This window comes from Sphingobium trunci (assembly GCF_022664535.1).
Taxonomy (GTDB): Bacteria; Pseudomonadota; Alphaproteobacteria; order Sphingomonadales; family Sphingomonadaceae; genus Sphingobium.
In genome coordinates this window covers 115,343-344,710 of the sequence record NZ_JAKUJY010000001.1, presented here as the reverse complement: position 1 = coordinate 344,710, position 229,368 = coordinate 115,343, and the positions used below count along the sequence as shown (strand labels likewise).

The following is a 229,368-nucleotide window of genomic DNA, read 5'->3' as shown; positions in this document are numbered from 1 at the left end:
CGCCGGACAGCAGGTTAAAGCCGAGCCGCATGACAGTGTGTTCGAACGGCTCTGGAAAAGCATCATGCGGCCGTCGGGACGCAAGGGCGCGCGGGGATGATCTGGGCGCTGCTGCTGGCGGCAGCCACTCCCCCGGCCGAAGCGCCGCCACCCACGCCGCCTTCGCCATCGCTGGATTATTCCCGGCTGGTCGATGAAGCGATAGACGGCGGCCGCATCATCCAGGCGCAAGCGATGCTGAACCAGTGGCGCACCCAGCCACAGGCAGGCGATGTTCAGCCAATCGAGATCGCGACGGCGCGCATAGCGTTGGAGAAGCGGGGCGATGAAGAGGCGTTGGCCAGGTTCACGGCGCTTCGTCGGAGCGGCATGAGCGACTGCCGGGTGGATGAAGGGCAAGGGGTCGCGCTGCTGCGGCTCGGCCGGTCGCCAGAGGCGCTGGAGCCGCTGCGTAATGCCGTCCGCGCCTGTGCCGATCGCTGGCGCGCATGGAATGCGCTGGCGATAGTCTATGACGAGGCGCAGTCCTGGGCACTGAGTTCCGCAGCCTATGAGCGCGCATTCCAACTGACGGACAAGCCCGCCCAGATCCTCAACAATTACGGTCTGTCGCTGCTCAAGCAGGGAAAAGCAGACGAAGCGGCGGTCATTTTCGACCGGGCGCATGAACTGATGCCTGACGATGCGCGGATCATCGCCAATGAAGATACGGCCTATGTCATGGCCGGTCGGGAAATCCGCCGTCGGCCGATCGACACCGCGGACGAATGGGCGCAACGGCTCAGCAATGCGGGACAGGTTGCCATGCGTATCGGCAACCTGCCGCTGGCGCAGGCTTATCTCAGCCGCGCGGTAACGGATGCGGACAGTTTCGTGCCTGAGGCCGCCGCCGCTCTCGCGTCCATGCAAGCCGCCCGGCCCTGAAGCAGGATTTGTCATGATCAAGGATATGATTCTACTGGCCGTCTCCTTCGTGCTGATCGCTGCGGCGGTCGAGGACATGGCCCGGCTGCGCATATCCAATCTTTTTCCGATGCTGGTGATCGGCCTGTATGTTCCATGGGTTGCCGTCGTCGGCTGGGAAAACGACATATGGCATAACGGCGTCGTCTTCCTGGGCGCCTTCGCACTGGGATGCAGCCTGTTCGCCCTGCGCTGGATGGGCGGCGGCGACATCAAGCTGTTCTCCGCCTGTGCATTGTGGTTCGACTGGCCAGCGGCGGTCCCCTGGGTCATCTATATCACTGTCGGCGGCGGAGTGCTGGCGCTGGTCATCATGGCGGCGCGGCGGATGGTGCCGGAAAGCGTTCGCAGCAACAGCAACATCGCCATTTTCGCGGCCAATGGGCCGATCCCCTATGGCGTCGCCATCGCCTTTGGCACGATCATGGCATTGTATCTGGTCGGTCCGAATCCCAGCGGAATGGCGCGTCTGCCTGATTTCGTGCGGTCGCTATGATCCGCTCCGGACGCCTCAATGTTCCATGCCGACGGCAGGCATGTCGCTGTCCATCGACATCATCATGATGATGAGTTCGGAGCGTGACTTGATGCCCAGCTTCTGGAAAATGCTATGCAGATGAACCTTCACCGTCCCCTCGGTCAGCCCGCAGCGTGAGGCAATTTCCCGGTTACGCAGTCCCGCGCGGATCAGGCCCGCAATCTCCAGCTCGCGTTCCGTCAGCGCGTCCAGCACATTGGTCTCACTGGCGGGCGCCGATATGCTGTGGACCAACGCCTGTTCCATGACGAAGGGCGCAATGCTCTTGCTGCCACTCATCACCTGCTGAATGCAGGTCAGCAATTCGTTGGGATCGCTGTCCTTCAGCACCACCCCGTCGACACCCAGCTTGATGGCCTCCAGCGTCTGTTCTGGGCGGATATGCACGGTCATGAAGATGACCGGCACCGTGCTGCCGCTGTTGCGGATAGAGGACAAGATCGCAAGGCCGCCGCCGCTTTTCATGCTGACGTCCAGGATCAGAAGGTCTGGTTCGCCGGACTTCATCCGGTCCAGCGCTTCCTCCACCGATTTGGCGCAGAATAATATGTCATGACCATGGGAGTTCAGGAACTGCGCCATGCCGTCCAGGAAGATCGGATGATCGTCGACTATCGCAATCTGGGCCATCATATCGGAGACCTTGGTAAAGAGGAGGGTAGTCTGATCGAAATGAGTGAATTCATGCTTAAATTGTGAAAATAGGCCGTTCCGCCGATCTTGCCCAGCCGTTTCATGATCGATTGGGACTGAAGTTCGAAGTCGCCCGTATAGCTTTCCTGTGCTTTGGCTTCCGTGCCGGGATTGTCCTTCAACGCGATCAATATTTCGTCGTCCACCTGTGCGATCGAAACGGTGATATGGCGGGCGTTGGCGTGTTTGACGGCGTTGGCGGTGGCTTCGCGGATCAGGAATTCCACCTCCGCTGCCGTCTCCGCGGACACGGTCATGGCGCGGTCGACCGGATTGAGGCGGCAATCCACTGCCCATTGCAATGCGATGAAGCGGCAGCAGCGCTCCACTTCGCGGATCAGGTCCACTGCGCTGTGGGGCGAACTGCTGTGCCGATGGCTGAGGAGGCGGCGCAGATGTGCCTGCTCAGACGTCACCAGTTCTTCCATGGATTTGAGTTCCGCCAGTTGATCGGTAACGCCTGCTGCCGAAAGACCGTGGATCGCCGTGGCGAGCCTGACGCGCAATGCGGCCAGCGTCTGCAACACGCTGTCATGCAGGTCACGGCTCAATGCCTGCCGCGCTTCGACGAAGGTGCGCTGACGCCAGGCGAGAAAGAAGAAATGGCGCTCGAGGAAGAGGTCGACCCCTTCCTGAACACGCAGGCAGCGCAGCAACAGCGCCGGAGACCAGCCATGGCTGGTGCCGACGAACATCCGCCCGCGCAATTCGCCCGCCTGTACGAAAAAGCTCGCGCCCTGACCGGCGCCGAACAGGTCCATGATCGTGTCGCCCAATTCCGGCGCGCGTTCATGACGCAATATACCGATGCGGCTGCGTAGCAGCAGGCGGGGCGATTGGGTCGAATAGAGAAAGGGCGCTTCGCGGGGCTGGATTCCGAGCAGATTGTCGATCTGCTTCTGCGGCAGCATCAGATGGCGCACTCCGGCACCATCGATCAGATCACAATGAATGACATCCTCATCCATCGTTTCCCAGACAAAGGCGCAATAGCGCGAATTCATCAATGGCGATATCTGTTCGACCAGAAACTGGGCAAGGGATTTCTGGAAGGAGAGGCCGACGCCCTGCAGCCTCTCCGTCCAGTTGATCAGCCGTTGTTCGAGGATGGACATGCTGAGCATCGATGCTGCGATGATGCAGCCGATCACGACCGTCAGGCTATCGATCGCGCGGCTGACGTCAGGCGTGGGCCGCACGGTGGTCCACGCCTCATAATAGCCACGGGTCATGAAGGCGAAGATCAGGCAGAAGCCGATGACGATGATCGCACTGCGGCCGAAGCGGTCGGATGCGGACCATGCCACGAAGAACAGGCATCCCAGCGCCGCAATTTGCAACGGTTCGCACAGCACGATCACGGTCAGGAAGGCGATCAGGTCGAATATTAGCGAAACCGGCCGCAAAAGCAGGCCGAGTGGCGGCGTCAGGGAATTTTGCGCGATGCCGATCCCCGTCCAGATCCAGATGGCCGCATGCAGCAGCAGCAGCGTGTGTGCGAAATAGGCCTCGCCGCCGAACATGGCATTGGCCTGCCATGTCGCGGCAACCGAAAACGCGACGCGGGATATGGCAAAACCCAGCGTCGGCGATCGTCCCAACCAGAGCACCAGGCGATCCATGATAGAGGATGACGCCAAGGGCGTATGATACATGGCGAATTTTGTCCCCCGACAAGTCTCCCCCTCCTGCAATTGTGCACATGGACCGCTGCTAAAAGCAACCGATATTGGAGGCTTTTGCCGCTATCCGATGGGATTGTGAGTGATTTCGGGACATATAGCAGAACCGGAGAAGATAAGCGGGGCAGGATGGCGCCCAAGGCCATCCATCGATAGGAAGGCGCCATGGCGACGCTCATCACTCCGGCCCTCGTTTGCGCGCTGCGGCCGCATGGGGAGCAAGGTGCCATCGCCCGTCTTCTGACACCCGGCCATGGCCTGCTGGCGGGCTATGTGCGGGGTGGGCGTTCCCGCGTCTTGCGCCCGGTGCTGCTGCCCGGCAATGCGGTGAAGGCGGAGTTCCGCGCCCGGACGGAGGAGCAACTGGCCGGACTGACGGTCGAACTGGAGCATAGCCGGGCGCCCCTGTTGGCGGAGGCGCTGGCGGCGGCCGCCATTGACTGGGTCTGTGCGGTGACCGCCGTTGCCCTGCCGGAAGGAACGCCCTTTCCCGCATTGTATCAGGCGCTCCAAGGCGTTTTGGGCGCCGTGGAAGCCGCTCCGGCAGCGCGGGGCTGGGCGGTCGCGCTGGTGCGCTATGAACTGTTGCTGCTGGCCGAGCTTGGCTTCGGGTTGGATTTGACCCGCTGCGCGGCCATGGGCGGCAATGACGATCTCGCCTTTGTCAGCCCCCGCAGCGCGGCCGCGGTCAGCCGGGCGGCGGCCGTCGGCTATGAGGATCGGCTGCTTCCGCTTCCGGCCTTTCTGCTGGAGGGCGGGGCGGGGGACTGGCCCTCCATCCTGGACGGTCTGCGCCTCACCGGCTTTTTTCTGGAAAGGTCGGTCCTGACCGACTGGCGGGCCGATGTGCTGGCTTCGCGGGAAAGGCTGGTCGACCGCCTGAAAAGAGCGGTCGCCTAAAAGCTTGCGCTGGAAGCGGCGGCTTCATAAGGGGCGGCCACGATAGTGAAGGAGTTGCCCCATGTTGATCGCCCTGTTTGCCGGAGATGGTATCGGTCCGGAGATCGTTGCCCAGGCGAAGCGTGTGCTCGACGCGATGGCAATTCCCGGCCTTACCTATGAAGCGGGGCTGGTCGGCGGCGCGGCCTACAAGGCCGTGGGTCATCCCTTGCCGCCCGAGACGCTGGACCTTGCCCGGCGCGCCGACGCGATCCTGTTCGGCGCCGTGGGCGATCCGGATTGCGACTCGCTGGAGCGGCATCTGCGCCCGGAACAGGCCATTCTCGGCCTGCGCAAGGAGCTGGGTCTCTTTTCGAACCTTCGCCCGGCCAAGGTCTTCCCGGAACTGGCCGACGCCTCCGCGCTCAAGAAGGAGGTGGCGAGCGCCATCGACCTGCTGATCGTGCGGGAGACGAATGGCGACGTCTATTTCGGGGAAAAGGGCATGCGCAAGACGCCCGAAGGCCTGCGCGAGGGCTATGACATCATGTCCTATAATGAGGAGCAGGTGCGCAAGATCGCGCATCAGGGCTTCCAGGCGGCGCGCGCGCGCCGGGGCAAGCTCTGCTCGGTGGACAAGGCGAATGTGCTGGAAACCAGCCAGCTCTGGCGCGACGTGGTGATAGAGGTGTCGGCCGACTATCCCGACGTGGCCCTCAGCCACATGTATGTCGACAATGCCGCCATGCAGTTGGTGCGCAATCCCGGCCAGTTCGACGTGATCGTCACCGGCAACATGTTCGGCGACATCCTGTCCGATCAGGCGAGCATGTGCGTGGGTTCCATCGGCATGCTGGCGTCGGCCACGCTCAACGACAGCAACCAGGGCCTTTACGAGCCGATCCACGGTTCCGCGCCCGATATCGCCGGGCAGGGCAAGGCCAATCCGCTGGCAACGGTCCTGTCGGCGGGGATGATGCTGCGCTACTCCCTAGGCATGCCGCAACAGGCCGACCGTATCGAGGCCGCCGTCGCCAGCGCCCTTGCCAATGGCGCGCGCAGCTTCGACCTGGGCGGCACGATGAGCACGATCGAAATGGGCGATGCCGTGCTGGCGGCGCTCAACTGAGGAATAGACGATGAAGCGCAAGAGCGGGCAGAATCCCGAAATCACCAGGAACTGGCGTCCGGCGACCCTGGCGGTGCGCGGCGGCAGCGCGCGCAGCGAATGGGGCGAAACCTCCGAAGCGCTGTTCCTGACCAGCGGCTACAGCTACGACCGGGCGGAAGACGCCGCGATGCGCTTCGCGGGCGAGCAGCAGGGCATGACCTATAGCCGCCTGCAGAACCCGACCGTGGAAATGCTGGAAAAGCGCATCGCCCTGCTGGAAGGGGCAGAGGCATGCCGTTCCACTGCGACCGGCATGGCGGCGATGACGGCAGCCTTGCTGTGCCAGCTTTCGGCAGGCGACCATGTGGTGGCGGGCAAGGCGCTGTTCGGCTCCTGCCGCTGGCTGACCGACACGCTGCTGCCCAGGTTCGGGATCGAGACGACCACCGTCGATGCGACCGACAATGCGGCCTGGGAAGCGGCGATCAGGCCCAATACCAAGGTCTTCTTCTTCGAAACGCCCGCCAATCCCACCATGGACGTGGCGGATCTGGCCGCGATCTGCGGCATCGCGAAGGCGCATGGCATCACCAGCGTCGTCGACAATGCCTTCGCGACCCCCGCGCTTCAGCGCCCGATGGAATTCGGCGCTGACGTGGTGGCCTATAGCGCGACCAAGATGATGGACGGTCAGGGGCGCGTGCTGGCAGGCGCGATCTGCGGCACGGAGGATTTCATCATCAACACGCTGCTGCCCTTCCATCGCAACACCGGGCCGACGCTCAGCGCCTTCAATGCCTGGGTGGTGCTCAAGGGGCTGGAGACGCTCGACCTGCGCATCCGCCGTCAGAGCGAGAATGCGCTCAAGGTCGCGAAATTCCTGGAAGGCCGGGTAGCGAAAGTGCTCTATCCGGGCCTTGAAAGCCATCCGCAGCATGCGCTCGCCATGAAGCAGATGGCGATGGCCGGTCCCATCTTCTCGCTCTATGTCGGCGGCGGCCGGAAGGAGGCGCATGGCCTGCTCAACGGCCTCGAACTGGTCGACATCAGCAACAATATCGGCGACTCGCGCTCGCTCATGACGCACCCTGCCTCCACCACCCATTATGGCATGGCGGAAGAGGCGCGGCTGGAGGTCGGCATCACCGAGGACATGCTGCGCCTCAATGTCGGCCTGGAGGATGCGGACGATGTGATCGACGATCTCGATCGCGCTCTGAAGTCGATAGGCCGTTGACGAAACAGGGGGGAAAGGCGCATTTCTTTGTCTGTGAACGCGCTTTTCCCCTTCCACGCGACCACGCGCGACATCAATGTGCATGTGGCCGTCACCTTCCTGCCCGAACAGTCGGAACCTGACCGGGGCCGATGGTTCTGGGCCTATCATATCCGCATTGAAAATGACGGGCCTCAGCCGGTGCAACTGCTGACGCGGCACTGGATCATCACGGACGGGCGGGGCGCCCAGCACAGGGTCGATGGAGACGGTGTGGTCGGGGAACAGCCAGTGGTACAGCCGGGGCGAAGCTATGATTATGTATCGGGCTGTCCGCTCAATACGCCGACAGGATCGATGAAGGGCCATTATCACATGATCGGCGCCAGCGGCGAGACCTTCGACATCGCCATTCCCCATTTCGCGCTGATCGCACCGGCGGTGGCTGAATGAAGCGTACCCATTTGCCGCTGAACGGCCTGCGCGTTCTGGATGCTGCCGCGCGTCACCTGTCCTTCACCCGCGCCGCCGACGAACTCGCGGTGACGCCCGCAGCCGTGGGGCAGCAGATCCGAGCGCTTGAAGATCTGCTCGGCGTCGTACTGTTCCGCCGCACGCCCAAGGGGCTGGAACTGACGCCGGAGACGGAGGCAGGCCTTGCCGCTCTGCGCGCCGGTTTTCTGGAGTTTGAGGAAGCCGTGCGCGCGATGCAGGCGGGCCAGTCCAGTTCCTCCCTGACCATCGCGGCGCCGCGCGACATCACTGCCAAATGGCTCCAGCCGCGTTTGGCAGGCTATGCCGCCAGCCAGCCCGACCTCAAATTCGCTCTGGTCGCGGCGGACGAGAGTCTGGACTTTACGGAGGCCAATCTCGATCTCGCCTTGCGTCTGGCCGAGGGGCCGGGCGAGAATGAAGGACTGAAGCTCGGCGAAGCGGCCTTCGTGACGATCGAGACAGCCAAAGGCGGTCCCGATCACCGCATCGAATGGCCCGGCTGCCCCAAGGGCGATATGCCAGCGACCATTCGCGTCGCCGATGCCGGGCTGGCGATCGATGCGGCGGCCAATGGTTTCGGGCGGGCCTGCGTGCCGTTGCTGCTGGTGGAGGCGGATATCGCCGCGGGCCGGGTGCGGCAGGTGGGCGATGTCGTGCCGTCTCCGCTGGCCTATTGGCTGATCGCGCCGCTGCCGCAATGGCGGCAGAAGAAGGTGAAGGCTCTGGTCGAAGCGCTGACCCGCTGACAATTCAGCGCTTTCTCGCTTTTTCTTAACCCGGACGCGCGATACTATCGGCCGGATCAAGCTGCGCGGGGGAGGGAGCCATGGCCGTTGGCGGCAGGAAGAGCGGCAAGCTGTGGATGGCGCTGTTGCTCTCCATCGCGGCGCCTTTGCAGGCGCAGGCGCCCTATGTGGCCGATGTGACCGAAGCGCGGGAAAAGGAGTGGCGCAAGCTCGCCGCGGCGTCGCAAGCGGCCTATTCGGCCGGGCAAGCGGCCGATGGCATCGATACGGCGCGAAAAGCATTGGGTCTGGCCGACGAACTGTTCGGCAAGGACGATCCGCGATCGCTGATTTCGGCGAATGATCTGGCACTGCAACTGGAATCCGCCGGTCATTTCCGGGAAGCGGAAAGCCTGTTCCGCCGGGTTTTCGACAGCTATCTGCAGACGCGGGGGGAGGATGATCCCAACACCCAGCTCGCCCTGGAAAATCTGATCGATTTCTACATGGCGCGGAAACGTTATGATGCGGCCGCGCCCCTGGCGGATTATGCGCTTGTCAGTTTCCGCCGGGTGACCGGAGCAGCCAGCGCGCGCAGCCAGAGGATGGCGCAGATCGTCGCCACCATGCCGAAAATGGCTGATCCGCTGGCGGAAAAGCCAACCGCGACCGGCAGCGAAGCTTCCGGAGCCGCACCCACCCAGGCGGAGCATCCGGCACCGGCGGTCGAACATACGGCGCAGAATATTGCAGCACCGCCGCCCGAATCTGTGGAAAAAATGTCGATGACTCCCAAGGCGGATCAGGCGGAAATGCACCCCTGAAGCGCAATTGCCTTATGTTTCCACAACCCTCTGCTGGTTGATTAACCGAAGATATAAGTCGTCGGGCCAATTGTTAAAATGATCCGGCCCGTTATTGCTGATTCCCGTCGGAGGGGGATTGATTTTCCATAGCTTATCGCCAGTCACAGGCCGACTGGACGAAGCCGGGGAAAGCCAGCACGGCTCCGAACGATAAGCCTATGGGTCGCATTTCGACGGGCGGCCGGCTGTAAAAGCCGGTCGCCCGTTTTCCTTCTCGTCCATCCTCCATGCGCGTTCGGCACTGACCGGCGATCATTCTGCACGGTTCGCCGTTGGGTGCTTTTCAACGTCCGAGTCGATCGAGTCGCGAAGGGTGTAAGCCTTGAGTGTTAACCATGACCCGGCTCAAGCATAGAGGGACGGATATAGGAAAAAAGATAAATCTATATCTTTAGTAATAAAACCAAAGTCAATTTTCTGCCGTTAGCGCTTTAAAATGGTTAACAAAACCTGAATCTTCGTGACTCACTTTGTTGGCGGCGAATAAGATGCAGCCATCGGGTCAGTAGAACATAAAAGCAGATGGTTAATCCGGGGCGGCAGTCGATCTGAGCAAAAGATCCTGCCGGCGGGAGATCGTTGACTCAGGGGCAATAGCTGATCCGCTGATTGCCGCATTGTCTTGGAAGGTCCAGTCCGTTTGCAAAGGCGCATTCGGGACAAGGTCTTCTGCGCGCTCCTTCCATGCCCCCATGCGATGAGTGGGATGGATTATGGATTTCGAGCGCGATTGGGATAGCAAAGACTCCGCCGACCATCAGCAGGCCCTTCATTCGCAGGCATCTGCGCTGGGTGCGAAGGGCAAGCCTATCCATCCCGGCAAGATGCATCATCATGCGACCTTCACACAGACGGTCGCACCCAATGCGCAGGGCGTGGTGGTCCTGCCCGCCGGAACCGACATCAACCAGATCGAGGTGTCCGGCCGCAATCTGATCGTCCATCTGCCCGACGGCACCGACATGGTGATCCTGGACGGCGCGGTGGTGATGCCGCAACTGGTGGTGGGCGACGTGCAAATCCCGTCCGTCAACCTGGCTGCCCTGCTGATCGGCGAGGAGCCGCAGCCCGCCGCAGGCCCGCCACGCAGTTCCGGCGGCAATTTCCTGGGGCCGGACGGCGATGTCGGCGATCCCCACCGGCTGGGCGACCTGCTGCCGCCGACCGAGTTGCAGTTCACCCAGCACGAACAGCGCGAAATCCTGCCGCTCGCGCCCAATGAAGCGCCTGAAGTCACCATCATCACGCCCAACCAGCCCGCTGGCGCGATCGACGCAACGGCCGGGGTGAGCGAGGCGGGGCTTCCCGCGCGCGGTAATGAACCGGCCGGTTCGGCGGCGGCCAGCGACAGCGAGCGTACGACTGGCACCATCCAGATCACCGCCAATGATGGTCTGGCGGGTGTCACCATCAACGGCACGGCGGTCGCTGCGGTTGGCCAGACGATCACGACGTCGCTCGGCGTGCTGACGATCACCTCCATCGCAGACGGTGCCATCGGCTACAGCTATGTCTTGAGCGACAATGTGGTCGGCACCCCTCCCGCTGAAGTCTTCACCGTTGTCGTTACCGATACGGACGGCGATCAGGCCAGCGCTACACTGACCATTTCCATTGCGGACGACGCTCCCCTCGCGGTCAACGATGTCGACAGCGTGACCGAGGACGGACCGCTGATCGCGGATGGCAACGTCCTGACGGGCAGCGGCGGCAGCGATGCGAACACCACCGATGGCGTGGCCGACGTGCAGGGCGCGGATGGAGCGGTGGTTTCCACGACCGGGACGTTCCAGGGAACCTACGGCGTCCTGACGCTGAACGCGGCGGGCGCCTACACCTATACCCTCGCCAACGGCAATGCCGCGGTCCAGTTCCTGGTGCCCGGCCAGACGCTGACCGACAGCTTCAGCTATACTATCACCGATGCAGACGGCGATACCTCGACCGCGACGCTGACGATTACCATCAACGGCGCCGACGACGGCGTCACCATCACTGGCCTCAACGGCACGCCGGGCATTGAGGGCGCAGAGATCACGGTCTTCGAAAATCACCTGCCTGCGGGCAGTTCGCCCGATGGGGCCGCGCTGACGCAGACGGGTTCCTTCAGCGTCAGCGGCGCCGACGGCCTGTCGACCGTGACGATCGGCGGCGTGGCGGTTCTGACCAATGGCGCTTTCGTAACCGGCCAGGTGGTGACGACCCCAGTGGGAACGCTGACCATCACCGGCTTCACCCCGACGTCGCAGCAAAGCGGGTCGCCGACGGCGGGGACCTTTACCTACAGCTTCGTTCTGACCGACAACAGCCTTGCTCATGATGCGGCAGGTACCGACAGCATCCTGCAGAGCTTCGCCGTGGTGGCGACGGATCGCAACGGATCGACCGCCAACGCGACCATCGATGTGCAGATCGTCGACGACGTGCCGGTCGCGCATAATGACGTCGATATCGTGGCGGCCGGAACCTATGGCCCGGAAACCGGCAACGTCATCACTGGCGAGGGCACGGCGTCGGGCGCGGCGGGCGCCGATGTGAAGGGGGCCGACGGCGCCGTGGTCGCGACCACCGGCACGTTCGAGGGCACTTACGGCACGCTCACGCTGAATGCGGACGGCAGTTACAGCTATGTCCGCGCGGCGGGTACGCCGGGCGGCGTGAGCGACAGCTTCACCTACACGCTGCGCGACGGGGATGGCGATACCTCCACCGCGACGCTGCGGATCGACATTGCCGATTCCAATGTCACGATCATCTCGATCCCCACGGTGGGCGAAGGGACGATCGTCGACGAATCCGGCCTGACGAATCCAATGGGGTCCAATGCGGGCAGCGGCGTCGATACGACCGACGGCAGGATCACCTATAGCGCGCCGGACGCCCCAGCGACCGTCACCATCAACGGCACCACCATCACCGGTACGGGTCAGGAGATCGTTACCGACAAGGGCGTGCTGACCATCACCGGCGTCAGCCAGGGCAGCATCGATTACAGCTACACGCTGACCACCAACACGGCGGGCGACCATGTCACCGACAGTTTCGTCGTGACGGTCACGGACGTGGATGGCGACAGCGCCACCGATACGCTCACCATCAACATCATCGATGACAAGCCCACGGCCGTCGCCGATGTGGATAGCGTCCGGGAAGACGGACCGCTCCTGGCCGACGGCAATGTCATCACCGGTTCGGGCGGAACGGACGCGAACAAGACCGATGGCGTCGCCGACGTGCAGGGCGCCGACGGCGCGCATGTCACCGCCATTGCCTTTGGCGAAACCACCGGCACGGTCGGATCGGCGCTGGCGGGCGCCTATGGGTCTCTGGTGATCCAGGCGGACGGCAGCTACGCCTATACGCTGAACAATGAAAATGGCGTGGTCCAGGGGCTGGACAAGAACCAGACGCTGACCGAAACCTTCACCTATACACTGACCGACGGCGACGGCGACACGTCCAGCGCGACCATCACCATCACCATTCAGGGCAGCGACGATGGTGTGACCATCAACGGGCTGAATGGCGAGGGTGCCGAGGTCCTGGTCTTCGAAAACGATCTGTTGGACGGCAGTTCGCCCAATGCGGCGGCGCTGACCCAGACGGGCAGCTTCAGCCTGACCGCGCCCGACGGCGTGGCCACCGTCACGGTCGGCGGGCAGACGATCTTCGCGTCCGGCGCCTTCGTGAGCGGCGTCACCCTGTCCAACGCCTATGGCACGCTGACCGTCACCGGTTTCACGCCGGTGATCGGCGCGGACGGCGATGTGGTGAGCGGAACCGTCAGCTACAGCTATACGCTGAACGACAACACGCTGCTGCATAGCGGCGCCAATGACGGCAGCCTGACCGAGAGCTTCGCGGTCGTCGTAACCGACACGGACGGATCGAATGCCGCCGCGAGCCTCGACGTCACCGTGGTCGATGACGTGCCGACCGCGGTGAACGACGTCGCGACGCAGGCGACCGAAAATGCGCCGGTCAGCATCAATGTCTTTGCCAATGACATTGCGGGCGCCGATGGCGTCAACCTGACCAGCGGCGTCACGCTGGAAACCGGTGCGGCCAAGGGCACCGTCGTCTATCAGGGCAATGGCGTGTTCCTCTACACCCCCAATGCGGGTGCGGAGGGCAGCGACAGTTTCACCTACACCATCACCGATGGGGACGGGGACAAATCGACCGCGACCGTGACGGTGAACCTGCTTACGGATTCGACGCCGACGGTCACGGTTACCGACATGACCGTGTCCGAAGCCGGGTTGCCCGGCGGCACGGCGGCGGCTGGCGACAGCGAAACCGCCAACGGCTCCATGACCATCACGACCGGCGGCGACACGCTGACCAAGGTCGAGGTACAGGACAAGAATGGTGCCTGGGTAGATGTGACCGGCGCGACCAGCGGTGCGCCGGTGGTTGTTGCGGGCGCGGCGGGCAACCTGACGGTGACCTCCGACGGCGCCGGGCATTACAGCTACAGCTATACGCTGGCGGTCAACGACCCTACCCATCCGGACAATATCACCAGCGATGGCGACGGCATCAGCGGCGCGGCCGACCCCAAGGCGGGTGACAGTTTCGCGGTACAGGTGACGGACAGCGACGGCGATGTCTCGCCTGCTGCCACGATCCACGTCACCGTGCTGGACGATGCGCCGATCGCGGTGGCGGACAGCGGATCGGTCAGCGAAGGTCAGACGCTGGTGGTCGCGGCCGATGCCGGTGTGCTCGCCAACGATCAGTCGGGTGCGGACGGCTTCGCGCCTGGCGTCGTCGGCGTGGCCAAGGGCAGCGATACGAGCATCAACGTGAGCGGCCATGTCGGTGTCGAGGTGGCGGGCGATTATGGCAAGCTGACCCTCTTCGCCGACGGCAGCTACCAGTATGAAGCGACGCCCAACGCGATCTCTTCCGACAAGCAGGATGTGTTCGTCTACACCATTCGCGACGCGGACGGGGATCTCGCCACCGCCACGCTGACCATCAATGTTGCCAATGTCGCGCTGGCAGCGGACAACCAGACGAAGACCGTCTACGAGGCCGCGCTGGACACGACCGTCACCGGCGATGACATTGCTGCGGGCAGCGTCACCGGCAGCACGCCCGCCGCCACGACCGAGACGACCACGGGTCAACTCAATGTCGTGGGCGCCGTCAGCTACACGCTGCTCAGTCCCGATACGACCAGCCATGGCCAGATTCTTCTCAACAGCGACGGCAGCTATACCTACACGCTGACCGCGCCCTTCGACGCTACGCCGCACGCCGATAACGGCCCGCAGACCGAGGCAGGCGTTGAGGTGTTCACTTATCAGGCCGTGGACGGATCGGGCAATATCGCCACCGGTACGATCACCATCGATGTCGTGGACGATGTCCCGACCGCCGTGAACGACGCGGCGCTCACGGTCGCGGAGGACGGCGCCGACATCGGCGGCAATGTCATGATCAATGACACGCCCGGCGCCGATGGCGCGACACTGACGTCCGTGACGATCGGCGGCGTAACGACAGCGATCGCCGCCCTGGGCACGACCAATGTGAGCACGGCTTACGGCGCGTACACCTTCACAGCGGCGGGCGCTTGGACCTTCAACCCCTCGACCAATCTCAACAATGCGAACGGGGTGGACGCGGGCTTCTCCTATGTCATCACCGATGGCGATGGAGACAAGGCGACGGCGAACCAGCCGATCACCGTGACCGATGGCGCCGGACCCACGGCGGGTGCGCCGATCAGCCTCGCCCTGGACGACCAGAATCTGGCAGGCGGCACCACCGCAGCCAACCCGGATTTCGACAGCAAGAGCATCACCTTCACGCCGGGTTCCGACGCGATCACCTCGATCACCTTCGGGGACACGAGCAGCCTCGCGGGCAACCTCAACTGGCTGCGCGTGTCCGATACACAGATTACCGGTTCGGACGAACGCGGCGTCGTGGTGACGCTGGATCTGTCAGTCGTCGGCACTGTCGCCACGGTGAAGGCCACGCTCAACGACAATTACGACACCCATCCGGTCGTCAATGTCGATGATGTGGTCGCCCTGGGTTCGGTGCAGGTGATTGCGCAGGACACCGACGGCGATACCGCGACCGGCACCGTCTCGATCAGCGTGTCCGATGATCTTCCGGTCGTCAGCGCCAATCCCACGGTCCAGTTGGACGACGATGCGCTGCCGGGCGGCAATCCGAACGGCATCGGTGATGACCCGAACAGCCTGAACGCCACCGGTACGCTGGGCCATGACTACCGCGCCGATGGCCCGGGCGGCATCACCCTGCTGGGCACGGGCGCACCGACGGGCTTCAGCTATGAAAGCAACGGCACGACCCTGCTGGTGAAGCAGGGCACCACCACTGTCCTAACCGTGACGCTCACCGATCCGGTGGCGGGCACTTACTCGGTCGTGCAGAATGCAGCGATCATCCATCCCGCCGGCAATGACGAGAATAATGTCAGTTTCGACATCAGCTATCAGGTCTCGGACGCCGACCACGACACCGCCATCGGCACGCTGACCATCAATGTCGATGACGACACGCCGGTCGCCGCCAATGATACCGATGTGGTCAAGGAAGACGTTACCCTGATCGCCAGCGGTAACGTGCTGACAGGTGTAGGCAGCGACGGCAATCCGGCGGGCGCGGACTCGCTGGGCGCCGATGGTCCCGCGGCGGGCGGCGCGGTGACGGCGGTCAGTGGCGGCACGGTCGGCGGCAACGCGATCGGCGCCTACGGCACGCTGGTCCTGAACGCCGACGGCAGCTACAGCTATACGCTGAACAACAGCTTGGCGGCGGTCCAGCATTTGGGCAGCAATAGCACGCCGCTGACCGACAGCTTCACCTACACGATCACGGACGGCGACGGCGACACGGCGACAGCGACGCTCACCATCTCGATCCAGGGCACCAACGACGCCCCGCAGGTCGGCAGCGGCGTTGCCATCGTCTCGGAAGAGGGGCTGCTGGGCGGCAATGCCGACAATGTGGGATCGCCCACCGACACGACCAATTCGGTCACGGCGAGCGGCACGATCACCGCGACCGATGTGGATGGCGACGCGATCACCATGACGCTGGGCAATCCCGGTGCGGTGCTGACCGCGGATACACTGCCGGTCACCTGGACGGGGGTCGGCACGCAGACGCTGACCGGTTCGGCTGGCGGCGTGCCCGTGATCACCATAACGATCACCAATGCAGGCGCCTATACGGTGACTCTGCTCCAGTCGGTCGATCACAGCGGGATCAATGTCGAGGACCTCAAGAATTTCTCGGTCCCGGTGAATGTCAGCGACGGTACTGCAACAGTGGGCACCAGCATCGCTGTGACGATCGAGGATGACAGCCCGATCGCCGCCGACGACAACGTCACGACGACCGAAAACGCGGCTGCTTCCACCGGCAGTGTGCTTGCCAATGATCATATCGGCGCGGACACGCCTGGAGCGGTCATATCGATCAACGGCGCCTCCATCGCGGCGGGCGGCAGCCAGACCATCACGACGGCTTACGGCACGCTGCAGATCTTCTCCGACGGCACTTACAGCTACACACCCAAGACTTCGGTGCCGTCGGGGTCGGTCGACAGCTTCACCTATGTGATCCGCGACGCCGACAACGACACGGCGACGGCTGCGCTCAAATTTACCTTCCAGGGTGACCAGAACAAGCCGGTGGCGGACAGTGTCACCGCGAAACTGGACGATGACGGGTTGTCGGGCGGCAACCCGGCGAGCACGGCGGGTGACGTCAACGCGAATGTGGGCGACGCCGACGGGCCCCTGTCGAGTGAGGCGAGCTTCAGCGGCACGCTCTCCTTCGGCTTCGGGCTGGACGGCCAGGGGACGACGGGTAAGGTCAGCTTCTCCATTCTCGACAATACGACCGCCACGGTCGGCACGGAAACGGTACGCTTCAGCTGGAGCGAGACAGCCGGGGTCGGCACGCTGATCGCGACGGTGGATGCTGGCACCCGGGCCAATACACAGCTCTTCAAGGTGGTCGTGAATACGACCACGGGCGTCTATACTGCAACGCTGCTCGACAATGTGCTGCACAGCCCTGGCGGCAATGAGAATGATGCCTCGGTCAGCCTCAATTTCCAGGTTACCGATGCGGATTACGACGCCGCGAGCAATCCGAATTCCAAGGCCATCGGACAGCTCAACATCTCGTTCAACGACGACATGCCGAGCGTGCTATCGTCAGGCAATGCCACCCTTACGGGCAATGCATTGAGCACCACCGGCGATTTCCATTATGCGATCGGTGCGGACTCTCGAGACTCCTACTCGGCGAGCAATTCGGATATCGGCGTGACGATGTCCGGCCTGGTCGGATCGACGTCGATCACCAACCAGAGCGTAACCTGGGTATCGGAAAATCAGCATTTAGCGACTTTCTCCATCGGTTTCGATTATGATCCCGATCCCACCAGCGCGACCAATCCGCTGGTGCATGAGACCGGAACCCTGACCTTCGACAAGGATCTGGGCCAATATACGCTGACGCTGACCAGTCCGATCCAGTCCTACTCCACGGACTCCGTGCAGGAAGCGGGTCTCGCTGCCTACACCTTCAACGGCGGCAGCGGTGGCGCGTCGCAATTTGACAGCGCCAATGTCAAGATTGCGGACAATTTCTACATCCAGCTAACCGGCGATGTGGGCAACAACACGACGCCCTTCCAGACCCAGGGGGCGACCTTCGACAATGGCGACACCTTCCTCGGCGCCAACAGCTGGGTGTCCATCAGCAGTTCCGACATCGCGGCAGGCGGCAACTCGCTGCAAGCCAAGAATGTCATGGACTTCAACTTCTACGGATCGAATCCGGGAACAGCCACCAATGCCGCCGGGACAACCACTGCAACTGGGGCATTCGTGATCCTGGATCAGCTTACGAACGAGGATTTGGTCGTCGTTCTGAAGCTTGCTCAATCCAACGGCAGCGGCGGCGTTGTGGGAGGGACCTACACCACCCGCGCCATAGCGGTCGATCCCAGCGACTTGTTCACCGCAGCGACCAAGCCTGCCGGCTTCAGCGATGTGAGCCTCACCGGCAACGAGAAGCTGCTGGTGATCGAAAATGCAGATTATTCCAAACTCGTGCCAGCGGGCTATCAGCTTGTCGGCCTGCAGGTAGTCACGTCCGTTCAGGGTATCGGCGGCACCTATTACAGCTTCGACGGCAATCTGGGCACCACTTCGACACCGACGGTTCTGTCGGGCGCTCAATTGTCCGCTCTGACGGATAATGACGTCGTCAAGATCGTGGACGTGGGTGTGATCCGGCAGGTTACCTCGACCCAGTCCCTACATCTCGATTTAAACGTGACGGTGACCGACGCTGACGGCGACAGCGCCAGCAGCACGGTCCATGTCAATCCCGTCACGCCTCCTATCGCGCTCGATCTGAACGGCGATGGGCTGAACTTTGTCGGCCTCTCTGCAGGTGTCAGCCATGATTATGGCGCGGGTGCGGTCAACACGGCCTGGGTCGCGCCGGACGATGGCCTGCTGGCCCATGCGACGGGCGGCAGCTTCGATATCGTCTTCTCCGACGATGCGCCCGGCGCCACGAGCGACCTGGAAGGCCTGCGCCTTGCCTATGACAGCAATGGTGATGGCGTATTCGATGCCAAAGACGCGAAGTTCAGCGAGTTCGGTGTGTGGCAGGATGTCAACGCCAATGGCGTCGTCGATCCGGGCGAATTCAAGTCGTTGACCGACGCCGGGATCAAGGCGATCGTGCTGACCGCTGACGGCAAGAGCTACACCGCCGCCAATGGCGACGTCACCGTGCTGGGTGAAGGGAGCTTCATCAAGACCGACGGCACCAAAGGAACGCTGGGCGACGTTCTGTTCGCTACCGCTGCCAAGGACGACAGCAGCAAGACCGTGGACACGACCGCCAGCGGCTTCAACCAGGCACTGGTCGCGGCTAGCCTGGTGGCGGTGGCCGGTGCCGCTGCCACCACGCCTGAGTCGCAGCCGGCCCCGGCCACCACGGAAAGCGCGCCGGTCAGCACCGAAACCGCTCCGGCCAGCACGGTCACGAGTGAACCGACCCTGGCGCAGGACGGCAACAGCACGTCGCTGGCCTCGACGCAGGATCAGGACACGCACAGCGCGCCGCAACCGACCCAGCAGACCAGCCATGCCGGCAGCGAACCGGCGCCCGATCATGCCAGCCTCTCCGACGGCGGCCCCGCTGCCTCGGCACCGGCGGAGACAGCGCAGGCGGACCAGCCCGCACCAGGCGATCATCAGGCTCTGCTGGCGCAGTCGATCAGCCTGCCTGCCTTTGACGGCAATGCGGCAGCGGTCCTCGCCGCGGCGCATGATGCGGCCAAGAGCCCGGCAGGCGCCGTCGCTGAAGTCGTGAAGGAGGCGCTGGGTGCACATGACGTGCCGAACATCGACGCCTTGCTGGCGGCCCTGCCGGGCGGCGCGCATCCGGTGGTGCCGGTACTGCTGAACCCGGTTGCGGGCGAAGCGGTCGTGGACAGCGGTCATATGGCGGCCGCCACCGCCATCTTCGAGGCGGCAATGGCAGCCCACCAGGCGATGGCGGTTGCCCATGCCTGAGCAGCATCGGCCTGAACGGATTGAATCTATCTCGCGGGGACATTGGGGAGAGTGACTATGCACTATGCGTTGGGAAAGGCGGCGGTCGCCGGACTGGTGACCGCCCTGCTGACAAGTGCGGCCTGGGCGGCGCCGGCTTCGCCCTTGCTGCAACTGGGCAAATCCGAACTGAAGGATGCCTTGAACAGTCGTTACGACACGGCGGTCAAGGCAGTTGGCGACGCCAGCGTCCGCGCCGCGCAGGACAGCCGCTGGACCTATGCCGTGGAGGCGAAGAACCAGTGCGGCATCGCCCTCGGTTTCCTGAAATCCGGCACGAAGGATGCGGAAAGCATCAACAAGTGCGACGACTTTGTGGCACGCCTCTCGGCGCCGCCACCGCCGCCGGTGTCGGCCGCAGTTTCAGCCCCACCCGCGCTGGACTGCACGGCACCGGCGGTGTCCATCTTCTTCGACTGGAACATGGACACGCCGCTGCCCGAAGGGACGAACACCATCACGACGCTGACCCAGACGGCAACGCAATGCGGATGGAAGCGCTTCGGCGTGACCGGCTACACCGATACGTCAGGCGCCACCCAATATAATGACGGCCTCTCGCTGCGCCGTGCGCGCAACGTAGCGGGCCTCATGAGCCGGGGCGGCATCCCCGTGGAGGCGATGACCGTTACCGGTCTGGGCGAGACCCAGTTGAAGATCGAAACAGCCGACGGCGTGCGCGAACCGATGAACCGTCGGGTCGAAATCACCGCCAGCGCGAATTGAGGGGGGAGGCATTCATGACACTCATGCGCAAGACCTGCGGCAGCCTGATTGCCCTCTGCGTTGCCGGAATGGTATCGACGGGCTGGGCACAGACGATGGATCTGAAGAGTGCGATCGCGGCCGCGATCGACAGCCATCCGGAAATCAACCAGGCGATCCAGAACAAGGAAGCGATCGAGTTCGAACGCGAACAGGCGCAGGGCCTCTACCTGCCCCGCGTCAGCGTCGAAGGATCGGCGGGCGTCCGCCGGCTGGACAACGCCACCCGCCGCGCTCTGAACCTCGATAACGAGACGCTCTGGCCGCTCGAGGCCAACGTCACGGCCGAGGAAACCGTCTGGGACTCGGGCTATCGCAGCGCGGAAAAGCGACGGCAGGCGGCCCGGACCGACGGCGCGGCTCTGCGCGTGGGCGAGCGATCGCAGTTCGTGGCGCTGAACGTCACGCGGCAATATCTGGACTATATGCTCCAGCAGCGGGTCGTCGCGGCGGCCGAGGACAATATCGCCTTCCACCGCAAGCTTCTGGGCGACCTGGGCGAGGGCGTGTCGAAAGGGTCGATCAGCATCGCCGATCAGCAGCAGGCCGAGGAACGGCTCCAGGCGGCCCTTGTCCGCAAGAGCGAGGCGGAGCAGGACATGACCAATGCGGCCATTTCCTTCCGCACGCTGACGGGCCTCTCCATCGATCAGGTAACCATGCCCGATCCGGTGACAAGTGCCGTGCCGCCGACGCTGGACGAAGCCATCGCCGCCGCCCGCACCAACAATCCGCTGGTGCGCGAGGCCGAGGCCGATATCCAGGCAGCCCATGCCGTGGTGGACGAAGCCAAGTCGGAGCTTGGGCCGACGGTGTCGCTGGAAGGCACCGGTCGCGTGGGCCAGGACATCGACGGGTTCCGGGGCAACACGAACGACCTGCAGGGGCGTGTAGTGGTGCGCTGGCAGCTCTATAATGGCGGCATCAACCGGGCGAAGGTCCAGGAAATGACCCGCCGGGCGAGCGAGGCGCGCTTCCGCCTCAGCCAACGCCAGCGCGAGGCGGAGGATGATGTCCGCACTGCCTGGAATCGCTGGGATACGGAAAAGAAGCGGCTGACCGACCTGTCGCGGCAAGGCACGGTGTCCGACGGATTGCTGGTGTCCTATCGCGAACAGTTCAATGTCGGGCGCCGGTCGCTCCTCGACGTGCTGGATAGCCAGAACACCCGTTTCAACACGCAGGTGCGCACGGAAACGTCCCGCTTCTCGGAAATCTTCGCGCAATATCAGATATTGGCGGCGACCAATATGCTGCTGGATACGCTGGGCCTCGCGGCACCATCCGATGCCAAGGCCGATGCGCGCAAGAAATATGACGTTCCCGATCTGCCGCCCGCCGAACTGCAACGGCGGCGCTATCCGGGCTGAGTATTTCGAAGTCGGCTGGCAACCGCCGACGGCTCGCGAAATGCGGGAATGAAAATGTTTCCATAGTTGGGGTCATCCCGGTGCAAGCCGGGATGGCGCGGGGTAAACAATGTTGGAACGTAGCACATTAAGTCTGGCCGAATGGCTGGACCATCAGGGCACGCCGAGCGACGAACTGGTCGAATCCATCGCCCATGCGGCACGGCATTTCGACCGGTCGCCCGGCATAGTCGGCCTACGGGCCGGGCTGGCGGTCGACGAATCGGGGCGTCTGCCTTTCCATCAGGCGGAATCCGCGCTCGATCAGATCGGTCTGCTGAGCGATCACGTCCGCGGCCGGCTGGACAAATGGCGGCCGGGCAACCTGCCTGCCATCCTGCCGCTTCGGGGTGGGCGTTTCCTGCTGCTCCTGGACATCAAGGCGGGCGACGCGCTGGTGCAGTTGCCCCATGCGAGCGAGCCGGTCTGGGCACCCCTCGCCGACCTTGAAGGCACTTTCACCGGCGAAGCGCTGGTCGTCATGGCCGACCATGGCCGCGAACGCGCCGAGGAACGCCCGTGGGACGAACGGGCGCGCCAGCACTGGTTCTGGCGCGAGGTGTGGCGCGCGCGCGGTTCCTTCGGCTATGTCATGCTGGCCGCCGCGATCATCAACCTGCTCGCCTTCGCACTGCCGCTGTTCACGATGAACGTCTATGACCGGATCATCCCCAACAAGGCGGCGGCAAGTCTCTGGGTGCTGGGCATCGGCGTGATGCTGGCCTTCGGCCTGGACTTCGCGCTGCGCATCGCCCGGGCAAGGCTGGTGGATGAGGCTGGGCGCGAGATTGACGAGCGCCTGTCGCAGCGCCTGTTCGAAAAGGTGATGAACGTCCCGCTGATGAGCCGCGCGGGCAGCACCGGCGCTCTCGCCCGCCGCGTGTCGGAATTCGAATCCGTGCGGGAATTCTTCACCTCGACCACGGTGGTTCTGGCGATCGACGTCGCCTTCCTTTTCTTCTTCGTCGGCATCATCGCGCTTCTGGGGGGCTGGCTGGCCATCGTACCGGTCGTCATGATGGGGATCATGGCGAGCGCAGGGTTTTTCCTGCAACGGTCGATGGCCCGCCTGTCGCGCGACGCGCAGGCGGATTCCAGCCTGCAAAGTTCTGCACTGGTGGAGGCCATTGGCGGCATCGAAACGCTCAAGGCCTGCCGGGCCGAAGGGCGGATGCTCGACCGCTGGCGCCGCTATGCCAAGATGAGCGCCGCCACGCAGGAAAAGCTGCGGCGACTGTCCTCCAAGAGCGTCACGCTGGCATCGCTCTGCCAGCAGGTGACCAGCATCGCGCTGGTGATCGGCGGCTTCTACATGTTCGCGGCGGGCGAGATTTCGATGGGCGCGATCATCGCCATCGTCATGCTGGCCGGACGCTCGCTGGCACCCGTCGGGCAGCTCGCCTTCGTGATCGTGCGGGCGCGGCAGGCGATGACGACGCTCGACAGCCTGCAAACGCTGATCGATCAGCCCGACGAGCGGCTGGACGGCGCGCGCGGCATCATCCCCAAGATTCGCAGGGGCGCCATCGTCGCGCAGGGGCTTGAATTCGCCTATCCCGGCGCCAGCCAGCCCAGCCTTCGCGGCATCGACCTGCGGATCGAGCCGGGTGAGCGCGTCGGCCTGATCGGGCGGGTGGCGTCGGGCAAATCGACGCTGGGCCGGGTGATCTGCGGCCTCTATCCGCCGACCGGCGGGGCGATGACCATCGATGATGTCGACAGCCGCCAATATCACCCGCACGAGCTGCGCTCCGCCTTCCGCTATGTCGGGCAGGATTCGGAACTGTTCAGCGGGTCGGTCCGGGAGAATCTGCTGCTGGGTGCGCGCGAGGCCAATGATGAAAAGCTGCTCGAAGCGCTGGAGCGTTCCGGGGCCTCGCGCTTCTTCGGGCGCGATGCGGCGGGTTTCGACCTGCATATCGGCGAGCGCGGCAATCGCCTGTCGGGCGGGCAGCGGAGCTTCCTGGTGCTGGCGCGCGCGCTGGTCGAACCCGCGAAGCTGCTGTTCCTGGATGAACCGACCGGCGCGATGGACAATCAGACCGAAAATCTGTTCATCGACCATCTCGCCAGGGCGCTGGAGCCGGGGCAGACGCTGATCGTCTCGACCCATCGCCATGCACTGCTGCGGATCGTGGATCGCCTCATCGTGATCGACCAGGGCGTGGTGCTGGCCGACGGCCCGCGCGACGAGATCATCGGCCAGCTCCAGCGGGGGGCAGGGCAATGAGCAGCGCTCTCGTCCGCAGCGCCGCGATCGTGGCCCCGGTTGCGCTGGCAGCCGCGTCGGCGACGCTCTGGCACGGCGAGCCGCCCCGTCCGGCCATCAGCACGAAGATCGTGGAGGCCGCGCCGGCGATCCCGCGCCAATATCTGGCGCTGGTGCGGATGACCGGGGAGGGGGAAACGACCGCTCCGCAAGGCGAAGCGGCGCGGCAGGAAAATGCCCGTCTGGACTTCAACGGTGGGGCGCTTGCCGCCGCCAAGCCCTTCCGCGCGCTCGCAGGTGCGGGCGAGGATCATGACCGGGCGCTGCAATGCCTGACCCAGGCCGTCTATTATGAAGCCGCGCAGGAACCCGACGCCGGACAGCGCGCGGTCGCGCAGGTGGTGCTGAACCGCGTGCGCCACCCGGCCTTCGCCAAGACGGTCTGCGGCGTCGTCTATCAGCGTTTCGACGCCTCGGTCTGTCAGTTCAGCTTCGTCTGCGACGGATCGCTGGCGCGCCAGCCCATGGCGGTGCTCTGGGCCAGGGCGCGCCGGGTCGCCGCCGACGCGCTGGCGGGCCATGTCGAACGGGAAGTCGGCACCGCGACCCACTATCATGCCGATTATGTCTTTCCCCGCTGGGCACCGCATCTCGCCAAGCTGGCGCAGATCGGCGCGCATATCTTCTATCGCTGGCCGGGCGGCTGGGGCCTGCCGGGCGCCTTCACCGGCCGCTATGCGGGCGGAGAGCATATTCCCGCCTTCGATCCATCCCGCTTCGCCGCGGCACCGGCACCGGCGATCGACTATCCCCCGGTAGCCGCCCTGCCCGAACGGCGGGCGGCCAATGATGTCGGTGGCCGCATGGACCCGACCAAGGGCTGGAAGCTTTCCATCCCCGATCCCGCGGAAACCAGGGGCGCGCTGAGCAATATGCTCGCCGCTCAGCAAAAGGTCGCCCCGATATCGCTGGCGGCGGAAGACCATTCATCCCAAGGGAAACAACCATGATGTCGCGCTGGATCGGCTGGCTGCGCGGGCAACCCGGCAACAAACAGGTCATTCTCTACAGCGGCGGAGGCATGCTGGCCTTCCTGCTATGGGCCAGCCTCGCCCCGGTGGACGAGGTGACGCACGGGCAGGGCAGGGTGATCCCGTCGAGCAAGGCGCAGGTGATCCAGTCCGCCGAGCCGACCACGATCGAGGAAATCCTCGTCCGCTCCGGGCAGAAGGTGCGCAAGGGGCAGTTGCTGGTGCGGCTCGACGACGCCATGCTTGCCTCGGAACTGGGCCAGCTCCAGGCCGAGACCCGTTCGCTGACGGCGCGGGCCGGACGTCTCGAACGGGAAGGCACCGGGGCTGGCGCAGTCTGCGCGACGGGCGCGCCCGAATGCGAGCAGGAACAGGCCCTCGCGGCCGTCCGGCAATCCGCGCTGCGCAGCAAGCAGGATGCCCTGTCCGCCCAGGTCGACCAGCGCCGCCGCGAACAGGGCGAGGCACAGGCGACCATCGACAGCCTTACCGGCAGCGTCCAGCTTGCCCGGCAGCGGGTGGCGATGCTGGAACCGCTGGCCGCCAAGTCGATCGTCCCGCAGACCGAATTGCTGGACGCCCGCCGCGAACTGGTCGACGCGCAGGGACGGCTCAATGCCGCGCAACAGCAGGCCTCGCGCGCTTCTGCCGCGATCCGCGAAGCCCAGGCCCAATTATCCGAAGCCAATTTCCAGTTCCGTCAGGACGCGCTGAACGAGCGCAGCCAGTTGGAGGCGAAGATCGCTGTCAACAGTGAGTCTCTTCGGGGCGCAAAAGGACGGGCGCAGCGGGCGGAGATCCGCTCGCCCGTCGACGGCGTGGTCAATGATGTGCAGGTGACCACCATCGGCGGCTTCGTCAGTCCGGGGCAGAAGATCATGCAGATCGTGCCCATCGGCGAAAAGCTGCTGGTCGAGGCGCGGGTGAAGCCCAACGACATCGCCTTCATCAAGACCGGCGACCGCGCCGTGGTCAAGGTGACGGCCTATGATTTCTCGATCTATGGCGGGCTGACCGGCACGGTGCAGCAGGTGTCGGCCGACAGCGTCTATGACGAAGCCACGCGCGAAGCCTATTTCACCGTTGTCGTGGAGACGGACCGCGCATGGCTCGGTTCGGGCGATCACAAGCTGCCGATCACGCCCGGCATGGTCTGCGACGTGGAAATCCTGACCGGCCGCAAATCGGTGCTGGCCTATCTGCTCAAGCCCATCATGAAGGCGCGGTCGGAGGCGCTGCGGGAACGGTAAGCCGCTGCGGGATCAGCGCGCCGCGAACTGGACCTTCTGCGGCGGCGTCACGCGATAGCCGTGGGTCCAGCGGCCATAGGCGTTGAAGCTCATGATCGGACGATAGTCGCCGACGCTGGACGACGGCAGCACCCGGTCGGTCATGTTGTCGAGGATCATGAGCTCATCGCCGATCCGCACCGCCAGCAGGGCATGGTCCTCCTGCCGCACCAGGTCGCGGGCGATGACCAGGAACATGGCGCGCCGGTCGAAGCCCGCCGCTTCCAGCAGCTTCATCTTGGCGATGGCATAATCCTCGCAGTCGCCCGTGCCGCGCTGCAACGACTGGCTGGCCGAAGCCCAATCGTCACCCTTGTCGTTGACGAAGCGAAGCCGCTGATTGACCCAGCTATTGACCATCTCCACCTGCCGGAGCTGCCCGGCCCCCTGCGCGGCGTGGACCAGTCCGCTCCACAATCCCCGGCTCGACAGCGGCTGCGACACCGACGCCCATTTGCCGTCCAGCGCCGTGCGGGCAATGGGCAGCGCCACAGAACCGAACACATCGGGCTGCCCGCTGCGCGGGGCGGGCGGGGACAGCGCCGGAACCTGCCGGACCGGCATGACGAAGCTGTTGGCCGGGGCGGTCGGCGCGGGCGCAAAGGCCTTCATGAAGCCGGGCATCAGATCGGGCTGGCGATAGCTCATCACCGGCTGGGCCAATGCAAGTTGCACCCCCTGCAACCGCCAGCCGGGCAATTTGCCGCCGAAACCGGAGATCAGCCGGTCGTTGATGACGGCATCCTGGACGGCGGGCTGGGGCATCCAGCCCGACGGAGCCGCCTCGCCCTGTTGCGCGCTGATCGCGGCCAGGCGGCTCATGCCTCCGGCCAGCAATGTGGCGACCACCCGGTCCGAAGCCATGGAGGCCTGCTGGGCGATCGCCTGCGTACCCACCGTCGCCAGCAGCAGTGCTGGGGCAACGCGCGTGGCGGCATGGCGAAGGAACGGGAAGCCTGACATGCCTGCCCGTATCGCGCCAAAAATTGAACATCCGGTGCGCCGCGCTGGTTAACGCGGCGGTAGGCAAAAAATTGCCGGATATTTTTTGCCGCCCCTTTTCGGGCGTGCCTTCGGGTCAGGCGTCGATCGTCTCTTCGTCGACCGTGGCGGCATTTTCCTGAATGAAGGCAAAGCGATGCGCCGGATTGGTGCCCATCAGCCGATCGACCAGTTCGCGCACCTGCTGCCGGTCCTCGACATCGTCCGGCAATGTCACGCGGATCAGGCTGCGGGTTTTCGGGTCCATCGTCGTTTCGCGGAGCTGCCCCGGGTTCATCTCGCCCAGACCCTTGAAGCGGCTGATGTCGACCTTCTTGCCCTTGAACTCCTTGCGCAGGATTTCTTCCCGATGCGCATCGTCCTTCGCGTAGAGGCTCTTGCCCCCCGCGACGAGCCGATAGAGCGGCGGCTGCGCCAGATAGAGATGCCCGCGCCGTACCAGTTCCGGCATTTCCTGGAAGAAGAAGGTCATCAGCAGCGTCGCGATATGCGCACCGTCGACGTCGGCATCGGTCATGATGACGATCCGCTCATAACGCAGATTGTCCGGATTGCAGTCCTTGCGCGTGCCGCAGCCCAGCGCCAGGATCATGTCGGCAATCTCCTGATTGGCCAGGATCTTGGCGGTGTTGGCGCTGGCCACGTTCAATATCTTGCCGCGCAGGGGCAGGATCGCCTGCGTCTTGCGGTCGCGTGCCTGCTTGGCCGATCCGCCGGCCGAATCCCCCTCGACCAGGAAGATTTCCGCGCCTTCCGGATCGTCGTTGGAACAGTCGGTCAGCTTGCCAGGCAGCCGCAGCTTGCGCGCGCTGGTGGCGGTCTTGCGCTTGACCTCCTTCTCCTGCTTGCGCTTCAGCCGCTCGTCCATCCGGTCCAGCACATAGGCGAGCAGCGCCTTGCCGCGCTCCATATGGTCAGACAGATAATGGTCGAAATGGTCGCGCACCGCATTCTCGACCAGCCGCGCGGCTTCGGGGCTGGTGAGCCGGTCCTTGGTCTGGCTCTGGAACTGGGGATCGCGGATGAAGACCGACAGCATGATCTCCGAAGAGGTCACGATGTCGTCGGCGGTGATATCCTTCGCCTTCTTCTGCCCGACCAGTTCGCCAAAGGCGCGGATGCCCTTCACCAGCGCGGCGCGCAGCCCGGTTTCATGGGTGCCGCCGTCGGGCGTCGGGATGGTGTTGCAATACCAGCTGTAGCTGCCGTCCGACCAGAGCGGCCAGGCGACCGCCCATTCCACGCGCCCCGCGGAATCGGGAAAGTCCTGGGAGCCGGAGAAGAAGGCACTGGTCGCGCATTCGCGATCGCCCACCTGTTCCCGCAGATGATCGGCCAGGCCGCCGGGAAACTGGAACACCGCCTCGGACGGCGTGTCGTCGGTGATCAGTTCGGGCGCGCATTTCCAGCGGATTTCGACGCCCGCGAACAGATAGGCCTTGGACCGCGCCAGGCGATAGAGCCGTGCGGGCTTGAATTTCTGCTCCCCGAAAATCTCGTGATCGGGCACGAAGCTGACCGATGTGCCCCGCCGGTTGGGCGCCGCGCCGACCTTTTCGAGGCCGCTGCTCGGCAGTCCCTGGGTGAAGCTCTGGCGGAACAGTTCCTTGTTGCGCGCCACCTCGACCACGGTGACGGCGGACAGCGCATTGACCACGCTGATGCCCACGCCATGCAGGCCGCCGGAGGTCGCATAGGCCTTGTCGGTGAACTTGCCGCCCGAATGGAGGGTGGTCAGGATCACCTCCAGCGCCGACTTGCCGGGGAATTTGGGATGCGGATCGACTGGGATGCCGCGGCCATTGTCCGTGATGGTCAGCTTGTTGCCCGGTTCCAGCAGCACCTCGATCCGCGTGGCATGGCCCGCGACCGCCTCGTCCATGCTGTTGTCCAGCACTTCGCTGGCGAGATGGTGGAGCGCGCGCTCGTCCGTGCCGCCGATATACATGCCGGGGCGGCGGCGCACCGGTTCCAGCCCCTCCAGCACCTCGATGGCGGAAGCGTCATAGCCGGAGGATGAGGTGGGCTGGCTCTCGAACAGATCGGACATGGACATAGCTATAAGCGGGCGGGCGGCGGGCGCAAGCGGGACCCGCAAAGGAAAAGGGCCGGTTCCGAGGAGGAACCGGCCCTTTTCTGTGGGTAAATCCCTTTGCCGGCCAAGCCTTGGCAAACGCCCGTCAGCGGACCCTCGGCCCGCCGAAGGGCAGCGGCGGCGGCGGACGGCGGGTGCCGCGCGGCAATTGCGCCTGATAGGCGCGGCCGCAATGTTCCACGCAATAGGGGAAGCCGGGATTGACCGCTTCGCCGCAGAAGTGGAAATCCGGTTCGCCCGGATGGCCCATCGGCCATTTGCAGATGCGCTCGGTCAGGTCGAGCAGCGACGTCTTGCCCGCGATTTCCGGGCTGGGCTTGGCGGGCACCAGACGGCGCGGCGGGGCCGGCGGGATCGGCGCCTGCTGGTCGCCGGGACCCTGGCGCAGGAAGCCGCCGGGGCCGACCGAGATGATGCGCGGCTGCGGCTTGGGCGGCTCCGCATCCGGAGCGGCAGCCGAAGCGGCCGGGGCCGGCGCAGGCGCCGCCGGAGCCGGAGTGCGCACGGGCGCAGGCGCGGCATGGCTGGCAGGGGCTGCGGGCTTGGGCGCTTCGGCCTCGGGCGCGGCCTTGCGCACCGGCGCGGGCGCGGCCTTCTTGGGTACTTCGTTGGCTTTCACCGGGGAAGGGCGCGATTGCAGGCCCAGGCGATGCGCCTTGCCGATCACCGCGTTGCGGCTGACCCCGCCCAGTTCGTCTGCGATCTGGCTGGCGGTCAGGCCCCGTTCCCACATTGCCTTGAGCTGGTCGATACGCTCGTCGGTCCAGGACAATGAATGACTCCTCAAAATCTCGAATTGGCGCCCTATATGGGGGCGCGCTCGCAAGGGTTCAATTTCCCCTGCATAACGCCCTTGCGGCACAACCCCTCAGCCGATAGTCGATCTGCCCATGAACAACCAGTCCAAAATTGCAGCAAATCCCGTCCAGCGCCCGCTCTTCCACGAGCCGGGCGAACTGGTCATCCGCAATGTGAACTGGGCAGGGACCAGGGCGCTCTACCGCAAGGAAGTGCGCCGCTTCATGAAGGTGCAGCTCCAGACGATCTGGGCGCCCGCCGTCACGACATTGATGTTCCTCGTGATCTTCACCCTCGCGCTGGGCGGCGCCAATCGCCATGTGCTGGGCGTGCCCTTCGCCGACTTCATCGCGCCGGGTCTCATGATCATGGGGATGATGAACAACGCCTTCGCCAACAGCAGCTTCTCGCTGCTGGCGGGCAAGATGCAGGGAACGCTGATCGATTATCTCATGCCGCCGCTGTCGGTCAGCGAATTGCTGCTGGCGCTGGTCGGCGCGGCGGTCACGCGGGCGGTCTGCGTCGGTCTGGCGCTCTGGGCGGCGATGGCGCTGTGGCCGGGCGTGCACGTGACCCCGGCGCATCCCTGGGCGATCCTGTGGTTCGGGCTGATGGGCGCGGGGCTGACCGCCTTCATCGGCGTGCTGACCTCGATCTGGGCGGAAAAGTTCGACCATGCCGCCGCCATCACCAATTTCATCATCGGGCCGATGACGCTGCTGTCGGGCACCTTCTATTCGATCGACCGCCTCGCGCCGGTCTTCCGCGCGATCAGCCACGCCAATCCGTTCTTCTACGCCATCTCCGGCTTCCGCTACGGCTTCGTCGCGGCGGCGGATGGCGATGTCGTGGTGGGCAGCATCGTGCTGCTGGGCCTGAATATCGGTCTTGCCCTGCTCTGCTACGCGCTCCTCAAGCGCGGCTGGAAGCTGAAGGCCTGATCAGGTCAGGCCCGCAATGACGGGCACGGCCAGGGTCAGGAAAAACAGCGCGCAAGCCGCGATCAGCCAGTGATGCAGGCGGGGAAGGGCGCGCTCGTCGCGCCCTTCCGGCATCTTGATCCGCATCAGGCGGCCACGCCCTTGCCGCCCACCCGGGTCAGCGAGAAGCCTGCCGCCTCGGCCTCCCTGCGCGGATAGATGTTGCGCAGGTCGACCAGCACCGGTTCGTTCATCGATGCGGCAAGACGCTTCAGATCCAGCGCGCGGAAAGCATCCCATTCCGTCACCAGCACCAGCGCATCGGCGCCGGTCGCGGCCTCATAGGCATCCTTGACCATGGCGACGCCCGGCATCAGGGGCGCGGCGACCTCCATGCCCTCGGGGTCATAGGCGACGATCCTCGCGCCCGCATCCTCCAGCGCCTGCACGATGGCCAGGCTGGGCGCGTCGCGCATATCGTCGGTATTGGGCTTGAAGGTCAGGCCCAGCAGCGCGACCGTCTTGCCGCGCGCCTCGCCGCCCAGCGCCTTGACGATCTTGCGCCCCATGGCCCGCTTGCGCAGGTCGTTCACCTGCACGACCGTTTCGACGATGCGGATCGGCGTGTCATAATCCTGCCCGGTCTTGACCAGCGCCAGCGTGTCCTTGGGGAAGCAGGAACCGCCATAGCCCGGCCCGGCATGCAGGAATTTCGATCCGATCCGGTTGTCGAGCCCGATGCCGCGCGACACGTCCTGCACTTCGGCGCCCACCGCCTCGCACAGGTCGGCCATCTCGTTGATGAAGGTGATCTTGGTCGCGAGGAAGGCGTTGGCGGCATATTTGATGAGTTCCGCCGTGCGCCGCCCGGTGAACATGACCGGCGCCTGGTTGAGGTTCAGCGGGCGGTAGATCTGCCCCATCACGCCGATCGCGCGCTCGCTGCCGGTGGTGCCGACGACGACGCGATCGGGCCGCTTGAAGTCGCCGATCGCCGCGCCCTCGCGCAGGAATTCGGGATTGGAGACGACCTGGATGTCAAGGTCGGGCCGCGCCTCCCTGACGATCCGCTCGACCTCGTCGCCGGTGCCGACGGGTACGGTCGACTTGGTGACGATCACGGTCGGCCCGTCCAGCGACTCCGCGATTTCCTTCGCGGCGGCATAGACATAGCTCAGGTCCGCATGGCCATCGCCCCGGCGCGAAGGCGTACCCACGGCGATGAAGATCGCGTCCGCGCCCTTCACCCCCGCGGCCAGATCGGTCGTGAAGGTCAGCCGCCCGGCCGAAGCATTGCTCGCCACCAGATGGTCCAGGCCCGGTTCGAAAATCGGCATCCGCCCGGATTCGATCGCGGCGATCTTGCCCGCATCCTTGTCCACGCACACCACATCATGGCCGAAATCGGCGAAGCAGGCGCCTGAAACCAGCCCGACATAGCCCGTGCCGATCATCGTGATCTTCATAAAATGTCTCAGCCCTTCGTTGGGAAGATGGTTGGTCCGGCCTCTAGCATAGCTTTTCGCCGATGCGAAAGCGGGCGTGGGGGGTACTCCCGTTCAGAGGATGGTTACCATTTTCTGTCAGCCACTTACCCGAATGGCGGCTTGCAAAGGGTAAGACATGAAGGTTGCGCTGGTGTTCGGGACACGGCCCGAGGCGATCAAGCTGTTTCCGGTGATCCACGCCCTGCGCGCGCGGGAGGATGTGGACACGCGCGTGATCGTGACCGCGCAGCATCGCGGCCTGCTGGACCAGGTGCTGGAGATCGCCGGGATCGTGCCGGATATCGACCTCGACGTGATGACCCCCAACCAGACGCTGGACGGCCTGACCGCGAAACTGATCGTCGAACTGGGCCAGGCGTTCGATGCGGAAAAGGCCGATCGCGTGCTCGTCCATGGCGACACGCTGACCACCATGGTGGCAAGCCTCGCCGCCTATTATCGCAAGATTCCGGTGGCGCATGTCGAGGCGGGCCTGCGCAGCGGCGACATCCATCATCCCTGGCCGGAGGAAGTGAACCGCCGCGTCGTCGCCTGCATCGCCGACATGAACTTCGCCCCGACACAGGCGGCCGCCGACGCCCTGCTGGCCGAAAATCGCGATCCGGCGACGATCCATGTCACCGGCAACACAGTCATCGACGCCTTGCTCGCCACGCGCCAGCGCGTCCTTGGCGAACCCCGGCTCGCCTCCGGCCTGGACGGCCTTGCCGCCCGTTTCGCCGGCAAGCGGATCATCGCCGTCACCAGCCACCGCCGGGAAAATTTCGGCGGCGGCATGGAGGCGATTGCCCGCGCCATAGCCGACATCGCGGCGCGCCCCGACATCGCCGTCATCTTCCCGGTCCATCCCAACCCCAATGTCCGCCCGGTGATGGAGGCGGTGCTGGGCACGCTTCCCAACGTCGCGATGATCGAGCCGCTGGACTATCCCCACTTCGTCCGCCTGCTCGATCTCAGCCATCTCGTCCTCACCGACAGCGGCGGCGTGCAGGAGGAGGCGCCCTCGCTCGGCAAGCCGGTGCTGGTGATGCGCGAAACCACCGAACGCCCCGAAGGCGTCGCGGCAGGTACGGCCCGTCTGGTAGGCACGGATCGAGCCGCCATCGTCCGCTCGGTCTTCGCGCTGCTGGACGATGAAGCCGCCTATGCCGCCATGTCCCGCGCCCACAACCCCTTCGGCGACGGCCATGCCTCCGAACGCATCGCAAAGATCATCGCCGCCAGCGGTTCGGCGCGTGGAGCCATGGACGAAGCCGCCTAGCCGTTACCGGAATCTTCAGCATTTCTCGTCAGAAACTGGTTGAAATCACCGGCTTCCCCAGGACCATCGCATGCCCCTCGAAAAGCTCCAGCAGAAGGTTTCCGTCATCGGCCTCGGCTATATCGGCCTGCCGACCGCAGCGCTCATCGCCCGCGGCGGCGCGCAGGTGGTCGGCGTCGATGTCAGCGCGCATGTGGTGGAGACGGTCAATTCCGGCCGCGTCCATATCGAGGAAGTCGATCTCGACGGCCTGGTCCAGGGCGTCGTCTCCCGCGGCAACCTGCGCGCCAGCCTGGAAGTCGAGCCGAGCGACGTCTTCATCATCGCCGTCCCCACGCCGGTAGCCGAAGACCGCGCCCCCGACATCAGCTACGTCCTGAAAGCCGCCCGCACCGTCGCGGACGTGCTGAAGGCGGGCGACACGGTCATCCTCGAATCCACGTCTCCTGTCGGCACCACCGAAGCGATGCGCGACCTCTTCGCGCAGCTTCGCCCCGACCTCAAAATGCCCGGCCAGGGCGTCGCGGGCGACATCGCCATCGCCTATTGCCCGGAACGCGTGCTTCCCGGCCGCATCCTGGTCGAACTGATCGACAATGACCGCTGCATCGGCGGCATCACGCCGCGCTGCGCGCGCAAGGCGCTGGGCTTCTACCGCCAGTTCGTGCGCGGCGCCTGCATCACCACCTCAGCCCGTGCCGCCGAAATGGTGAAGCTGGTCGAAAACAGCTTTCGCGACGTCAACATCGCCTTCGCCAACGAACTGTCCGTCATCGCCGATCGCATGGACATCGACGTGTGGGAGGTCATCCGCCTCGCCAACCGCCACCCCCGCGTCAACATCCTGCAACCCGGCCCCGGCGTCGGCGGGCATTGCATCGCGGTCGACCCCTGGTTCATCGTCCATGGCGACCCGGAGAACAGCCGCCTCATCCGCACCGCGCGCGAAGTCAACGACGGCAAGACCGACTATGTGGTGGCCAGGGCCTCCGACCTGATCGACGAGTTCCCCGGCGAACCGATCGCCTGCCTGGGCCTCGCCTTCAAACCCAATATCGACGATTTCCGCGAAAGCCCGGCGGTCAAGGTCGCCGCCCGCCTCGCCCGACGCTACGGCCGCCGCGTGAAGCTGGTCGAACCCTATGCCCATGACCTGCCGATGGAGTTTGCGGGCACCGGCGCGGAGCTGGTCGATCTCGATACGGCTCTGGAACAATGCGGCGTTTTCGTCATTCTTGTCGATCATGACGTTTTCAAATCCGTTCCGGTGGACGAGCGCGCCGGCAAGGCCGTCTACGACACGCGCGGCGTCTGGCCCGATCAGCCGCGGCGAACCGCCCCGGATCAGGCTCGCATCGCCGTCTGACGGGGGCAGGGGGCGCGCTTTCGCGGCCTCGCGCGGTTGCCATGTCCCTGCCGCACCGTTAACCCCGCCCGAAGCGGCAGCATCGCTGTCACGAGGAAACGGGGATTTTTCAACGGCATGAACCGGCCGACCAACAGCAATCACCGGATATGGGCGGGCCTTGCGGCCTGCGCGATGCTGGGAGCCTGCTCGACCGTGGAGGATGCGCCGCAGGGCAAGGATGCCTATGCCGCCATCCCCCCGGCCCCCGCCGTGGGCATGGATTATCACATCTCCCCCGACGATGTGCTGCGCATACAGGTCTATCACGAACCCGGCCTGTCGCTGGAGGATGCGCAGGTCACGGCGGCGGGCATGGTGCGCATGCCGCTGATCGGCGACGTATCGGTGGCGGGCCTTTCCGCCAGTGAAGCCTCCGACGTCATCGCCGGGCGGCTGGGCGATCGCTATCTCGTCTCCCCGCAGGTCACCGTCTTCGTGAAGCGGGCGGTGGGCCGCCGCATCACCGTCGACGGCGAGGTCCGCCAACCGGGCGTCTTCCCGATCGAGGGCCGCCTCGGGCTGCAACAGGCGGTCGCGCTCGCCAGCGGGCCGACCCGCCTTGCCAGCCTCGGCCAGATCGTGGTGGTCCGCATCGCCGACGGCCAGCGCAAGGCCGCCATGTTCGACCTTTCCGCCATTCGCAAGGGCGAGGCGCCCGACCCTGAAATCCTGCCGGGGGACACGATCATCATCGGCCTCTCCCGCGCCAAGGCCATTCTGGGCGGTGCGCTGCTGGCCGTCCCTGCCCTCGGCGTGGGCTTCATCGCGCTGGACGGAGGCCATTGATGGCGCCGGGCCTGCTGATCGAGCCTGACAACAGCCCCGCCACGGTGGAGGGCCGCGCCGCCCGCTTTGCCGCGGCCGCCAGTGCCGCATGGGCGGCGGTGCGGCGCCATCGCATCATCCTGTTCGTCACCATGGCGCTGTGCGTGCTGGCGGGCGTCGTCTTCATCCTGCTGTCCACTCCGGACTATCAGGCGACCGCCTCGGTCGAGGTGGAGGATATCCCGGCCGGAGCCGCAGGCGCCCCGACCGCGCAGCGTCAGGCTTCCCCGTCCGACAATGAAGCGCTGATGCAGACCGAGCTGGAGGTGCTGCGCAGCCGCTCCCTGGCGGAGGATGTGGCGCGCGAGCTGGCACTGGTCGGCAGCCGCACCTTCTTCGACGGCATGGACGTCCGCCGCCCCGATCGCGGCTCGGGCGCCCTGAACCAGCGGCAGGTGGAAACCGAAATGGTGGTCGGGCTGCTGCGCGACAATCTGAAGGTCGAACTGCCCGGCAAGTCGCGGGTCATCCGCATCGGCTTCACCAGCGCCGATCCCGTCCTGTCGGCGCGGGTCGCCAACAGCTATGCCGACAGCCTGATCCGCGCGGACCTCCGGCGCGGGTTCGAATCGGGCGTCCAGGCCCGCCGCTTCCTGCTGGGCGAACTGGACGGGGCGCGCAAGGATCTGGAACGGGCGGAACGCGACATGGCGGTCTATGCCGCCCGCACCGGCGCCGCCGCCGGTCCGGACGCGGCCCAGCCCCCCGGCGATGCCCCGCCCGAAGGCACGACCGCCACGCGCCTCGCGCAGCTCAACGCTTTCCGCGCCCAGGCCACGGCCGACCGCATCGCCGCCCAGAAACGGTGGGAAAGCGCCCGCCTCTCCGGCGTCGAAACCCTGCCCGAAGTGCTGAACAACGGCGCCATGCAGCAGTTGATGACCCAGCGGGCGCAGGCGCGGGCGGACCTGGTCCAGGAACGCCAGTTCCGCAAGGATGCCCATCCCGAGATGCGCGAAGCCCGCGCGAAGCTGGCCGCGCTGGACGATCAGGCGGAATCGATGGCGAACACGATCCGCGCCTCGCTCCGGGAACAATATGACGTCGCCGTCCATGGCGAAAGGCAGATCGAATCGGAGATCAGGAAGGTCGAGCATCAGGCCCAGGCCGAACGCGGCCGGGGCGTTCAGATGAGCATATTGGAACGGCAGGTCGACACCTATCGCCTGCTGCATGACAGCCTGCTCCAGCGCTATCGCGACATGGCGTCGCAGGCCGGGTTCCAGGCGGGGCGGATCCAGCCGCTCGACCGCGCCGCCGTGCCCTCCCGCCCATCCTCGCCCCATATCGGCGTCACCATGCTGTTCGCGTCATTGGGCGGGCTGGTGCTGGGGCTGCTGGCGGTGGCCGGGCGGCATATTTTCGACGATGCCGTGACCTCGGCCGACACGCTGGCCGAACGGGTGAACCTGCCGCTGCTGGGCGCGGTCCCGGCAGGGGAAAAGCCCGCGCCGGGAATATTCACCCCGATGGCGTCCTCCCTGCTGCTGGCGTCGGCGGCGGGCCTGCCCCGCTCGATCCTCGTCACCAGCGCGCAGGAGGGGGAGGGCAAATCCTCGACCCTCCACGCGCTTGCCAGGGCGCTGGGCGCGCTTGGCAAGCGGGTGCTGGTGGTCGATGCCGACATGCGCCGCCCCCGGCAGCACAGCCTGTTCAGCGTTGCGGCGGGCAGGGGCATCAGCGAATTGCTGACCGGTCAGGCGACGATCGAGCAGGTCATCGTAGACACGGGCGTGCCGGGCGTGGCGCTGCTCCCCTGCGGCGCCATCCCCCCCAATCCGGCCGAACTGCTGGTGACCCCGGCCGTGGACGGGATGCTTTCGACGGTCCGCGACCGCTACGACACGATCCTGATCGACGCCCCGCCGATATTGGGCCTGCCCGATGCGGGCCTGCTCGCCAGCAAGGCGCAGGCGGCGCTGCTGGTCGTGGAATGGGGCCGCAACCATCATGGCGGCCTGCGCGTCGCGGTGGACCGCCTTCGCCGCGCCGGCGGCGTGATCATCGGCGCGATCCTGACCAAGCAGCAGGGAAGGGCCTTCGAATATGACTATCATCGTTAGGCCGGTCATGGCTGGGGCGGTGCAAGCGAATTTCGCCATAGGGATGCCGTCACCCCTTTGACCCGGAGTCTCGCTTTCTCTTGCGCCTTGACCCAAAAAGCGGGATCGGGTCAGGTCCGGGATGATGGCCATGAAACAGGCTTTGGAATCAGTGAGGAGGGGGAATATGGAAGGATCGACGCGGCGGGATTTCCTGGCCGGACTGGCGCTGGGCGGCCTGTGCCTTGCCGGACCCGCCTCCGCAAAGGCCGGCGCGGCCGCCACCAACCCGCAGCTTTCCTTCGTTCACCCGGAACTGCGCCCTTTCGTGGGAATGCTGAAGCAGCAGGGACCGGCGCCGAGCCGCGCAACGCTCCCGGCGATGCGGAACGGGATGAAGGGCATGTTTCCGCCGCCGCTTCCTTCGCCCGCCTACCGCAAACAGGCGATCAAGGGGCCTTCCGGCGCGCCCGACCTGATCGTCTATGTCATCAATGCCCGGCCGGGGACCGCCAGGCCCGCCATTCTCCACACCCATGGCGGCGGCTTCATCCTCGGCGACGTGGCGAGCAACCTCCATTTCCTTCAGCAGACCGCCGCCGCGCTCGATTGCGTGATCGTTTCGGTCGAATATCGGCTGGCGCCCGAAACCACCTATGAGGGGTCGATTGAGGATAATTATGCGGCCCTCAAATGGCTGCACGCCAATGCCGCATCGCTCGGCGCCGATCCCCGGCGCATCGCGGTGATGGGCGAAAGCGCCGGGGGCGGCCATGCGGCCCTGCTGGCCATCACCGCGCGCGACCGTGGGGAAGTGCCGCTCGTCTTCCAGGCGCTGGTCTATCCGATGCTGGACGATCGCACGGGCAGCACGAAAAGGGTGGAGCCGCCGACCGGGACGATCCTCTGGACGGAGGAAAGCAACCGCTTCGGCTGGGAATCCTTCCTGGGGCAGGCGCCGGGTACCGGCACCGTTCCGGTCCGCGCGGTTCCCGCGCGTCAAGCCGATCTCAAGGGCCTGCCTCCCGCCTTCATCGGCGTCGGCTCGATCGATCTCTTCGTGGACGAGGATATCGATTATGCCCGCCGCCTGATCGACAGCGGCACGCCCGCGGAACTGCTCGTCATCCCCGGCGCCTATCATGGGTTCGACCTGGTGGGCGCGCAGACTGCGGTGGGCAAGCGCTTCACGGAGGCCAAGCTGGCGGCGCTGCGGCAGGCGTTCGAGCAGTCCTAGGGCGATTTATCGATTGCCGGTCAGGAAATCGCGGAAAACAGGGAAACAGGACGGTTCGAATATCCTGTCCTACAGGATCCCATCCGGGCTATGGCTGGCATGATCCGATCGAGCTGAATCGGATCATGCTGCATTTGTCTTTGGTCTTCCGCTTTTTCCGGGCCAGCAGGTGATGCAACCTGCTTCTAAAATGCTTTACACGGCTCCTTGAACCGTCCGATCTCCTGCTAGGAAAAGCCCGGAAAGGCGGGTTTCCGGGCATCTCCATCGTGTCACCTATGTCACCCAAAAAAGGGGCAACGGGTCAGGCGCGGGCCATCAGCCCTTCGACCAGCCCGTCGAACAGGCGGCGGCCGTCCGTCGATCCATGCGCAGCCTCGATCACCCGTTCCGGGTGCGGCATCATGCCCAGCACATTGCCCGCTTCGTTGAGGATGCCCGCAATGTTGCGTGCCGAACCGTTGACGCTTTCCGCATAGCGCAGCGCCACACGGCCCTCGCCCTCCAGCCGGTCCAGCGTCTGCGCGTCGGCGAAATAATTGCCGTCATGATGCGCCACCGGGAAGCTGATCGCCTCGCCCGCGCCATAGCGGCTGGTAAAGGCGCTCTGTGCATTCTCGACCGTCAGGGCGACGTCGCGGCAGACGAAATGGCCGCCCGCATTGCGCAGCAGGGCGCCGGGCAGCAGGCCGCTTTCCGTCAGCACCTGGAACCCGTTGCAGATGCCCAGAACATAGGCGCCGCGTTCCGCCGCCTTGGCCACCGCCTGCATGACGGGTGAGCGCGCCGCCATCGCGCCGGACCGCAGATAGTCGCCATAGGAAAAGCCGCCGGGCACGCCGATCAGGTCGAGATCGCCGGGCAGTTCGGTTTCCCGGTGCCAGATCATGGCGGGCTTCGCGCCGGTCGCCGCCTCGAACGCCACGGCGAGGTCGCGGTCGCAATTGCTGCCCGGAAAGACGATGACGGCGCTCTTCATGGCTCAGGCGACCTTTTCGATGCGGTAGTTTTCGATCACCGTATTGGCCAGCAGCTTGCGGCACATGGCGTCGATATCCTCGTCGCTGGTGCCCTCGGCCAGCTCCAGTTCGATCAGCTTGCCTGCGCGCACGTCGTTGACGCCGCCAAAGCCAAGGCCTTCCAGCGCGTGGTGGATCGCCTTGCCCTGCGGGTCGAGAACACCGCCCTTGAGCGTGACGAAGATGCGGGCTTTCATGGGGCAGGACACTCCGTAAACTTGGCCTTGGCACGCCCTCCAGCCATTTCCGCCTGCGAAATGCGCGGGCGATGAAAACTGCAGGGCTGAGCGGTCGATTTCAATCGTCCAGCCCTCTAGTCCTGCAGCGCCCGGCAGGCAAGGCATTATCCCTTTGGCAGCCGCCGTGGCGTCAGGTGATCGTTTCGCGCCACCGAACTGGCATCGCGCGAATGACTGAAGCCAAAAAAAGCGATTCCCTTTTGCATTCGCCTTGGACTAGGCGGGCCGGATGAACCCGGAATATTTCTATTATTGCTGCGCGATCCTGGCGGTCATCCTGTCCGGCCTCGCCAAAGGCGGTTTTGCCGGAGTGGGGGCGCTGGCCATGCCGGTCATGGCGCTGGGCGTCGATCCGGTGCGCGGCGCGGCCATCCTGCTGCCGATCCTGATCCTGCAGGATGCGGTCAGCGTATGGGCATTCCGGCATAGCTGGGACCGCCATGTGCTGAAGGTCATGTTGCCCGGCACGGCGGTAGGGATTGCGATCGGTTATCTCTTTGCCGCCCAAGTGTCCGAAGTTGCCGTCCTTGGCGTACTGGGCGCGATTTCGATGCTGTTCGGACTCCAGCGTCTTTGGGTCGAGCGGAGCGGGGCCATCGTCCTGCCGTCCAATTCGCCGGATTGGGTGGGCCTGTTGTTCGGCGTGGCGAGCGGCTTCACCAGCCAGATCGCCCATGCGGGTTCGCCGCCCTTTCAGATGTGGGTGCTGCCCAAGCGCCTGCCGCGCGACACGCTGGTCGGCACCACCGCGGTCACCTTTGCGGCGATGAACTGGATGAAGGTGCCCGCCTATGCCGCCCTGGGCCAGTTCACGCGGGCCAATCTGCTGGCCACGGCGATGCTGGTGCCGGTCGCGATGATCGCCACCTTCGCGGGCGTGGCGCTGGTGCGCCGGGTCGATGCAGCGCGCTTCTACACGCTGATCTACGTGCTGATGGTGCTGCTGGGCATCAAGCTGATGGCGGACGCGCTGCTCGCCTGAGCAACGCGCCCCGCCGGATCAGTCCTTGCTGCGCTTCTTGCGGTGGGTGTCGAGGTCGAGGACCGTCGTGTCCGCGCCTTCGGGCATCAGGCCCAGGCGGCGGGCGACTTCCTGATAGGCTTCGACTTCACCGCCCAGATCGCGGCGGAACCGATCCTTGTCCAGCTTTTCGCCGGTGTTCATGTCCCACAGGCGGCAGCCGTCCGGGCTGATCTCGTCGGCCAAGATGATGCGGCTATAGTCGCCGTCCCAAAGGCGGCCGAACTCCAGCTTGAAGTCGATGAGGCGAATGCCGATGCCCGCGAACAGGCCGCACATGAAGTCGTTGATGCGGATCGCCATGTCGGCAATGTCGTGCATCTCTTCCTGGCTGGCCCAGCCGAAGCAGGCGATATGCTCTTCGGACACCAGCGGGTCGCCCAGTGCGTCGTCCTTGTAGCAATATTCGATCAGCGTGCGGGGCAGTTGCGTGCCTTCCTCGATCCCCAGCTTCTTGCTGAGCGAACCGGCGGCGACATTGCGTACCACGACCTCGATCGGCACGATCTCGACCTGGCGGACGAGCTGTTCGCGCATGTTGAGGCGGCGGATGAAGTGGGTCGGCACGCCGATCTGGCCGAGCAGGGTGAAGATATGCTCGGAAATCCGGTTGTTGAGCACGCCCTTGCCCGAAATCGTGCCCTTCTTCTGGGCATTGAAGGCGGTCGCGTCATCCTTGAAATACTGGATGATCGTGCCCGGCTCGGGGCCTTCGTAAAGGATCTTTGCCTTGCCTTCGTAGATCTGGCGGCGACGGGCCATGCGCGGTTCCTGTCTTCCCTATAGCGTTTTCGGAGCAGGTGAAACAACTGCCGGTTCGGAAAACGCGGTGAAACACCAACTGGAACAGCCCCCGTTTCGATGCGATGAAATCGGAATCTGCTCCAGAAAGAATGTGCCCCGGCAAACGCGAATCGGGAAGGATCAGCGGGTGCCGGGGCTGCTTGGGCTGGCCCTTAGACCAAAAGGGGCGAGGGTGCAATTAGTCGACTGATTCCGCTCCGGCCGCAGCCATTACAGCACGTCTCCGAACATGAACCAGATGAGGGCGAGCCATGCGGCCAGCCCCACCACGCCCACAATCACGCCGGATCTCGCGCGGATCGCAGCCAACAGCCCTCGATCTTCTTCACTTTCTTCCATCATGCCGCGACAGTAGCAGCCGATTGGCGAAACGAAAGCGCGCTACGCGGCGGCTTCGGTTTCGGGCTTCTTCTCTTCATTATCGCGTTCGACCGCCAGCAGTCGTCCGGTGAAGCATTCGCGCCACCAGCGGATATCCTGTCCTTCCACGCAATCCATCATGGCGCGCCAACGGCGCTTGCGCTCATCCAGCGGCATTGCAAGCGCCCTGGTGATGGCATCGGACATCTCCTCAGGGCTGTAGGGATTGATCAGCAGCGCATCCTTGAGCTGCAAGGCGGCCCCGGCAAAGCGCGAGAGGATGAGGACGCCGGGGTTTTCGGGGTCTTGCGCGGCGACATATTCCTTGGCGACCAGGTTCATGCCGTCGCGCAAGGGTGTGACCAGCCCGATGCGCGCAGCGCGATAGATGCCCGCCAGCATGTCTCGCGGATAGCCCTGGTTGACATAGCGGATCGGGGTCCAGTCGACATCGCTATACTCGCCGTTGATGCGGCCCGCTATGGCGTCCAGCGTCGCGCGAATCTGTTGGTAGCTCTCCACCTCTCCGCGGGATGGCGGCGCGATCTGGGTCAGCACGACCTTGCGATGCTGTTCGGGATGGTCCTTCAGGAAGCGGGCATAGCCGTTGAAGCGTTCCTCCAGCCCCTTGCTATAGTCCAGCCGGTCGACCCCCACGATCATCGCGCGATCCTGAAGCGATCGGCGGACCTTTTCGAACATATCCCCCGCCGCCTCGCTGGTGGCGGCATCGGCATATTCCTGGGCGTTGATGCCGATCGGACAGGCGATGGCCTGAATGGTGCGGTTGCCCAGCGTCACATAGTCGCCGTCCACCGTGCCGCCCATCTCGCGTTCCACATAATGGCGGAAGGATTCGAGCCACTCCTCCGTATGGAAACCGACCACGTCATAGGCGAACAAGGTCTGCACCAGCTTGGTATGGTGGGGAAGCGACACCAGCAGTCGCGTCGGTGGCCAGGGGATGTGGAGGAAGAAACCCATCCGGTTCCGATGCCCCCTGTCACGCAGCATCTGGCCAAGCGGGATCATATGATAATCATGGACCCAGATCACGTCTTCCGGCTCGATCAACGGACTCGCGGTGTCGGCGAAGCGCTGGTTCACCCGGTTGTAGCCGCCCTCGAAATCGCGGGCATATTCGGCCAGGTCGATGCGGAAGTGGAACAGTGGCCAGAGCGTCTTGTTGGCGTAGCCATTATAATATTCATCGACATCCTGCTCTTCCAGATCGATGGTCGCCGTCTTGACGCCCTCATCTTCGGAAAAGCCGATCTGGCCGGTGAAACTTTCGGTGACTTCCCCCGACCAGCCGACCCATATGCCCCGGCTTTCACGCAGTGCCTGGGAGAGCGCCACGGCGAGACCGCCTTGATTGCCCGTCTTGCTGGGTCTGCTGACGCGGTTGGAAATCACGATCAGGCGGCTCATCGCATCATGCTCCAAGGTTTGCTCAAGAGCACGGCGCAGTTGATGATGCCGACCAATGAGTAGGTTTGGGGATAGTTTCCCCACAATTCCCCGGTCGCGGGGTCGATATCTTCGGACAGCAACCCGGCAGCGGTACGGCGGGACAGCATTTCCTCGAACAGGGCGCGGGCTTCCTCGGTTCGGCCGGTGCGGTGCAGTGCTTCTATCAGCCAGAAAGTGCAGACGTTGAAGGCTGTCACCGGCTCCCCGAAATCATCTGGGGCGCTGTAGCGAAGCATGTCGTTGCCCCGGCGCAGATCCTTTTCCAGTGCCTTCAGCGTGCCGATGAACATCGGATTGTCGGCGGTCAGGAAGCGCAGGTCGAGCAGCTGGAGCAGCGACGCGTCGCGGGCGTCATCCTCGAAATTGGCGGAGATCGCGTTGCTGCCGGTGCGCCAGGCCGATTGCAGGATGCGAGCCTTCATGATCTCGGCCCGTTCGCGCCAGTGGACTTCGCGTTCCGGCAAGCCGAGAGCAATCGCGGCATGGGCCAGCCGGTCGCAGGCTGCCCAGCACATCACCGCGCTATAGCTGTGGACATGGGCGCGGGTGCGCAATTCCCACAGGCCTGCATCCGGTTGGTCGTAGACTTGCCATGCGCGTTCGCCGACGACTTCGAGAGCCTCGAAATCCGACATGCCCGCCATGCGCAGCAGGCGCTGGTCGATAAAGCCCTGGACCGATGACAGGACGATCTGGCCATATGCATCATGCTGGATCTGCGAATAGGCCGCATTGCCGACCCGCACGGGTCCCATGCCGCGATAGCCCGGCAGGCAGGCCGCCTCGCCTTCCTCCAGTGTCGCGTTGCCGCGCACATCGTAAAGCGGCTGGATATGGCCGCCCCTGGCCCCATCCACGATGTTGCGCAGGTAGGCGAGATAGCTTTCCAGGACATCGAGCGCGCCGAGCCGGTTCAGCGCCTCGACCGTATAATAGGCGTCCCTGATCCAGCAGTAGCGATAGTCCCAGTTCCGGCCGCTGTCGGCATGTTCGGGGATGCTGGTGGTCAGCGCGGCGACGATGGCGCCGGTTTCCTCATGCTGGCAGAGTTTGAGGGTGATGGCGGAGCGGATAACCGCTTCCTGCCATTCGGCGGGAATGGCGAGGCCGCGCACCCAGATTTGCCATTCATGGATGGTGTCGTCCAGCATCCGTTCCACCGCAGGGCGAAGGGCGTCGGAAAAACTTTCATCTGGCCCCAGGAAAAAATGCATGTCCTGTTCCAGACGGAACCAGCTTTCCTGGGAAATGAGACCGATCGGCGCATTGGTGGACACGCGCATCGCCATATAGGACAGCACCAGCCGGATATGGTTGGAGCCATAGCTGATCGGCACCTCTTCCGAATGCCAGCTCGTGGTGGGGCGCAGCCGGACGCGGATGCGGGGACTGCCCGCGATCGGGCGCACGACCCGCGCGAAGGCCACCGGACGGTACATGCGGCCCTGATGCTTGTGCCGGGGGCAGAAGTCATACAGTTCGATCGCATTGCCCTGCGCGTCGTGCTGACGCGTGACCAATATCGGGGTGTTTCGGATATAATGCTGCTCGATCCGGGCGCAGTTTTCCAGTTCGATGGCCCAGAAGCCGCGCGCTTCCGGTGCGTCCCAAGCCTTGTCGTCGAGAAGCGCTGAAAATACCGGGTCACCGTCGACGCGCGGCACGCAGGCCCAGACCATGCGGCCTGCCCGGTCAATCAGTGCGGATGCCTGACAATTGCCGATGGGCCAAAGGTCGAGCGTTCGCTCATTTCCGGCAATGATGGTGTTCTCTTGCTCTTTGATCGGTCTACCCCCTTGTTCGCTGCGAATGGGGGCTTCAGGTCCATCGGATCAGGCCGAACCCGCAGCCCCCTGAGCAAGATAATGCCTGACGGCGGCAACCTGTTCCAAAGAGAATGCGGCGAGCGTAGGCCGGGGCGAGCCGACCAGAATGCCTGACCCGCCCAAGTCGCGGGCGGCCGCGAAGCCTTCCTCGTCGGTGATGTCGTCGCCGATGAACAGCGGCGTGCCACCCTGCATGGGGGCGCTTTCCATGAGGTGGTGGACGGCGCTGCCCTTGTCGGCGCCGCCGGGGCGAAGTTCATAGAGCATCTTGCCGGGTTGCAGCGCCAGGCCGAGGCTTTGGGCGAGCTGTTCCGCCAGGACCTGAGCCTGCGCACCCCATTGCGGGGCGCCACGGAAATGAAGGCCGACGCTGATCGTCTTGCGTTCGACAAGCAGGCCCGGCTTTCCGGCGGCGAAATTCTGGAAGGCGGCTTCCGCCTCGTTGACGGCGGGAAGGCGGGCTGGCGCGTCGGGCGGACATCCCGGTTTGGCGAACTCAAGGCCGTGGGTTCCCGCCAGCAGGAAATCGTCGAGACCAAGACTGCGAAGGGTGGCGACCGAACGGCCGCTGACGATTGCCAGCCGGCCGCTCAACCGGGTTCTGAGCCGGGTCAGCAGGGAGAGCAGTTCCTCGTCGACCACAACGCCGTCGGGCGTGTCCGCTATGGGCGCCAATGTTCCGTCGAAGTCGAGGAACAGGGAGGCGCCCGTCAGCAGCGTGGCCGGGGGAGAGGGAAGATCGGGAAGAGGGGAAAGCTGGGATTCGGACACGCGCGCAAAGTGGCGGATGGCGCGGAATGTGCAACCCCTGTCGGCCTTTCCCGATGCTTTTTCATGATTGTTCCTGCTGCCAGGGTGCCGACCAGCGGATGCGGTGCAGCGCCTGGAAGGCTTGCATGAGGGTCGGGAAAGGGGAGGGTGTTTCATGGCCGGGATTCCACGGCCGGGCGTTGTTGGACATGTGCATGACCTGTTCCTTTTTCCATGAATGTCACGGTGAACTGACGGGGATTTCTATCGATGATTTTCATGGTGCCGGCCAACAAAAGCGTGGACAGGATATATAAGGCTGGCTTATTCATTATGCATGAGCAACCTTCCGCCACTGTCCGCTGTCCGCGTGTTCGAAGCCGCCGCCAGGCTGGAGAATTTCACTGCCGCCGCCCAGGAGCTGGGGATGACGCAGGCGGCGGTCAGTTATCAGGTGAAGTTGTTGGAGGAGCGGCTGGGCCTCAGCCTGTTCCAGCGCGCGGGGCGCAAGGTGGAGCTGACTGACAGGGGGCGGGAGATTTCATCTGTCGTCAGCCGCGCCTTCGACCAGATGCGGCAGGGGTTCGCCGCGCTGACGCAGGACCAGTCGGCGGTCCTGACGATCAGCTGCACCAACAGCTTCGCCCATCTCTGGCTGGCGCCCCGGATCGGCGCCTTCCAGATGCGCCATCCGCATCTGGCGGTGCGCATCCAGGCGGAGGATGCGGTGGTCGACCTGGTCCGCGATGGCGTGGATCTGGCGGTGCGGGGCGGCAAGGGCGACTGGCCGGGGCTGGAGGCGAAGCTGCTGACCCATAACCGGCTGGTGCCGATGTGCAGCCCCCGCTGGCTCGACAGCCACGGCCCGGTCGCCGACGCATGGGCGCTTCACGCCGCGCCGCGCCTGTCGCCGGACGATATGTGGTGGCATGAATGGTTCGCCGCCATGGGGGTGGAGGCGGACCCGGCCGACGGCCCGCCCGGCATCGCGCTCGACAGCCAGGTGATGGAGGGGCGCGCCGCCATTGCCGGGCAGGGGATCGCGATCCTCAACCATTTTCTCTGGAAGGCGGAGGTGGAAGCGGGCCTGCTGGTCGAGGCCGTGCCGTCCTATGTCCGCGAGATCGCCAGCTATTGGGTGGTCTACCCGCCCCATGCCCGCAATGCGCCCAAGGTGAAGGTCTTTCGCGACTGGATAAGCGCCGAGTTCGCGCGGGAAATCGCCGCCGATCCGGACCGGCGCTATTTCCCGCGCTGAACATGTGTCCGGAAATGCGCGGAAGGGCGCATTTCGGATCGGCACCAGCCCGCTCCCCCACCCGGCCACCCATATGATACTGCCGTTGGATGGCCGGGTGGGGGAGTAGGCTGGTGCTGCCACGGGCTGAAAGGCGCATTTCCCGAGCAGCCGCAAACTCCGTTTCCGTTTTGTCGCGGCGCTGCTATTCCCCTCTGCGATGACCGATTTTCGCGACCCGTTCGACGCTATCAAGGATCACCCGTTCGACGATGCGCTGTCCCAGCGCTATCTCGTCTATGCCCTTTCCACCATTACCGCGCGGTCGCTGCCGGACCTGCGCGACGGGCTGAAGCCGGTGCACCGGCGGCTGCTCTGGGCGATGCGGCTGCTGCGGATGGAGCCGGGCGGCGCTTCGCCCGACGTGCTGGTGGCCAATCCCGCCCGCAACACCACCGCCTACAAGAAATGCGCCCGCGTGGTCGGCGACGTCATCGGCAAATATCACCCGCACGGCGACACGTCGGTCTATGACGCCATGGTGCGCCTGGCGCAGGATTTCTCGCTGCGCACGCCGCTGGTCGACGGGCAGGGCAATTTCGGCAATATCGACGGCGATAATGCGGCGGCGATGCGCTATACCGAGGCCCGGCTGACGCAGGCGGCAGCCGACCTGATGGCGGGGCTGGACGAGGGCACCGTCGATTTCCGCCCCACCTATAATGGCGAGGATGAGGAGCCGGAGGTCTTTCCCGGCCTGTTCCCGAACCTGCTGGCCAACGGCGCCAGCGGCATCGCGGTCGGCATGGCGACCAGCATCCCGCCGCACAATGTCGCCGAGCTGATCGATGCGGCCAGCCTGCTGATCGAAAATCCCGATGCGGAACATGCCGACCTCATGCAGATCGTGCGCGGGCCGGACTTTCCGACCGGCGGCGTGCTGGTCGACAGCGCTGCGATCATTTCAGAGGCTTATCGCACCGGGCGCGGCTCCTTTCGGACCCGTGCGCGCTTTTCCAACGGGCGCAATGAAGATGGCAGCTGGGAAGCGGATGGGATCGAGAAGCTTTCCGGCGGCATGTGGCAACTCGTCATCTCCGAAATCCCCTATCAGGTCCAGAAGTCCAAGCTGATCGAGCAGATCGCGGCGCTGATAAACGAGAAGAAGCTGCCGATCCTGGAGGATGTGCGGGATGAGAGCGATGAAACGATCCGTATCGTCATCGTCCCCAAAAGCCGCAACGTTTCTGTCGATATACTCAAGGACAGCCTGTTCCGCCTGACCGATCTGGAAAACCGCTTCCCGCTGAACCTGAACGTGCTGGACGCGACCCGGACGCCGCGGGTGATGGGGCTGAAGCCGGTCCTGGTCGAATGGCTGAAGCACCAGATCGACGTGCTGGTGCGGCGCACCCAGCACCGGCTGGAGAAGATCGCGGCCCGGCTGGAACTGCTGGACGGCTATATCATCGCCTATCTGAACCTGGACCGGGTGATCGAGATCATCCGGACCGAGGATGAGCCGAAAGAGGTGATGATGGCCGAGTTCCAGCTCACCGACCGGCAGGCCGAGGCGATCCTCAACATGCGGCTGCGCTCCCTGCGCAGACTGGAGGAAATGGAGCTGCGGCGCGAGCATTCCGAACTGCTGAAGGAGCGCGAGGAACTGACCAGGCTGGTCGAAAGCCCGGCGCGGCAGCGCACCCGGCTGAAGAAGGATCTGGCGGACCTGCGCAAACGCTATTCGCCCGACACCGAGTTCGGCAGGCGGCGCACCCTGGTCGAGGAAGCGGCCCCGGCCCGCGAAATCCCGCTGGAGGCGATGATCGAGAAGGAACCGATCACCGTCATCCTGTCCGAGCGCGGCTGGATCAGGGCGATGAGCGGGCATCGCGACCTAGCTTCGGCTGATACGCTGAAGTTCAAGGAAGGCGACGGTCCGATGATCGCCTTCCACGCGCAGACGACCGACAAGCTGCTGCTGGCGAGCGAGACGGGCCGCATCTTCACGCTGGGCGCCGACAAGCTGCCGGGCGGGCGCGGCTTCGGCGATCCGGTGCGGTCGCTGGTCGACATGGACGGGACCGGCCAGATCGTGGCGCTGATGCCCGCGAAGACCGGCGGCGAACTGTTGCTGGCCTCTTCGGACGGACGAGGCTTCGTGGCGGCGGTGGCCGATGTGATCGCGGAGACGCGCAAGGGCAAGCAGGTGGTGAACGTCCGCACCGGCGCGAAACTGAGCGTCGTGCATCCGATCGCGCCGGAGGCCGACAGCGTCGCGGTGGTCGGCGAGAATCGCAAGCTGCTGGTCTTTTCCCTGATCGAAATGCCGCGCATGGCGCGCGGGCAGGGCGTGCAGATGCAGCGCTATCGCGACGGCGGCCTGTCGGACGCGATCGCCTTCCGCCTGTCCGACGGCCTGAGCTGGACCATGGGCGGGGGAACGGGCCGCACGCGCACCGAAGCCGACATGACGCCGTGGCGGGTGGCCAGGGGTGCGGCGGGACGCATGCCGCCGACCGGCTTTCCGCGCGATAACCGTTTCTGATCGGATGATTTTTTCCTATAGTGATGGCGAAATCGGGAATGTCGTTTCCCGAATATTTACCCTTTGATCCTATCGCCGACTCCATGGAATCCACGTCGATGCGCGATCGGCCAGATATTACGCCGAAGGTCGAGCTCCTGCCCGGGGTCGATGACGCGCATCCATTCCACATGATATCGATGACCGAATGGCTGGGCGCCCTGCCGCATCCCGCGTCCACATTCTCCTTCCAGGACAATGTCTTGAAGGTAGTGGCCGTCAATGGCTGGTTCCGCAAATATTTCAGCCCGGACGCATCGGAACCGGCGCGGCCCCAGGCCACGGAATGGCGGCGGCGGATCGTCGAGTCCATCTTGTCGGGGCGTGATTCGGACAGTTTCGAACTGCGGCGCGAAGGGACGCTGGGGCCGGAATATTTCTACTGCACGATCGGACGGCTGCCTGAACTGGAAGGGCAGCCCAATTTGTTTCTGTTCACCGCGCTCGACCGGACCAGCGACCGTTCCATCGTCAAGAATCTGCGGCGGGAACTGCTGTCGGACGGCCTGACGGCGCTGCCCAACCGGACGGGGTTCGGCGAGGAAATCGAGGACCGGCTGGCCAACATGTCCTGGCCGGAAAATGCCCAGTTCGGGATCATCGCGATCGACCTCAGCCGGTTCAGCCGGGTCAATGAATCGCTGGGACCGATGGCGGGCGACGAGTTGCTGATCACCGTCGCCAAGCGTTTGAAGTCCAGCCTGCGGCAGGGGGATGTGCTGAGCCGGATCGGCGGCAATGACTTTGCCATCTTTGCCAAATTGAACAATGGCTTGTCCGATGCCCTTCATATCGTCCAGAGGATCAGGGACGCGCTCAACTATCCGATCCGGTTGAGCGACCTGCAGATCCGGGTCGATTGCGCCATCGGTTGCGCGCTGTCGGCCAGCCTGACCGAAGACCCGGAAGATGTGGTGCGCAAGGCGCAGGCGGCGGTGAAGATCGCCAAGCGCAGCGGCAAGGTGGAAATCTATCGCAACGGCGTGCTGAAGGAGGCGCAGCGGCGCTTCTCGGTGGAGAGCCGGCTGCGCGACGCGCTGGCGCAGGGCGGCTTGACGCTGGCCTATCAGCCGCTGATCCATCTCCAGACCGGGGAGATCACCGGGTTCGAAGCGCTGGCGCGCTGGAACGATGAGGAACTGGGTGACGTGTCCCCCGCCGAATTCATCGCGGTGGCGGAGGAAAGCGGGCTGATCACGCCGCTGGGCCGCTGGGCGGCCTATGAAGCGGCGCAGGCGCTGAGCCGATGGGACGCGAAATTCGGCCAGCCCCTGCCGGTCGGGGTCAATGTGAACCTGTCGCCGATCCAGATGACGCGGGACGATGTGGCGTCCATGTTCGAGGAAGCGCTGCGCTATTCCGGCATTACCGGCAACCGGCTGACGGCGGAACTGACGGAAAGCGCCATCGTCGCCGATCCGGAAAAGGCCCGGAAACTGCTGTTCGCGCTCAAGGACCTGCAGATGCCGATCGCCATGGACGATTTCGGCACCGGCTATTCGAACCTGGCCAGCCTGCACAGCCTGCCCATCGACATATTGAAGATCGACCGCAGCTTCGTGACCAATATGCTGGACGATCGCGACAAGGAAGTGATGGTCAAGACGATCCTGTCGCTGGCCGAATCGCTGGGTCTGCATGTCACGGCGGAAGGGATCGAGACGCAGCAACTGGCCCATGCACTGCAAAATCTGGGCTGCTGGCAGGGTCAGGGCTATTATTTCGCGCGGCCGATGGCGGAGCCGGAGGCGTTCGACTATTGGCGGGCGCGCTGGAATTTCGAAACGGTCTGATCCGCGATTTCGGCGAGGCGGGGTTCGCCGGGAAAACCCTCCGCCACCCAGATATCCTGTATCTGCTGCAGCGCCTTGGCCACGTCCGGGCCGGGTGGCAGGCCGCGCGCGATGAGGGCGCCGCCGCCGATCGGGAGACGGGGCGGGGTCCAGTCGTGCAGCGCGGCCAGCCCCTCCAGCGGGGCGTGCGGGTCGAGCAGCAGGCGGTCGATGGCGCCCTCCACGCCGATCCGATAGGCGAGGGCGCGGGGCGGCATGCCGGTGGCAGGGCCTTCCAGCGCGACCGCCAGACGCTTGCGTGCCTTGTTGGAGAGCTTGAGCCGGGCGCCGACCAGGTCGGCGACGCGCGGGTCCGGCGGGAGCAGGGCCGCAAGGCGGCGCAGGGCGGATGGGGGCGTCGAGGAGGCGGCTTCGCGGTCGGCCAGCGCGGCCAGGCGGTCGAGGCTGCTCCGGTCGATTTCCGGGAGGACGGGCGCCAATATGCCGCCGTCGATCATCAGGCGCAGCGCGGGGAGCGGAGCGGCGACCGCCAGCAATTTGAGCAGTTCGTCCGCGATCCGCTCGCGGGACAGGGCCATCAGGCTGTTGGCGGCGGCGCGGCAGGCGGCATAGGCCTGCGCATCCGGTTCGTCATGACCGAAGCGGGCGAGAAAGCGGAAATAGCGCAGGATGCGGAGATGGTCCTCCGCGATCCGGGCCGTCGCGTCGCCGATGAAGCGGACATGACGGGCCTTCAGGTCATCGACGCCGCCGAAGAAATCGGTGATCTCATGGGTGATCGGGTCGGCATAGAGGGCGTTGATGGTGAAATCGCGCCGGGCGGCATCCTCGCGCCAGTCGTCGGTATAGGCGATGGTGGCGCGGCGGCCGTCGGTGCTGACGTCGCGGCGCAGGCTGGTGATCTCGACCGGCCAGCCATGGATGACCGCCGTGACGGTGCCATGGTCGATGCCGGTCGGCACGGCCTTGATACCGGCGGATTTGAGGCGGTCGATGACGCCGCGCGGATCGAGGACGGTGGCGATGTCGAGGTCGTTGACCGGCAGGCCGAGCAGGCCGTCGCGCACCGCGCCGCCGACGAAGCGGGCCTCCCCCCGGCCGGCGCCCAGCGCGCTGAGCAGCGCGTCCAGGCCGGGCCGGTGGCGCCAGTCGGCGTCAGGCAGGAGATGGGTCATGGCCGAGCCTTCGCGAAAGATTGGCGAGAATGCCTGCGGTGACGCCCCAGATGCGGCGGTCCTGCCACATTATTTCGTAATAATAGCGTTTAAAGCCTTCAAATTCTATCGATTTCCGGATTCTGTTGGCGGGATTGAGGGCGTAGGAGAGCGGCAGTTCGAACCATGAATCCACCTCGCTTTCCTGGGGGAGGAGCGGAAGGTCGGGGGGGATGACGCCCAGCACGGGCACGATGTCGAAGCCGGTGAAGGTGTGGTAGCGGTCGGACGTTCCGATGATCTCCACCAGATGCGGGGGGATGCCGATCTCTTCCTGTGCCTCGCGCAGGGCGCCGGCCACTTCGTCGGCATCGCCTTCATCGACGCGGCCGCCCGGAAAGGCGATTTGCCCGGGATGTTTGCGCAATCGGGCGGAGCGTTGGGTCAGGATGAGGCCGGGATCGGGCCGGTCCGTGATCGCCACCAGCACGGCGGCGGGTGCCAGGACCATGCCGTCCTCGATGCGCGGATCGCGGGTTTCGGGGGAGGTCAGGTCGAGCTCGCGTTCATGGCCCTGTCTGAGCGCCGCGCGCAACTGCTCCGCCAGGGTCATGCCGATCCGTCCAGCGCGAAGAAGGCGCCGTCGCTCCAGAGGCCGATGGGGTCGGCATTCTCGTCGAGCGCGAGGTTCATCAGCTCATAATAGACGCTGCGCGCGATTAGGGCCTCCATCCCGCCGCGGACATGGATGTAGGGATGGGGACCGTCCGCCGTCTCGCGCAGGACAAGGGCATTGTCCGGCCCGGCCGCGACCAGATCGCCCGTGTTGAGGCGGAAGGCGAGGCTTCTTTCCCGGTCCTCGCCCTCGGTCTTGAGTTCCACCGCGATGAAGGGGGCGTCCTCCACCTCGATCGAGAGCTTTTCGACCGGGGTGACGAGGACGTAGCTGCCGTCGGCCTCGCGGCGCAGGATGGTCGAGAAGAGGCGGACCATGGCTTCGCGGCCGATGGGGGAGCCCTGGTGGAACCAGGTGCCGTCGCGGGCGATGCGCATGTCGCTGTCGCCGCAATGGGCCGGGTTCCATTTTTCGACCGGGGGAAGGCGCTTTTCCGCCAGCAGGCGCGCAATGTCGGTCAGGGATAGGCTGGCAAGGTCGGGGGGAGGCTCCATCGGCATGCGGTCGAGATAGGAGCGCTTTTCGACGAAGGCAAAAGAGAATTTCAGGCCTGGACGGTGATCCGTGGACTGAGCATCCCCTTGCCGCCGATCGGGCGACCATCGACGGACAGGGCCAGAAGGCGGCGCTGTTCGAACGGGCCGGGGCAATCCCAGCCGCTGGTGCCGTCCGCCGAAAAGCCCCAGAAACGGCCATAATATTCCGGATCGCCGATCATCATCAGCGGGTCGCAGCGCTGGGCGCGGGCGGCGGTGACGACTGCGTCCATCATCGCCCGGCCATGGCCGGTGCCCTGCAGGGCCGGAGCGACCGCCACGGGGCCGACCATGATGAGCGGCGTCTGGCTGCCATCCTGATGGGTGAGCGCGACCGGCCAGCTTTGCAGCGAGCCAACGAGATTGCCCTTCTCATCCTCGATTCCGAAGGAAAGTTCGGGAAGCCAGGGCATGCCGTCGCGAATCAGATAGGCGGTCCGGCCATGCCGGTCAGGGCCGAATGCCGCGTCGAGCAGTTGCTCGATCGCTTCCTGAGCCATGATGTTGAGGGGCACTATTACAGACACGTCTTGCCGATCCGCCTTCAATGGCGCATGGACGCGCCAAGAGCGGCGGGCTTTAGCGCCTGCTTCGCAAAATAAAAGTCTAAACTGGACCCCGCCCGCGGCAGGCCATGCCTGTAGCGGGGAAGGGTCGAATGTGGCGGGATATGAACAGCGGATTTGACGATTTTCTGACGTTGGAGGTGAATAATCTGGATGTGGATGTCCTGACCGGCATCTATTCGGAGGAGACGCACCTGCCGCAGCCGCTGCGCATCTCGATCCGCGCGAAGCTGAAGATCGCGGATCATTATGATCCCAATACGCCTTTGTCGCGGTCCAAAAACTATATGGACCTGAAACATGCCGCGACCAGCGCGCTGCCCGAAGGCCAGCATTTCACGCTGATCGAGGCGGTGGCGGATCACATCATCGAGACCATCTTCCTGCAGGACGACAAGGTCACCCATGTCGAGGTGAAGATCGTGAAACTCGCGCTGAGCGAGAAAAGCGAGGAAATCGGCATCACCATGGGGCGCGGGCGGAAATAGGCGCCCGGAGGCGCTTCTCTATTTGATCAGGCCGATTTCGCGCAGCCTTTCGGTCAGATAGTCGTGCGCGGTGATCGGCGGATCGCGGCGGGGATGGCCGGCATCGACGCATTGCGGCAGCGCGTCGATCAGGAAATCGGGCCGCAGGTGCAGGAAGAAGGGCATGGAATAGCGCGAGAAGCCGCGCCGTTCGGGCGGCGGATTGACCACGCGATGGCTGGTCGAGGGCAGCCGGTAGTTGGTCAGGCGCTGGAGCATGTCGCCGACATTGATGGCCAGCGCGCCCTGCGGTGGGACGACGGGCAGCCAGTTGCCGTCGCGGTCCCTGAGTTCCAGCCCGCCTTCCTCCGCGCCCAGCAGCAGGGTGATGAGGTTGATGTCCTCATGCGCGCCGGCGCGGATGCCGGGGGCCTCCGGGGAGACCGGCGGATAATGGAGCAGGCGCAGGATCGAATTGCCATTTTCGACCGGGCCGTCGAACCAGCGTTCCGGCAGGCCGAGATAGAGGGCGATGGCGGAGAGCAGTTCGGCCCCGACCCGGTCGAATTCGCCGTAGAGCCGGGTGAAGGTGTCATGAAATTCCGGCAATTCGTCGGGCCAGACATTGGGCGGCATGGTTTCCGCCAGCGGATCGCCGGGGGGCAGGTCGCGGCCGACATGCCAGAATTCCTTGAGGTCGTTCTCGCTCGCGCCCTTGGCGATTTCCACGCCGAAGGCGGTATAGCCGCGCTGCCCGCCATTATATCGGGCGTCGTAACGGCGCTTCACATCATCGGGCAGGGCGAAAAACCGCCGGGCCAGCGCCCAGCCCCGATCGATCAGCGACTGGTCCATGCCATGGTCCTTCACCATGGCGAAGCCGAAACGCTGGAAGGAACCGCCGAAGGCCGTGGCGAAATCGGCCTTCGTCATGGTGCCAAGGGACAGGAGGGGCACTTGTTCCAGTACCGATTGCGACACGATTATTCTCCGAAAATCAGACGATTGTCCTGGCCTGGGCTATTCTGCCGGCCGGACCCGATGGCGCATCCTTGATCGCCCTTTGCGCCTGATGCAAGGAGAAGCCATGAACTATTGGCTGATGAAATCGGAACCCGATGTCTTTTCCTATGACGATCTGGTCGCAAAGGGGAAGGCGGAATGGGATGGCGTGCGCAACCATGCCGCCCAGAACAATATGAAGGCGATGAGGAAGGGCGACCTGTCGATCTTCTACCACAGCAATATCGGGGTCGAAGCGGTCGGCATCATGGAGATTGTCGAGGAAGCCGCGCCCGACAGCACCGACGATACCGGCAAGTGGATCGCCGTCCATGTCGGGCCGAAGGAAAAGCTGCGGAAACCGGTGACCCTGAAGACGATGAAGGCCGATCCGGTGCTGAAAGACATGGTGATGATCCGCCAGTCGCGCCTTTCCGTGTCGCCCCTGACCGAAGCGGAGTTCAGGCATATCCTTGCCTTGTCAAAGGCTTGACCCCGGCGCGCCCGCCCGGTTGCGGGAAATGCAATTGGTCCGCCTTTCTTTGCGATTGTCGTTTTTGTGCGGCGCACCATAAATTGGCTGCAACAGAAAAGAATGTTCCAGAGGTGTTTGATCGGCATTCACAAGGAGTTTACCCATGCGAATGCTGTCGAAGTTCATTGTTTCGGGCCTGATCGCCCTGGGCGCTGCCCATGCTCCGCTGTACGCCGAAGAGGCTGGCAAGCAGAAGTTCACGCACGAAGGCTACACCTATGTGTACGACGTGAAGGACACCAAGACGGGAAAGGTGATCTCGGGTCGCCGTTACCCGGATGCGGTCGCCTTCAACCTGTCGGTCCGCAACGGCCGGGTGTCGGGCGTGTCGGGCGGCCAGCCGGTTGCCTTCAAGGTTGAAGATGCCCGCGGCGCGGCTGCCGAATAATCTTCAGCCCATCTGATCGAAAAAGGGCGGCTTCCTGCGAGGGAAGCCGCCCTTTTTCTGGGGATGACCGGGCGGGCGCGCCGCATCGGGACATGCGGCGCCGTTCCACTCAGCGGCAGCGGCGCTTGCTGTCGATTTCCTTGCCGAGCAGCGCGCCACCGGCAGCGCCCAGGATCGTGCCCGTCGCACGGTCGCCACGGGTATCGATCGCGCGGCCGACCAGCGCACCGCCGACGCCGCCGACGATCAGGCCGGTCGTGCCGTCGGACTTGCGGCAATAGGTGCGGCCGTCGCGGCCACGCCATTCGCGATATTCATAGTGGCGGCGCGCGCTGGCGCCCTCCGTCGGAACGGCCATCGAAACGGGAATGGCCAGCGAAACGGCGGCGAGGGCCATCAGGGTCTTACGCATTTTATCTCCTCCAAAAAAGCGTGATTTGCACATTCAACCCGCACATATTGATCGAGGTTGCATGAACCTGCGGCAACAAGGCAGAGTGTTGTTTTCGTTGCGATAAAATTTTGAGGTGAGACGATGGACGGGGGCGATGAGGCGGCGGCGAAGGCCGTGATCGAGGCTTTGGGGCTGTCGCCGCATCCCGAAGGCGGCTGGTATCGGGAAACCTGGCGTGCCGCCGCCGCACCCGGCGAGCGCGCGGGCGGAACGGCGATCCATTTCCTGCTGGAGGCGCATCAGCATTCGCATTGGCACCGGGTGGATGCCGAGGAGCACTGGTTCTGGCATGCCGGGGCGCCGCTGACCCTGTCCGTCGCGGGCGATGGCGAAACGGCGCGGGACTGGGTGCTGGGCGGCGATGTGCTGGCGGGCGAACATCCGCAGTTACGGGTTCCCGCGCATCACTGGCAGGCGGCGCGCCCGCTGGGTGGCTGGACGCTGGTGAGTTGCACGGTGGTGCCTGGATTTGATTTTTCGGGCTTTTCGCTGGCGCCCCGGCACTGGTCGCCGGGGGATGATCTGCCCTGATTCATACCGTGAAAAAATTATCCACAATTATCCACAGCTTTAGGTTCAGGCCTTCTTCGAATCGTCAGATTCCGCTTTGAACGACTCGCTTTTGGTGAGACCATCTCCCTATCGAAAAGAACGGGAGACAGAGAAATCTGGATGCCAAAGTCGGTGAGAAATCAGTGACTTGAAGAGCTTTTCGAGCGTCGGAAAAGAAGCATGGACCGGAAGGAAGATGTGGAAAGCCGATGGTCCTCTCATGGACGATGCCGTGCACGCGCGAAAGTGAACGTCGGGCATCGAATAGGGAGGACGGCTGCGGGAGAACGGCCGGCCGGCCGGGCAAACGGAGCCGACACGATATGGAGGCCTTTCAGGCGGACATATCGCGCGCCGAGTCCGATGATCGCATCTTGAAAGAGAAGCGGATCGAGAGACACGACGGAAGTGGGGACCGGCAGAAATGCCGGCCCCCATTTTGCGTTGGGGGCCGTCCGGGACGTGTTGGCGGAAGCGATGCCAGGCCCGAAATCCGGGCGGCGGGCACGGGCTGGCGCGCGTGCCCGGCTTTTGAGCGTATCGATGAGTTTACGCCCCGGTGCCATTTGCCGGTCTTCAGGCGTTGATGGTGCCGGATGAGGGGATCGAACCCCCGACCTTCGGTTTACAAAACCGCTGCACTACCGCTGTGCTAATCCGGCATGTCAGTCGCTGACGCCGAGCGCCTTACTATCAGATGATGCCGAACGTCCAGCCCTCCGTTGCAGCGATTTTTTCGTCCAGCATCGGCGGCGTCCAGAGGCTGGGGCGGGGGGCGGCGCGGCGGAGCCAGGCGGCGGTGAGGATGGCGTCGGCGCCATGATCGTCCGGCGGCAGCCCCTCATGCGGCAGCGATTCGATTGCCAGCAGGGCATCGTTGAGCGCGGCGAGGTCGCGCATCTTGCTCTGGCCTTTCGGACGGCCGGCGGCGCGGGCGGCGATGCTGGTGTAGATTTCCACGACCAGCGAACCGTCTTCAGGCGGGGGATCGAACGGCCAGACGGGGACATGGGCGTGGACATGGTGGAGCAGGCGCATGCCCGCAAAGCTGGCCTTGGCGACCTGCGCCGCGCCGATGGCGTCATAGACGGTGGAGGGCTTGCCGCCGCCCTGGGCGTTGTAATGCGCTTCGCACAGGCGGTTGTGCATATAGTCGGCCTTGATCCCGTCCGCCTTGCCGAAATAGAAATGACGGCGGTGGGTCCGCTCCAGCAGGCTGACGGCGCCCAGATCCTCGTCATCGCAGACGCTCTCGACATAGGCCCAGAAGGCGGGGCCGGTGACGGGCACGTCATCGCCCGGCAGATAGCCGCCGCGCGTCACGAAGGGCGGGGCGAAGCTGAAGTCGAAGCCGAACAGGGTGGGCGCTTCGCCCGCCTTTCCGATGAGCCAGTCGGCGACGGCGCGGCGCGACCAGAGGCCGCCGCCGGGGGGATGCTGCAGCGTCGGGACGGCGTCTCCGGCTTCGCACAGGGCGACGGCGATCCCCTTGTGGCGCGACCCCCTGGCGCCGGACCAGTCGATGACGGCGTAGCGGGCGAAGCGGGGGGTCATGATGCGTTGCGTTCGGTCCGCAGGCGGTTCCAATAGGCGATGCGTTCGGCGATGCGGGCTTCGAAGCCGCGGTCGGTGGGGGCGTAGAAGGTCTGCGGCTGCATCTCTTCGGGCCAGTAATCGTCGCCGGAAAAGCCGTCCGCCGCGTCATGGTCATAGTGATAGCCCTTGCCGTAGCCGATGGTCTTCATGAGCTTTGTGGGGGCGTTCAGGATATTCTGCGGCGGCATGAGCGATCCGGTGTCGCGGGCGGACTTCCAGGCGGACTTCATCGCGGCATAGGCGGCGTTGGATTTAGGCGCGGTGGCGCAATAGAGGCAGGCCTGAACGATCGCGAGTTCGCCTTCGGGGGAGCCGAGAAACTCATATGTGTCCTTGGCGGCGAGGCACTGGACGAGGGCCTGCGGGTCGGCAAGGCCGATATCCTCCGTCGCGAAGCGGACGAGGCGGCGCAGGACGTAGAGCGGTTCCTCGCCAGCGGTCAGCATGCGGGCGAGATAATAAAGCGCGGCCTGCGGATCGGAGCCGCGCAGGCTTTTGTGGAGGGCGGAGATGAGGTTGTAATGCCCCTCCCGGTCCTTGTCATAGACGGCGACGCGGCGGTGGAGCAGGGCGGAAAGGCCCGCCGGGTCGAGCGGTTCGGGGATGGCGATCGAATAGAGCGTCTCGACCTGGTTCAGCAGGAAGCGGCCGTCGCCGTCGGCGCTGGCGAGCAGGGCTTCGCGGGCGGCGGGATCGAGCGGGAGGGGGCGGCCGGTCAGGGCTTCGGCACGGTCGAGCAACTGTTCCAGCGCGCCGGCGTCGAGGCGACGGAGGATCAGCACCTGAGCGCGGGAGAGAAGCGCTGCGTTGAGTTCGAAGCTGGGATTTTCGGTGGTGGCGCCGACCAGCGTGACGGTGCCGTCCTCGACGAAGGGGAGGAAGCTGTCCTGCTGGGCGCGGTTGAAGCGGTGGATCTCGTCCACGAAGAGCAGCGTCTTCTCGCCGCGCCGGGCATGTTCCCTGGCGGTGGCGAAGACTTTTTTGAGGTCGGCGACGCCGGAGAAGACGGCCGAGATCGGCTCGAAGCGCATTCCCACGGCGTGGGCGAGCAGGCGGGAGATGGTGGTCTTGCCCGTGCCCGGCGGTCCCCAGAGGATGATCGAGGACAGGCGCCCTGCCGCGACCATGCGGCCGATCGCACCGTCCGGGCCGGTCAGATGATCCTGCCCCACGACATCGGCCAGCGTGCGGGGGCGCAGCTTGTCCGCCAGCGGGGCGTCGGCCGGAGGGGTGGCGGGCAGGTCGTCGGGAGCGAAAAGATCAGCCATCGACCCTGATATAGGAAGGCTTTGGCATGGAGGGAAAGGCTTTGGTCAAGGAACCGGGCTGGACCGCACCAGCGCGCCATGTTCGCGCTGGCGTATGACGCGGACATAGGTGTCGACCAGGGCCTGGTTCACCTGGTCCCAGCCATAGCTTTCCGCCTGCCGCATCGCGGCGGCGCCGGCGGCGGCGCGGGCGGCGGGATCGGTGCAATAGGCGGCCAGCGCATCGGCAAAGGCGGTGATCGCGCCGGGGCGGATCAGGCGGCCGGTGACGCCTTCGGTGACGAGGCTTTCGCTGCCGGTGGCGCGGGCGGCGACGGTGGGAAGGCCGCAGGCCATGGCTTCGAGCGTCACATTGCCGAAGGTTTCGGTGACGCTGGGGTTGAACAGCAGGTCCATGCTGGAGACCGCGCGGCCCAGGTCCGGGCCTTTCTGGAAGCCGGTGAAGACCGCGTCGGGCAGGCGGTTTTCGAACCATATGCGGGCCGGGCCTTCGCCGACCACCAGCACCTTGTGGCGGATGTTCCTGGCAGCGAGCTGGTCGATCGCGTCGGAAAAGACGTCCAGCCCCTTTTCCATCACCAGACGGCCGATGAAGCCGATGACCGGTTCATCGTCCGCGATCCCCAGCGACTGGCGCCAGCCCGTGTCGCGGCGGCCGGGGTTGAAGATGTCCCGGTCGATGCCGCGGGTCCAGATGCCGACATCATAGCTCATGCGCTGTTCGCGCAGCAGTTGGGCCATGGATTCGGACGGCGCGACGATGGCGTCGCAGCGGCGGTAGAAGCGGCGCAGGAGCGATTCGATCACCGGCTCGAGGAAGGCGAGGCCGTAATAGCGCGGATAGGTTTCGAACCGCGTGTGGACCGAGGCGACGGCGGGCAGGCCGTGATGGCGCGCCCAGGCAACGGCGCGATGGCCGAGCGGATCGGGGCTGGAGACATGGACCAGATTGGGGCGGAAGGTCGCCAGGTCGCGGCGGACGGCTCCCGACATACGGTAGGGAATCCGATATTCGCGGCGGCCGGGGACCGGAAAGGAGGGCGCGCTCACCAGATCGCCCGCCGGCTCGAAGGCGGGGGTGTCGGTGGTGGGGGAATAGACGCGCACCGCGGCCCCCTGCCGCAGCAGATAGCCGACGAAGCGATTGAGCGCCTGGTTGGCTCCATCGCGCACATAATTGTAATTGCCGCTGAAGAGCGCGACGCGAAGCCCCTTTACATCCATGCGCCGCCCTTAACGCAGGCAATCGAAAAACCCAAGGGAACCCTAAACGCGATCGGGAATTTTGCAGAGGTCGGCACGGCGAACCGGCCGGCGCGGTTGCCCCATCAGGAGAGAATGTCGAGATGACCGAGAGCTTTCGCAAAGGAGCGAGGGTCAAGTGGAACTGGGGGCAGGGCGTCGGCCGTGGAAGGGTTGCCGAACGGTTCGACCGGCATGTCGAACGCCGGATCGAAGGGGCGGTGATCCGCCGCAACGGGTCCAGCCGGAATCCGGCCTATCTGGTGACGACCGACAGCGGCAGCCAGGTGTTGAAACTGGGGTCGGAACTGACGCCCGGCTGAGAGAGTGTCTGGACATGCGCCCTTGACGCATCCGCACCTGTGGGCCGGTGCGGCTTTCCAAAGCGCCCTTCCGCGCATTTCCAGACAATCCCTCAGGCCGCCTTCCCGCGACTGGCGTTGGTCAATCGCCTGCGTTCATGGCAAGACGGTGCCATGACCATGCCGTTCATGACCGTCGAAGCCTTGCTGACCGGTAAGCCGATGCCGTTCCGGGACGGCGAATATAGCGCCATCGCCAAGAAACCGGTCGAGGGGCCGGTGCGGATCGGCTGGCTGGGGCTGGAGGGCGATGCGGTAGCCGACAAGGTGTTTCATGGCGGCTGGGACAAGGCGATCCACCTCTATCCGCAGGATCATTATGGCTGGTGGCGGGACCGCAAGCCGGGGCATCCCCTGCTCGACGCGCCGGGCGCCTTTGGCGAGAATATCGCCTCGCGCGGGATGACCGAGGAAGATTTGTGCCTGGGGGACCGCTTTTCGCTGGGCAGTGCGATCCTGGAGGCAAGCCACGGACGGCAGCCCTGCTGGAAGCTGGACCATCGTTTCGGCGAGCGGGACGTGATGGCGACGATCGTGAAGACGGCGCGTTGCGGCATCTATTTCCGCGTGATCCGCGAAGGCGAGGCGGAAGGAGGGGCAGGGGCGCGGATGGAATTGCTGGAACGGCCCTTGCCGGACTGGCCGATTGCGCGCCTGTTCCGCCTGCTGATCGCTGGCGGGCACAAGAGCGAGCCGGATGCGGTGCGGGCGCTGGCGAACATGCCGGTGCTGGCGGACGCCTGGCGAGAACGGGCGGGCAAGCTCGCCAATCGTTAACCGGCAATGGCCGCCGGTCGCGCCGACGGCCATTTTAGAGGGAAACTTCGATCTTCCCGGTTCAAGCCTTGCAGGCGGTCTTGTTCTGATTGCCGGGCAGGCTGCAATTATAGGTGACCATCTTGCCGTTGCTGAGGCGGGCGCGGACCATGCGGGGCGCTGCGCCGGGCTTTGCGGCCATCATCGGCTTTGCGGCCGTCATGGGCTTCGTGGCTGTGACCGGCTTTGCGGCCACTACAGGCTGTGCGGCCGGGACAGGCTTGGCTGCCACGAGCGGCTTCGCGGCCACGGCCGGCTTGGCCGGAACGGCGACGGCCTTGGCCGTGAGCTTGCCGGTAGTGGTTGGCTTGGCAGCGGCAGCGGCAGGTTTGGCGGCCATGGGCATGGCTGTCTTCGGCTTGGCTTTCGGCGCGGTGCCGTGGGTTGTTGCTGCGGCGGGAGCCGCCTTGACGGGCGGCGCGGCTGATGCGGCTCCGGCCAGAAGCAGGCCGGATGCCAGTGAAAGAGATGCCAGTGCAAGGACGGGCAATTTGCGAGCATATAGCATTTTCTTTACTCCATGAATCCCGCAGGTCCGGGAATGGATATGGTGCATCTGCCGCCAGGGTGTTCGTTCCTCCCCCTCCGGCAGGTTTCACAATGCTCCGGCGCCCGCGTCAGGGGCGTGGCGGGGAGATGAAAAGAAATTCATCCGATTATGGCGCCGCGCCCGCCGGGAGGGCACTGGCGCGGCGGGGCCGGGCTGCCTATAGCCTTATCCATGGCATCGACCGAAAAGCAGAAGACATCCGCCTCATCCCGAAGCAAGACGCGGCCCGCCGGTTTCCCGACGCGCGAACAGGTGATGGATTTCATCACCGGCTCGGACCAGCCCGCGGGCAAGCGGGAGATTGCCAAGGCATTCGGCCTGAAGGGCGCGGAGAAGATCGCGCTCAAGGCGCTGCTCAAGGACATGGCCGATGAGGGGCTGATCGATATCGGCCCGGCGCGGGCCTTCCACAAGATGGGGGGCGTGCCCAAGGTCACGGTGCTGCGGATCGTCGATATCGACGACACCACCCTGATCGCGACGCCGGAGCGTTGGGAGGCGGAGGGGCAGCCCGCGCCGCGCCTGCGCGTGGTGGAGCGCGGCAAGCGGGGTGCTCTGACCATCGGCGACCGGATTTTGGCGCGGACGGAAGAGGCCGGGCGCGGCTGGGTCGCGCATCCCATGAAGAAGCTCGCCAAGGCCAGCGAGGAATTGCTGGGCGTGGTCGAGGAAGGGGAAGGCGGCAAGCTGTGGCTGCGGCCGGTCGACAAGCGGATCAGGCGGGATACGCCGATTTCGGATGCGGGGACCGCGAAGAAGGGCGATCTGGTGCTGGCCGAGCCGGTGGGGCGCCCGCCGCGCATCACGGCGCGGGTGACGGATATCCTGGGCGATCCCTTCGCGCCGCGCAGTTTCAGCCTGATCGCCATTCACAAACATGGCATTCCGCATGTCTTTTCCGAGCGGGTGGAGGAGGAGGCGGTGACGGCTTCCAGGCTGCCGCTGCATGAGGAAAAGCGCGAGGATCTGCGGCATCTGCCGATCGTCGCGATCGATCCTGTCGATGCGCGGGACCATGACGATGCGGTCTGGGCCGCGCCGGATGACGATCCGGCCAATGCGGGCGGCTACAAGGCGATCGTCGCGATCGCGGACGTCAGCTATTATGTGCGGCCGGGAAGCGCGCTGGACCGGGAGGCGAGGAAGCGCGGGAACAGCGTCTATTTCCCCGATCTGGTCGTGCCGATGCTGCCGCACCAGCTATCATCCGACATATGTTCGTTGCGCGAAGGGCAGGACCGGGCGGCGATGGCCTGTCATCTCGTGCTCGACGCGTCGGGCAAGGTGAAAAGCTGGCGCTTTTCCCGCGCTGTGATCCGGGTGGCGGCGGTGCTGGCCTATGAGGATGCGCAGGCGGCCATCGACGGCACGCGTGAGGAGCCGCTGCTGGACGAGGCGCTGAAGCCGCTCTGGGCATGCTGGGCCTTGCTGCGCAAGGCGCGGGAGAAGCGCGAGCCGCTGGCGCTCGACCTGCCGGAGCGGCGGGTGGTGCTGGACGAATATGGCAAGATCGTCAGCGTCGCGGTGCGCGAGCGGCTCGACGCGCATATGCTGATCGAGGATTATATGATCGCCGCGAACGTGGCGGCGGCCAAGGCGCTGGAACAGAAGAAGGCGCCGGTCATGTATCGCGTGCATGAACCGCCGAGCAGGGACAAGCTGGTGGCGCTGAAGGACTATCTGGCGACCTTCGACATCGAGTTTGCGCTGGGGCAGGTGGTGAAGCCCGCGACCTTCAACCGCCTGATCGAGCGGGTCGGGGACGCCGAGGAAAAGCCGCAGATCATGGAGCAGATCCTGCGCAGCCAGACCCAGGCCTATTATACCCCGCAGAATGAGGGGCATTTCGGTCTGGCATTGGGTTCCTACGCCCATTTCACCTCGCCGATCCGGCGTTATTCCGACCTGCTGGTGCATCGGGCGCTGGTGGGCGCCTATGGTCTGGAACTGCCAGCGCCCAAGGGCGGCGCGATCCCGGACCGGTCCTCGCTCTCCGGCGAGGACATGGAGAATATGGGCCGCGTCGGGGAAATGATCAGCGGCCATGAGCGGCGGGCGATGGAGGCGGAGCGCGAGACGATCGACCGCTATGTCGCGGCCTTCCTGGCGGCGCATGTCGGCGATCTGGTTGAGGCGCGGATCACCGGGGTACAGAGTTTCGGCTTCTTCGCGACGGTCGAGGGGCTGGGCGGCGACGGGCTGGTGCCGGTGTCGACGCTGGGCGACGAGCGCTTCTTCTATGACGAAGCCGGGCGCGCTCTGGAGGGCGTGGAGAGCGGCGATCGTTACACGGTGGGGCAGCGGTTGCAGTTGCGGCTGGCGGAGGCGGACCCGATCAATGGGGCGCTACGCTTCGAACTGCCCGATGCGCTGCCGCAGCGGCCAAGCTTCAGGAAGGATCGGGCAAGGCCGGGCGCCAGGCGGGGACGGCCCGCCAATATCCGGCATATCGGGTCGAAACGGGGCAAGCATCGGCGGTGATGCTTTGCGGCGGCGTCAACTCAGCCGGTCGATGGATTCGGTATCCAGCCCGCCGGGGATGATCATGATCGGGCAGGGCAGCTTGCCCGCGTCCGCGCCCGCGAAGTGGGAGACGAGCACGCCCGGAGGGCCGCTGGCGGCGGCGCCCAGCACCAGCGCCGCGACATCGTCCATCTCCTCCAGGGTGCGGCGGACGACCGTGACCGGATCGCCCTGCCGCACGGTGATGCTGGGGCGGATGCCGGATTCGTCGGTCAGCGTGCCGGCCGCGCTGGTCACGAGCGCCTCGGCGCGTTGCAGCGCTTCATCCTCCATGGTCGCCTGAACGCCGCCCCACTGGACGAATTCGGCGGGGGGGATGAGCGCGAGAATGCGGACCGCGCCGGCCGTCTTGGCGGCGCGGCGGGCGGCGAAGCGGAGCGCGGTTTCCGCCTCGGGCGACTCGTCGACGACAACCAGATATGTCCGCATGGCTTGCCCAATCCGTAATCCAAAAGCCCCTTTACCGGGGTGTCAGGCTGGTTTTGCGAACCCATATGGTTAGGCCTGAACCAGTCTGGTGAAATGTGCCGGATTATTGGGGCTGGCGCAAGGGACGGCCTTGACCGCTACGGCCAAAGCGCCGAAACGGCTTCTCATTGCCACACGCTTCATAAAGATGAGAGGCCACCCACCCATGAGCAAAACGATCCAGATGCCAGCCCTGTCCCCTACCATGGAAGAAGGGACTCTGGCGAAGTGGCTCGTGAAGGAAGGCGACACCGTTTCGTCCGGTGATCTGCTGGCCGAGATCGAGACGGACAAGGCGACGATGGAATTCGAAGCCGTGGACGAGGGCGTGGTGGTCAAGATACTGGTGTCGGAAGGGACCGAAGGCGTGAAGGTCGGCACCGTGATCGCCGTCATCGCCGAGGAAGGCGAGGATGTGGCGACCGCGGCCGCTGGCGGGGCTTCCGCGCCCAAGGCCGATCCGGTTCCAGCCAAGGCGCCGGTTCCTGCGAAGGTGGAGGCGGCTGCGCCCGCCGCGCCCGCGCCCAAGGCCGATGCCGTTCCCGCGAAGGCGGATGCGGATGAGCGGGTGAAGGCCAGCCCGCTGGCCCGCCGCCTGGCCGAAGCGAAGGGGATCGATCTCAGCACGGTCGCGGGTTCCGGCCCGAGCGGCCGTGTCGTGAAGGCGGATCTGGAGGGCGCTGCGCCCGCTGCCCAGGCCCCGGCTCCCGCTGCCACGCCCGCTGCCGCTCCGGTTCCTGTCGCGGCCGCCGCGCAGGATTTCGGCATTCCGCACGAGGTCATCAAGCTCAACGGCATGCGCAAGACCATTGCCCGCCGCCTGACCGAGTCCAAGCAGCAGGTGCCGCATATCTACCTGACCGTGGACGTGCAGCTCGACAAGCTGCTGAAGCTGCGGGGCGAGCTGAATGCGGGCCTCGCCTCGCGCAACGTCAAGCTTTCGGTCAACGACCTGCTGATCAAGGCGCTCGGCGTGGCGCTGATCCAGGTGCCGGAATGCAACGTCCAGTTCGCGGGCGACCAGATGCTGCAGTTCAAGCGTGCCGATATTTCGGTGGCGGTGTCGATCCCCGGCGGGCTGATCACCCCGATCGTGACCGGCGCGGACGGCAAGGGCGTGGCCGCCATCTCCACCGAGATGAAGGATCTGGCCGCTCGCGCCAAGGACGGCAAGCTGAAGCCGGAGGAATATCAGGGCGGCACCGCTTCGCTGTCGAACATGGGCATGTTCGGCATCAAGCAGTTCGAAGCCGTCATCAACCCGCCGCAGGGCATGATCCTGGCGATCGGCGCGGGCGAGAAGCGTCCGTTCGTCATCGATGACTCGCTCCAGATCGCGACCGTCATGTCGGCGACCGGCAGCTTCGACCATCGCGCGATCGACGGCGCCGACGGCGCGCGCCTGATGCAGGTCTTCAAGGAACTGGTCGAAAACCCGATCGGCATGCTGGCCTGATGGCTGGCGTGGACGAGCAGCCGCCGGAGGACAGCCCGGCGGTGCGCGTCATCGCCATGCCCGCCGACACCAATCCTTATGGGGATATTTTCGGCGGCTGGCTGATGAGCCTGATGGACTCGGCAGCCGGATCGGTCGCCGCCCGGCACAGCCATGGACGCGCCGTCACCATCGCGGTCGAGGGGATGAGCTTCCTTCGGCCCGTCGTCGTCGGCGACGAGGTGTCGGTCTTCGCAACTCTGAAATCCGTCGGGCGCACGTCGATGAAGATCGATGTAGAAGCCTGGCGCCGTGCCCGGCATGACGACCGATCCTATCGCGTGACCAAGGCGACCTTCACCTTCGTTGCGATCGGGGAGGATCGTCAGCCCCGTTCCGTGCCGCCCTTCACGCCCGCCGCGGCGTGACATTCATCTTCCTGCACAGAAGAAAGACTATCAATGGCTGAGAATTACGATGTCATCGTTCTGGGTTCCGGCCCCGGCGGTTATGTGGCCGCGATCCGCGCCGCGCAGCTGGGGCTGAAGACCGCCATCGTCGAGCGCGAGAATCTGGGCGGCATTTGCCTCAACTGGGGCTGTATTCCGACCAAGGCGCTGCTGCGTTCGGCGGAAATCTATCATTATATGAGCCATGCCAAGGATTATGGCCTGGTCGCGGAAAAGATCAGCGCCGATATCGAGGCGGTGGTGAAGCGTTCGCGCGGGGTTGCCAAGCAGCTCAATCAGGGCGTCACGCACCTGATGAAGAAGAACAAGATCGCGGTCCATATGGGCGAGGGCAAGCTGGTCGCGAAGGGCAGGCTGTCGGTCACGAAGGACGGCAAGACCGAGGAACTGACGGCAAAGAACATCATCGTCGCCACCGGCGCCCGCGCTCGCGACCTGCCCTTCGCTCCGGCGGACGGCAAGCGGGTGTGGACCTATCGCCATGCCATGACGCCGCCGGAAATGCCCGGCAAGCTGCTGGTCATCGGATCGGGCGCGATCGGGATCGAATTCGCCAGCTTCTACAATGACATGGGCGCCAACGTGACCGTGGTGGAGATGATGGACCGCGTGGTGCCGGTCGAGGATGCCGATGTTTCCGCATTCCTCGAAAAGGCGCTCAAGAAGCAGGGCATGACCATCATGACCGGCGCTGGCGTCGAGAAGCTGGAAGTCGGTGCCAATGGCGTCAAGGCCGCGATCAAGGGCAAGGACGGCAAGATCGTGAATGGCGAATACAGCCATGTCATCGTCGCCATCGGCATCGTGCCCAATACCGAGAATATCGGGCTGGAAACGCTGGGCGTGAAGACCGAGCGGGGCCATATCGTCACCGATCCCAGCTGCAAGACCAATGTGGACGGCATCTGGGCGATCGGCGACGTCACCGCGCCGCCATGGCTGGCGCACAAGGCGAGCCATGAGGGCGTGATCGCGGCGGAGGCGATCGCGGGCAAGCATCCGCACGCCATGGACGTGCGCAACATTCCGGGTTGCACCTATTGCCATCCGCAGATCGCCAGCGTCGGCCTGACCGAAGCCAAGGCGAAGGAAGCAGGCTATGAGGTGAAGGTCGGCATGTTCCCCTTCATCGGCAATGGCAAGGCGATCGCGCTGGGCGAGGCGGAGGGCTTCACCAAGACGGTGTTCGACGCCAGGACCGGGGAATTGCTGGGCGCGCATATGGTCGGCGCGGAAGTGACCGAGATGATCCAGGGCTTCACCATCGGCAAGACGCTGGAAACGACCGAGGCGGAATTGATGCATACGGTCTTCCCGCACCCGACCATTTCGGAATCCATGCATGAAAGCGTGCTCGCCGCTTATGGGCGTGCGCTCCATATCTGATCGGCGCAAAAGCCGGATGAAAGGCGCGGGGGCTTTGGCTCTCGCGCTTTTTTGCGTTCTGGCGATCGCGCTCGTTCAGCGCGCCGGCTGGCTGGATCGATGGAATGCCGGCCTGATGGAAATGGCCGGGCGGGCGCGGAATGGCGGTGCGGGCGGCTATGTCACGCCGGTCATGCTTGCCGCCTCCGCCATCGGGGGAACGGCGGGCCGCTTCCTTCTGGCCGGGATGGCCTGCCTGATCCTCTATTTCCGGGCACGACACCGGGCGGTCTGGCTGCTGCTGCTGGTGATCGGCGGGACGGTGCTGAACCTGGCGCTCAAGCAGGTCTTTGCCGCGCCCCGGCCCGATCTGCTGCCGCATCTCGACATCGTCAACAGCTACAGCTTTCCCAGCGGGCATTCGGCGGGCAACATGATGTTCTTCGGCGCGCTGGCGCTGCTTGCGGGGCGGTGGCCGGCCTATGCGGCGGCGGCGGCCCTTGTCGGGCTGATCGGGGTCAGCCGGGTGTGGCTGGGCGTGCACTGGCCGAGCGACGTGCTGGCCGGATGGATCGAGGGGCTGGGCTGGCTGGCCCTGTGCCGCGCCTGGCTACCAGCGGGGCGAGGGGAGGGTGAGCGCCCGGATCAGGGTGTGATGCGGGGGCATGCCGTCGGCGGTGACGAAGCCATGGACCCAGAAGCTGTCGAACGCCGTCGCGGCGGCGATCGGTAGGAGCAGCGTGGCCGTTCCGGTGAAGAGCGCCCGCGCGCCGCGCAGGGGACAGGCGGGCATCACGGCCAGCAGGGCCAGCGGCAGGACCGGCAGGAAATAGCGGCCCTGCGTCCCCTGAATATAGTCGGCGCCCAGCGGCGTGCCGGTCAGATACATGGCGGTTTCGATCAGCAGCACAATGCCCGCCGCGACGGCCAGCCACCAGAGGCGCTGCCCAGCGGAGAAGCGCGTGCCGCTGCCGCTCAGCATGGCGGCGCCCAGCATCAGTGCCGCCATCGGATAGGCAAGCAGCGGCAGCAATATCGCGTTCCAGCCGAAGCGCCCGACGATCTGGAGCGCATAGACCGGCGCCCGTTCCGTCATGCTGGCAGCGAGGATGCGCAGATAGGCGACGGGGTCTTGCGCGATCACGGCGAGTTGCCGTTCCAGCGGGGCGGTCAGGACGGTCTCTCCGGTCTTGCGGGAGACGATCTGGTAGAGCGCCTGGCTGCCATGGTGACTGGCGCCGGACCATTTCATCCAGAGCAGGAATACCAGCGCGCCTGACGTCATCGCGGCCAGGATCAGCCAGGGGCGCGGATCGCGCCACGCCTTCGGCCAACGCAGCCCGGCGGCCATCAGTGGCAGGTAGACGCCCTTGGCGAGCGCCAGCAGGGGAGCGATGAGGAACAGAGCCGTGCCGCGACGCGCCGCTTGATCGCCGAAAGCGACATGGAGGGCAAGGGCGAGGCCGAGAAAGCCGAGACCGTCGATCACCGCGTCGGGGGAGAGCGATCCGCTCTGATAGGCGAAGGTCGGCAGCAGGGCGGTGGCCAGCATGGCGGGGCGGCCGAAGGGGAGCAGGCGGAGCGCCGCGCCGAGCATGGCGATCGCCAGCAGCGCATTGGCGATCCGCCCGATATAGAAGGCGCCGAGGCGCGGCAGGCCGAGACTGTCGCCGATCCGCAGGCCGAGCGCGCCGGGCGCATAGAGGGTCGGGGAATAGTTGGCGACGTTGGGAAAATCGGCGAAGCGGCGTGCCTCCGTCGATGGGGCGTTCCATGCCTTCACGAGCATGCCCTTGTCGAACAGGCGCGGGGCGGCGGACGCGCCGGTGGGGAAATGGACGTCATGCAGGTCGATGGCGGCGGCGGGCAGGTCTGCGCCGGTCTTCGGGCCGCGCTGTTCGGTCAGCATGCGTCCTTCCGAGAGCATCAGCGCCTTCATATAATGCTGGTTTTCGTCCGGCGCCTGGAAGGGCGGCGTCACGCAGGCGAAGAAGAGGGTGGTGAGGCAGATGAGTGCGAACAGCCATTTTTCATGGGGCATCCATGGCGCCGCCGGAGCGGCGAACGCGCGGGCCCTGGCAAAATTCAATCGTTCCTGTCGCATGATCAACCATGTTCGCGCCCGCATCTGGCGGGCCGGGTGCCGACGGACCTTACCCACAAGCCCTTAATATTTCGCCCGCATTTCCAATCTGCATCATTGTTAAAAAGGGGGTGGGCGTAAGCCTTCCTAAAGCTTTGACGGGCAATCAGCGCGTGGAGGCAAGATCATGTATCTCATTGATTTCCGGCATGAGTTGAACCTGCTCGACATCAAATGGACCGGCACGTTCACGGATCGGGCCATTGCCGATTATGCGCGGCTGCTGAAGCGGCGATTTCTGGAGGAAGCTTTCCAGCCCGGCTATCTGCTGCGCATGGACATGAGCGACAGCGCCGTGCAGACGCGCGAAGCGCTGGACTCCTTCGCCCGCAATCTGGGGGATTTCCCCAAGGCCCGCCGGATCGCCATCGTGACCCCCAGCGTCATCGCGCGGATGCAGGTCCGCCGCATCATGACCCAGCCCTATCTGCGGATATTCGACCTGCCCGATCCGGCATTGCGATGGCTGCTGGCGAAGGAAGAAGGGGCGGCGAACTGATCCGCAGGCGGACCGGCTCCCTGCGCGCATCATTCGCTTTCTTCGATCTCCCTCTTCACCGGCGGGTGCAGCCGCAGGCGGCTGACGCGGCGGCCGTCGCTGGCCAGTATCTCCAGCTTCCAGCCGCTTTCCTCATGCTCGATGATCTCGCCCGGTTCCGGCACCCGGCCCGCGATCACGAAGGCCAGCCCGCCCAGCGTGTCGACATCCTCCTCGACATCGGCGAGCTTCTCGTCGATGTCCTTGGCGACATCGTCCAGTTCGGCGCGCGCGTCGGCTTCCCACAGGCCGCCTTCCAGCGGGACCAGCAGCGCTTCGGGTTCCTCGTCATGCTCGTCCTCGACATCGCCGACGATTTCCTCGACCAGATCCTCGAAGGTCAGCAGGCCTTCGGTGCCGGAATATTCGTCCAGCACGATGGCGAGATGGGTGCGTTTGGCGCGCATTTCCGCGAGCAGGTCAAGCGCGCCCATGCTTTCGGGGACATAGAGCGGCTGGCGGATCAGCGGTTCCAGCGTGTCGGGAACCGGCGCCTTGCCCGCCAGGATCGCGAAGGCGTCGCGGATATGGACCATGCCCACGATCGTATCGAGCGTTTCGCGATAGACCGGGATGCGGCTGTGGCCGGCCTCCGCGAACAGGGCCGCGAGATCGGCGAAGCTCGCCTTTTCCTCGATCGCGATGATGTCCGCGCGGGGAACGGCCACGTCGTCGACCGTATGTTCGGAAAAATGGAGGAGGTTGCGGACCATCTGGCGCTCGATCGCCGAAAGGTCGCCCTTGGCAGGGGGGGAAGTGCCCTTGTCCTGCTCATCCTCGTCATATTCGTCGAGCGCATCCTCCAGCTCGCGGCGGAGGCTGTGGCTCTCTTCTTCACCGAAAAGCAGCGACTTGAGGCCGCTCCATAAACCGCCTTCCTGGCCGCTACTGTCCGATTCCTTCGAACCGTTGCCGTCCTTCGGACTGCCTTCCGCCATTTCCGTTCCTGATCCCCTGTTCAATCTTCAGCCGTACCGGTCCCCATAGGGATCGGAAATGCCGAGGCTGAGGAGCGATTGCGTCTCAAGCGCTTCCATCGCTTCGGCTTCGGCATCCTCCATATGATCATATCCCAGCAAATGAAAAGTCCCATGCACGATCAGATGCGTGGCATGATCGGCAATGGAGATGCCCTTTTCCGCGGCTTCGGCGGCGCAGACCCCCTCCGCCAGCACGATATCGCCCAATATGACCTCGCCATCGTCGGTGTTGGCCGTGGTTTCCAGCAGGTCCGACTGCACCATGGGGAAGGACAGGACGTTGGTCGGCCTGTCCTTCTCCCGATAGGCGCGGTTGAGTTGATGCACCTCCGCGTCGGTGGTGAGCTTGACCGCGACCTCGTACAGCGTTTCCTCCGTCGCGAAGGCGGCATAGGGGCTGTGCGTGATGGCGGCGACGACGGCGCGCTGGGCCAGCAATTCCCAGTCGGCGTCCGGCCAGCCCTGATCGTGGAGGACGGCGACTTCGATCATGCGTCCGGCCCCTCATAGGCCTGGACGATACGGCCGACGACCGGGTGGCGGACGACGTCGCCGATGCCGAAGGGCACGACCGAAATGCCCTCCACCCCCTCCAGCCGGGCGACCGCATCGGCCAGGCCCGAAACGCCCGGCTGCGGCAGGTCGACCTGCCGCGGGTCGCCGCAGATCACCATGCGGCTGCCCTCACCGAAGCGGGTGAGGAACATCTTCATCTGGGCGACGGTGGTGTTCTGCGCCTCGTCCAGCACGATGAAGGCGTTGGCGAGGGTGCGGCCGCGCATGAAGGCGAGGGGCGCGATCTCGATCTCCCCGGACGCGATGCGGCGTTCGACCTGCTCGGCCGGGAGCGTGTCGTAGAGCGCATCGTAGATCGGGCGCAGATAGGGATCGACCTTCTCCTTCATGTCGCCGGGCAGGAAGCCCAGCCGCTCGCCCGCCTCGACGGCGGGGCGGGAGAGGATCAGGCGGTCGACGCTGCCGGTGATGAGCTGGCTGACCGCCTGCGCGACGGCGAGATAGGTCTTGCCGGTGCCCGCCGGGCCGAGTGCGAAGATGATGTCGTTGCGGGTCAGCGCCTCCATGTACGTCACCTGCGTGGCGGAGCGCGGGACGATGGTCTTCTTGCGCGTGCGGATCATCACCTTGGGCGGTTCGGCCACGTCGTGGCGGATGATGCCGTCCAGCATCGGTTCGGCGGACATGGCGATGACGGCTTCGACCGCGCCCGCGTCGATTTCCTGTCCCGCGACGATGCGGTTGTAGAGGCCGGTCATCACGTCGCGGGCGCGGGCGGCGGCTTCGGCCTCGCCCTCGATCTGGAGCTTGTTGCCGCGCGCGGCGATATAGACGCCCAGGCGGTTCTCTATGGCGACGAGATTCTGGTCATATTGCCCGAACAGCGCGCCCAGAAGATGCGGGCGGTCGAAGGTGACTTCGAGACGGGCGCGTTCGGCGACGTCGCCGCGATGATGATGATTGGGTTTCTTCGACATTCAGCAGCCTCCCTTCCCATTTGTCATATCCGCCAGAGCGAATATCCATCTCCTGTCCGTTGCACCCGAGGGACCGGTTCGGAGCTGGGTTCCCGTAGCCACGGAAACGACTTTGAGTAGGTTCAAGCGGCCTTCCTCCTGCTGGGTTCGCCGGCCAGACTGTTCGGGCCGGCACTGATGATATCGACTTCAACCATGTCGCCGATGGAAAGTTCAGGCGCGGTGACGACCACCGACTGGAGCCAGGGTGACTTGCCGATGAGCTGGCCGGGGTGGCGGCCCTTGCGCTCCAGCAGGATGTCCGTGCGGCGGCCGATGGTCGCGGCGTTGAATTCGGCCTGATGCCGGTTGATCGCGGCCTGGAGGCGGGCGAGGCGTTCGTCCATCACCTCCATCGGGATCTGGTGATCCATGTCCGCGGCGGGCGTGCCCGGGCGGGGGCTATATTTGAAGCTGTAGCATTGAGCGTAGCGGACCTGCTCGACGATCTTCAGCGTATCCTCGAACTCGGCGTCGGTTTCACCGGGGAAGCCGACGATGAAGTCGCCGGACAGCGCGATGTCGGCACGGGCTTCGCGGACCCTCTCGATGATGCGCAGATAGCTGTCGGCGCTGTGGCTGCGGTTCATGGCCCTCAGCACCCGGTCATTGCCCGACTGCACGGGCAGATGGAGGAACGGCATCAGCTTGGGTTCGTCGCCATGGGCGGCGATCAGGCCGTCGCTCATGTCGTTGGGGTGGCTGGTGGTGTAGCGGATGCGCTTCAGGGCATCGATCTTGGCCAGTTCGCGGACGAGACCGTCCATGCCTTGTGCGCGGCCCCTGTCGTCCTCGCCTGTCCAGGCATTGACGTTCTGGCCGAGCAGGGTGATTTCCCGCACGCCACCGTCGACCAGCGCCCTGGCTTCATCGAGGATGGCGGACCATGTCCGGCTGATTTCCGCGCCGCGCGTATAGGGCACGACGCAATAGGTGCAGAATTTGTCGCAGCCCTCCATGATCGTCAGGAAAGCGGTGGGCCGCGCCTGCTTCGTACGGGCGGGAAGGGCGCCGAATTTGGAGGCCGGCGGCATGTCAGTATCGACCGCCGTTTCCCCGCGACCGGCCTTGTCGATGAGGTCGGGCAGGTGATGATAGGCCTGCGGGCCGACGACGATGTCGACATTGCGGGCGCGGCGCTGGATTTCGCCGCCCTCCGCCTGCGCGACGCAGCCCGCGACCGCGATCATCGGGCGGGTGCCGTCCTCGCGGGTCAGGCGGCCGATGTCGGAATAGACCTTGTCCACCGCCTTTTCGCGGATGTGGCAGGTGTTGAGGATGACCAGATCGGCCTCTGCGCCCTCGGCGGCGGGGATCATGCCGCGCGTGCCCAGCATCTCGGCCATGCGCTCGCCATCATAGACGTTCATCTGGCAGCCGAAGGATTTGACGTGGAAAGTCGCTGGAGTCTTTGGGGCGTCGTTACGATTCATGTGGGCCAGCTATACAGGGGGCCGCGCCGGAGTGAAAGGTGGCGATGCTTGCCGCGATTCTTTCCTGCGTCATCGCAGCCAATATCTTGCGATCCGGGCAAATGGCGGGGTCGAACGGCTCCAGAAAACGCAGCGTGACGTCAAGGCGGCCCTGGCGTTCGAGCAGGCGCCTTACGTTCGCGCCAGCGGGTTCGGCGCCATGCCAGGCGATTTCGGGGGTGGCCGCGCCATAATCGATATGCACGGGTTGAATGCGGACCGAGCGGGGCGGCGGGAGAAGGACGGCGAGCAGCGAAGGCTTGAACGGCAGCAGGCCGCTGCCGTCGCTGGTGGTACCCTCCGGAAAGAGCGCGACGGGCTGATGCCCGGCCAGCGCGGCGCGCAGGGCATCGAGTTGGGACGACAGCGCCCCGCGCCGGTTGCGGGATACGAACAGCGTGTTGTTCTGCGCCGCGAGCCAGCCGATGACCGGCCAGCCCGCTATGCCGTCATGCGCGACGAAGGCGGCGCCGGTCGCGCCGCCGAGCGCCAATATGTCGATCCAGCTCACATGATTGGCGACGATGAAACTGTCGCCGTGGAAGACGTGCCCGTCCACCCGCACGCGTGCGCCGACCGAGCGGGCGGCCATGCCGAGAAAGCGTTGCGGCCATGGCGAGCGAAAGCCCGCCATGCGCCAGAGCAGATGCGGGATCAGGCAGAGCAGCAGGCTGGCGGCCAGCGCGCCGGTACGCGCCCATAAGCGGATGGTGCGGCGCAATCCGGGCAAGCTGCCCTCAGTTCTTGCGGTCGATCGCGACGCCGTACAGTTCCATGCGGTGGTCGACCAGGCGGAAGCCCAGCTTTTCGGCGATCTGCTTTTGCAACTGTTCCAGTTCCGGATCGACGAATTCGATCACATTGCCGGTTTCCACATCGATCAGATGATCGTGGTGGGATTCGGGCGCCGCCTCATAGCGGGCGCGGCCGTCGCCGAAATCGTGGCGCTCCAGGATGCCCGCTTCTTCGAACAGGCGCACCGTGCGATAGACGGTGGCGATCGAAATGCCCGGATCGATGGCGGCCGAGCGACGATGCAGTTCCTCGACATCCGGATGATCGACCGCGTCGCTCAACACCTGGGCGATGACGCGGCGCTGTTCTGTGATGCGCAGGCCCTTTTCATGACATAGGGCTTCAACGTCGATCTTGCGGTTCATGCAGGCTCACTTGGCTGGAATATGGCTAATTCGGTGAAAGCCTAGCGGCTTTTCCCCCAATGTAAAAGGGGCGCGCAGTCCACGCACCCCTTTGTCGATGGCTTTCGGCCTGAAGTCCGGCGGCTTATTTCGCGCGGGTGCGGCGGCGCTTGGTGCCCAGGCCGATCTTCTTGGCCAGGCTGCGGCGCTGTTCGGCATAGTTGGGGGCGACCATCGGATAGTCGGCGGGCAGGCCCCACTTGGCGCGATAATCCTCCGGCGTCATCTGATAATGGGTCATCAGGTGCCGCTTCAGCATCTTCAGCTTCTTGCCGTCTTCCAGGCAGATGATGTAGTCCGGTTTGACCGAAGAACGGACCGACACGGCGGGTTCCGGCTTCACTTCCGGCGCGGCGGCCGGGGTCGCGAGGCCCGAAAGCGCGGCATGCACATTCTGGATCAGGGTAGACACGTCAGAGACGGCGACACTGTTGTTGGAGACATGCGCCGCCACAATGTCCGACGTCAAAGTAATGAGCAGTTCGCTCTGCGCGGATTCGATTTCCATTTCTTTTCCTTGCGAAGGCAATTGTTTGTGCGACCCGCCCAAGGAAAATCATTTCAGGAGCGGTAGGGGTCAGCTATACCTGCCATATGTGTTTTGCAAGCGGCGATTTACGTCATCTCAGCATATCGAGACGAAAACTCAACGCATCATGAAGTTGTCCGTCGTTACCGCGATAGTAACCGGGGCGTCGGTGGACATATTCGAAACCCGTTTTTTCATACAGCCTGATCGCTGTATTGGACGCGCGAACTTCTAGATTCATCGACGTAATGCCCCGTCTGCGCGCTGTCTTGAGGCTGTCGAGCAACAGCGCCTCGCCGACGCCGCGCCCGCGCCATAGCGGGCTGACCGCCAGCAGGAGCAATTCGCATTCGTCCAGCACCGACCGGACCAGCGCGAAACCCAGCGGCGCCGCATCGACGCGGGCGATGGTCAGCCAGGTTCCGGGCATGGTCATGACTCCGGCCAGTTGGGGCAGGGTCCATGCCTCGCCATAGGCAGGATCGAAGGCGCGGGCCATCACGTCCATCGCATCGCTCATCGCGTTGCGTTCGCCATCGTCATAGGTTTCGAGGGAGAGGCCGGGGATCATGATGCCGCCCGCTGCGCCATCGGCTTTGCGTCGGCGCCACGGCAATAGATGGGCGAAGGGGGCAGGGGCGGCTGGGCGGCGATCAGCGGATAATCGGCGGCATCGGGATAGAGGCTGATCGCGGTGCCTGCTCCGCGCGCCGTGACCAGCGCTTGGGCGCCGGTGCCGTAAAGGACGGGATCGGCGATCTGCCCGGCCAGGACAGCGATCGCGGTGGAGGCGGGAGGCGTGGTCGCCAAAAGTCCGTCGCCGGAGAAGCTTTGCCAGAACAGTTCGCCATGGCCGCCGGTGATGGCGACGGTCAGCGACCCTCCCTCATGCCTGCCTTGATGCCCCGTCCCATGTCCCGCGGCCGCCTTGGCCGCGATCAGCGACAGGGCGCTGTAGCCGCGCAGGGGAATGTTCCAGGCGAGGGCAAGGGCGCGGGCGGCGGCTATGCCGATCCGGACGCCGGTGAAGCTGCCGGGGCCGACATCCACGGCGATCGCATCGGCGCGGCCGCCATCCGGCATGGAGGCGATGGCGGGCAGCAGCGCTTCGGCATGGCCGCGCCCGACGATCTGGTGAAAATGGCCGGCAGGCGCGCCGTCATCGAGCAGCGCCACCGACAGCGCCTGTGTCGCGGTATCGATGACCAATATGCGCAAAGAAAACCCCTGTAATCCGCCCGTCCGATACCTGTTCGATTAGCGGTTAGTCGATCGGAAGCGATTTGCCAATCGGCCGGGCGGCATCTGTTGCGCGGCGTCAGACGGCGCGAACCTCGGTCACTTCCGGCACATAATGTTTCAGCAGCTGCTCGATGCCGTTCTTGAGCGTCGCGGTGGAGGATGGACATCCCGAACAGGCGCCCTGCATCCGCAGATAGACGGTGCCCTTGTCGAAGCCGCGATAGATGATGTCGCCGCCGTCATTGGCGACCGCCGGGCGGACGCGCGTGTCGATCAGCTCGCGAATCTGCGCGACGATTTCGGCGTCTTCGGGATCGTCGGACAATTCCTCCTCGGCCGGTACGACGATTTCCCCGGCCGAACCCGGCGTGAACAGCGGCATGTTGGCCGAGAAATGGTCGAGCAGGATCGAGAGGATGTCGGGCTTCACGTCGCTCCACTGCGCGCCGGGCGCGATGGTCACCGAAATGAAGTCGCCGCCGAAGAACACGCCGGTCACATCGCCCAGGTCAAACAGCGCCGTGGCGAGCGGAGAGGCCTCCGCCTCCTCCGGCGTCGCGAAGTCGCGGGTGCCCATGCCCATGACCACGCGGCCGGGAATGAATTTGACGGTGGCCGGATTGGGCGTCGCTTCGGTCTCGATCAACATGCGCGCTATGTGGAGAGATGCGTGCGCAAGATCAAGCTTTCGTGCTAAATTGCGTGACGGAACTTCGCTTGCAGCCGTCGATTGAGTCCCGTGAGATCGAAGGGAGAGAAGAGATGAGCAATGAGTCCGATATCCGCCACCGTTTCTGGACCGAATTGTCGCAAAGTCCTTTTGTGATGGTCGGGCTGCAGGGATCGCATGAGCATAGCATGCCGATGACGGCGCAGCTCGATCCCGGCGCGAACCATTGTTTCTGGTTCTATACGACGCGCGAAAACCGGCTGGCGCCCGGTGGCCCGGCGATGGCCCAGTTCGTGGCCAAGGGGCATTTCCTGTTCGCCTGCATCGACGGCACGCTGGTCGAGGAGACGGACCCGGCGGTGATCGATCGCTATTGGACCCATGACGTTGCGAGCTGGTATCCGGGCGGGCGGCAGGACCCGCATCTGTTGATGCTCCGTTTCGATCTGGGGCATGCGGAAATCTGGCGCGCGGACATGTCGCTGGGCGGCATGTTCCGGCAGATGTTCGGCGGCGACGTGCGCGATGAGATGCGCGGCAAGCATGTCGAAGTGACCCTTTGAAATCACGCGGTTCCCGAGGGTTTGTTGGGAAACGCGCGGAAGAGCGCATTTCGAGGCGGCGCCCGCCATGCGCCGAAAGGTGCCTTTCCCAACAAACCCTCAGGAGCCGCTTGCTTTTTCCTGTCTTTGCCGCCATATGCGCTGCAGCGCAGCAGTTGGGCCTTGTCGGCCCCATCAGCGATTGGCAGCGTGATCGCTCCGGCCGGAACAGGCGCAGGAGCCGGCCAATGAAAGTCTGCGCCAAGCTTTGAGGCTTCCCTTTTCACGCGGGTCGTTTCGTAACCCGCCTTGCGCCCCGGTCGTGCCGGATGGCGCCGGGGCAGACTTTGTGAGTTCATTTCCATGCAATTTACCGACCTTGGCCTTGCCGAGCCGATCCTGAAGGCGCTCGCCGCCAAGAAATATGGGTCGCCGACCCCGATCCAGAGCCAGGCCATTCCCGTTTTGCTCAAGGGCAAGGATCTCTGCGGCATCGCGCAGACCGGCACCGGCAAGACGGCCGCCTTCGCCCTGCCGAGCCTTGACCATTTCGCACGCAATCCCAAGCCTACGCCCTTGCAGGGCTGCCGCATGCTGGTGCTGTCGCCCACGCGCGAGCTGGCGGCGCAGATCGCCCAGAGCTTCCGCGACTATGGCCGTTTCCTGAAATTTTCGGTGGAGGTCGTGTTCGGCGGCGTACCCATCAACAAGCAGATTCGCGCGCTGGGCCGTGGCGCCGACATCGTGGTGGCGACGCCGGGCCGTCTGCTCGACCTGATCGACCAGCGTGCCTTCACCATCAAGGATACTGAAATCTTCGTCCTCGACGAGGCGGACCAGATGATGGACATGGGCTTCATCCATCCGCTGAAGCGCATTGCCAAGCTGTTGCCGAAGGAGAGGCAGAATCTCTTCTTTTCCGCCACCATGCCGGGCGAGATCGAGGCGCTGGCCGCGCAGTTCCTGAATGACCCGGTGAAGGTGAGCGTCGCGCCGCAGTCGACCACGGCGGAGCGGGTGCGCCAGCAGGCGACCTTCGTCAACCAGATGGAGAAGCAGGCGCTGCTCAACCTGACGATCAGGAACGAGGATATCGACCGCGCGCTGATCTTCACCCGGACCAAGCATGGCGCGGATCGCGTCGTGCGGTTCCTGGAGGGTGCGGGCATCCAGGCCGTCGCCATCCATGGCAACAAGAGCCAGGCGCAGCGGACCACGGCCTTGCAGGCCTTCCGCCACGGCCATGTGAAGCTGCTGGTCGCGACCGATATCGCCGCGCGCGGGATCGATGTGTCGGGTGTGTCCCATGTCATCAATTTCGAGCTGCCCAACGTGCCGGAGCAATATGTGCACCGCATCGGCCGCACCGCGCGCGCCGGTGCCGAGGGCATTGCGATCAGCTTCGTGGCGGACGATGAGCGGCCCTATCTGAAAGCCATCGAGCGCACGACCAAGGTGAAGCTGGACATCGTCCCCCTGCCTGAGAATTTCGTGGAAGCGGTGCGCAACCTTCCCAAGGCCGCGCCGCAGCGCAAGGGCCAGCAGCGCGAGCAGACGCCGGAACAGAAGGCGAAGCGGGCCGAAGGACAGCGTCGCTATCAGGACCAGCAGAAGCAGCAGCGCGGCAATGCCGAGCGGGCGCATCGGCCCGATGGCGATGCCAAGCCCGCGAAGAAGAATTTTCGCCGCCGGCGCGGTGGCGGCGGCGTCGGCGCGCACAAGGGCGCCGTGCAGAAGACGGGCGGCCGGTAAGGCTTTCCGCCCTGTCATGATCCGGGATGGCCGGGGGATAGGACAGGTCGTTCATCCTTCGGCGATCTTTGTCAGTGGCCATTCAGGAAAATCTCATTAGGCTGCGCGCCCATGAGCTTTCCCTTCCGGCGTCCTGCCGCTTCGCTGTCCGTCCTTGCCCTGCTGCTCTCGGGAGTTTCCGCGCCTCTGGCCGCGAAGACAGACCCGGTCGCCAATACGGCCGTGCCCGGATCGACCAAGGCGCAGGTGAGGCCCTGGCTTTATGAGAATAGCGACGTGCCGATCGATCCGGCATGGCGCTTCGGCGAACTGTCGAACGGGCTGCGCTATGCGATCCGGCGCAATGGCGTGCCGCCGGGCCAGGTTTCGGTCAGGCTGCGGATCGATGCCGGGTCGCTGATGGAGCATCCCGACGAACTGGGTTACGCCCATTTCATGGAGCATCTGACCTTCCGCGGCTCCCGCCATGTGCCCGATGGCGAATCCAAGCGCATCTGGCAGCGGCTGGGCGTGACCTTCGGCAGCGACAGCAATGCGCAGACGACGCCGACGGGGACGACCTATGCGCTCGATCTGCCGCAGGCGACGCAGGCGAGCTTGGGCGAGAGCCTGAAGATCCTGGCGGGCATGATGGCCGATCCCAACATCGTGGACAGTGCGGTGAATGCCGAACGCGCTGTGGTGCTGGCCGAAAAGCGCGAGGGCGATGGGCCGCAGATGCGGATTTCCGACGCCACGCGGCAGCATTTCTTCGCGGGCCAGCCGCTTGCCGATCACAGCCCGATCGGCACGGTGGCGACGCTGAACGCGGTGACGGCGGCGAAGATGGAGGCGTTCCACCAGCGCTGGTATCGGCCCGAAAACGCGGTGATCTCCATCGCGGGCGACATCGACCCGGCGATGGCGGAGCAGCTCATCAAGGATAATTTCGCGTCCTGGACGGTGCCGGGCAAGGGCGCGCCGCTGCCCGATTTCGGCGAGCCTGATCCCAAGGCGCCTGCGACGCGGGTGACGGTCGAGCCGGGAGCGCCCACCGGCCTTACCATGGCGTGGCTGCGGCCGTGGAAGCCGCATGCCGACACCATCGTCTATAATCAGGACAAGCTGACCGACATGCTGGCCCTTCAGATCGTCAACCGCAGGCTGGAGCAGGCGGCGCGGGCGGGCGGCAGCTTCCTGCAGGCGAGCGCGGACCAGCAGGATGTGAGCCGCTCGGCCGACGGCACCTTCATCACCCTGGTACCTTCGGGCGGCAATTGGGAAAAGGCGCTGGCCGATGTCCGCGCCATCATCGAGGATGCGAAGGACACGCCGCCCAGCCAGATCGAGATCGACCGCGAATATGCGCAGATGGACACGGCGCTCGCGATCCAGGTCGAAAATGCCGATACCGAGGCCGGGGCCAAGCAGGCGAGCGATCTGGTGAGTGCGGTGGACATTCGCGAAACCACGGTCAGCCCGCAGGCGGCGCTCGATATTTTCCGTTCGGGCAAGCCGGCGATGACGCCGCAGAAGATATTGGATTCGACCAGGCGGCTGTTCTCCGCAGGCGTGTTCCGGGCAATGCTGGTCACCGGAAAGGTGCTGCCGGGCGTCGACGCGAAGCTGGCGGCGGCGGTCGCGGCGCCGGTCAAGGCGGCGACCAATGCACGGCTGGGCGACAAGGCCGTGACCATGGCCGACCTGCCGAAACTGGGTGCGCCGGGCAAGGTCGTGTCGCGCACGCCGGTCGGCCTGCCGGGGATGGAGAGCGTCACCTTCTCCAACGGCGTCAAGCTGACGCTCTTCGCCAATGACGCGGAGACGGAGAAGGTGCGCATCAACGTCCGCTTCGGCCATGGGCAGCAGGCCTTTTCACCGACGAAGCCGGTGCCGGGCTGGGCCGCCGACTATGCGCTGGTGGCGAGCGGGATCGGCAAGCTCGGCCAGCGGGAACTGGACGACCTGACCAACGGGCGGCGCATGGGGATGGATTTCTCCATCGACGACGATGCATTCGAATTGCAGGCGGTGACGCGTCCGGCGGATTACAAGGACCAGTTGCAGCTGTTCGCGACCAAGCTGTTCGCGCCGGGATGGGACCCGGCGCCGATCGCGCGGGTCAAGACCGGGGCTGGGGTCGCCTATGATGCGATGGCGCGGGCGGCCGACAGCGTGCTGGCGCGCGATCTCAACTGGTTGCTGCATGACAAGGATGTGCGTTTCCGCACCCCGTCCCGGGCCGAGATTGACGGGCTGACGCCGCAGGCCTTCCGCGCGACATGGGAGCCGCTGCTGGCGTCGGGGCCGATCGAGATCCAGATTTTCGGGCAAGTGAAGGCCGATGACGCCATTGCCGCGGTGGCGGCGACTTTCGGCGCCTTACCGCCGCGTCCCGACCTGCCGGTTCCGGCGGCGAACAGGCTGATGCGCTTCCCGGCCCATGTCGAAACGCCGGTCGTGCTGCGGCACAAGGGAGACAAGGAGCAGGCGGCGGCGGTCATGGCCTGGCCGACGGCAGGCGGCTTTGCCCTGACCAGGGAAGCGCGGCAGCTCGAAATATTGACGCAGATCTTCAACGACCGGCTGTTCGACAAGCTGCGCTCGACCGAAGGCGCGGCCTATTCGCCCAGCGTGCAGAATAACTGGCCCTTTTCCTATGAGGGCGGTGGTTACATCCTGGTGACCAGCCAGGTGCGGCCGGACAAGGTCAAATATTTCTACGGCGTGGTGAAGGATACGGCCGCGGACCTCGCCAAAAATCCGGTAAGCGATGATGAATTGCAGCGCGCCGTCGCACCGATGCGGCAATTGCTGATGCGGGCGGGGACGGGCAATGCCTTCTGGATGAACCAGATGGAAGGGGCGACCCATGATCCCCGCTATGTCCAGGCGATGCAGACCATGGCGCAGGACATGTTGACGGTGACGGCGGCGGACATCCAGAAGCTGGCCGCCAAATATCTGGTGCCGGGCAAGAGTTGGTCGGCGGTCGTCCTGCCTGAAGGCATCGCCGCGCAATAGCGGCCGCCCGGCGGCTTCAGGCCGGGACGGGGACGCTCTGTTCCAGCAACTGCTGGTACAGGCGCACATATTCCATGTGGATCGCCCGGATCTCAGGACTGCGGGAACTTTCCGCGAGCCTGCGGTTGCGGTCCAGCCGCGCCTCGAAATAGCTGCGGTCGAAAGATGTGCCCATCGTCATGATATGCCTCCCGGAAAACTCGGAGGCTTCAATGTCCGACCGGGGTATGAGTTGCCGCGCCGCACGCGCTTTTCTGCTGCAATGCGATGGGGCGAGGGAGCGGCGCGCCCGGCCGATCAACCCATCGAGCGGAGCGCGGCGACGATCATGCCGGCCGCGCTTTTCGCCAGGCGTTCGGGGCTGATTTCGGGTGCCGACAGGCGGCGATGGCCAAGGCCGAACATGCTGGCGAGGACGATTTCCTCCGCCCCCTTCAACGCTTCGCCGGACAGGTCCGGATTGGCTGCGCAGGCGAAGCTGCCCAATGACTTGCGGAGCTGCGCGCACATTTCGACGATGGTCCTGCCGACGCGGGGATTGCGGAATCCTTCGGCCAATATGTCGAAGGACAGCGCCTCATGCGGGTTGTCCATACCCTCCAGCAGCAGCAGTTCGAACGTCCGTTCGATGCCGATCTCGCCCGCATCCAGCCGTTTCTGCAGGCCCAGTATGAGGGCTTCACGCTCGCGGATGTCGCTTTCCACGATCGCCTCGATAATATCTTCCTTGCCCTTGAACAGGCGATAGATCTGGCCGACCGACACCTGCGCCGCGGCAGCGAGTTCGGCCATGGATGTCTGGTGAAAGCCATGGACGGTGAACAGGTCGCGTGCGGCGTTCAGGACGCGGTCCCGTCCGCTCGGTTCATGCTGCATTGCAACCAAATTCCATCCCCAAGGCTTTTTTACTCTTGAACAATCTGTGGCATGTTCTTACCTGCGGCGCAAGTGGAATGAACGTTCATTCCGCCTGTCGGATTTTTCAGATGGAGCATCGACCGATGCAAAAGGGGATTTTTGTCGGGCTGTTGGCCTGCGTGTCGACCGTGGCGCTGGGGGGCTGCGGGCAAAAGTCGCAGCCAGTGCCGCCGCCGCCCGCCGTGGGCGTGGTGACGATGAAGGTCGAGAATGCACCGCTGACCGCCGAACTGCCCGGACGCATCGTGGCCGCTGAGACCGCTGAGGTCCGGCCCCAGATCAGCGGCGTGATTCGCCGCCGCCTTTTCACCGAGGGCGCTTTCGTGCGCGCGGGACAGATTCTCTATGAAATCGAGGACGCGCCCTACCGGGCCGCGCTCAGCCAAGCGCAGGGTTCGCTCGCACGGGCACAGGCATCGATCCGGGCGACCGGCTTGCAGGCGCAGCGTTACAAGGATCTGGTCGGGATCAATGCGGTCAGCCGCCAGGAGGCCGACAATGCCGATGCGTCCGCCCAGCAGGCGCGCGCCGATGTCGCGGCGCAGCGCGCGGCGGTGCAGGCGGCGCAGGTGAACCAGAATTTCACCCGCGTCCGGGCGCCGATTTCCGGTCGTATCGGGCGGTCGCTGTTCACGCCGGGCGCACTGGTGCAGGCGGGACAGGCCGATGCGCTGGCGACGATCCAGCGGACCGACATGGTCTATGTCGACGTGACGCAGTCGGCGGCGCAGATCATCGACCTCAAGCAGGCGATGCGGGCGGGCGGCGTCAGCGCCTATCAGGGCGCGCGGGTGCAGTTGCTGCTGCCCAATGGCAGCGTCTATCCGGTCGAGGGCCGGTTGCAATTTTCCGAAGTGACGGTCGATCCCAGTTCCGGTGCGGTCACGTTGCGTGCGACCTTCCCCAATCCCGACGGCTTGCTGCTGCCGGGCATGTATGTCCGCGCGAAGCTGGTCGAGGGGCAGCGGACCCAGGCGATCCTGGCGCCGCAGCAGGGCATTACCCGCGATCCGCGCGGCCGGGCGACGGCGATGGTCGTCGGCGCGGGCAACAAGGTGGAGGTGCGCCAGGTGGAGACTGACCGTCCCGTCGGCGACCGGTGGATCGTCACCAAGGGGCTGAAGGCGGGCGACAGGCTGATCGTCGAGGGGCTGGTCAACCTGCGCCCCGGCACCGTGGTTCAGCCGGGCCGGCCGCAGCAGGTGGTCGGGGCTGCGGGGCAGGCCAATGCGGGCGATGCCGGTCCGGGCCAGGCGCACGCCGGCGGAGCGCGATAAGTCATGGCCCGCTATTTCATCGACAGGCCCATCTTCGCATGGGTCATCGCCATCGTCATCATGTTGGCGGGGCTGCTGTCGCTCCGGTCGCTGGCCGTCGCGCAATTTCCGGAGATTGCGCCGCCTGCGGTGGTGATTGCGACCACTTACCCCGGCGCCAATGCCCAGACGCTGGAAAGCACGACGACGCAGATCATCGAGCAGCAGCTCAAGGGCATCGACCATCTCCGCTATTTTTCGTCGAGCAGCGATTCCGCGGGCAATCTGACCATCACCCTGACGTTCGAACAGGGCACCAACGCCGATATCGCGCAGGTGCAGGTGCAGAACAAGCTGGCGCAGGCGACGCCCCTGTTGCCGCAGGAAGTGCAGCAGCAGGGACTGCGCGTCACCAAGTCCAGCTCGACCTTCCTGATGGTGATGGCGGTTTATGCCGATGACGGCATCCATGACCAGCAGGATGCGGGCGATTTCATTTCGTCCACCCTTCAGGATCCGTTGAGCCGGGTGAAGGGCGTGGGCGACACCCAGATATTTGGTGCGCAATATGCGATGCGGGTCTGGCTGGACCCATACAAGATGGCCAATCTGGGCATCACGACCGGAGACGTGAAGTCAGCGATCCGGGCGCAGAACGCCCAGGTTTCGGCCGGGCAGATCGGCGGCACGCCCTCACCCAAGGGGCAGGCGCTCAACGCCACGGTCACCGCCCAGTCGCGGCTGCGCACACCCGAGCAGTTTCGCAACATCATGTTGCGCAACAATAGCGACGGATCGGTCGTGCATCTGTCGGATGTCGCCAGGGTGGAACTGGGGGCGGAAAATTACAGCTTCAGCGCCAAGTTCAACGGACATCCGGCCGCCGGTATCGGCATCAGGCTGGCGCCCGGCGCGAACGCGCTGGACACGGTCGCGGGCGTGAAGGGCCGCATCGGCGAACTGTCGAAGAATTTCCCGGCCTGGGTCAAATATGACTTTCCGGTGGACAATTCGACCTTCGTGAAGCTGTCGGTGGAGCAGGTCATCCACACGCTGTTCGAGGCGATCCTGCTGGTCTTCGTGGTGATGTTCCTGTTCCTCCAGAACTGGCGCGCCACGCTGATCCCGACCATTGCCGTGCCGGTGGTGTTGCTGGGGTCGCTGGCGATCCTTTATGCGGCGGGCTTCACCATCAATACCCTGACCCTGTTCGGCATGGTGCTGGCCATCGGCCTGCTGGTGGACGACGCGATCGTCGTGGTGGAGAATGTCGAGCGCATCATCCAGGAAGAGGGGCTCAGTCCCAAGGAGGCGGCGAAGAAGTCGATGGACGAGATCAGCGGCGCGCTGGTCGGCATCGGCCTGGTGCTGTCGGCGGTGTTCCTGCCCATGGCCTTCTTCGGCGGGTCGACGGGCGTGATCTTCCGCCAATTCTCCATCACCATCGTTTCCTCCATGGTGCTGTCGGTGCTGGTGGCGCTGATCCTGACCCCGGCGCTGTGCGCGACGATCCTGCAGCCCAAGGGGCACAGCCACATCTGGACCGGCTTCTTCGGTTCCCGCTTCGGCCGCTTCTTCGACTGGTTCAACCGCACCTTCGACCGCAACGTCGCGCGTTATGGCGCGACGGTGGAGAAGGTGGAGCGGCGCTGGGGGCGGACCATGCTGGTCTACGCGCTGATCGTGCTGGGCATGGGGCTGATCTTCCTGCGCCTGCCCGGCGGTTTCCTGCCCGATGAGGATCAGGGCATCATCATCAATCAGGTGGCGCTGCCGACCGGATCGACCATCGAGGAGACGGAGCGGACGCTCGCCAGGGTGCGCGATCATTACATGATCGACGAGAAGAAGAATGTCGCGGCCGTCTTCACCATTTCGGGCTTCGGCTTCGTGGGGCAGGGGCAGAATGTCGGCATCGTCTTCGCCCGGATGAAGGATTGGTCGGAACGCAAGGGCAAGGATAATGGCGTGGCCGCCATCGCGCTGCGCGCCAACATGGCCTTCCGCAAGATTTCGTCCGGCATGGCGATCGCCTTCGTGCCGCCTGCGGTGCAGGAACTGGGCAATGCGACGGGTTTCGACTTCCAGCTCGTGGACCGGGGCAATCTGGGCCATGAAAAGATGCTGGCGGCGCGCAACCAGTTGCTGGGCATGGCGATGGCCGACAAGCGGCTGGCGCAGGTGCGGCCCAACGGGCTGGAGGATGTGCCGCAGCTCAAGCTGGACGTCGATCAGGCGGCAGCCGGGGCGCTGGGGATCGCCCAGGCCGACATCAACGACACCATCGCGACCGCCATGGGCAGCAGCTATGTCAACGATTTCATCGATCGCGACCGGGTGAAGCGCGTCTATGTGCAGGCGGACGCGCCCTTCCGCACCACGCCGGAATCGATCGGCGCGCTGCATGTGCGCGGCAGCGGCGGCGTGATGGCGCCCATCTCCTCCTTCGCGACGACGCAATGGGCCTATGGTCCGGCCAAGCTGGAGCGGTTTAACGGCGTGCCCTCGATGCAGATCATGGGCGCCCCCGCCCCGGGCGTCTCGACCGGCGAAGCGATGAAGGCGATGGAGGAAATGGCTGCCAAGCTGCCTGCCGGTGTGGGCTATGAATGGAACGGCATTTCCTATGAGGAGCAGACATCGGGCGGGCAGGCGCCGGCGCTCTATGCGCTGTCGATGCTGATCGTGTTCCTGTGCCTGGCCGCGCTCTATGAAAGCTGGTCGGTGCCGATCGCGGTCATGCTGGTCGTGCCGCTGGGCGTGCTCGGCGCGGTGATCGCGGCGACGCTGGTCGGGCTCAACAACGACATCTATTTGCAGGTGGGCCTGATCACGACCATCGGCGTGTCGGCGAAGAATGCGATCCTGATCGTCGAATTCGCCGAGGAGAAGATGCGCGAGGGCCTCTCGCCTGCCAAGGCCGCTCTGGAGGCGGGCAAGCTGCGCCTGCGGCCGATTTTGATGACCAGCTTCGCCTTCGTCTTCGGCGTGCTTCCTCTGGCGGTGGCCAAGGGCGCGGGGGCGGGCGGCCAGAACGCCATCGGCTGGGCCGTGGTCGGCGGCATGTTGTCGGCGACGATACTCGCCATCTTCTTCGTGCCGGTCTTCTTCACCGTGGTGAAGCGGTTGTTCCGCGAACATCGCGCCAAGGACGAAAGCGGGCATGAGGGCAGCGCTCCCCTGGCGCCGCAAGAGGCTTGAAGGCAGAGGCATGAGGACGATGAACAAGATCAAGCTGATCCCGGCCGCTGCCCTGGCCATGACGCTGGCCGCCTGCGACAGGGGGCCCAAATATGTACGGCCCGCGCTGCCGGTGCCGCAGGAAAGCCCGCAGGGGGCTTCCTATGGCGGGGCGGACGGTCAGGCGATCGTTCCGGCGGATACGGCGTGGAAGGCGTTTTTCGTCGATCCACGGCTGGCCCGCGTGATCCAGACGGCGCTGGACAATAATCGCGACCTGCGCGTTGCGCTTGCCAATGTCGAGCAGGCGCGGGCGCAATATAAGGTGCAGCGCGCCGACCTGCTGCCGACGGCGGCGGCGAGCGGCGGGGCGACCTTTCAGGATACCCCCTTTTCCCAGGTGGGAAGCGGGCGCATCGACATCTACCAGGCGCAGGTCGGCGTGTCGGCCTGGGAAATCGATCTGTTCGGCCGGGTGCGCAACCTGACCAAGGCGGCGCAGGAGCAATATTTCGCGTCCATCGAGAACCGCAATGCCGCGCAGACCGCGCTGATCGCCGAAGTGGCCAATGCTTGGCTGGCGATGGCGGCGGATCAGGAGCGGCTGAAGATTGCGCGCGATCTGGAAAAGGCCTTCGGCCAGACGCTGGAGCTGACCCGGGCGCGCTTCGCCAAGGGGATCGCCTCCGAACTGGAGGTGCGTCAGGCGCAGACCAGCCACGATCAGGCGCGGTCCGATATCGCGCAGGCGACGACGCTGGTGGCGCAGGACCAGAATGCGCTGAACCTGCTGGCCGGGACGACCGTGCCGGTGGAGGATTTGCCCGCGGCCATGCCGGAAGGCGATGTGACGCTCGCCAATCTGCCTGCCGACCTGCCGTCGACGGCCCTGCTGCGGCGGCCCGACATCATGGCGGCGGAGCATCAGTTGCTGGCGGCCAATGCCAATATCGGCGCGGCCCGGGCGGCCTTCTTCCCCAGAATCTCGTTGACCGCGGCGTTCGGGACGATGAGCTTCGGCCTTTCCAACCTGTTCAAGTCGGGCAGCGATTATTGGTCGGTGGCGCCTTCGGCCAGCCTGCCGATTTTCGATTTCGGACGCAACCAGGGCAATTTGCGTTATGCGCGGGCCAGCTATGACGCGATGGTCGCGACCTATGAGAAGAGCGTGCAGACGGGTTTCCGGGAGGTGGCCGATGCGCTGGCCCGGCGGGGGACGATGACCGCCCAGCTGGAGGCGCAGGCATCCCTGCGGGACGCCGCGCGGGTCGGCTATCGGCTGTCCGAGGCGCGTTTCCGGGCGGGGGTGGACGGCTTTCTCACCACGCTGGATGCGCAACGGACGCTCTATAACGCGGAACAGAATCTGTTGGCGACGCGGCTGACGCGGGCGACGAACATGGTCGAACTCTATCGCGCCATGGGGGGCGGCCTCAAATGAGCGCGTCCCGCCGCTTTGATCGCAAGCGGCGGGAAGGCGACGGGCCGGTCATGCCCTATGGTGATGCCATCGCATGATGGAAAGGAATGGGCATGAGCTATTCATATCGGACGATGGCATCGCCTGTCGGTACGCTGACGCTGGTGGCGAGCGAGAAGGGGCTGGCCGCGGTCCTGTGGGAAAATGACGATCCGGACAGGGTGCGGTTGGCACCGCGGGTTCAGGCGGGCGATCATCCCGTGCTGGAAGAGGCCGAGCGGCAACTCGGCGAATATTTTGCGGGACGGCGGGAGATGTTCGACCTGCCGCTCGATTTTACCGGGACCGATTTCCAGAAGCGCGTATGGGCCGCGTTGCTGACGATACCCTTCGGGCAGACGCGCAGCTATGCCGATATTGCAAGGCAGATCGGCAAAGCCTCCGCCTGTCGTGCCGTGGGCGCCGCCAATGGACGCAACCCGATCTCGATCATCGCGCCCTGTCATCGTGTGGTCGGCGCGAACGGCGCGCTGACCGGCTTTGCAGGTGGTCTGGAAGCCAAGCGCTATCTGCTTGGACTGGAAGGCGGATCGTTCTGAGAGCCATGGAAAAATGGCGCACCCAAGAGGATTCGAACCTCTGGCCTTTGCCTTCGGAGGGCAACGCTCTATCCAGCTGAGCTATGGGTGCGTGTCGCTGATGCGTGAGGCCGATTAGCAAAGCCTTATCGCTCGCGCCAGCACCAAAATCACCTCAGGCCAATCTTATTTCGCCATTTTCTGCATCGGCTGGAATTTGCCAAGGCCGCAACTGGGCCCACGCTGCAACCCGCCAGCCTGATAGAGAACGGTGATGATGTCGACCGAACAGAGCTGGGACAGGCTGGTCTGGTACATGAAGCGCTTTTCGAAGCCCAGGCTGGGGCAACTGTTGGGCAGGAAGTTCCGATAGACCTTGTTGCCGTTCATGATGAAGTCGATGGTCCGGTCGTCGCGCACATTGGTGGTGCGGATCGACACGATCTGGACGCAGTCGACGGGCTTGCCGGACGGCACCAGATTATCGGGCTGGTCCTTTGCCAGCACAGGGCCAGCCGCGCACATCAGGGCAAGAGCCAGGGCGGCGTGCCGGGCGGGGCGAGAGATGGGGGCGGACATGCTATTCTCTCCTTTATCATGCCGGATGGACGCCGCCATGGCGGCCAGTCCGTCCGTTTTACCCCTTAGCACAGGCTCGCTGAACCTTGTGATAATGACGATCAACTCAGGCCGCCGTTCCCGGCGCGGGTGTCTTGGGCTTGAAGCGGCACAGGTCGGAGACGATGCAGCGCCAGCATTCGGGCTTGCGCGCCTTGCACACATAGCGGCCGTGCAGGATCAGCCAGTGATGCGCGTCGCGGCGGAAGGGGCCGGGAACGCGCTTGTCGAGTTTGAGTTCGACGGCCAGCGGCGTCTTGCCGGGGGCGAGACCGGTGCGGTTGCCGACGCGGAAAATATGGGTATCGACCGCGAAAGCCTCCTGCCCGAAGGCGGTGTTGACGACGACGTTGGCGGTCTTGCGCCCGACGCCGGGCAGGCTGGTGAGGACATCGCGATCCTGCGGTACCTCTCCGCCGAAATCGCGGACCAGCATTTCCGACAGGGCGATGACATTCTTCGCCTTGGCATTGAACAGGCCGATCGTCTTGATGTGCTGCTTGAGGCCCTCTTCGCCCAGGTTGATCATCTGCTGCGGCGTATGGACTTCGCGGAACAGGGCGCGAGTCGCCTTGTTGACGCCGACGTCGGTGGCCTGCGCCGACAGCACGACCGCGACCAGAAGCTGATAGTCATTGCCATATTCCAGCTCCGTGCGCGGCGCCGGATTGGCTTCCGCAAGGCGGCTGAAAAAGTCGAAGATCTGCTCCTTGTTCATCGGATCACAGGTCCAGCACGCCCTTCATGTCATAGCGGCCGGCCGGCTGCTTCATCAGCCATTGCGCGCCCCTGACTGCGCCCCGCGCGAAGATGACGCGGTTTTCGGCGCGATGACCAATCTCGATCCGCTCGCCTTCCGTGGCCAGGATCACCTGATGGTCGCCCGCCACCGAGCCGCCGCGCAGCGCGGCGAAGCCGATGGCGCCCTTCGCCCGCGCGCCGGTGATGCCGTCGCGGCCACGTTCGCTGTTTTCGGAAAGGGCGATGCCGCGCCCGCGCGCTGCCGCTTCGCCCAGAAGCAGGGCGGTGCCGGAAGGCGCATCGACCTTGTGCCGATGATGCATCTCGACAATCTCGATATCCCAATCGTCGCCCAGCCGGGAGGCTGCCTGCTGCACCAGCGCGGCGAGCAGGTTGACGCCCAGCGAGGTATTGCCGGTCTGGAGCACTGGAATATGCTTTGCAGCCTTGTCGATCATCGCATGATGCTCCGGTTCCAGGCCCGTGGTGCCGATCAGCACCGGCTTCTTCGCGGCGATGCAGGCGTCCAGATGCGCGGCAAGAGCGGCAGGAACGGAGAAATCGATCAGCACGTCGCTCCTTTCCGCCAGCGCCCGCGGATCGGTGGAGATGGTAACGCCCTGGATCAGTTCCGCGCCGCCATGCCGATCGGTGCCGCCCGCTATATCCAGCCCGGCTTCCTTCGCGACCTGCGCGATGGCGTGTCCCATGCGACCCGCCGCCCCGAAAATGCCGATGCTGCTCATGTCTCTTTATCCCTGCCTTGCCTAGGGTCGATCGATCCTGGGCTTGGCCGATGCCAGAGCGTGAGGGCTTTGTCATCCCTTGCCGAGCGACTAGAGAAGCCGCATGAATGATATTCGCAACATCGTGATCCTGACCGGCGCGGGCATTTCAGCCGAAAGCGGCCTAGCGACCTTTCGCGGGCCCGATGGGCTGTGGGAAGGGCATCGAGTGGAGGATGTCTGCACGCCCGAGGCGCTGGCGCGCAATCCGGCGCTGGTGCATCGCTTCTATGACGAGCGACGCGCCAAGCTGGCCGAGGTGAAGCCCAATGCTGCACATGAGGCGCTGGCGGCGCTGGATGCCGCCTGGCCCGGCGAGTTGCTGATCGTGACGCAGAATGTCGACGATCTGCATGAGCGGGCGGGGGCGAAAAGGCTGATCCACATGCATGGCGAATTGCGGTCGGCGTTTTGCGCGGCCTGCGGCAGGGCGGTGCCTTGGGTCGAAGCCCTGCCGCCCGCGTCGCCGTGCGGCGGTTGCGGACAGCCGCGGATGCGGCCGGACATCGTCTTTTTCGGCGAAATGCCTTATGAGATGGACCGGATCGAGGAGGCGTTGCGGCGCGCCGATCTGTTCGTGTCGGTGGGCACGTCCGGCGCCGTCTATCCGGCGGCGGGCTTTGTCCAGACGGCTCGCCATGTCGGGGCGCGCACGATCGAACTGAACCTCGATCCCTCGGCGGGCAGTTTCTATTTCGAGGAGAGCCGAATGGGACCGGCGAGCAGGCTGGTGCCGGAACTGGTCCACGACCTGCTGGCCTGAGGGGCTATTCGGCCGGGGCGGCGTTGTCGGCCGGTTCCGGCTCGTCCTGATAGAGCAGCATCACCGATCCGTCCTGCCCGTCCACCACCCGGACCGGCAGGCTAAGGCGCAGGGCGGAGAGAAATTCCCGGCTGTCGGTGATGCGGAAGCGGCCACCGATGCGCAGGGAGGAAACCCGCGTGTCCCCGATCAATATGGGTGCGGTGCGATAGCGGTTGAACTCGCTGGCCGCCTGTTCGATGGTTTCGCCATCCAGTTCCACCATCTGTTCGCGCCAGGCGGTGCGCTGGCCGATCAGCTTCGAACCCAGATGGGTGAGCGATATGCTGCGCGGCTGGATGACGGCGCCGCTGCCGGCGCTGACCTGCTGTGCCACTTTGGCGCCGGAATGAACCGTGACGGTGCCCTGCGTCACGGTCAGTTCGACCATCGAGGGACGCAGGCGGACGTTGAAGGCGGTGCCGACGGCGCGGATGACCGCCGACCGGGCTTCCACGTCGAAGGGGCGGGAAGGGTCATGGGCGACGTCGAAGGACGCTTCCCCCTTCGAGATGCGCACCTTGCGGCCATGATCGGTGAAGCGGACCTCCGCGGCGCTGTCGCTGTTGAGGTGCAGGATGGACCCGTCGTCCAGCGCGATGTCGCTGATCTGGCCGATGCCGGTCTCATAATGGTCGACGCCGCTGAAGGTGCGGACGGTGACGATCGCGGCGACGATGAACAGCATGACAGCGACGGCGGCGGCGATCATGATGTTGCGGGACAGGCGGCGCTGCTGTTCCTCGCTGACGATGGCTTCCATCGGCGGCAGGTTGACTTCGGCGGCGGCGCTCTTCAGCCGTTCGGCTGCATCCCAGGCGGCTTCGGCACGGGCGAAGGCTATGGCGTTGCGGGGGTCCGATTCGACCCAGCGGCAGATTTCCGCTTCGTCTTCCGGGCTGGGATCGCTATTGAGCCTGGCCAGCAGGCGCGCGGCTTCCGCCTCGATCTTGTCCCTGCTTCCGTAGCCCGAATCTGGTCCCGACGCCTGCACGTTCGAAATCCGTTTCCTCACGTTCCGCCCAGGCCCGCATAACTATCGCGATCGCTTTGGCCAGATGTTTTTCAACAGTAGAAACGGATAGCGACATCTCCTCCGCTATTTCGAGCATCGATTTTTCGTGGATGCGGCGGAGAATGAAGACGCGGCGGCACTGTGTCGGCAGCGAATCGACGATGGCTTCGACCTGGCGGAGCGCTTCGCGGGCGTGGAGTTGCGCCTCCACATTGTTCTCGCCCTGGAGCAGTTCGAGATCGGCGATCGTTTCGAAACTCACCACCTTGTTGCGGCGGGCGGTGTCGATCACCAGATTGCGGGCGATGGTGAACAGATAGGCCCGGCCGGTGGTCACATTTTCCCAGTTTTCGGTGGCATAGGCGCGGGCAAGAACCTCCGCCACCATATCCTCCAATTCCTGATTGGCAGGGATGATCCTGCGGAGGCGCCCGCGTAGAGCCGCTTCCTGTGGCAGGATTACCGTCTTGAACCAGTCCAGTTTAGCGCGAACCCTGTGCACGTTGACCCCCTTGATGTCAGCCGCGCCTCTCCCGCAATTCATGTGTTTGTCATAGTTCAATCATGGATGCAGGGGCCTGTCCAGCGTTGCCATGACGATTATTTCCCGTTTCTGTGGAAAACCGGTCGCCTGTTACCGAATTGCACCGAATGAGCGGTGTCAGGCCGGCGGCAGTTCGGGAGGCGCACGATCGGGCTGGTCGAAATCGGGGCCTTGCGGCACGATTTCCGGCGGCTGGCCTGGCGGCGTTTCCGCGGGCGGGGCCGGAATGGGATTTTCGGGCGGGGACTGCGGTTCGATGATATCGGGCGGCGGAATGCCATCGGGGGCCGGATCGGGTTGGGTGGCCATGGTCGGATCTCCTTCATAAAGGGTACGCGTGGGCGGTCATGGCGGTTCCCCACCGACTTATCCCCAGCTTATCCACAGCCTTGACCTGTGGGCCTTGCTTCGGGAGACTCTTTTCTCTATGCCGCGCCGACCGGCGACCGATGCGGGCGTGGCGAAATTGGTAGACGCGCCAGATTTAGGTTCTGGTATCGCAAGATGTGGGGGTTCGAGTCCCTTCGCCCGCACCAGTTGCGCCAGACTCAATGGATGCGCAGGCGCCAACGATATTCAGCTGAAGAAAGCGTTTGAGAGAAGAGATGCAGACTGTCGAGACGTTGAACGAGGGCCTGAAGCGCGCCTACACCGTGACCATCACGTCGAAGGACATCGACGCCCGCGTGGAAAAGGAAGTGGCCGCCATCGCGCCGCAGGTCCGCATGCCCGGCTTCCGCCCCGGCAAGGTGCCCGCCAACCTCGTCAAGAAGATGCACGGCGAATCGCTGCAGCGCGACGCGCTCAACAATTCGATCCAGGATAGCATCCAGAAGCTGATCGCCGACAACAAGCTGCGTCCCGCGATGCAGCCCTCCGTCGAGCTGGATGAAGGCTTCGAATTCGGCAAGGATGCGGAGATCAAGGTCGCCCTGGAAGTGCTGCCCGAAATCGCGGCGCCGAGCATCGAGGGCCTGAAGCTGGAGCGCCTGACCGCCGAAGTCGCCGACGCGCAGGTCGATGAGGCCGCCGGCCGCATCGCGACCCAGCAGGGTGCGCTGGAAGAGCATGCCGCCAGCCACAAGGCGAAGGACGGCGACACGCTGACCATCGATTTCGTCGGCAAGATCGATGGCGAAGCCTTTGAAGGCGGTTCGGCCGAGGATGTGAAGCTGAAGATCGGTTCGGGCCAGTTCATCCCCGGCTTCGAAGAGCAGCTGACCGGCGTCAAGAAGGGCGACGAGAAGACCATCACGGTCACTTTCCCCGAAGATTATGGCGCGGCCCATCTGGCCGGCAAGGAAGCGACCTTCGACGTTACGGTCAAGGCGATCCTGGACGCCGACAAGCCCAAGCTGGACGACGATTTCGCCAAGTCGCTGGGCCTGGAAGGTCTGGACAAGCTCAAGGAGCTGCTGAAGGGCCAGATCGAGCAGGAACATAATGGCCTGACGCGCACCTACATGAAGCGCAAGCTGCTCGACCAGCTGGCCGCCGCGCATGATTTCGACGTGCCGCCGAGCATGGTCGAGGCCGAATTCAACCAGATCTGGGCGCAGCTTCAGCATGAAGCGACCCATGAGGAAGATCCCGAAGCGGCGCTCAAGGAAATGGAAGCCGAGAAGGAGGATTATCGCGCCATCGCGGTGCGTCGCGTCCGTCTGGGCCTGCTGCTGTCGGAAATCGGCCAGGCCAATGGCGTGGTCGTGTCGGATCAGGAGATGAACCGCCTGATCATGCAGGCTGCGCAGCAGTACAGCCCGCAGGATCGCGAGCGTTTCGTTCAATATGTCCGCCAGGACCCGATGGCCGCGGCGCAGCTTCGCGCGCCGCTTTATGAGGACAAGGTCGTCGACTTCCTGTTCGAAAAGGCCGAAATCACCGATCGCACGGTCAGCCGCGAAGAGCTGGAAGCCGCGATCGAAGCCGAGGATAGCGACCTGAAGCCCCACGTCCATGGTTCGGACTGTGGTCATGACCATCATCATGACGAGAAGCCCAAGGCCAAGAAGGCGGCTCCGAAGAAGAAGGCCGAGGCTGAAGAAGCTGCTCCGGCTGCCGAGGAAGCCCCCAAGAAGGCGCCTGCCAAGAAGGCTGCCGCCAAGAAGGACGAGGCCGTAGCCGAGGAAGCTGCTGCCGAAGACAAGCCCAAGGCCAAGAAGGCTCCGGCCAAGAAGGCTGCCGCCAAGGCTGAATAAGGCCGTTCCGGTCTGACTGGACAAGCGCCCGGCTTCGCAAGGAAGCCCGGGCGCTTTTCATTTCCTTCGCTTTTCATTTCTGCCGCGACATGGCAGACGAAATGTCAATCAAGCCCATTAATGTCGACAGGGGGCAGGGCGTTACCAAGGTTTGGGTCGATGAGGGAATATCCGGCAGTGGAAAGCGGGGAGGGCGTCGCCACGCCACGGATTGCGGTCATCCTGCCCTGCTATAACGAGGCTGGCGCCATCGTTCAGACAGTGGAGGATTTCCGCAGGGTGTTGCCGGCTGCGGACATCTATGTCTTCGACAATAACAGCAGCGACGGCAGCCGCGAACTGGCGGCCGGGGCAGGCGCCATCGTCCGCCGGGTGAGCCAGCAGGGCAAGGGCCATGTGGTGCGCCGGATGTTCGCGGACGTCGATGCGGATATCTACATCATGGCCGATGGCGATGCGACCTATGAGGCTGCCGCCGCGCCCAGGATGGTCGCGGCCATGCTGGAGGATAATCTCGACATGGTCGTCGGTTCGCGGCGAAGCGAGATCGAGGAAGCCTATCGGAAGGGACATCGCTTCGGCAATTGGGCGCTGACGAGCCTGCTCAAGCAGCTTTTCGGGCGCAGCTTCACCGATATTCTCTCCGGCTATCGCGTCTTTTCGCGGCGTTTCGTCAAGAGTTTCCCGGTATTGTCGGCCGGTTTCGAGATCGAAACGGAAATCAGCGTCCATGCGCTGGAACTGTCTATGCCGGTTGCCGAGATCGTCACGGCCTATGGCGCGCGGCCGGAAGGATCGGTGAGCAAATTGTCCACCTATCGCGACGGCTGGCGCATATTGCGGACGATCATCACCCTCTATCGTATCGAGCGGCCGATCCTGTTCTTCGGGATCATCGCCGCGATCCTGGCGGCGACGGGGCTGGGTCTGGCGGTGCCGCTGATCCTTACCTATATGAAGACCGGCCTGGTGCCGCGGTTTCCCACCGCCATATTGGTGACGGGCCTGATGATCCTGGCCACCCTGTCGGGCATGTGCGGCCTGATCCTCGACACCGTCGTCCGGGGACGGCGGGAGATGCGGCGGCTGGCCTATCTCGCGTTCCGCGCTCCCTCCGATTTCGCGCGCCGGGACTGAACAAATCGACGCCCGGTTCAAACCCCGGCACGCGACCCCTTGAACAGTCTGCCTTTTGTGCCGATGTAGAGGGCGGGCAAAAGCAACACACCCTGAAAGAGCAAAATGACCGATATCATGTCCGATCCCATGGCCGCTCTGGTCCCCATCGTTATCGAACAGTCCAACCGGGGCGAGCGCAGCTTCGACATTTACTCGCGCCTGCTGCGCGAGCGGATCATCTTCGTGACCGGTCAGGTCGAGGACCATATGGCCTCGCTGATCGTGGCCCAGCTGCTGTTCCTTGAGTCGGAAAATCCGAAGAAGGACATCTGGATGTACATCAACTCGCCCGGCGGCGTGGTGACGTCCGGCATGGCGATCCACGACACGATGAAATATATCCGTCCGCAGGTCGGCACCGTCTGCATCGGCCAGGCCGCCTCCATGGGCAGTTTCCTGCTGGCCGCCGGTGAGCCGGGCAAGCGCATCGCGCTGTCGAACGCCCGGATCATGGTGCACCAGCCGTCGGGCGGCGCGCAGGGCATGGCGTCGGACATCGAGATCCAGGCCAAGGAAATCCTGCGTATCCGCAGCCGCCTGAACAACCTCTATGTTCAATATACCGGCCGGTCGCTGGAGGAAGTGGAGCGGGCGATGGACCGCGACACCTTCCTGGAAGCCGAGGAAGCCAAGGCGTTCGGTCTGGTCGATGAAGTGTTCGACCGTCGTCCGGTCGTGGCGGAAAGCAGCGAAGGCTAAAGCCGATATTTGCCGCGATGCGCCCTTTTCTCCCCTTGTGAAACGGGCGCGTCGCGGTCTAGGATGAACCTGGGACCACCATATCCCTCGGCACGGGCGGCAGTTCGCCTGAAAGAGGGAAGAGAGAATGGCGAATGACTAAGCTTACGGGCTCCGATTCTAAAAGCACGCTTTACTGCTCCTTCTGCGGCAAGTCGCAGCATGAGGTGCGTAAGCTGATCGCGGGGCCGACCGTGTTCATCTGCGATGAGTGCGTGGAACTGTGCAACGACATCATCCGCGAGGAGACCAAGGGCGGTCTTGTCGGCAAGAAGGATGGCGGCGTGCCGACCCCGCAGGAAATCTGCGATGTGCTGGACGATTATGTGATCGGCCAGAACCGGGCGAAGCGTGTACTGTCGGTCGCTGTCCACAATCATTACAAGCGCCTCAACCACGGCTCCAAGCCGGGCGAGGTGGAACTGGCCAAGTCGAACATCCTGCTGGTCGGACCTACCGGCTGCGGCAAGACGCTGCTGGCGCAGACGCTGGCCAAGACGTTCGACGTGCCCTTTACCATGGCGGATGCCACGACGCTCACCGAGGCGGGCTATGTCGGCGAGGATGTGGAGAATATCATCCTCAAGCTGCTGCAGGCGTCCGACTATAATGTCGAGAAGGCGCAGCGCGGCATCGTCTATATCGACGAGATCGACAAGATCAGCCGCAAGGCGGAAAACCCCTCGATCACCCGCGACGTGTCGGGCGAGGGTGTGCAGCAGGCATTGCTGAAGCTGATGGAGGGCACGACGGCTTCGGTTCCCCCGCAGGGCGGCCGCAAGCATCCGCAGCAGGAGTTCCTCCAGGTCGACACGACCAACATCCTGTTCATCTGCGGCGGCGCTTTCGCTGGTCTGGAAAAGATCATCGGCGATCGTCTGGAGGCGAAGTCGATCGGTTTCGGTGCCCATGTCGCCGCACCTGAGGAGCGCAAGACGGGCGAACTGCTGCGGCAGAGCGAGCCGGAAGATCTGTTGAAATTCGGGCTGATCCCTGAGTTTGTCGGCCGCTTGCCGGTGATCGCGACGCTGGAAGATCTGGATGTGACCGCGCTGGTCAAGATCCTGGTCGAACCCAAGAACGCGCTGGTGAAGCAATATGCCAAGCTGTTCGACATGGAGAATGTGGAACTGAGCTTCACCGACGATGCGCTGACCGCGATCGCCAGGAAGGCGATCGAGCGCAAGACCGGCGCGCGCGGACTGCGTTCGATCCTGGAAGCCATATTGCTCGATACCATGTTCGACCTGCCATCGATGGAAGGCGTAGGCGAGGTGGTGGTCGACAAGGATGTCGTCGCCGGCAGCAAGGAACCGATTCGCGTGTTCAGCGAAAAGGACAAGCGGGCGGAAGACGCGGCCTGACTAGCGCGCTGCAGCAGCATAAATGACGGCAAGGCCGGCGAGTTTCGCCGGCCTTTTTCGTATCTTATTCCCGCGGAAGAAAAAAATCTTGCTGCGTTGCAAAATTGCACCAGTGTTAAACAGACTTCACAGTTCCCCATAAAATACAGCAAAAACAATTGGTTGTACGGTTGAGTCATTGTCCAGCGAGCACTTCGTTGGACGCTTGTGATGCGCTGCCTCCGAGGTGTTGTTGTATTGTAGTAAAACTGCAATCAGAGCATCACAGGTCCGTCGCCGTAGGCCGCCAAAGGCGGCGCCAGCTCCACAGAACAGAATAAGAGCGGGCACGACACGCCAACTTCAAAGGGACAATAATCAAATGAAACAGCTTCTTATGTGTAGCGCTGCGCTTATTGCCGTGGCTGCTCCCGCCGCTGCGTTCGCGCAGTCGACTGGTTCGATCGACTTTGAGAATGAGATTGTCGTGACGGGCGCTACCGTCGATAAGGGCGTTGCCGGCGTGCTGATGCCTAATACCAGCAAGGCCAAGGCGGTGCTGGGCGCCGAGTTCATCCAGGCGCAGACGCCGGGCCAGAGCATCAACGAAGTCATCAACCAGCTACCAGGTGTCAGCTTCCAGAATAACGATCCCTTCGGCTCGGCCGGTGGCACGCTAACCATCCGAGGTTTCGACGACAGCCGCATCTCGCAGACGTTCGACGGCTTGCCGCTGAATGATACGGGCGGCTATGCGCTTTATTCCAACCAGCAGCTTGACCCGGAAATCATCGAGCAGGTGAACGTCAACCTCGGTACCACCGATGTGGACAGTCCCACCGCTGCTGCCACCGGATCGACGGTCAACTATCGCTCGATCACGCCCAGCGAGCAATTCGGCGCGAAGATGGTGGCATCGGTCGGCGATTTCAGCTTCTTCCGCCTGTTCGGCCTGGTCCAGACCGGCAATTTTACACCCTGGGGCACGCGTGCCTTCTTCTCCGCCAGCCGGGCGACCAATAACGCCATCTATGGCGGCATCGGCGAGATCGACAAGCAGCAATATAACGCCAAGATCTATCAGCCGATCGGCAGCAACGGCGACTTCATCTCGATCGCCGGTCACTATAATGAGAACCGGAATAATTTCTTCGGCTCGGTCCCGCTGCGTGTCGATGGCGGCCGTATTGTTGGCAGTTCCAGCGCCAATCGCTTTCCGACCAGCAAGGATGAGCGCTTCTACGAAACCGCGCGCTGCATCATCCCTGCGCCCCGTGCAGGTGTGGCGGATACAGCCAGCTCCTGTGGGTCCGACTATGAATATCGCTACAATCCGTCCAATACGGGCAATATCCGCATCAATTCGCGCTTCACGCTGGCGGATGGCCTGATCCTGACGGTCGATCCGAGTTATCAGTACACCAAGGCCAATGGCGGTGGCACCAGCATCGCGTCGGAAGGTCGCACCCCGGCCAGTTCGGGCCTCGCCGGTCAGGTGGGCTTTATCCAGGGCTCGTCGAGCGCCACTCAATATTATTTCGGGCGCGATCTGAATGGCGATGGGGACACGCTGGATACCATCCGCTTGGTAACGCCCAGCCAGACCCAGACGCATCGCTATGGCCTGATCGCATCGCTGCGCTACGACATCAACACTCACAACACCATTCGTGTTGCCTACAGCTATGACCGCGGGCGTCACCGCCAGACCGGCGAAGCAGCCTATCTGCGCACCGATGGGTTCGGGTCGGAATATTTCGCGATTGATGATCCCATCGCGGACGTAAACGGCAATCTGGTCGAGAAGCGCAACCGCCTATCCTATGCGATCCTCCATCAGGTGTCGGGCGAATATCGCGGCGAATTCGATGCGCTGACCGTCAACCTTGGTTTGCGCGCGCCTTTCTTCAAGCGTGACCTTAACAACTACTGTTTCACCGCCACGGCAGGCGGCAATTTGCGGTGCTTTGGTGATAATGCGGCTTCGGCCGCCTACGCGGCAGCCAATCCGGCCGTCCAGGGACCGCAGCGCCGCGTCTTCAAATATGACAAGCTGTTGCCGAACGCCGGTGTGGTCTTCGACCTGAGCAGCGCTACTAGCCTGTTCGCCAACTATTCCAAGGGCTTGCAGGTGCCGGGCACCGACAATCTGTACAACAGCTTCTTCTACGCGCCGGATACCGAAGGGGCGAACCCGAGACCGGAAACCACGGACAATTTCGATCTGGGCGTCCGCTATCGCACAAATAGGCTGCAGGCGCAGTTGTCAGGTTGGTACACCATCTACCATAACCGTTTGGCGCAGGCCTATGATCGTGACCTCAACGTCACCATCTACCGCAATCTGGGCCGGGTCGACAAATATGGCGTGGATGGCAGCGTCACATATCAGCCGATCCCGGAACTGATGTTCTACGCCTTTGGTTCCTATCTCAAGTCGGAGATCAAGGACAATGTTCAGCTCGACGCGACCACCGTCGGCCAGACGGCAGGCAAGCGGGAATCGGGCGCGCCGGTCTATACGCTGGGCGGTCGTGTGCAGGGAGAAATTGAAGGGTTCCGTCTGGGCATTCAAGCCAAGCGTACAGGCCCCCGCTATGTGAACGACCAGAATCTGCCCGTTTATCAAACGATCAATGGCGCCCTGACCCAGGTCTATGGAGCGAAGGCTCCAGCCTATACCGTAGTCGATCTCGATGCACGTTATTCCTTGGAGAAGTTCGGTGCTCCGGGCGTAGCGGTACAGCTTAACGTCACCAATCTGTTCGACAAATTCTACGTCGGCGGTTTTGACGGCACCCTGTCGACCACCAGCATCACTTTTGCACAGATCGGTGCGCCGCGCACCTTCATTGGTTCGGTTGTGGTCGGCTTCTAAATACGTCGGCTGGTGGTAGAGAAGGGCGCGGAGTGACCCGCGCCCTTTCGCTATTTCAGGCAGCTGTCCAGCCCGTCGCGCTGGACGATGCCGATGCGGGCGGCGATGCTGTTGCCGTAGTGGCGGGTGAAGCCGTGCGGGTCGATGGCCTCGCGTTTTTTGGGCAGGGGCAGGACGGCCGCCAGACGAGCAGCCTCGGCGCGCGTGAGGCGTTGGGCGCCATGGTGGAAATAGCGGATCGCGCCAGCCTGGGCACCATAGGTGCCGATGCCGGTTTCCGCGACGTTGAGATAGACTTCCATGATCCGGCGCTTGCCCCAGATCGCCTCGATCAGGAGGGTGAACCAGGCCTCCAGTCCCTTGCGCAAGAATCCGCCATCCTGGAACAGAAAGATATTCTTCGCCGTTTGCTGGCTGATCGTGGAGCCGCCCCGAATGCGGCCGCCGCTGGCGTTGTGCCGCATGGCCTGGGCAATGGCGACCGCATCGAAGCCGTGATGGCTGCAAAAGCGGCTGTCTTCGGCCGCGATGGCGGCACGGGCCATGTTCGGGTCCATTGCATCCAGGCTCCTCCAGTCCTTGGTGATGCCATGGGGGTCGAACAGCATCGTCCATGTCACCGGCGGCGGCACGAAGCGGTAGATCACCGTCATCAGCAGCGAAAGAGCGACGAAACCGCCGAGAATCTTGAATAAAATTCCAATCCAGCGGGACCGGCGGCGAGGGGAAGCGGGCTTGGCGTTCATGACGCTTTGGTAGCGGGATATCCGGGCTGTTCAAGTATGCGGCTGTTGCCGGTTGCAGAGGCGATATCGTTCCGGTGCGACAGTGTGGGGAGGATTTGGAAACGTCGGCATTTCACCCCACAGCCGATGGCTCGCGGTGAACGAAAAAGGCCCCGGAACGAGTCCGGGGCCTTTGATGTCTTTGGAAGCCGGTCAGGCCGTTGCAAGGCGGGCGATCTTGCCAAGCTTGTCGCCAGCAATCCGCATCATCGCCTTTTGCAGCTTTTCGAAGGCGCGAACCTCGATCTGGCGGACGCGTTCCCGCGACACGCCATAGACCTGGGAGAGTTCCTCCAGCGTCTTGGGTTCTTCTGCCAGACGGCGCTCGGCCAGGATATGCTTTTCCCGATCGTTGAGGTCGTCCATCGCCTCCACCAGCATATCGTGGCGCAGTTCGCTTTCCTGCTGGTCGGCGACGCGTTCGTCCTGCAGCGGATCGGTGTCTGCGAGCCAATCCTGCCACTGGCCCTCGCCATCCTCGCGCATCGGCACGTTGAGCGAGGTATCGCCGCCCATCGCCATCCGGCGGTTCATGGAGACGACGTCATCCTCCGTCACGCCCAGATCCTTGGCGATCTTGGCGACGTCGTCGGGATGCAGGTCGCCATCCTCGAACGCCTCGATATTGTTCTTCATCCGGCGCAGGTTGAAGAAGAGCTTCTTCTGCGCGGCGGTGGTGCCCATCTTCACGAGGGACCAGGACCGCAGGATGAATTCCTGGATCGACGCGCGGATCCACCACATGGCGTAGGTCGCCAGGCGGAAGCCGCGATCCGGCTCGAACTTCTTCACGCCCTGCATCAGGCCGATATTGCCTTCGGAAATCAGCTCGCTGACGGGCAGGCCATAGCCGCGATAACCCATGGCGATCTTCGCCACGAGGCGCAGATGCGAGGTCACGAGCTGCGCCGCGGCCTCCGAGTCCGCATGTTCGGCGTAGCGCTTAGCGAGCATATATTCCTGCTCGGGCGTCAGGATCGGAAATTTGCGGATTTCCGACAGATAGCGGTTGAGGCTGGCTTCACCGCCCAGCGCAGGAACCGCGGGGACATTGGTCTTTCCGGCCATGTCGTCACCTTTCCCTTTCATGCGCGGCGGGACCCAGAAGAGGCGTCCGAGGCGCCGTCGCAAACTTATCCAAATCTATACGTGAAGCTCGCTTAACAGTTCCTGCATATCGGCGGGGATTTCACTGTCGAAGCGGAGGGCCTCACCCGTTACGGGATGTATGAACCCCAGCCTTTTCGCGTGCAATGCCTGCCTTTTGAAACTTAGCGTTTCCAGTATCGATTTGAAACCTTTTCTCTCTCTACCGTAAACCGGGTCGCCGATCAAGGGGTGTCCCAGATGCGCCATATGGACGCGCACCTGATGCGTGCGCCCGGTTTCCAGCCTGCATTCGACCAAAGCCGCTCCGCGCAGCTTCTGCTCCGTTCGGTAATGGGTCACGGCATGTTTGCCGCGTCCTTCCCGATGAACGGCCATTTTCTTTCGATCGGCGTCGGACCGGCCGATCCATGTATCCACGGTGCCCATGCCGGGCTGGGGCACGCCATAGACGATCGCGGCATAAAGCCGGTCGATGCTATGGTCCTTGAACTGCTGCGCCAGCCCTTCATGAGCACGGTCTGACTTGGCAACGACCAGAAGGCCGGATGTATCCTTGTCGATGCGATGAACGATGCCGGGCCGCGCCACGCCGCCGATGCCGGAGAGGCGGCCTTGGCAATGATGGAGCAGCGCATTGACCAATGTGCCGTCCAGATTGCCCGCCGCAGGATGGACGACGAGGCCCGCGGGCTTGTCGATCACGATCAGGTCGGCGTCTTCATGGACGATGGCGAGCGGTATGTCCTGCGCCACCGCATCGGCCTGGACCGGGGGCGGTAGGGTGACGGCGAAGGCCTGCCCCGCCGCGACTTTCATGGAAGGGTTGGGCGTGCGGCCCTCTGTCGTCACCTGACCATCGACGATCAGGCTTTTCAGCCGCTCCCGCGACAATTCAGGCAGCAGGTCGGCCAGCGCCCTGTCCAGCCGCATGCCGTCCTGCGCTTCGCCAATCACTGCTTCTAAGATGGAAACCCCCGAACGCATTCGATAGGAAGGTAGGAATGAAGGTCGGGATTTCAAGGGGTATATTGGAACAAATCATGTCCGAAGCGGCGGCGGATCCGAACGAGGTCTGCGGGTTGCTGCTGGGCGATGCCGGCCGCATCGGGAATGTCCGGCCCGCCGCCAATGTGGCGCCCGATCCGGCGCGGCATTTCGAACTGGATCCGGCGGTGCTGATCGCGGCACACCGGTCGGCGCGGGCAGGGGGGGAGCGGATCGTCGGCCATTATCATTCGCATCCCGGCGGGACGCCCGTTCCTTCCGCGACGGATGCAGCGAATGCGGTGGCAGACGGCAGCTTTTGGCTGATTGTCGGAGAAGGGGTGGCGCGGCTTTGGATCGCGACGGCAGAAGTCGCCGGGCAGGTCCGTTTTGTGGAGGCTTCGCTCGATATCATGTGAGGGAAAGGCGGCAAGCCGGGGTTGCATCATGGGGCGGGGCGGCGCATTAGCCTGATATTCCCACCTGTTCATTTCCGGCGGCAGCGAAACTTCATGACCAATCCGACAGATCGCATCGATACCGGCAGCATCGATTTTGCTAGCCTGCTCTGCTCGCGTTTGTGCCACGACCTTTTGAGTCCGGTCGGCGCGCTCAACAACGGGCTGGAACTGATGGCGGACGAAACCGACCCGGAAATGCGGCAGCGCTGTCTGGATTTGCTGGCGGACAGCGCCAAGACTTCCGCCAACAAGCTCAAATTCTTCCGCCTGGCCTTCGGCTCGGCGGGCGGCTTCGGCGACGCGGTGCCCACGCATGAGGCTCGCGTGGCGATCGAGGGCATGTTTGCCGCCGCGGGCCGGGTGAAGATTGGCTGGATGGTCGAGGAGGATATGCTCGACAAGCTGCCGGTGAAGGTGCTGCTGAACCTTGCGCTGATCGCCGGAGACGCGCTTGTGCGCGGCGGCCAGCTCGACATTGGCGCGGAGCGGCGGCCGGGCGTGACGGAGATCGTGGTACGGGCGGAAGGGCCGAAGCTGGTTCTCGACCCCGATCTGCGATCCGCGCTGGCGGGCACCCTGCCACCCGAAGGTCTGGCTTCGCGGACGTCCGCGGCCTGGATGGTGCGGACGCTGGTAACGAGCGCAGGCGGGGAGATCGCGCTGTCTCCGCCAGGAGAGCCGCTGTTGCTCTTTGGCGCATCCATCCCGGACGCTTGCTAGGGCGTAAACTCATCCCTGGCACGTTCGAGGCGCTAAAATGGCGAACAGATCGGGCCGAAATGGGCGCCGCGAAGGTTATACCCCTTGGCAAGCGCATTTCGGTTCGAGATGGAAGCCATTTGGGCGTCCTGCGGATTTGACCAAAAAGGCCCCTCACGGCGTCGAGAGGGCTGGAAATATCGACATATTCCTGCGCCCTTTCTCCTTGTGCCGGGCCTTTTTGCCTCAAACCTCGAGTGCGTCAGGGATGAGTTTACGCCCTAGGATCATCGCCTTCGGACGAACATCAGGGTTCGTTCGATCATATAGGCCGCGAGGCAGGTGAGCGGCGCATAGATCAGCCAGATATAACGCAGTATCGGCTGGAACGGCATATAGGCCAGGATCGGCAGCACGATGAACGGTGCGAGATAGAGCGCCTGCCGTCTGCGGTCGCGCAACAACAGGGCAAGACCGGCCAGCCCCGCCATCGTCGTGATATCCACCAGAATCGCGCGGACGATGGGCAGAATATGGCCGTTGGCCGTGCGAAACTGCCAGGGGGCCGGCAGCATGATTTCGCGCAGGTGACGCATCCATATCCGCGCGGCATCCGCCGGATGCGCGGCCATCCAGCTTCTTGTTTCGGCACCCAGCTTGCGGGCATAGGCGATTTCGCCTCCCGCTGCTTCCATCGCGCGATAGGCGCCCGCGCCATTCAGGGGGTGGACCTGTTTCAGTCGCGCCTGGAAAACAGCGCCGGGGTCAACTGGAGCGACGGCAGCATCATGGTTGGCCACTGCCAGTTCAAGGCCCACATTGTCCCGCAGCCAGATGGGTTCGCCCATCGCCGCCATGTTGCGCGCCGTCCAGCCGCCGAAGAGCAGGGCAAGCAGGAAGAGGAAGGGCGTAACCGTTGCCAGCAGGGCCTTTGCTCGCCGTTGCCGGAGCAACCATTGTGCCCAGGCGACGCAAGCGGCCAGTCCGATGATCGGTTGCAGGAACAGAAGCAGCGCGGGCAAGGCGGACAGCAGGCCTCGCATGATGGGGTGCATCGCTTCACCGGCATCGGCGCGCAGCAGCAGGATCAGGAATGCGCCCGCTGTCGCCATGGTGATGGCACCGTCCCAGACGCGGAAATCGAACGCTTCCGCCGTGGTGAAGACCGGAGCGACGCACAGGAAGCAGAAAGCCGCGACACTAGTGCCGGGCGAAGCGCCCAGTCGCCGCACCACCATCGCGAAGAAGGCATAGGTGGCGAAGGTCAATAACAGAGACCAGGCCAGAAGCACGGCCTCTGCTGGCGCGCTTTGCACGCCGAGCAGGCTGTAGACGCCACCGGCGATGAGCGGTGGAATCGGCAGGAGGTGCGCCGTCGGGCCTTCGGCCGGGCCGAAGGCATCGGCAAATCCCCGACCGCGTGCCAGGGCCATGGCTATGTTGAGGGCTTCACCGGTAGCCGTCCCGTTCTTCCGTATAAGCGCCCAGCCGATCCGCTCGGCAATGCCGATCAGAAGCGCGATGCAGAGTATCGGACGGGCGCCGTGAAATGGGACAAGCGAGAGGTGCGTCCTTCCATCATCGGGGCGAAAGCTTCGTGTCGGTCGGTCCATACAGGAGCGATCCGGGCTGCTTTTCATGATGTCAATGGCGTCCTTTTTTCCAGCTGTCCTGGTTGCTGCTGGGAATGGTTGCTGCGCCTTTCCCTGTCAAAAAAGGGGCCCGGCCGTTTCCACGACCGGACCCCTTTTAACATTGTTCCTGAAAAAATCAGGCGCTGTAATACATGTCGAATTCGACCGGCGAGGGAGCCATTTCCCAGCGGTACACTTCGGGCCACTTCAGTTCGATATAGGCATCGATCTGGTCCTTGGTGAACACATCGCCCTTGAGCAGGAACTCATAATCGGCTTCCAGGCTGTTCAGCGCTTCACGCAGCGAACCGCAGACGGTCGGCACCAGGCTCAGTTCTTCCGGCGGCAGGTCGTAGAGATTCTTGTCCATCGCGGCGCCCGGATGGATCTTGTTCTCGATGCCGTCGAGGCCCGCCATCAGCAGGGCCGAGTAGCACAGATAGGGGTTGGCCATCGCATCGGGGAAGCGGAACTCGACGCGCTTCGCCTTGGCGCCGGCGCCGTAGGGGATACGGCAGGAGGCCGAGCGGTTGCGGGCCGAATAGGCCAGCAGGACCGGGGCTTCGAAGCCCGGCACCAGACGCTTGTAGCTGTTGGTGGTCGGGTTGGTGAAGGCGTTGAGGGCCTTGGCGTGCTTGATGACGCCGCCGATGAAGTAGAGGCAGGTTTCGCTGAGGCCGGCATAGCCTTCGCCCGCGAAGAGCGGCTTGCCGCCTTCCCAGATCGACATGTGGGTGTGCATGCCCGAACCGTTATCCTGCGCGATCGGCTTCGGCATGAAGGTCGCGGTCTTGCCATAGGCCTGGGCGACCATCTGAACCACATATTTGTAGATCTGCATGCGGTCGGCGGTCTGGACCAGCGTGCCGAAGGTCAGGCCGAGCTCGTGCTGGGCGGCGGCGACCTCATGGTGGTGCTTGTCGCAGGGCAGGCCCATTTCGAGCATGGTCGAAACCATTTCGGCGCGGATGTCGGTGCAGGGATCGACCGGCGCGACGGGGAAATAGCCGCCCTTGGCGCGCGGACGGTGGCCCAGGTTGCCGCCTTCATATTCCTTGCCGGTGTTGGTCGGCAGTTCGATGTCGTCGATCTTGAAATAGCTCTGCGCATAATCATTCTCGAAGCGCACGTCGTCGAACATGAAGAATTCGGCTTCCGGGCCGACATAGACGGTGTCACCGAAACCGGCCGACTTGACGAAGGCTTCGGCGCGCTTCGCGGTCGAACGCGGATCGCGGCTGTAGAGTTCGCCGGTGTCGGGTTCGACGATGTCGCAGAAGATGATCAGCATCGGGGTGGCGCTGAACGGATCGACATAGACGGCGTCCAGGTCGGGCTTCAGGATCATGTCCGATTCGTTGATCGCTTTCCAGCCTTCGATCGACGAACCGTCGAACATCAGGCCCTGGGTCAGTTCATCCTCGCCCAGCACCGAAGACACCATGGTCAGGTGCTGCCACTTGCCCTTGGGATCGGTGAAACGGACATCGACCCACTCGATCTCCTTTTCTTCGATCAACTTCAGGATGTCTTTAGGCGTGTTGGCCATGTGAACTTGCCCTTCTTTCATAGATACCCCCCCGAAGGGGTAGGTTGATGTGGTCAGCCGCCAGACCCCTGTAAGCCGGCGAGAAGTCGGTGGAAAAAATCAGATGGCGTCGCTGTCGCGCTCACCGGTGCGGATGCGCACCGCGCCTTCGATGTTGGAAATGAAAATCTTGCCGTCGCCGATGCGGCCGGTCTGCGCGGCGGCGGAGATCGCCTCCACCACCCGTTCGGCCAGCGAGTCGTCGACGACGACCTCCAGCTTCACCTTGGGCAGGAAGTCGACGACATATTCGGCGCCGCGATAGAGTTCGGTATGGCCCTTTTGCCGCCCGAAGCCCTTGGCTTCGGTGACGGTGATGCCGGACACGCCAACTTCGTGCAGCGCCTCCTTCACCTCGTCGAGCTTGAACGGCTTGATGATCGCTTCTATCTTTTTCATCACTTCATTCCCAATTCAAACGCGTGCCGGACGTGGATTGTGGTCCGCCATCCGTCTCCTGTTCGAGTGACGATCATCATGCCCCCCAAAGACACGCGCCGTCCCTCTTAACAATCAATTACCGTGCCAAATAGCGAATCGCCAGCATCTGCTTTCTGCGATGCAGCAACTTTTGTCCATATTGCCCGGATTCCGGGCAATATCATGACATGATGCCTAAAATTTGGGCAGGTTTGGGATGATCAGAGCTTATAAGGCGGCGCGTCGAGTCCGGCCGGACTCTTCGTGAAGATCTCGCAGCCCGTTTCGGTGATGCCGATGCTATGTTCGAACTGGGCGGAGAGGGTCCGGTCGCGCGTCACGGCGGTCCAGCCATCCTCCAGCATCTTCACGCCGGGCTTGCCGATGTTGATCATCGGCTCGATGGTGAAGAACATGCCGGGCTTGAGTTCCGGGCCGGTGCCGGGGCGACCGATATGCACGACTTCCGGGCTGTCATGGAATACACGGCCCAGGCCATGGCCGCAGAAATCGCGGACCACGCCATAGCGATGCTTTTCGGCATGGCGCTGGATCGCGTGGCCGATATCGCCCAGATGATTGCCGGGCTTCGCCTGCTCGATTCCCAGCATCAGGCATTCATAGGTGACTTCGACCAGCCGCCGCGCCTTGATGGGCGCTTCGCCGCAAATATACATGCGGCTGGTGTCGCCGTGCCAGCCATCGACCAGCGGCGTCACGTCGATATTGAGGATGTCGCCTTCCTTGAGCTTCTGCTCGCCCGGAATGCCGTGGCAGATCACATTGTTGAGCGAGATGCAGCAGCTATGGGTGTAGCCGCGATAGCCCAGAGTCGCGGGCACGCCGCCGCCGTCCAGCGTCATGCGGCGGACGATGTCGTCCAGTTCGCCGGTGGTCACGCCCGGCACCACATGAGGCACCAGCGCGTCGAGGATTTCCGCGGCCAGCCGCCCGGCCTTGCGCATGCCTTCGAAACCGGCCGCATCATAGAGCTTGATCGCGGTCGAGCGGGAAATCGGCGCGTCGGCCGTCATCGTCATATATTCGGTCATAGGCCGATTATAGGCGGGGATGCGGCAGAATGCGAGAGGCGGCTAGGCAGGACGCCCGCCATTGGTTATGGCCTGCGCCATGGCCGATCCCAATCGCATCTGGACCGCAGCGCTGATCGTGATCGGCGACGAGATTCTTTCGGGCCGCACGCAGGACAAGAATGTCTCGCAAATCGCGACCTGGCTGAACGTGCAGGGCATTCGTCTGCGCGAAGTACGCGTCGTGGCGGACGAGGCCGATGCGATCATCGAGGCGGTGAACACGCTCCGCCTTCGCAATGACTATCTGTTCACGACCGGCGGCATCGGGCCGACCCATGACGATATCACCGTCGATGCCATCGCGCAGGCGCTGGGGGTCGAGGTGGAGGTTCACGCCGGTGCGCGTGCGATGCTGGCTGGATATTATGAGACGCGCGGCGGCCTGACCGAAGCACGGCTGCGCATGGCGCGGGTGCCGGCGGGGGCCGCTTTGATCGAGAATCGCATGTCCGGTGCGCCGGGCATTCGTCACGGCAATATCTTCATCATGGCCGGCGTGCCGCATATTACCGCGGGGATGCTCGACAGCCTGACGGGCAAGCTGGAAGGCGGCCTGCCGGTCCTGTCGGCGACCATCGGCTGCTGGGTGGCCGAAAGCGAGATCGCCGACCTGCTGGGGGAAACGGAGCGAACCCATGAAGGGTGCCAGATCGGCAGCTATCCTTTCTTCCGGGAGGGGCGCACGGGAGCGAATTTCGTGATCCGGTCCACGGACGCGGCGGCGCTGGACCGGTGCGTGGCTGATCTTGCGGCCGCGCTGGAGCAGGGCGGATGGCCTGCCGTGACGGGCGGCATCTGACGGACTCTGTCCTGCGCTAAATAGCTGATCCACGCCCATATGTGGCGTTCGAGCGGCAGGCGGCGTTGCATCGATGATAGGCCCGGCGTTATGCTGCGCTGCGTCAACGACTGGCTTGTTCCGGTCAGTGGGCGTCGGGCTTGTTTCGCCGGATGTCCGGCCCAAGGTGAGGGTGCAATTCTTCTGGCCCGGAGTTTCCGGGCTGGGACGAGTGCGCCCTTTTGCGATGGGCCGGGCTAAGGTTGGAGAGCCCCTGGTAGAAGGAGAAAAGTGGATGCGGATCGTTATGACCGGATCGGGCTATGTCGGCCTGGTCTCCGGCGCCTGTCTCGCGGATTTCGGCCATGATGTCATCTGCGTGGACAAGGACGCGCGCAAGATCGAGCTGCTTCAGGGCGGCGGCGTGCCGATCTACGAACCAGGCCTTGCGGACCTGATTGCGCGCAACGTGAAGGCCGGGCGGCTGACTTTCACGACCGATCTCGCCGGATCGGTTAGTCAGGCGGATGTCGTCTTCATTGCTGTCGGGACGCCCGCGCGTCGCGGTGATGGCCATGCCGACCTCAGCTATGTCTATGAGGCTTCCCGCGAAATCGCTGCCAATCTGAGCGGCTTTACCGTCATCGTGACCAAGTCGACGGTTCCGGTCGGGACAGGCGACGAGGTGGATCGCATCATTCGCGAAACCAATCCGCAGGCGCAGTTCGCCGTGGCGTCCAACCCCGAATTCCTGCGCGAAGGCGCGGCAATTCAGGACTTCAAGCGCCCCGATCGCATCGTCGTGGGTATCGAGGATGAACGCGCCCGCCCGGTGATGGAAGAGGTTTATCGACCGCTCTATCTCAACCAGGCGCCGATCCAGTTCACCGGCCGCCGCACCAGCGAGTTGATCAAATATGCCGCCAACGCCTTCCTGGCGATGAAGATCACCTACATCAACGAGATGGCCGACCTTTGCGAAAATGTCGGCGCGGACGTTCAGCAGGTGGCGCGGGGCATTGGCCTTGATAACCGGATCGGTTCAAAATTCCTTCATGCTGGGCCGGGCTATGGCGGTTCCTGCTTCCCCAAGGATACCCTTGCACTGGTCAAGACGGCGGAGGATGCGGGTTCGCCGATCCGCCTCATCGAAACGACGGTGGCGATCAATGAAACGCGCAAGCGGGCGATGGCGCGCAAGGTCGTGGCGGTCTGCAACGGCTCCGTGCGGGGCAAGACGATCGCGGTGCTGGGCCTCACCTTCAAGCCCAATACCGACGATATGCGCGATGCGCCCTCCATCTCGATCATCCAGGCCCTGCAGGATGGCGGCGCCCATATCAGGGCCTATGATCCGGAGGGCATGGAGGCCGCCCGGACGATGATCAGCCATGTCGACTTCTGCGATAACCCCTATGTCGCGGCGGAAGGGGCGGCAGCGGTCGTGATCGTCACCGAATGGGATGCCCTGCGGGCGCTGGACCTGCCGCGTCTGAAAGCGGTGATGAATGGCGATGGCCTGGTCGACCTGCGCAATATCTATCGCCCCGAAGTGGCTGAATCGGCAGGCTTTGCCTATGTCAGCGTCGGCCGTGGCGCCACCCCGGAGATTGAAGAGCTGATACAGGCAGCTGAATGATAGATGAACGGCTTGTCGCAAAAGACGTAATTTTGCGACGAGCCGTTCTTGACCGGAAGCTTTTGTTAACCTCCTTATCGGACCCTAAACGACGTTATATAAGTCGGGGGTTGCAAAATGTTTTCCAGATCAACTGGCTCCATATTTGGGGCCGGAATAGCTATATTATGTGTTGTTGCCGCGGGAGCTGCGACAGTTCTTTCCGGAACTTCCACAACGACCGTGACGTCTTCCGGTTCCACTACTTCAACAATTAGCAGTGCGACGACGACGTCTGCTTCGACGTCCTCGACATCCACGGTCACGACCACAGACGCCAGCTTCGCCAATTTCGATTTCGCGAACGGCACGAAATTGCCGGAAAAGGCGACGCTGTCGTTGGGCAATGCGACCTTCCAGCCGGGCACCGGCGTCGCCTATGTGCCGGTATCGCTCGACCATGCAACGCCCAATACGGTGATCGCGCGGATTGCCACCATCAACGGATCGGGGACGCTGCGGGCACTGTCTGGCTATAATTACCAGACGGTCGATACGGTGGTGATCTTCCGGCCCGGCGATCCGCTGGTCCAGACGGTGGAGGTGCCGATCATTTCGGCAATCGACGGGCAGCAGTTCCAGGTCAAGCTGCGTGAGGCGCCCTGGGGAGCCCTGCAGGGGCAGTCGATCGCGACGATCAGCGCCAGCAGCGCCGTCCTGGCCACGGCCAAGGCAACCGGGACTTTCCGCGAGCCCCGTACTTTCGCTCCGACCGGAACGCTCCAGTTCGAATTGCTCAAGGACACGCACAAGCGCTCGCCCGATGGCGGCTGGGATCGCTGGGCGACGTCGCTGGCCAATGGCAGGACACAGCCCGCCAATGGCGAAACCGGGCTTTATCTGGACTATACCCTCTTCCCCGGAATCGAGGGGCCGGTTTACTGGAGCACCAATGGCCTTGTGCTGCACAGCCAGAAGCTGACGACGCCGATCACTTATCAGGGGCAGACCTGGTATTATGGGTCGTCGGTCCTGGATGGCCGCAATTTCCTGGCCACCCAGATCGGCTATGGCCAATATGAATGGGATGCCCGGATGCCCAACCGGCGCGGGTCATGGCCAGCCTTCTGGCTGGTATCGACCAGCGGCTGGCCGCCGGAAATCGACATTTACGAGGGCTTCGGCTATCAGAGCTACTGGGATTTCGACCGCCATATTTCCCACACCATCCATGTCGGCGCCAACAGCACACGCTACGACCAGCGCGGGGTCATCATCCAGGCCGAGCAGGCCTATGGCCTTTCCGGCTTTTCCCAGGATTTCCATCGCTTTGCCGTGGATATACAGCGGGATTACATCACCTGGTTCGTCGATGGGAAGGAAACCTACCAATCGGTCAATCCGTTCAGGGGCTTTCGTTTCTATCCGATCATGGACGTCGCGGTGAAGACGACGGGCGCCTATAATGACGGTTCCGGCGACATGGTCATCAGGAGTTTCAAGATCTACAGCGCGCCATAATGGTGGTTCCGGGCGCCTCCTGCGAGGGCATAGAGGCGTCCCCAGCTCTTGATCCACTGCCCGGCAATGTCGACCCGGCGCGCGCCGGGCAGCAGGAGAGCCGCGAGGCCTGCGGTGCGCAGGCCCAATATGGCCAGCGACCGGGCGAGCAGCCTGGCCGTTCCCGCCTTGCCCGGCAGCTTCTTGCGCCTCGCCATGGTTTCGGTGCAGCCGATGCGCCACATGCGGCGCAGTACCCATGACAGGCGCGCCCGCTCCGCTGGCACCCATTCGCTGACCCGGGCATCCGGCGACCAGCCAAAACGGGCGCCTGCATCGTGGAGGCGCCCGAGGAAATCCAGATCCTCGCCCCCGCTGCGGTTGAAGCGGGGGTCGAACCAGGGCGTATCGATCAGGTCGAAGGCCCGGCGCGTGACCAGCAGATTGTTGCTGGCCCAGAGCATGCCGGTGGCGCCCCAGGGGCGCTCCTCCGGGCGGAAGACCAGGCTTTCCCTGGCCCAGTGCGGCGTCTTTCCGACGAAACAGCTGTCGACCGGCCCTGCTACAACGTCCGCGCCCACCTGGGCCTGACAAATCAGCAGCGCGTCGAGCCAGCCCGGTTGCGGCCATTCATCATCGTCGATCATCGCCAGGAAGCGCATGTCCGGATCGGCCAGCGCTGCATCGCTGATCGCGTTGCGGACGGCGCAAAGCCCGGCTTGCCCGACCGTCAGCAGGGTCAGGGGCAGGGGATATCCGCCTTCCTGCAATCGCCGTACCGTGGCGGCGCCTTCCTGTCCGGCCGGATCATTGTCCGCCACCAGCACCATCACATCATGGCGGTCCACCATGGCGGGCAGCGTCTGCAGCAGGTGCGCAAGCTGGTCGGGCCGCCGGAAGGTGGGAATGGCGATCCAGATGGCGGCCATCAGGCGGTTGCTTCCACCGGCTTGCGGGACTTGCCGCCGCGCTGGAGCCATTTGATGAACAGATGCCCGCGCACCTCGACCAGCGCATAGCTCGCCCAGCAGAGCAGCCACGTCGCGATCAGCATCGCCGCGATGAACAGACCGTCGAATCCCGTCATGCCATGCTTGTGCGCTACGCCCATGCCGCGCGCGAACACATCCCGCACCAGCGGATGCCAGAGATAGATGGAATAGCTGATAAGGCCGAGATGGAAGCTCACTGGATTGGCCATCACCGCCCGCGCCGCCGCACCGTTATAATAGCAGCTCAGGACCAGTGCGGGCATCAGGCAGACCACCAGCACATCGGCTTTCCCCGGCAGCATCAGGGCCAGGGCGATCAGGCCGCAGACCATGGCAAAACCGCCCGGCCGGTCGATCAGCCGCCTGCACCATGGCTGTTCCGCACAGCGATAGGTCAGCACGCCCAGCGAAAAACCGGCAAGACAACGCAGCAGGGTGAGCACCGTGTCGCTGCCATTGACATCCAGAGGTCCGCTGGAACCCAGTCCCGAAGATGCGACCAGCGCCAATATCCCGACGCTCAGCGCACCCTGCACCCAGGCGGCGCGGGAAAAGGCGACGATCGCGATCAGCGGATAGATGAGATAGGCCGCGACCTCCGTGCTGACCGACCAGCTATTGCCTGCAATGGGTTCCGTGCCCCAGCCCCAGCTTTGCACCATCAGCAGGTTGGTGACGATATTGGGCGCATTGAGGTCGATGGCGTGGTTGCCCGACACGTTGAGCATAATTCGCGCCATGAACACCAGCGTCACGATCAGGTGCAGGGGCCAGACCCGCGCCATGCGGTTGATGAGGAAGTCGGTATAACTCGCCCACCCCGGATGATTGACCACCCGGTCGTGATAGCCGAAGGAAATGACGAAGCCGCTCAGGATAAAGAACAGGTCCACCGCCAGATAGGCGCGCGAAAACAGCGGGATACGGAACGCCTCGAACGTCGGGTTATGCGGGATGTGGTACAACAGCACCGACACCGCCGCGACGCCGCGCAGGCCCGTCAGCGAGGAAATTCTCATGCGCGGCTCCTACCCATGGGTGGTGCGGTGTCGAAAGCCGATGCGACGGCGTCCCACAAAGCCTTGCGGCGCATCCCGCCGTCCAGCGGCAGGCCACGCGAAAGCTGGCCATCGGGCCACTTATAATCGGGATAGTTGGACAGCCAGCTATAGCGATCCGACAGACCCCAGCAGAGGACAGAACGCATTGCCGGATTGTCCAGCGCGACGTCCAGAAAGGCCTTGGCAACCGACGCGACTTCACGGTCACGCTTGTCCGGGCTGGGCGGCCCGCCCCGATCGGCAATGTCGAACTCGGTCACTGCCAGCGCCACCCCATAGCCGTTGAGCTGTTCCAGGAAGCGCGCGAACACCGTCTGGTCGAACTTTTCCTTATAGGGCGTCAGATGGCCTTGTATGCCGATCGCGTCGACGGGCACGTTGCGTGCCATCAACCGGTCGAGCAGCTTCAGAAAGGCCGTCCGCCGCCGCTCGCAACGGGGTGAGTCCTGTTCCATCCCGAAATCGGTCAGGAACCGCAGGGGGTGGGGATCAACCTCCTTCGCGCGGTGAAAGGCAATGTCGATATATTCCTCGCCCAGCGCGTCCAGCCACATGCTTTTCGCGCGCAAGCCGTCGGCGCGGCCGTCATTGGGCTCGATGGCTTCGTTGACCACGTCCCATTCGCCGATCTTGCCGGCGTAACGGGGCATGGCGACGTCGATATAGCTGGTCATCAGCTTTTCCCGCCCGGCGCGGTCGGCCTGTTGCAGTGCCGGTTCCAGCCATTGCGGCTGCGCCGCGTACCAGACCAGCGCATGGCCGCGCGCCCGCATGCCATGCTGCTGAGCGAAGGCGATGATCTGGTCTGCGCCGCTGAAGTCATATTTGCCGGGCCAGCGCTCGGTCGTGCCGCGCTTCAGTTCATATTCCTCGACCAGAATATCGCATTCACGGGCAACGGCGGCGGCGAAGCCGGGATCGTCACGCAACTGGTCCGATTTGACTGCCGCGCCGAAATAGCGGCCGGACCGCCGTGCATGGGCCGCAAGCCCCTCGGGCGAGACGCTTTCCTGTGCGAAGCTCGATGGCACCGGGGAACAGGCGCCCAGCGCCAGCGATCCCGCCAGAAATTCACGACGCTTCATGGCTTATCCTTTTCCACCAATCATGTGCGACAGATCAATGAGGCGATCGGACATGCGTCGATAGACCGTATCGGGCACGACGATCTGCAACAGCACCGTCGCCGCCATTCTTGGCCCGAAGGCTCCCCGGCAGACGGCCTCGAGATAGTAGCGCATCGCCCGGCGGCGGCTTGTTGGCCAGATGCTTTTCGCTGCGTGCCAGCCCATATAGCCCGAAAAGGCGCGTGCAGAGATGTGCGGCTTGAGATCCTTCAGCCAGCCCAGGCTGCCGACGCTGCCTCGCACCTGCGACAAACGGTCGCCGGTCTGCCGGTCGGCCCAGATCGTCCCGGGCCGCTCCGTCATCAGGAAGCGCGCCCCGGCCAGCGACAGCCGCATCGCAAAGTCGGTATCGTCGCCGAACTTCACATCCTCGCGATAGCGTACCTTTTCCGCCAGCGTGCGGCTGAGCGCCAGGCTGCTGGTCTGGATGAAGCCCCGGTCGCACATCAGGTAGCGGTCCATCGTCTCGTCGCGGGCGATGGCGCGCGGCGGCTTCAGGAAATTGCGCCCTTCGCCCCGGTCGGCCAGCACCTGCCCATAGGCGACCACATCCTCGCTTTCCTGCAACAAGGGCAGCAGATCGGCGAGGTGATAGGGCAGGAACCGGTCGTCGCAATCGAGGAAGGCGATATAGCGGCCACGCGCATGATCGATGCCCTTGTTGCGGGCGGCCGCGGCGCCGCGATTTTCCTGCACGATGACCTTGAGGCGCGGATCGTTGATGGCGCCCAGGGCGACCTCCGTCCCGTCGGTCGAACCGTCGACAACCACGATCACCTCGATAATGGCGATCGTCTGTTCCAGCGCGGACATGACGGCCGCCACCACGGCATCACGCCGCTGATAGGTCGGGATCACGACCGAAAATAAGGGCACGGCCACGGCGGCCCTCAGGCGGGACGGAGGTTGCCAGGCGGTCATCACGAAGTGGCTCCGCCATGTGCCGCGCCCGCCTTTCCGAAGCGCAGCACGAACCCGTTGACCAGCGAGCGGTAGAGCGGCTTGGGCAGATAGGAACGGAGCACCTGCCGGGCGATCACCTTGGGCGGCACCCCTCCGGCGACCATGCCCACGGCCAGGTCCTTGATCGCGACCACGGGCTTGATCGGCGCCATATGATAGGCGAGCACCGTCGCCCTGTAGCCCCGTCTCGCCCGGTTGGTGAGCATATGGCCGCAGCGGTCCAGCCAGTCGAGCGAGGTTTCGTAACCCTTCACATAGGATGTGCGCCCAGCCTCGGTCGCGTCGAGCCAGACGGTGAGCGGCTGGTCGATCATCCGGAAGCGGGCACCGGCACCCTGCAGGCGGACGCAGAAGTCCAGATCCTGCCCCTTTTTCAATGCCGGATCGAACAATACCTCCTGCGCCATGCGGGTCGGCACGACCATGGTGCTGGTCTGCATGAACTGGTTGGCGCAGAACAGATATTCGCCCACATCCTCGCCCTCGCGAATGCCGCGATCGGGCCTGATCCAGTAGCGGTCGACGCCCCGGTCCACCTTCATGCGCGAATAGAGGACGGCGCTGCCGTCATCGTCCGCCAGCGCCTTTGCCATGATGGAAAGCTTGCCCGGCAGGAACAGGTCGTCGGAATCGAGAAAGGCGATATAGCGGCCCTTCGATGCCATGATCCCTGCATTGCGGGCCGCCCCGCCGCCTGCATTGTCCTGCCGGATATAGCGCACCCGGGCATCGCCGATGGCATCGATCACGGGCCCCGGATTGTCGCGGGAGCCGTCATCGATCACCACGATCTCGAAATCCTGCCAGTCCTGAGCGAGGACGGAGCTTATGGTATCGCCGACGATCTCCGCCCGGTTGTAGAGCGGGATGACGATGGAGAAAAAGGGTTGGAGGGCTGCATCGCTCATGCGCCGTGGACCTTTCGATATTCTTCATAATGAATGCCCGCCAGGCCGGCGATCTTGCCCGCCGCGCGATAGAGCTTGCCGAGGCGCTCTACCCTCTTGCCCCGGTCGAAAGTGGTGATGGCGCCCAGCGAGCCGACCAGGAAACCGGCGGCGATCCGCGGCGCTTCGCCCAGCAAAGTGCGCAGCCGCCCCTTGTGGAACCGTTCGACCATCATGTCCGTCATGCCGACGCGATAACCGCGCATCAGCAGCCATTTCGCGGTGATGCGGCTGGCGGGGATGAGTTCGGTGACGACCGCTTCCTCCGACCAGGCGAAGCGGAACCCGGCCCGTTGCATCCGGGTGAAGAGCTGCTTGTCCTCCCCGCCGGTGAGGGCAAGCCGGTCGTCGAACGGACGCTCGCCCATGCTGCGCAGCGCCGCTGCGGAAATCAGGATATTGGCGGTGCTGTCGACCAGGGGAACCGGGCCGGATCGGTCGCGCCGTTTGGCCTGGAGCAGCGGATGGCGTGCCGCCCATGGTGCGACCTGGCTGTCCATTTCGCGCAGCACGGCGCCACCCACGACATCCGCATCCCATCGGGCGGCGGCATCGGCGAGCGCATCGATCCATCCCGGGCACGCCGCCTCGTCATCGTCCAGCATCGCCACATGGTCGATCCCTGCCCGTGCCAGTACCGCCTGCGTCAGGCTGTTGCGGGCGAAGGGGATGCCGCGCTCCCGGACGAGCAGCGCCTCTATGGGCCAGCGATAGCCGCGGCTGGCGAGGCTTTCGACGACGGCAAGCCCCTCCTGCGCTTCGGCGTCATTGTCCGCCACCAGCACTTCCAGCGCGTGGGCCGTATGCAGCGCCGCCAGCGATTCCAGCGTCCTGCGAAGGCCAAGCGGCCGTTTGCAGGTGGCTATGCATATCATGATCCTAGCCATGGGCGACCTCCGGCGACGATAGTCGACGCGCCCGGGTCCAGAGCGGGCGCGGTTTCGCCTTGAAGGTCGCATGGGCGGTCGCGATCGCGGCCAGGAAGATCACCCAGACCTGCCGGTCGCGGTCGAAGAAGGATGTCTCCAGCAGATTGTGATAGACGACGAAGACCCAGATGGCGAAGGCCGGAACCATCAGATGCTGGTTCTCCTTCGTCGCGCCGGTGAGGAACCACCACGCAGGCATGGCGATGAAGGACAGCAGCAGCAGGAAGAGGCCGAGGGGGCCGGTCGTTGCCCATATTTCCAGATAGCCGTTGTGCGAATGGGCGATGAGAAGCTGGAAATGTTCATTGATATAGTCGAACGCCGGCGATCGCGCGCCCACCTGCCAGAATCCGCCAAATCCGGCGCCCAGATAGGGGTGGTCGTGCATATAGGCGAACACGACGCGCCAGATCGAAACACGCCCGGTAAAAGAGGTCGGATCAGCGAAGATCCGGTCGATCACCGGCTGGTAGGCGATGTAAAGCCCCATGGCGCCCACCAGCCCGGCGCCCAGCAGCAACAGCAATATCGCCCGCCTCTGAGTGGAATCGCTGAGGATGCGATAGAAGTTGCTGATCGCCAGCATCGCCACGCACAGGGCAAGGGACGTCTTGCTCTTGGTCCCGATGACGAACACGAAGGCGAGCAGCGTGAACAGGGCATAATACCATTTGCGCGTATCGATCCAGCTGTTGCCGCAGATGATGAAGGTCATCGACATGACGGCGCCGGCAATATTCTTGTGGAAGAAGAAGCCGCGCCACGCGCCGATCAGCGCGCGGTCGCTTTCCGTCGGCGGATGCACGGCGGCCGGGGTGAGCGGCAGCGAAATCCAGCAGATCAGCAGGGATACGATCAATGCGGCGCGCAACGACTGGAACAGCCGTTCCGGACCCATCAGCGACAGGGCGCAAAAGGTGATGTAGATCACTATCAACTGTTGCATGGCCCGCTTGAACGATACGAACGGATCGACACTCCAGGCGCAGGTGGCGAAGAACCAGACCAGCATGATCGCCAGTGGCCAGTAGGTGAAGCGATAGCGCAGCGGATGGTTGCGGATCACCTGCACGGCCGTCAGCAGGAAGGCGAAACCGATGAACAGGGTCTGTTTGAACAGGTCCGACCCGTCGTTGTTCTGCGCCATCGCCACCAGCTCTTCCTGCGTGCGCATGGCGAAGGGCTGCTGGCCGATGAACACCATCATCAGGAAGACGAAGTAGAAAATCTGCGCGACGAGGACCATGCGCCGGCTTTCGCCATTGGCGGTCTGCGGGATGGACAGGGTGGCGTGGGCACCGCGATGCCAGCTTGTCGCCATGATCAGCACGCCTCCTGCTGGCGCTGCCACTGGCGGTCGAGATGCCAGATACCGAGCGTCATGACGATTTGGGAAAGGACCACGCCGGCGATGGAGAAGACCGGCATCGTCCCCAGCACCAGCAGAGTCACGGCTGCTACGCCGACGCCGCAGCTGCGCATGCTTTGCGCGGCGAGCGGTCGAAACGCACCGCGTGCCTGGGTCATGACGTTCATCGGCGTTTGCAGGCACTGGATCAGCGAGAGCAGGGCGCACAGGCCCACCGCGATCATCACCAGCCTCTGGTCCAGCGTCGGTTTCAGGATCAGGCCCGGAAAGGCATAGAGAGCGGTTGCCGCGACGACGCATGTCCCCAGCCACAGCACGACCAGCGCGGCCATGAATATGCGTTCGGACTTGATCGCCGCCTCATGATCGCCCCGCGCGACCGCCCGCGTCATGCGCGGACGTTCGAGCTGGGTGAGGGCGGTGATGCAGACATTGACCGGGCGGAAGAACAGCATTCCGACCGCGATCGGCGCGAAGGCGGTCGGCCCGGCCAGCAGCGTCACGATATAGCTGTGCGAATTGGATGTTGCCTCGGTCGACAGCACGCCGACCAGCGTCCAGGCCGATTGTTGCTTCCATACCGGCCGATAGGCGCTGAGGGCGCGTCCCGGCGCCACCGCGACATGCCGACGCAGATAGGCCAGGCCGAAGGGCAGCAGGCCCACGAGACTGGCCGCCACCAGCATCCCGCCGATGGCCGGCATGCCGGCGCCCGTTCGCATCGCGATCAGCAATCCGGCGAGGATCGTCCCGGCATAGGCAAGGTCGGACCGCGCGGCGCGGGCTGGCGCGTGATGCGCATAGGCGTTGGACCGCCCGAACCAGCGGATCAGCGACAGCGTTCCCGCAAGGCCGAACAGCAGAGCCGCCAGCGGGGAAGCCGTGACCCAGGCGATCCCGGCGCAGATCAGTCCCTGGCTGGCCGCCAGCATCAGATTCACGGGAAAGAAGAAATCGAAGCTTCGGGCATCCGGCTCGTCGCTCTGGTTCACGGCAATGGTGTAGGGGGTCGACACCAGGGCATTGGACAGGCTGTAGCCGAACTGGATGATCACCAGCAGGAAGGCCAGCGTGCCGATCGCCGCCGTGCCCAGATGGTGGATCGAAAAAAGTTGGATCAGTAAGTGGCTGACCGAGACGATCGCCGAAGACAGGCTGGCAAGGCCGAAACGGCCGAACATGCTGCCAAGGCGCTGGACGCGGCCTCCCACAGCCTGCATCTCAGCCATTGCGGTGCTTCCAGATCAGCCAGAGCGCGTGCGGATTGGTGGTGATATAGCGCCAGGCCAGCTCCCGGGGTCGCGTCGCCATGCGATGCAGCCATTCGAAGCCGGACTTCTGCATCCACAGCGGCGCGCGCGGATAATCGCCGGTGATATAGTTGAACAGGCCGCCGCAGCTTACGATCCATCCCGCCTTGATCCGGTCGCGGTTCCGCACGCAAAAAGCCTGTTCACGCGGCTTTCCGGTGCCGACCCAGAGGACGTCCGGCGCCGCCGCGTTGATCGCGTCGATGACGGCGTCTTCCTCCTCCGGCTTCCAGAAGCCATTACGGCGTCCCGCCACCTGAAGTCCCGGCGCCGTGGACACGATGTCGCGTGCGCATTGCGCGTTCACCTTCTCCTCGCCGCCGAGCAGATAATAGCTGACACCCGCTTCCGCCGCCGGTTTGAGACTGTCGATGAACATGTCCGTGGTGCTTGAGCGGTCGGCAATCGCAGGACCGCCCAACCAGCGCGAAGCCGCGACGATGATCTGCCCATCGGCATGGATCAGGTCGGCCTGCGCCAGATTGGCCTGGAAGGCCGGATCGGTGGCATTCAACGACAGGCCCTGCCCATTGCAGTCGAATATCAGCAAGGGCCGCTGGTCCAGTGACCGTCGCAACGGCGCCTCGATCAGCATCTTCTGGATCAGGGCGTCGAGCGACAATGTGGAGACGGGAACCCCGCCCACATGCGCGATCGCTTCGTCCCGGTTCAGGCCGGGAGAGGGGAGTGGCTGGCGGCGCGGCAATGCTTGTTCGGCGCTCATGCAATCACCGTCCCGGCAATGGGCACGCCATGGCGGTCGAGATCGTCGATGACGCGCCGCATGTCGGCAATGGCGGTGTCGCCCCGCCGCGCCACGATCACCACAGCATCGAAACCCGCCAATATGCTGCCATAGGGGGTCTGCTCGCCCTTGCGCTCGGCGAGGTAGAACAGCATCGAGGTGTCGCGCAGGCCCCAGCCATTGGCCGTATCGGCCAGCGGCCCCCTGGTGACGAGGCTCGCGGCGCTGCCCGATGCCCGTCCCGCCGTCATCAGCCACAGGCCGTCGATCGCGGTCTTTGCGGCGGGCAGCAGGGCAGCGCTGCCCATCAGCTGTTCGGCCAGTCCCGCCTTGTTGGCGACCCGGAACAGCCGGTCGAGCGAGGGGCGGCCCATATCGACGTCGATGAGCATCGTCTGCCCGTCCATCTGGGCCAGCACGACCGCCAGATTGGCTGCCATGATGGCCGCCTCGTCCCCCGCCTCGATCGAGAGCACCGCCATGCGCAGCGATGCCGGATCGGCATCCTTGGCGGCGGCGCGCATCTTGGCGCGGATCGTCCGCATCTTGGCGGCATAAGGAGCGGCGGGATCGAAGGCCGTCACGACCAGCGGATCGACCCGCTCGTCACCCTCCTGCAACAGGGCGAAACCGCCCTGCAGGGCCGCGAGCATGCCCGCGTCGTCGGCGTTTAGCAGCCCCAGATCGACCGCCGCATCATGCAGCGCCAGACCCTGCGACCGGGCATGCGCCTCGACCCGGTGCACTTCGGTTTCGGCCAGAAAGCCATGCTCCACCGCCAGGCGGGCGAAGCTTTGTGTGTCGCGGGCGCGGGGACGCAGCGCAGCGGTGCCGCCCGGCGTCAATTGCGGTGGGGCACCTGCCGAGGAACGCAGTCTCATGCAGCCTCCTGCTGTTTGAAGAACCAGCCTCCACGAGCGGGGACAGGCATTAATTCGGTAATGACTTCGACTTCGGTCGCGCGGGCCACGCCGGCGGCCGAGCGAACGCGGGGATGGATGATCTCCATGAGGATCACGGCGGCTGTACCGCCGATCAGGCCCAGCGCGATGCCGCCGATCAGCCAAAGCATGATGTTCGGCTTGGCGGGCAGCAGCGGCACGGTCGCTTCGTCCAGCGGGCTGGCATTGGGCTGCGAGATCTGGCTCTTGAGCGCCGCCTCGTTGAAGCGCTGGCGCACCGTGTCATAGGTTTGCCGCGCCGCATCGACGTCGCGCTGGAGCACCATCAGCTGGTCCTGCACGCCGGACATGCGGATCATGCGATCCTCCTGGCCTGCCATGTTGGACTTGAGGTCGCCTTCGCGGCGGGTGGCCGCCACGCTGTTGGCACTCACTGCCCGTGCCTGGTTGGCGCGTGCCGCGGCCAGCTTTGCCTGGAGTTCCGCGAGCTGGGCGGTGGCCGCCGCCATGGTCGGATGATTGGGACCGAGCGTCTTTTGCAGTTCGGATACCGTTCCGGCCTGCGTCGCCACCTGCTGTTGCAGATTCTGGACGATCAGCGATCCCTCGATGTCGGACACGCTGCCCGCTCCCGCCTTGGACCGGGCGGCAGCCGCATCGGCCTGGGCCTGCGTGAGCTGAAGGGACATGTTCTTCAGCTTTTCGGCCTCAAGGTCCATGCGGTTGATGCCGATGATGTCATGCGCGCGCTGGAAATCGGACAGGCGTCTTTGCGCGAGTTCGTAACGGCGGCGCACCTCGGCGGTCTGCTGATCGAACCATTTGGCGGTGCCGCGTTCGGGAGAAGCCCGCAACGAGGCCTGTTCGCGCATGTAGGTGGTGGCGATCAGATTGGCCACCTTCGCCGCCATCTGCGGATCGGGGTCCATATACTGGATCTGCAGGACGTTGCTCTGGCGCCCGGTCGTGACGGTCATGTTCTTTGTCACCAGCGTTGCCGCCTGCTGCAATCTGGCATCGGCGGGAAGGTCGCTGGGCTGGGCATCGACGATACCGGCTTCCTTGGCGACCGCATTGACGACCTTGGCGCTGTTGATGATGTCGATCTGGGTTCCCATGATCGCATCGGTGTCGGGCTTTGCGCCCTGGGCATTATCCGTGCTGGTCGGGTCCGTCTGCGACATGTCCAGCAGCAGGGAAGCCGTGCCCTGGTATTTGCGCGGTTGAACGAAAGTGGCGATCGCGACCAGCAGGAACATGATGCCGCCGATCATCGCCGCCGTGCGCCAGCGGGCCTGAAGCGCCGCCAGCAAATCAATTGGGTTCATGATCATAGCCCGTCCACTCCGCGGAGAAGGGCACGCATTTCCTCGGCCGGGGTCGGGGCGGGCGGCGCGCTCGGCGCCGGCTGCTTCGCCATCAGCAAAAGGAATTGCGGTCCCAGCGTATCTTCAAACATCCAGAGTTCGTCATTGGGCGTGGGCACCAGCGCAGGTTGCAGCCGGGCCATGGCATCGCGGGCCTGCCCTTCGATGATCGATCCGCCCCCCAGAACTTCATGGCCGGTGTGAACCAGCCGGTCATGGGAAATGGCCGACATTTGCGAAGCGACCACCGCGGCCAGCGCGATCATCCGCTTGGAGGAACCCGCCTCCCACAATATCCGCTGGAACAGCGCATAAGTGGCGCCGCTCATTTCCTTCCAGTCTTCGAGCGCCGATACCAGCCCTTGCTCGACATCCATCAGGGTCAGGCGATCCCGCCCCGCGGCCTCGGTGATCAGCGCCGCCGACATGCCGAACAGGCGGGCATGATAGGGTGAACCCATCGCTGCCCCCGACAGCGCGTCCAGCGCCTCGGCATCGATGGACAGGCGGGCATTGTCGGCGCAGCACAGCAGCAGCCGTTCGAGCGCGGGCTTGGGGATTGGCGCGACCCTCTGCGGCGCCAGGTGACGGCGCAGGGAGGGGTGGGCCGCGATCAGCCCGTCAATGTCGCTTGCGATGCCGACCAGCACGATCTGCACCGGCGAATGAATGTCGGTCAGCAGCTTGAGCAGCGTCGCCACATCCTGCTTCGCACTTTCCGATTGCACCCTGTCATATTCGTCCAGGATCAGGATGGAGCGTTCCCGCACCTCCTCCACTAGCAGGGCGGAGAGGCGGGAGACGTCCAGCGGTTCGTTCGCCATCCTGGCGACCCGCTCGCGACCTGCCGCGCTCATCGGCAATTCGGTCAGGAACGGCCGGAACAGCGTGTCGAAATTGGCCTCGCCGCTGGCGGAGGCATAGAGCGCGACGCATCCCGCCTCATCGGCCAGATCGCCGAATACGCGGGCAAGGGATGTCTTGCCCGATCCCCGCGTGCCGAAGATCACCGCATGTTTGCGCTGGACGACGATCGCTTCGACCAGCTTTTCCAGTTCGCTGTTGCGGCCCGCCAACCCGTGGCGATCGGTCACCGGCAGGGCGGTGTTGAAGGCCGAATAGATGCTGTCCCGGCGCAGGCTGATCGGCTTGATCGGCGCGGCCAGGGCGCTCATCGAGAGCGGCCGGGGGCCATCCCTCGGCGCCTCCTCGTCTGATCCCTCCAGCCTGAATCCCGGCAGCGCGGGCACGTCGAGATGGAGTGGCACGGTATCGGGAATGACCCGGTCGCTGCGGCGCTCGCCTTTGCTGCGCGTCAGCGATGTCAGCCAGTCCAGCATACCGGACCTTTGTTGCGTGAAGCCTTGATCGATGGTCGTCAAAACAGCTTCTCCCGGATGATGAGGACATCTTCAGGCTTTACCGGATCATCCAGATTGGCCTGTATTTCCTTCCCCTCCCGGCGGACTTTTATGCGTTTCGTTGAACCTGCCAGCGTCGGGCCGCCCGCGAGCGCCAATGCCTGGCGGAAGCTTTGCCCCGGCACATAGGAGAAGGCGCCCGGTTGCTGGACCTGGCCATAGACATAGACCTTCTCGGCCGGGGGCACGAACAGCGTATCGCCCGGCTGCAACTGCCGCATGGCCCCCGCCGCCATGTCGGCCAGCGAGATGCGCACCGGGCCGCTGCCGTCGGCCGGCGTCAGGATGACGGCATTGGCGCCGTCCTTGGTCGACCCGCCCGCCTTGGCGAGCATCGAGGCGACCGTATAGTTGCGATCCAGCGGATAGTTGCCCGCCTGCGGTACGTTGCCGAGCACCGTCACGAAGCGGCTGACATAAGTGTTCACCTCGACACTGACCGACGGCTTGGTCAGGTAGCCGCCGCTGGCGTAACCCGCCGCGATATCGTTGGCGAGCTGCGCGGTGGTCTTGCCCTGCGCGGGAACCGCCCCGACCAGAGCCAGAACGACGGTGCCGTCTGCCTTGATGCGGGTCGTGGTGGACAGGTCCGGTTGGCCGAAGACGGAGATTTTCACCTCGTCCTCGGGGCCGAGTTGATAACCGGCGCTTGCCGCCTGCGGGGCAGGGGACGTGGCGCTGGTCGCTGCCGCGGTTCCGGCCGCCGTCTGAGCAGTCGCGGGCACCGTTCCTGCCACGATCAGCAGGGCGAAGAGAGATTTCAGGAGAGTTTCAGCTTTCACAGCCATTGGCTCCCAATATTTGGAGGTTAAAAGCGCAGAGCGGCTCCCAGCGTCACTTGCGTTCCGCTATAGTTGGAAACACTGGTGTCAGTTCTGCGGGTATAGTGCTGGGCGTCGAGCGTAATGTCGAAACGATCGGAAAGTTTCCTGGTCAATATGCCGCCAAAGCGACGATTGCGATCAGCAGTGATCGAATAGGGACGAAGTGCCGCATCCTGCCGGAATTTACGCCGGTCCCATTCGACATACAGGCCGGCCGATGTCAGTTCCGAAATCGAAAACTCTCCGCCGACGCGGTAGCGGCTTTCAATGGCGAAGCCGCTGGCTATCAGGCTGTCGTTGATGATTGCGCGTTCCGTCTCCCCGGTCAGCTTCAGGCGCGGAATCGCGGTTGTCGACAGCTTCACGTTCCAGCCCAGGCCATCATAGCCGCCGACGGCCGCGCTATCGCTGTTCACGTTCAGCCAGCGCACATCGGCATCGATCTGCGTCAGCGGCGACACTGATCGCTGGAAGCGCAGGCCGTAGCTGTTGATCCGGTTCTCGATCCCCAGCGTGTCGCGCGTGCTGTTCACCCGCTCATAATAAGCGGTCAGCGTGCCCAGGCTGGGCATGGCATAGCCGATGCCGCCCATGAAGGTGTCGCTGGTCTGATCGGCATAGTCGAACTGGCTTGCGTTCCGTGTGGTGTCGTGGCTGTAGCTGGCCACGGGGAAGAGCCCCGGCCGCTCGCATGTGAAATCCGCGCCTGCGGTGGAGAATTTCTGGAGATTTTCCGTCGCTGAATTGAGGTCGCCATAATCGGCGCGCTGCTGGCGATAGGAGGCGTGCGGCGTCACAAGGCAGGTCGCGCCGAAGCGAATATTCGCCTTCGCCTCCGTATCGATCCGCAATTTGCTGCGCTGGGTTTGGGAGACGAACCGGTCGTACCCGACCTTTCCGCGCAGCAATATATCGTGACGGCCGATCGGCTTGCCGAAGGTCGCCTCCAGTGAGGGGGTGACGATGAGGTCGCTCGTCGGTTTCTCTATCCGGTCATCCACGCGATAGACGTTATCGTCATAGAGCAGATCGAGACCCGCAGTCAGGTGCAGGCCATAATCCCTGAGCCTTTTTTCCTCCGCCGGGTCATAGACCTTCTGCTGTTTCCGTTCCGTTTGACTGTCATCATCCTGGGCGTGAACGACGGAAGGCATCGTCGCCAGCATTGCAACACCACTTAACGCAATGGCCCTGGCGGATTGCGACAAAAGAGTTTCTGGTCTGAAGGGCGAGCGAATACCGCTCCCCAAATGGGAATTATTATCTCTATTCAAACTTAGCGACCCTTTATTGCATTGCAGCAATCTGGGCATGCTAGACATGTTTCCAGGTAAAACACACTGGCCGAAATGCAGTTTATCGCAGCAAAGCAACGTCTCGGTTCATCGCAAACAGGGCGCGACGGAACCATCCGGCGCACCCTGAAATCTGTTAATCTGGGAGAAAGCTTGTTAAGTCGCGATTCTGATCAAAAGATCAGATAGGCAATCGCCGCCACCGCCCCGACGAAAGCCAATATTCCGGCCCAGCGCGAGAGCAGCTGCACGCCACTTTCCGCGCGATCCGCGAAAGTCATGGGGTTGGCATGAACCGACACATCCCGGCGGATCTCCGCCGTGTCGACCAATGAAGCCTGTACTACCGCAACGCCTGCAAAATCTTCCGCCACGTCCATATTCCCGCCGCTCGCTTGCTGATGGCGTTAATATCCGATTTCGCGGTTAACAAAAAGTTGGGAGCGGGCGAGAAGTGACATCATTTCGTCGCATATGACGACAGCGGCGCGGGAAATCTTGATCTGTGATAGGATTTTCGTGCGACGAACCGTAGTTGGCAACACTTCATCGCATAAATTCCTGATCCGAAACATTTTTCCGGAACCTTTTTTGCCTCCCCGCGTCGTGGCGACCTCCTCCGAGTCGGCGTCAATAGGCGTTCTTGTGGACCAGCACGTTGAGCGTGCCGAAGAGGATGGCGATATCCCGCGTCAGGCTCCAACCGTGCAGATATTCCAGATCTGCTTCGACGCGGTTCAATATGTCGCGCCGGGTTTCGGTGGCGCCTCGGAAACCCCGGATCTGGGCAAGGCCGGTGATGCCGGGCTTCAGCGCATGGCGATGCCAATATTGCCGGTCGACCTGCCAGAAGAGCTGCTCCTCCGCGGTCGAACCCAGCGCATGGGGGCGGGGGCCCACCAGGCTCATCTCTCCCAGCAATACGTTGATGAGTTGCGGCAGTTCATCAATGCTGGTCTTGCGGATAAAGGCGCCGATCCGCGTGATGCGGTTATCGTCACGCTGGGTGGAGGTGGCGCCAGCAGCGTCACACTGTTCCACCTTCATGCTGCGGAACTTCAGGATATGGAACAGCATGTTGCCACGCCCGATCCGCTCCTGCTTGAAGAAGACAGGTCCCGGCGAGTCCAGCTTTATGAGTATGGCGATCACCGCCATCAGCGGCGACAGGATGATCAGCACCGGCACCGTCAGCGCAATGTCCAGCAGCCGCTTCTTGGCGCGGTCGGCCAGATTGAGCGGGCCGCGCGACACCACCAGCGTCGGCGTTCCGCGATAGGCCTGCACAGCCAGCGGCGCCATCGGGTCAAGCTCCGGCACGATGATCTCGCCCAATATGTTGCCGCCCTTCAGCATCTGCGCCCAGTCCGCCTTGCGCTCCGCTGGACAAGAGATCACGACGCGGTCGAAGTCGCGCAGCATCGTTCCCAGCCGGTGCAGCATATAGGGATCGTCCAGATCGGCCCTGAGACCGACGGCACCCGCCTCGACCATTACCATGTCGCTGACGTCCTCCGGGATTTCGCCATCGTCGATGATCAAGAGTTGCGCGAACAATCCATCGGCGAAATTCCGCTTCACCGTGTGCACGATCAATAGGCGTTGGAGCACGAGCAGCGTCCCGGCGCACAATATTCCCGCCGACACCCCCAACCGTGACAATTCCGCCGTCGCCTTCAGCGAGAAGAAGACCAGCAGGAAGATCAGCAGCGTCCCGGCAAAGGCCATGGTCGCGCTGCGGCAGGACTGGGTCATGTGCGTCAGGCAATTGGGATTGTAGGCCTGGTTGTGAAAGGCGAGCACGGCATAAACGATCATGCCGCCCGCCAGAGCCTGCCATTGCCCGTCCCATATCCACGCCAAGCCGGCCGCGCGAAACCCCAGCCCGAAGCCGGTGGCCAGCGCCGCCATGTCGGCGACCAGCAGAAGCAGGCAAAGCCACAGCCTGGCATTTCGCTGGCCTGCGGCTGCGGCGGGCTGGCGACTGGGGACTCCTGTTATCGCCAGATCAATTTTCGACATCTGCAACCCTTTTTGTGTCATGACGTCAAACCGACCACCGCCGGGAGGCAGTGGGTAAGCATCAGACATCCGCTGCGTTATGATTTTGTTGCGGAGCAGCAGGGCATAAATGATCGGGGCTGACAATCGGTGCTGGGACGCTTGGCCCCGCTTTTCCGACGATCCGTTCGTCTTAATAGACGTTCCGCCCTCTATTTGCGACGAATTGTGTCAGGATATTGCCGCATTGCGGTGAATCATCGTCGTCGGGCGACGCGATTTTTCCGAATCGTAAAGCGGATCAATATATTAACCATAAACCCAGCAGCAGGAGCGTCATCAGCAGAACCGCAGGTCCGGCCCAACGCGAAAACCGCTGCACGGCGAGCTCTGCATGCTCGTGGGAAAAATACCACCAGGACCTTGTTTTTTCCTGGCTTCCCGTCTGTCCCGGCAGCGGATCGTGGTGCGGCGTCGTGGATGGCGCCGGGCCAGATCCCTTGTCACGGGGTTGAGGAGAAAGGTCGATCATTCACGTAGCCCCCCATCGTCGTACGACGACCCAGCGCCAGAATATACCGCTTCACCGTAAAGGGCAAATTCGCGTCGCCCGGCTGGCAATGAATCAAGAATTTCCATTGCGATGAAACGGTACTGGACGAAATGCCGTGGCGAGCTATGCTGCCTATGTGAAACAGGATCGACAAATCGATGCCATAGATCGCAAGATCATTGCGGCCTTGCAGCAGGACGCAACCCTCAGCCATGCCGATCTGGCGGAACGGGTTGGGGCGTCCAGCGCCTCCTGCTGGCGCCGGATCAAGGCACTGGAGAGCGCGGGTATATTTGCCGGGACGGTACGCCTGGTGGATCCTGAAAAGCTGGGTCGCGGCGTCAACGTCCTTTGCAACATCCGCATGCGCAGCCATGCGCAGGAGGCGAGAAAGGCCTTTGAGCAATTTGTCGATGGCCGTCCCGAAATCGTCGAATGCTTCTCCATGTCCGGCGAGTGGGACTATCTGTTGCGGGTCGTGGTTGCCGATGTTGCCGATTATAACCGGTTCCTGATGATGACCCTGCTCGGCCACCCCTCGGTATCGGGCGCCGCTTCGCATTTCGCGCTGTCGATGACGAAGTTCACGACCGCTCTTCCCGTTTGACGGGAGGCTGGGAAAGCCAGTGATCCAGCGAAATTTGGTGAAGCACCGTTTTGGTGGACGCACTAGGGCTCGAACCTAGGACCCGCTGATTAAGAGTCAGCTGCTCTACCAACTGAGCTATGCGTCCACGCCGGCTTCCGGCTGATGCCGATATCCGAAAAATCTGGTGGACGCACTAGGGCTCGAACCTAGGACCCGCTGATTAAGAGTCAGCTGCTCTACCAACTGAGCTATGCGTCCACATTCGCTTCCGGCTGATCCCGATCGGGCCGTTGCCTTGGCGTGGGCGGGCTGTTAGCAGCCGCATCCGACTTTGCAAACAGGAAATCGCGTCCCTGGTCAAATTTTTGTGAACAGGGCCGATTCAACCCCAATTGCCGGGCCGGCTGCCGCGCCTGCCGGACCGTTCGATGGCCATGATGATGCCGACGCACAGCATGACCGTCAGCATCGATGATCCGCCATAGGACATGAAGGGCAGGGGTATGCCGACTACCGGTGCCAGGCCCATGACCATCATCAGGTTGATCGCGACATAGAAGAAGACGGTCGTGGTCAGCCCGGCTGCGACCAGCCGCGCATATTTGTCCTGAGCGCGCAATGATACGCCGATGCCCCAGCGGAACAGGAGCATGAACGCGCCGATCAGCAGGAGCCCGCCCAACAGCCCCCATTCCTCCGCCATGGTAGCGAAGACGAAGTCGGTATGCCCCTCGGGCAGATAATCCAGATGGCTTTGCGTCCCCTGGAGGAAGCCCTTGCCGAAGATGCCGCCCGAACCGATTGCGATCTTCGACTGGCTGATATGATATCCCGCGCCCAGCGGATCGCTTTCCGGATCGAGGAAGATCAAGACCCGGTTCTTCTGATAATCATGCAGGAAACTGAAGGCGATCGGCACGATGCAGGCGAAGGCCAGTCCCGATCCGACGAACAGCCGCAGAGGAAGGCCCGCCAGGAACATCACCGTGACCCCGCCTGCCGCGATCATGGTCGCGGTGCCGAGGTCGGGCTGCACCAGCACAAGCATGAAGGGGACGCCGATCAGCACGAGAGCGGGCCAGATCGCGTTCCAGCGCCTGATCTCGCCCACCGGCAGCAAGGCATAGAAGCGGGCGACGGCCAGCACGATGATCGGCTTCATGAATTCGGACGGCTGCAACTGCATGAAGCCTAGATTGATCCATCGCTGACTGCCGCCCGCGACACCGCCGATCAGCTCGACCAGCAGCAATGCAACCAGAACGCTGCCATAGGCGGGAAAGGCAAATCGCGCGAAAATCTCCAATGGTATCCGGCTCAGCACCAGTGCCATGCAGGCAAAGATGATGAAGCGCACGCCCTGGTTGATTGCCCAAGGGGTGATGCTGCCCCCCGCCGCGCTGTAGAGGACCAGCGTGCCAAATCCGGCGATTGCCAGCAATATGCCCAGCACCCGCCAGGGAAATTGGGTCAGGGGTTCCGGGACGATGCTCATTGCGCCGTGCCTGCGCCGGGGCCGGGGGGTGGCGGTGTGTCGTCGTCATCGGCCGCCGCGGGCGGAGCGGGTGGTGGCGGTGTCGCACCCGTCGCGGCATTGCCCGGCTCAGCCCCATTGGCGGCATTGGCCGCATTGGCCGCTTGCGGCGGTGGCGCCTCACCCTTCTCGATCGCCTTGGCCAGGCGATAGGCCGCCATCTGGCGCGCCATGCGGTCGGCCGGGGGACCGCCCCAATCCTTTTCCAGCGTCTCCAGCTTTTCCATCGCCTTTGCCTGATCGAACAGGAAGGTCATGGTGTCGGCCGCGATCATCGGCGCGTCCTCGACCCTGTTGACGTGGCCGCCATGCTCGATGATGCAGGCAATGGCGTAGCGGGGATTGTCGAACGGCGCGAACCCTTGGAACAGCGCATGGTCGCGCAGTTTGAATGGCAGGGACGCATTGCTGCGCACGCCGCCGCCGCGTTCGGTCATGGTGATGCGGCGGACCTGCGCCGTGCCGGTCTTGCCCGCCATCATCACGCCGGGCAAGTTGATCCGCGCCGCCGCGCCGGTGCCGCCACCATTCACCACCGCGCTCATCGCGTCGCGGATCGTGACCAGATGCTCCTCATCGACGCCGACGGGCGTCGGGGCCGGCCGCTGCGCGCCGAAGATGAAGTTGGGCATCAATTGCCTGCCCGTCGCCAGCCGTGCAGCCATGACGGCCATCTGCAACGGATTGATCAGCATATAGCCCTGACCGATGGTTGCGTTGACCGTGTCGTAGACCTGCCATTTCTGCTTGTATTTCTTCAGTTTCCAGGCGGGATCGGGCACCGTGCCATAGCTTTGGCTGGGGAAGGGCAGGGGGAATTTCTGCCCCATGCCCACGCGCCGGGCCATGCTGGCGATGCGATCCATGCCGATGCGCTGTGCCATCTGGTAGAAATAGATGTCGCAGCTCTGGGCAATGGCGCCGCGCATGTTGAGCGAGCCATGCCCCCGCTTCTTGTGGCAGTGGAACAGCGTGTTGCCGACGCGGATGGCGCCAGGACAGTTCACCGTATCCATCGGCGAAATCCCTGCTTCCAGCAGCGCCAGCGCAACCATCGGCTTCACCGTCGATCCGGGCGGATAGAGGCCCTGCAAGGTCTTGTTGCGCAAGGGGACATGGTCGTCCTTCGACAGCATGTCCCACTCCAGATGGCTGATGCCGTCGGAAAAGCTGTTGGGATCGAAGCTCGGCATCGACGCCATGGCGAGAACATCGCCGTTATGGCAGTCGATCACCACCACCGATCCGCTTTGCGTGGCAAGGCGGCGCCCGGCATATTCCTGCAGGCCCGCATCGATGGTGAGCTTGATCGGGTTTCCCGGCGTATCGGGCCGGGTGGTGAGTTCGCGCACGATCTTGCCCCGCGCCGTCACCTCCACGCGCTTGGCGCCGGGCTTGCCGGTCAATTCCTTGTCGAAGGAGCGCTCCAGCCCATCCTTGCCGACCTTGAAGCCCGGCGTGATGAGCAAGGGATCCTTGCGTTCCTCAAATTCCTTGGCCGATGCCGCGCCGACATAGCCCAGCAGATGCCCGACGGTCGCCCCCGCCGGATAGTTGCGCGAAAAGCCCTGGCTGGGCGCCACGCCCGGCAGGTCGGGCAGGCGCACGGAAACGGCAGCGAACTGGTCGTAGGTCAGTTTTTCCGCCACCTGCACCGGGCGGAAACCGGCGGACTTGTCCAGTTCATCCTTGATCCGGTCGACCTCATCGTCGGTCAGCGAGAGCAGATGCGTGAGGTTGCGGATCGTTCCCTCCGGATCGGTCATGCGCTCGGGGATCAGATCGACGCGGAAATCGGTGCGGTTGTTCGCCAGCGGGCGGCCGTTTCGGTCGATGATCCATCCGCGCCGTGGCGGAATGAGCGTTAGATTGACCCGGTTGCTTTCCGATAGAAGATTATATTTCTCATTCTCCGCCACGCTGATCCACGCCATGCGGGTCACCAGCATCGCGCCGATGCCGGCCTGCAGGCCGCCGACCACCATCGCGCGCCGCGTGAAGGTGAAGGACAGGGAAGCTTCTGTAACGGTCTTTTTCTTGAGAAAGGACAGCTTCATGCCATCACGCGCCAGCGGTCGATCCGGGCACATTGCCGGACGACAAAGGGAAAGAGCAGGACCGTCCAGAGCATTTGCGGCGCTACCAGCAACAGCTTGATTTTTCCTCCACCGGTGATGTGCGCGAAGAAGACGCCCCCGGCGATGGAGAAGATAATCGCAGCCGTCGCGATTAACCAGTCCTGCCGGTAGCTGCGCCAGACCATGCGATGTTCGATCGCGTCTATCCCGATCAGCGTGACGGTCCAGAGGAACATGGCGGAGCCGATGGGCTGTCCGCTGGCGATATCATCGAACAGGCCGAGCGGAAGGCCGATCCATGCCCGCCACAATTCGGGCCGCAGCAGCCGCCAGGACAGCAGCAGCAACAGGCCGAATATCGGCATCGACGGTGATTGGGCGATTACCGGCAGCGCAGTGACCAGCGACCCCAGCATGACCGTGATCACCGGCGTGCCTACCAGCCGGAAGCGCGACGGGTGACGGCCCAGACGCGGTACATGCTGAAGATGCGGATCGATCATGGGCCGGGCGAGTGGATGGCGTTGGTGGCCGCTTCGGGTTCGACCGGCGGCGCGGGAGCATTGGGTTCGGGTCGCGTCACCACTTCCTCGAAGGAGCGCTCCACCACCACGGCATCGACCTTCGATGGATTGGCGAGCGGAACGCCATAGGCGATCTCTCCCTCGATGCGCACGATCACCGCGACCGGGATATTGGGCTGGTAGATGCCGCCAATGCCCGATGTCACCAGCAGGTCCCCCGGCTTGAAGGGATTGCGTCCCGCTGCCAGCGCCCGGACTTCCAGCGTGCCGTCGCCAAGGCCCGTCGAAATGGCGGGCACGCTGTCATTGGCGCGCCGGACCGGCACGATGTTGCTGGTATCGGTCAGCAGCAGCACTTCGGCCGTATTGGGCGTGGTCGTGTGGATGCGCCCGATCAGCCCTTCGGGCGCGCGCACGGGCATGCCCGGCCGGACGCCCTGCCAGCGCCCCGCGTTCAGCCGCGCCAGCCGCCGCGTGCTGGTGGAGGAAGAGGCGATCAGCCGCGCGGTCAGCAATTCGCTGCCATCATCCTCGACCAGCTTCAACAGCTTCTTGAGGCGCAGATTCTCCTGCGCCACCGCCTTCGCCTCGATGATTCGGTTGCGGTCGGCTTCTACCTGGCGGCGTAGCGCGACATTCTGGGAGCCGGCATGCCAATAGCTCGCCAGCACCTCGTCAATCGAACTGACCCCGCTCACCATATTCTTGAGGCCGACCGAGGCCGGGCGCGTGATTTCCGCCGTCGCGATGCGGATCGCGGCGAAGCCGGTCGGATCGAATATGGCGACAACCACCAGAAGCAGGCCGATGGCGGCGCCAGTCACCGCCACGACATAGCTGGCGAAGAGGCTATATTGCGCCTTCCGGTTGTGCCCGGGGCGTCGGCTGGGTGGCCGCGCCATCCACTTGCCCCCTTAAGCGGTCTGGAGAACGCCCCGGAAGATCGGATCCTCCATTGCGCGGCCAGTACCGATCGCAACGCAGGTCAGCGGATCTTCAGCGATGGTGACGGGCAGGCCGGTCTCGTCGCGCAGCTCGTCGTCCAGCCCCTTCAGCAGCGCGCCGCCGCCCGTGAGCACGATACCCTGATCGACGATATCGGCGGCGAGTTCCGGCGCGGTGTTTTCCAGTGCGATGCGAACGCCCTCGACGATGGTGCTGATCGGTTCGGCCAGCGCGTCGGCGATCTGGCCCTGATTGATCGAGATTTCCTTGGGAACCCCGTTCACCAGGTCGCGGCCCTTGATGTGGATCGTTTCGCCCACGCCGTCCTCGGGGGGTTGGGCGACGCCGAACTGCTTCTTGATCCGCTCGGCGGTCGCTTCACCGATGAGCAGATTGTGATGACGGCGCACGAAGGACACGATGGCTTCGTCCATCTTGTCGCCCCCCACGCGGACCGAGGTGGTGTAGGCCAGGCCGCGCAGCGAAAGCACCGCGACTTCAGTCGTGCCGCCGCCGATGTCGACCACCATCGACCCGATCGGCTCGGTGACGGGCATGTCGGCGCCGATCGCGGCGGCCATCGGCTCCTCGATCAGGAAGACCTGGGAAGCGCCCGCATTGCTCGCTGCATCGCGAATCGCGCGGCGTTCCACGCTGGTCGAACCGGACGGCACGCAGATCACGATTTCCGGGAAGCGCCAGGGACGCGACTTGCCGCCATGCACCTTGGTGATGAAATGCTTGATCATCTGTTCCGCGACATCGATGTCCGCGATCACGCCGTCTCGCAGCGGCCGGATCGCCTCGATCGAGTCGGGGGTCTTGCCCATCATCAGCTTTGCGTCGTCGCCGACGGCCTTCACGCGCTTTACGCCATTCAACGTTTCGACCGCGACCACGGAGGGTTCGTTGAGCACGATGCCGCGCCCGCGCACATAGACCACGGTATTGGCCGTGCCGAGGTCGATGGCCATGTCCTGAGACGAGAGTTTGAAAAGTCGCGAGAAGATCGACATGCCTGTTCCTGTTCAGCCCACCCCCCGGCGAAGCGAACCGGGACAGTCGGAAAGTTCGCCCTACGTTTCGCCGGCCCCCTGGATAACCAATCATGGTCGCCAATTTTTATGGGCATGCGTCTCGCGGAAAGCGCTCGCTTGGGCTAGTCATTAATCAATGTCAATACGCCGCCTGCCCGAACATCTGGTCAATCGCATCGCCGCGGGCGAAGTGGTCGAAAGACCCGCCAGCGCGCTCAAGGAAATCGTTGAAAACGCGCTGGATGCGGGGGCGAGGCGCATTGCGATCCGCATTTCCCATGGCGGGCTCGATCGGATCGAGGTGAGCGACGACGGCTGTGGCATGGAATCGGGGGAGATCGCCCTGGCGCTGGAACGCCATGCCACCTCCAAACTGCCCGATGATGCGATCGAGAATGTTGCGACTCTGGGGTTCCGGGGCGAGGCATTGCCCTCGATCGCCAGCGTGGCCCGGCTCTCGATCGACAGCAGGCCGTTGGGCAGGGACGGCTGGAACCGGACCGTCGACAATGGCGTGGTGATCGCCGAAGGTCCTGCTGCCCTGCCGCCCGGCACCCGCGTCACTGTCGAACAGCTTTTCGCGCGCGTGCCCGCGCGCCGCAAATTCCTGCGGTCGCCCAAGGCGGAATATGCCGCCTGCCTCGATATCGTCCGGCGGCTGGCCATGGCGCATCCCTCGGTTGCCTTCAGCATGGAGCATGACGGCCGCCGCGTGCTGGGCGTGCAGGCCGATGAAGCGCGCGAGGACCGCGTCGCCGCGCTGACCGATCGTGCACTGGCGGACAATCATGTGATCGTCGCGCTGGAGCGGGAAGGCGTTCGCCTGTCCGGCGTCGCATCGATCCCGACCTATAATCGCGGGGTGGGCGATCATCAGTTCCTGTTCGTCAACGGCCGCCCGGTGCGCGACCGCCTGCTGGTGGGGGCGGTCAGGGGTGCCTATGCCGATATGCTGGCGCGGGATCGGCATCCGGTGGTTGCCCTGTTCCTCGACGTTCCGCCGCTGGAGGTCGACGTCAATGTCCATCCGGCCAAGACCGAAGTGCGCTTCCGCGATCCCGCGCTGGTCCGCGGCATGATCGTCTCCGGCCTGCGCCGCGCCCTCGATGCGGAGGGTTTTCGCGCCGTGCAGCATGCCGATCCGGCGGCTCTATCGGCGTGGAAGTCCGAACCCATTTCCCCGACGCCGATCAGCGCCATGCCGATCTTCGAGGCCGCGGGCGGACCTTCGCCGATGCCTAACTACACGGTGGCGGATCGCCGCCCCGGCTTCATCGCTCCCCCGCCGCAGGCCCGCGCCGAACCGGCCGCCGCGCCCGCTCCCGAAGGTACCAGCTTCCCCCTCGGCGTCGCCCGCGGACAGGTCGCCCGCACCTATATCGTCGCCGAAGCGGAGGATGGCTTGGTGATCGTCGACCAGCATGCCGCGCATGAACGCCTGACCCTGGAACGCATGCGCCGCGCCATGGACGGGCAGGGTATTGCCTCTCAGGCGCTGCTGCTGCCCGAAGTCGTGGAACTGGACGAACCGGCATGCGACCGGCTGGAGGCGCGGATCGAGGAACTCAGGGATTTCGGGCTGGAACTGGAACGTTTCGGCCCGGCCGCCATGCTGGTACGCGCCACCCCGGCCATGCTGGGGCAGGGCGATGTGCAGGGACTGGTATCCGATCTGGCCGATGATCTCGCCGCCTATGACAGCGCCTTATCGCTTAAGGAACGGCTCGATCTGGTCGCGGCGACCATGGCCTGTCACGGCTCGGTCCGGGCGGGAAGGGTGTTGAGCGTTGCCGAGATGAACGCCCTGTTGCGCGAGATGGAAATCACTCCCCGCAGCGGCCAGTGCAATCATGGCCGCCCGACCTGGGTGAAGCTGGGCCATGGCGACATCGAAAAATTGTTCGGCCGGAAATAGAAAGGAAATGAGGATGAAGCGGCTGCTGTTCCTGCTGGCGCTCTGCCCCATGGCTGCCCACGCCGCTCCCGATAGCTGCGCCAGCCCCGCGCCACTTGCGGAGCCGTGGACGAGCTGGACGCAAAGCGGAACGGCCATCGCGGGTGCCACGGCCTCCACGGCACCGCGCCTGATCCTGGGCAAGCCCGTCACGGCGACCCTGCGGCCCGGCACGCAGGTCCAATATGCCGTGCCCCCGGGCAGGAATGTGCCGAAAAGCCATGGCGGCCTTTTCACCCTCGCCGTCAAGAGCGCCGCCCGCATCGGCATAGCGCTGTCGGAAGGGGCCTGGGTCGACGCCGCTACCGGGAAAACAGCCCTTCCGTCGGTGGATCACGGCCATGGCCCGGACTGTTCGGGCATCCGCAAGATCGTCTGGTTCGACCTTGCGCCGGGTCTTCACACTATTCAGATCGCCAGCGCGGCGACGCCGACAATCCGTATCATGGCCGCCGACGCCCGTGCCAATCAACCGGCGGCGGAAAGGGTCAAGCCGGACGGGTTCTGAACATCGCGATCGGCTTCATCGTCAGCACCGGCTCATCGCGCTGGTTGAAGACGGTTACCAGCGTCTTGACGATGCCCATCTCCGGACGGCTTTTGGACGCCTTCTTCTCGATCACCTCGGACTGCCCGTGCAGCGTATCGCCGGGCCGCACTGGCTGCAGCCAGCGCAGCTCGTCGACACCCAGCGCGCCCAGGCTCGCCGCCTGCATCCCCGGATTTGCCTGCCAGGCGGCGACCATCATCTTCATCGCCAGGGCCGTCGTATGCCAGCCGCTGGATGCCAGGCTGCCGAAATGCGTCAGCGCCGCTGCCTCGTCCGACAGGTGGAAGGGCTGGGGGTCGAATGCGCGTGCGAAATCGACAATCTCTTCGCGGCTGACCGTCAGCGGCTCGAATTCGATGCTGCTGCCGACTTCCGTATCCTCGAAATAGATGATCTCGCTCATGTCCAATCCGTTTCCTATTGCAATGGATGCGGACTTAGGTTTTCTTTACGTTTACGTTTACGTTTACGTCAAGTGGAAGTGGGAAGACCGGTATCGCCTATTTCCGTATGAGGCCTTCCAGCACGGCAGGATTGCCGTCGCTGCTGACAGGAGCGATGCCCAACAGTCGCGCGAGCAAGGGATAGACGTCGACATTGTCGAAATTGGAAGGTGGCCGAAACCGCTGATCGAACGCCGGACCATGGGCGATGAAGAATGCCTGCATTTCCGGCGAGCGATTGTCCCATCCATGATCGCCGCCGGCAAAGGGCTTGGCTGGTGCGCTGGGCTGGATGACCCAGCCGGTTTCGGCGAGGCAGAAATAAGGCGGTATCCGCCGGTGCGTACCATAATGGAAACGACCAGGAATCGCTGCCTTGCGCCAGCATTGCATATGCGGCTGGGGCTTGAGGATGCGCGCTTCCAACGCCTTCTCATGACCCGGCGTCGCGTCCAGGCTCGCATAAGGTCCGCTTTCGACGATGCGATAATCGGCCGGGTCGGCCACCTTGTCCAGCACGATGACCCGTTCGCTGGATTTCGCGGCCATGCCATGATCGGACAGGATGACGAGATTGGCGGGCTGCCCCAAGGCTTTCAGCCCATCGAGCAACAGGCCGATCTGTCCGTCGACATCGCCCGCTGCCTTGGTCGTTTCCGCGGCGTCCGGCCCATTCTCATGCCCGGCCGTATCGACCGCATCGAAATAGAGCGTCAGGAAACGCGGCCGGATATCCGCTGGACGGCGCAGCAGGTCCAATATGCCGTCGACCCGTTGCACGCCGGAAATCTGCTGGTTGAACTGTGCCCAATCACTCGGCCGGATGCCGCCGGACAGGGCGTTGGGCGAGTCTTTTGCTCTGGTCCCGCCCCAGGCGACGTTGGAACCGGGCCAGAAAATCGTCGCCGTCCGCAACCCCGCCTTTTCCGCTGTCACCCAGATCGGCTCGGCCTCGTTCCACCAATAGGGATCATCGCTCGCCATGGTGAATTTCTCGCCGGGGCGCGCCGCGTCCTCCATGGTGTTGGCGACGATGCCGCTACGGTCCGGCCGGTCGCCGGTGACGATCGCCCAATGGTTGGGGAAAGTCTTTGTCGGGAAGGACGGCCGCATCGTCGCTTCGACACCCCCCTCCGCCAGCGCGTTCAGATGCGGCGTCACGCCGCGCTGCAGATAATCCGGACGAAAACCGTCGATGGAAATGAGGATGGTGACCGCTTGCCGGTTTTCGACCGCGGCAATGGCAGCGGGTCTCTGATCGACTGGTGTGCAGGCCGCCAGAACAGCGAGCGACAGGGCAAGGGGCAGGCAGCGCAGGAGCATAGGCGACTCTTTAAGTTATGGCATTCCCATCCGCTTAACAGCCCGATGTCGACGGCAAAATGACATAGGGTGCCAGTGCCATCCAGGCGCTGCGCTTGCCCTCCCGCGACATGCTGGCGAAAGCTCCGCTGGAGGATGGCAGGTCGATCAGATGAAGGTCCGGCCGCCCCCCGATCTGGCGCCGTCCATGCTGGGCGGCGGTCTTGCCGTTGAAGGCGATCGCCTCCAGCTTCGGCAGCCTTGCCACGAACGCGCCCAGATCGCGCAGCTCCGCGCCCCGTATCGCGCTGTCGAGGCTCCCCTCCCGATCTGCGCTCTCGATCACGTCCCAAAGCCCGACGCCGCGCGCCCGCAATCGTTTCAGCCGCATGGCGTAGGGCAGTCCGCGCAGATCCTCGCCCAGCACCTCGCTCATCAGCGCCCAGAAAGCATTGCCGCGATGCGCATAATATTCGCCCTGCTTGATCGAGGCGTCGCCAGGCAGGCTGCCCAGTATGAGCAACCTGGTTCCTTCATCGACGCTGGGCGGAAAGGCCGCCTTGCGCCGGGCAGGCATCTGTCCCGGCCGCAGCATGATCAATCAGACGTTGAAACGGAACAGCATGATGTCGCCATCCTGCGTCACATAGTCCTTGCCTTCGGAGCGCCACTTGCCCGCTTCCCTGGCCCCCGCCTCGCCATTATATTGGACATAATCGGCATAGGCCATGGTTTCGGCCCGGATGAACCCCTTCTCGAAATCGGTATGGATCGCGCCCGCCGCCTGTGGTGCCTTGGACCCCTTGGTCACCGTCCAGGCGCGGGCTTCCTTCGGCCCCACGGTGAAGAAGGTGATGAGCCCCAGCAGCTCATAGCCCGCCCGGATGATGCGGGCGAGACCGGCCTCGGTAAGGCCCAGCGCTTCCAGATATTCCGCGCGCTCCTCGATCGGCATGGTGACGAGTTCGGCCTCGATTGCGGCGGACACGATCACCGCCTTGGCATTTTCGGCTGCCGCCTTCTCGAACACCCGCGCCGAATGGGCGTTGCCGGTGGCGGCGCTGTCTTCCTCGACATTGCAGACATAGAGAACGGGCTTGGCCGTCAGCAACTGCGCCTGGCTGAAGAGGCGTTCTTCCTCGACATCCCTGGGCACGGTCAGCCGGGCCGGTTTGCCGTCACGCAGCAGGTCGAGCGCCTGACCCAGCACTGACGCAGCGGCCTTGGCTTCCTTGTCGCCCTGCGCCGCCTTCTTGGCGAGGTTGGGAACGCGCTTTTCCAGGCTTTCCAGGTCCGCGAGCATGAGTTCGGTCTCGACCGTCTCGGCATCCGCGATCGGATCGACCTTGCCCTCGACATGGGTGATGTCGCCATCCTCGAAACAGCGCAGGACATGGACGATGGCGTCGGTCTCGCGGATGTTGGCGAGGAACTGGTTGCCCAGGCCCTCACCCTTGGACGCGCCGCGGACCAGGCCCGCAATATCCACGAAGGACAGTTGCGTTTCGATGATCTTGGCGCTGCCGCCGATCTTCGCGATCGTCTGCAACCGGTCGTCGGGCACGGCGACGCGGCCCTCATTCGGTTCGATCGTGCAGAAGGGATAGTTCGCCGCCTGCGCCGCCTGCGTTTCGGTCAGCGCATTGAACAGGGTGGACTTGCCCACATTGGGAAGCCCGACGATACCGCAACGAAAACCCATGGAACTGCCTTCACGTCAATATGATTGGCCGCGCCGATAGCGCTTTCGCGCGCGCTTGGCCAGTTCTTCAATGGCGGAAGAAGATCGTGACCGAGGCGACATGATTGACGCGGCTATTGCCCGCCCGCTGGTTGATATATTGGTTCAGATAGCCGATCTCCGCCGTCGAGGCGCCACCCAGGCCCAGTTCCGCGCCGATGAAGCTGCGCAACTGATCGAATCCGCCCTTCGCGCCCCAATCCGTGCTGTTGAGCGCCACGAATCCTTCGCCATAGATCAGCGCGTTCACGGCATTGCTTCCCGGCTTCAGCGGTTTTTCGTAGCGCAGCATCTCACGCAGCCGCCAGCCCATATCGTCGCCATCCGATCGCCAGCGCTGTTCCAGCCGCGTGCGGGAGGATAGTTCGCCGCCCCATGGCTTCCCCACGATCCAGCTCGCCTGCTGGAAGCTGCGCTCTTCATTCACGTCCCGGCCGCCATCGACCGGCAGCACCACATGCGCATAGCCTTGATAGAGTGTCAGCCCGGGCGACAGCTTCCACCCGACGGCGCCGCGCAGGATCAACTGGTCGAGCCGCGATATCCCATCCCCGACGCGCGGCTGGATTTCCGCTAAATAGACCAGCCTGCCCGAAACCGGCCCCATCGCGGTCAGGTTCAGCCAAAGCTGCTCATCCTGGCTTGTCCGCGCCTGCGCCTGACCGGCGATGCCCAGAAGGGAGGCGCAAAGGAAAAGGGCACTAAGAAGGCGGCGCATTTCAAACCTCAGGGAAGGGGAATATCCCTTCCTCTAGCGCGCCGCCTGTTTCCCTATCATGTCCGGACCGTAAGTGTTGGCGTCAGGTGATGACGCTTGGCTTTTCCATGCCTGTGAAGCCGGTGATGTCGGCGACTTCCTGCGCGGCCTTCACCAACGGAGCGAGTGCGTCGCCCGTTTCCAGGCCGAGTTCGCCGTCCGTCCCGACATAGCGCTCGATATAGACGCGCAGCGTTGCACCCTCCGTGCCGGTGCCCGACAGTCGAAACACGACGCGGGAACCATCCTCGAACAGCACCCGCACGCCCTGATTGAGGCTGACGGACTGGTCGGTCGGATCGGTATAGGCGAAATCGTCGGCGCTCTCCACCCTGCCACCGCTGTTCGAGGTGCCCGGAAGCGTCTCCAGCTTACCCCGCAGCGCCGCCATCAGCGCATCCGCCTTCTCCTTGGCGATGGCTTCATAATCATGCCGCGCATAATAGTTGCGGCCATAGGTGGCCCAATGTTCCGTCATGATCTGCGCCACGCTCTGCCGCCGCGCGGCAAGGATGTTGAGCCACAGCAGCACCGCCCATATCCCGTCCTTTTCCCGCACATGATCGGAGCCGGTGCCCGCGCTTTCCTCGCCGCAGATGGTCGCCATGCCGGCGTCCAGCAGATTGCCGAAGAATTTCCACCCCGTGGGTGTCTCGTAAAGCGGAATGCCGAGCTTCTCCGCCACCCGGTCGGCCGCGCCGCTCGTCGGCATGGATCGGGCGATACCCTTGAGGCCGGACGCATAGCCGGGCGCCAGATGCGCATTGGCCGCCAGCACGGCCAGCGAGTCCGACGGCGTCACATAGCAGTGCCGCCCGATGATGAGGTTGCGGTCGCCGTCGCCGTCCGAGGCTGCACCGAAATCGGGCGCGTCACTGGCCATCATCCGGTCATAAAGCTCTTTTGCATGAACCAGATTGGGGTCGGGGTGATGATGGCCGAAATCGGGCAGCGGCGTTCCGTTTCGTACCGTGCCCGCAGGGGCGCCCAGACGCTTCTCGAAAATCTCGACCGCATAGGGGCCGGTCACTGCGCTCATCGAATCGAAGGAGAGGGCGAAGCCCCCGGCGATCATTGCCTTGATCGCGGCGAAATCGAACAATGTCTCCATCAGGTCGGCATAGGCCGTCACCGGATCGACCACTTCGACGGTCATTCCGCCAAGCCGGCTGGCGCCGATCGTGTCGATGTCGACGTCCGGCGCTTCCAGGATGCGATAGCCCTCGATCGCCAGCGTGCGCGCATGGATGGCGTCCGTTACCTTCTCGGGCGCGGGGCCGCCGTTCGACACATTATATTTGATCCCGAAATCCTCATCCGGCCCGCCCGGATTGTGGCTGGCCGACAGGACCAGCCCGCCAAAGGCTCCCGATGAACGGATCAGATGCGAAGCGGCAGGAGTGGACAATATGCCGCCCCGGCCGACCAGAACCCGGCCAAAACCATTGGCGGCCGCCATTTTCAGCACGATCTGGATGACTTCACGATTGAGGTAGCGCCCGTCGCCGCCGACGACCAGAGTCTGGCCTGCAAAGCCCTCCAGACTGTCGAACACCGACTGGACGAAATTTTCCGCATAATGGGCCTGCTGGAAGATGCGGACCTTCTTGCGCAAGCCCGATGTGCCGGGCTTCTGATCCGGAAAGGGTGTCGTCGAAACAGTCTGTATCGGCACAGGCAATCCCATTGCAGTTGTGATGGGACGAGTTATTGCACTGCAAGATGCCGATCGCAATGCGACCTGCGCAAGAGCGGGCGGGAAGCTCTAATAATGGGGCGGACGGTACCGATTGAGCAGGATATCGTCCTGCAGGCTTGACCAATCGACAAGGGGCCAGTGCGCCGGTTCCTCCAGGCTGATGATCTGGTCCCCGGCAGGGTGGTCCGATAATGGAATATCCTCGGCCGGGATGAATGCCCGCTCCGGAATGGCGTAGAAGGCCCTCGCCTTGGCCCGCGAACCGCGACGGCCGTTGGGAAGGGCGATGGCAAGGCGGTTGGACCGAAGCCGGACCAGAATGCCCGGCGGATAGAGATTCATGCCCTGCATGAAGGCGAAAAGCAGCTTTTCGTCCAGATGCCCGGTCCAGCCGCTCATCCTAGCGATCGCTTCTGAAGGCGTCCAGGCCTCCTTGTATATCCGTTCCGACGTCAGAGCGTCGTAGATATCGCAGATCGCGCCCATGCGCGCTGCCACGCTTAACTGCGCGCCGCCGATACCGAACGGATAGCCTGTGCCATCCATCCGCTCATGATGATGCAGGGCGACGTCGATAGCCGTCTGGGGCATGCCCTCGCATTGTTCCAGCAGCGTTCGGCCGGAAAGTGTATGATCCTTGACCAACGCGAACTCGTCATCGGAAAGGCGGCCCGCCTTGTTCAATATGTCCAGCGGAACGGCCATTTTCCCGACATCGTGCATCAGGCCGGATATGCCCAGATCCCTTACCCTGTCCTCATCCATGCCCAGTTGGCGCGCGAAATTCACCATCAGGGCGCAGACCGCCACCGAATGGAGATAGGTGTATTCGTCCTTGTTCTTCAGTCGGGCCATGTTGAGCAGCGTGGACCGGCTGCGTTCCAGCGAGCGCGAAATATCGTCGACGAGCGTCAGGACGTCCGGCGTGACGGCCAGGCGGCCGAGCCGCGCCTCGTCGAACAGGCGCGTGACGATCTGTTTGCCGCGGGAAATGATCTGGCGGGCCTGTTCCATTTCCCGATTATGGACTTTTTCGCGGGGCGCGGACCAGGAACGGCTCTGAAGGCTGCGGGTAGCGGGAAGGGGCGAACCTCGCACATCCATCGCAGCAGGCGGATGCTTGCTTTCCGGCCCCTTGCCCTTCGAACTGTCGATGATCACCGCTTCCACGTCGCTGGCCCGGATGCGGTCCAGCACGTCCATGTCGGTGATGACGAAGCGCGGCCGCCAGAAGGGATGGTTGAACCAAGATCCCTTGAAGGCGTGCACATACATGCCCATCGTTACTTGATACGGATCAATACTGATCAGCAAAGCTATCCTCCATGCCGGAGGCTTTACTATTCGATTGTTATCAAAACGTAATCGTCAGTTGTCATCAGTCAGGCGGAGCGCCACCTGGTTCATGAATCGCGCATCATCGCCCCTGGCCAGCCATTCCGCTTCGGCGCCGATGGCGCCGAGCATGTCGGCCAGCGCGTCGGTCTCGCTCTTGTGATAATTGCCGAGCACATAGCCATGGACCCGGTCCTTGTGCCCTGGACGGCCGATGCCGATCCTGACCCGGCGAAACTCCGCGCCGATATGGGCATCGGTCGAGCGCAGGCCATTATGCCCGGCATTGCCGCCCCCGCGCTTCACCTTCACCTTCATCGGCGGCAGGTCGAGTTCGTCGTGGAAGACGGTCACATCCTGCGGCGTCAGCTTGTAGAAGCGCATGGCTTCCCCCACTGAACGGCCGCTTTCGTTCATGAAGGTGGCGGGTTTCAGCAGGATGATCTTGTCCGAGCCGATCCGGCCTTCCTGCACCCAGCCCTGAAATTGTTTCTTCGGGGGAGAGAAGCGGTGCAAGTCCGCGATGACGTCCACGGCCATGAAGCCGACATTATGCCGGTTCATCGCATATTGGGTGCCTGGATTGCCTAGGCCTACCCAGATCTGCATTGCCTGTCATCTCCAAAGAAAAATCCCGCCCGCCGGGTAGGCGAGCGGGATCGGAATTTCCAGTCCGGAAAGGACTTGCCGGAAAGGCTTATTCGCCTTCGGCCGGGGTTTCGTTGTCGCCTTCGGCGCTCTTGAGAGCCGAGGGTGCAACGATGGTCGCGACAGTGAAGTCGGTCTCGTCATGCGCAGCCTTGGCGCCCTTGGGCAGCTTCACGGCGCCGATGTGGATCGATTCGCCGACATCCAGCCCGGTCAGATCGACGACGACATCGTCGGGGATCTCGGCCGCATCGACGATCAGTTCGATCTCATGCGCGACGATGTTGAGGACGCCGCCCTTCTTGAGGCCGGGCGAAGCGTCTTCGTTCTTGAAGACCACCGGCACGTTGACGTGGACGGTGGCATGTTCCGAAACGCGCAGGAAGTCGGCGTGCAGCGGACGGTCGGTCACGGGATGGAAAGCGACATCCTTGGGCAGGGTGCGCACGGCCTTGCCGTTCACCTCGACCATGACGACCGAATTGAAGAAGTGGCCGGTGCCGAGCAGCTTGTTGAGGAGCTTTTCCTCGACGTGGATCGACTGCGGTTCTTCATTGTTACCATAGATGACGGCGGGTACGCGGCCCTCACGGCGGAGAGCGCGGGAGGCTCCCTTGCCTGCCCGATCGCGTGCCTCGGCCGACAGCGTAAGCTGCTCGCTCATTGCGTGTCTCCAAAAGCAAATTGATGTAAGCGCCCGCCACGCCTCCAGGGATGACCATCGCGGGACCGCGGGCCAATAGCAGAAAGGAGGCGGAAAGCAAGAGCCGGGCCTTATTGTACCCTCGTCACCCGATATCCATCGGCTTGCAGCAACGCGATCAGGTTGCCCTTGCCGGCGAGATGCCCGGCGCCCACGGCTATGAAGGGACGGCCCTCGAGGCGTTCGACCGATTTCACCCAATCCCGGTTGCGATCGGCCAGCACCGCCCGTTCGACCACCGGATCGGGTTCCTCGCTCACCCGGTCCTCCCTGGCGAGCGTTACAAGATCGCCCCTGATCCAGGCCTTCAGGATACGGTCGTACAGCGCGCCTATGTCCTTCGCCTCGCGCACCGTATCGATCAGCAACCGCCGTTGCGCCTGTTCGGGCAGAGTGTCGAAGGCGCCGAACTGTCGTGCCACCGTCTCCAGCCCGCCGATCGGCTTGCCCGCATCCCTGAACAGCGCGATCAGCGCCGGTTCGACGCCGTCGTCCTGACTGACATGCAGGGCCTGCTGCGCGGCGGCGGAAAGCAGCATGGCCGCAGCCCAGCTTTCATAACCTGACAGCGCCTGCGTGCTGGTGCCGCCATCGCCGGCGATCCGGTCCAGCGCGGCCTTGTCCCGCTCCGGGACGCGTGCTTCCAGTGGCGGAAGCCCTGGACTGCGCCCCATCGCCTCGAACTGCGCCAGGGTTCTCGCCTGATCCTGAATTTCGGCCGACTCCAGCACCAACTGATCGGCCCTGCCTATGGCCTCGCTGATGGGAGCCGTCCGCCATTGCACATGTTTCGGCAGCACATGGATGGTGCCGAACAGCCAGCCGTCGATCCCCTTGCCCTGAATGCGCCAAAGCGCCGGGCCACCACCGGGGGGCGGGGCAGGCGGCTCGTTTCCGCAGGACGTAATGAGAAGTAAGGCGGCCAGCCCCAACCAGCGCGCCAGCCACCGCGTCATCCTATTGCTTCACCCGCGCCGAAGCGATGCCCAGCGCCTTCAATTGCTCCTGCACGCTGCCCTTGCCCGCCAGATGTCCCGCTCCGACCGCGATGAATACCGTGCCTGGCTGCGCCAGGCGCCCCTTGATCCACTTCGCCCAATTGGCATTGCGCTGGATCAGCAGCACCTGGGCCAGTTCCGGCGTCGCCTCCAGCGATTCGTTCATCTCGGCCGCCAGCTTTTCCGGCTCGCCGCCCTGCCAGTGCGCGACCAGCTTGGCGAACTCGCTCTCCATGTCGGGCAGGCCATCGACCGTCGCGTTGAGGAACTTCACCTGCTGCTCCATCGGCAGTCCGGCGAAATAGCCCAATTGCTGCTCCACCGTCTCCAGCGCGCCGATCTTCTTGCCTTCGGCCCGGGCCGCCGCCGTCAGCGTCTTTTCCGCGCCGAGTTCGGATTTATAGCCCAGCTTGCCGAGCGGCTGCACGGAAAGCGCCATTCCCGCCATCCACGGGTTGAACATCTCGAAAGTCTGCCAAGGCAGGCTGTTAGCCGCCATCGCGGCCTGATATTTGCCCCGCTCCTCCGGGTTCAGCCGATCCGACAACTTCACCCCGTCCCGGGCCAGAGCCGTACCTGCCATGGTCGCGGCCAGTGCCTGCTGATCTTCCGGCTCGACAATCTCCAGCACCAGTTCGTCAGCGCCATCAAAGGCGGACTTGATCCAGCCCTTGAACCAATCCACCCCCGGTTTCATCACATGAACGGTGCCGAACAGATAGATGGTCGTGTCCGCATCTTTCACCGTCCACAGCGCGGGCGTCACATAGGATGAACGCGCGCTGGTCCGCGCCGAAGCCGGATGCTCCATCGAACATCCGCCAAGCACCAGCAGGGCGGCCGCCAGCCAGCGAAAATTGGGCCATTTCATGTCAGCAAAAGGTCCATTTCATCGATCGTCCTCCATCCATGCGTCCCGCAGCGCAACAGGGCAAGCGGATTTACCCCTTGCCTTCACCCTCTTTTCCTTGACCCTGCGGCCTTGCTGCGCCAAGGCGCGCCGAAATTGAACCGTCATCCAAGGGACCGTCCGTGGCGACAAGCAAAGTGCTTTCCTTTCAGGATCTGATCCTGACCTTGCACGCTTATTGGGGCAAGCAGGGCTGCGTCATCCTGCAACCCTATGACATGGAAGTGGGCGCGGGTACCTTCCACCCGGCAACCACCTTGCGCAGCCTTGGTCCCAATCCCTGGAACGCGGCCTATGTGCAGCCCAGCCGCCGGCCGACCGACGGCCGCTATGGCGAGAATCCCAATCGCCTTCAGCATTATTACCAATATCAGGTCATCATGAAGCCAAGCCCGGCGAACCTGCAGGAGCTATATCTGGGGTCGCTGGTCGAGATCGGCATCGACCCGCTGGTCCACGACATCCGCTTCGTCGAGGATGACTGGGAAAGCCCGACGCTGGGCGCCTGGGGCCTTGGTTGGGAAGTCTGGTGCGACGGCATGGAAGTCACCCAGTTCACCTACTTCCAGCAGATGGGCGGCTTCGACTGCAAGCCGGTCGCGGGCGAGCTGACCTACGGGCTTGAGCGCCTGGCCATGTATATTCAGGGCGTAGACAGCGTCTATGATCTGAAGTTCAACGATGCGGGCGTCACCTATGGCGACGTCTTCCTGGAAAATGAGCGGCAGATGTCGAAATGGAATTTCGAGGTCGCCGACACCGAAAAGCTGTTCCGCTGGTTCAAGGATTGCCGGGCCGAATGGCAGCAGTGCATTGACGCGGGCGTCCCGCTCGCCGCCTTTGAACAGGCGATCAAGGCCAGCCACACCTTCAACCTGCTCCAGGCGCGGGGCGTCATCTCCGTGCAGGAGCGCGCAAGCTATATGGGGCAGGTCCGCGACATGGCGAAGGGCAGTTGCGAGGCATGGATGAAGACCAACGGGTGGGCCGCGTGATGACCGATTTCCTGCTCGAACTGCGCTGCGAGGAAATACCGGCGCGCATGCAGTTGAAGGCGTCGGAAGACCTGGCCCGCCTGTTCACCGAAGAACTGGCGAAGGCTGGCTTGAAGCCCGAAAGCATCGACAGCTTCGTCACGCCCCGCCGTCTGGCGCTGATCGCGCGGGGATTGCCGCTGGAAACCGCCGCCGTCAGCGAGGAGTATAAAGGCCCGCGCACTTCGGCTCCGGCTCAGGCGCTCGAAGGCTTCCTGCGCAAGACCGGCCTGACGCAGGATCAACTCGAAGACCACGATGGTGTCTGGTTCGCGGTCGTCAACAAGCCCGGCCGGGCCACCGCCGACGTGCTGGCGGAAGCCGTCCCCACTGTCGTCCGGGCGTTCCCCTGGCCCAAGTCCATGCGCTGGGGCGCCGCTTCGCAAACGACGGAAAGCCTGCGTTGGGTCCGTCCGCTGCAGGGCATCGTCGCGATCCTGGGCGAAGAATTGGTCGATATCGAAATCGAAGGCATCAGGTCGGGCTATGCGACGCTGGGCCACCGCTTCCATCATCCCGGCGAGATCACCATTGGCGGCGCGCACGACTATGCCGAAAAACTGCGCGCCTGCCATGTGATCGTCAGCCATCAGGAACGCCAGTCGATCATCGAGGCCAAGGCTGCCGAAGCGGCCGCCGTTCATGGCTATACGGTCGTCGAGGACAAGGGCCTCATCGCGGAAAATGCAGGGCTGACCGAATGGCCGGTGCCGCTGCTGGGCGATTTCGACCCCGCATTTCTTGAGGTTCCGCCTGAAGTCATCCAGCTAACCCTTCGTATCAACCAGAAATATTTCGTTCTGCGCGATGCGGGCGACAGGCTGGCCCCGGCCTTCATCTGCACCGCCAATATCGAGGCGAAGGATGGCGGCGCGGCAATCGTCGCGGGCAACCGCAAGGTTCTTGCCGCGCGTCTGTCGGACGCCCGCTTCTTCTGGGAGCAGGACCGCAAGACCAGCTTGGAGGATCATGCGAAGAAGCTGGAGCGCATCACCTTCCACGAAAAGCTCGGGACCGTCGCCGACAAGGTGGAGCGTGTTGCGAAGCTGGCCCGCTGGCTGGTCGAAGAAGGTATCGTCAAGGGCACGGACGCGGATCAGGCCGAACAGGCTGCCCGTCTCGCCAAGGCGGACCTTGTTACTGAAATGGTGGGCGAGTTTCCTGAGCTCCAGGGCATCATGGGGGGCTATTATGCCCGTGCCGAGGGCCTTCGTGACGTTGTAGCGGACGCTGTTCGCGATCATTACAAGCCGGTGGGACAGGGAGACGAGGTTCCGACCGCGTCCGTGTCTGTTGCGGTGTCTCTTGCCGACAAACTCGATACACTCCGTTCATTCTTCGGTATCGACGAAAAACCGACTGGCTCGCGTGATCCTTTTGCGCTCCGGAGGGCTGCGCTGGGTGTCATCCAACTCGTCACGGCGAACGATCTGCGGTTTGCTGTCGCGGAGGGTGATCTACTCGATTTCTTCGCAGACCGTCTGAAGGTCCAGCAGAAGGAAGCGGGCGTAAGGCACGACCTGATCGACGCGGTGTTCGCGCTCGGTGGCGAGGATGATCTTGTCCGCTTGCTTGCCCGCGTGAAGGCGCTTCAGTCCCTCATCGCCACGGACGACGGCACCAACCTGCTCGCCGGTTACAAGCGCGCTGCCAATATCCTGAAGAAGGAAGGCGTTGAAGCGGCCGGGAAGGTCGGACTCACCTACACCCCCGAACAGGCCGAAGCCGATTTGATCGCTGCGCTCGACGCTGCCGAGCCTCGCGCTGCCGCGGCCGTCGCGGCCGAGGATTTCGAAGGCGCCATGGCCGCACTTGCAACATTGCGGGCGCCAATCGATGCCTTTTTCGAGACGGTTACGGTCAACGATGCCGATCCGTCCAAGCGCTCCGCTCGCCTTGCGTTGCTCTCGCGCGTGCGTGAGGCGGTGCATGCGGTGGCCGATTTTTCGAAAATTACTGGTTGATGGCGACAGATAAGCGGACCCGCGGGACAATCAGTGAAATAGAAGAGCAATCATCGTAAAAGTGGGTGCATTTGTCGCCCATCTGTTGTTTAATTTGTTGCATCGCACAACTACACGGCAATCAGTGCAGGAGAGCCGCGATTATGTTGACAATGGAAGAGGCCAGCATGAGCACGACCGCTACCCGTTATGTCTATCGTTTCGGCGGCGGCGTCGACGACGGCGGCAAGGGCGACAAGAACCTCCTCGGCGGAAAGGGCGCCAATCTGGACGGCATGGCCGCCATTGGCCTGCCGGTGCCGCCCGGCTTCACCATCACGACCGAGATGTGCACCCGCTATTATACCGATGGCGGCGTCTATCCCGAAAGCCTGAAGGCGGAAGTCGTCAGCGGCATCGCCCATATCGAGGGCGTGACCGGCAAGAAATTCGGTGACAAGGCCGATCCGCTGCTGGTCTCCGTCCGCTCCGGCGCACGCATTTCGATGCCGGGCATGATGGACACGGTGCTGAACCTCGGCCTCAACGACGAAACCGTGCTGGGCCTGGCCGCTGCATCGGGGGACGAACGCTTCGCCTGGGACAGCTATCGCCGTTTCATCCAGATGTATTCGGACGTGGTGCTGGAACTCGACCATGGCGCCTTCGAGGAAGCCCTCGAAATCGCCAAGGAAGATCAGGGCTATACGCTCGACACGGAAATGACCGCCGACGACTGGAAGGCCCTCGTTGCCGAATATAAGGCGCTTGTTTCAAAGCTCTGGGGCAAGCCTTTCCCGCAGGATGTGAACGACCAGCTCTGGGGCGCGATCAGCGCGGTCTTCGGGTCGTGGCAGGCCGACCGCGCCAAGGTCTATCGCCGCCTGAACTCGATTCCGCATGATTGGGGCACCGCCGTCAACGTGCAGGCGATGGTGTTCGGCAATATGGGCGATACCTCGGCCACCGGCGTTGCGTTCACGCGTGATCCCGCGACCGGCGAGAACGCCTATTATGGCGAATATCTGATCAATGCCCAGGGCGAGGATGTGGTGGCGGGAATCCGCACGCCGCAATATCTCACCAGGCAGGCGCGCGAGCGGGCAGGGGCCAAGCCGCTGTCGATGGAAGAGGCGATGCCGGAAACCTATGCCGAACTGGCGCGGGTGTTCGAAATCCTCGAAAAACATTATCGCGACATGCAGGACATCGAGTTCACGGTGCAGCAGGGCAAGCTCTGGATGCTCCAGACCCGATCGGGCAAGCGTACGGCCAAGGCTGCACTCAAGATCGCGGTCGACATGGCGAATGAGGGGCTGATCTCGGAAGAGGAAGCCGTCGCCCGCGTCGATCCGGCCGCGCTCGACCAGCTTCTGCACCCGACGCTCGACCCCAAGGCGCCGCGCGACGTGCTGACCAAGGGCCTGCCCGCTTCGCCAGGCGCGGCTTCGGGCGCGATCGTGTTCGACGCCGATACGGCCGAGCGCCGCAATGAACTGGGCGATTCGGTCATCCTCGTCCGCGTCGAGACCAGCCCTGAGGACATTCACGGCATGCATGCGGCCAAGGGCATCCTGACCGCGCGCGGCGGCATGACCAGCCACGCCGCCGTGGTGGCACGCGGCATGGGCCGTCCCTGTGTGTCCGGCGCGGGCAGCCTGTCGATCGACAATGCTTCCAAGACGCTGCGCATCGACGGCCGCACCCTCAAGGAGGGTGACATCCTCACCATCGACGGTTCGACCGGCGAGGTGATGGCGGGCGAGGTCCCGACCGTGCAGCCTGAACTGGCGGGCGATTTCGGTACGCTGATGGGCTGGGCCGACAAGGTCCGTCGCCTCAAGGTTCGCGCCAATGCGGAGACCCCGCTGGACTGCCAGACCGCGCGGGATTTCGGCGCGGAAGGCGTGGGGCTGTGCCGCACCGAGCATATGTTCTTCGACGCCGCCCGTATCACCGCCGTCCGCGAGATGATCCTCGCCGACACGGAAAAGGGCCGTCGCATTGCGCTCGACAAGCTGCTGCCGGAACAGCGTGACGATTTCGCTCAGATATTCATGGTGATGGCGGGCCTTCCCGTGACCATCCGTCTGCTGGACCCGCCGTTGCACGAATTCCTGCCGCATGGCGAAGCGGAGTTCGAGGAAGTGGCCAAGGCCGCAGGGGTTGGGGTAGAGGCGCTCAAGCGCCGCGCCGCTGAACTGCACGAGTTCAACCCGATGCTCGGTCATCGTGGTTGCCGTCTGGGCGTCACCTATCCCGAAATCTATGAGATGCAGGCCCGCGCCATCTTCGAAGCCGCACTGATCATCAAGCAGCGCAGCGGCCCGGATTCGTTCGGGGCACCGATCCCTGAAATCATGATCCCTCTCGTCGCGACGAAGAAGGAACTGGAACTGATGAAGGCGATCGTCGACAAGGTGGCGCAGGAGGTCTTTGCCGAGCAGGGCGCTTCGGTGGATTATCTGGTCGGCACCATGATCGAACTGCCGCGTGCTGCGCTGAAGGCTGGCGAGATCGCCGAAGTGGGCGAATTCTTCTCGTTCGGCACCAACGACCTGACCCAGACCACCATCGGCATCAGCCGTGACGATGCCGGCCGCTTCCTGACGCAATATGTGGACAAGGGCATCTTCGCCCGCGATCCGTTCGTCAGCATCGATGTGGAGGGCGTGGGGCAGCTTATCGAACTGGCCGCCGAACGCGGCCGCGCGACCCGCGACGGCATAAAGCTCGGCATTTGCGGCGAGCATGGCGGCGATCCCGCCTCCATCGCCTTCTGCGAGAAGACCGGTCTCGATTATGTCTCGGCCTCGCCCTATCGCGTGCCTATCGCGCGCTTGGCCGCTGCCCAGGCCGCGCTGGCCCACAGGAATTGAGAGGGAAGGGGCGGGGCGCAAGTCCCGCCCTTTTCATTGGAAGTGTAGGCCGCCTCAGGCTCGCGTGGTCCTGTGCGCATAGAGATGCGCGTGCTGGTCATGTTGGCGCGCCTCCAGCAATCTCGCCTGTTCGCGCCATTCCTCGCGCCCGATGACGCCCGGCTTCAATCCCAGCCGTGCCTCCAGCGCGGCCTCCTGCTCACCGTTGAGCGCCGCGATCTGAACGAAACGATGATAGCCCGCTTCGTTGAGGGTGATTTCATCCTGTTGGGTAATGCCGTGAATGCGGCTGAGATCATCACGTCCATGAACGGCACCCGCAACGGCCGTGGCGGTGCCCGGACCGACGGGGCGGGATTGCCGTTCCAGTTCCGCGATCCGTTCATTGGCGGCGGCGAGGCGGGTTTCACGGTCCTGGATAGCGGTGCGGTGGGCAAGCTGTTCGTCCCGCCAATAGCGCTTATATTTGCCGCGCCCGCTCATCATCAGGCCTAGGACCAATCCTATTGACAGGGCGATCAGGAGCAGCGCGATCTCATTGAGGGTGAAGGTCATGGTCGTGCATCCTTTCCTGCGTTCCGAACGAGCGGATCGCGGCAAAGGTTGCGGCGCGGCTTGGCAGGCGGTTGGCCCTTCAAAAAAGTGCAAAAAAGGCTTGCCCAATCGTGCTGACGCTTCTATTTGCGCCACTCCAACGCACCCGTAGCTCAGCTGGATAGAGCATCAGACTACGAATCTGAGGGTCGGACGTTCGAATCGTTCCGGGTGCGCCATTTTCCTTTGAAATCAAGCATATTACGGGGCGTTTTTAAACAGCGGTCCAAGGCGCTTAACTGCGTTTGCGCGCCCGGTCCTAATTTCGGAGAAGCGCGTTTTTTGGGGTTGCCAGATCACTCAGCCCCTTATATCTGCGCCTCCACAACGCACCCGTAGCTCAGCTGGATAGAGCATCAGACTACGAATCTGAGGGTCGGACGTTCGAATCGTTCCGGGTGCGCCATTTCCCAAAATTCTGTATCGAAGCCGAAAGACGGCTTCAGCTACATCGGTCCGATGCTGGCCGGTCGAGGGCCACGACGGTGATGATCGTCGAGATTTGTGCGCTGGCGGACACGCTGCACACGCGCGACCTGTCGAACGTACCCGCGGGCCATAGCTCAGGATATTCCGCATTGAAGGCAGGTTTGCCTGCCGAGACATAGGGGGCGCCGTCGGAACAGAAATTGTCCAGCACGCAGTCCTCGAACAGGATCGCGTCGAACAGCGAAACCAGTTTGGCCGCTGATCCGCCGGTATTTTTCTGCACCGGTTTCAACCCATAGCCGCGCGCCCGGCTCGACAGGGCGGTGACATAGTCGATCATATTCTGCTCGGTCAGGTTGAATCCGGTGGTCGATGCACCGTCCTCGAAGGAATCCATTACGTCGAATTCGACATAATCGAAACCCTTGTCGCGGCACATGCGCAGCCGGTCGTCCATGATCTGGATGAATTCCGGATAGCGGCTTATGTCGATATAGCGTTCACCGGGGAAGCCCGGATAGCTGTTGCCGAGCAGCCCGGAAATGGCACTCAATTTCGCGTAATCAGGCCGATTGCTCTCCGCCGAACCGATGTCCAGATAGCAGATCGTCTTCGTGCCCGCGGCCTTGGCGGCCGTGACGTAGCTGGCGGGGGTGTCGAAACCGTCGACGTCCAGAAAGGCGACCGCGGGCGGGGTGGATGGCAGGCCCTGGCTTTGCAATATCCATTCCCATGAGGAAAGGGATGTAGGCGTGGGCGTGGGCGTAGGCGTAGGCGTGGGCGTCGGAGTGGGAGCCGGTGTGGGGGACGGAGCAGGCGTAGCTGTGCCCTGAGAGTTTCCTCCACCCCCACCCCCACAGGCGGCAAGGATCAGCGTCACCGCCACCGCGCCGCGGAACCGCGAAAGCGATTTATGCGCCGGAGACACAGTCATATCCGTGCTTTCGATACTATAGGGTGATCGTGGCGCAGTTCTGAACGACAGAAGCAGCAGATTCCAGCTTATACCCTTGAACGAACCGAATAAGGATATAGCAATAGTTATATAAATAATGATGTAAATCGTTCGATAATATTCCTATTTTCTTGTGAATTGAACCAATTGATGCAAAAAATATTCTCTGCCGGTCTTCATTGAAGTTGACAGGGCATGATGGTTGAAAGCACATTAACCATGGGTAAAAACTTCAAAAAACCGAGTCGCCCCACCAAATGTGCGCGGTGTGACTATATCCAGCGATCCTGGCCGTAAGTTCCGGGACCATGGGTATAAATGGGCTGAAATAGCGTCTTACCCTGTTTGCATCAGCGCAGTGGAGTTTGGGGAATATTCCCTGACGGACAGGCTTCGCCTGAACGCTGGAGCGGTATATCCGATCGATATTGCAGAAGATCGAATGGGCTTCGTCATCGTTTCGGTGATGTATTTTGTGATATCGAATTTCTTCTTGATGATAATATAATATCCGGTCGCAAACTTATGAAATGAATCTTTCGAGGTTCATAAGTTTGGGGTTTTGCCATGACCTTCGGCCACAGCATCACATTGGATGGTTCTCTTAGCGACTGGTTCAGCACCGACCGGATCGACGACAACAGCAATCCGGGCTACGAGGTCTATTCTACGGTCGACAGCGGCAATTTCATCTTCGCGTTGAAGGCTCCGGTCCAGATCGGCGCGAATACGACGGTCTGGCTGAATACGGATGGCAAGGCATCGACCGGCTACCAGATATTCGGTTATGCGGGCGGCGCGGAATATAATATCAATTTCGCCGCCGACGGGACCGTCAATCTCTATACGGGAATGGCCGGGCAGACGCTGGTCATGAGTGGCCTCAACGCGGTCTGGTCGCCTGACCGGACCGTCGTGGAATTCAGCCTGCCGACGTCGGCCGTCGGCAATCCCGCGGCCATGTATTCGCTCTACGACATCAACGATCTGCAGACAGGGTTCCTGCCGACCGATTATCTGTCGGCGCCCTTCACCATATTCAACACCCCCACCGTCACGCGCGCGCCCGACATGCGGATCGGCATTGTCTTTTCGGACACCACGGCCAAGGCCTATTTCAGCGAAACCGCCTATTCCCAGCTTTTCATGTCGGTTCAGGCGCAGGCGATCCAGGCGGGCATCCCCTTCGACATACTGACTGAATCCGACCTGACCGACCTCAACAAGCTGGCCAAATATGATGCGCTCGTCTTCCCATCCTTCCGCAATGTCCAGGCCAGCCAGGTCGAGGCCATTTCCCATACGCTGGAAATAGCGAGCAAGCAGTTGGGCATCGGCCTGATCGCGGCTGGCGAGTTCATGACCAACCAGCCCTATGTGCAGGGCGGCACGGTGGGAGGCGATCCGCTTCCCGGCGACCCCTATGCCCAGATGAAGCTGCTCTTCGACGCCACGCGGGTCACCGGCGGCACCGGCAATGTCACGGTGAATGCGACAGATGCCAACGGTCTGGTCCTCGACAATTATGCCAATGGCCAGCAGGTCAACAGCTATACCAATGTCGGCTGGAACGCCTTTCAGGGCTATAGCAAGCCGGGGCAGACGATCGCGACTGAAACCATCAACGGCGCCCAGACCTATGCGGCGGCGCTCGCCACCCAGACGGGATCGGCGCACAATGTCCTCTTTTCCAGCGAAGGCGTGATGGCCGACGCGAACATGTTGCAGAGCGCCATTTCCTATGCCGCCAATGGCACGGGCCTTTCGGTGGGTCTGCACCTGTCGCGGGATGCCGGCATCGTCGCAGCGCGCGTCGACATGGACCAGAGCCAGGAGCTGGAGGACGTCAACCCCCCCGGCTCCACCCCGGGCATCTACGACAAGCTGCTGCCCATCCTGACGCAGTGGAAGGCCGACTATGACTTCGTCGGCAGTTTCTTTCTGAATGTCGGGAACGGCACCAACGGCACCGGCACGGACTGGTCCGTTTCGCTGCCCTATTACAAGGCGCTGCTGGCCCTGGGCAACGAGATCGGCACGCACAGCCTGACGCATCCGGAAAATACCAACCTGCTGACTGCCCAGCAGATCCAGACCGAATTCCAGGACAGCACCAATATCCTCAACAGCAATATCGGCATTCAGATCGCTGGCGCGGCGGTGCCGGGAGCCCCCGAGACGCTGGGCGTCTCGCAGGAAATCATGAAATATGTTTCGGATTATCTGACCGGGGGATATGCGGCGCAGGGTGCGGGCTATCCCAATGCCTTCGGCTATCTGACGCCTGCCGATCAGAGCAAGATCTATTTCGCGCCGAACACCTCGTTCGACTTCACCCTGGTCGAGTTCCAGAAAAAGACGGTGGCGGAGGCCACGGCCGCCTGGATCGCCGAATTCGACAAGCTGGTCGCCAACGCCCAGACCCCGGTGATCGTCTGGCCATGGCATGACTATGGCGCGGCGGATTTCGTGTCGGGCAGTCCGACGGCGGACAGTCCCTATGATATTTCGATGTTCACCACCTGGCTTCAGCATGCCGTGGCAGCCAATATGGAATTCGTCACGCTGGACGATCTGGCCCAGCGGATGACGGCGGTGAAGAATGCGACCATCACCACCAACGTGGTCGGCAACAGCATCACGGCCAGCGTCAGCGGGGCCAATGTCGGCAATCTCGCCCTGGACGTCGATCGCCAGGGGGCGCTGGTCATTCAGAATGTGACCGGCTGGTATGCCTATGACAGCAACAGCGTCTTCCTGCCCCAGAGCGGGGGAACCTATACGATCAACCTGGGGGCCGCTGCCGACGACGTGACTCACATCACCGACCTGCCCATGCGGGCGGTGCTGATGAGCGTGACCGGGGATGGCCATAACCTGGCCTTCTCATTGCAGGGCGAGGGGAAGGTGGTCATCGACATCGCCAATCCCGGCACCCATGGCATTGTCGTCAGCGGAGCCACCATCGTCAGCCAGGTGGGCGAGATAGTGACGCTGGATGTGGGCGCCTACGGCCTGCACAATGTCACGCTGGAATATCGGGATCCGCCGGTCATCACATCCAATGGCGGCGGCGCGGCGGCGGCCCTCTCCATCCCGGAAAACAGCACGGCGGTGACGACCGTTGCCGCGACCGACGTCAATCCCGGCGCAGTGATCACCTATTCCATTTCGGGCGGAGCGGATGCCGCCAAATTCACGATCAACAGCGGGACTGGGGTTCTGAGCTTCGCGACCGCGCCGAATTTCGAAGCGCCTGCCGATGATGGCACGAACAATGTCTATGACGTCATCGTCCGTGCTTCCGACGGGACGCTGTTCGACGAACAGGCGCTGGCCGTTGCCGTCACCAATGTGAACGAGGCGCCCGTCATCACCTCCAACGGCGGCGGGGCTTCGGCAGCGATTTCCGTGCCGGAAAACACGACCGCGGTCACCACCGTAACGGCGACGGATCAGGACGCCGGAACGACATTGGTCTATTCGATCGTGGGTGGGCCGGACCGCGCCAGTTTCGCGATCGATCCCGCGACGGGCGCGCTCGCTTTCCTGACAGCGCCCAATTTCGAGGCGCCGGCCGATGCGAACGGCAACAATGTCTACAGCCTGACAGTTCGGGTGTCGGACGGCGCGCTGTTCGACGAACAGGCCATCAACGTCACGGTCACCAACGTCAATGAATCGGCGCCCGTGATCACATCGGGCGGTGGCGGCGACACGGCGGCCATTTCCATCTCCAGCGGGACGCGGCCGGTGATGAAGGTGACGGCGATCGACCCGGACGCGAACACGACACTGGTCTATTCGATCGTGGGTGGACTGGATCAGTCCAAATTCGTGATCAACTCGTCCACGGGCCAGCTCAATTTCATCAACACGCCCAATTATCTGCTGCCGACCGATTCCGGGGCGAACAATGTCTATGACGTCATCGTGCGCGCATCCGACGGCGCGCTGTTCGACGAACAGGCGATCGCGGTGACGGTGACCCCGCCCAACGCGCCTCCGATCATCATATCCAATGGCGGCGGCGCGTCGGCCACGATCAGAATGGCGGAAAACGGCACGAACGTGACCACCGTCATCGCCACGGACGCCAATATCGGCCAGACGGTCACCTATTCGCTGGGCTCGGCGGTGGATGGGGCATTATTCTCCATCGATCCGAAGACGGGTGTCCTCACCTTCAAGACGGCGCCGGATTTCGAGGCGCCTGCCGACTCCAACTTCGACAACCGTTATCAGGTGCAGGTGCTGGCGACCGACAGCCTGGGCGCGCAGGATTCCCAGAACCTGACCATCGTGGTCACGAACGTCACCGGCGTATCGTTGACCGCGTTGAGTTCCGGATCGACGCTGAACGGCACCGGCGAGGAGGACACGCTGAGGGGCGCAGGCGGCAACGATACCCTGATCGGCAATGGCGGCAACGACACCCTGGTCGGCAATGGCGGCAACGACATCATCGACGGCGGGGCGGGTAACGACCGCATCACGGGAGGTGCAGGGGCCGATATATTGACCGGCGGCGCCGGGGCCGATCTGTTCATCTACAATGCGGTCGGCAACAGCACGCCGATCATCATGGACCGGATCATGGATTTCCAGGATGGGATCGACAGGATCGACCTGTCCGGTATCGATTCCAATCCGTATCTGTCGGGAAACCAGGCCTTCAGCTTCATTGGCGGCGCGGCCTTCACCGCCGTGGGGCAGCTTCATGTCTATTCCGACGGCACCGACACATTCATCGAAGGCAATACGGACAATAACCCGGCAACGGTTGAATTCGCGATCAGACTTGCCGGCGTTCACAATCTGACCGCGAGCGACTTCCTGTTGTAGCATCGAGGCTTGGGGGAATGGCCGGCATCGGTTTCAAACTGGATCGCATCGCCCGGGAAGACGGCCTGGGGGGGATCGCTCATGCCGCCTTTCATGGCGCCGTGATCAGTTCCGGTCCCTGGCTGATGACGGCGTTCGCGGTGTTCCTGCTGCAGGGCTGGACCCGGTCGGTGATGGTGCCGGCGGACCATGTGATCGTACAGACCAGCCTGGTCTATGCCTTTGGCGTGTCGACGGTCGTGACGGCGCCGCTGGCGATGATTGCGACGCGGATGGCATCGGACCGCTTCTATATGGGGGACCGGGAAGCCGTTCCGTCGATATTGATGGCGGCGCTGGTGTGGGCCACGGTCGCGTCGCTGATAGCGGGCCACATGCTGTTCGGCTTTGCCGCGGTCATGCGGCCCGACCTCTATCTGCTCGCGACGGCCATATTGACCCTGTTCGCGCAGATCTGGATCGCCAGCCCCTTCCTGCATGCGACATGGCGGCACCGGCCGATTTTCATGGCCTATCTGTCGGGCATCGCCATCGTTGCGGTATCGCTGGGCGTGGTGCAGCCCACTGCGCCCGCCGCCGTCCTTGCCGCCATTGCGGCGGGGCTGGTGGTGACGCTGACGCTGCTGATCGCCGCCATAAGGGAGGATTTCCCGTCCATGCCCGGCTGGCAGACGCGGTGGATCGGCAAGACGCCCGGCGTCATGGCGCTGGGGGCAGCCGGGCTCGCCAACGCGCTGGCGATCTGGATCGACAAATGGCTACTCTGGTGGGCGCCGGGCAGCGTTCAGGCGATGGGCATGCTGCGCGTCAACCCCATCAACGACCAGGCCAGCTTTCTGGGCCTGCTCACCATGATTCCCGGCCTGACGCTGATCATGGTCACGACCGAAACCCGGTTCGACCGTGCGTTTGCGGAACTGATGTCGCACTGCACCGGCACCGCCAATCTGCGCAGCATCGAAAAGGCCCGGCGCAAATTGGCGAGGACGATCCGGCTCGACCTGCGGCTGCTGATGGTAGAGCAGGCAATACTGGCCTGCTTCTGCTGGGTCCTGGCGCCGGAGATCGTCCGTCTTCTGGACCTCAACGCGCGCGGCATATTCGGTTTTCGCCTGACGGCCGTGGGCGTGGTGTTCCACCTGGTCGCGATCCAGATGAGCATCATCCTGTCCTATTATGACCTGGCGGGCCGGATCGTCGCGGTCTGGGGCAGTTTCCTGATCGCCAGCGCCATCGGTACGCTCCTGCTGCGCGACAATGGCTTTGCGGGCTTTGGGTTCGGCTATCTGGCCGGTGCCGTCACGGCCGCCTCGCTGGCCGTGGCGCTGGTCGCCCAGGCGACGGGCAAGCTGACCTATCTGCTCTTCGTCGGCAACAATCCTTCGGTCGTGGGCAATGCGAGGTTCTGGCCATGAGCTTCGCTGCTTTCCGCCGCCGCGATCTTTTCGCCCTTTCGCTGATGGTGTTCGGCCTGTCCGCCCGCGCCCTGCCGGAAGCCAGCAGGCCGGCAGCCTGGGCCGTCGATTATGGCGGCGCCACCGATCCCGCATTGGCCCGCAACTTCGGCCTGCTGGTGCTGGAGCCCGACTTCCCGCGCGCCATTCAACCGCTGAGAGGCCCGAACAGCCGGATATTGGCCTATATCAGCCTGGGCGAAGTGCATTCCCATCGGCCTTTTTTCGACGAACTCGAAAGGGCGGGTGCGCTGCGCCAGGCCAACCCCAACTGGCCCGATGCGCGACTGGTCGACATGCGCGACCCGGCTTGGACGAAGCTGGTACTCGACCGGCTCGTCCCCGCGATATTGCAGAAGGGCTATGACGGCATTTTCATGGACACGCTCGACAATGCCGAGGCGATGGAGCGCAAGGATCCGGAGCGGAACAGGGGCATGGTGGCGGGGGCGGCACGGCTGGTCGAGGCCATCCGGAAAAGATATCCCGCCATCACGATCATGATGAACCGCGGCTATGCATTGCTGCCGCTGGTCGCGACGCAGATCGATCTGGTGCTGGCCGAAGCCATGGCGTCGCGCTGGAACTTTGCCGAGCGGCGCTATGAAATGACCTCGGCAGAGGATTGGGCATGGCAGGCCGGCCGGTTGCTGGCGGCGAAGCAGGCCAATCCCCGCCTGGGTCTGGCCACGCTGGATTATTGGGACCCGCAGGACAAGACGACCGTCGCCAGCCTCTATGAGCGGGAGCGTGCCGCCGGGTTCCAGCCCTATGTGTCCACCCTGGCCCTCGACCGGCTCATACCGGAGCCCAGCTCATGAATATCGCAACTCTGCGCAGCCCCAGCATCTCGTTGGTAGGGCCGATAGCCGGGGGAGGGCTTTTGCTCGCCACCACGGCTTTGCTGATGCCCAATTCCGGGCAGATCGCCGATGCGATCAGGCGAGGCACCTTTTCGCCGCCGCCTGCGGCCGTGCCGCTGCCGCCGCCCAGCACCACGATGCTGATGCAGCGCTTTTCGCACGGCAGGCATGTGTCCGTCCCCGACCTTCAGCGGTTGCTGGCTGCATCCACCGCGACGGCAAGCGCCTCCAGCCTCTCCGCCATGGCGGACGCTTTGGCGAAGGGCGGCGTCAAGGATATGACCGGCCGGATCGCCTATGACATATTGGCGGGCGGGCGGCCGGATGTGGCGATGGCCTTTCTGGAAAGCCGCCCCGACTATGCGGACCCCGTCCACTGGCGCCTGCGTTTCGATCTGCGCCGTCAGACCGGTGATCTCCAGGGTGCGGCCGACCTGCTGCGTGCCGCTGCTCTGACGCCCGGCAGCGCCCCGCCAAAGGATGTGACCGAGGCGGCCTATGCGCTGGGTCAGCCCGATATGCTGATCATGGCGGCGGAACATCATGCGATTCCCGCGCTCACCAGGGCGCAGGCGCTGGATCTGGCGAATTGGGCGAACAATGCCAGACGGTATGAGCTGATTCCCCGCATCGACAGGGCGGGAACGCCCAGCTGGCGGGGGGACAATCCCTGGCTTGCCATGACGTTGGCGCAACGGTCGGGGGATATGGGATCGGCGCTGCATTATACGGCGCTGTTGCCGACGGGACGCGAAGCCGCGCGCGAAAGCATCCTGATGGCATCGGGCGACCGGCAGGCGATCCGGCAATGGCTGCTGGAACAGGCTTCGGCGAGGGGTGCCGACCGCGCCGCCATCGCCCAGCATCTGCTGGAACAGGGATTCCGCAGCGATGCCATTGCCGTGCTGCGGCAACAGGCCGAACGGCAGGGCGGCAATGACCAGGCGTCCGCCCGGCTGCTGTACCTGATGGGGCCGCGCCCGGCCGAAGCCGATCTGGCCTGGCTGCGGTCGCGCGCCCTGGCCGATCCGGGCTGGATTCCCCCCTATGTCGAACGCGAACAGCCAGGCAGGGCGCTCGCCTTTCTTGAAGGGCTGCCCACCGCGGATAGCAGCGCCATGCTGGTCCGGCGCATAATGCTGGCCAATATGGCGCGCGACCGCACCGCTGCCGCGCGGGCGATCGACCGGCTGCTCGACGGGCGCCCTCTGTCGGCAGCGGAGTTGAAGGCGGCCTCCGGCGCGATCCTGCCCGTGCAGAAGGCGGAATATTATGCCCTTGCCCTGGCGCGTGCCCGGCTTGCGGCGGGGCAGGGGCTGACGGCGGATCGGCTGGCCCTGGCCTGGGACGCCTGGAACCAAGGCCATGCGCAGGATACGGTCGGGCAGTTGCAGCCCTATCTGCAGGACCGGCCGGACGACCGGGCTGCGCTTCGCCTGATGGCGGACGCGCAGGCAAGGTGGAGAGGCGAGGCGGCGGCGAAGCCCTGGCTTGAGAGGCTGCTGGCGACCATGCCGGCGCCCTCGATCGAGCGGGCTGAATTGCTGACCCGGATCGGGCGAACGTCCGACGCGATGGCCATGGTCGAAACGCTGCGCGCGCGTACGCCCAAGGATCGCCGTCTCGACATCATGCTGGCCCGCCTGCTGATCGCATCCGGCGATCCGGGACGTGCCCGAAAGGTTCTGCAGCCATGATGCCGCTGGTCGCGTCCCTCTTGCTTGCGGGGCCGCCGCCGCTCCTGATCGCGACCCTTCCGCCTGACATGGGCGTTTCCACCCCGGCTTCGGCCACCGAGGGGCGAAGCGTCGATCTGACATGGAGCCGGGACGTCCATCTTCAGGTCGAAAGGAGTGACTATGATCTGGTCGTCCGGTTCGATCAGGCGATCACGGACCAGCAGTTGAAGGATTTTGCAAAGGCGGCCGGGGACGATCTGGCCGACCTGCGCTGGAACGACGACAGCCTTGTCCTGCGCCCTGCCAGCGGAAGGCGGCTGGAGGCGGTCGTGCAGGGGCGCAGCCTGCGCGTCCGTTTCCTTCCCGATGAACCTGCCTTGCCCGCGTCGTCCCCGCCTTTTCAGCCGCCTGTGGCCGAGACGACCGACATGGACATGGAACTGACCATCGCACGGGCGCAGGCCGATGCGGCGGCTGGCTATCCCGATCTGGCGCGGCGGCGGCTGGCGCCGCTGGCGGCGGCGCATCCCGGCGACAAGCGGGTCCAGCGCCTGCTGGGCGACATGGAGGTCGCGGAAGGCGCCCTGGCGCTGGGTGCGAACCGCTATCGCAACCTGGCGGCCGATGACCCCTTTGCCCGGCAGACCATCGCCGAATCCGGCGGCAATGCCATGGCCGCCGTGACGGCCAGGGGAGGCAAGGTCTTCTGGCAGCTGGAAAGCGGCATCAACGCCATGGTCCCGGTCGCCCCGCGCATTTCGGCCGGTGCGGGCCTTCGCTGGGTTCGTTCGGAAGCCGACACCGTCTATGGTCCCACCGGCATATTGAACAACCGGACATCCCGCTCCGCCATTGGCGACCTGTTCGCGACGATCGATCTCGGCCCCGTTTCCCGGATCGAACTGCAGGGCAGCGCGCAACTGGACGAGAAAGTCTTCGGCGGTGGTGCCCGACTGTTCCTGGGGCCGCCCGAAAAGCAGGCGCGGCTGGTGTTCGCCTATCATCTGCCGGATCTGGCGACACCCGAACAGTCGACCTTCGGCGGGCATATCAGCCGGGCAGGCATAGGCGGGACGATACGGCTGACGCCCGAACTGGTGGTGCAGGCCGACGGGGCATGGAACGGCTATGGCCTTCGCGGAACCGGTATCCGCACGCGAAGCGTCAGCGTGACCGGCGGCCTTGATTATCTGCTCCTTCGCGGATCACCCTCGCTGGCGATCAGCTATCGGCTGGACGCGGAATATGTCCACCGAACAGACGCGAGGCCCAATGGCCTTGCCTATATCCCCCTCATCGACCGGGAAAATCACAGCTTCCAGCTCGTGTCCGGCATGTCCTGGACCCGGTGGCAATTGACCGGGGCCGCGGGCTGGACCTTCGATCGGAAAGGCAAGACCGACGGTCCCACCGCCAATGTCAGCGCGACGGGCCGGCTGGGCGCGGGATGGCGCCTGCAGGCCAGCGGCGGCATCAGTTCGATCAGCCGGCCGGGCATTTCGGGACGGCAGCTTTATCTGCGCGTTGCGCTGACGCGCTACTTCGGGAGACATTGATGCTGAAACATCGGCCCATCTTCCTGCAATGCACGGAAATGCTGGTTCTTTTCGCAGCACTTGTCGCCGTCGACAGGGGACTGCTGCAGGGCAACGCATTTTCCGGTCTCAACCCCAACCCCTATTGGCTTCCGGTGCTGGCGATGGCGATCGCCTACGGCACCGGCATGGGTCTGGTCGCGGGGATCATCGCGAGCGCCATCTGGTTGAATTGGTCCGACATCGGCCCGGCGCCGGTGGATCATCTGGAACAGCAGCTGCGCCTTTCCGTTCAGCCGATGCTGTGGATGGTGGCCGCCCTTGTGATCGGGGAGGTGACCGCCAGCCGGATGAACCGCATCGCCGATCAGGAACGGCATCATGAGGCGATGGATCGCAACTGGAAAAGGCTGGCGGAGGTCATCGCGCATCTCACCGATACCAACCGGAAGTTGCAGGTCAGGATCGCAACGGAACAGCGAACGGTGGTCCAGGCGGTGGACGCGGGGCTGAAACTGATGGAAGGCGATCCGGAAGGCCGGGCGGAAGCGATCGCGCGGATGATCGCGCTCGCGGCACAGACGGAGGATTTTACCTTCTACGATGTGAGCGGCCGCCAGATGATCGCGCGTTTTTCGGGCAGGGCCGCGGCCGACCCACCGCCGGAGCTGACCCGGTCCCTGTTGGCCGAGGCGATGCTGGCCACCCCCCGGTCCTTCCAGCATGATTGCGCGGCGGATCAGGCGATGCTGGCGGAGATCGGCATCGTGGCGCTGCCGGTCCTGGATCGGGATGACGCGTTGGCGGCCGTGATCGTCATTCACAGCATCATCGGCGCGCGGACGACCGAGGCCTATATGGCGCAACTGCGCCAGATCGCCGATCTGTTGGGCGGGACAGCGGGACTGTTCGCCAGAGAACAGGAGGCCATGCCGAAATGGCTGGTCCCCCAAGGGAAGGTTGCGTGATTGCGCTGCTCGCTCTTCTTGCCATTCTGGACCTGCTTCTGCTCTTCGGCGCAATGCTGGCAGGGCAGGGCGCGATCATCTGGTTCGGTCCTGCGCATCTGCTGCTTACCGTTGGGATCCTGCTGCTGTTGACGGCGCGCCTGCGCGACTTTACGGCGATTCAGTCCTTTGCGTTGCCGATCGGGGCAGCCTTTGGTCCGGCGGGAATAATGGTGTGCCTGCTGCTTTCGCCGCTGGTGCGCAACGGCCGGGCCAGGCGGCAAATCGTCTATCGCCATGGCCCTGTCCGCGAAAACCGGTCCATGAACAGCGTTTCGCCAGCCGAAAGGCTGGGCCGTATTCTGGATGAACGGGTGCGCTATCCGGAATGCGACGAAATCGGATCATTGGCCACCATGTTGCGTTACGGCACTTTGCAGGCGCGTTATCGGGCGTTGGAGACGGCCGTCATTTCCTTTGAGCCGAGACTGTCGCCGCTGATCGTCATGGCGCTGGCCGATGAGGACCAGACCATCCGTGCCCTCGCTGCCGCCGCCGCCGCGCAGGTCAGCTACAATCTGGCCCTGCAGCGCAGCGAGCTTCAGGCCCGGATCGCCCTCAGCCAGAATTTGGACGATCGCTATGCGCTGACGATGTTGCTCGCGGATCATGGTTGTTTCAACCAGTTGCTGCCCAAGGCGCAGCGCCTTCGCCTGTGTCAGGAGGCGAGCAGGAAATTGGGCGAGATTGCGGGGGCGTTTATGGCCCATGACGGCCGCCGCCGCGCGTTGAGGGCCGTCCGCACCCGGTTGAGGCGGGAAATGGAGCAGAGCGGAGCGGTGCTGTCATCGCCCGCTGGCGTCTCCGGCATGGGGCGGGTGCCGTGATGCGCAGCGCTCCGGAAATCGCGCAATGCGATGTCTGCCTGATCGTCGAGGGGGCCTATCCCTTCGTCGTCGGCGGCGTATCGAGCTGGCTGCAGGATCTGGTCCTGAGCATGCCGGACCTGCGCTTCACCATCGTGGCGATCAAGGCGGGCGCCCATCCGCAGCCGTGGCAGGTCGTGCCTCCCTCCAATGTGGCCGGCATCCTGGAAGTGCCGCTGCTGGTCGAGCCGTGCGTGCCGCGCCGCTATCCTGCCCTTCAGATGAGGCGGATCGGGCGGCTTCTGCTCGCCTTCCTGTCGACCGGCGGGAAGGACGACCTGATCCGTCTGCAAAAGGCCCTCGGCAGGCTGAAGCCCACCCCTGCCGCGGGCGATCTGCTTTCCAATCCGGAGATATTCGATCTTTTCACCCATTATTACGACACCGCTTTCCGCTCGTCCTCCTTTCACCATTTTTTCTGGGCGATGCGGGTTCTGTTGGGCGGGTTGCTCAAGATGCTGCTGGTGCCCTTGCCCCGGGCGAAGGTCTATCACACCATTTCCACGGGCTTTGCAGGCTTGCTGGCCGCGCGCGCGGCCTATGAAACGGGGCAGCCCGCCTTCATCACCGAACATGGCATCTACATGCTGGAGCGGCAGATCGAGATCATGATGGCCGACTGGATCGGCGACCAGATCGAGACCGGGCTGACGCTGGACCGGGAGGGGCATGACCTGCGCGACCTGTGGCTGGCCGTGTTCCAGACCTATACGCGTGCCTGCTACGATGCCTGCGACCCCATCATTGCCCTTTATGGCGCCAACAACCAGACCCAGCGGCGGCTTGGCGCCCGGCCGGACCGGCTGCGGGTCATTCCCAACGGAATCGATGCCGACCGCTTCATCCATATGGAGCGCAACTGTGATCCCGCGCGCCCGCTCGTGGCGCTGATCGGTCGGGTCGTTCCGATCAAGGATATCAAGACATTTGTGAGAGCGGCTGCCCTGGTGCTGGCGGAAATGCCCGAAATACGCTTCGCGATATTGGGTCCGCTGGACGAGGACCCCGATTATGCCGCCGACTGCAACGCCCTGGTGCAGGAACTGGGGATCGCCAATGCCGTCCAGTTTGCCGGTCGGGTCAACGTTAGCGAATGGCTGCCGCGGATCAACATTCTGGTGCTGACCAGTCTTTCCGAAGCGCAACCGCTCGTCATTCTGGAGGGGGGCGCTTGCGGCATTCCGGTCATTGCCCCCGATGTCGGCAGTTGCCGGGAGATGGTCGAGGGCCGATCCGCCGCGGACCGGGCGGGAGGCATAGTGACCCAGCTCGTCAACCCCGAAGGGACGGCCGCAGCCATACTCAGCCTGCTTCGTAGCCCGTCCCTTCGCCGTTCCATGGGGGAGGCGCTGCGTGAACGGGTGCTCAGCGACTATGATCGTAGCGCCATCATCGCGGAATACCGGCACATCTATAACGGTCTGGGCGCGCAGGCCCGCTTTTCGGAGTTGCAGTGATTGGCGCTAATGTTCGCGGAAGGCCAGCCAGAGCGATTGGGTGAGGGGTTCGAATGCATATTGCAGTGCGGTCCGCCGCCGTAGCGGCACGAGAACCTGCACCGGCATTCCCGCTTTCAGGGCGAAGTCAGCGCCGCGCACCTTCCGGATCACGTCCAGTTCCCGTGAGGGAACCCTGACTTCGGCGGTGTAGAAGGACACGCCGGTCTTCTCGTCCTGAAAACTGTCGGCGGACAGGCGGGTGATCTGCCCGTCCATGATCGGCAGGTCGCGTTCATGCAGGCTGGTGAAGCGGATCTGCGCTTTCTGCCCGACCTTCAGATCATCGATATCATCGGGTGCGATCCGCGCTTCGATTACCAGCCCTGCGCGGTCGGGAACGATATCCATCAGCTTTTGGCCCGGAGCAATCACGCCGCCGACGGTGAAGATCGTCAGGCCCACGATCGTGCCGGTGGCGGGCGATCGTATCTCCAGCCGCGCGAGCTGATCCTTGGCCGCGCGATATTTGGGCAATATTTCGTTGAGTGAAAACTCGACATCGCGCAGTTCCGAGGCGGCGCGCTCCTTATAGGCTTTCTCCGCCTCCAGCGCCTTCAACCGGTTCTCGCCCGCCTCGGCTCCCGACCGGGCGATGCTGGCCGTGAATTGCCCCTCCTGCCCCTGAAGGTCGGCGCGCGCGCGTTCCAGCGACCGGATCCGCGACTTGGAGACGAAACCCTTGTCCGCCACGTCACGCAGGCTGTCCAGTTCCTCACCGATCAGGCGCGCCTGTTCCGACGAGGCGGTCAGTTGGGAGCGGTAGCCGCGCGCGGTCTGCTGGACCTGGTTCGCCTGCTCCCGCAACACGCCGGTCTGCGCCATCAGCACGGAAGATCGCGCGTTGAACTGCGTCTGCTGAAGGCGGATCGCCTCTTGCGCATCCTCCTTCTCCTGTCCGGTGAGCGTCGCGAACGCGGCCGGCCATTCGACATGGCCGGCGCCCAGCTGCTCGGCGATGAGTCGCGCCCGTTGCGCCTGGAGTTCGATCGCCTGCGCTCCATACATGCGCGCCTGCGCCCGGACTTCGGCGGCGGCCAGTTCCATCAGCGGCTGGCCCTGCCGGACATGCTGCCCTTCCTTGACGAAGATCGCTCCGACCACGCCGCCGTCGCGATGCTGAACCGATTGCCGCTGCCCCGAGACGGTAAGCCGGCCCGGTGCATAAGCCGCTGCATCCAGCCGAGCAAAGGCGGCCCAGCCCAGGAAGAGGACGAAGAAGGCCACGGCGATGATCGTGCCCATGCGCATGTCGCGATCGGGCCGGTCGTCGATCGTTTCGCCGCTGGCACCGTTCACGCCGGGGTAAAAGAGCTGGACGGCTCCGCTGGCGTCGCTGATTTGGACCTCCCCCATGGCGCCCCTCACCCTTCTGCCATTTGCGAAGTGGGTTGCTCTTCGGACTGGATCGCTTTCAGCCGCCCCAGCACTTCATCGCGCGGGCCGAAGGTTTCCAGCCGCCCTTCGCGCATCACCATGATCTTGTCGACCACACCCAATATTCCCATGCGATGGGCGACGATGATGACCGATGCGTTCTTTTTCTTGAGGTCCGCCAGCGTTGCCACCAGCCGCACCTCGCCCTCGGCGTCGAGATGCGCATTGGGTTCGTCCAGAAAGATGAGCGGGGGCGCCTTGTAAAGCGCCCGGGCCAGTCCCACGCGCTGGGCCTGTCCGGCGGAAAGGCCACGTCCGCCCCAGCCCAGCGTCAGATTATAGCCGCCCGGCAGGTGCTGGATCATGTCGTGCGCGCCGCTCAACCGTGCCGCCTCGATCACGGCGGCATCCACGGCATCGTCGTCGTCGGACAGGCAATTCTGGAAGCGCGCGATATTCTCCTTGATCGTCCCGGCGAAGAGCGACGTGTCCTGCGGCAGATAGCCGACATGGGAAGCGAGCCGTTCCGTGTCCCAGTCCTGGATATTCGCGCCGTCATAGCGGATCGATCCGCGCAACGGCCGCGTGGCGCCGGACAGCATTCGCAGCAGGGTGGACTTGCCCGCGCCGCTTGGTCCGACAATGGCGACGACTTCGCCCGGCTCGACCGTGAAGCTGATGTCCGCCAGGATCGGCCTTTCCTGGTTCGGCAGGAAATGGGTCAGATGCTCGATGGAGATATGACCGACAGGGGCGGGCAATTTGGTGAGGGTGATATCCGCTTCCCTGGCGGCGAGCAGGTCATTCAGCGTCGCATAGCTGGCCCGGGCATGGACGACGTTGCGCCATGCGCCGAGCAACTGGTCGATCGGCGCCAGGGCTCGCCCGACCAGGAAGGAAGAGGCAAAGATCGCGCCGGCCGAAATCTGGTTGTTGATCGCCAGCCATGCGCCAAGCCCCAGCGCCAGCGATTGCAGCAGGAGCCGGATGAACTTGCTGATCGCGACATAATGGCCGCCGGCAAAGCTGGCATGGGCCTGCAGGTCGAGCATGGCACGGCGCTCGGACAAATGGCGCCGCACCAGTGCGCTGCGCATGCCGAGCGCCCGGATGACCTCTGCCCCGGCAAGAGTCTGCTCCTGGCTGACATAGGCCTTGTTGGCGGCCGCATTGGCCTGCTTCAAAGGCGTGCTGGTCCGCTTCTCGTTCCGCACGGCGATGAACAGCAGCGCCGCGCCGCCCGCGACCGCCAGAGCCGCGATGGCCGGATGGATGAGGAAGCAGACGATCACATAGATCGGGCTCCAGGGAAAATCGAAGAAGGACAGGATGGCCGGCCCTGTCAGCGCCTGCCGCAGCGTATCGAATTCGCGCAGGACCTGCTTGTTCATGGCCTCGCCGGTCGGTCCCCGGCCGCTCAGGCTGGTATCGAGCAGCAGTCCGGCGAGCTGCCGGTCCAATCTCATGCTCGCCCTGATCAACAGGCGCGAGCGCACCTGTTCCAGAAGAGACAGGGTTCCGATCACCACGGCGATGATGATGGTCAGGAAAAGGAGGGTCAGGCGCGCCTGGCCCGCGACGACCCTGTCATAGACCTGCAACATGTAGAGTACGGGTCCGATATAGAGGACGTTCATCAGGGCGCTGAATATGAGCGATGAAAGGAAATGGCGCCTGCAGGATGCCAGCGCTGCCTTCATCGGCGCAGCCGGTATTTGAAGGTCAAGCAACATAAGCTTCGCCCAGCCCCCTCAATCGATGGCTATATGGTGCGACTTATGTCCTTTGGCTTTTGTATAATATCTTGCTGATTTTGCGTAAATATAACCAATTGCATAGATGCGGGCCGGACGGCGCGAATATGCCGCGTCGATGCGGTCTTTCGTCACGCCGTCAGTTCATCGCCAGATCGATCAGCGCCTCGACATCGGCATGTTCCTCCAGTTGAGCCGCGATCCGGTCCAGCGCGTCATTCACCGACGCCTGATAGTCGCCCAGCGCGGATTGGCCGCCCAGCCGGGCGAGAAGGGCGGCGCGCAGGCCGCTGCTGGCGAACAGCCCATGGACATAGGTGCCGACGACGGTGCCATCGCCATTCGTCGCGCCATCAGCACGCCCGCCATCGACGAGGGAAAAGGGCCGTTGGCAATCCGTGCCATGCGTGACGCCGACATGCATTTCATAGCCGGTGAAGGCTTCGCCCAGCGCATGGCCGCCGGTCTGCTCCAGCCGCTTGACCGCCGTCAGCCTTGTCTCCACGTCCAGCAGTCCAAGGCCCTCGACGCTTCCCGGCGGACCTTCGATCCCGTCCGGGTCCGCTATGCGCCGTCCCAGCATCTGATAGCCGCCGCAAATGCCCCAGATCGGCTTTCCGCGCCGGTGATGCGCTCGGATGTCGATATCCCATCCCTGATCCCGGACTGCCTGCAGATCGGCGATGGTGGCCTTCGATCCGGGGAGGATGATGAGCGAGGCTTCGGCCGGGATGGGCTGTCCCGGCGGCACCATGACGACATCCACGCCAGGTTCCAGCTTCAGCGGATCGAGATCGTCGAAATTGGCGATGCGCGGCAGGATCGGACAGGCGATCATCAGCCGGTCGCCCGAATGACCCTGCGGGCGTTCCAGTACGACGGCATCCTCGCTCGGCAGGCGCACGGCTTCGCCCAGCCAGGGAATAACGCCCAATCCCCTCCAGCCGGTCAACCGTTCTATATGCCGGTAGCCGTCGTCGAACAGAGCGGGATCGCCGCGGAACTTGTTGATCAGGAAGCCCCTGATCATCGCCGCGTCGGCGGGATCGATCACTGTCTGGGTCCCCGCGATCGCCGCGATCACGCCGCCCCGGTCGATATCGCCGACCAATATGACCGGCACATTGGCTGCGCGGGCGAAGCCCATATTGGCGATGTCGCCCGCGCGCAGATTCACTTCGGCGGGCGATCCCGCCCCCTCGACCATGACGATGTCGCATTGCGCCTTCAGCCGGTCGTAGCTTTCCAGCACGGCCTCCAGCAACGCAGCGCGGGCAGAACGGAAATTCGCCGTGCCCAATTTGCCGCGCACCTGGCCGTGGACGACAAGCTGTGACGTGCGATCGGCCTGCGGCTTCAGCAGGACGGGATTCATGTCCGTATGCGGATCGACTCCCGCGGCAATCGCCTGAAGCGCCTGCGCCCGCCCGATCTCTCCGCCGTCCACGGTGACGGCGGCATTGTTGGACATGTTTTGCGGCTTGAAAGGCCGGACGCTATAGCCTCGATGAACGAGTGCCCGGCAAAAACCGGCGACCAGCAGGGACTTGCCCACGTCCGATCCTGTTCCCTGAAGCATGATGGCGGCCATGGCGCCGCTCCTGCATGCTGTGGGCGAAGGAGGCAAGTCCCTTCGGGCGGACCGGATCGGGCAATGCGGCGCGGCGGCGCATATCGACCGCATCCAGGATCATGCCGCCCGCCATGAAGACGCTGGCGGTGCAGGCAAGGGCGAGCAACTTGCCGCCAAATCCGGGATATTGCTGAATATAGACCAGGCCTCGCTCTGTCGCGCCGAGCGCCAGGGCGTAGATCACGAGAAACGCCTCGAACTTGGTCTTGATCGTGAAGAGGCGTTTGATCCGTTCCATCTGATCCCACGGGCGGCTTGGCCAAGGCTATGGGATTAGATCGCCTGAAAGCTGCAAATGGTCAACAACTGTTAACCATGATTGTTCGATGCGAGCGATCAGCCGGGTGTCGGCCAGATCGGCGGGCGCAATGGCTTCGGGCCAATAGGCCTCCACCATCTTCGCGATGCCGTCCAACTTGCCCTCATCCACCAGGAAGCGGGGATCGATATCGGCCGGATCGGCAACCACGCGCAGGCGCAGGCAAGCGGGGCCGCCGCCATTGGCCATGGATTGGCGGACATTGACGGGCACCAGCCGCCGGATCGGACCATTGCCCGCGACCGTGGCCTCCAGCCACGCCCATGTGTCCGGCAGGTCCTGGGCATCGGTCGGCAGGATCAGCGCCATGCCTTCGCCATCGGGCAGCGTCACCAGCTGGGCGTTGAAAATATAGCTGCGGATCGCGTCGGACAGGCTGACCGCGCTGGCCGGAACCTCGACGATCTCGACCGAAGGCAGCAACGCGCGAAGCTCCGCATAAAAGCGTTCCTTGTCGGCAAAGGCATGTTCATGGGTGAAGAGGACATGCTCATTGGCGACGGCGACGACGTCATTGTGGAAGGCGCCGGCGGCGATCGCCTCTTCCGATTGCATGACGAACAGCGTCCGGGCTGGATCAAGACCGTGCAGCCGTGCGACGGCCTTGCTTGCCTCGATATGTTGGCGGGCCGGGAAGGGGCCGCCCGACTGGCCGTAGACGAACACCTCCACGCCCGCTTCGCCATGGCTGGGGCAAAGGCGCATATGATTGGCTGCGCCCTCGTCGCCAAAGGGCGGTGGAACAGGTCCATGGACGGCAAAGGCGCCCTGATCGGAAAAGGCGAGCCGCAACTGGGCGAGTGTGTGCGGCCATTCATGGCTGCGATGCGGCATGGTGACGAGATTGGCGACGGTCAGATGCGTGCGTCCGTCCGCCGTATCCGCCGCAGGGGAAACGGTGGCGGCATTGGCGGCCCACATGGACGAAGCCGACATAGCGGCGGCGCGGATATGCGCCTCCGCATTGCCGACATCGGTGCCCAAGGCTTTCAACCAGGCGCCGTCCGGTCGCCATTGCGGCAGGAAGAGGCCTTGCGTCAGGCCCAGGCGGATATTGGTGCGCATCTTCTCTATCCCCTGAAGCGCCGCCGCCCTGGGATAAGCGATGGCCCCGGCATTGCGCGCAGAGGCCAGATTGCCGGGGCTGAGACCCGCATAATTATGGCTGGGCCCGACCAGGCCGTCGAAATTGATTTCCCTGATCGTCATGCCTGTCATGCCGCCCGTTCCGCCATGGTGAAGCTCTGTCCCGGCTCGATACCGAGCAATTCGGCTGATGCCCGGTCGAGCGAAAAGCTGCCGTCGTCCCGCTCGATGACGAAGCCGTAGGTGCATCGATAGTCCGCGAGGCGTCCGACAGCGATGAGCACCTTGTCCCCGCCCTTGTCATGCACCGCGCCCAATGCGACGTCGGCGGCGTGGGCGACGGTCCTCAGCGAATTGATCTGGCCGACCATGGTCGGTCCTCCGTCGAAAATATCGACATAGCCGGGATTGGTGAAGCCTTCGGTCTCCAGCATCCGCATCGCAGCCCGGCCATTGGGATGGGGCATGCCGATGACGCTGCGGGCGCTGTCGGTGAGCATTGCGGTGTAGATCGGCGTCTTCGGCATCAGGTCGGCGATGAACTGGTTGCCGTTCACTGCGTTGAACTCGTCGGCTTCCTGAAAGGTCATGCCGAAAAAGCGGCCTGCCAGACCGTCCCAGAAGGGCGATCCGCCCGCTTCGTCGATAACGCCGCGCAACTCCGCGATCACCCGCTCGCCAAAACGCGCGCGATGGTTGCGGATGTAGAGATAGCGGCTCCGCGCCACCAGTAGGCCCAGCCCCTCCGCCCGTTCGCGCGGATGCAAGAACAGGCCGCCCACCTCGGTCGATCCTTCCAGATCGGTGACGAGCGAGAGCATCTCGGCCCTGAAAGTGCGCGAAAGCTCCCGGCTGTGCTGGGTCAGCACACCCAGGCGATAGGAATAGAAGGGCCAGCTCTGCCCGACCTTGCTGAAAATCTGGCAGGTGCCGCGGACCTGCCCCGTCTGGCTGTTCTCCAGCACCATGACGATCAGTTCGTCCTCGACGCTTTCCGTCTGGCGCGCCAAGGCCTGCTCGGTCCGCTCCAGCTTCGCCGCGAGCGATTTCCGGTCGGGCGGCAGGTTGGTGAAGCCGCCCCCGGTCAGTTTCGCCATCTCATAGAGGGTTTGCAGATCATCGGCGCGCGCGCTGCGCATGAAGAAGCTCACGCCTTCATTCCCCCTTTTGAAAAGCGGCCCTGCGCCATGCGCAGCAGCACCAGCGTGGAAAGCCGTGCCCGTTCAGCCAGGCTGTCTACGACCAGATATTCCTGGTCGCTGTGGATATTCCCGCCCCGCACGCCCATGGTGTCGACGACGGGCACCCCGCAGGCCGCGATATTATTTCCGTCGCAGACGCCGCCCGTATCGCGCCAGCCTATGGTCAGGCCCAGATCGGACCCGCATCGACGCACGAGCGAAAACAGGCTTTCCGCCTTTGCGTCCATTGCCTTGGGAGGGCGGCCGAAACTGCCATGAAGGTGCATCGTCACTTCATGCTCGCGCGAAACTCCTGCGATGGATTCGTCGAGCAACAGGCGTGCCCTTTCTTCGTCGGCGGGCGTCCGGGGCCGGAAATTGACGTGCAATATGGCATGGTCCGGCACGACATTATTGGGGCTTCCCCCCTCGATCCGGGCCGGGTTGCAGGAGAGACCGACGCCGCTGCCGGCCTTCAGGCGCAGCGCCAGATCAGCGGCGGCGAGCAGCGCGTTGCGCCCGTCATCGGGATTGCGGCCCGCGTGGGCGCTCCGGCCGGACACGACGATCGCGAAATTGCCGCTGCCCGCCCTTGCGCCTGCCAGCGTGCCGTCGGGAAGGGCGGGTTCATAGGTGAAGGCGGCCAGCTTTCCAGCCGCCGCCTGCCGCAGGAGGGGCGCGGAAGAAGGGCTGCCGACCTCCTCGTCGCTGTTGATGACGACCTCATAGCCGAGTTGCGCGGCTTCCGGCGCCGTTTCCATGGCCTGCAGGGCAGCGAGCATGACGGCAAGACCACCCTTCATGTCGGCGACGCCGGGCCCGTTGAGCGTTCGCTCATCCTGCCAGCGCAGGGACTGAAATGCATGATCCGCGGGAAAAACCGTGTCCATATGCCCCGTCAGGAGAATTTGGACCGGCGCCTGCGGCCTCACGCACAGATGGAGATGCCGCCCATGCGGAACGGCTTTCAGATGTCCGTCGGGCGCCACGTTTTCAACGGGGGCGGGAGGCATGAGAGTGATGGCGCCCGGCAAGGCGGCGAAAGCCTCGGCCAGTATGTCCGCCATGACCGCAAGGCCTGCCAGATTGCGCGACCCGCTGTTCACGGCCGCCCATTTTTCCGTCTGTTGCAGCATGGGAGCATGGGCCGCGATTTCCAGGGCAGTCTGCTCCGGCGAAGAAATGCCTTTCATTCGCCGACCCTATCAGAGCCCCGGCAAAGGCTCCACCCCCGCCGGACATCGCCCCCGCTCAGAAAGCATAGGTCAGTGTCAGGCGACTGAGCGTGTCGAAATCCCGTGCCGCCAGCAGCGTTTCCGATTCATATTGCATATTATAGGAAAAGGCGGCGGACCAGCGAGTTCCAACCTTGGTTTCCAGCGAGGTCAGGGAGTTGAGCGTGTAAACGTCGCTTTCCGCATAGCCCGAGGCGACCTGCTTGAAGGTCAGCGTCGGCGCCAGGCGCCAGGCGAGGTCCATGGAGGCTCGCGCGCCCAATTTGGTTTCGCGCGCGCCGATCACATATTTCGCGTGGCGGATGGAAGGACCGATATCCAGCGACAGGTCCACCGGCTTGCTGACGATGACCTTGTAACCGATGCCGGCCGAGGCGGTGTAACGTTCATCATAGCCGATGGACGTGTCCCGTTCGAACTGCGTGAGGCCATAGGCGAAGCCCCGCGGGTCGAATTCATACCGTGGTTCGTAGCTGGCGGTATAGCGCTCGCGCGATGTCACGCCGTTGGCGCGGCGATAGTCGACGCTGGCCGACAGCCTGTGCGACCATTGGATGCCCGAACGCTTGATGGCGGCGCTGGCGCTGATGCCGATCTCACTGGTCGAGCCGGTGGAACGAAACCCGCCCGCCTCGATCTTGCCGGTCCAAAGTTCGGTAAAGCGGGCTTCCCGGATGACGGTGTCGCGCGTCGCCTTGGTCCGTTCCTTCCAGCTATTCACCATCCGCTGGATTTCGTCGGCCGAACCCGGATTGGTCTGCTTGGCGATCTTGGCGACGGTGGCGATTTCCGTTTCATTGCCGTTGGCGATGGCAGCCTCCAGCATCTCGCGGACGGCAGGCGACAGCAGGACCGGATAATCGGCCCATGCCGGCGTCGAAACGAGCAGGGGAAGAAATGTCAGACAATAGCGCATGCGCGCCTTCATATCGACATGGCGACCGAATTTAACCCTTTTCAGATCAACGCCCTGAATTCATGCAGGATATCCCGGTAAAGCTTGCGCTTGAACGGAACGATCAGGTCCGGCAGCGTTTCAGGGTCGGTCCATTTCCAGTCCCGGAACTCCGGATGGTCGGTCTGGATGTTGATGTCCTCATCCGTCCCCAGAAAACGCGCCAGGAACCAAAATTGCCGCTGGCCGCGATATTTGCCGCCCCACAGCTTCCCGACAAGTTCCGGCGGCAGATCGTAGAAATGCTCTTCCCTCGCCTTGGCGATGATTTCGACATGCTCACCGGCAATGCCCGTTTCCTCGCCCAGTTCGCGCAGGGCGGCCGTTCTCATATCCTCGCCATCGTCGATGCCGCCCTGGGGCATCTGCCATGCTTCGACGGCGTTATCGATTCGCTGCCCGACGAAGACCTTGCCATCCATATTGACCAGCATGATGCCCACGCACGGCCGGTAGGCGAGTTCTGAATCTTTCGGCATCGAAGCCATCATAGTCCCTGATCGTTGGCAAATTGCTTTGTGCAGTGCGAGAATAAGCACCAGCGGCCTATACGTCCATGGATGAAAATGACCCGTGCGGCGATTTGTGCCCCCATGGTGCCAAAAGGCGATACCGCCGTTGGAACGGGACGCGATCAATGGCATTCAAGCCGCATGTCTCCCCCCGTCATTCTCTGGTTCCGCCAGGATCTTCGCCTTTCCGATCAAGCCGCAGTGGCTGCCGCCGCCGATGAGGGGCCGGTCATTCCGGTCTATGTGCTGGACGATGAGGCGCCCCGGCAATGGAAAATGGGCGGCGCGTCACGCTGGTGGTTGCATTACAGTCTGAAAAGCCTGGATGAAAATCTGCGGGCCAGGGGATTGCGGTTGATCCTGAGACGCGGCGATTGCGCTGGGGAACTGGGCAGGATCGCTCAGTTGTCGGGCGCCCGAAAAGTTCATGCATTGCACCATTATGAGCCGTGGTGGCGCAATGCGGAAAAGGCGGTGGCGAAGACGCTGGACCTGTGTCTGCATGACGGGGCGTTGCTGCTGCCTCCCGGTGCGGTGAGGACCGGCAATGGCGGCAGCTACCGCATCTACACGCCCTTTTCGCGCGCCGTGATGGAGCAGATGCCGCCTGCACCGCCCAGGCCCGCGCCTTCGCATATGCAAGTCGCGCCCGACTGGCCGCAGAGCGATTCGCTGGACGATTGGCGGCTGTTGCCCTCCAGTCCCGACTGGGCCAAGGCCTTTTCCCATGACTGGACACCAGGGGAAGCGGGCGCCCGTGCCCATGTTTCCGCCTTCGTCGATGAACTCGCCGACTATGAAACCGCGCGGAACCTGCCCTCACGCGAAGGGACGTCCCGCCTGTCGCCACATCTTCATTTCGGGGAGATTTCGCCCGCCCATGTCTGGCATCGGATCAGCGAGGCGTCCGGCGATGCGACGGTTTTCCTGAAGGAACTGATCTGGCGCGATTATGCCCATACCCAGATCTGGACGATGCCGCGCTATGGATCGGAAAATGCCCGCGCCGGTTTCGACGCCATGCCCTGGCGCGACCTTCGGGAGGCAAAGGCGGATTTCGATGCCTGGAAAAGCGGACGAACCGGCTATCCCATCGTCGATGCCGGCATGCGTCAGCTTTGGACCACCGGCTGGATGCATAATCGGGTCCGCATGATCGCGGCCAGTTTCCTCATCAAGCATCTGCTGATCGACTGGCGGCATGGCGCGCGCTGGTTCTGGGACACGCTGGTCGATGCGAGCTACGCCAATAACAGTGTCAACTGGCAGTGGGTGGCGGGCAGCGGCGTGGATGCCAATATCTTTTCCCGCATCATGGCGCCCCTGACCCAATCCGAAAAATTCGATGCCGCGGATTATATCCGGCAATGGGTGCCCGAACTGGCCCATCTCGACGACGCCAGCATCCACGATCCCGACGCCCATGATGTGCGGCCACCGGATTATCCGCCCAAATGCATCGGTCATCGCGAGGGGCGGGAGAGGGCGCTGACGGCCTATCGTCACAGCAAGCCGTGATTGCGGTGCGATAAAGCGTGGGGCAGAATGGCGGCATGAATGCAATCGATCCCCGTCGGGGCCGACCGGCCATATCCCACCGCCGTCCGCTGGCACGTCGCCGCCATGGCTGGCTGATGCAATTGGCTGGCCGTCAGTTCCACCGCCTTCTCGATCGCATCGACCAGGGACTGGAGGCGGGCGGCCTGCATGCGGTCCTCCCGGACGGTACGCAGCGTTTGCTCGGTTTTCGCGCGCCGGGGCCGGAATGCGAGGTCCAGTTGCTCCGCTGGCGGGCGTTGCTCCGGCTGATCGCAGGCGGCTCGGCGGGATGGTACAGGGCATGGGCGCGCAATGAGTGGACCAGCCCCGATCCGGTTCCGCTTTTCGCGCTTTTCATGGCCAATGCCGTGCCCTTGAGGAATATCGCCCGGCCGCGTGGACCGGCGCGCTGGATCGGCGCGCTGATGCATTGGGCGCGACGGAACAGCCGCGCGGGCTCACGCCGGAACATCGCCTTTCACTATGATCTGGGCAACGACTTCTACGCCTTGTGGCTCGACCGGGCGATGCACTATTCCAGCGCATTGTTCCGCGATCCCGATGACCGGATCGAAAGCCTGGAGCGCGCTCAGGAGCGGAAGGCGGACGCGATTCTCGACCGGCTGGACCTGCGTGAAGGCAGCGCCCTGCTGGAGATCGGCTGCGGTTGGGGCGGGCTGGGTGAACGGGCCATGGAGCGTTGTGCCATCACTTATGACGGTCTCACCCTGTCGAAGGAGCAGGCGCAATATGCCAGTGACCGGCTGGGTTCGGGCGCGAACATCATCCTCAGGGACTATCGGGACGCGGAGGGCCAATATGACGCCATTGCCAGCGTCGAGATGGTCGAGGCGGTGGGGGAGCGCTATTGGCCGGACTATCTCGATGCCATTGCGCGCCTGCTGAAGCCGGGAGGCCGGGCAGCCATCCAATATATATTGATCGATGATGCGATTTTCGAACGCTATGCGCGCGGAGCCGATTTCATCCAGACCTACATCTTCCCCGGCGGCATGCTGATTTCCGAAAGTCGTTTCCGTGCATTGGCTGAAACCAGGGGCCTGGAATGGCGCGATGTCCGGCGCTTCGGATCGCACTATGCCGAAACGCTCCGGCGGTGGCGGGAGCGCTTTGACCGGGTCATCGGCAAGGGCCAGCTACCGGCCAGCTTCGACCAGCATTTTGTCGATCTGTGGCGCTATTATCTCATGTATTGCGAAGGGGGCTTTCGCGGCGGGACCATCGATGTCGCGCAGGTGACGCTGGTGAAGCCCGTCTAACCGACCCGCTTGCGCGTGCCGGACGCGGTATCGGACAGGATGAGGTCCGCGATCGCTTGACCCACGACCGCCGGTTCCTTGAGCGTGGAGGGGTCTTCGCCCGGGAATGCCCGCGCCCGCATGGCGGTTCGGGTCGCGCCCGGATCGACGATATGGGTGCGGATCGCCGAGATATTCTTCACTTCCTCGCCATAGGCGTTGACCAGCGTTTCCAGTGCGGCCTTGGACGCGCCATAGGCGCCCCAATAGGCGCGTGGTTGCGCAGCCACCGAGGAGGTGAGGGCGATCACGCGCGCGTCGCCGCTTGCCCTGAGCATGGCGTCGAATGCTGCGATCAGGGCCTGGGGCGCCGCGATGTTGAGCGTCAGCAGCCGCGCAAATTCCTTGGCATCGATCGCGGGAACCGAGGCAAGGCTGCCCAGCGTCGCTGCATTCAGCACCAATATGTCCAGCGCCTGCCAGCGGCCGGAAATGGCCTGCGCCAGACGACCGATGCTTTCCCCGTCGATCAGGTCCAGCGGCGCGATGGTCGCGTGTCCGCCCCCCTTGTGGATGCGCTCCTCCACTTCTTCCAGTCCGCCGCTGGTCCGCGCCGTCAGGATCACATGGGCACCGGCGGCGGCCAGCGCCTCCGCCGTCGCTGCGCCAATGCCCCGGCTTGCGCCCGTGACCAGGGCCAGCTTTCCGGAAAGAGGCAGAGTCGGCATGGAATTTCCCTTTCGCCCTGCGCTTATGGCAAGGGGCAGCGATGGATCAGGCGGCGGACAAGCCCCATGCCTCGGGCAAAAGGCTTGTCCTGTCAGTGAGAGAAAAGCGGATCAGACCACCCGTTCGGCCAGCAATTCAAGCTGGTTCTGCACCACGACCTCATCCTGGTCGGTGAGTGTCGTGGGGTAGTCGCCGGTAAAGCAGGCGTCGCAATATTGCGGCCGGATATCGGCCCGCTTCGCCTCGCCCAGAGCCTTGTACAGGCCGTCGATGGAAATGAAGGACAGGCTGTCGGCGTGGATGAAATCCTGCATCCCGCCAATGTCCAGACGATGCGCCAGCAGCTTGGTGCGTTCGGGCGTATCGACGCCGTAGAAGCAGCTATGCTTCGTCGGCGGGCTGGCGATGCGCATATGCACTTCCTTGGCGCCGGCTTCGCGCATCATCTGCACGATCTTGAGCGAGGTCGTGCCGCGTACGATCGAATCGTCGATCAGCACGATGCGCTTGTCCTCGATCAGGGCGCGATTGGCGTTGTGCTTGAGCTTCACGCCCAGATGCCGGACCTTGTCGCCAGGCTGGATGAAGGTGCGGCCGATATAGTGCGACCGGATGATGCCGAGTTCGAAGGGAATGCCCGACTGCTGGGCATAGCCGATCGCCGCCGGAACGCCGCTGTCGGGAACGGGAATGACGAAATCCGCTTCCACCGGATTTTCGATGGCGAGCTGCGCGCCGATCGCCTTGCGAACCGAATAGACGCTGGAGCCGTCGACGATCGAATCGGGTCGGCTGAAATAGACATGCTCGAAGATGCAGGGGCGGGCGTGGGTTTCGCCGAAGGGCCGGTGGCTGCGCACTTCGCCCTCATGGGTGATGATGACCAGTTCGCCCGGATCGATCGAGCGGACATATTCGGCACCCACGACGTCGAAGGCGACGGTTTCGGATGCGAAGATGGTCGAATCGCCCAATTTGCCCATCACCAGCGGACGGATGCCGAGCGGATCGCGGCAGGCGATCATGCCTTCGGGCGTCATGACGATCAGCGAATAGGCGCCCTCGACCTGCTTCAACGCGTCGATGAACTTGTCGAGAAGCGTACGGTAGGTGGAGGTGGCGACCAGATGAATGATGACTTCGGTGTCGGAGGTGGACTGAAAGATGGACCCGCGGCGGATCAGTTCACGGCGCAGTTTCATCGCATTGGAAATATTGCCGTTATGGGCGACGGCAAAACCGCCTGAGCTGAGTTCGGCATAAAGCGGCTGGACGTTGCGCAGCGACGTTTCGCCGGTCGTGGAATAGCGCACATGGCCGCAGGCCGCGCTGCCCGGCAGGCCGCGAATCACCTCGTCCCGGTCGAAATTGCCCGCGACATGGCCCATCGCCCGGTGGGTATGGAAGTCGTGGCCGTCCCAGCTTGTAATGCCTGCGGCTTCCTGGCCGCGATGCTGGAGCGCATGCAGGCCCAGCGCCACGATGGCAGATGCCGTTTCAGCGTTGAAGACGCCGAAAATGCCGCATTCTTCACGCAGCTTGTCGTCGTCGAACGGGTTGGTCGTAAACATGGGTGCTTGATGATCCATTGCCGATCCTGGCCCCTCCATAGAGGCGGCTTTCGCGCGCATATAGTGCCTCAGGGAGGATTTGTCGCCTGCCTGTCGCAAAAAAGGGCCGACGGCCCGTTTTCCAGCGCGTCGTTCTGGCCGGGGTATCAGGAAAAAGGCCTACTGGTCTTGGGGCTTGGGGACGGCTAAGAGCGTCTCCCGATGCATCGCTTTGCCAATCCTGCCCGTTTCCTCCAGATCGCGCGGCCGCTGACGGGGTGGCTGTTCTGGTCGGGCCTGCTGCTGCTCCTGATCGGCAGCGGCTGTGGCCTGTTCCTGACGCCCGCGGATTATCTGCAGGGCGATACCGTGAGGATACTTTATATTCATGTGCCTGCCGCCTGGCTGGGCATGGCGGGATGGAGCGGCATCGCCATTGCGGCGCTGATGCAGCTGGTCTGGCGCCATCCCCTGGCAGCCGTTGCCGGGCGCGCCATCGCTGTGCCGGGCGCGCTGTTCACGGCCATCTGTCTGTTGACAGGCTCCATCTGGGGGCGTCCCACCTGGGGAACATGGTGGGAATGGGACGGCCGCATGACGTCGATGCTGGTGCTGTTCTTCCTCTATCTCGGCTATATCGCGCTTGCCCATGCCAGCGCGCGGCAGGGTTCGGGCGGGGTCAGTCCCGTCGCGGCGATCTTCGGCCTGGTGGGGGCGGTCAACATTCCGATCATCAACCGGTCGGTGGTCTGGTGGAACAGCCTGCATCAAGGGCCCAGCATCACTCTGCGCGGGTCGAGCATCGACACGACACTGCTCTGGCCGCTCGGCCTCACCCTGCTGGGATTCACCTTGCTTTTCGGGGGGATCGTGTTGATGCGGATGCGGGCCATATTGGCGCACAACAAGATCGAGGCGCGCATGCAACGCCTTGCAAGGGGCTGATCGGGGGCGGGGACGGGAAATGAATCAGTGGGCTTTCGTGGTCGGCGCCTATGCACTGACCTTTTTCGCCACCGGCCTGATCAGCGCCCTGAGCTGGCGCGCGATGCGCGTCTCTGAAGGCCGCGCGCGGCAGGTGGCCGACCGGTCATGAAGGCGAAGCATCAACGGCTGATCCTGGTGATCGTGGCGTTGGCCGCGCTGATCGGGGCCGGGTTGCTGGCGGCCTCGGCGCTGAAGGATGAGGCGGCCTATTTCTATGCCCCCAACGACGTCAGGACCAAGGGTGTGGAGCCGGGCAAGGCGATCCGGCTTGGCGGCATGGTGGTGAAGGGCAGCATCAAGCGGGCCAGCGATGGCGTCACCATCCATTTCGACGTCACCGACGGCAAGGCCACGGTCCCCGCCAGTTTCAAGGGCATAACGCCCGACCTCTTCCGCGAGGGTTCGGGCGTGGTGGCCGAGGGCGCTTTCGACAAGAGCGGCATCTTCCAGGCAACGAACCTGCTCGCCAAGCATGACGAGCGCTATATGCCGCGCGAATTGCAGGGCATGAAATATGATGAAAAGACCCACAAGATGAAGGCCGATCGGTGAATCCAATCCCTCTTTCCTTCATTGCCGAACTGAAAGAGCAAGGCGCGTGATCGCCGAAGCAGGGCTTGCCGCGCTATGGCTCGCCGCATCCCTGGCGCTGCTTCAGCTTGCGCTGGCAACGCTGGGGCTGGCCGGGGGCAAGAGCGATCTGCTGGGCGCCGTCCGTCCTGTCGCCGTGGCTCAGGGCGTGCTTACGGCGGTCGCTTTCGCTTTGCTGATCACGCTCTTCATGCGGTCCGACATGTCGGTTCTGCTGGTGGTGACCAACAGCCATTCGCTCAAGCCCTGGCTCTACAAATTTGCCGGAACCTGGGGCAATCATGAAGGATCGATGCTGCTCTGGGTGACGGTCATGGGCGTTGCCGGCGCCGCCGTCGCCCTGTTCGAACGGGCCTTGTCGCGGGCCACGCACATGGCGACGCTGGGCGGGCAGGCTGCGATCAGCCTGGGATTCTATGCTTTCCTGCTGTTCGCCTCCAACCCCTTTGCGCGCCTCGATCCACCTGCGGTGGACGGCCAGGGCCTCAATCCCCTGTTGCAGGATCCCGGCCTCGCTTTCCATCCGCCGACCCTCTATCTGGGCTATGTCGGCCTGTCGGTGGCTTTCTCCTTCGCGGTCGGCGCGCTGCTGACGCGGCAGGTCGACGCTGCCTTTGCCCGTGCCATGCGACCCTGGGTGCTGGGCGCCTGGATATTGCTGACGCTGGGGATCACGGCGGGCAGCTATTGGGCCTATTATGAACTGGGCTGGGGCGGCTGGTGGTTCTGGGACCCGGTGGAAAACGCCTCGCTCATGCCATGGCTGGCGGCGACGGCGCTGCTGCATAGCGTGACCGTGCTGGCGACGCGCGATTCCCTGCGCGCCTGGACGGTGATGCTGGCGGTTGTTGCCTTTTCCATGTCCATGGTCGGCACGTTTCTGGTCCGTTCCGGCATCCTGACCAGCGTCCATGCCTTTGCCGTCGATCCGGAGCGCGGCACCTTCATTCTGGCGCTGCTCGGCATCTATATCGGCGGGGCGCTGGCGCTGTTCGGCTGGCGCGTGGGCGCCGTGCGCGAGGGCGCGCCCTTCGAGCTGGTGAGCCGGGAAACCATGCTGGTCGTCAACAACCTTCTGCTCTCGGTCATTTTGGGGCTGGTGCTGGTCGGCACCCTCTATCCCCTGCTGACCGAGGCCTTCGGTCATAAGGTATCGGTCGGCGCGCCCTATTTCGATCGCATTGCCGGGCCGATCGCGCTGGCCTTGATGATCGTGATGATCATCGGGCCTCTGACGCGGTGGCGGCGGGACCGGATACGGGAAATTGGCCGACGCATGGCCATTCCGCTGGGCGTGGGCGGGGTTATCTTCATCCTTCTGGCGGCCACGGCCTGGGGCAGGATAGGCATATTGCCGTTTCTGGGGCTGGTGATCGCGCTGGCGGTCGCGGTGGGCAGCGTGGCGCCGCTCTGGAAGCGCAATCTGCGCCGGACGCCGCTTTTTACCTGGGGCATGGTGATCGCCCATCTCGGCTGTGCGGTCAGCCTGGGCGGCATGGCCTGCGATTCGGCTTTCACCGTGGAAAAGCTGGTCGCCGCCCGGCCCGGCGACCGGGTGGAGACCGCGGGCTGGACGCTGCGCTTCAACCGCATCATGCCGATTGCGGGCGATAACTGGACCGCGCTGCAGGCCGATATCGAGGCCAGTCGCGGCGCGGAGGAGCCAGCACTGCTTCATCCGCAATCGCGCTTCTTCGCCTCGCCACCGACCACGACGACGGAATCGGCCCTGCTGACCCGCTGGAATGGGCAGCTTTACGTTGTTCTGGGGCAGGAGGCGGATAATGGCCGCTGGCAGCTGCGCATCTGGTGGAAGCCCTTTGTGACGTTGATCTGGTTTGGCGGTTTCCTGATCGCGCTGGGTGGGGCCATGGCGCTGATCGGCCGCGAACGCCGGGGCTGGCTGCTCAAATGGCGCGCCCGAAATGCGATGGGAGCGATCGCATGAGAAGCTGGCTCATCTGGCTGCCCCTGGCGCTGTTTCTGGCCTTCTTCGGACTGTTTGCGAGCGGGCTGCTGCACCCTGACGACCGGATCATCCCCTCGAAGCTGGTCGGCAAGCCGCTGCCGGCCTTTGCGCTCCCGGCCGCGGCAAGCGACCGTCCTCCGCTCGCCAGCACGCAGCTTGCCACCGGCGGGCCACGCCTGCTCAACATCTTCGCAAGCTGGTGCGTGCCCTGTGCGGCGGAGGCTCCGCAGCTGATGGTGCTCAAGCAGGCCGGGATCGAGATTGACGGCATCGCAATCCGCGATGCGCGGCCGGACGTCGATGCCTTCCTCAAGCGATATGGCAATCCCTATGCCCGGATCGGCCTTGATGCCCGCAGTGAAGTACAGATCGCCATGGGGTCATCCGGCGTGCCGGAGAGTTTCATCATCGATAGCAAGGGGCGCATCGCCTACCAGCATGTGGGCGACATTCGCGTGGAGGATGTGCCGATGATCCTCGACCGGTTGAGGAACGCGCAATGAGGGGCTTGCTTGCCTTGCTGGCTCTGCTTCTGAGCGTGCCGGTCCTTGCCCAGACCGCCTTGCCGCCTGCGCCCTATGCCGATCGCCAGATCGACGACCCGGCGCTGGAAAAGAAGGCGCGGACGCTGATGGAGACGATTCGCTGCCTCACCTGCCAGAGCCAGTCCATCGCGGACAGCAATGCCAGCATGGCGGCCGACCTGCGCTCGCAGATTCGCGAAAGGATCATGGCCGGGGAGCAGCCGGAGCATATCCGGGCCTGGCTGATCGAACGCTATGGCGACTGGGTAAGCTATGAGCCGACCGCCGAGCCGATATTATGGCCACTCTGGGCCGCCCCTTTGCTTTTCCTGGGGCTGGGCATGATGCTGCTGCGCGGCCGGATCAAGCGGCGGAGGCTTCCATGACGGGATGGATCATTGCTGCGGGTCTGGCGATCCTGGCCATGGGGGGACTGGTCGTCATCGGCCGCCTGCCGCGCCAGGCCTATGAGATTGCAGCGGCCGCCTTGCTGCTGGGGCTGGCCGGCTATGCCTGGCAGGGACGGCCTGGACTGGCCGGATCGCCGCGCCGGTCGCTGGAAAATGGCAATGTGCCTTTTGACGAGAAGCTGGCGGAACAGCGCCGGGGACTGGCGGAACGCTATGGCAAGGCGGGGCAGTGGCTCATGCTGTCCGACGGCCTGGGGCGGCAGGGCAAGACGAAGGAGGCGGCCAACGTCCTGCTGTCCGGCCTTCGGGAAACCCCGGACGATCCCAATTTGTGGCTGGGTTTCGGTAATGCCCTCGTGGCTCATGCGGGAGGCGTCCTGTCGCCCGCGGCGGACTTTGCCTATCGCCGGGCGATGGCGATCGATCCCGTGGGACCGGCCCCGCGCTATTTCTATGGCCTGGCACTCGCACGCGCCGGTCAGCTCAAGGAAGCCCGCGCGATCTGGGAGCCGCTGGCCGCCAGTGCGCCTGAGGGAAGCGAGGTCAAAAAGGAACTGGAACTCAACATCGCGCGTATCGATGCCATGCTGGGTTCGGAAAGCCGGTAAGCGCGATCAAAGCCGCAGCGGGATCATTGCCTAGGACCGGGAGCCATGATAGGGCGCGGCGGTTTGCGGGGGCTTAATCGAATGACAAGACGGGCCGCTTCCCCGTTCGGGTGTCCAGAGATCATGACAATTCGGCATTTTCTGCATGGCTGACGATAGCATCAACGGTGCCCTTCGCGTTGCCGAGGAGGACACCCAAGATCATGGCCATGCCGGGCAGAAAGCGACGCTGAAGCTGGTGGTCGGTGCTATCGGTATCGTGTTCGGCGATATCGGCACCAGTCCGCTCTACGCCTTTCGTGAAACCTTCGCCGGGCATCACAAGCTGGCGCTCGACCCCGATCACATATTGGGTGTCATCAGCCTGATGTTCTGGTCGATGATGCTGGTGGTGACGCTCAAATATGTGACCGTCATCATGCGCGCCGACAATAAGGGGGAGGGCGGCAGCCTGGCCCTGCTGGCGCTGATCAACGGGCAGACCAGGACCCAACGCTGGTCGCGGGGAATCATCCTGTTGGGGGTGTTCGCGACATCGCTCTTCTACGGCGACTCGATGATCACGCCGGCCGTGTCGGTGCTGTCCGCCGTGGAGGGGCTTGCGGTCTACAATTCCAGCCTGGGGCCGCTCATCCTTCCGGCGGCGGTCCTGATCCTTCTCGGCCTGTTCTGGATACAGGGGCTGGGGACGAACCGGGTAGCCTCGCTGTTCGGGCCGGTCATGCTGTTCTATTTCGTGACGATCGCCGTCCTGGGCGTCATTAGCATCATCAAGACGCCCGGCATTCTCTACGCCTTCAATCCCTATTGGGCAGTCATGTTCTTCGTGACTGATCCCCTGCCTGCCTTCCTGGCGCTGGGAGCCATCGTGCTGGCCGTGACGGGGGCGGAGGCGCTCTATGCCGATATGGGGCATTTCGGCCGCAGTCCGATCCGGGTGTCATGGCTCAGTTTCGTGCTGCCCGCCTTGATGATGAACTATATGGGGCAGGGCGCCCTGCTGTTCCGCGAAGGCGCGGCGGCCCTGCACAGCCCCTTCTACTATCTCGCACCGCAATGGGCGCAGCTGCCGCTGGTCGGCCTTGCCACGCTGGCGGCGATCATCGCCAGCCAGGCCGTGATTTCGGGCGCCTTTTCGGTGACGCAGCAGGCGATCCAGCTCGGCTTCATGCCGCGCCTGCGCATCGCCCACACCAGCGCATCCACCGCGGGCCAGATCTACATTCCCCTGATCAACTGGGGATTGATGGTCATGGTGATCCTGCTGGTGCTGGTGTTCCAGACATCCTCCAACCTGACGGCGGCCTATGGTATCGCGGTGACGGGCGCCATGTTCATCGACAATGTGCTGCTGACCGTGCTGCTGTATCGGCTGTGGAAGTGGCCGTGGTATTATTCGGTTCCGCTGCTGTCGGTGCTGTTCCTGGTGGACGGCGCCTATCTGGCGGCCAATCTGACCAAGGTGCCTGCTGGCGGCTGGTTCCCCCTGTTGATCGGCTTCATCGTCTTCACCCTGCTGACCACCTGGTCGCGGGGACGCCGCCTGGTGCAGGATCGACTGCGCGAAGCGGCGATGCCCATCCCGGTGTTCGTCGCCTCCGCCGCCAACAGCGCCGTTCGCGTGCCGGGCACGGCGGTTTTCATGACGTCCACCCCCGATGGCGTGCCCCATGCGCTGTTGCACAACCTGAAGCACAACAAGGTGCTGCACGAGCGCGTCATCCTGCTGACCGTCAAGATCAAGGATGTGCCCGCCGTGGAGGATGATGGACGGTGCAAGCTGGAGGATCTGGGGCGCGGATTTTACCGGCTGGTCCTGCAATATGGCTTCATGCAGGAACCCGACGTTCCCGCCGCGCTCAAGAATGTCACCGGCTGCGGCCAGGCCTTCAAGATGATGGACACCAGCTTCTTCCTCGCGCGGCAGACGTTGCTGCCGTCGGCCAAGCCGGGAATGCCGCTGTGGCGGGAGAAGATCTTCGCCTGGATGCTGCGCAACGCGGAAAGCGCGATGGAATTTTTCCGGCTCCCGACCAACCGCGTGGTCGAACTGGGCAGCCAGGTCGAGATTTGAGCCGATCGAAAAAGGGCGCGGTATTCAGCCGCGCCCTTTTCCGTCATTCGCCTGCCGGGATCAGGCGGCGTCACGATCCTTGCTGATGTCGACAAGCTGACCGCCGTTGATGGCGATCTTCTTGGGTTTCATCGCTTCGGGGATTTCCCGCACCAGTTCGATCGTCAGCAGTCCGTCGGCCAGATCGGCCTTTTCGACGCGAACGAAATCGGCCAGCTCGAAGCGGCGCTCGAAGCTGCGGTTGGCGATGCCGACATGCAGGAAGCGGGCGCGATCACCGCTCTGCGCTTCTTCTTTCCGGCCGGTGACCTGGAGCAGGTTCTGCTGGGCGGTGATGTCGATCTCGTCGCTGCGGAAGCCCGCGACCGCAAGGGTGACGCGATAGCGATCCTCGGACAGACGTTCGATATTGAAGGGGGGGTAATTGTCGCCCTGGCTCAACCGGGCATTGTTTTCGATCAGGTCGAAAAGGCGATCGAAACCCACGGTGGAGCGGCGATAGGGGGTCAGGTCAAAACCACGCATTGTCATAATCTCCTAAGAGCAGAATGAACCTGCCGGACCCTGTTCAGGCATCCGGCCAAATCATGCCCAACCCCTGATGGCGGCTGGACGGTTTTGATATGGTTCGAGGAAAACTGGTTTCAAGTGGGATGCAACGGGATTTGAGATCCGCAGAAGACGCGCCGGTCGCCGTGCAGGAACCGGTCTGATGTGCGCAAATAAAAAGTACCCGGACCGTGTTTTCACGACCCGGGTACTAATGGACGATTGCTCGTCTCCCCCTTGGCCTGCCTCAACCGCTTCTCAGCCCCCTAAGCTTGAAGCGGGATGCAGTATCCCTGAACCACGGCCATTAACCTGTGCTTCGAAGTCTTCGCTATGGGGTGGACGGGCCGCTGTCACGGCCTATTTCCAACCGCTGTGATTTTCCATTTCCCCCTGTGGCCTGCATGCAACAATCCCGCAATGCTTGCCGTTGTGGGAGAGCCTGCTAGACGAGCAATTCAAGTCCTCACCGAAAGGCCGTTCGCGCCGTCATGATTTTATCCCGATACGAACGTATGATCGCCAAGCGCTACCTGCTGCCTGGCAAGGGAGAGGGTTTTATCTTCCTCGTCGCCGGGATCAGCCTGGTGGCGGTGATGCTGGGCGTCGCGGCGCTGATCATCGTGATGAGCGTCATGAACGGCTTTCGTGCGGAACTGTTCGACAAGATTGTGGGCCTCAATGGCCATGCCGTCGTTCAGGGCTATGGCGGTCGCCTGCCGGACTGGAAGGATATATTGAAGCAGGCCAAGGCGACGCCGGGCGTCACCAGCGCCACGCCGCTGATCGAACAGCCGCTGCTCGGCAGTTTTCAGGGGCGCGTGGAAGCGGTGCTGGTCCGCGGCATGACGGTCAATGACATTCGCAACAATGCGACGCTGAAGGCGAAGGTGGTCGCAGGCAGTCTCAACGCCCTGACGCCCAATGGCGGGAAAGTGGCGATCGGTTCGCGGCTGGCGGAAAATCTGGGTATCCAACTGGGCGATTCGATCACCATCATCAACCCCGCCGGACGCTCGACGCCCTTCGGCACCGTGCCGAGGCAGGTGGCTTATCAGGTCGCCGCGATCTTCGAGGTCGGGGTCTATGATTATGACAAGGCGTTCGTGGTGATGCCGATGGAGGACGCCCAGACGCTGCTGCTGCTGGGCGACGTCGTCGGCATGATCGAGGTCCAGACCGTCGACGCGGATCATGTCGGCGCCATATTGGAGCCGCTGGCCGGCAAGGTGGCGGGACGCGCTGTCGTCACCGACTGGCGGCGGATGAACGCGTCCCTCTTCGAAGCGCTGGCGGTGGAACGGGTCGCGATGTTCGTGGTGCTGTCCATCATCGTGCTGGTCGCGGTGTTCAACATCCTGTCCTCGCTCATCATGCTGGTACGGGCGAAGACGCGCGACATCGCGATCCTGCGGACCATGGGGGCGAGCCGGGCCGGCCTGGTCAAGATCTTCATGACCGTGGGCGTCACAATCGGCGCGCTCGGCATGGCGGCGGGCATGGTGTTGGGCTTCACTTTCCTCTTCTTCCGGCAGAGCGTGGTGAATGCGATCCAGTTCCTGACCGGGCAGAATCTGTGGGATCCCTCGATCCGCTTCCTGACCGAACTGCCCGCCAAGCCCGATCCTGTGGAAATCACGATCATATGCCTGATGGCGCTGATCTTCAGCTTCCTCGCGACCCTCTATCCGGCGTTCAAGGCCGCCAATACCGATCCCGTGCAGGTGCTCCGCTATGAATGACATATTGAAGGTCGGCGGCCTCAAGCGCAGCTTCACGCAGGGCGGGGTCACGATCGAAGTGCTGCGCGGCATCGAACTGTCCGTAGGTCCGGGTGAGATCGTGGCGCTGTTGGGGCCGTCCGGTTCGGGCAAGTCCACGCTGCTGCAGGCGGTGGGACTGCTGGAAGGCGGTTTCGAAGGATCGATCCGCATAGGCGGCGAGGAAGCGGCGAAGCTCGACAATGACGGCCGCACGCGGCTGCGGCGCGATGCGCTCGGCTTTGTCTATCAGTTCCACCACCTGCTGCCGGATTTCAACGCGGTGGAGAATGTCGTTCTGCCGCAGGTCATTCGCGATACGGATATGGCAACGGCCCGGGCGAGGGCAGAATCGCTGCTCGGTTCTCTGGGGCTGGGGCACCGTCTCGAACACCGGCCGAGCCAGCTTTCAGGGGGCGAGCAGCAGCGCGTGGCCGTGGCGAGGGCACTTGCCAACCGGCCCGCGCTGGTGCTCGCCGACGAACCGACCGGCAATCTGGACGAGCGGACAGCCGATGTGGTGCTGGCCGAATTCCTGCGGCTGGTGCGGGAAGAGGGATCGGCTGCCTTGGTCGCGACCCACAATGAGAGGCTGGCCCAGAAGATGGACCGGGTGGTCCGCCTTCATGAGGGTCTGCTGGAACAGGCGTCAGGCGACATGTGACGCCGCGTCCCGGATCGTCGCGATGACGATCTGGTTACGCCCCTGGGCCTTGGCGCGAAGCAGCGCCGCATCTGCGGTGAGGACCAGCTTTTCCGGCCGGCCATGGTCGGGGTAGGCGGAAAGGCCGAAGGAAGCGGTGATCGGCCCCAGTTCCTCGCCGCGATGTTCGACGCGCAGCTCCTGGATTTTCTGCTGAACCTGCCGGGCCCGTTCGATGGCCTGTTCCAGGGGGAAGCCGGGCATCAGCAGGACGAATTCCTCGCCGCCCAGGCGAAAGGCGCAGTCGGTTTCGCGCAATGCCTCGTTGAGAACCGACCCTACGGCGCGCAACACCGTGTCGCCCGCATCATGACCATGCGTGTCGTTGAACCGCTTGAAATGATCGATGTCGACCATCAGGCAGGCCAGGGGTTCCATGGTGCTTTCGGCGAAGGCAATCTGTTCCTTGAAGACGGTATCGAACCGCCGCCGGTTGGCAAGGCCCGTAAGGGGATCGGCCATCGCCATCTGGCGCAGAACGTCGCGCAGGCGCAGGTTGGCGAGTGCGAGACTGATATTCTCCGCCAGCATCTCCAGATATTTTTCGGTGCGGTTGATCTGTTCGGCCGCCATGCCCTCCGGCTGCTCGAAATAAAGGAGGCCAATGCTTTCGCCTTGTGCCGTCAGGGGGATGCAGATCGTCGAAAGGCCGCTCCGCTCGCCCAGATGTTCGCACGGAATGTCGATCAGATCGCCCGTGGGTTTGTGGGTTTGGCCCCGCCGCAATGCCCAGCAGGCCGAAGGCGCAAATTCCTCGCGCGATCCCTGCGGCGAAAGCCAGTCGCAGGCCTGCCGCATCGCATTGCGGCGGGCATCCTGGATATAGAGCCGCCCCGCAAAGCCGGGCGCGATTTCGGGGGCAAATCGGCGAACCACCTCCACCAGATCGCTGATGGAGTCGCAACCCTGCAGGCGCTGGGTCATGCGGGACAGCTGATCGCGGGTCACCCGGTCGGCGTCGCGCTCCTGCTCCAGCCGTTGCCGTTCCAGCCCGTTTTCTCGGAAGATGCGCACGGCCTGCGCCATATCGCCAATTTCATCCACTTGCGGCAATTCGGGCGGGACGGCGGCGAAATCCTGCGCGGCGAGTCGGGTGACCACGTCGCTCAACCGGACGACGGGCCGCAGGATGCGCTGCTTCAGGATGAAATAGAGAACGCACAGAAACAGCAGCGCGGTCGCGCCGAGCATGATTTCGGACATGAACCGCCATTGCCGCGCCGCCTCCGTGGCCTTTTCGACGGCATTTTCGGTTCGCTGATCCAGCATATATTGGAATTTGCCGACCTGCGCGGCGATCCGGTCCAGTTCGCGGCCATATTCGTCGCCGAAGAGGATGCGGCGGGCCGTTTCCCCGTCATTGGTTCCGGCCGCCTTGATGGCTGTTTCCTGGGCTTCCGTCAGGGCATCGGCCCAGTGAAGCCCCTGACGCAGGGCGGCCAGTTCGCTGTCCTTGGCTCCCGCATCGCGCAAATGAGCCATTCGCTGTTCGACAGAGCCCAGAGCGGCCTTTTCACGACGATAGGCGATGACATGGGACGGGTCGCGGGTGATGGCGTAGGCACGCGCCTGTTCCGTCTGGCGATAGACATCTTCCTCCAGCGTGGCGGTGAGCTGATCGAAATTGGCCCGCTGTTCGACGGCGGCGCGTTCGCCTTCTTCGGCGCCGGATGCCAGCAGCATGACGGTTCCGGAAGCCAGGGTGAGGGCTACGGTCGCGCCATAGGCCCAGTTGGTGATGGTGGATAAACGCATAATGACAGCAGCTTAGGCCCCCAATTGTTGGAGATGGGTTAACCATCACTCCCTTCGTGAGGTTTCTTGGGCATCAGGCGAAGTTACCCACGATTTTCTCTTGTCCGGGGCTGGCACCGAATCGGGGAGGATGCCTAGATTGGCTCTATGCCCCATGCCGGTTTCGTTCCCCTTCGCGTCTTTTCGTCTTTCACTATGCTGGAAGGAGCGATTGATCCCAAGAAAATCGCGAAACAGGCCAAGGCGCTGGGCTTTCCAGCGGCGGCCATCACCGATCGCAACGGCCTTTACGGCTCGATGGCCTTTTCCGATGCCTGCAAGGGTGAGGGCGTTCAGCCGGTCATAGGCGCGATGATCGGTGTGCTGCGTCCAGGACGTCCGGCCGGAGCGGTGCCGGTGCATGACTGGATCGCCCTCTATGCGCAGGATGCGACGGGCTATGACAATCTGTGTGCGCTGGTTTCCATGGCGCACCTGGATCGCCCGGTCGAAGAAGTGCCGCATGTCAGCCTGGAAGCGATGCATGGTCGCACCGACGGGCTGATCGCTCTGACGGCGGGTGGCGAAGGGGCGTTGGCGCGGCTGTTTTCCGAAGATCAGCCCGACGCCGCCCATGCCTATGCCGGGCGGTTGGAGGCGCTGTTTCCCGGGCGGCTCTATATCGAGATATGCCGCCGCCTCGATCCGATTGAAGGCAAGGCGGAACCTGAACTTCTGGACCTGGCCTATGCGCGCAATTTGCCACTGGTCGCGACCAACCCGACCTGCTTTGCTGAACCGCATTTTCACGAAGCGCACGATGTGATGCTTTGCATCGCCGACAGCGCCTATGTCGAGACGCCCGACCGCCGCACCAGCTCGCCCGACGCCTGGATGAAACCGGCGGCGGAAATGAAGCGTCTGTTCGAAGACCTGCCCGAAGCGCTGGCGAACACGCTGGTGGTGGCGCAGCGCTGCGCCGTCGCGGCGCCCAAGCGCAAGCCCATCCTGCCCAGCCTTGCCGGTGACATCGAGGGAGAGGCCAGGATGCTGCGCGAGCAGGCGGCGGAAGGGCTGGAGGCGCGGCTTGCCAAGGCGGGAATCATCGGCGAGGAGGCGCGCAAGCCCTATTTTGACCGGTTGAAGTTCGAGACGGACATCATCATCCAGATGGGCTTTCCCGGTTACTTCCTGATCGTTGCCGACTTCATCAAATGGGCGAAGGAGCAGGATATTCCGGTGGGACCGGGCCGTGGGTCCGGCGCGGGGTCGGTGGTGGCCTGGGCGTTGACCATCACCGATCTCGATCCGCTGCAACTCGGCCTGCTGTTCGAACGCTTCCTGAACCCGGAACGCGTGTCCATGCCGGACTTCGATATCGATTTTTGCGAAACCCGGCGTGGCGAGGTGATCCGCTATGTCCAGCAGAAATATGGCGCGGATCATGTCGCGCAAATCATCACCTTCGGTAAGCTCAAGGCTCGCGCCGTTCTGAAGGATACCGGCCGCGTGCTCCAGATGAGCTATGGCCAGGTCGACAGGCTTGCCAAGCTGGTGCCCAACCATCCCACCGATCCCTGGACGCTGGAACGCTCGCTGAACGGCGTGGCCGAGTTCAGGGCGGAATATGACAATGACGCACAGGTCAAGCGGCTGATCGACTATGCGATGAAGCTGGAGGGGTTCCCGCGCCACAGTTCCACCCATGCGGCGGGCGTGGTGATCGGCGATCGGCCCCTGTCACAGTTGGTGCCGCTTTACCGCGACCCCCGTTCCGACATGCCGGTGACCCAGTTCGACATGAAATATGTCGAGGGCGCGGGGCTGGTGAAGTTCGACTTTCTGGGCCTCAAGACCCTGTCCGTCCTGCAGAAGGCTGTGCAGTTGCTGGCTGGGCGGGGCGTGAAGATCGACCTCGACAGTCTCGCCTGGGACGATCAGGCCGTCTACGACCTGCTCCAGCGTGGCGACACGGTGGGGGTGTTCCAGTTGGAATCGGAGGGCATGCGCAAGACGCTGGCCGCCGTGCGTCCCACCAATTTCGGCGACATCATCGCGCTGGTGTCGCTCTACCGTCCTGGCCCGATGGACAATATCCCGATGTTCGGGCGTCGTAAGAATGGCCAGGAAGAGATTGAATATCCTCATATCCTGCTGAAACCGATCCTCGAAGAGACCTACGGCATCTTCGTCTATCAGGAACAGGTGATGCAGGCCGCGCAGATATTGGCTGGCTATTCGCTGGGCGATGCCGACCTTCTGCGCCGCGCCATGGGCAAGAAGATCAAGGCGGAAATGGATGCCCAGCGCGCCCGTTTCGTCGAGGGTTGCGCGAAGAGCGACATCGCTGAACGCAAGGCCAATGAGCTGTTCGACTTGATCGACAAATTCGCGGGCTACGGCTTCAACAAGTCGCACGCGGCCGCCTATGCCCTGCTCGCTTATCATACGGCATGGCTGAAGGCGCATTATCCGGCGGAATTTTATGCCGCGTCCATGGCCTTCGATATCCACCTGACCGACAAGCTGACGGTGTTCGTGGACGATATGCGGCGCATGGGCCTTGCTTGCCTGCCACCTGATATCAATCGCAGTCTCGCAGATTTTTCGGTCGAGGCCGTGGAATATGACGGGGATGATCCGCGACTGGGCTATGCCGTGCGCTATGCGCTGGGCGGCCTGAAAGGCGTGGGCGAAAAGGCGATGGAGCAATTGGTCGCCGAGCGCGATGCCGGGGGAGCCTTCAAGTCGCTGGATGATTTCGCCGACCGGATCGAGCCGCGCCTCCTGAACCGGCGGCAGTTGGAAAGCCTTGCGGCGGCGGGTGCGTTCGATGGGGTCCATGCCGACCGTGCGGGCGTTCATGCGGCGGCGGAGACGATATTGAGCGTTGCGTCCAGCGCTGCGGAAGCGCGGGAAAGCGGGCAAGGGGGCTTGTTCGGCGATGTGGAGACGCCCCATGCCGACGTCCGCATCCCGCCGCACCAGACCTGGTCCACGGCCGATCGCATGGCCCAGGAAAAGGACGCGTTCGGCTTCTATTTTTCGGCGCATCCCGTCGATCGCTACCGGCATCTGGCCGAGGCGCGAGGGGCGAAAAGCTATGGCGCGATCTGCGCCGAGCCCGTGGCAGAGGGAGGCCGGGCCGTCGGCGTGATGGCCGCCATGGTGGAAGATGTGCGCTGGCGCGAAACCAAGCGGGGTGCACGTTATGCCGCCGCCACTTTCTCGGACAGCAGCGGCCAGTTTCAGGCGAGTTGTTTCGATGAGGAGGCCTGCAAGGCGATCGAGGATATGGCGCGGGAGGGCGATTGTGCCCTGCTGATGGTCGAACTGGATCGGTTGCCGGGGGAGGAAACGCCGCGCGTCACCGTTCGCGGCGTGGAGCCTTTCCGGCAGTTGGCGGGAAGCTCCCGCATGGAATTGGTGGTCGACGTCAGCGAACCGGCGGCAGTCGACGCCCTGGCAGATCTTCTGGCGCGGGCGAAAGGCGGTCGGAGCGAAGTGTTCCTTCGCGCGCCTGTCGCGGACGGCAAGGCGGCGAAGCTTTTTCTGGGCGACGAATATCTGATCGGCGCGGATCAGGTGGACGCGATCGCCTTGATCGCAGGCCTGCAAATCCATAGCTTCGAACGAATGGAAGCGAAGGCCGATGGTTATCGAGCCCGAAATCGCCGGTCGGGACTGAGGCTGGTCGCCAGTTAGAGAAGCTGCAATTGAGGCCCCTGCGGCGGCCGGAACAGGTCGGTGCGAAGCGTCAGGCGTTCGCCACCTAATCCCACCCGTTTGCGGGCCTTGAGAAATCTTGTCCGGATGAGGTCGGCCCAAACACCCTGTCCTCTCATGCGGCTGCCGAAATTGGAATCATTGTCCCGTCCGCCCCTGATGGCTTGAATGATGGCCATGACCTTCGCGGCGCGATCCGGATAATGGGCGTCGAGCCAGTCGCGGAACAACGGTGCGACTTCATGAGGCAGGCGGACGGGAATATAGCTTGCCTCACGCGCCCCGGCCTCCGCGACGCGGGCCAATATGGCTTCGATCTCATGATCGGTGATCGCCGGGATGACCGGGGAAATGCTGGCCACGACCGGAACACCGGCTTGCGACAGCTGACGGATCGCTTCGAGCCGGCGAAGAGGATGGGAGGCGCGAGGTTCGAGCGTTCGCGCGACTGCCGGATCGAGGCTTGTGACCGAAATCATCACGGATAGCAATTGTTCCTGCGCCATGGCTTTGAGCAGGTCGATGTCCCTCAATATCCGGTCGGATTTGGTCGTGACGTAGGTCGGATGGCGGCATTCCCACAGAAGTTCGAGGCATTGCCTGGTGATCCGCCAGTCCTTTTCGATCGGTTGATAAGGGTCGGTGTTTGTGCCCATTGCGAGTGGAGCTACGCTGTAGGATTTTTTGGAGAGTTCCGACCGCAGCAGTTCTGCGGCATTGGGCTTGGCAAAGAGGCGCGTCTCGAAATCAAGGCCGGGAGAGAGGTCGTGATAGGCGTGGGTCGGCCGCGCAAAGCAGTATATGCAGCCATGTTCGCAGCCACGATAGGCGTTGATGGATTGGCTGAAGGCAATGTCGGGGGAGTTGTTCCGGCTGATGATGGAGCGTGGATGCTCCACGGTCACCTCCGTGCGTCTTCGGGGAGGAAGGCCGTCAATCTCCGATCGAGCATCCAGCCAGTCGCCGTCGGCATGGCGTTCAGGCATGTTGAAGCGGCGGCTTTCACCGTTCAGCGTCGCACCTCTGCCCTTTTCCACGGCCATGGCCAATAAGAACATAATAGGAACATATTGACAAGTCTTTCGTCCTGCTGCACCGTCAACTTGTTGAAAAGGGGGGAATGAATGAGGATGATCGCTATCATCGCTGGCTTGATGTTCGGCACGCTGGCTGGGCCGTCATGGGCCGCCGATAACGAACCGTGCGGCGACGGCCTGGTGTGCGCAAGCAGCCCCCAATCGGTGGTTCAGGCATTGCAGGCGGCTGGTTACAAGGCGGCGTTGAGCAAAAGCAAGACGACCGGGAATCCGATGATTGAAAGCGCGGCGAGCGGCTATAGTTTCTCGATCTTCTTCTATGAATGCGAACAGGCCAGGAATTGCGGCTCGCTGCAATTTCAGCTGAGTTTCGAGGATGACGGCGGCAACACGCCGGAATTGGCCAATAAATGGAACAAGGACAAAAGGTTCGCGCAAATGTCCGTCTGGGACGATCATTCGCTGGCATTGGCCTATGATGTGACGACCGTGGGTGGTCTCAATCAGAAGAATTTTGCCGATGTGATCGATTGGTGGGCGGTCATGCTGGGAGAGGCGGCCAAATTCTTCAAGGATAATCCTGCGCCGGCGAAATGACCCTCCTCAGCGTTCCGTCAGGCGGGGCATGAGTTCCACGAAATTGCAGGGGCGGAAGCGGCTGTCCAACTGACTGACGAGTATGCCGTCCCATGCATCCTTGACCGCGCCGGTGGAGCCGGGCAGCGCGAATATATAGGTTCCGCGTGCGACGCAGGCGGTGGCTCGCGACTGGATGGTGGACGTACCGATGCTCTGGAAACTCAGCCACCGGAACAGTTCGCCGAAACCGGGAATTTCCTTGTCCTGAACCAGCGCCAGAGCCTCCGGAGTGACATCGCGACCGGTTACGCCCGTACCGCCTGTCGTGATGATGCAGTCGATCTGGGGGTCATCGATCCAGCCATGAAGGCGCGCGACGATGGCGGAGCGTTCGTCCCGTTCGATATGGCGGGCCGCCAGGATATGACTGGCAGCCGAAATCCGCTCGGCCAGCACATCGCCTGACCGGTCGTCCGCCGGGGTCCGGCTATCCGATACGGTCAGAAGGGCAATGCGAACCGGCAGGAAAGACCGGCTTTCGTCGATCGGCATCAGTCGGAGCCGCCCGCGACACTAGCGCTTGCCAGCGGCATCTTGTGGGTCAGCCGGACAAGGCGCGTACCTTTCGCGCCGGGGAAGGTCGGCCACATGCCCTGCGCCATGCCGGTGAGCGATTCCGCGCTGCCCTTCGCCTGGATCTGATACATCCAGTAATTGCGCATGACGATGTTCACATAGGCGCGGGTTTCATAATAAGGCAGCGATTCAATGAACAGCAGCGGATCGCCATTGTCCTTCACCTCGCTGTTCCAGCGCTCGACGGGCAGGGGTCCGGCATTATAGGCGGCCATGACCTTGGGCAGCAGACCGCCGGTGGCGCTCATGTCGCGCAGCGTTTCCAGATAGCGCTGGCCATATTCCATATTGGTCGACGGCACGAAGAGCTGATCGGCTGATGCCAGTCCCATCAGACTGCCGGTGCCGGGCAGAACCTGCATCAGCCCGCGCGCACCGGCACTGCTGACGACGTCCTTGCGGAAACCGGACTCCTGCAATGTGTGCGCATAGATGAGCGCTGGATCGACCCGCCATCCGCCATCCGGCCGCCAGTCGGGCGCGGGGAAGCGGGCAAAGCTGTCCGGCTGTCGTCCCGCGGGGCCGTTATGCGCCAGCCAAAGCTGCGTTTCCGGCATATTGAGCGCGCTGGCAAGGCGCAGAAGGGCGTCATATTGTCCGACGCCGCCAATCTTCGCCTGATAGCGGAGAATCTGATCGGCCAGCCCATTCTCTCCAATCGCCGACAATTCAATCGCCGCGCGGACATTAGGGCTATCCTTCAGCAACTGCCATTCCGTCGCGCCGAAACGGCCAGAGGCAGCCGCCCCGGCCAGGGGCAAGCCCAAGGTCTGCCGGGCCAGCAGGCCATAGAAGCTTTCATCGGAGCGGGCAGCCGCTTTGAGCAGCGATTCGACCTTTTCCGGCTGGCCGCACACCATATAGGCGCGAGCAGCCCAATAGGCGCCTGCTGCCCGCATGTCGGCATTGCCGCCCAGCGCCGCGACATTGCCGAAGGCCGGAGCCGCCGCACGGCAGTCATTCTGGCGCCAGGCTGCAAGACCCGTCGTCCAATAGGCCTGAACCGCCCAGTCGCCACCGCTGCCGGATTCCAGCGCCCTTGCGGCCATCCGCCGGGCATTGGCGTCGTCGCTTTCAATATAATAGGCCCAGGCGACACGCTGGCGCACTTCGGTCAACCCCGCCGAGGTCAGCCCCGCCTCCCCAGCGGCGAGCAGCGTCTCCGCGCCAGCGGGGTCGTCATTTTTGATGAAGGGTTGAATCTGGCCAACCAGCGCCTGCGCCAGCGCATCCGTCTTGACCGCGGCCACATATTCGCGGCGCGGAGCGCCCCCTAGCCAGACCATCTTCTGCACTTGCGGCAGCGCGGGCAACAGCGTCGCGCCCCGCTTCTGCGCGAGACGGGAAAGCTGATCGGCCTTGGGCAGCCATGGCGCCTTGTTGATCAGGTCGAGCAGTTCGAAAAGCTCGACCTTGGGGGAATTTTTGCCGAGATACAGTTCAGCGAGCGCCACCGGACGAACGGCATCCTGGCCGTCGAGCGCCAGGATCATCGCCTTGGCATCAACCCATTTCTGATCGCGCAGCGCGGAGAAAATAGCTGTGTAGCGGACCTTTTCCGCGTCTCCGACCTTGATCGGAGAGGAAGGCACGTCCTTCGCCATGGCAGGAGCAGCAGCGAACATATCCGCCCTTGCGGGCATGGCGGCGAATGCAGCGAAAGCGGCCACGGCCAGGAGGGAAGAACGGGTTGCGGCGCGAATCACTTTTTCATGTCCTCGATCAGGCTTTGCAACACACGCCAACATTCTGCCTTTGCCGCGGGTTGGCCTAGCAGCAAACGCGGATGGAATGTGGCGAATACGGGTAAAGTGCCGCCATCATGGTTGAAAAATTGTGAACTATCTTCCGCTGCCGGCATCAATGCACGGATGGTCCTGTCGCCGAGCAACAGGAGGCGCTGCGGCGCGGCGAGCATCACATGCCTGCGCATCCGGTTCGCGGCCGCGAGCAGATCGGATGCTTCGACCATTCCGCCGGGCGGGCGGGAGAGGAAAAGCGATGCCAGATGGATGTCCGGCCGTTTCATGCCGATCGCGCGCAACATGCCTTCGAACAGCTGACCGGCTCGATCGGCGAGGAGGCTGCCCGCACCGATATCAGCGGGGTCTGGCATATCGGTGACGATCATGAGAGGCGCCTGGATCGGCCCCTCCGGCAGTATCGCGGGTCCGGCCCAGCGGCGCTCCGGCTGGTTTTGATCCTCTGCCAGCCAGATGCGAAAGGCATCGAATGACTGGGGGTGGGCCGGGGGTTGGGGCGTTGGCTGGGGGACGCCAGCGGCGCTGCCGATCTGCGCCTGAACGGGCCGCAGCCAATTGGTGGGCGCCTCTGCGATGGCGGTATCCACACCCGCCAGAGTCCACCACGCGAGATAGGCGTCAGCGCTCGCCGAGAAATTTTCCTGCAATAATCCCCGCATCATTCTTCTTGGGCCAGAGGTTGACGCCGTGGTCAAGAATCTTCATCGCCGTCAGTGGCAAAACGTTTGGGACATGCGGCGACCGGATGGGAGAGGAAACCGTCGGCGTCTGCACATTGGAGGGATTAATGAGCGAACGGGAATCGATGCCCTATGACATCGTGATAGTCGGTGGCGGTCCTGCGGGCTTGTCATCGGCAATCCGGTTGAAGCAGTTGGCGGACGCCTCCGGGCAGGAATTGTCGGTCTGCGTGCTGGAGAAGGGTTCGGAGATCGGGGCGCATATCCTGTCCGGCGCGGTGGTCGATCCCAAGGCGCTGGACGAGCTGTTTCCTGAATGGCGCGACATGGGATGCCCGATGGCGGAAGTGCCGGTGACGGACAACCAGCACTGGTTCCTGACGAAGACCGGCAAGATCGCGATGCCGCACATCATGACGCCGGGCTGGATGCACAACAAGGGCACCTATACCGGATCGCTGGGCAATCTGTGCCGCTGGCTGGCCGAGCAGGCCGAAGGGCTGGGCGTCGAAATCTTCCCCGGCTTTGCGGCGGCCGAGATTCTCTACAATGAGGACGGCTCGGTGAAGGGCGTCGCCACCGGGGACATGGGTATTGACCGGGAGGGCAATCGCAAGCCCGATTACCAACCGGGTCTGGAGCTGCACGCGCGCTATACCTTCTTCGCTGAGGGCGCGCGGGGTCACCTGACCAAGATATTGAAGCGCCAGTTCGCGCTCGATACCGACAGCGAGCCGCAGGTCTACGGCATCGGCATGAAGGAATTGTGGGACATCGATCCCGCCAAGCACAAGCCCGGCCTTGTCATCCATAGCCAGGGCTGGCCGCTGACGGACGCCTATGGCGGCGGCTTCCTCTATCATCAGGCCAATGGCCAGGTGGCCTTGGGCTTCGTGGTGGGGCTGGGCTATCGTAACCCGTATCTCTACCCGTTCGAGGAATTCCAGCGCTGGAAGCAGCATCCGGAAATCCGGAAATATCTGGAGGGTGGACGCCGCGTCTCCTATGGCGCGCGCGCCATCAACGAGGGCGGCTGGCAGTCGATCCCGAAGCTCGCTTTCCCCGGCGGCGCGCTGATCGGCTGTTCGGCGGGCTTCGTCAACGTGCCGCGCATCAAGGGCACGCACACGGCGATGAAGTCAGGCATGCTGGCGGCGGAAGCGGCGTTCGCGGCGATCCAGGCGGATCGCACCAGCGACGTGCTGGAGGATTATGAGCCGGCGCTGCGGTCGAGCTGGATCGCGACCGAACTGCAACTGGTCAAGAATGCCGAGCCGCTGCTGGCCAAGTTCGGCAACACCATCGGCACGTTGCTGGCGGGCATCGACATGTGGATGCGCACGCTCAAGATCGGCCTGCCCTTCACCATGAAGCACAAGCCCGACTGCGAGAAATTGTGGCGCAAGGAGGTTTCGAAGAAGATCGACTATCCCAAGCCCGATGGGATCATCAGCTTCGACCGTCTGTCCTCTGTGTTCCTCAGCAACACCAATCATGAGGAGGACCAGCCGGTCCATCTTCAACTCAAGGATCCTTCCATCCCGATTTCCTACAATCTGCCCCTTTATGACGAACCGGCGCAGCGCTATTGTCCGGCGGGCGTCTATGAGGTGGTAGGGCAGGAAGAGGGCTACCCCCGTTTCCAGATCAACGCGCAGAATTGCGTCCATTGCAAGACGTGCGACATCAAGGACCCGACCCAGAATATCAACTGGGTCGTACCCGAAGGCGGCGGAGGACCGAACTATCCCAATATGTAAGCGTCTGTTCCTGGCGACCCTGCTGATACTGCCTGCCGCTGCGGGCGCATCGGTGGACAGGACGGGTGCGTTGCATGCCTATATGAAGGGCCGTCTGGCCGACGGCGATGGCGTTCCGGGCCTGGCCCTGACCAGCTATCGCCGGGCCATGGGAGAGGATCCGGCCAGCCTGGAGGTGGCGCGGCGTTCCTATTTCCAGGCGTTGATCAGCGGCGACATGGCCCTGGCGCTGCAATCGGCGCAAGTCCTGGAAAAGGACGGGCAGCTTCCGCGTGACGGTACCTTGCTCATCATCTGCGACGCGCTGAAGCGAAAGGATTGGACCGCCGCCCGGCTTTCGGTCGACCGGATGGTGACGGAGGGCAATTTCGCCTTCCTTGCGCCCATCATCCGGAGTTGGATTTCCCTGGGGGAAGGGCGGTATGAACCGGCCGAGATCGATCCGGCCGACCGGTTCGTATCGCTCGCCAGGCGTTATCTGGATGAGCATCAGGCGTTGCAGGCGCTGGCGCAAGGCGATGTGAACAGCGCCCAGCCCGCCATTCAACGCGCGCTCGCCCTGCGGGCGAGTGAAATGACGGATTTGCGGTTGCTTCTGGCCGGGCAGTTGGCGGCGCACGACGCGAAGGCCGATGCCTTGGCGCTCCTGCCGAAGGATCAGGCCAATTTCGCCCAGGCCCGCGCAGATATAGCGCGCGGCAAGTCCCTCTTCGCTCAGGGCAGGCCGCTGACCGCCGCTCAGGGTTTCGCGCGCCTTTTGACCCGTCTGGCCGCTGACATTTCGACCGACGGCAGCACCGGATCGCTGGGTATCAGACTGGCCCGCATTGCCGGTTTTGCCGATCCCGGCAGTGCGGCAAGCGATATCGTCGCTGCCGATCTGCTGACCCGATCCGGTTATGCCGCCTATGGCGTCGAGGCAGCCCGCCGCGTTCCCGCCTCAAGCTGGTATGGGGCGTTGGCGCAGGGAGAATTGGTGGAAGCGCTGGCGGCATCGGGTCAGCGGGCCGAGGCGATCGATCTGGCGCGCAAGCTGGCCGCGGCGCCCGATGCGGAGGCGGAGCGTCATGTCCGGCTCGGACAATTGCTTGCCGAGGCAAAGGATTATCCGGCAGCTGCCGCTGCATTTCGCGCCGCGCAGGCGCATTATCCGGACGATGCGGTGCCCTGGGCGCTGTTGCTGTTCGAGGGCAGCGCATTGGAACAGGGCGCGCGTTGGACCGAGGCGCATGCCGTGCTGGAGCGCGCCGCGAAACTGGCGCCGGAGGAAGCGACAGTGCTCAACTATCTGGGTTATGCGCAGATCGAACGGCGGCAGAATATGGATGCCGCGCTGCAATTGCTGAAGCGGGCCAGCGCCTTGAAGCCGGACGACGCGTCCATCACAGATTCGCTGGGCTGGGCGCAATATGTGACGGGCGATCTTGACGCTGCCGTGCCGATGCTGGAACGCGCTGCGGCCGGAGCGCCCGCCGACGTGACCATCAACGAGCATCTGGGCGATGCGCTTTGGGCGGCGGGGCGTCGTTATGAAGCGCGCTATGCCTGGCGCGCGGCGGCGGTCTTTGCGGATGGCGACGCGGCCGAGCGCCTGGCTGCCAAGGCAAGAGAGGGAATGAAACCGGAATATGCCGCACGGTGACGCGGAACTGAACCCTTTGACCCGGACTGGCGAACTGGCCGAGACTGCCTATGCCAAGGTGAATCTGGCACTGCATGTCCGGCACCGGCGAGACGACGGCTATCATGCACTGGAAAGCCTGTTCGTGTTCGCCGAACATGGAGATCTGCTGACCGGGCAGGTTCGGCCGGATGGCATGCTTGACCTGCAACTCGACGGTCCCTTCGGCCCCTTGCTGGATGCTGGACCTGACAATCTCGTCCTCAAGGCGGCCCGCGTCCTGCAGGCATATATCGGGGAGGAACGGGGCGCTGCGCTCCAGCTGACCAAGTTTTTGCCTGTGGCATCGGGTATCGGTGGCGGATCGGCCGATGCTGCCGCGACCTTGCGGTTGCTGGTGCGGCTGTGGGACGTGCCGGTAGAGCCGGACGTGCTGGAAGGCATCGCCCTTTCGCTTGGATCGGATGTTCCGGCCTGCCTGTCCAGCGTGACGCAGATGGTGCTGGGGCGCGGCGAATTGCTGCAACGGCTGACGGTCGGAGGACTGGAGCGCATGCCGATGCTGCTCGTCAATCCCGGAGTGGGCATATCGACGGCTCGTATTTTCGCTGGCTGGGATCAGGTCGACCGCGGTCCTTTGACCGCAGGAGATCTGGACCAACTGGTCCTTGAAGGCCGCAACGATCTGGAAGCGGCGGCCGTGGCGGAGGCACCTGTCATCGCCGAGGTGCTGGAGGCGTTGCAGGCTTGTCCGGGCGTTCGCCTGACGCGGATGTCCGGGTCGGGCGCCACCTGCTTCGGCTTGTTCGCAACGGAAAGCGCCAGGGCGAGCGCCGCGGAGATGATTCGCAACGGCCATCCCGCCTGGTGGATTGCGGAAACGAGGATAAGAGCGGCATGAATGAGGCATTTTCCGAGGTCGATGGCGGTGATCTGGAGATATTGATCATCGCCGATCATGCCTCCTCCCATGTCCCGGACGATATCGATCTGGGGATAGACCCGGCTCTGCTCGACAATCATATCGCCGTCGATATCGGTGTGGCGCAGGTGAGCCGCCTGTTGGCGGATCAATTGGGTTGCAAAGCCGTCATGGGCGGCGTTTCCCGGCTCGTGATCGACCTCAATCGTGAGGAGGACGCACCGGGGTTGCTGCCGGTGATGAGCGACGGGCACGCCGTTCCCGGCAATCGCCATGCCGATCTGACTGAAAGGATGATCCGTTTTCATCATCCCTATCATCATCATATCGGCGCGCTGCTGGACCGCATGGGGTCACCCTTCATCCTGTCGGTCCACAGTTTTACGCCGCGGCTCGCCAGCGACCCTGGTCAGCAACGCCCCTGGGACATCGGCATTCTCTATAATGAGGATGACCGGGCGGCCCGCATCGCGATACCGCTGCTGGAGACCGCCGGGCTGACGGTCGGGGACCAGCTTCCCTATTCGGGCAAGGTCCTGAACGCCACGATGAACCGGCACGCGGAAGGCAATGGCATTCCCTATCTGGGCATCGAGATGCGGCAGGATCTGGTTGGCGGCGCGGCGGGGCAGAAACGCTTTGCGGATATGTTGGCGCCCATCGTGCTGCAATGCCGCAACAGGCTGGCATGATGAACGATAGGGTGCCGCTGATCGGCATGCTATGCTGTTGCATCGCGTTGATGGGTTGCGGACCGCGCGAGGAAAATGCCCGGACAAGGATCGAATGCGCCATCGGTCCGCATGGCGACTGGGCCGCAAGCTGTCCGATCGAGCGGCAGGGTGACCTCTTGACGCTGCGTCATGCTGATGGAGGCTTCCGGCGGTTCCGGATCGTCGCCGACGGGCGCGGCGTCGTGCCTGCCGATGGGGCCGAGGATGCCAGCATCTCGATCGTCGGCAAGGGCAGGATAGAGATAAGGATAGGAGAGGACCGTTATCGCCTGCCGGCCTTATTGAGCCAGGGAGCGAGATGATGAGCAGCAACGTGATCCTGACCGGAGCGCAAATGCGGGCGGCCGAACAGGCTGTCTTCGCGTCCGGCGTTCCGGAATATGAACTGATGGAACGCGCAGGCGCGGCGGCGGCGGAAATCATCTGGCGAGCGGGCGGCAGGCGTGACCTGCTCATCCTTTGCGGCCCCGGCAACAATGGCGGCGACGGGTTCGTCATAGGGCGGATATTGCGCGCGCGAGGCGTAGCGGTTCGGATCGCAGCCCTGGGCGAAAGCCGGACATCTTCCAGTCTCAAGGCTCGCGAGGCGTGGGCGGGACCCGTGGAAGATGTGATGAACGCCGTACCGGCCGTACAAGTCGTGGATGCCCTTTTTGGTACGGGATTGTCACGGGGGCTGGATGGGAAGCTGGCCGAAAAGCTCTCCACCCTGGTGGAGCATGCGAGCTTGAGCTATGCGCTCGACCTGCCCAGCGGTGTCGATACGGACAGTGGCGCCTTGCTTTCTGCGACACCGTCTTTTGGCATCTGCATCGCATTGGGCGCGTTCAAGCCCGCACATCTGCTGCAACCGGCTGCGGCGCGGTGGCAGCGGCTGATCTGCGTCGATATCGGCATTGATGCTTCGCCGTCGGCCGCCCAACGGCTTGCGCCGCCGCATCTGTCGGAGCCGGGGCCGTCCTCCCACAAATATAAGCGTGGGCTGGTCGCCGTGGTGGGCGGGGAAATGGCGGGGGCGAGCATATTGGCCAGCCATGCCGCAGCGCGGTCGGGTGCGGGCATGATCCGTCGGCTGGCACAGGACGGGGGGATTGGCGGACCGGATGCGATCGTCACACAAGCTGCAGCGACGTCGCCTCACATAAGCAAGGCGTTGAACGATCCCCGGATCGGCGCGGTTCTGGTTGGCCCAGGACTGGGCCGGGATCATTATGCCCTGGATCGGCTGGAGGCCGTCATGGCGCACCGGCATCCGCTGGTGCTGGACGCCGATGCGTTGGTCATTCTGGCGGACAAGAGGCTGGCCGCCATCCCTTCGGGAGCCATCATCACGCCGCATGAGGGCGAGTTCGTCCGCTTGTTCGGCGATTTGCCGGGCAGCAAGATCGATCGGGCGCTCGCCGCCGCAAGACGTGCGGGGGCGATCGTCCTGTATAAGGGTCATGACAGTGTCATCGCGGCGCCGGATGGACGCGTCGCTGTTTCGCCCGGGAGCAGCAGCTGGCTTTCCACGGCAGGCACCGGCGATGTGCTGGCGGGGCTGGTAGCGGGTAGGCTCGCCGTGACCGGGGATGGATTTCGCGCCGCTTGCGAGGCGCTTTGGCTGCATGGAGAAGCTGCGCGGCGAGCCGGGGCGGCTTTCGTGGCGGATGATTTGCTTGTGGAGCTGCCAGCCGCTATCGCCTCGCGCCTGTGACTGACACCGATACCGACATCATCGTCCGCATCGCCGCCAAGGGCGATGGCGTGAGCGCCCAAGGCCGCCATTTTCCGTTGACCGCGCCGGGGGATCGAATCGCAGCCGATGGAGCGATATTGCGGGGGCCGCATCATGTGGATGCGCCCTGCCGCCATTTTCCGACCTGCGGCGGATGCGAATTGCAACATGTCGATGATGCGAGTTACGCCGATTTCGTGGCGGCGCGTGTAACAGGCGCGCTGGCAGGGCAAGGCATAGTGCCGGACCGGAGCCTGCCGCCGCATATCTCCCCCCCGCGCAGCCGGCGCCGGGCGTCGCTCAGGGCCAGCCGGCAGGGGCGGAAGGTCGTCATCGGTTTTGCGGAAGCGGGGAGCCATGCGTTGGTGGACCTCAGCATGTGCGAGGTGCTCGATCTGCGTCTCTTTGCGTTGCTGGCGCCGCTCAGGACGCTTTGTACTGCCATCCTGCCTGATCGCCGGGCCGCCCATATCCGTATGTCGCTCACCGATCAGGGTATCGATCTGCTGCTGGAAGGGGTCAGTGTCGACGGTCTCGCAGCGGACGAGGCCATGCTGGGTTTCGCGCAGGATCACCGGCTCGCCCGATTGACGATCGATGAAGGCGACGGGCCGCAGACCCGATGGGAGCCTGAGCCTGTGACCGTGAGTTTCGACGGCGTGCCGGTGGCTTTCCCGCCCTTCTCCTTCCTTCAGGCGACGCCGGATGGCGAAGCCGCTCTGGTGAATGAGGTATCGAGGGCCATGCCGCATCAGGGGGCCGTCGCCGACCTGTTCTGCGGTCTGGGGACTTTTGCGCTGGCTATCGGCGGACAGCGGCCGGTCTATGCGGCGGAAGCGGCCCGCGATCTGGTGCTGTCCCTGAAGTCGGCGGCCAATCGCGCCCAGCGGCGGATGGTGGCGGACCATCGGGATCTTTTCCGGCGGCCGTTGACACCCGATGAATTGAATCGATTTGCAGGCATCGTCATCGATCCCCCCCGGGCGGGCGCGAAGGAGCAGGTGATGCAGTTGGCGGCTTCGACCGTGCCGGTGATCGCTTATGTCTCCTGCAATCCCGCAAGCTTTGCGCGGGACGCGGTGCATCTGATCGGCGGCGGCTATCGCCTGGAAAGCGTGCGGCCGGTGGGGCAGTTCCGTTGGTCAACTCATGTGGAAATGACCGGCATTTTCCGGCGCTGAAAGGATCAGCCCCTCGCCGCAGGGGGAGTGCGGCGAGGGACCTTGCATCCTCTCCCTAGGGGAGGCCCTGGCCTCTACCCCAGCTTGATGACAGTTGCGAGACGGCGTGCCGGAACCGGCTCGGCATAGAGGCTGGCCATCGGCTCATCCTCGACCTCCACCACCGTTTCCGACGTGAAGCCGTTGAAACCGGTCCGCATCGCCGCACCATAGGCGCCGAGCATGCCGATTTCGATATAGTCGCCCGCCTGCACATCCTCAGGAAGCATGAACGGGCCGACCATATGGTCCATATCGTCGCAGGTGGGGCCGTAGAAGGAAAAGCCGGTCAGTTCCGCTTCGCTTTCTTCCTCGCGCAGCAGGGCCACGGGAAAGCGCCAGCCGATATGCGCCGCATCGAACAGAGCGCCATAGGCGCCGTCGTTGATATAGAGTTCGGTGCCGCGGCGGCGTTCGACGCGCACGACAACCGAGCTATATTCCGCCGAAAGCGCGCGGCCGGGTTCGCACCACAGTTCAGACGAATAGCTGACCGGCAGGCTTTCGAAGCCGCGGTGGATCGCGTCGAAATAGGCCTCCAGCGCGGGAGGTTCCATACCCGGATAGACCGACGGGAAGCCGCCGCCGACATCGATGATGTCGACAGTGACGGCCGCATCCACGATGGCGGCGCGGACGCGCTCGATCGCGTCGCTATAAGCCTGGGGCGACATGGCCTGGCTGCCGACGTGGAAGCAGATGCCCAGAGCATCGGCGGCCTGACGGGTGGCCATCAGCAGTTCGCGGGTTTCGCCCAGCTCGGCACCGAACTTGGACGCGAGGCTGAGTTCCGAATGTTCGGACGAGACGCGCAGGCGCACACACAATTCCAGGTCGGTCGCACCATTGGTCGCACGCACGATCTTTTCCAGTTCGCACATCGTGTCGAGCGAGAAGGTGCGCACGCCATGGCGATGGTAGGCCTCCGCGATCGCTTCCTCGGCCTTGACCGGGTGCATGAAGCAGAGCTTCGCCTGATCGCCTTGAGCATTGGCGAGGGTCTCAGCCACCAGACGCACTTCGGCGATGGAAGCCACGTCGAAATGCGTGATGCCAGCCGCGAACAGGGTGCGGATCAGATCGGGAGACGGATTCGCCTTGACCGCATAGAGCGAACGCCCCGGAAACTTCTCCGAGAAGAATCGGGCGGCCCGGGCCGCAGCCTGGGGACGAATCAGCGTTACCGGTGCTGCCGGTGTGAGGGTGGTCGCTACCCCCAGCGCGCTATGATGCTTGTGCAACTCAAGGGACCTCCAGTGTAGTTCGTTGGCATAAAAGCTGCCTTGCGGTGGAAGTCCCATGGGGCAGCGGAGGGCCGATATATGCCCGCCATCCCCCCCTGTAAAGCGCGTGTGTAAATTTTGTTGCGCAGCCAGCTACGAAATGTGCGTCAGGAAAGACGGGACTTGAAATCCTCGTAGGAAAACTCCCGGATTTGCTTGAGTTCGTCGGTTTCCGAATTCCACAGCCAGATGGCAGGAAGCGGCACGCCGTTGAATGTATTGGTCTTTACCATCGAATAATGAGCCTGATCGAGGAAGGCGATCCGCCGTCCGGGAATCGCGCCGCCGGGGATTCGATAGTCGCCGATAATGTCTCCGGCGAGGCAGGATGGGCCGCCGAGTCGGGTGGGCTGGCCTTCACTTTCCTCATGCAGCATGGCTGGGCGGTAGGGCGCCTCGATGACGTCGGGCATGTGGCAGGTGGCGGAAATGTCGGTGATGGCGACCGGCATGCCATTGTCGATGACGTCGAGGATTTCGCCGATCAGGATGCCGGCGTCGAGGGCCATGGCTTCGCCGGGTTCGATATAGAGTTCGAGTCCGGTCCGGCCTTTGAGTCCGCGAAGGAACGCCACTACCGAATCGCGTTGGTAATCGGCGCGGGTGATGTGGTGCCCGCCGCCAAAATTCAGCCATTTCAATGATTTAACGTGCGGCATTATGCGCGATTCTATGGCGGCCCAGGTGCGTTCGAGCGGCAGGAAATCCTGTTCGCAAAGGCTGTGCATGTGGAGCCCGTCGACCCCGTCCAGATGGTCCGCCTTCAACTGGTCGATCGGGAAGCCGAGGCGGCTGTGGGGCTGGCAGGGGTCGTATTTGGCGACCTCTCCCTCCGCATGGAGGGGGTTTATGCGCAGGCCGATGTCGAAGACGCGGCCGGCGGCGCGGGCGGCCTCGACGACCGGCTTCATGCGCGCGATCTGGCCGGGGCTGTTGAAGATGACATGGTCGGAGATTTTGAGAATCTCGGCGAGGTCGTCAGGCTTGTAGGCGGCGCAGTAGGTCGCGACCTCGCCGCCATATTCCTCGCGGGCCAGGCGGGCTTCGTAGATGCCCGACGCGCAGACGCCGTCGAGATATTCGGCGACGACGGGCCCGAGCGACCACATGGAGAAGGCCTTGAGCGCGCCCAGCACCTTGATGCCTGCACGGTCGCGTACATCGGCCAGGATGGCGAGGTTGCGGCGGATCGCGGCCTCGTCCACCACGAAGGCGGGCGAGGGGACGCGATGAAGGTCGAAATGCGCGAAGGCGGCGGGATCGCCGGCTTTGGTTTCCATGGGTCGTTCCACTCCAGACACCCCCACCGTCACCCCGGCTCGGGGCCGGGGCGACGATCTCTCAGAGGATCGTCAGAAATCCAGCGGTGCGTCCAGTTCCTTCACCTGCCAGGGCAGGCCGTGCCGGTTCAGCATGTCCATGAAGGGATCGGGATCGAACTGTTCGATGTTGAACACGCCTTCTCCCCTCCACGCGCCGTTCAGCATCAGCGCCGCGCCGATCATCGCGGGCACGCCGGTGGTGTAGCTGACCGCCTGGTTGCCGGTCTCGGCATAGGCGTCCTCATGGTCGCAGACATTATAGACATAGACGGTCTTCTGCCGGCCGTCCTTCTGGCCGGTCGCGATGTCGCCGATGTTGGTCTTGCCCCTGGTGGTGGAGCCCAGGCTCGACGGTTCGGGCAGGACGGCCTTCAGGAACTGGAGCGGGATGATCTCCTGGCCATTATACATCACCGGATCGATGCGGGTCATGCCCACATTCTGGAGCACTTCGAGATGCTTCAAATAAGCGTCGCCGAACGTCATCCAGAAACGGATGCGCTTGATTTCCGGGTAGAATTTGGCGAGCGATTCCAGTTCCTCATGATACATGAGGTACATGTTCTTTTCGCCCACCTGGTCGAAGTCGAACACCTGCTTGTGCTTGAGCGCAGGCCCTTCCACCCACTTGCCGCCTTCCCAGTGGCGCGAGGGGGCGGTGACTTCGCGGATGTTGATTTCCGGGTTGAAGTTGGTGGCGAAATGCTGGCCATGGTCGCCGCCATTGCAGTCGAGAATGTCGAGCGTGTCGATCCGGTCGAGCAGATGCTTCCTGATATAGCTGGCGAAGACGCTGGTGACGCCGGGGTCGAAGCCCGAACCCAGCAGCGCCATGATGCCCGCTTCCCTGAAGCGTTCCTGATAGGCCCACTGCCAGCCATATTCGAACTTCGCGGTGTCGCGCGGCTCGTAATTGGCGGTGTCGAGATAATCGACCCTGGTCGCGAGGCAGGCGTCCATGATCGCCAAATCCTGATAGGGCAGGGCGAGGTTCACGACCAGTTTGGGCTGCACCTTCTCGATAAGGGCGATCGTCTCCTCGACATTGTCGGCGTCGACCTGCGCCACGTCGATGGTGACGCCGGTGCGGGCCTTGACCGATTCGGCCACCTTCTCGCAGCTGACGATGCGGCGGCTGGCGAGCGTGATATGGCTGAAAATGTCACTGTTCATCGCCATCTTGTGAACCGCGACAGAACCCACGCCGCCCGCGCCAATGACCAGAACCTTGCTCAATTCAACTGCTCCATAGCTGTGCCGCGCCTGCCGCGCGAAAGCGCCCATATAGGGACTGTGCATGACAGCGCAAAGTCAGACTGAGACCTGCGCTGCCTGCCCTGTGCCTTTGCGCGAAAAAATATTGTGCGCGCGGCGGCTGGTGCGCGCAGATGTCGCGGAACTGATGCGTGATCCTTTGCGCGGCAGGTTCAGGATGAACCACAGTCCAGCCATCGACGGGATGGAATGTTCCGGACGGTCCTGTGTTCCGGGTCATAGATCATTCGACATATCGACGGCCATTTGACTGGATGCGACATCATCTTCTCATCGTCATGCCGACAGGATATTATGCGGGCATCGCGTCGTGGGCATGAGGGGCGATGAAGAGGACATTGCTTTTCCGGCCTTGATCTCAGGGGGAATGGAGATGGCAACAATCAGCGATGAAGCCCTGCGGGAACGGGGCTTCCGGGATTCCGAGCGCAATTTTTTCCGTATCATGGCGGTGGTGATGGCGATCGTCATCGTCGCGGGCTTCGCGCTCAACCTTGCGATGGGGCGATCGACCTTTGCCGTGCCGGTCGTCTATCATATCCACGCCTTCGTCTTTTTCGGCTGGGTGGCGCTTTATGTGGCGCAGAACTGGCTGATCGCGGACAATCATGTCGCCCTGCACCGGAGGCTGGGCCTGCTGGCCTATGGCTGGGTTCCGGTGATGGTGCTGATGGGCTTCGTCATCATGCTGACGTCGCTGCGCCGGTCGGGAGGGCCCTTCTTCTTCGACCAGAACGAGTTTCTGTTCAGCAATTCGATGCTGCTGCTGCTGTTCGGCGCGATGGTGATGACGGCGCTGCGCCGCCGCCGCCACAGGGGCTGGCACCGCCGGTTGATGATGACGGCCATGTCGATCCTGACCGGGCCGGGGCTGGGACGGTTGCTGCCCTTGCCGCTGTTCATCCCCAATGCCTGGCGGATCGTGATCCTCGCCACGCTGATTTTCCCGGCGATCGGCATGATCGCCGACAAGCGGCGACATGGCCATGTCCATGCCGCCTGGTTCTGGGGCGTGGGAGCGATCGTCCTGACGCAGGTTGCCGCCGATATCATCGCCTACAGCAGCTTCGGGATCGGCATCACCCATGCCGTGCTGGAGGGCACGGCCGGGAGCGGGCGGCCCATCCAAGCCTTCCTTCCGCCCGGTTTCGGGTCATAGCAGCCGCCTGAGGCCGGCGATCCGGTCCGCCTCATGCGCGGGCTTGTCCCTGCGGATGCGGGCGATGCGGGGGAAGCGCATGGCGAGGCCGGATTTGTGCCGCTTGCTTTCGTGGATGCTGTCGAACGCGACCTCCAGCACCAGGGTCTTTTCGACCTCGCGCACCGGGCCGAAGCGGTTGACCGTATTGCCGCGGACGAAACGGTCGAGCCATTTCAGTTCCTCGTCGGTGAAGCCGCTATAGGCCTTGCCCACCGGCAGCAGTTCGCCCTCCTCCGTCCAGCAGCCGAACGTATAGTCCGAATAGAAGGATGAGCGTTTGCCATGGCCGCGCTGGGCATACATCATCACGCAGTCGGCGGTCAGCGGATCGCGTTTCCATTTGTACCAGAGCGCGGCCTTGCGCCCGGCGACATAGGGGCTGTCGCGGCGCTTGAGCATCACGCCCTCGATTGCGGCGTCGCGGGCACCCGCCCGCAGTTCGGCCAGGCTCTCGAAATCGGGCGCTTCGATCAGGGCGGAAATGTCGAAGCGGTGGGGATCGAGCGTCGGCACGGTGGCTTCGAGCCGGGCGCGGCGTTGCGCCCAGGGGAGCGCGCGCAGGTCTTCCTCCCCATCGATCAATATGTCGTAGAGGCGGACGAAGGCGGGATAGTCCTCCATCATCTTCGCGCTCACCGCCTTGCGGCCGAGGCGCTGCTGGAGGGCGTTGAAGCTGGCCGCTTCCCCGCCCTGGAACTCGCCCCTGACCAGCAGTTCGCCATCGAGGACGGCATGGCTGCCGAAGGCCTGCGCGATGTCGGGGAAGCTGCCGGTGATGTCGTCTCCCGCGCGGCTGTAGAGGCGGGTTTCGGCGCCCGTGCCGACGATCTGGATGCGGATGCCGTCCCATTTCCACTCCGCCGCATAGTCGGTGAGATCGACGCTGTCGGCCTCGAGCGGATGGGCGAGCATGAAGGGGCGGAAAAAGGGCGTGCCCGCCGGATCGGGGCGTGGGGCCCTGCCTTCGGCCCAGGCGAAAAGCGCGGCATAGGGGGGCGTCAGCGCGTGCCAGCATTCCTCCACATCGTCCACGTCGAGGTTGAAGGCCTGGGCGAAGCCGGTCTTGGCGAGGCGGGCGGAAATGCCGACGCGCAGGCCCCCGGTGGCGAGCTTCAGCAGGGCGAAGCGGCCGGAGGCGTCGAGATGGTCCATCATCTGCGCGAGGACGGTGGGGGCGGCGGCCCGGCTGGTGGCGTGGAGGCGGTCGACCAGGGCGGAGAGGGTGAGGGAGCCGTCGTCCAGTTCCTCCGGCTGGCCTTCGGGTTTGGGCCAGAGCAGGGCCACGGTTTCGGCAAGGTCGCCGACATAGTCGCGGCTCATTTCGAACAGGACCGGATCGGTGCGGCTGCGCGCCATTTCGGCGATGGCGGAGGCCTTGACCGCCTTGAGATCGAGATTGCCGGTGAGCGCGGCCAGCGCCCAGCCCCGGTCGGGGTCGGGCGCGGTCGCCATATAGTGGGCGATGAGGTCCAGCTTGCCGTTGCGGGAGCGGGTGTAGACGAGGCCGTCGAGCAGTTGGGAGAAGGCGCGCATCAGCCCTCATCCTCGTCTTCACGGCCGACGAGGGCCAGTGCGCGGGCGCGGAACTGGTGGGTCATGCACCAGTGGAGCAGGGCTTCCTCCCGCCCGTGGGTGATCCATGTTTCCGATGGCGCGACTTCGCGGATGGTGCCGGTGAGTTCGTCCCAGTCGGCATGGTCGGAAATGACCAGCGGCAGTTCGACATTGCGCTGGCGGGCCCGCTGGCGGACGCGCATCCAGCCCGAGGCCATGGCGGTGATCGGATCGGGCAGGCGGCGGCTCCAGCGGTCGTTGAGGGCGGAGGGGGGTGCGACGACGATGCGGCCGCGCATGTCCCTGGGCGAAAGGCCGGTCGCGGGGGGAAGGTTGCCCAGCTCCACGCCGAAATCGGCGTAGAGGGCGCACATTCTTTCCAGCGCGCCGTGGATGGGAATGGGGTCGTGATGGCCCCGGCCGCGCAGTTCCATGATGAGGCGTTGGGCCTTGCCGAGCGCATAGGCGCCGACGAGCACGCAGCGATCGGGGTTGGCGTGGAGGGCGGCGAGCAGGCGGTCCACCTCGCTGCCGGTGCCGGGGTGGCGGAAGACGGGCAGGCCG

Annotated in this window: 198 protein-coding genes, 7 tRNA genes and 2 pseudogenes (2 of these 207 only partly in view); 94 read left to right on the top strand and 113 right to left on the bottom strand. The window is 63.9% G+C overall.

Translation table 11 applies throughout. From position 1 onward, the window contains the following. The 3 genes in view from MJ601_RS01535 to MJ601_RS01525 are tightly spaced (at most 13 nt apart) and all read left to right on the top strand, a layout consistent with a single transcriptional unit that may run on beyond the window. Positions 1–100: the 3' portion of a tetratricopeptide repeat protein gene (locus MJ601_RS01535; RefSeq protein ID WP_242122806.1), read on the top strand. It extends 725 nt beyond the left edge of the window; only the last 100 of its 825 coding nucleotides appear in the window; the start codon falls outside the window, past its left edge; its stop codon occupies positions 98–100. Next, entirely contained in the window at positions 97–924 is an 828-nt protein-coding gene (locus MJ601_RS01530; RefSeq protein ID WP_242122805.1) for a tetratricopeptide repeat protein, read from the top strand. Before MJ601_RS01535 ends, MJ601_RS01530 begins: the two co-directional genes overlap by 4 nt. Positions 925–937: 13 nt before the next feature. Further along, positions 938–1,459: an A24 family peptidase gene (locus tag MJ601_RS01525; RefSeq protein WP_242122804.1), complete on the top strand. Its 522-nt coding sequence runs from the start codon at positions 938–940 to the stop codon at positions 1,457–1,459. Positions 1,460–1,474: 15 nt separating this feature from the next. Here the strand turns inward: MJ601_RS01525 and MJ601_RS01520 are convergent, their stop codons facing one another. Next, positions 1,475–2,134 (bottom strand): response regulator, encoded by a 660-nt coding sequence (locus MJ601_RS01520; protein WP_242122803.1) that lies wholly within the window; start codon positions 2,132–2,134, stop codon positions 1,475–1,477. Continuing rightward, positions 2,131–3,816: a sensor histidine kinase gene (locus tag MJ601_RS01515; protein ID WP_242122802.1), complete on the bottom strand. Its 1,686-nt coding sequence runs from the start codon at positions 3,814–3,816 to the stop codon at positions 2,131–2,133. Before MJ601_RS01515 ends, MJ601_RS01520 begins: the two co-directional genes overlap by 4 nt. 225 nt (positions 3,817–4,041) lie before the next feature. Here MJ601_RS01515 and recO point away from each other — a divergent pair, with 225 nt between their 5' ends. From recO to MJ601_RS01455, 12 genes are all read left to right on the top strand, one after another. Beyond that, on the top strand, positions 4,042–4,776 hold the full coding sequence (gene recO, locus MJ601_RS01510; RefSeq protein WP_242122801.1) for a DNA repair protein RecO: 735 nt from the start codon (positions 4,042–4,044) through the stop codon (positions 4,774–4,776). Positions 4,777–4,837: 61 nt separating this feature from the next. Next, positions 4,838–5,884 carry a 3-isopropylmalate dehydrogenase gene (gene leuB / locus MJ601_RS01505; protein WP_242122800.1) on the top strand — a complete coding sequence of 349 codons (1,047 nt, stop codon included), beginning with the start codon at positions 4,838–4,840 and terminating at the stop codon, positions 5,882–5,884. Positions 5,885–5,894: 10 nt separating this feature from the next. Further along, the gene (gene metZ, locus MJ601_RS01500; protein WP_242122799.1) at positions 5,895–7,103 is read left to right on the top strand and encodes an O-succinylhomoserine sulfhydrylase; all 1,209 of its coding nucleotides are present in this window, start codon (positions 5,895–5,897) and stop codon (positions 7,101–7,103) included. Positions 7,104–7,136: 33 nt separating this feature from the next. Then, on the top strand, positions 7,137–7,535 hold the full coding sequence (gene apaG / locus MJ601_RS01495; RefSeq protein ID WP_242122798.1) for a Co2+/Mg2+ efflux protein ApaG: 399 nt from the start codon (positions 7,137–7,139) through the stop codon (positions 7,533–7,535). Further along, positions 7,532–8,323, top strand: coding sequence for a LysR family transcriptional regulator (locus tag MJ601_RS01490; protein ID WP_242122797.1), 792 nt, complete (start codon positions 7,532–7,534; stop codon positions 8,321–8,323). Before apaG ends, MJ601_RS01490 begins: the two co-directional genes overlap by 4 nt. Positions 8,324–8,403: 80 nt before the next feature. Beyond that, complete coding sequence (locus MJ601_RS01485; RefSeq protein WP_242122796.1) at positions 8,404–9,126, top strand: tetratricopeptide repeat protein; 723 nt, start codon at positions 8,404–8,406, stop codon at positions 9,124–9,126. A gap of 755 nt (positions 9,127–9,881) precedes the next feature. Then, the gene (locus tag MJ601_RS01480; RefSeq protein WP_242122795.1) at positions 9,882–19,766 is read left to right on the top strand and encodes a cadherin-like domain-containing protein; all 9,885 of its coding nucleotides are present in this window, start codon (positions 9,882–9,884) and stop codon (positions 19,764–19,766) included. Positions 19,767–19,823: 57 nt separating this feature from the next. Beyond that, positions 19,824–20,531: an OmpA family protein gene (locus MJ601_RS01475; protein WP_242122794.1), complete on the top strand. Its 708-nt coding sequence runs from the start codon at positions 19,824–19,826 to the stop codon at positions 20,529–20,531. Between the two features lie 14 nt (positions 20,532–20,545). Then, on the top strand, positions 20,546–21,940 hold the full coding sequence (locus MJ601_RS01470; protein ID WP_242122793.1) for a TolC family protein: 1,395 nt from the start codon (positions 20,546–20,548) through the stop codon (positions 21,938–21,940). A gap of 109 nt (positions 21,941–22,049) precedes the next feature. Next, complete coding sequence (locus MJ601_RS01465; protein WP_242122792.1) at positions 22,050–24,209, top strand: type I secretion system permease/ATPase; 2,160 nt, start codon at positions 22,050–22,052, stop codon at positions 24,207–24,209. Continuing rightward, positions 24,206–25,198, top strand: coding sequence for a cell wall hydrolase (locus tag MJ601_RS01460; RefSeq protein WP_242122791.1), 993 nt, complete (start codon positions 24,206–24,208; stop codon positions 25,196–25,198). The genes MJ601_RS01465 and MJ601_RS01460 overlap by 4 nt, the downstream gene beginning before the upstream one ends. Beyond that, entirely contained in the window at positions 25,195–26,469 is a 1,275-nt protein-coding gene (locus MJ601_RS01455; protein WP_242122790.1) for an HlyD family type I secretion periplasmic adaptor subunit, read from the top strand. The genes MJ601_RS01460 and MJ601_RS01455 overlap by 4 nt, the downstream gene beginning before the upstream one ends. A 12-nt stretch (positions 26,470–26,481) precedes the next feature. Here the strand turns inward: MJ601_RS01455 and MJ601_RS01450 are convergent, their stop codons facing one another. From MJ601_RS01450 to MJ601_RS01440, 3 genes are all read right to left on the bottom strand, one after another. Further along, a complete protein-coding gene (locus MJ601_RS01450; RefSeq protein ID WP_242122789.1) occupies positions 26,482–27,471 on the bottom strand; it encodes a transglutaminase-like cysteine peptidase in 990 nt (329 codons plus the stop codon). A gap of 115 nt (positions 27,472–27,586) precedes the next feature. After that, entirely contained in the window at positions 27,587–29,566 is a 1,980-nt protein-coding gene (gene parE / locus MJ601_RS01445; RefSeq protein WP_491572873.1) for a DNA topoisomerase IV subunit B, read from the bottom strand. A 124-nt stretch (positions 29,567–29,690) separates the two neighbouring features. After that, positions 29,691–30,377 carry a GcrA family cell cycle regulator gene (locus MJ601_RS01440; RefSeq protein ID WP_242122787.1) on the bottom strand — a complete coding sequence of 229 codons (687 nt, stop codon included), beginning with the start codon at positions 30,375–30,377 and terminating at the stop codon, positions 29,691–29,693. Between the two features lie 118 nt (positions 30,378–30,495). Here MJ601_RS01440 and MJ601_RS01435 point away from each other — a divergent pair, with 118 nt between their 5' ends. Beyond that, positions 30,496–31,344 carry an ABC transporter permease gene (locus tag MJ601_RS01435; protein WP_242122786.1) on the top strand — a complete coding sequence of 283 codons (849 nt, stop codon included), beginning with the start codon at positions 30,496–30,498 and terminating at the stop codon, positions 31,342–31,344. On the opposite strand, the gene MJ601_RS21910 is transcribed toward MJ601_RS01435, so the two are convergent. Then, positions 31,345–31,470: a hypothetical protein gene (locus tag MJ601_RS21910; RefSeq protein WP_281061190.1), complete on the bottom strand. Its 126-nt coding sequence runs from the start codon at positions 31,468–31,470 to the stop codon at positions 31,345–31,347. It lies immediately after the preceding gene. After that, on the bottom strand, positions 31,470–32,789 hold the full coding sequence (locus MJ601_RS01430) for a UDP-glucose dehydrogenase family protein (protein ID WP_242122785.1): 1,320 nt from the start codon (positions 32,787–32,789) through the stop codon (positions 31,470–31,472). Before MJ601_RS01430 ends, MJ601_RS21910 begins: the two co-directional genes overlap by 1 nt. A 157-nt stretch (positions 32,790–32,946) precedes the next feature. Here MJ601_RS01430 and wecB point away from each other — a divergent pair, with 157 nt between their 5' ends. From wecB to MJ601_RS01405, 5 genes are all read left to right on the top strand, one after another. Continuing rightward, positions 32,947–34,092: a non-hydrolyzing UDP-N-acetylglucosamine 2-epimerase gene (wecB, locus tag MJ601_RS01425; RefSeq protein WP_242122784.1), complete on the top strand. Its 1,146-nt coding sequence runs from the start codon at positions 32,947–32,949 to the stop codon at positions 34,090–34,092. A gap of 70 nt (positions 34,093–34,162) precedes the next feature. Then, positions 34,163–35,458, top strand: a complete 1,296-nt coding sequence (gene wecC / locus MJ601_RS01420; RefSeq protein ID WP_242122783.1) for a UDP-N-acetyl-D-mannosamine dehydrogenase — start codon at positions 34,163–34,165, stop codon at positions 35,456–35,458. Positions 35,459–35,575: 117 nt separating this feature from the next. Next, complete coding sequence (locus MJ601_RS01415) at positions 35,576–36,286, top strand: polysaccharide biosynthesis/export family protein (RefSeq protein WP_242122782.1); 711 nt, start codon at positions 35,576–35,578, stop codon at positions 36,284–36,286. After that, the gene (locus MJ601_RS01410) at positions 36,286–38,388 is read left to right on the top strand and encodes a GumC family protein (protein WP_491572872.1); all 2,103 of its coding nucleotides are present in this window, start codon (positions 36,286–36,288) and stop codon (positions 38,386–38,388) included. Before MJ601_RS01415 ends, MJ601_RS01410 begins: the two co-directional genes overlap by 1 nt. A 166-nt stretch (positions 38,389–38,554) precedes the next feature. Beyond that, positions 38,555–39,604: an alpha/beta hydrolase gene (locus MJ601_RS01405; protein WP_242122780.1), complete on the top strand. Its 1,050-nt coding sequence runs from the start codon at positions 38,555–38,557 to the stop codon at positions 39,602–39,604. 304 nt (positions 39,605–39,908) lie between these two features. Here MJ601_RS01405 and purQ read toward each other — a convergent pair whose 3' ends face one another. Both purQ and purS read right to left on the bottom strand, forming a co-directional pair. Next, entirely contained in the window at positions 39,909–40,583 is a 675-nt protein-coding gene (purQ, locus tag MJ601_RS01400) for a phosphoribosylformylglycinamidine synthase subunit PurQ (protein WP_242122779.1), read from the bottom strand. Between the two features lie 3 nt (positions 40,584–40,586). Further along, a complete protein-coding gene (gene purS / locus MJ601_RS01395) occupies positions 40,587–40,820 on the bottom strand; it encodes a phosphoribosylformylglycinamidine synthase subunit PurS (protein WP_242122778.1) in 234 nt (77 codons plus the stop codon). 271 nt (positions 40,821–41,091) lie between these two features. Here purS and MJ601_RS01390 point away from each other — a divergent pair, with 271 nt between their 5' ends. Continuing rightward, the gene (locus MJ601_RS01390) at positions 41,092–41,844 is read left to right on the top strand and encodes a sulfite exporter TauE/SafE family protein (protein WP_242122777.1); all 753 of its coding nucleotides are present in this window, start codon (positions 41,092–41,094) and stop codon (positions 41,842–41,844) included. Positions 41,845–41,862: 18 nt separating this feature from the next. On the opposite strand, the gene purC is transcribed toward MJ601_RS01390, so the two are convergent. The 6 genes from purC to MJ601_RS21900 all read right to left on the bottom strand — a co-directional run bounded on the left by purC (position 41,863) and on the right by MJ601_RS21900 (position 47,307). Then, the gene (gene purC, locus MJ601_RS01385; protein ID WP_242122776.1) at positions 41,863–42,645 is read right to left on the bottom strand and encodes a phosphoribosylaminoimidazolesuccinocarboxamide synthase; all 783 of its coding nucleotides are present in this window, start codon (positions 42,643–42,645) and stop codon (positions 41,863–41,865) included. Between the two features lie 252 nt (positions 42,646–42,897). Beyond that, positions 42,898–43,029, bottom strand: coding sequence for a hypothetical protein (locus MJ601_RS21905; RefSeq protein ID WP_281061189.1), 132 nt, complete (start codon positions 43,027–43,029; stop codon positions 42,898–42,900). A gap of 39 nt (positions 43,030–43,068) precedes the next feature. Next, entirely contained in the window at positions 43,069–44,478 is a 1,410-nt protein-coding gene (gene otsA, locus MJ601_RS01380) for an alpha,alpha-trehalose-phosphate synthase (UDP-forming) (protein WP_242122775.1), read from the bottom strand. After that, on the bottom strand, positions 44,475–46,244 hold the full coding sequence (locus tag MJ601_RS01375) for a glycoside hydrolase family 15 protein (protein ID WP_348635544.1): 1,770 nt from the start codon (positions 46,242–46,244) through the stop codon (positions 44,475–44,477). Before MJ601_RS01375 ends, otsA begins: the two co-directional genes overlap by 4 nt. Before the next feature lie 108 nt (positions 46,245–46,352). After that, a complete protein-coding gene (otsB, locus tag MJ601_RS01370; protein ID WP_242122773.1) occupies positions 46,353–47,117 on the bottom strand; it encodes a trehalose-phosphatase in 765 nt (254 codons plus the stop codon). A gap of 61 nt (positions 47,118–47,178) precedes the next feature. Further along, positions 47,179–47,307 carry a hypothetical protein gene (locus tag MJ601_RS21900; protein WP_281061188.1) on the bottom strand — a complete coding sequence of 43 codons (129 nt, stop codon included), beginning with the start codon at positions 47,305–47,307 and terminating at the stop codon, positions 47,179–47,181. Positions 47,308–47,433: 126 nt separating this feature from the next. Here MJ601_RS21900 and MJ601_RS01365 point away from each other — a divergent pair, with 126 nt between their 5' ends. From MJ601_RS01365 to MJ601_RS01355, 3 genes are all read left to right on the top strand, one after another. Beyond that, a complete protein-coding gene (locus tag MJ601_RS01365; protein WP_242122772.1) occupies positions 47,434–48,354 on the top strand; it encodes a LysR substrate-binding domain-containing protein in 921 nt (306 codons plus the stop codon). A gap of 199 nt (positions 48,355–48,553) precedes the next feature. Then, positions 48,554–50,881 carry a DNA topoisomerase IV subunit A gene (gene parC, locus MJ601_RS01360; protein ID WP_242122771.1) on the top strand — a complete coding sequence of 776 codons (2,328 nt, stop codon included), beginning with the start codon at positions 48,554–48,556 and terminating at the stop codon, positions 50,879–50,881. 98 nt (positions 50,882–50,979) lie between these two features. Continuing rightward, a complete protein-coding gene (locus tag MJ601_RS01355) occupies positions 50,980–52,713 on the top strand; it encodes a putative bifunctional diguanylate cyclase/phosphodiesterase (RefSeq protein ID WP_491572871.1) in 1,734 nt (577 codons plus the stop codon). Here MJ601_RS01355 and MJ601_RS01350 read toward each other — a convergent pair. The 4 genes from MJ601_RS01350 to MJ601_RS01335 are packed head-to-tail and all read right to left on the bottom strand — an operon-like array spanning position 52,677 to position 55,606. Beyond that, entirely contained in the window at positions 52,677–53,888 is a 1,212-nt protein-coding gene (locus MJ601_RS01350) for a CCA tRNA nucleotidyltransferase (RefSeq protein WP_242122769.1), read from the bottom strand. The two genes, MJ601_RS01355 and MJ601_RS01350, sit on opposite strands and share 37 nt — an antisense overlap. Further along, the gene (locus MJ601_RS01345; RefSeq protein WP_242122768.1) at positions 53,869–54,480 is read right to left on the bottom strand and encodes a CoA pyrophosphatase; all 612 of its coding nucleotides are present in this window, start codon (positions 54,478–54,480) and stop codon (positions 53,869–53,871) included. The genes MJ601_RS01350 and MJ601_RS01345 overlap by 20 nt, the downstream gene beginning before the upstream one ends. Next, the gene (locus tag MJ601_RS01340; protein WP_242122767.1) at positions 54,477–55,043 is read right to left on the bottom strand and encodes a DUF1285 domain-containing protein; all 567 of its coding nucleotides are present in this window, start codon (positions 55,041–55,043) and stop codon (positions 54,477–54,479) included. Before MJ601_RS01340 ends, MJ601_RS01345 begins: the two co-directional genes overlap by 4 nt. A 44-nt stretch (positions 55,044–55,087) precedes the next feature. Then, positions 55,088–55,606: a GNAT family N-acetyltransferase gene (locus tag MJ601_RS01335; RefSeq protein ID WP_242122766.1), complete on the bottom strand. Its 519-nt coding sequence runs from the start codon at positions 55,604–55,606 to the stop codon at positions 55,088–55,090. A 143-nt stretch (positions 55,607–55,749) separates the two neighbouring features. Between MJ601_RS01335 and MJ601_RS01330 the strand changes: the two genes are divergently transcribed. Next, positions 55,750–56,133 (top strand): dihydroneopterin aldolase, encoded by a 384-nt coding sequence (locus tag MJ601_RS01330; RefSeq protein WP_242122765.1) that lies wholly within the window; start codon positions 55,750–55,752, stop codon positions 56,131–56,133. An 18-nt stretch (positions 56,134–56,151) separates the two neighbouring features. Here the strand turns inward: MJ601_RS01330 and MJ601_RS01325 are convergent, their stop codons facing one another. Continuing rightward, positions 56,152–57,093 carry an isopenicillin N synthase family dioxygenase gene (locus MJ601_RS01325; protein ID WP_242122764.1) on the bottom strand — a complete coding sequence of 314 codons (942 nt, stop codon included), beginning with the start codon at positions 57,091–57,093 and terminating at the stop codon, positions 56,152–56,154. Positions 57,094–57,199: 106 nt separating this feature from the next. Between MJ601_RS01325 and MJ601_RS01320 the strand changes: the two genes are divergently transcribed. Both MJ601_RS01320 and MJ601_RS01315 read left to right on the top strand, forming a co-directional pair. Beyond that, on the top strand, positions 57,200–57,607 hold the full coding sequence (locus MJ601_RS01320) for an EVE domain-containing protein (RefSeq protein ID WP_242122763.1): 408 nt from the start codon (positions 57,200–57,202) through the stop codon (positions 57,605–57,607). Positions 57,608–57,752: 145 nt separating this feature from the next. Continuing rightward, complete coding sequence (locus tag MJ601_RS01315) at positions 57,753–58,037, top strand: hypothetical protein (protein WP_242122762.1); 285 nt, start codon at positions 57,753–57,755, stop codon at positions 58,035–58,037. A 109-nt stretch (positions 58,038–58,146) separates the two neighbouring features. Here MJ601_RS01315 and MJ601_RS01310 read toward each other — a convergent pair whose 3' ends face one another. Continuing rightward, on the bottom strand, positions 58,147–58,449 hold the full coding sequence (locus MJ601_RS01310) for a glycine zipper 2TM domain-containing protein (protein WP_242122761.1): 303 nt from the start codon (positions 58,447–58,449) through the stop codon (positions 58,147–58,149). A 123-nt stretch (positions 58,450–58,572) separates the two neighbouring features. Here MJ601_RS01310 and MJ601_RS01305 point away from each other — a divergent pair, with 123 nt between their 5' ends. Continuing rightward, a complete protein-coding gene (locus MJ601_RS01305) occupies positions 58,573–59,022 on the top strand; it encodes a cupin domain-containing protein (protein WP_242122760.1) in 450 nt (149 codons plus the stop codon). A 608-nt stretch (positions 59,023–59,630) separates the two neighbouring features. Here the strand turns inward: MJ601_RS01305 and MJ601_RS01300 are convergent. The 4 genes from MJ601_RS01300 to MJ601_RS01285 all read right to left on the bottom strand — a co-directional run bounded on the left by MJ601_RS01300 (position 59,631) and on the right by MJ601_RS01285 (position 63,131). Continuing rightward, positions 59,631–59,705, bottom strand: a tRNA-Thr gene (locus MJ601_RS01300). Positions 59,706–59,736: 31 nt separating this feature from the next. Next, the gene (locus MJ601_RS01295; protein ID WP_242122759.1) at positions 59,737–60,597 is read right to left on the bottom strand and encodes a hypothetical protein; all 861 of its coding nucleotides are present in this window, start codon (positions 60,595–60,597) and stop codon (positions 59,737–59,739) included. After that, positions 60,594–61,907, bottom strand: a complete 1,314-nt coding sequence (locus MJ601_RS01290) for a replication-associated recombination protein A (protein WP_242122758.1) — start codon at positions 61,905–61,907, stop codon at positions 60,594–60,596. The genes MJ601_RS01295 and MJ601_RS01290 overlap by 4 nt, the downstream gene beginning before the upstream one ends. A 45-nt stretch (positions 61,908–61,952) precedes the next feature. Continuing rightward, on the bottom strand, positions 61,953–63,131 hold the full coding sequence (locus MJ601_RS01285) for a glycosyltransferase family 4 protein (protein WP_242122757.1): 1,179 nt from the start codon (positions 63,129–63,131) through the stop codon (positions 61,953–61,955). 122 nt (positions 63,132–63,253) lie between these two features. Between MJ601_RS01285 and MJ601_RS01280 the strand changes: the two genes are divergently transcribed. Beyond that, entirely contained in the window at positions 63,254–63,472 is a 219-nt protein-coding gene (locus MJ601_RS01280) for a hypervirulence associated TUDOR domain-containing protein (protein WP_242122756.1), read from the top strand. A gap of 153 nt (positions 63,473–63,625) precedes the next feature. Then, entirely contained in the window at positions 63,626–64,288 is a 663-nt protein-coding gene (locus MJ601_RS01275; protein ID WP_242122755.1) for an MOSC domain-containing protein, read from the top strand. 61 nt (positions 64,289–64,349) lie between these two features. Here MJ601_RS01275 and MJ601_RS01270 read toward each other — a convergent pair whose 3' ends face one another. Continuing rightward, the gene (locus MJ601_RS01270) at positions 64,350–64,667 is read right to left on the bottom strand and encodes a hypothetical protein (RefSeq protein ID WP_281061187.1); all 318 of its coding nucleotides are present in this window, start codon (positions 64,665–64,667) and stop codon (positions 64,350–64,352) included. A 381-nt stretch (positions 64,668–65,048) separates the two neighbouring features. Between MJ601_RS01270 and rnr the strand changes: the two genes are divergently transcribed. After that, positions 65,049–67,358, top strand: a complete 2,310-nt coding sequence (gene rnr, locus MJ601_RS01265; protein WP_242122754.1) for a ribonuclease R — start codon at positions 65,049–65,051, stop codon at positions 67,356–67,358. Between the two features lie 15 nt (positions 67,359–67,373). Here the strand turns inward: rnr and MJ601_RS01260 are convergent, their stop codons facing one another. Then, positions 67,374–67,829 (bottom strand): universal stress protein, encoded by a 456-nt coding sequence (locus MJ601_RS01260; RefSeq protein ID WP_242122753.1) that lies wholly within the window; start codon positions 67,827–67,829, stop codon positions 67,374–67,376. A 205-nt stretch (positions 67,830–68,034) separates the two neighbouring features. Between MJ601_RS01260 and MJ601_RS01255 the strand changes: the two genes are divergently transcribed. From MJ601_RS01255 to MJ601_RS01240, 4 genes are read left to right on the top strand one after another with little or no spacing between them, the layout of a single operon-like run. Then, entirely contained in the window at positions 68,035–69,324 is a 1,290-nt protein-coding gene (locus MJ601_RS01255; RefSeq protein ID WP_242122752.1) for a pyruvate dehydrogenase complex dihydrolipoamide acetyltransferase, read from the top strand. After that, complete coding sequence (locus tag MJ601_RS01250) at positions 69,324–69,731, top strand: acyl-CoA thioesterase (RefSeq protein ID WP_242122751.1); 408 nt, start codon at positions 69,324–69,326, stop codon at positions 69,729–69,731. Before MJ601_RS01255 ends, MJ601_RS01250 begins: the two co-directional genes overlap by 1 nt. A 33-nt stretch (positions 69,732–69,764) precedes the next feature. Then, entirely contained in the window at positions 69,765–71,159 is a 1,395-nt protein-coding gene (gene lpdA / locus MJ601_RS01245; protein ID WP_242122750.1) for a dihydrolipoyl dehydrogenase, read from the top strand. Continuing rightward, entirely contained in the window at positions 71,137–71,871 is a 735-nt protein-coding gene (locus tag MJ601_RS01240) for a phosphatase PAP2 family protein (RefSeq protein WP_491572874.1), read from the top strand. The genes lpdA and MJ601_RS01240 overlap by 23 nt, the downstream gene beginning before the upstream one ends. 135 nt (positions 71,872–72,006) lie before the next feature. On the opposite strand, the pseudogene MJ601_RS01235 reads toward MJ601_RS01240, so the two are convergent. Then, positions 72,007–73,179: pseudogene (locus tag MJ601_RS01235) on the bottom strand (DUF2142 domain-containing protein); the annotation flags it as partial. A gap of 229 nt (positions 73,180–73,408) precedes the next feature. Between MJ601_RS01235 and MJ601_RS01230 the strand changes: the two are divergent. Next, positions 73,409–73,780 carry an STAS/SEC14 domain-containing protein gene (locus tag MJ601_RS01230; RefSeq protein ID WP_242122748.1) on the top strand — a complete coding sequence of 124 codons (372 nt, stop codon included), beginning with the start codon at positions 73,409–73,411 and terminating at the stop codon, positions 73,778–73,780. 29 nt (positions 73,781–73,809) lie between these two features. Here the strand turns inward: MJ601_RS01230 and MJ601_RS01225 are convergent, their stop codons facing one another. The 10 genes from MJ601_RS01225 to MJ601_RS01180 all read right to left on the bottom strand — a co-directional run bounded on the left by MJ601_RS01225 (position 73,810) and on the right by MJ601_RS01180 (position 81,422). Beyond that, complete coding sequence (locus tag MJ601_RS01225; protein ID WP_242122747.1) at positions 73,810–74,757, bottom strand: hemolysin family protein; 948 nt, start codon at positions 74,755–74,757, stop codon at positions 73,810–73,812. 27 nt (positions 74,758–74,784) lie between these two features. Then, a complete protein-coding gene (ybeY, locus tag MJ601_RS01220; protein WP_242122746.1) occupies positions 74,785–75,291 on the bottom strand; it encodes an rRNA maturation RNase YbeY in 507 nt (168 codons plus the stop codon). Beyond that, positions 75,288–76,292 carry a PhoH family protein gene (locus tag MJ601_RS01215; protein ID WP_242122745.1) on the bottom strand — a complete coding sequence of 335 codons (1,005 nt, stop codon included), beginning with the start codon at positions 76,290–76,292 and terminating at the stop codon, positions 75,288–75,290. Before MJ601_RS01215 ends, ybeY begins: the two co-directional genes overlap by 4 nt. A gap of 122 nt (positions 76,293–76,414) precedes the next feature. Beyond that, entirely contained in the window at positions 76,415–77,764 is a 1,350-nt protein-coding gene (miaB, locus tag MJ601_RS01210; protein ID WP_242122744.1) for a tRNA (N6-isopentenyl adenosine(37)-C2)-methylthiotransferase MiaB, read from the bottom strand. Beyond that, the gene (locus MJ601_RS01205) at positions 77,754–78,533 is read right to left on the bottom strand and encodes a lysophospholipid acyltransferase family protein (protein WP_242122743.1); all 780 of its coding nucleotides are present in this window, start codon (positions 78,531–78,533) and stop codon (positions 77,754–77,756) included. The genes miaB and MJ601_RS01205 overlap by 11 nt, the downstream gene beginning before the upstream one ends. A gap of 7 nt (positions 78,534–78,540) precedes the next feature. Continuing rightward, entirely contained in the window at positions 78,541–78,963 is a 423-nt protein-coding gene (locus MJ601_RS01200; RefSeq protein ID WP_242122742.1) for a Fur family transcriptional regulator, read from the bottom strand. Positions 78,964–79,087: 124 nt separating this feature from the next. Continuing rightward, complete coding sequence (locus MJ601_RS01195; RefSeq protein WP_242122741.1) at positions 79,088–79,510, bottom strand: Ros/MucR family transcriptional regulator; 423 nt, start codon at positions 79,508–79,510, stop codon at positions 79,088–79,090. Between the two features lie 112 nt (positions 79,511–79,622). Beyond that, a complete protein-coding gene (locus tag MJ601_RS01190) occupies positions 79,623–80,102 on the bottom strand; it encodes a GNAT family N-acetyltransferase (protein ID WP_242122740.1) in 480 nt (159 codons plus the stop codon). After that, a complete protein-coding gene (tsaB, locus tag MJ601_RS01185; protein ID WP_242122739.1) occupies positions 80,099–80,749 on the bottom strand; it encodes a tRNA (adenosine(37)-N6)-threonylcarbamoyltransferase complex dimerization subunit type 1 TsaB in 651 nt (216 codons plus the stop codon). The genes MJ601_RS01190 and tsaB overlap by 4 nt, the downstream gene beginning before the upstream one ends. Before the next feature lie 100 nt (positions 80,750–80,849). Beyond that, positions 80,850–81,422 (bottom strand): NifU family protein, encoded by a 573-nt coding sequence (locus MJ601_RS01180; protein WP_242122738.1) that lies wholly within the window; start codon positions 81,420–81,422, stop codon positions 80,850–80,852. Between the two features lie 113 nt (positions 81,423–81,535). Here MJ601_RS01180 and MJ601_RS01175 point away from each other — a divergent pair, with 113 nt between their 5' ends. The 3 genes from MJ601_RS01175 (at position 81,536) to MJ601_RS01165 (ending at position 86,740) form a co-directional block, all read left to right on the top strand. Then, positions 81,536–82,006, top strand: a complete 471-nt coding sequence (locus MJ601_RS01175; RefSeq protein WP_242122737.1) for a pyridoxamine 5'-phosphate oxidase family protein — start codon at positions 81,536–81,538, stop codon at positions 82,004–82,006. Positions 82,007–82,348: 342 nt separating this feature from the next. Beyond that, a complete protein-coding gene (locus MJ601_RS01170) occupies positions 82,349–83,737 on the top strand; it encodes a DEAD/DEAH box helicase (RefSeq protein WP_242122736.1) in 1,389 nt (462 codons plus the stop codon). A gap of 111 nt (positions 83,738–83,848) precedes the next feature. Then, on the top strand, positions 83,849–86,740 hold the full coding sequence (locus tag MJ601_RS01165) for a M16 family metallopeptidase (protein WP_242122735.1): 2,892 nt from the start codon (positions 83,849–83,851) through the stop codon (positions 86,738–86,740). Positions 86,741–86,756: 16 nt separating this feature from the next. Here MJ601_RS01165 and MJ601_RS01160 read toward each other — a convergent pair whose 3' ends face one another. Both MJ601_RS01160 and MJ601_RS01155 read right to left on the bottom strand, forming a co-directional pair. Beyond that, positions 86,757–86,921, bottom strand: coding sequence for a hypothetical protein (locus MJ601_RS01160; RefSeq protein WP_242122734.1), 165 nt, complete (start codon positions 86,919–86,921; stop codon positions 86,757–86,759). A 116-nt stretch (positions 86,922–87,037) separates the two neighbouring features. Continuing rightward, positions 87,038–87,625 (bottom strand): TetR/AcrR family transcriptional regulator, encoded by a 588-nt coding sequence (locus tag MJ601_RS01155; RefSeq protein WP_242122733.1) that lies wholly within the window; start codon positions 87,623–87,625, stop codon positions 87,038–87,040. 116 nt (positions 87,626–87,741) lie between these two features. On the opposite strand from MJ601_RS01155, the gene MJ601_RS01150 reads away from it, so the two are divergent. The 4 genes from MJ601_RS01150 to MJ601_RS01135 all read left to right on the top strand — a co-directional run bounded on the left by MJ601_RS01150 (position 87,742) and on the right by MJ601_RS01135 (position 94,113). Continuing rightward, complete coding sequence (locus tag MJ601_RS01150; RefSeq protein ID WP_242122732.1) at positions 87,742–88,935, top strand: efflux RND transporter periplasmic adaptor subunit; 1,194 nt, start codon at positions 87,742–87,744, stop codon at positions 88,933–88,935. Positions 88,936–88,938: 3 nt separating this feature from the next. Continuing rightward, positions 88,939–92,115 carry an efflux RND transporter permease subunit gene (locus tag MJ601_RS01145; protein WP_242122731.1) on the top strand — a complete coding sequence of 1,059 codons (3,177 nt, stop codon included), beginning with the start codon at positions 88,939–88,941 and terminating at the stop codon, positions 92,113–92,115. 19 nt (positions 92,116–92,134) lie between these two features. After that, positions 92,135–93,535 carry an efflux transporter outer membrane subunit gene (locus MJ601_RS01140; protein ID WP_242122926.1) on the top strand — a complete coding sequence of 467 codons (1,401 nt, stop codon included), beginning with the start codon at positions 92,135–92,137 and terminating at the stop codon, positions 93,533–93,535. Positions 93,536–93,627: 92 nt separating this feature from the next. Next, positions 93,628–94,113, top strand: a complete 486-nt coding sequence (locus MJ601_RS01135; protein WP_242122730.1) for a methylated-DNA--[protein]-cysteine S-methyltransferase — start codon at positions 93,628–93,630, stop codon at positions 94,111–94,113. A gap of 14 nt (positions 94,114–94,127) precedes the next feature. On the opposite strand, the gene MJ601_RS01130 is transcribed toward MJ601_RS01135, so the two are convergent. The 4 genes from MJ601_RS01130 to dapB form a co-directional block, all read right to left on the bottom strand. Then, positions 94,128–94,204: transfer RNA gene (locus MJ601_RS01130), tRNA-Arg, on the bottom strand. Between the two features lie 74 nt (positions 94,205–94,278). Then, a complete protein-coding gene (locus tag MJ601_RS01125) occupies positions 94,279–94,671 on the bottom strand; it encodes a hypothetical protein (protein WP_491572870.1) in 393 nt (130 codons plus the stop codon). A 106-nt stretch (positions 94,672–94,777) separates the two neighbouring features. Further along, a complete protein-coding gene (gene nth / locus MJ601_RS01120; protein ID WP_242122729.1) occupies positions 94,778–95,428 on the bottom strand; it encodes an endonuclease III in 651 nt (216 codons plus the stop codon). A 4-nt stretch (positions 95,429–95,432) separates the two neighbouring features. Beyond that, positions 95,433–96,197 carry a 4-hydroxy-tetrahydrodipicolinate reductase gene (dapB, locus tag MJ601_RS01115; RefSeq protein WP_242122728.1) on the bottom strand — a complete coding sequence of 255 codons (765 nt, stop codon included), beginning with the start codon at positions 96,195–96,197 and terminating at the stop codon, positions 95,433–95,435. Positions 96,198–96,300: 103 nt separating this feature from the next. Here dapB and MJ601_RS01110 point away from each other — a divergent pair, with 103 nt between their 5' ends. Beyond that, entirely contained in the window at positions 96,301–96,999 is a 699-nt protein-coding gene (locus tag MJ601_RS01110) for an NAD-dependent deacylase (RefSeq protein ID WP_242122727.1), read from the top strand. A 4-nt stretch (positions 97,000–97,003) separates the two neighbouring features. Here MJ601_RS01110 and MJ601_RS01105 read toward each other — a convergent pair whose 3' ends face one another. The 3 genes from MJ601_RS01105 to MJ601_RS01095 all read right to left on the bottom strand — a co-directional run bounded on the left by MJ601_RS01105 (position 97,004) and on the right by MJ601_RS01095 (position 98,906). After that, positions 97,004–98,032: a FecR family protein gene (locus tag MJ601_RS01105; protein WP_242122726.1), complete on the bottom strand. Its 1,029-nt coding sequence runs from the start codon at positions 98,030–98,032 to the stop codon at positions 97,004–97,006. After that, a complete protein-coding gene (locus MJ601_RS01100) occupies positions 97,947–98,555 on the bottom strand; it encodes a sigma-70 family RNA polymerase sigma factor (RefSeq protein ID WP_242122725.1) in 609 nt (202 codons plus the stop codon). Before MJ601_RS01100 ends, MJ601_RS01105 begins: the two co-directional genes overlap by 86 nt. A 159-nt stretch (positions 98,556–98,714) precedes the next feature. Beyond that, positions 98,715–98,906, bottom strand: a complete 192-nt coding sequence (locus MJ601_RS01095; RefSeq protein WP_242122724.1) for a hypothetical protein — start codon at positions 98,904–98,906, stop codon at positions 98,715–98,717. Between the two features lie 142 nt (positions 98,907–99,048). Here MJ601_RS01095 and MJ601_RS01090 point away from each other — a divergent pair. From MJ601_RS01090 to MJ601_RS01065, 6 genes are all read left to right on the top strand, one after another. Then, positions 99,049–99,133: transfer RNA gene (locus tag MJ601_RS01090), tRNA-Leu, on the top strand. Positions 99,134–99,202: 69 nt separating this feature from the next. Beyond that, complete coding sequence (tig, locus tag MJ601_RS01085) at positions 99,203–100,795, top strand: trigger factor (RefSeq protein ID WP_242122723.1); 1,593 nt, start codon at positions 99,203–99,205, stop codon at positions 100,793–100,795. A 159-nt stretch (positions 100,796–100,954) separates the two neighbouring features. Continuing rightward, a complete protein-coding gene (locus tag MJ601_RS01080) occupies positions 100,955–101,932 on the top strand; it encodes a glycosyltransferase family 2 protein (protein WP_242122722.1) in 978 nt (325 codons plus the stop codon). Between the two features lie 105 nt (positions 101,933–102,037). Then, a complete protein-coding gene (clpP, locus tag MJ601_RS01075; RefSeq protein WP_192668550.1) occupies positions 102,038–102,673 on the top strand; it encodes an ATP-dependent Clp endopeptidase proteolytic subunit ClpP in 636 nt (211 codons plus the stop codon). A 134-nt stretch (positions 102,674–102,807) separates the two neighbouring features. After that, on the top strand, positions 102,808–104,076 hold the full coding sequence (gene clpX / locus MJ601_RS01070) for an ATP-dependent Clp protease ATP-binding subunit ClpX (RefSeq protein WP_242122721.1): 1,269 nt from the start codon (positions 102,808–102,810) through the stop codon (positions 104,074–104,076). A 361-nt stretch (positions 104,077–104,437) separates the two neighbouring features. After that, a complete protein-coding gene (locus MJ601_RS01065) occupies positions 104,438–106,933 on the top strand; it encodes a TonB-dependent receptor (protein WP_242122720.1) in 2,496 nt (831 codons plus the stop codon). A gap of 50 nt (positions 106,934–106,983) precedes the next feature. Here MJ601_RS01065 and mtgA read toward each other — a convergent pair whose 3' ends face one another. From mtgA to MJ601_RS01050, 3 genes are all read right to left on the bottom strand, one after another. Further along, positions 106,984–107,679 carry a monofunctional biosynthetic peptidoglycan transglycosylase gene (gene mtgA, locus MJ601_RS01060; protein ID WP_242122719.1) on the bottom strand — a complete coding sequence of 232 codons (696 nt, stop codon included), beginning with the start codon at positions 107,677–107,679 and terminating at the stop codon, positions 106,984–106,986. 192 nt (positions 107,680–107,871) lie between these two features. Continuing rightward, positions 107,872–108,786, bottom strand: a complete 915-nt coding sequence (gene rpoH, locus MJ601_RS01055) for an RNA polymerase sigma factor RpoH (RefSeq protein ID WP_242122924.1) — start codon at positions 108,784–108,786, stop codon at positions 107,872–107,874. Positions 108,787–108,861: 75 nt separating this feature from the next. Further along, positions 108,862–109,812, bottom strand: coding sequence for an RluA family pseudouridine synthase (locus MJ601_RS01050; RefSeq protein WP_242122718.1), 951 nt, complete (start codon positions 109,810–109,812; stop codon positions 108,862–108,864). 17 nt (positions 109,813–109,829) lie between these two features. On the opposite strand from MJ601_RS01050, the gene MJ601_RS01045 reads away from it, so the two are divergent. Both MJ601_RS01045 and MJ601_RS01040 read left to right on the top strand, forming a co-directional pair. Next, positions 109,830–110,231: a M67 family metallopeptidase gene (locus tag MJ601_RS01045; RefSeq protein WP_242122717.1), complete on the top strand. Its 402-nt coding sequence runs from the start codon at positions 109,830–109,832 to the stop codon at positions 110,229–110,231. A gap of 93 nt (positions 110,232–110,324) precedes the next feature. Then, positions 110,325–110,993, top strand: a complete 669-nt coding sequence (locus MJ601_RS01040; protein ID WP_242122716.1) for a histidine phosphotransferase family protein — start codon at positions 110,325–110,327, stop codon at positions 110,991–110,993. Positions 110,994–111,259: 266 nt separating this feature from the next. Here MJ601_RS01040 and MJ601_RS01035 read toward each other — a convergent pair whose 3' ends face one another. From MJ601_RS01035 to map, 4 genes are all read right to left on the bottom strand, one after another. Further along, positions 111,260–112,405, bottom strand: coding sequence for a hypothetical protein (locus MJ601_RS01035; RefSeq protein WP_242122715.1), 1,146 nt, complete (start codon positions 112,403–112,405; stop codon positions 111,260–111,262). 337 nt (positions 112,406–112,742) lie between these two features. Further along, complete coding sequence (gene glnA / locus MJ601_RS01030) at positions 112,743–114,155, bottom strand: type I glutamate--ammonia ligase (protein WP_242122714.1); 1,413 nt, start codon at positions 114,153–114,155, stop codon at positions 112,743–112,745. Between the two features lie 99 nt (positions 114,156–114,254). Then, positions 114,255–114,593 carry a P-II family nitrogen regulator gene (locus MJ601_RS01025; protein ID WP_007685085.1) on the bottom strand — a complete coding sequence of 113 codons (339 nt, stop codon included), beginning with the start codon at positions 114,591–114,593 and terminating at the stop codon, positions 114,255–114,257. Positions 114,594–114,835: 242 nt separating this feature from the next. Continuing rightward, positions 114,836–115,666 (bottom strand): type I methionyl aminopeptidase, encoded by an 831-nt coding sequence (gene map, locus MJ601_RS01020; protein ID WP_242122713.1) that lies wholly within the window; start codon positions 115,664–115,666, stop codon positions 114,836–114,838. A gap of 79 nt (positions 115,667–115,745) precedes the next feature. On the opposite strand from map, the gene MJ601_RS01015 reads away from it, so the two are divergent. The 3 genes from MJ601_RS01015 (at position 115,746) to MJ601_RS01005 (ending at position 119,625) form a co-directional block, all read left to right on the top strand. Next, on the top strand, positions 115,746–116,507 hold the full coding sequence (locus MJ601_RS01015) for a competence/damage-inducible protein A (protein ID WP_242122712.1): 762 nt from the start codon (positions 115,746–115,748) through the stop codon (positions 116,505–116,507). A gap of 274 nt (positions 116,508–116,781) precedes the next feature. After that, positions 116,782–118,125, top strand: a complete 1,344-nt coding sequence (locus tag MJ601_RS01010) for a UDP-glucose dehydrogenase family protein (RefSeq protein WP_242122711.1) — start codon at positions 116,782–116,784, stop codon at positions 118,123–118,125. Between the two features lie 354 nt (positions 118,126–118,479). Next, positions 118,480–119,625, top strand: a complete 1,146-nt coding sequence (locus tag MJ601_RS01005; protein WP_242122923.1) for a glycoside hydrolase family 16 protein — start codon at positions 118,480–118,482, stop codon at positions 119,623–119,625. Here MJ601_RS01005 and MJ601_RS01000 read toward each other — a convergent pair. The 17 genes from MJ601_RS01000 to MJ601_RS00920 all read right to left on the bottom strand — a co-directional run bounded on the left by MJ601_RS01000 (position 119,610) and on the right by MJ601_RS00920 (position 137,389). Beyond that, positions 119,610–120,533 (bottom strand): glycosyltransferase family 2 protein, encoded by a 924-nt coding sequence (locus MJ601_RS01000; protein WP_242122710.1) that lies wholly within the window; start codon positions 120,531–120,533, stop codon positions 119,610–119,612. The two genes, MJ601_RS01005 and MJ601_RS01000, sit on opposite strands and share 16 nt — an antisense overlap. After that, positions 120,533–121,615, bottom strand: coding sequence for an acyltransferase family protein (locus MJ601_RS00995; RefSeq protein ID WP_242122709.1), 1,083 nt, complete (start codon positions 121,613–121,615; stop codon positions 120,533–120,535). Before MJ601_RS00995 ends, MJ601_RS01000 begins: the two co-directional genes overlap by 1 nt. Then, a complete protein-coding gene (locus MJ601_RS00990) occupies positions 121,612–122,742 on the bottom strand; it encodes an endo-1,4-beta-xylanase (RefSeq protein WP_242122708.1) in 1,131 nt (376 codons plus the stop codon). Before MJ601_RS00990 ends, MJ601_RS00995 begins: the two co-directional genes overlap by 4 nt. Before the next feature lie 3 nt (positions 122,743–122,745). After that, positions 122,746–123,705 (bottom strand): glycosyltransferase family 2 protein, encoded by a 960-nt coding sequence (locus MJ601_RS00985; protein WP_245405594.1) that lies wholly within the window; start codon positions 123,703–123,705, stop codon positions 122,746–122,748. Then, a complete protein-coding gene (locus tag MJ601_RS00980) occupies positions 123,705–124,655 on the bottom strand; it encodes a glycosyltransferase family 2 protein (RefSeq protein WP_242122706.1) in 951 nt (316 codons plus the stop codon). Before MJ601_RS00980 ends, MJ601_RS00985 begins: the two co-directional genes overlap by 1 nt. Then, complete coding sequence (locus tag MJ601_RS00975) at positions 124,652–125,581, bottom strand: glycosyltransferase family 2 protein (RefSeq protein WP_242122705.1); 930 nt, start codon at positions 125,579–125,581, stop codon at positions 124,652–124,654. Before MJ601_RS00975 ends, MJ601_RS00980 begins: the two co-directional genes overlap by 4 nt. Continuing rightward, complete coding sequence (locus tag MJ601_RS00970; RefSeq protein ID WP_242122704.1) at positions 125,574–126,944, bottom strand: O-antigen ligase family protein; 1,371 nt, start codon at positions 126,942–126,944, stop codon at positions 125,574–125,576. The genes MJ601_RS00975 and MJ601_RS00970 overlap by 8 nt, the downstream gene beginning before the upstream one ends. A 2-nt stretch (positions 126,945–126,946) precedes the next feature. Further along, positions 126,947–128,221 (bottom strand): polysaccharide biosynthesis protein, encoded by a 1,275-nt coding sequence (locus MJ601_RS00965; protein ID WP_242122703.1) that lies wholly within the window; start codon positions 128,219–128,221, stop codon positions 126,947–126,949. After that, on the bottom strand, positions 128,214–129,026 hold the full coding sequence (locus MJ601_RS00960) for a WecB/TagA/CpsF family glycosyltransferase (protein WP_242122702.1): 813 nt from the start codon (positions 129,024–129,026) through the stop codon (positions 128,214–128,216). The genes MJ601_RS00965 and MJ601_RS00960 overlap by 8 nt, the downstream gene beginning before the upstream one ends. After that, on the bottom strand, positions 129,023–129,928 hold the full coding sequence (locus tag MJ601_RS00955) for a P-loop NTPase family protein (RefSeq protein ID WP_242122701.1): 906 nt from the start codon (positions 129,926–129,928) through the stop codon (positions 129,023–129,025). Before MJ601_RS00955 ends, MJ601_RS00960 begins: the two co-directional genes overlap by 4 nt. After that, positions 129,925–131,277, bottom strand: coding sequence for a GNVR domain-containing protein (locus MJ601_RS00950; RefSeq protein ID WP_242122700.1), 1,353 nt, complete (start codon positions 131,275–131,277; stop codon positions 129,925–129,927). Before MJ601_RS00950 ends, MJ601_RS00955 begins: the two co-directional genes overlap by 4 nt. 2 nt (positions 131,278–131,279) lie before the next feature. Continuing rightward, a complete protein-coding gene (locus MJ601_RS00945; protein WP_242122699.1) occupies positions 131,280–132,698 on the bottom strand; it encodes an ATP-binding protein in 1,419 nt (472 codons plus the stop codon). Further along, positions 132,695–133,519: a polysaccharide biosynthesis/export family protein gene (locus MJ601_RS00940; protein WP_348635543.1), complete on the bottom strand. Its 825-nt coding sequence runs from the start codon at positions 133,517–133,519 to the stop codon at positions 132,695–132,697. Before MJ601_RS00940 ends, MJ601_RS00945 begins: the two co-directional genes overlap by 4 nt. Before the next feature lie 26 nt (positions 133,520–133,545). Continuing rightward, positions 133,546–134,727: a hypothetical protein gene (locus MJ601_RS00935; protein ID WP_348635542.1), complete on the bottom strand. Its 1,182-nt coding sequence runs from the start codon at positions 134,725–134,727 to the stop codon at positions 133,546–133,548. Between the two features lie 302 nt (positions 134,728–135,029). Next, positions 135,030–135,230, bottom strand: coding sequence for a hypothetical protein (locus MJ601_RS00930; protein WP_242122696.1), 201 nt, complete (start codon positions 135,228–135,230; stop codon positions 135,030–135,032). 256 nt (positions 135,231–135,486) lie between these two features. Further along, positions 135,487–136,878: an exopolysaccharide biosynthesis polyprenyl glycosylphosphotransferase gene (locus MJ601_RS00925; protein WP_242122695.1), complete on the bottom strand. Its 1,392-nt coding sequence runs from the start codon at positions 136,876–136,878 to the stop codon at positions 135,487–135,489. Positions 136,879–137,158: 280 nt separating this feature from the next. Beyond that, positions 137,159–137,389: a hypothetical protein gene (locus MJ601_RS00920; protein ID WP_242122694.1), complete on the bottom strand. Its 231-nt coding sequence runs from the start codon at positions 137,387–137,389 to the stop codon at positions 137,159–137,161. Positions 137,390–137,546: 157 nt separating this feature from the next. Here MJ601_RS00920 and MJ601_RS00915 point away from each other — a divergent pair, with 157 nt between their 5' ends. Beyond that, a complete protein-coding gene (locus MJ601_RS00915) occupies positions 137,547–138,017 on the top strand; it encodes an Lrp/AsnC family transcriptional regulator (protein ID WP_242122922.1) in 471 nt (156 codons plus the stop codon). A 51-nt stretch (positions 138,018–138,068) separates the two neighbouring features. Here the strand turns inward: MJ601_RS00915 and MJ601_RS00910 are convergent. The 7 genes from MJ601_RS00910 to MJ601_RS00880 form a co-directional block, all read right to left on the bottom strand. Beyond that, positions 138,069–138,144 (bottom strand) — tRNA-Lys (locus MJ601_RS00910). Positions 138,145–138,181: 37 nt separating this feature from the next. Beyond that, positions 138,182–138,257, bottom strand: a tRNA-Lys gene (locus tag MJ601_RS00905). Positions 138,258–138,381: 124 nt separating this feature from the next. Next, positions 138,382–139,494, bottom strand: coding sequence for a rod shape-determining protein RodA (gene rodA, locus MJ601_RS00900; RefSeq protein ID WP_242122693.1), 1,113 nt, complete (start codon positions 139,492–139,494; stop codon positions 138,382–138,384). Then, positions 139,491–141,590, bottom strand: a complete 2,100-nt coding sequence (gene mrdA / locus MJ601_RS00895; RefSeq protein ID WP_242122692.1) for a penicillin-binding protein 2 — start codon at positions 141,588–141,590, stop codon at positions 139,491–139,493. The genes rodA and mrdA overlap by 4 nt, the downstream gene beginning before the upstream one ends. Continuing rightward, the gene (gene mreD, locus MJ601_RS00890; RefSeq protein ID WP_242122691.1) at positions 141,587–142,114 is read right to left on the bottom strand and encodes a rod shape-determining protein MreD; all 528 of its coding nucleotides are present in this window, start codon (positions 142,112–142,114) and stop codon (positions 141,587–141,589) included. Before mreD ends, mrdA begins: the two co-directional genes overlap by 4 nt. Further along, positions 142,111–143,037 (bottom strand): rod shape-determining protein MreC, encoded by a 927-nt coding sequence (gene mreC, locus MJ601_RS00885; protein WP_242122690.1) that lies wholly within the window; start codon positions 143,035–143,037, stop codon positions 142,111–142,113. The genes mreD and mreC overlap by 4 nt, the downstream gene beginning before the upstream one ends. Before the next feature lie 12 nt (positions 143,038–143,049). Further along, on the bottom strand, positions 143,050–144,096 hold the full coding sequence (locus tag MJ601_RS00880) for a rod shape-determining protein (protein ID WP_007685698.1): 1,047 nt from the start codon (positions 144,094–144,096) through the stop codon (positions 143,050–143,052). 157 nt (positions 144,097–144,253) lie between these two features. Here MJ601_RS00880 and mutL point away from each other — a divergent pair, with 157 nt between their 5' ends. Together mutL and MJ601_RS00870 are read left to right on the top strand one after the other, a co-directional pair. After that, the gene (gene mutL, locus MJ601_RS00875; protein ID WP_242122689.1) at positions 144,254–146,032 is read left to right on the top strand and encodes a DNA mismatch repair endonuclease MutL; all 1,779 of its coding nucleotides are present in this window, start codon (positions 144,254–144,256) and stop codon (positions 146,030–146,032) included. 13 nt (positions 146,033–146,045) lie between these two features. Beyond that, positions 146,046–146,579: a hypothetical protein gene (locus MJ601_RS00870; protein WP_242122688.1), complete on the top strand. Its 534-nt coding sequence runs from the start codon at positions 146,046–146,048 to the stop codon at positions 146,577–146,579. On the opposite strand, the gene MJ601_RS00865 is transcribed toward MJ601_RS00870, so the two are convergent. The 11 genes from MJ601_RS00865 to MJ601_RS00815 form a co-directional block, all read right to left on the bottom strand. Further along, a complete protein-coding gene (locus MJ601_RS00865) occupies positions 146,560–147,024 on the bottom strand; it encodes a MaoC family dehydratase (RefSeq protein WP_242122687.1) in 465 nt (154 codons plus the stop codon). The two genes, MJ601_RS00870 and MJ601_RS00865, sit on opposite strands and share 20 nt — an antisense overlap. A 97-nt stretch (positions 147,025–147,121) precedes the next feature. Continuing rightward, positions 147,122–148,387, bottom strand: coding sequence for an alkaline phosphatase family protein (locus MJ601_RS00860; protein ID WP_242122686.1), 1,266 nt, complete (start codon positions 148,385–148,387; stop codon positions 147,122–147,124). A gap of 34 nt (positions 148,388–148,421) precedes the next feature. Continuing rightward, positions 148,422–148,961, bottom strand: coding sequence for a DNA-deoxyinosine glycosylase (locus MJ601_RS00855; protein ID WP_242122685.1), 540 nt, complete (start codon positions 148,959–148,961; stop codon positions 148,422–148,424). Between the two features lie 6 nt (positions 148,962–148,967). Then, on the bottom strand, positions 148,968–150,068 hold the full coding sequence (gene ychF / locus MJ601_RS00850; RefSeq protein WP_242122684.1) for a redox-regulated ATPase YchF: 1,101 nt from the start codon (positions 150,066–150,068) through the stop codon (positions 148,968–148,970). 67 nt (positions 150,069–150,135) lie between these two features. Beyond that, positions 150,136–150,825 carry a DUF2490 domain-containing protein gene (locus tag MJ601_RS00845; protein ID WP_242122683.1) on the bottom strand — a complete coding sequence of 230 codons (690 nt, stop codon included), beginning with the start codon at positions 150,823–150,825 and terminating at the stop codon, positions 150,136–150,138. Positions 150,826–150,907: 82 nt separating this feature from the next. Next, positions 150,908–152,551, bottom strand: coding sequence for an alpha-D-glucose phosphate-specific phosphoglucomutase (locus tag MJ601_RS00840; protein WP_491572869.1), 1,644 nt, complete (start codon positions 152,549–152,551; stop codon positions 150,908–150,910). Positions 152,552–152,629: 78 nt separating this feature from the next. Then, positions 152,630–153,877: a cyclic di-GMP phosphodiesterase gene (locus MJ601_RS00835; RefSeq protein WP_281061186.1), complete on the bottom strand. Its 1,248-nt coding sequence runs from the start codon at positions 153,875–153,877 to the stop codon at positions 152,630–152,632. 54 nt (positions 153,878–153,931) lie between these two features. Beyond that, positions 153,932–154,507, bottom strand: coding sequence for an aminoacyl-tRNA hydrolase (pth, locus tag MJ601_RS00830; RefSeq protein WP_242122680.1), 576 nt, complete (start codon positions 154,505–154,507; stop codon positions 153,932–153,934). Between the two features lie 88 nt (positions 154,508–154,595). Beyond that, complete coding sequence (locus MJ601_RS00825) at positions 154,596–155,210, bottom strand: 50S ribosomal protein L25/general stress protein Ctc (protein ID WP_242122679.1); 615 nt, start codon at positions 155,208–155,210, stop codon at positions 154,596–154,598. Positions 155,211–155,320: 110 nt separating this feature from the next. After that, a complete protein-coding gene (locus MJ601_RS00820; protein WP_242122678.1) occupies positions 155,321–156,205 on the bottom strand; it encodes a TraB/GumN family protein in 885 nt (294 codons plus the stop codon). Position 156,206: 1 nt separating this feature from the next. Then, positions 156,207–157,118, bottom strand: coding sequence for a TraB/GumN family protein (locus MJ601_RS00815; protein ID WP_242122677.1), 912 nt, complete (start codon positions 157,116–157,118; stop codon positions 156,207–156,209). Positions 157,119–157,279: 161 nt separating this feature from the next. Here MJ601_RS00815 and MJ601_RS00810 point away from each other — a divergent pair, with 161 nt between their 5' ends. The 3 genes from MJ601_RS00810 (at position 157,280) to ppdK (ending at position 163,013) form a co-directional block, all read left to right on the top strand. After that, complete coding sequence (locus MJ601_RS00810) at positions 157,280–158,152, top strand: glycine--tRNA ligase subunit alpha (protein ID WP_242122676.1); 873 nt, start codon at positions 157,280–157,282, stop codon at positions 158,150–158,152. Next, a complete protein-coding gene (glyS, locus tag MJ601_RS00805) occupies positions 158,152–160,155 on the top strand; it encodes a glycine--tRNA ligase subunit beta (protein WP_242122921.1) in 2,004 nt (667 codons plus the stop codon). The genes MJ601_RS00810 and glyS overlap by 1 nt, the downstream gene beginning before the upstream one ends. A gap of 143 nt (positions 160,156–160,298) precedes the next feature. Further along, complete coding sequence (gene ppdK, locus MJ601_RS00800; protein ID WP_242122675.1) at positions 160,299–163,013, top strand: pyruvate, phosphate dikinase; 2,715 nt, start codon at positions 160,299–160,301, stop codon at positions 163,011–163,013. A 54-nt stretch (positions 163,014–163,067) separates the two neighbouring features. Here ppdK and MJ601_RS00795 read toward each other — a convergent pair whose 3' ends face one another. Then, positions 163,068–163,568, bottom strand: a complete 501-nt coding sequence (locus MJ601_RS00795) for a helix-hairpin-helix domain-containing protein (RefSeq protein WP_242122674.1) — start codon at positions 163,566–163,568, stop codon at positions 163,068–163,070. Between the two features lie 141 nt (positions 163,569–163,709). On the opposite strand from MJ601_RS00795, the gene MJ601_RS00790 reads away from it, so the two are divergent. Together MJ601_RS00790 and MJ601_RS00785 are read left to right on the top strand one after the other, a co-directional pair. Beyond that, positions 163,710–163,786: transfer RNA gene (locus MJ601_RS00790), tRNA-Arg, on the top strand. Positions 163,787–163,936: 150 nt separating this feature from the next. Continuing rightward, a tRNA-Arg gene (locus tag MJ601_RS00785) sits at positions 163,937–164,013 on the top strand. A 36-nt stretch (positions 164,014–164,049) separates the two neighbouring features. On the opposite strand, the gene MJ601_RS00780 is transcribed toward MJ601_RS00785, so the two are convergent. Continuing rightward, positions 164,050–164,970 carry an endo alpha-1,4 polygalactosaminidase gene (locus MJ601_RS00780; RefSeq protein WP_281061185.1) on the bottom strand — a complete coding sequence of 307 codons (921 nt, stop codon included), beginning with the start codon at positions 164,968–164,970 and terminating at the stop codon, positions 164,050–164,052. Positions 164,971–165,558: 588 nt separating this feature from the next. On the opposite strand from MJ601_RS00780, the gene MJ601_RS00770 reads away from it, so the two are divergent. The 8 genes from MJ601_RS00770 to pelF are packed head-to-tail and all read left to right on the top strand — an operon-like array spanning position 165,559 to position 178,697. Then, positions 165,559–169,836: a cadherin domain-containing protein gene (locus MJ601_RS00770; protein WP_242122673.1), complete on the top strand. Its 4,278-nt coding sequence runs from the start codon at positions 165,559–165,561 to the stop codon at positions 169,834–169,836. A gap of 17 nt (positions 169,837–169,853) precedes the next feature. Then, the gene (gene pelG / locus MJ601_RS00765) at positions 169,854–171,251 is read left to right on the top strand and encodes an exopolysaccharide Pel transporter PelG (protein WP_242122672.1); all 1,398 of its coding nucleotides are present in this window, start codon (positions 169,854–169,856) and stop codon (positions 171,249–171,251) included. Then, the gene (locus MJ601_RS00760; protein WP_242122671.1) at positions 171,248–172,111 is read left to right on the top strand and encodes a glycoside hydrolase family 191 protein; all 864 of its coding nucleotides are present in this window, start codon (positions 171,248–171,250) and stop codon (positions 172,109–172,111) included. The genes pelG and MJ601_RS00760 overlap by 4 nt, the downstream gene beginning before the upstream one ends. After that, positions 172,108–173,850, top strand: a complete 1,743-nt coding sequence (locus tag MJ601_RS00755) for a tetratricopeptide repeat protein (RefSeq protein WP_242122670.1) — start codon at positions 172,108–172,110, stop codon at positions 173,848–173,850. The genes MJ601_RS00760 and MJ601_RS00755 overlap by 4 nt, the downstream gene beginning before the upstream one ends. Next, positions 173,847–175,388 (top strand): hypothetical protein, encoded by a 1,542-nt coding sequence (locus MJ601_RS00750; RefSeq protein ID WP_242122669.1) that lies wholly within the window; start codon positions 173,847–173,849, stop codon positions 175,386–175,388. Before MJ601_RS00755 ends, MJ601_RS00750 begins: the two co-directional genes overlap by 4 nt. Further along, complete coding sequence (locus MJ601_RS00745; protein WP_242122668.1) at positions 175,388–176,335, top strand: hypothetical protein; 948 nt, start codon at positions 175,388–175,390, stop codon at positions 176,333–176,335. The genes MJ601_RS00750 and MJ601_RS00745 overlap by 1 nt, the downstream gene beginning before the upstream one ends. Beyond that, positions 176,332–177,201 carry a hypothetical protein gene (locus MJ601_RS00740; RefSeq protein ID WP_242122667.1) on the top strand — a complete coding sequence of 290 codons (870 nt, stop codon included), beginning with the start codon at positions 176,332–176,334 and terminating at the stop codon, positions 177,199–177,201. The genes MJ601_RS00745 and MJ601_RS00740 overlap by 4 nt, the downstream gene beginning before the upstream one ends. Further along, positions 177,201–178,697: a GT4 family glycosyltransferase PelF gene (pelF, locus tag MJ601_RS00735; protein ID WP_242122919.1), complete on the top strand. Its 1,497-nt coding sequence runs from the start codon at positions 177,201–177,203 to the stop codon at positions 178,695–178,697. The genes MJ601_RS00740 and pelF overlap by 1 nt, the downstream gene beginning before the upstream one ends. 6 nt (positions 178,698–178,703) lie before the next feature. Here the strand turns inward: pelF and MJ601_RS00730 are convergent, their stop codons facing one another. The 9 genes and pseudogenes from MJ601_RS00730 to MJ601_RS00690 all read right to left on the bottom strand — a co-directional run bounded on the left by MJ601_RS00730 (position 178,704) and on the right by MJ601_RS00690 (position 188,764). Next, the gene (locus MJ601_RS00730; RefSeq protein ID WP_242122666.1) at positions 178,704–180,092 is read right to left on the bottom strand and encodes an HlyD family type I secretion periplasmic adaptor subunit; all 1,389 of its coding nucleotides are present in this window, start codon (positions 180,090–180,092) and stop codon (positions 178,704–178,706) included. Positions 180,093–180,100: 8 nt separating this feature from the next. Further along, positions 180,101–181,813, bottom strand: a complete 1,713-nt coding sequence (locus MJ601_RS00725) for a type I secretion system permease/ATPase (RefSeq protein ID WP_281061192.1) — start codon at positions 181,811–181,813, stop codon at positions 180,101–180,103. A 193-nt stretch (positions 181,814–182,006) separates the two neighbouring features. Beyond that, the gene (locus MJ601_RS00720) at positions 182,007–183,458 is read right to left on the bottom strand and encodes a cobyric acid synthase (protein ID WP_242122664.1); all 1,452 of its coding nucleotides are present in this window, start codon (positions 183,456–183,458) and stop codon (positions 182,007–182,009) included. Positions 183,459–183,525: 67 nt separating this feature from the next. Beyond that, positions 183,526–183,738, bottom strand: a pseudogene (locus tag MJ601_RS00715) (hypothetical protein); the annotation flags it as partial. Positions 183,739–183,765: 27 nt separating this feature from the next. Then, entirely contained in the window at positions 183,766–185,028 is a 1,263-nt protein-coding gene (locus MJ601_RS00710) for an N-succinylarginine dihydrolase (RefSeq protein WP_242122663.1), read from the bottom strand. Positions 185,029–185,033: 5 nt separating this feature from the next. After that, positions 185,034–186,056 carry an arginine N-succinyltransferase gene (locus MJ601_RS00705; protein ID WP_242122662.1) on the bottom strand — a complete coding sequence of 341 codons (1,023 nt, stop codon included), beginning with the start codon at positions 186,054–186,056 and terminating at the stop codon, positions 185,034–185,036. Further along, positions 186,053–187,279 (bottom strand): hydrolase, encoded by a 1,227-nt coding sequence (locus MJ601_RS00700; protein WP_242122661.1) that lies wholly within the window; start codon positions 187,277–187,279, stop codon positions 186,053–186,055. Before MJ601_RS00700 ends, MJ601_RS00705 begins: the two co-directional genes overlap by 4 nt. A gap of 58 nt (positions 187,280–187,337) precedes the next feature. Next, on the bottom strand, positions 187,338–188,237 hold the full coding sequence (locus tag MJ601_RS00695) for a DUF481 domain-containing protein (protein WP_242122660.1): 900 nt from the start codon (positions 188,235–188,237) through the stop codon (positions 187,338–187,340). A gap of 41 nt (positions 188,238–188,278) precedes the next feature. Then, positions 188,279–188,764, bottom strand: a complete 486-nt coding sequence (locus tag MJ601_RS00690) for an RNA pyrophosphohydrolase (RefSeq protein WP_242122918.1) — start codon at positions 188,762–188,764, stop codon at positions 188,279–188,281. A gap of 165 nt (positions 188,765–188,929) precedes the next feature. On the opposite strand from MJ601_RS00690, the gene MJ601_RS00685 reads away from it, so the two are divergent. Both MJ601_RS00685 and MJ601_RS00680 read left to right on the top strand, forming a co-directional pair. Beyond that, a complete protein-coding gene (locus tag MJ601_RS00685) occupies positions 188,930–190,306 on the top strand; it encodes a cryptochrome/photolyase family protein (RefSeq protein ID WP_242122659.1) in 1,377 nt (458 codons plus the stop codon). A 35-nt stretch (positions 190,307–190,341) separates the two neighbouring features. Further along, positions 190,342–191,607 (top strand): SAM-dependent methyltransferase, encoded by a 1,266-nt coding sequence (locus tag MJ601_RS00680; RefSeq protein ID WP_242122658.1) that lies wholly within the window; start codon positions 190,342–190,344, stop codon positions 191,605–191,607. On the opposite strand, the gene MJ601_RS00675 is transcribed toward MJ601_RS00680, so the two are convergent. Together MJ601_RS00675 and purF are read right to left on the bottom strand one after the other, a co-directional pair. Then, positions 191,604–192,314, bottom strand: coding sequence for an SDR family NAD(P)-dependent oxidoreductase (locus MJ601_RS00675; protein WP_242122657.1), 711 nt, complete (start codon positions 192,312–192,314; stop codon positions 191,604–191,606). The genes MJ601_RS00680 and MJ601_RS00675 overlap by 4 nt on opposite strands. A 111-nt stretch (positions 192,315–192,425) precedes the next feature. Continuing rightward, the gene (purF, locus tag MJ601_RS00670; RefSeq protein WP_242122656.1) at positions 192,426–193,904 is read right to left on the bottom strand and encodes an amidophosphoribosyltransferase; all 1,479 of its coding nucleotides are present in this window, start codon (positions 193,902–193,904) and stop codon (positions 192,426–192,428) included. A 183-nt stretch (positions 193,905–194,087) separates the two neighbouring features. Between purF and ccmC the strand changes: the two genes are divergently transcribed. From ccmC to MJ601_RS00635, 8 genes are all read left to right on the top strand, one after another. After that, the gene (gene ccmC, locus MJ601_RS00665) at positions 194,088–194,810 is read left to right on the top strand and encodes a heme ABC transporter permease CcmC (RefSeq protein WP_242122655.1); all 723 of its coding nucleotides are present in this window, start codon (positions 194,088–194,090) and stop codon (positions 194,808–194,810) included. A 19-nt stretch (positions 194,811–194,829) separates the two neighbouring features. Next, positions 194,830–194,961, top strand: a complete 132-nt coding sequence (locus MJ601_RS21895) for a hypothetical protein (protein ID WP_281061184.1) — start codon at positions 194,830–194,832, stop codon at positions 194,959–194,961. Further along, complete coding sequence (ccmE, locus tag MJ601_RS00660; RefSeq protein WP_242122654.1) at positions 194,958–195,404, top strand: cytochrome c maturation protein CcmE; 447 nt, start codon at positions 194,958–194,960, stop codon at positions 195,402–195,404. Before MJ601_RS21895 ends, ccmE begins: the two co-directional genes overlap by 4 nt. 46 nt (positions 195,405–195,450) lie before the next feature. Further along, complete coding sequence (locus MJ601_RS00655; protein ID WP_242122653.1) at positions 195,451–197,391, top strand: heme lyase CcmF/NrfE family subunit; 1,941 nt, start codon at positions 195,451–195,453, stop codon at positions 197,389–197,391. Beyond that, positions 197,388–197,915: a redoxin family protein gene (locus tag MJ601_RS00650; RefSeq protein WP_242122652.1), complete on the top strand. Its 528-nt coding sequence runs from the start codon at positions 197,388–197,390 to the stop codon at positions 197,913–197,915. The genes MJ601_RS00655 and MJ601_RS00650 overlap by 4 nt, the downstream gene beginning before the upstream one ends. Further along, entirely contained in the window at positions 197,912–198,322 is a 411-nt protein-coding gene (locus MJ601_RS00645; RefSeq protein WP_242122651.1) for a cytochrome c-type biogenesis protein, read from the top strand. The genes MJ601_RS00650 and MJ601_RS00645 overlap by 4 nt, the downstream gene beginning before the upstream one ends. Beyond that, positions 198,319–198,954, top strand: a complete 636-nt coding sequence (locus MJ601_RS00640; RefSeq protein WP_242122650.1) for a tetratricopeptide repeat protein — start codon at positions 198,319–198,321, stop codon at positions 198,952–198,954. Before MJ601_RS00645 ends, MJ601_RS00640 begins: the two co-directional genes overlap by 4 nt. A gap of 145 nt (positions 198,955–199,099) precedes the next feature. After that, on the top strand, positions 199,100–201,028 hold the full coding sequence (locus tag MJ601_RS00635) for a potassium transporter Kup (RefSeq protein WP_242122649.1): 1,929 nt from the start codon (positions 199,100–199,102) through the stop codon (positions 201,026–201,028). Positions 201,029–201,088: 60 nt separating this feature from the next. Here MJ601_RS00635 and MJ601_RS00630 read toward each other — a convergent pair whose 3' ends face one another. Then, a complete protein-coding gene (locus MJ601_RS00630) occupies positions 201,089–201,553 on the bottom strand; it encodes an Hsp20 family protein (protein ID WP_242122648.1) in 465 nt (154 codons plus the stop codon). Positions 201,554–202,068: 515 nt separating this feature from the next. Here MJ601_RS00630 and MJ601_RS00625 point away from each other — a divergent pair. Further along, positions 202,069–203,319 (top strand): lipoprotein-releasing ABC transporter permease subunit, encoded by a 1,251-nt coding sequence (locus MJ601_RS00625; protein ID WP_242122647.1) that lies wholly within the window; start codon positions 202,069–202,071, stop codon positions 203,317–203,319. Further along, positions 203,312–204,001: an ABC transporter ATP-binding protein gene (locus MJ601_RS00620; RefSeq protein ID WP_242122646.1), complete on the top strand. Its 690-nt coding sequence runs from the start codon at positions 203,312–203,314 to the stop codon at positions 203,999–204,001. Before MJ601_RS00625 ends, MJ601_RS00620 begins: the two co-directional genes overlap by 8 nt. On the opposite strand, the gene MJ601_RS00615 is transcribed toward MJ601_RS00620, so the two are convergent. Beyond that, positions 203,987–205,795 (bottom strand): diguanylate cyclase, encoded by a 1,809-nt coding sequence (locus MJ601_RS00615; RefSeq protein WP_242122645.1) that lies wholly within the window; start codon positions 205,793–205,795, stop codon positions 203,987–203,989. The two genes, MJ601_RS00620 and MJ601_RS00615, sit on opposite strands and share 15 nt — an antisense overlap. Before the next feature lie 147 nt (positions 205,796–205,942). Between MJ601_RS00615 and dnaE the strand changes: the two genes are divergently transcribed. Then, entirely contained in the window at positions 205,943–209,479 is a 3,537-nt protein-coding gene (gene dnaE, locus MJ601_RS00610) for a DNA polymerase III subunit alpha (RefSeq protein WP_242122644.1), read from the top strand. Here the strand turns inward: dnaE and MJ601_RS00605 are convergent. After that, complete coding sequence (locus MJ601_RS00605) at positions 209,476–210,543, bottom strand: PA0069 family radical SAM protein (protein WP_242122917.1); 1,068 nt, start codon at positions 210,541–210,543, stop codon at positions 209,476–209,478. The two genes, dnaE and MJ601_RS00605, sit on opposite strands and share 4 nt — an antisense overlap. Positions 210,544–210,624: 81 nt before the next feature. Between MJ601_RS00605 and MJ601_RS00600 the strand changes: the two genes are divergently transcribed. Continuing rightward, the gene (locus MJ601_RS00600; protein ID WP_242122643.1) at positions 210,625–211,134 is read left to right on the top strand and encodes a YbjN domain-containing protein; all 510 of its coding nucleotides are present in this window, start codon (positions 210,625–210,627) and stop codon (positions 211,132–211,134) included. A gap of 6 nt (positions 211,135–211,140) precedes the next feature. Here the strand turns inward: MJ601_RS00600 and moaB are convergent, their stop codons facing one another. The 3 genes from moaB to MJ601_RS00585 are packed head-to-tail and all read right to left on the bottom strand — an operon-like array spanning position 211,141 to position 214,174. Continuing rightward, the gene (gene moaB / locus MJ601_RS00595; protein ID WP_242122642.1) at positions 211,141–211,668 is read right to left on the bottom strand and encodes a molybdenum cofactor biosynthesis protein B; all 528 of its coding nucleotides are present in this window, start codon (positions 211,666–211,668) and stop codon (positions 211,141–211,143) included. Continuing rightward, positions 211,668–213,458, bottom strand: a complete 1,791-nt coding sequence (locus tag MJ601_RS00590; protein ID WP_242122641.1) for a lytic transglycosylase domain-containing protein — start codon at positions 213,456–213,458, stop codon at positions 211,668–211,670. The genes moaB and MJ601_RS00590 overlap by 1 nt, the downstream gene beginning before the upstream one ends. Beyond that, on the bottom strand, positions 213,455–214,174 hold the full coding sequence (locus tag MJ601_RS00585; protein ID WP_242122640.1) for a uracil-DNA glycosylase family protein: 720 nt from the start codon (positions 214,172–214,174) through the stop codon (positions 213,455–213,457). Before MJ601_RS00585 ends, MJ601_RS00590 begins: the two co-directional genes overlap by 4 nt. A 128-nt stretch (positions 214,175–214,302) precedes the next feature. Between MJ601_RS00585 and MJ601_RS00580 the strand changes: the two genes are divergently transcribed. Genes MJ601_RS00580 through MJ601_RS00550 form a run of 7 tightly spaced genes read left to right on the top strand, consistent with a single transcriptional unit; the run spans position 214,303 to position 222,130 of the window. Further along, positions 214,303–215,955: an electron transfer flavoprotein-ubiquinone oxidoreductase gene (locus tag MJ601_RS00580; RefSeq protein WP_242122639.1), complete on the top strand. Its 1,653-nt coding sequence runs from the start codon at positions 214,303–214,305 to the stop codon at positions 215,953–215,955. A 19-nt stretch (positions 215,956–215,974) separates the two neighbouring features. Then, entirely contained in the window at positions 215,975–217,597 is a 1,623-nt protein-coding gene (locus MJ601_RS00575; RefSeq protein ID WP_242122916.1) for a tetratricopeptide repeat protein, read from the top strand. Further along, a complete protein-coding gene (locus MJ601_RS00570) occupies positions 217,584–218,477 on the top strand; it encodes a 4-(cytidine 5'-diphospho)-2-C-methyl-D-erythritol kinase (protein ID WP_242122638.1) in 894 nt (297 codons plus the stop codon). The genes MJ601_RS00575 and MJ601_RS00570 overlap by 14 nt, the downstream gene beginning before the upstream one ends. Next, entirely contained in the window at positions 218,474–219,190 is a 717-nt protein-coding gene (locus tag MJ601_RS00565; protein WP_242122637.1) for an N-formylglutamate amidohydrolase, read from the top strand. Before MJ601_RS00570 ends, MJ601_RS00565 begins: the two co-directional genes overlap by 4 nt. Then, a complete protein-coding gene (locus tag MJ601_RS00560; protein ID WP_491572868.1) occupies positions 219,187–219,534 on the top strand; it encodes a hypothetical protein in 348 nt (115 codons plus the stop codon). The genes MJ601_RS00565 and MJ601_RS00560 overlap by 4 nt, the downstream gene beginning before the upstream one ends. Continuing rightward, positions 219,534–220,928, top strand: coding sequence for an NAD(P)H-hydrate dehydratase (locus tag MJ601_RS00555; RefSeq protein ID WP_242122914.1), 1,395 nt, complete (start codon positions 219,534–219,536; stop codon positions 220,926–220,928). The genes MJ601_RS00560 and MJ601_RS00555 overlap by 1 nt, the downstream gene beginning before the upstream one ends. Further along, positions 220,925–222,130: a class I SAM-dependent RNA methyltransferase gene (locus tag MJ601_RS00550; protein ID WP_242122636.1), complete on the top strand. Its 1,206-nt coding sequence runs from the start codon at positions 220,925–220,927 to the stop codon at positions 222,128–222,130. Before MJ601_RS00555 ends, MJ601_RS00550 begins: the two co-directional genes overlap by 4 nt. Positions 222,131–222,204: 74 nt before the next feature. On the opposite strand, the gene MJ601_RS00545 is transcribed toward MJ601_RS00550, so the two are convergent. The 3 genes from MJ601_RS00545 to MJ601_RS00535 all read right to left on the bottom strand — a co-directional run bounded on the left by MJ601_RS00545 (position 222,205) and on the right by MJ601_RS00535 (position 226,010). Then, positions 222,205–223,410, bottom strand: a complete 1,206-nt coding sequence (locus MJ601_RS00545; protein WP_242122635.1) for a type III PLP-dependent enzyme — start codon at positions 223,408–223,410, stop codon at positions 222,205–222,207. 149 nt (positions 223,411–223,559) lie between these two features. Beyond that, positions 223,560–224,732, bottom strand: coding sequence for a carboxynorspermidine decarboxylase (locus MJ601_RS00540; protein ID WP_242122634.1), 1,173 nt, complete (start codon positions 224,730–224,732; stop codon positions 223,560–223,562). 72 nt (positions 224,733–224,804) lie between these two features. After that, positions 224,805–226,010 (bottom strand): saccharopine dehydrogenase family protein, encoded by a 1,206-nt coding sequence (locus tag MJ601_RS00535; protein WP_242122913.1) that lies wholly within the window; start codon positions 226,008–226,010, stop codon positions 224,805–224,807. 412 nt (positions 226,011–226,422) lie between these two features. On the opposite strand from MJ601_RS00535, the gene MJ601_RS00530 reads away from it, so the two are divergent. Then, the gene (locus tag MJ601_RS00530; protein WP_242122633.1) at positions 226,423–227,208 is read left to right on the top strand and encodes a hypothetical protein; all 786 of its coding nucleotides are present in this window, start codon (positions 226,423–226,425) and stop codon (positions 227,206–227,208) included. Here the strand turns inward: MJ601_RS00530 and MJ601_RS00525 are convergent. Both MJ601_RS00525 and MJ601_RS00520 read right to left on the bottom strand, forming a co-directional pair. Then, positions 227,203–228,783 carry a cisplatin damage response ATP-dependent DNA ligase gene (locus MJ601_RS00525; RefSeq protein ID WP_242122632.1) on the bottom strand — a complete coding sequence of 527 codons (1,581 nt, stop codon included), beginning with the start codon at positions 228,781–228,783 and terminating at the stop codon, positions 227,203–227,205. The two genes, MJ601_RS00530 and MJ601_RS00525, sit on opposite strands and share 6 nt — an antisense overlap. Continuing rightward, on the bottom strand, positions 228,783–229,368 hold the 3' portion of the coding sequence (locus tag MJ601_RS00520; RefSeq protein WP_242122631.1) for a ligase-associated DNA damage response exonuclease. Its footprint extends 407 nt past the window's final position; 586 of the gene's 993 nt are visible here — the last part of the coding sequence; its start codon lies beyond the right edge, outside the window; it ends in the stop codon at positions 228,783–228,785. The genes MJ601_RS00525 and MJ601_RS00520 overlap by 1 nt, the downstream gene beginning before the upstream one ends.

What these genes read in the sequence shown, in the direction of transcription:
- MJ601_RS01530 (WP_242122805.1), top strand. Translation starts at nt 97, where the DNA reads ATGATCTGGGCGCTGCTGCTGGCGGCAGCCACTCCCCCGGCCGAAGCG.
- MJ601_RS01525 (WP_242122804.1), top strand. Translation starts at nt 938, where the DNA reads ATGATCAAGGATATGATTCTACTGGCCGTCTCCTTCGTGCTGATCGCT.
- MJ601_RS01520 (WP_242122803.1), bottom strand. Translation starts at nt 2,134, where the DNA reads ATGATGGCCCAGATTGCGATAGTCGACGATCATCCGATCTTCCTGGAC.
- MJ601_RS01515 (WP_242122802.1), bottom strand. Translation starts at nt 3,816, where the DNA reads ATGGATCGCCTGGTGCTCTGGTTGGGACGATCGCCGACGCTGGGTTTT.
- recO (WP_242122801.1), top strand. Translation starts at nt 4,042, where the DNA reads ATGGCGACGCTCATCACTCCGGCCCTCGTTTGCGCGCTGCGGCCGCAT.
- leuB (WP_242122800.1), top strand. Translation starts at nt 4,838, where the DNA reads ATGTTGATCGCCCTGTTTGCCGGAGATGGTATCGGTCCGGAGATCGTT.
- metZ (WP_242122799.1), top strand. Translation starts at nt 5,895, where the DNA reads ATGAAGCGCAAGAGCGGGCAGAATCCCGAAATCACCAGGAACTGGCGT.
- MJ601_RS01490 (WP_242122797.1), top strand. Translation starts at nt 7,532, where the DNA reads ATGAAGCGTACCCATTTGCCGCTGAACGGCCTGCGCGTTCTGGATGCT.
- MJ601_RS01485 (WP_242122796.1), top strand. Translation starts at nt 8,404, where the DNA reads ATGGCCGTTGGCGGCAGGAAGAGCGGCAAGCTGTGGATGGCGCTGTTG.
- MJ601_RS01480 (WP_242122795.1), top strand. Translation starts at nt 9,882, where the DNA reads ATGGATTTCGAGCGCGATTGGGATAGCAAAGACTCCGCCGACCATCAG.
- MJ601_RS01475 (WP_242122794.1), top strand. Translation starts at nt 19,824, where the DNA reads ATGCACTATGCGTTGGGAAAGGCGGCGGTCGCCGGACTGGTGACCGCC.
- MJ601_RS01470 (WP_242122793.1), top strand. Translation starts at nt 20,546, where the DNA reads ATGACACTCATGCGCAAGACCTGCGGCAGCCTGATTGCCCTCTGCGTT.
- MJ601_RS01465 (WP_242122792.1), top strand. Translation starts at nt 22,050, where the DNA reads ATGTTGGAACGTAGCACATTAAGTCTGGCCGAATGGCTGGACCATCAG.
- MJ601_RS01460 (WP_242122791.1), top strand. Translation starts at nt 24,206, where the DNA reads ATGAGCAGCGCTCTCGTCCGCAGCGCCGCGATCGTGGCCCCGGTTGCG.
- MJ601_RS01455 (WP_242122790.1), top strand. Translation starts at nt 25,195, where the DNA reads ATGATGTCGCGCTGGATCGGCTGGCTGCGCGGGCAACCCGGCAACAAA.
- MJ601_RS01450 (WP_242122789.1), bottom strand. Translation starts at nt 27,471, where the DNA reads ATGTCAGGCTTCCCGTTCCTTCGCCATGCCGCCACGCGCGTTGCCCCA.
- parE (WP_491572873.1), bottom strand. Translation starts at nt 29,566, where the DNA reads ATGTCCATGTCCGATCTGTTCGAGAGCCAGCCCACCTCATCCTCCGGC.
- MJ601_RS01435 (WP_242122786.1), top strand. Translation starts at nt 30,496, where the DNA reads ATGAACAACCAGTCCAAAATTGCAGCAAATCCCGTCCAGCGCCCGCTC.
- MJ601_RS21910 (WP_281061190.1), bottom strand. Translation starts at nt 31,470, where the DNA reads ATGCGGATCAAGATGCCGGAAGGGCGCGACGAGCGCGCCCTTCCCCGC.
- MJ601_RS01430 (WP_242122785.1), bottom strand. Translation starts at nt 32,789, where the DNA reads ATGAAGATCACGATGATCGGCACGGGCTATGTCGGGCTGGTTTCAGGC.
- wecB (WP_242122784.1), top strand. Translation starts at nt 32,947, where the DNA reads ATGAAGGTTGCGCTGGTGTTCGGGACACGGCCCGAGGCGATCAAGCTG.
- wecC (WP_242122783.1), top strand. Translation starts at nt 34,163, where the DNA reads ATGCCCCTCGAAAAGCTCCAGCAGAAGGTTTCCGTCATCGGCCTCGGC.
- MJ601_RS01415 (WP_242122782.1), top strand. Translation starts at nt 35,576, where the DNA reads ATGAACCGGCCGACCAACAGCAATCACCGGATATGGGCGGGCCTTGCG.
- MJ601_RS01410 (WP_491572872.1), top strand. Translation starts at nt 36,286, where the DNA reads ATGGCGCCGGGCCTGCTGATCGAGCCTGACAACAGCCCCGCCACGGTG.
- MJ601_RS01405 (WP_242122780.1), top strand. Translation starts at nt 38,555, where the DNA reads ATGGAAGGATCGACGCGGCGGGATTTCCTGGCCGGACTGGCGCTGGGC.
- purQ (WP_242122779.1), bottom strand. Translation starts at nt 40,583, where the DNA reads ATGAAGAGCGCCGTCATCGTCTTTCCGGGCAGCAATTGCGACCGCGAC.
- purS (WP_242122778.1), bottom strand. Translation starts at nt 40,820, where the DNA reads ATGAAAGCCCGCATCTTCGTCACGCTCAAGGGCGGTGTTCTCGACCCG.
- MJ601_RS01390 (WP_242122777.1), top strand. Translation starts at nt 41,092, where the DNA reads ATGAACCCGGAATATTTCTATTATTGCTGCGCGATCCTGGCGGTCATC.
- purC (WP_242122776.1), bottom strand. Translation starts at nt 42,645, where the DNA reads ATGGCCCGTCGCCGCCAGATCTACGAAGGCAAGGCAAAGATCCTTTAC.
- MJ601_RS21905 (WP_281061189.1), bottom strand. Translation starts at nt 43,029, where the DNA reads ATGATGGAAGAAAGTGAAGAAGATCGAGGGCTGTTGGCTGCGATCCGC.
- otsA (WP_242122775.1), bottom strand. Translation starts at nt 44,478, where the DNA reads ATGAGCCGCCTGATCGTGATTTCCAACCGCGTCAGCAGACCCAGCAAG.
- MJ601_RS21900 (WP_281061188.1), bottom strand. Translation starts at nt 47,307, where the DNA reads ATGTCCAACAACGCCCGGCCGTGGAATCCCGGCCATGAAACACCCTCC.
- MJ601_RS01365 (WP_242122772.1), top strand. Translation starts at nt 47,434, where the DNA reads ATGAGCAACCTTCCGCCACTGTCCGCTGTCCGCGTGTTCGAAGCCGCC.
- parC (WP_242122771.1), top strand. Translation starts at nt 48,554, where the DNA reads ATGACCGATTTTCGCGACCCGTTCGACGCTATCAAGGATCACCCGTTC.
- MJ601_RS01355 (WP_491572871.1), top strand. Translation starts at nt 50,980, where the DNA reads ATGCGCGATCGGCCAGATATTACGCCGAAGGTCGAGCTCCTGCCCGGG.
- MJ601_RS01350 (WP_242122769.1), bottom strand. Translation starts at nt 53,888, where the DNA reads ATGACCCATCTCCTGCCTGACGCCGACTGGCGCCACCGGCCCGGCCTG.
- MJ601_RS01345 (WP_242122768.1), bottom strand. Translation starts at nt 54,480, where the DNA reads ATGACCCTGGCGGAGCAGTTGCGCGCGGCGCTCAGACAGGGCCATGAA.
- MJ601_RS01340 (WP_242122767.1), bottom strand. Translation starts at nt 55,043, where the DNA reads ATGCCGATGGAGCCTCCCCCCGACCTTGCCAGCCTATCCCTGACCGAC.
- MJ601_RS01330 (WP_242122765.1), top strand. Translation starts at nt 55,750, where the DNA reads ATGAACAGCGGATTTGACGATTTTCTGACGTTGGAGGTGAATAATCTG.
- MJ601_RS01320 (WP_242122763.1), top strand. Translation starts at nt 57,200, where the DNA reads ATGAACTATTGGCTGATGAAATCGGAACCCGATGTCTTTTCCTATGAC.
- MJ601_RS01315 (WP_242122762.1), top strand. Translation starts at nt 57,753, where the DNA reads ATGCGAATGCTGTCGAAGTTCATTGTTTCGGGCCTGATCGCCCTGGGC.
- MJ601_RS01310 (WP_242122761.1), bottom strand. Translation starts at nt 58,449, where the DNA reads ATGCGTAAGACCCTGATGGCCCTCGCCGCCGTTTCGCTGGCCATTCCC.
- MJ601_RS01305 (WP_242122760.1), top strand. Translation starts at nt 58,573, where the DNA reads ATGGACGGGGGCGATGAGGCGGCGGCGAAGGCCGTGATCGAGGCTTTG.
- MJ601_RS01295 (WP_242122759.1), bottom strand. Translation starts at nt 60,597, where the DNA reads ATGACCCCCCGCTTCGCCCGCTACGCCGTCATCGACTGGTCCGGCGCC.
- MJ601_RS01290 (WP_242122758.1), bottom strand. Translation starts at nt 61,907, where the DNA reads ATGGCTGATCTTTTCGCTCCCGACGACCTGCCCGCCACCCCTCCGGCC.
- MJ601_RS01285 (WP_242122757.1), bottom strand. Translation starts at nt 63,131, where the DNA reads ATGGATGTAAAGGGGCTTCGCGTCGCGCTCTTCAGCGGCAATTACAAT.
- MJ601_RS01280 (WP_242122756.1), top strand. Translation starts at nt 63,254, where the DNA reads ATGACCGAGAGCTTTCGCAAAGGAGCGAGGGTCAAGTGGAACTGGGGG.
- MJ601_RS01275 (WP_242122755.1), top strand. Translation starts at nt 63,626, where the DNA reads ATGACCATGCCGTTCATGACCGTCGAAGCCTTGCTGACCGGTAAGCCG.
- MJ601_RS01270 (WP_281061187.1), bottom strand. Translation starts at nt 64,667, where the DNA reads ATGGCCGCCAAACCTGCCGCTGCCGCTGCCAAGCCAACCACTACCGGC.
- rnr (WP_242122754.1), top strand. Translation starts at nt 65,049, where the DNA reads ATGGCATCGACCGAAAAGCAGAAGACATCCGCCTCATCCCGAAGCAAG.
- MJ601_RS01260 (WP_242122753.1), bottom strand. Translation starts at nt 67,829, where the DNA reads ATGCGGACATATCTGGTTGTCGTCGACGAGTCGCCCGAGGCGGAAACC.
- MJ601_RS01255 (WP_242122752.1), top strand. Translation starts at nt 68,035, where the DNA reads ATGAGCAAAACGATCCAGATGCCAGCCCTGTCCCCTACCATGGAAGAA.
- MJ601_RS01250 (WP_242122751.1), top strand. Translation starts at nt 69,324, where the DNA reads ATGGCTGGCGTGGACGAGCAGCCGCCGGAGGACAGCCCGGCGGTGCGC.
- lpdA (WP_242122750.1), top strand. Translation starts at nt 69,765, where the DNA reads ATGGCTGAGAATTACGATGTCATCGTTCTGGGTTCCGGCCCCGGCGGT.
- MJ601_RS01240 (WP_491572874.1), top strand. Translation starts at nt 71,137, where the DNA reads ATGGGCGTGCGCTCCATATCTGATCGGCGCAAAAGCCGGATGAAAGGC.
- MJ601_RS01230 (WP_242122748.1), top strand. Translation starts at nt 73,409, where the DNA reads ATGTATCTCATTGATTTCCGGCATGAGTTGAACCTGCTCGACATCAAA.
- MJ601_RS01225 (WP_242122747.1), bottom strand. Translation starts at nt 74,757, where the DNA reads ATGGCGGAAGGCAGTCCGAAGGACGGCAACGGTTCGAAGGAATCGGAC.
- ybeY (WP_242122746.1), bottom strand. Translation starts at nt 75,291, where the DNA reads ATGATCGAAGTCGCCGTCCTCCACGATCAGGGCTGGCCGGACGCCGAC.
- MJ601_RS01215 (WP_242122745.1), bottom strand. Translation starts at nt 76,292, where the DNA reads ATGTCGAAGAAACCCAATCATCATCATCGCGGCGACGTCGCCGAACGC.
- miaB (WP_242122744.1), bottom strand. Translation starts at nt 77,764, where the DNA reads ATGAATCGTAACGACGCCCCAAAGACTCCAGCGACTTTCCACGTCAAA.
- MJ601_RS01200 (WP_242122742.1), bottom strand. Translation starts at nt 78,963, where the DNA reads ATGAACCGCAAGATCGACGTTGAAGCCCTATGTCATGAAAAGGGCCTG.
- MJ601_RS01195 (WP_242122741.1), bottom strand. Translation starts at nt 79,510, where the DNA reads ATGGAAATCGAATCCGCGCAGAGCGAACTGCTCATTACTTTGACGTCG.
- MJ601_RS01190 (WP_242122740.1), bottom strand. Translation starts at nt 80,102, where the DNA reads ATGATCCCCGGCCTCTCCCTCGAAACCTATGACGATGGCGAACGCAAC.
- MJ601_RS01180 (WP_242122738.1), bottom strand. Translation starts at nt 81,422, where the DNA reads ATGTTGATCGAGACCGAAGCGACGCCCAATCCGGCCACCGTCAAATTC.
- MJ601_RS01175 (WP_242122737.1), top strand. Translation starts at nt 81,536, where the DNA reads ATGAGCAATGAGTCCGATATCCGCCACCGTTTCTGGACCGAATTGTCG.
- MJ601_RS01170 (WP_242122736.1), top strand. Translation starts at nt 82,349, where the DNA reads ATGCAATTTACCGACCTTGGCCTTGCCGAGCCGATCCTGAAGGCGCTC.
- MJ601_RS01165 (WP_242122735.1), top strand. Translation starts at nt 83,849, where the DNA reads ATGAGCTTTCCCTTCCGGCGTCCTGCCGCTTCGCTGTCCGTCCTTGCC.
- MJ601_RS01160 (WP_242122734.1), bottom strand. Translation starts at nt 86,921, where the DNA reads ATGACGATGGGCACATCTTTCGACCGCAGCTATTTCGAGGCGCGGCTG.
- MJ601_RS01150 (WP_242122732.1), top strand. Translation starts at nt 87,742, where the DNA reads ATGCAAAAGGGGATTTTTGTCGGGCTGTTGGCCTGCGTGTCGACCGTG.
- MJ601_RS01145 (WP_242122731.1), top strand. Translation starts at nt 88,939, where the DNA reads ATGGCCCGCTATTTCATCGACAGGCCCATCTTCGCATGGGTCATCGCC.
- MJ601_RS01140 (WP_242122926.1), top strand. Translation starts at nt 92,135, where the DNA reads ATGAACAAGATCAAGCTGATCCCGGCCGCTGCCCTGGCCATGACGCTG.
- MJ601_RS01135 (WP_242122730.1), top strand. Translation starts at nt 93,628, where the DNA reads ATGAGCTATTCATATCGGACGATGGCATCGCCTGTCGGTACGCTGACG.
- MJ601_RS01125 (WP_491572870.1), bottom strand. Translation starts at nt 94,671, where the DNA reads ATGTCCGCCCCCATCTCTCGCCCCGCCCGGCACGCCGCCCTGGCTCTT.
- nth (WP_242122729.1), bottom strand. Translation starts at nt 95,428, where the DNA reads ATGAACAAGGAGCAGATCTTCGACTTTTTCAGCCGCCTTGCGGAAGCC.
- dapB (WP_242122728.1), bottom strand. Translation starts at nt 96,197, where the DNA reads ATGAGCAGCATCGGCATTTTCGGGGCGGCGGGTCGCATGGGACACGCC.
- MJ601_RS01110 (WP_242122727.1), top strand. Translation starts at nt 96,301, where the DNA reads ATGAATGATATTCGCAACATCGTGATCCTGACCGGCGCGGGCATTTCA.
- MJ601_RS01095 (WP_242122724.1), bottom strand. Translation starts at nt 98,906, where the DNA reads ATGGCCACCCAACCCGATCCGGCCCCCGATGGCATTCCGCCGCCCGAT.
- tig (WP_242122723.1), top strand. Translation starts at nt 99,203, where the DNA reads ATGCAGACTGTCGAGACGTTGAACGAGGGCCTGAAGCGCGCCTACACC.
- MJ601_RS01080 (WP_242122722.1), top strand. Translation starts at nt 100,955, where the DNA reads ATGAGGGAATATCCGGCAGTGGAAAGCGGGGAGGGCGTCGCCACGCCA.
- clpP (WP_192668550.1), top strand. Translation starts at nt 102,038, where the DNA reads ATGACCGATATCATGTCCGATCCCATGGCCGCTCTGGTCCCCATCGTT.
- clpX (WP_242122721.1), top strand. Translation starts at nt 102,808, where the DNA reads ATGACTAAGCTTACGGGCTCCGATTCTAAAAGCACGCTTTACTGCTCC.
- MJ601_RS01065 (WP_242122720.1), top strand. Translation starts at nt 104,438, where the DNA reads ATGAAACAGCTTCTTATGTGTAGCGCTGCGCTTATTGCCGTGGCTGCT.
- mtgA (WP_242122719.1), bottom strand. Translation starts at nt 107,679, where the DNA reads ATGAACGCCAAGCCCGCTTCCCCTCGCCGCCGGTCCCGCTGGATTGGA.
- rpoH (WP_242122924.1), bottom strand. Translation starts at nt 108,786, where the DNA reads ATGGCCGGAAAGACCAATGTCCCCGCGGTTCCTGCGCTGGGCGGTGAA.
- MJ601_RS01050 (WP_242122718.1), bottom strand. Translation starts at nt 109,812, where the DNA reads ATGCGTTCGGGGGTTTCCATCTTAGAAGCAGTGATTGGCGAAGCGCAG.
- MJ601_RS01045 (WP_242122717.1), top strand. Translation starts at nt 109,830, where the DNA reads ATGAAGGTCGGGATTTCAAGGGGTATATTGGAACAAATCATGTCCGAA.
- MJ601_RS01040 (WP_242122716.1), top strand. Translation starts at nt 110,325, where the DNA reads ATGACCAATCCGACAGATCGCATCGATACCGGCAGCATCGATTTTGCT.
- MJ601_RS01035 (WP_242122715.1), bottom strand. Translation starts at nt 112,405, where the DNA reads ATGGCCCTGGCACGCGGTCGGGGATTTGCCGATGCCTTCGGCCCGGCC.
- glnA (WP_242122714.1), bottom strand. Translation starts at nt 114,155, where the DNA reads ATGGCCAACACGCCTAAAGACATCCTGAAGTTGATCGAAGAAAAGGAG.
- MJ601_RS01025 (WP_007685085.1), bottom strand. Translation starts at nt 114,593, where the DNA reads ATGAAAAAGATAGAAGCGATCATCAAGCCGTTCAAGCTCGACGAGGTG.
- map (WP_242122713.1), bottom strand. Translation starts at nt 115,666, where the DNA reads ATGACCGAATATATGACGATGACGGCCGACGCGCCGATTTCCCGCTCG.
- MJ601_RS01015 (WP_242122712.1), top strand. Translation starts at nt 115,746, where the DNA reads ATGGCCGATCCCAATCGCATCTGGACCGCAGCGCTGATCGTGATCGGC.
- MJ601_RS01010 (WP_242122711.1), top strand. Translation starts at nt 116,782, where the DNA reads ATGCGGATCGTTATGACCGGATCGGGCTATGTCGGCCTGGTCTCCGGC.
- MJ601_RS01000 (WP_242122710.1), bottom strand. Translation starts at nt 120,533, where the DNA reads ATGGCCGCCATCTGGATCGCCATTCCCACCTTCCGGCGGCCCGACCAG.
- MJ601_RS00995 (WP_242122709.1), bottom strand. Translation starts at nt 121,615, where the DNA reads ATGAGAATTTCCTCGCTGACGGGCCTGCGCGGCGTCGCGGCGGTGTCG.
- MJ601_RS00990 (WP_242122708.1), bottom strand. Translation starts at nt 122,742, where the DNA reads ATGAAGCGTCGTGAATTTCTGGCGGGATCGCTGGCGCTGGGCGCCTGT.
- MJ601_RS00985 (WP_245405594.1), bottom strand. Translation starts at nt 123,705, where the DNA reads ATGACCGCCTGGCAACCTCCGTCCCGCCTGAGGGCCGCCGTGGCCGTG.
- MJ601_RS00980 (WP_242122706.1), bottom strand. Translation starts at nt 124,655, where the DNA reads ATGAGCGATGCAGCCCTCCAACCCTTTTTCTCCATCGTCATCCCGCTC.
- MJ601_RS00975 (WP_242122705.1), bottom strand. Translation starts at nt 125,581, where the DNA reads ATGGCTAGGATCATGATATGCATAGCCACCTGCAAACGGCCGCTTGGC.
- MJ601_RS00970 (WP_242122704.1), bottom strand. Translation starts at nt 126,944, where the DNA reads ATGGCGACAAGCTGGCATCGCGGTGCCCACGCCACCCTGTCCATCCCG.
- MJ601_RS00965 (WP_242122703.1), bottom strand. Translation starts at nt 128,221, where the DNA reads ATGGCTGAGATGCAGGCTGTGGGAGGCCGCGTCCAGCGCCTTGGCAGC.
- MJ601_RS00960 (WP_242122702.1), bottom strand. Translation starts at nt 129,026, where the DNA reads ATGAGCGCCGAACAAGCATTGCCGCGCCGCCAGCCACTCCCCTCTCCC.
- MJ601_RS00955 (WP_242122701.1), bottom strand. Translation starts at nt 129,928, where the DNA reads ATGAGACTGCGTTCCTCGGCAGGTGCCCCACCGCAATTGACGCCGGGC.
- MJ601_RS00950 (WP_242122700.1), bottom strand. Translation starts at nt 131,277, where the DNA reads ATGAACCCAATTGATTTGCTGGCGGCGCTTCAGGCCCGCTGGCGCACG.
- MJ601_RS00935 (WP_348635542.1), bottom strand. Translation starts at nt 134,727, where the DNA reads ATGCTGGCGACGATGCCTTCCGTCGTTCACGCCCAGGATGATGACAGT.
- MJ601_RS00925 (WP_242122695.1), bottom strand. Translation starts at nt 136,878, where the DNA reads ATGTCGAAAATTGATCTGGCGATAACAGGAGTCCCCAGTCGCCAGCCC.
- MJ601_RS00920 (WP_242122694.1), bottom strand. Translation starts at nt 137,389, where the DNA reads ATGATCGACCTTTCTCCTCAACCCCGTGACAAGGGATCTGGCCCGGCG.
- rodA (WP_242122693.1), bottom strand. Translation starts at nt 139,494, where the DNA reads ATGAGCATCGTCCCGGAACCCCTGACCCAATTTCCCTGGCGGGTGCTG.
- mrdA (WP_242122692.1), bottom strand. Translation starts at nt 141,590, where the DNA reads ATGAAGCTGTCCTTTCTCAAGAAAAAGACCGTTACAGAAGCTTCCCTG.
- mreD (WP_242122691.1), bottom strand. Translation starts at nt 142,114, where the DNA reads ATGATCGATCCGCATCTTCAGCATGTACCGCGTCTGGGCCGTCACCCG.
- mreC (WP_242122690.1), bottom strand. Translation starts at nt 143,037, where the DNA reads ATGGCGCGGCCACCCAGCCGACGCCCCGGGCACAACCGGAAGGCGCAA.
- MJ601_RS00880 (WP_007685698.1), bottom strand. Translation starts at nt 144,096, where the DNA reads ATGTCGATCTTCTCGCGACTTTTCAAACTCTCGTCTCAGGACATGGCC.
- mutL (WP_242122689.1), top strand. Translation starts at nt 144,254, where the DNA reads ATGTCAATACGCCGCCTGCCCGAACATCTGGTCAATCGCATCGCCGCG.
- MJ601_RS00870 (WP_242122688.1), top strand. Translation starts at nt 146,046, where the DNA reads ATGAAGCGGCTGCTGTTCCTGCTGGCGCTCTGCCCCATGGCTGCCCAC.
- MJ601_RS00865 (WP_242122687.1), bottom strand. Translation starts at nt 147,024, where the DNA reads ATGAGCGAGATCATCTATTTCGAGGATACGGAAGTCGGCAGCAGCATC.
- MJ601_RS00860 (WP_242122686.1), bottom strand. Translation starts at nt 148,387, where the DNA reads ATGCTCCTGCGCTGCCTGCCCCTTGCCCTGTCGCTCGCTGTTCTGGCG.
- MJ601_RS00855 (WP_242122685.1), bottom strand. Translation starts at nt 148,961, where the DNA reads ATGCTGCGGCCGGGACAGATGCCTGCCCGGCGCAAGGCGGCCTTTCCG.
- ychF (WP_242122684.1), bottom strand. Translation starts at nt 150,068, where the DNA reads ATGGGTTTTCGTTGCGGTATCGTCGGGCTTCCCAATGTGGGCAAGTCC.
- MJ601_RS00845 (WP_242122683.1), bottom strand. Translation starts at nt 150,825, where the DNA reads ATGCGCCGCCTTCTTAGTGCCCTTTTCCTTTGCGCCTCCCTTCTGGGC.
- MJ601_RS00840 (WP_491572869.1), bottom strand. Translation starts at nt 152,551, where the DNA reads ATGGGATTGCCTGTGCCGATACAGACTGTTTCGACGACACCCTTTCCG.
- pth (WP_242122680.1), bottom strand. Translation starts at nt 154,507, where the DNA reads ATGCAGATCTGGGTAGGCCTAGGCAATCCAGGCACCCAATATGCGATG.
- MJ601_RS00825 (WP_242122679.1), bottom strand. Translation starts at nt 155,210, where the DNA reads ATGAGCGAGCAGCTTACGCTGTCGGCCGAGGCACGCGATCGGGCAGGC.
- MJ601_RS00820 (WP_242122678.1), bottom strand. Translation starts at nt 156,205, where the DNA reads ATGACGCGGTGGCTGGCGCGCTGGTTGGGGCTGGCCGCCTTACTTCTC.
- MJ601_RS00815 (WP_242122677.1), bottom strand. Translation starts at nt 157,118, where the DNA reads ATGAAATGGCCCAATTTTCGCTGGCTGGCGGCCGCCCTGCTGGTGCTT.
- glyS (WP_242122921.1), top strand. Translation starts at nt 158,152, where the DNA reads ATGACCGATTTCCTGCTCGAACTGCGCTGCGAGGAAATACCGGCGCGC.
- ppdK (WP_242122675.1), top strand. Translation starts at nt 160,299, where the DNA reads ATGTTGACAATGGAAGAGGCCAGCATGAGCACGACCGCTACCCGTTAT.
- MJ601_RS00795 (WP_242122674.1), bottom strand. Translation starts at nt 163,568, where the DNA reads ATGACCTTCACCCTCAATGAGATCGCGCTGCTCCTGATCGCCCTGTCA.
- MJ601_RS00780 (WP_281061185.1), bottom strand. Translation starts at nt 164,970, where the DNA reads ATGACTGTGTCTCCGGCGCATAAATCGCTTTCGCGGTTCCGCGGCGCG.
- MJ601_RS00770 (WP_242122673.1), top strand. Translation starts at nt 165,559, where the DNA reads ATGACCTTCGGCCACAGCATCACATTGGATGGTTCTCTTAGCGACTGG.
- pelG (WP_242122672.1), top strand. Translation starts at nt 169,854, where the DNA reads ATGGCCGGCATCGGTTTCAAACTGGATCGCATCGCCCGGGAAGACGGC.
- MJ601_RS00760 (WP_242122671.1), top strand. Translation starts at nt 171,248, where the DNA reads ATGAGCTTCGCTGCTTTCCGCCGCCGCGATCTTTTCGCCCTTTCGCTG.
- MJ601_RS00755 (WP_242122670.1), top strand. Translation starts at nt 172,108, where the DNA reads ATGAATATCGCAACTCTGCGCAGCCCCAGCATCTCGTTGGTAGGGCCG.
- MJ601_RS00750 (WP_242122669.1), top strand. Translation starts at nt 173,847, where the DNA reads ATGATGCCGCTGGTCGCGTCCCTCTTGCTTGCGGGGCCGCCGCCGCTC.
- MJ601_RS00745 (WP_242122668.1), top strand. Translation starts at nt 175,388, where the DNA reads ATGCTGAAACATCGGCCCATCTTCCTGCAATGCACGGAAATGCTGGTT.
- pelF (WP_242122919.1), top strand. Translation starts at nt 177,201, where the DNA reads ATGCGCAGCGCTCCGGAAATCGCGCAATGCGATGTCTGCCTGATCGTC.
- MJ601_RS00730 (WP_242122666.1), bottom strand. Translation starts at nt 180,092, where the DNA reads ATGGGGGAGGTCCAAATCAGCGACGCCAGCGGAGCCGTCCAGCTCTTT.
- MJ601_RS00725 (WP_281061192.1), bottom strand. Translation starts at nt 181,813, where the DNA reads ATGAAGGCAGCGCTGGCATCCTGCAGGCGCCATTTCCTTTCATCGCTC.
- MJ601_RS00720 (WP_242122664.1), bottom strand. Translation starts at nt 183,458, where the DNA reads ATGGCCGCCATCATGCTTCAGGGAACAGGATCGGACGTGGGCAAGTCC.
- MJ601_RS00710 (WP_242122663.1), bottom strand. Translation starts at nt 185,028, where the DNA reads ATGACGATCAGGGAAATCAATTTCGACGGCCTGGTCGGGCCCAGCCAT.
- MJ601_RS00700 (WP_242122661.1), bottom strand. Translation starts at nt 187,279, where the DNA reads ATGAAAGGCATTTCTTCGCCGGAGCAGACTGCCCTGGAAATCGCGGCC.
- MJ601_RS00695 (WP_242122660.1), bottom strand. Translation starts at nt 188,237, where the DNA reads ATGCGCTATTGTCTGACATTTCTTCCCCTGCTCGTTTCGACGCCGGCA.
- MJ601_RS00690 (WP_242122918.1), bottom strand. Translation starts at nt 188,764, where the DNA reads ATGGCTTCGATGCCGAAAGATTCAGAACTCGCCTACCGGCCGTGCGTG.
- MJ601_RS00685 (WP_242122659.1), top strand. Translation starts at nt 188,930, where the DNA reads ATGTCTCCCCCCGTCATTCTCTGGTTCCGCCAGGATCTTCGCCTTTCC.
- MJ601_RS00680 (WP_242122658.1), top strand. Translation starts at nt 190,342, where the DNA reads ATGAATGCAATCGATCCCCGTCGGGGCCGACCGGCCATATCCCACCGC.
- MJ601_RS00675 (WP_242122657.1), bottom strand. Translation starts at nt 192,314, where the DNA reads ATGCCGACTCTGCCTCTTTCCGGAAAGCTGGCCCTGGTCACGGGCGCA.
- purF (WP_242122656.1), bottom strand. Translation starts at nt 193,904, where the DNA reads ATGGATCATCAAGCACCCATGTTTACGACCAACCCGTTCGACGACGAC.
- ccmC (WP_242122655.1), top strand. Translation starts at nt 194,088, where the DNA reads ATGCATCGCTTTGCCAATCCTGCCCGTTTCCTCCAGATCGCGCGGCCG.
- MJ601_RS21895 (WP_281061184.1), top strand. Translation starts at nt 194,830, where the DNA reads ATGAATCAGTGGGCTTTCGTGGTCGGCGCCTATGCACTGACCTTTTTC.
- ccmE (WP_242122654.1), top strand. Translation starts at nt 194,958, where the DNA reads ATGAAGGCGAAGCATCAACGGCTGATCCTGGTGATCGTGGCGTTGGCC.
- MJ601_RS00650 (WP_242122652.1), top strand. Translation starts at nt 197,388, where the DNA reads ATGAGAAGCTGGCTCATCTGGCTGCCCCTGGCGCTGTTTCTGGCCTTC.
- MJ601_RS00645 (WP_242122651.1), top strand. Translation starts at nt 197,912, where the DNA reads ATGAGGGGCTTGCTTGCCTTGCTGGCTCTGCTTCTGAGCGTGCCGGTC.
- MJ601_RS00640 (WP_242122650.1), top strand. Translation starts at nt 198,319, where the DNA reads ATGACGGGATGGATCATTGCTGCGGGTCTGGCGATCCTGGCCATGGGG.
- MJ601_RS00635 (WP_242122649.1), top strand. Translation starts at nt 199,100, where the DNA reads ATGGCTGACGATAGCATCAACGGTGCCCTTCGCGTTGCCGAGGAGGAC.
- MJ601_RS00630 (WP_242122648.1), bottom strand. Translation starts at nt 201,553, where the DNA reads ATGCGTGGTTTTGACCTGACCCCCTATCGCCGCTCCACCGTGGGTTTC.
- MJ601_RS00625 (WP_242122647.1), top strand. Translation starts at nt 202,069, where the DNA reads ATGATTTTATCCCGATACGAACGTATGATCGCCAAGCGCTACCTGCTG.
- MJ601_RS00620 (WP_242122646.1), top strand. Translation starts at nt 203,312, where the DNA reads ATGAATGACATATTGAAGGTCGGCGGCCTCAAGCGCAGCTTCACGCAG.
- MJ601_RS00615 (WP_242122645.1), bottom strand. Translation starts at nt 205,795, where the DNA reads ATGCGTTTATCCACCATCACCAACTGGGCCTATGGCGCGACCGTAGCC.
- dnaE (WP_242122644.1), top strand. Translation starts at nt 205,943, where the DNA reads ATGCCCCATGCCGGTTTCGTTCCCCTTCGCGTCTTTTCGTCTTTCACT.
- MJ601_RS00605 (WP_242122917.1), bottom strand. Translation starts at nt 210,543, where the DNA reads ATGGCCGTGGAAAAGGGCAGAGGTGCGACGCTGAACGGTGAAAGCCGC.
- MJ601_RS00600 (WP_242122643.1), top strand. Translation starts at nt 210,625, where the DNA reads ATGAGGATGATCGCTATCATCGCTGGCTTGATGTTCGGCACGCTGGCT.
- moaB (WP_242122642.1), bottom strand. Translation starts at nt 211,668, where the DNA reads ATGCCGATCGACGAAAGCCGGTCTTTCCTGCCGGTTCGCATTGCCCTT.
- MJ601_RS00585 (WP_242122640.1), bottom strand. Translation starts at nt 214,174, where the DNA reads ATGCGGGGATTATTGCAGGAAAATTTCTCGGCGAGCGCTGACGCCTAT.
- MJ601_RS00580 (WP_242122639.1), top strand. Translation starts at nt 214,303, where the DNA reads ATGAGCGAACGGGAATCGATGCCCTATGACATCGTGATAGTCGGTGGC.
- MJ601_RS00570 (WP_242122638.1), top strand. Translation starts at nt 217,584, where the DNA reads ATGCCGCACGGTGACGCGGAACTGAACCCTTTGACCCGGACTGGCGAA.
- MJ601_RS00565 (WP_242122637.1), top strand. Translation starts at nt 218,474, where the DNA reads ATGAATGAGGCATTTTCCGAGGTCGATGGCGGTGATCTGGAGATATTG.
- MJ601_RS00560 (WP_491572868.1), top strand. Translation starts at nt 219,187, where the DNA reads ATGATGAACGATAGGGTGCCGCTGATCGGCATGCTATGCTGTTGCATC.
- MJ601_RS00555 (WP_242122914.1), top strand. Translation starts at nt 219,534, where the DNA reads ATGAGCAGCAACGTGATCCTGACCGGAGCGCAAATGCGGGCGGCCGAA.
- MJ601_RS00540 (WP_242122634.1), bottom strand. Translation starts at nt 224,732, where the DNA reads ATGGAAACCAAAGCCGGCGATCCCGCCGCCTTCGCGCATTTCGACCTT.
- MJ601_RS00530 (WP_242122633.1), top strand. Translation starts at nt 226,423, where the DNA reads ATGGCAACAATCAGCGATGAAGCCCTGCGGGAACGGGGCTTCCGGGAT.
- MJ601_RS00525 (WP_242122632.1), bottom strand. Translation starts at nt 228,783, where the DNA reads ATGCGCGCCTTCTCCCAACTGCTCGACGGCCTCGTCTACACCCGCTCC.